Raw genomic sequence first — 225718 nt, 5'->3', positions numbered from 1 at the left:
GTGGTGCGCGACGGCGAAGGCGCGACCAAGTTCATCGCGGTGACCGTCGAGGGCGCGGAAAGCGACGGCAGCGCGCACCGTATCGCGATGAGCATCGCCAATTCGCCGCTGGTGAAGACCGCGATCGCCGGCGAGGACGCAAACTGGGGCCGCGTGGTGATGGCGGTCGGCAAGGCGGGCGAACCGGCCGAGCGCGACAGGCTGTCGATCCGCTTCGGCACGACGCAGGTTGCGGAAGGGGGCCTGGCGGTTTCGGGCTATGACGAAGCGCCGGTGGCGGCGCATCTGAAGGGGCAGGAGGTCGAGATCGGCGTCGACCTGCATTTGGGTGAAGGGCAGGCCACGGTGTGGACCTGCGACCTGACGCATGGGTATATCTCGATCAACGCCGATTATCGGAGCTGAGGGGTTCCGGGCTGTAGAAGGCCGGGAAGTGCTGGCGTTAGCGCGGCACGGGGTCCGGGTGCGGCACCGGCCTTCGTTGGAGTGGAATGGCGTCGGGCAGGCCTATTCCACGCCCCTAACCGTCACCCCGGACTTGATCCGGGGTCCCGCTTTTCTCACGGCTCGGTAGAGGAAGAAGCGTCACCCCGGGTCAAGCCCGGGGTGACGTGGGATTGGTCAGCGGCAGCGATGACGTCGCCGCCAGCAGCATCAGCCCAGTTCGCCTTCAAGCCACGCCTTCAACTGGCTCTTCGGCCGCGCGCCGAGCAGGTCGGCGACCGGCTGGCCGTTCTTGAACAGCTTGAGCAGCGGGATCGACTGCACACCCATCGAACCGGCGGTGTCGGGGTTGGCCATGATGTCGACCTTGGCGATCGTCACCTTGTCGCCCAGCTCGTCGGCGATTTCCTCCAGCGCCGGGGCGATCATCTTGCACGGGCCGCACCAGTCCGCCCAGAAATCGACCAGCACCGGCTTGTCGGACTGCAGCACGTCGGCGGAAAAGCTGGCGTCGGTAACGGTCTTGGTCGGCATGATAATCTCCTTGTTACGCTGATATCTATGATCTGGGGGTCGGCACCTCAAGCTTCGCGGGGCAAGCTTTGTTCCCCCGCCCCCAAGCCCGGCTTGTGCGCGTCGAGCAGCGCATCGGGCAGCACGAACATCCGCGGGCCGGCGGTGTAGAGCAGTGCCGCCTCCACGCCGTGATCGGGAAAGATCACGCGGAGCGCCGCGGCATAGGCGGCCATCTGGCGCAGGTGATAGACCGGAATGTCCGCCACATCGTCCGGCACCCGGCGGCCGGTCTTGAAATCGACCACGCGGACGGTGCGGTCGCCGATGCACAGCCGGTCGACGGTGCCCGCCACGACCTGCGTCCCGACGACCGCCGCGATGGGTGCCTCCGCCAGCGCGTCGGGCCCGAACAGGTCGGTAAAGTCCGGGTCGTCCAGCACCGCCATCGCATCGCGCGTCACGCGGCGGCGCAAGGCGGCATCCTCCACCCCCGCCGCACCGGCCAGCCAGCGTTCGGCCGCATCCGCTCGCTCGGCGCGCGGCACTTCGGGCAGGCGTTCGAACAGCTGGTGGAGCAGCCGTCCGCGCTCGGCCGCTGCGCGCATCGTCGCGGTCGGCGGCGGGTCGGACACCTCGTCCTCGCCAACGGCGGATGGCGCGAGGGGGCGCGGCGGGCGCGCCTCGGCCGGGGCCGGCGCGCGCAGCCAGCCGGGGATGGCCGTCGCGTCGGTCGGGGCGGTTGCCTTGCGCGCCTTGCCAGCGACCGGGGGCTGCGGGGTCAGCCCGGTAAAGACCCGGTCCCCGCCGTCCCCCTCGGCCACGCCCAGCGCGTCGAACGCGGCGGCGGCGGCGCTGTACCAGCTGAGCGGCGGCGGCACGCCCTTCGTCTTGGGGCTGGGCGCGCCGGCGATGACCAGCCGTTCCTCGGCACGGGTCGCGGCGACATAGAAGAGCCGCCAATGCTCCTCCAGATCGCTGCGGTCGCGCGCGGCAAAGGCGTCGTCGACCGGCGTGCCGCGCTCGCTCGCGCGCGGGCGGAACAGCGGGAATCCCGCACCGTCATGCCCCTCGGGCGACCAGTAGACGACATCGCGCTTGCTGTTGGTCGGATCGATCGCGGCATCGGCCAGCAGCACCAGCGGCGCCTGCAACCCCTTCGACCCGTGCGCGGTCATCACCCGCACCGCGCCGCCCGCACCGCCCGCGTCGCGCTTGATCTCCACCTCGCCCCGGTCGAACCATTCGACGAAACGCTGCAGCGACGGCGTGGCCAGCGCCTCGAACGACAAGGCGGCGTTGAGCAGTTCGTCGATCGGGTCGCGCGCTTCCTCGCCCAGCCGCGCGATCAGCTTGCGGCGTCCGTCCAGCTCGCCCGACAGCAATTCCTCGAGGAATCGATAGGGCGTGGCGAAATCGGCGCGGCGCAGGATGCGCGACAGCGGCTCGACCGCGTCGCTGTTCGTCTGGCGCAGTTGCCGCCACAGGCTCCCGCCCTTGCGCAGTGCCCCGGCCAGCAGCTGGTCCTGCGTCCAGCCGATCAGCGGCGAGACGAGCAGGCTGGCGAGGCTGAGGTCGTCGTCGGGCTGCAACGCGAACCGGATCGCGGCGAGCAGGTCCTTGACCGCCAGCGGCGCGTCGAGCCGCAGCCGGTCGACGCCCGCGACCGGCACCCCCTCGGCATAGAGCCGTGCGACGATCAGCGAGGCGAGGTCGCCGCGTCGCTTGACCAGCACCATGATGTCGCCCGGCTGGAGCATCCGCCCCTTGGACTCCAGCGGCAGCGTGCCGATCCAGCCGGCAATCTCGCGCGCGATCTTTGCGGCGATCACCCGCGTGACATCGTCGACCCAGCCTTCCTCGGCATCGTCGGGCGTCTCCACCACGGTCGGTGCCCAGAGGGTGACGGTGCCGGGGCCGGGCACCTCGCTATCATGGGTGTCGGGCGTGTCGATGCCCATGCCGGGATCGGGCAGCGCGGCGATGGCGGCGTCGACGAATTCCAGCACCGGTCGCGTCGTGCGGAAGCTGTGGGTCAGCGACAGCGTGTCGAGTTCGCGCGCGTCGCCACGATATTCGTCGGGCAGCGCGGCGCGGCGTTCGAAATCGACATGCGCCGCGCGGAAATAGATCGGGTCGGTGCCTTGGAAACCGAAGATCGCCTGTTTGTAATCGCCGACGACGAACAAGGTCCGCATTCCCGCCGCGCGCACCGCGTCGCCGCTGAAGAATTCCTCGACCAGCGAGCGGACGATCGCCCATTGCTGCGGATTGGTGTCCTGCGCCTCGTCGATCAGGACATGTTCGGTGCTCTGGTCCAGCTTGAACCGGACCCAGTCGCCGATGCCCGGTTGCGCCAGCAGGTTCAGCGTCTCGCGGATCAGATCGTCGAAATCGACCGCGCCGGCACGCCGCTTGGCACGGACATAGGCGTCGGCATAGGCCCGGCCGGCCGACAGCGCGTCGGCCAGCGCGTCGGCATAGCCCATCCGCCCGGCCAGCTCGATCAGCTCGCCCGCACGGGTCCCGACCGCATCGGCCAGTTCGTCATAATCGGGTTCGGCGGCGATCAGCTTGGCCGACGCCTTGCGCAGCGTATCGTCGGCGGTGAAGAAGATCTTGCGAATGTCGCGTACCCGCGCCGCACGTTCCGCCGGGCCGTTCGCCAGCCAGCCCATGATCGCCCCATGGGTCTTCTTGCCCGTCGCCGTGCCCCAGGACAGATTGGCGGCAGCGAGCCGTTCGAGCGCGTCGCAGTCGAATTCGTCGTCGCTGCACGCGTCGGCCAGCATCTCGTCGATCGGTCCGGACGGCAGGTCGAGCGCGCGGCGCAGGAACGGCTGAAGCCCGCTTGGCAGCTCAGCCATCGCCTGCGGTCGCTTGGCGCATTCGCGCAGGAAATTCTCGGCCGCGCCCTCGCCCATGCGCAGCGACATGGCGGCGATGGCGTCGCCGATCCGCGTGGAACCGGTCCGCTGTTCCTCGACCAGCAGTTCGGCCAGCGCCTCACGCGCCATGCCGGCTTCCTCGCGTGCCTCCAACGGGCGGAAACCGGGGACCAGACCCGCCTCGACCGGGAAACCGGCGAGCAGGCTCTGGCAGAAGCCATGGATGGTCTGAATGCGGACGCCGCCGCCGGGCGCGTCGAGGACGCGGGCGAACAGGGTGCGGGCGCGCGCCAGCAATGCCGCATCGTTCACATCCTCGCCCAGCGCGAACAGGTCTGCCTTCAGGTCGGCAGTCGGCAGGCGGACCCAGCGCGCCAGCCGGCTGGCGACGCGTTCGGCCATTTCCGCCGCCCCGGCCTTGGTAAAGGTCAGACACAGAATTGCCGCCGGATCGACCCCGCGCAGCAACAGGCGGAATACCCGCGCCGACAGCACATGCGTCTTGCCGGTGCCGGCGGAGGCCGACAGCCAGACATGGCGATGCGGGTCGCTCGCTGCCGCCTGGTCGTTCTTCAGCCGCTGGAGCGCGCGGACCTCACTCACGGCCATACCATTCGTCGCGGCGCATCAGCTGGTCATACTCGGCATAGGGGGCATATTCGGGCACCAGCTTGGCGACGAACGCCTCGTCGCCGGTCAGGAACCGGGCGACCGCCTCCTCGAAATGACGCTTGGCGAGCGCGACAAACTCTCCGGTAGCGATCCGTCCGCCGGTGCCGTTGGCGTTGACCGGGGTGGTCATCTTGCCGAAACTGTCCTTGTCCTTGATGAGCGACCAATATTCGAAAGCGCCGGCCGTCCCGCGGACTTGCGCGAAACAGCCGCGTTCGGCCATCAACCCCAACAGCCCGAGCTGCAGGCTGTAACCGGCAGCCACCGCCTTGCCGCTTGGTGCCTTGCCGGTCTTGTAGTCGATGATCGCCAGCATGCCGTCGGCGGCGCGGTCGATCCGGTCGGCCTTGCCCGACAATTCAACCCCGGCAATCTCCAGCACGCCGTCGCATTCGACCGCCGCCACGTCGCGCCCCTCGGCCAGCTTTTCCTGCGTCAGCGCCGCGACCCAGTCGATCGCCTCCTTGAGGCGCGGCACCCACAGCGCGCGGAGCAGCGGATGGGTGCGCGGGTCGTCGGACAGCGCCTGCAACCGCCGCCGGAGCTTCGCCGGGTCCAGCCCGTCCTCGCGCGCCCAGCGTTCCAGCACGCCATGCACCGCCGTGCCGCGCCACGCGGCGGTCGCATCGGCATCGACCGCATCCATCGGCGACAGCCGCAGCATCCGCCGCGCGTAGAAGGCATAGGGGTCGGCCTTGAGCCGGTCGACTTCGGTCACCGAAATTCGTCGCGGGCGCAGCGCCACCGGCGGACGCGGTGCCGGGCGCGACGCGGCGGCATAAGCGGCGGGCCGGTCGATCGCCCGCGCCCAGTCGCGCAAATGCCCGGCACGCGCCAGATTGTCGTCCAGCGCCTGCAACCGCAGCCACAGCCGCGACGCGATGGTAGGCGCGGTCGCGTCGCGCGCGGCGCGGGTCAGCACCACATCGGGCGCACCCATCGCACCGGCAAAGTCGTGCGCCGCCAAACCGATGCGCCGCTCCAGTCCCGGCAACCCCAGATCGGCACGGATGCGCGGGGCGAGCCACGGATCGGGCGACGGCAGCGCTGGCCACACCCCCTCGTTCAGCCCGCCGAGGATCATCAGGTCGGCGGTCTGCAAGCGTGCTTCGAGCAGACCGAGGATCGCGAGGCGAGGATGTGCACCCTGTGGTGGGCGCACCGCCACCTCGTCCAGCAACGTGCGCAGCAATGCGGGCAGTGCGCGCGGATCGACCAGCGGCGGGCCGATCGCCGCCTGCTCCTCCAGCGCGGCGATCAGTTCGGCGGCGGCGCGCCCGTCGGGGCGGCTCCACACCGCATCGCCGGCCAATGCGCTCGCCGTCTCCCGCAGCACGGTCAGGAGCCGGACCAGCGGCTGCGGCCCGGCAGCGACGATATCGGCCAGCGGGGTCAGCAGCGGGCAGGCGACCTCCCAGAAGCTCGCCGCCGCCGTGCGGATCGCCGCGTCGCGCGGTTCCCCCTCGCGCAGATGACGGTCGATCCCGGCCAGCCCCGGCGCAGGGCGCGGCCCGCGCAACGCCCGATCGAGCCGGCGAACCCCGTCGAGCCACTGGACGCGCTGTTCCGCCTCGCCGCTCTGCACCAGCGGATGTTTCAGCAGGGACAGGAGCGCGACGGGCGCAAAGGCCTGCGCCGCCGCCTCGACCAGCGCCAGCAGCAATGTGCCGGGGGCGAGCAGCGACAGCGGCTGTCCGGCGGAATCGTCGACGCTGACGCCCCAGCGCGCCATGTGCGCCGCCACCCGCCGCGCCAGCATCCGGTCGGGCGTCACCAGCGCGGCGGTGCGGCCGGGCGTCTCCAACGCCTCGCGCAGCGCGACGGCGATCGCCTGTGCTTCTTCGGCCGGCGTCGCCAGCTCGACCATCCGCACGCCCGACAAGCGGCGATCGGCGGCGGGGACGTCGATCCAGTGATGGGTCTGCTCGGCCGGGCTGAGCGCGGTGGCGATGGCACGGCTGCGCGTCGGGGTCGCGTCATGTTCGCTCGCCGCCTGCCAGCGGACAAATTCATGGCGGTTGACGCCCATCCGGTCGAGCAGCAGCTTCAGGTGATATTGCGGGTGCGTCTCGATCGACCGCTTGCGCCGGCCGGTGACGGGATCGGGAGCATGGGGGCCGAGCGACGCCCATTCCTCGTCATCCATCGCCAGATCGAGGCCGGGCAGCACGACCATCCCGCGCGACAGGCCGGCCACGCAGCGCTGGATGCGGGCGATGGCCGGCGCGTTGGTCGCGATGCCGGCCGCGCAGACGAACCCCTTGGGCGGATCGACCGACCAGCGCGCACACAGCCGCCCGAGCAGCCGGGTCCGCCGGTCGGCCAGGTCGATCCGCCCCAGCGCCGCCAGCTCGCCCGGCCAGCGGTCCAGCACGATGCGGAATAGCTCCAGCGACCGCTCCCAATGCGCCGACAGCGTCTCGTCGAGGTTCAGGTCACGTAGCCGCGCCGGATCGACCTCTTCCACCAGCAGCTGGTCGAGCGTGGCGGCGAGATCGCCGGCGAGCCGCACCGCCTCCGCCGCATCGACCGGGCGGCCGGCGCGCTGGCGCTCCTCGGTCACCAGCCGGGCGAGGATCATCCGTCGCGCCAGCGGATCGATCGCGGGCGGGATCGGTTGCTGGTCGGCCGGGTCGGCGAAACTGCCGATCCCTTCGTCCAGTTCGGGATCGCCGATCGCGACCAGGCGCGGCAGCAGCAGCCCGCCGCCGCTGGCGCGTACGAACGCTTCCTGAACGGTCCGCTTGGCGCGGTTGGTGGGCACCAGCACCATGCCCTGCGCCAGCGCCAGCCGGTCGCCGCCGAACCGGCGGATCAGCCCGACCGCCAGCGCGTCGGCGAACGCCCGGTGGATCGGGATGGTGTAGAGACCGAGGCGTCTGGCCTCAGCCATCGGCGAGAACCGCCTCCGTCATCGCGATCGCGCCCGGCGTGCCGACATCGAACCACAGCCCCTGATGCGCGACGCCATATGCGCGCCCCGCCTCGATCGCGCGGTTCCAGAACAGATTGGTCGAAAACGCCCCTTCGGGCCAGTCGGCGATGACGCGCGGCGACAATATCTGCACGCCGGTAAAGACATAGGGGGCGAGCCGGCCGGGCTTGCGGCGGCCGGTGATGCGGCCCATCGCGTCGATATGGAAATCGCCCTGGCCCCGATGGCCGTGCGCCAGCGCCTGCGGCACCAGCAGCAGGAGCGCGTCCATCTTCGCATCGTCCCACAGGCTGCTGAGCAGACGGATCGAATCGACCGGGCCATCGACCCACAGATTGTCCGAATTGACGCAGACGAACGGCTGGTCGCCAATCAGCTCGCGCGCCTTGACCAGCCCGCCGCCGGTCTCCAGCAGCTTCGTGCGTTCGTCGGACACGGCGATGTCGATGCCCTTCACCCGGTGCTTCAGATGCGCTTCCATCGCATCCGCGAGGTAATGGACGTTGACCACCGCACGCTTGACCCCCGCCCCGCGCAGCCGGTCGAAGACGTGATCGATCAACGGCTTGCCCGCCACCTCGACCAAAGGCTTCGGCCGCATCGCGGTCAACGGGCGCATCCGCTTGCCCAGCCCCGCCGCCATCACCATCGCGGTTTCGGGCACCGCCGCTTGCGGATGGGGGCGGATCGAACGGAGGGTGGTCATGCGAGTTCCTGCGGATCGCCGCGCTGTGCGGGCGGGATGTTGAGATCGAACCAGCGCGCGACCCCGGCAAGCGCCGGGTGGGTCAGGTCACGCTCCAGATAGCGCCAGACGCGCGGGCACAGCGCGCCATAGCGCGGCTTGCCGTCGCGCCGCCACAGCCGGGTAAAGATGCCGAGAATCTTCGCGTTCCGCTGCGCGCCGAACAGGTGATAGGCGGCGTCGAACCCGTCCCCCACCCCGGTCGATTCGCGGTAGCGGGCGAGCATCGATGCCTCGACCACCGCGGGCACGTCGCGCCGCGCATCCTGCAACAGCGACACGAGATCATAGGCGGGATGCCCGGCCAGCGCGTCCTGAAAATCGAGCAGCCCGAGCCGCGCATCGTCCAGCAGCATCAGATTTTCGGCATGATAGTCGCGCAGCACCGTGACGACCGGCATCTCGGGCAACGCATCGAACGCCGCATTCCATGCCGCGACATAGCCCTCGGTATCGACCGACAGCCCCAGCGCGTCGCAATACCATTCGATCAGCAGGTTCGCCTCGCGCAGGATGAACGCGCGGTCATAGGGCGGCACGGGCGCGGGTTCATGGCGTTGCAGGCGCAGCAGCTGGTCGACGGCGGCGGCATAGAGCCGGCCCTCGCTTTCGGGCGCGGCGTCGACCGTCTCGCGCATCCGCATGTCGCCGAAATCCTCCAGCAGCATGAAGCCTGCCGTCGCATCGTCGGCCAGAATGGCGGGCGCGGCAAAGCCCCGTTCGCCCAACCACGCCGCCATATGCGCGAACTTGCGGGTATCCTCGGGCGGCGGCGCGTCCATCAGCACCGCGCTGCGCCCCGCCTCGATCACGCGGTAATAGCGGCGGAACGACGCATCGACCGCCAGCGGCAAGATCTGCGCATCGCCCCAGCCGGCGTCGGTCAGAAACGGGACAGCCGCATCGCGCGGGTTCAGGTCAGCGGCCATCGGCTTTCCCAAGCGTCCGGCACGCGCGCTGTCAAGCGCCGCCCGCCGGCGTCGTCGAACGCCAGCGTCAGCCACAGCGCGTCCGGCCAATGGTCGTCGCCCAGCCGTTCGGGCCATTCGACCAGCAGCAGCGCATCGTCCGCCTCGTCCAGCCCCAGTTCGAGCGCTTCATCCCGGTCCTCGATCCGATAGAGATCGACGTGCAGTACGCTCAGGCGCACCTCGGGCGGATCATAGGGCTGGACGATGGCGAAGCTGGGCGACGGCGCCTCGCCCGCCAGCCCCAGCGCCGCCAGCACGCCGCGTGCGATACTGGTCTTGCCCGCGCCCAGCGGCCCCGACAGCGCGATGACGTCGCCCGGCCGCACCACCGCCGCCAGTTTCGCGCCGAACGCGTGCGCCGCCGCTTCGTCCGCCAGATGCATCACGGCTCGCGCGGCAGGTCGATGGTGACCAGCGTACCCACGCCCTTCTCCGACACCAGCTCGATCGTGCCGCCATGCGCCTCGACCGCCTGCCGTGCGAGCGGCAGGTCGAGGCTGAGCGCCCGCTCCCCGACCCGCGTCGCGCCGGCCTGCGCGAACCGGTCGAACGCGCGGGCCACCGCGTCCTTCGACATGCCCGGCCCGTCGTCCGACACCACGATCCGCGCGCGCTGCGTATCGCCATCGACATGCAGCAGCACGCGCCCGCCCTGCCGCAGGCCACCGATCGCATGGTCGAGCAGATGGCCGACCGCCTGTCGCAAGCGCCGCGCATCGCCCAGCATCACGCCGGCCGTCGGTGCGATCTCCACCGCCAGCTCGACTCCGCGTGCCGCCGCCGCCGCGCGCGCCGCGTCGGCGGCCTCGGACGCGATCATCTTCAACGGCACCGTCGCGCGGGCGACCGGCGTGGTTTCGTTGGCGGTCAGGTCGAGCGTATCGTCGATCAGCCCCCCCAGCCGCTCGACCGATTCGAGGATCGCATCGGTGTAGCGCGCGCCGTCCGCCGTCAGCTTGCCGGCATAGCCCGCCTGCAACATCTCGGCGAAGCCCTTGATCGAGGTCAGCGGCGTGCGAAGTTCATAGCTCATCGACGCGACGAACGCGGTCTTGACCCGATCCGCCGCCTCCAGCGCCTCGTTGCGGTCGCGCAACGCCTGTTCCATCCGCCGGCTGTCTGAAATGTCGAGCATCGTCAGCAGCGCATTGCCATCGGGCAACGGGACCGCGCCGAATTCATAATGCCGCCCATCGGCCATGGCGAAACGGCCCGATCGCTGCATCCGCTGTTGGGTGGCGAAGCGGACCAGTTCGGGGATCAGCGCCGCCTTGCCGGGGCTGGCAAGGTTCTCGGCAACCCGCTCCGCCAGCGCGTCGACGCGCGGGTGGCCGTCGAGGAACGCATCGTCCAGCCCCCAGACCTGCCGGAACTTCGCGTTCCAGATTTGCAACCGGCCGTCGGCCGCGAACACGCCCAGCGCCTCGAACAGATTGTCGAACGTCGCGGTGCGGACGCGCAGCAGCGTGTCGCGCGCGCTGGCCAGTTGGACCTGTTCGGTGCGATCCTCGAAGATCAGCAGCAGGCCGCCTTCGGGCAGAGGCTGTGCGACGACACGCAGATGCGTGCCGCCGGGCAGATGCCACTGCTCCTCGATCGCGCCCTCGGCGGCGCGGAACCAGTCGCGGCGCTCCGCCTTCCATCCCGGAAAGTCGCGGACTTCGGGCAGGCGCTTGGCCTCGCGCATCCGGTCGAGCACCCGGTCGAATTCGGGCCGGTCGGCCAGCCATTCGGGCTTCATCGCAAAGGTGCGGCCGAACGGCTGGTTGTAGAAGACGAGCGTGCGGTCGGGCGCGAACTGCGCCACGCCTGCCGACAGCCGGTCGAGCATCGCGCGCTGCGCCTCGCGGCTGCGCTTCAGCCGGCCGCGCGCCTCCTCGATCTCATGCACGTCGATCGCGAAGCCGCCGGTGCCGCCGTCGCGCAGCGGCATATCGTGGACGCGCAGCATCCGCCGTTCGCCGTTGATCGTCGCCGGCATCGCCGCCGCCTGCGGCTGCCCGGTGTCGCGCGCGATCGCCGCACTGGCCAGCGGGCCGCCCATGCCGACGCCCTCGACCAGTTCGACCTGCCGCGCGATCGCCTCCGCCGCATCGCTCGCATCGACCGCGCGGACATAGGCGGTGTTGACCATGGCGAGCCGCAGCGAATCGTCGCGATACCACATCGGCATCGGCGCAGCCTCGATCAGGCTGGACAGCGCATCGAACGCGGCGCGATATTCCTCCGCCTCCGCGCCCAATGTCGCGATCTCGTTATGGAATTCGGTCGCGTCGAAGAACCAGACCAGCACCCCACCCGGCGTGTTGAGCGCCGCCGGTGCCCGGTCCCCGATCGCGAACAACGACCGCGCCGATCCGGTCGCGCGGACGACGGTGCGGAACGGCTTGCCCCCGCGCAGCGCAGCGGTGATCGCATCGACCAGCCGGTCGGCACTGCCCGGCTCCAGCCCGCTATCGGCGCTGCCCAGATCGGCGAGCGACACCGGCATGTCGCTGCGGCCCAGCCGGTCGGCAAGCGGCTGGTCGAGCAGCAGCCGGCCATCGGCGCGTACCACCATCGCCAGCGCGGGCGACGCCGACAGCGTGGCACTGAGCGAATCGAACAGTGCGCCCTCCGCCGCCGCCTGCCGCCGCGCGGACAGGCCGGTATGCAGCATCCACACGCTCGCGCCGATCAGCAACGCCAGCACGACGCCGGTCAGCACGGCCGTCATCAGGGTCAGGGTAATCAAGCGAGCGCCTCGCAGGCAGACGATGGAACGGCGGAAATGGGCACGTCTCCTGCCTAGTCGTTAGCGCCCGCATAAAAAAGGGGCAGTGCCATATGGCACCGCCCCTTTGTCGCATCCCGGCGGCGGATCGCCGCCGCCGGTCGCGAGGTTCGTTACATCTTCACCCGTGCGCCGGCGAAGAAATAGCGACCGATCGTCTGCTGGATGTAGCTCAAATCCGCTACATCCGGCTTCTGGCCGAACAGGTTGTTCACGCCGCCATAGAATTGGAAGCGGTTGGTCGCATCGACACTGAGGTACAGGTCATGCTGCCACATCTGCTTGATGTACTTGTATTCCGGCGCGACGACGTCCGGGTTGCTCTCGTTCGTCAGGTTCGCATAGCGCAGCGTCTTGTCGAGGAAGTTGACGCCGTAGTTGACGGTAACGTTCTCCAGCGACCAGGTCAGATCGGCATTGGCGCTGTATTTGGGCGCACGGAAAGCCGATTCCTGACGACGGTTGGTGACCGGCGCGCCAGGCGTACCGATGAACTCCAGCTTGTCGAGATAGTTGCCGACGAGGCGCAGGTTGAACCGACCGACATCCCCCGCGTCGAATGCGTAGTTGATGTTCACGTCGAGACCGGCGGTGCTGAAGCGCGCGACGTTCTGCGGCGCGACGATGAAGCTGGTGATGTTGCCGACAGCTGCCGTGTTGCTGGCAACGTTCGTCCGGGTGATCGAACGGCAGAACACATTGTCCAGCGTGGCCTGATCGACGCACAACCGGGCGACCTCGTTCGCCGCGACGGTGTTGATCGCGCCCTTCAGGTTGATGTCATACCAGTCGGCACGCAGCGACAGGCCGGGAATGAATCGCGGCTGCACCACCGCCCCTGCCGTCCACGTCGTCGCCTCTTCCTCGCGCAGGTCGCGGTTGCCACCCGAGAAGCCGGAGATGTTGGTCGTGCGCGCGTCCACGTAGTTCGCCGGATCGGCAACGCCCAGGCCGCTTAGCAGCGTACGGCAATTGGCCGCACGGGTCGCGGTGCCGTTCTGCAGTTCCGCCTTGTCGCACGGGTCGGTGATGAAGGCGAAGGTCTGCGACTGACCGGCGAACAGCTCGCCGATGTTCGGCGCGCGAACCGCCTTCGAATAGGTGCCGTTCAACGTGACGTCACGCACCGGCGCATAGGTGCCGTTGACCTTCCACGTCGTCGTGCGGCCGATCGTCGAATAGTCCGAGATGCGGATCGCTGCGCCGACGCTCAGGCGATGGGCGAAGGCCATGTCCTTCAGGATCGGCGCGTCGAGTTCGGCGAACGCTTCCTTCACGTCGAACCGGCCTTCTTCCCGGCCCAGCGAGTTCGTGAAGGTCACGCCCTGTGCCGCGATCGCATCGGGTACGAACCGGCTCTCTTCCTTACGATACTCCGCACCCAGTGCGAAATTGAGCGGACCGCCGGGCAGCCGGAAGAACTGGCCGAAGTCGCCCGAGACCGAGCCGGACACGACATGCTGGCGCAGACGCGAACGGTCGGTGGTGGTGGCGCGGACGAAATCGAGCGCCGCCTGGCTGGGGGCTCCGTCGCCGAACAGGTTCAACGGCACGCACTCGCCCGGCCGGAACGTCGTCGGGTTGACGACGGTGCGGCTGGCATAGGGCTGGTTCGGGGTCCAGGTCGGATCGAGGTTCACGCGGCAGGTGATCTGCCCGTTCGACGGATCGCGCACCGCATCCAGCGCCGCGAAGAAGCGGTCGTTATAGGTATTGTTGACGTAGCGGTTGGCGATGTCCGACTGACCGAAGACATAGGACAGTTCGTAGCTGCCATGGTCGTTGATCGCGCCGCGCGCACCGACGACCGCGCGATAGGTTTCGCGAGTGATCGTCTCGCCACGCTGACCGATGTCGAAATTGTCGCGGGTGATCAGCACGCCGCCATTGCCCAGATTCGGCAGGCCGGCGGGCAGGTACGGATTGCCGTCTTCCGCCAGCAGATAATAGTCGAAGGAAGGCTGGCCGACGGTGAACGACTTGCTACGGGCGTACTTGCCTTCCGCGAACAGCGTCAGCGCGGGCGACACGTCGTAATGCGCGATCAGGTTCGCGACATGGCGGTCGATACGCGGCAGCAGGTCGTTCTGGTAATCGGCGACACTGGTGCCGCTTCCCCCCTGCGAGAAGCCGGGGCGCAGCACGGTGCCGAGCTGGAACGGAACCAGCTGACCGGCGCCGTTGACGAAGTAATCGGGCTGGCCGTCGAAATCGACGTCGATGCCGCCCTGGCGCGCGGTGTCGTTGTAGCGGACATCGTTGGTCGGGATATTGTCCGGGATGCCGTTGCTGGCGCCGCCGGTATAGCCCGGCTGGAACTCCGGATCATTCGGATTGCGCTGGAACGAGACGAACCCAGTTCCACGCAGCCGCGCGCGATCGCGCGATTCCAGCCGGCTTTCCGAGCCATATTCATAGGCGAGCGCCACGTTGCCGCGCCCGTCGGCGAAATTCTTGCCGGCGGTCACCGCCAGCAGGCGCTTGCCTGCATCGCCATATTCGGAAATGCCGGCCTGCGCACGCGCGGTAATACCTTCGAAATTGCGTTTCAGGACGAAATTGACCACGCCGGTCACCGCATCCGCGCCATATACCGCCGACACGCCGCCGGTCAGCACGTCGACGCGCTCGAGCAGATCGGTCGGAATTGTGCTGACATCGACCGCCTGCGATCCGGGGAGCGACGCAACCTGGCGACGCCCATCGATCAACACCAGCGTGCGATCCTCGCCCAGGTTACGCAGGTTCAGCAAGTTCAGGCCCGAGAGACCGATGCCGACGCCGCTGCCCGCCGTATCGGCCGAGGTGGTCGAACCCTGCAGCGCAGGAATCTGCGCGATGATATCGGTCAGATTGGTGCTGCCACCCTGCTGGATCGCGGCGCCGCTCACCGAGACGACGGGGCTGGGCGATTCGAAGTCTGGTCGCCGGATGCGGGTGCCGGTGACGACGATCTCTTCGCCGTTGCTGGCATCCGCAGGCGTCTGCGCAGCGGGGTCCGCCGGGATCGGGACGTTGTCGTTGTTGCCGGGCGCGGCGGTCTGCGCGACGGCGGATGCCGACGCCATCAGCGCGGCGATGACAACGGCACTGCGTGCGACACCGCTACGCAGACGCGACGTTGACTGGTTCATGAAACGGACCCCTTAAGCAATACATTCTGATGTATTGCTTCGAGACGCAGTCCGTTTGATTTGCAACGTATTGAATGGGTGCCGGGGCGGTTTGGCTGCGAGGCGTTGCAAACGCGCAACAAAAAAGGGCGGGCATCCAACCGGATGCCCGCCCCCTCGGCTCTCGGATCGCGCGAACGATCAGTAGCGATAATGATCCGGCTTGAACGGCCCTTCGACCGGCACGCCGATGTACGACGCCTGCTTTTCGGTCAGCTTGCTGAGCTTCACGCCCAGCTTCTCGAGGTGCAGCGCCGCGACCTTTTCGTCGAGGTGCTTGGGCAGGACGTAGACTTCGTTCTTGTATTCGTCGCCCTTGGTCCACAGCTCGATCTGCGCCAGCACCTGGTTGGTGAAGGACGACGACATGACGAACGACGGGTGGCCGGTGGCGCAGCCCAGGTTCACCAGACGACCCTTGGCCAGCACGATGATCTGCTTGCCATCGGGGAACTTCACCAGGTCGGTGCCCGGCTTCACTTCGTCCCATTCATAGTTCGACAGGGCGGCGATCTGGATCTCGCTGTCGAAGTGGCCGATGTTGCAGACGATGCTCATCGGCTTCATCTTCGCCATATGCTCGGCGGTGATGACGTCGGCATTGCCGGTCGCGGTGCAGAAGATGTCGGCGCGTTCGACCGCTTCGTCCATCGTCACGACCTCGAACCCTTCCATCGCCGCCTGCAGCGCGCAGATCGGATCGATTTCGGTGACCATGACGCGCGCGCCGCCGTTGCGGAGCGACTGGGCCGAACCCTTGCCCACGTCACCGAAGCCCGCGACGCAGGCGACCTTGCCGGCCAGCATCACGTCTGTGGCGCGACGGATCGCGTCGACCAGCGATTCCTTGCAGCCATAAAGGTTGTCGAACTTCGACTTGGTGACCGAGTCGTTGACGTTGATCGCCGGGAACGGCAGTTCGCCCTTCTTCGCGATCTCGTACAGGCGGTGGACGCCGGTCGTCGTCTCTTCCGACACGCCCTTCAGGTTCTTGACCGTCTCGGTCAGATAGCCCGGACGCTTGGCGATGAACGCCTTCAGCGCGCGCTGGAACTCGACTTCCTCTTCATTCTCCGGCTCGCCAAGCGTCGCGCCGGCTTCGAGCTTCGCGCCCCACAGCGCGAACATGGTGGCATCGCCACCATCGTCGAGGATGATGTTGGCGGTTTCGTCGCCCCAGTTGAAGATGTCGCCGACATAGTCCCAGTAATCGGCCAGGCTCTCACCCTTCACCGCGAACACCGGCACGCCCGCAGCGGCGATGGCGGCGGCGGCATGGTCCTGCGTCGAGAAGATATTGCAGGTCGCCCAGCGGACGTCTGCGCCGAGCGCGGTCAGCGTCTCGATCAGCACCGCGGTCTGGATCGTCATGTGCAGCGAGCCGGTGATGCGCGCGCCCTTCAGCGGCTGCGACGCGCCGAATTCGCTGCGCAGCGCCATCAGGCCCGGCATTTCGGTTTCGGCGATCTCGATTTCCTTGCGACCGAAATCGGCGAGGCCGATGTCCTTGATGACGTAATCGGTCTGCTTGTCGGCAATGGCGGTGGCCATGTTCAGCTCCTGCATGGGGCCATGGGCGCACCCATGGCGGATGGTCGGCCTCTACCCAGCCGCCCGACGAAACGCAAATCCTATATAAAGATATCTTTATATCTCGTTGTCAGGCGGTTCCCGCCCCCAGCGCCAGCAGCCGGGGATCGATGCCGGCCGTCTCGAACCCGCCGCGCCAGCGCGCTTCGGTCGGCACGTCGAACAGCAACGCGCCATCGCCCGCGACATTCATCCAGCCATGCCGCGACAATTCGCTCTCAAGCTGCCCCGCCTCCCAGCCGGCATAGCCAAGGGCGATCAGATAGCGCACCGGTCCGGTACCCGCCGCGATCGCGCGCAGCACGTCGATCGATCCCGACAACGCCCATTTGCCGGCCACGTCGATCGTGTCCTGCCCGGACCAGCTGTCGTCATGCAGCACGAAGCCGCGCCGCGTCTCGACCGGGCCACCCAGATGGATCGGCGCATCGGGCGCATCGCCGGGTTCGATGTCGAGCTGTTTCAGCAGCGCATGCAGCCCCAGCCCGTCGATCGTATCGCCGATGCCGACGCCCATCGCCCCGTCCTCGTCATGGGTACACATCGCGATGACGGCATGGTCGAAACGCCGGTCGCCGATGCCGGGCATGGCGAGCAGGATTTGTCCGGCAAGGAATCGCGTCTGTTCGATCATGATGGCGACGCTAGCCCCCCGCGTATCGGAGCGCCATGGTTGAAAAGGACCATCCGCGCACCCACGCTGCATGGTGGCGCGCGCGACGCGCCGGACCCGAAGCGGAGAATATCATGACGATCAAGGTCGGCGACCGCCTGCCCCCTGCCAAGCTCGCCAAGGTCACGCCCGACGGGCCGGACCAGGTATCGACCGAGGATTTCTTCGCCGGACGGCGCGTCGCGCTGTTCGCGGTGCCTGGCGCCTTCACCCCCACCTGCTCGGCGCGCCACCTGCCGGGCTATGTCGAACAGGCACAGGCGTTTCGCGACAAGGGCGTGGACGAGATCGCCTGCACTTCGGTCAACGACGCCTTCGTCCTGTCGGCATGGGCCAAGTCCGGCGATACGGGCGACAAGGTGACGATGCTGGCCGACGGCAATGCCGATTTCGCCAAGGCGATCGGCCTGACCATGGACGGTTCCGCCTATGGCATGGGCACCCGGTCGCAGCGTTATGCGATGCTGGTCAACGACGGCGTGGTCGAGGCGCTGCATGTCGAGGCACCCGGTGAGTTCAAGGTCAGCTCGGCCGAGAATCTGCTGGCGTCGATCTGACACGCAACGGAACCCCCGACCACCGTTCGAGTTAGTCGGTAGTTACGCACCCATATCGATCAGGAAAGGGAACGTCATGACCAACACGACGATCACCAACGACGCGACGAAGAACATCGCGAACGACGTCGCCGAAACTTCGGGCACGCTCGCTGAAAAGGCGTCGGCGACCTATGCCTCGGCCAAGGACAGCGTGAGCGACGCCGCCGCGAAGTCGCGCGATGCCGTAGCCGATGCGGCCGCCAAGTCGCGCGACGCCGTAACCAGCGCCGCCAAGTCGACCGCCGAAACCGTGAAGGCGCATCCGGGCGCGACCGCCGCGATCGTTGCCGGTGCCGCCGCCGCCATCGCCGGTGCCGCATTCGGCGCATCGAAGCTGATCGAAAAGAAGCGTGAAGCAGACGCCCTGCCGAAGGTGCCGCCCTCGGCCACCTGAGCTTGCATCCCCGGCGCGTGACCCATGCGCCGGGGGCTTGCGTTGTAGGCCAAGCCGCCTTAGCCACGGTCGATGACGCAGGCTTCCCAGATCGTCGCCGAACTCGATCGGCTCTACACCGCCTCGGTCGCGCGCCTTCGCGCCGCCCTGGACCTCTACCTCACCGACGGCACGCCTCCGCCCTCGTCCGCGCGGGTCGACGGGTCGTTCGCCTATCCCGAAATCCGTCTGACCTATCGCGGCAGCGGCGAACGGCCGACGCCGTCGCGCGCCTATGGCCGGCTGACGACGCCCGGCGAATATCGCATCAGCGTGACCAAGCCGGCGATGTTCGCCGCCTACCTGACCGAACAGCTCGACCTGCTGATCGCCAACCACGACGTGACGGTCGAGGCAGTGGCCGGGCGGCAGGAAATCCCGTTTCCCTATGTCCTCGACGCGGGCCATGCGCTCAGCCTCGACGCGGTTTCGGCGACCGAACTCGCCCGCTATTTCCCGGCGACCGAGCTGGCGCATATCGGTGACGAGATTGCCGACGGCCTGTGGGTCAGCCATGACGACCATCGCCCGCTGGCGCTGTTCGACGGGCTGCGCACCGATTTCTCGCTGGCACGATTGCGGCATTATACCGGCACCCCGCCGGAGCATATCCAGCAGTACGTCCTCTTCACCAACTATCACCGCTATGTCGACGAATTCGTCCGCTGGGCCGGGGAACAGCTGAAGCCCGCCGCCGATGGCACCCCCAGCCGCTATACCGCGCTGTCGGGGGCCGGCGGCGTGCTGGCGACCGCCGGCGACGATGCCGAACGGATGGTCAGTGACAGCGCGTGGCGGCGGCACCAGATGCCGGCCTATCATCTGGTTGCGCCCGACGGCACCGGCATCACCCTGGTCAATATCGGCGTCGGCCCGTCGAACGCGAAGACGATCTGCGATCACCTCGCCGTCATGCGGCCCGAGGCGTGGCTGATGATCGGGCACTGCGGCGGCCTGCGCCCCAGCCAGCGGATCGGCGACTATGTGCTGGCCCATGCCTATCTGCGCGACGACCATGTGCTGGACGACGTGCTGCCGCCCGAAATCCCGGTGCCGGCGATCGCCGAAGTGCAGGTCGCCATGGCACGCGCGGCGGAGATCGTGTCGGGCCAGTCGGGCGACGAGCTGAAGAACCGGCTGCGCACCGGCACCATCGTCACCACCGACGACCGCAACTGGGAATTGCGCTTCAGCCGTTCGGCGCTGCGTTTCTCGCTCAGCCGCGCGGTCGGAATCGACATGGAATCGGCGACCATCGCCGCACAGGGATATCGCTTCCGCGTCCCCTATGGCACGCTGCTGTGCGTATCGGACAAGCCGCTGCATGGCGAATTGAAGCTGCCGGGGCAGGCCAACCGCTTCTACGAACGCGCGATCAACGAACATATGCGCATCGGCATCGAAGCGTGCGAGCAGCTGCGGCAGGAAGGCGCCCGGCTGCACAGTCGCAAGCTGCGCGCGTTCAACGAACCGCCGTTCCGCTAAGCGCACGACCGGGCGGACAGGACGAACGGTCATCCCGTTGAATACCGGGTAACTTTTGCCCGCTAAGCCGTGGTCGCGAAAGGAACGACCACGGCGTGCCCATCCCGACCGGCAATCTCACCACCACGTTGCGCGAGATCGCACTGACGCTGTTCAAGGCGCTGGTCGCCCTCGGCGTGTTCGGCGCGATCATCTTCGCCTGGGGCTATAGCAAGGCACGCGAGCAGCAGGCGTTCACCAATTCGCTGCCGCTGCCCAACGAAGTCCGGCAGGACGAATGCGCGGTATGGTTCGTCGGCAGTTCGACGATGGCACGCTGGAACAGCATGCAACAAGACATGCTGCCCTGGACGACGCACAACCGCGCGATCGGCGGCGCGACGCTGGCCGAACTGACCACGCGCTTCCTGAACGAACGCCGCCCCCAGCCGCCGCGCGCGATCGTCTTCTATGCCGGCGAAAACGACCTCGCGTTCGGCGTGTCGGTCGATGCCACCGCATCGGCCTTTGCCGACTTCATGGCGTATAAGCGCAAGCGTCTGGGTACGACGCCGGTGTTCTTCGTCTCGGTCAAACCGTCCCCCGCCCGCTGGTCGATCGCCGACAAGCAGACGGCGTTCGACGCGATCGTACGGGCGATGGCGGCGCGCGATGCCGACCTGATCTATGTCGACGTCCGCGACCGGTTCCTGGTCGACGGCCGCCCGGGGCCGTTCTACGAAGTCGACGGGCTGCACCTGAACGCCGGCGGCTATGCGATCTTCAGCGACGCGCTGCACCGCAGCCTCGCCACCGATCTGCCGGCATCGCTGGTCCGATATTGCCAGCGCGAATCGAAGCATAGCTGACCCCGGTGGAACCGCCGCAACGCCTTGTCGGGGTCGATGCATGGCGTGCCGGCCTGATGCTGTTCGGCATCCTGCTCCACGCGCTGCCCGAAGGTTCCCATGCGCCGCTGTTCGTGGTGATCGGCTATGTGTCGACCCATGTCCGCATGGGGGCGTTCATGATGATCGCCGGTTTCCTGTGCGGCTTCGTCGCATCGCGCCGCCACCGCCGCCAATGGCTGCGCGCCCGGTTCCAGATGCTGGCGATGCCGCTCCTGACCGGGCTGCTGCTGACGGTCCCGACGATGATCGCCCTGCGGCTGCATTTCGCGACGACCGCGCCGTCCATCGCCAGCCTGGGGTTCAACTGGTACCATCTCTGGTTCCTCCTCGCCCTGATCCTCTACCTGCCGATCGCGTCGCTGCTGGCGTTCGGGCACGCCCATGCGCGGGTGACCGCATGGCTGACGGGCAACGCGGCGACCGACGCCGCACGGCAGGCCCGCGTCCTGCTGGCGATGCTGGTCGTTTCGCTGGCATCGATGACCCTGGGAGTCCGGCTGGCGGCGATCGTACCGGGCGACGGGCCGACCGTGGCGAGCAACCTGCCCCAGATCCTCGGCTATGCCCCGCTATACGCCACCGGCATCCTGCTCGGCCGGGATGGGCTGCTGACCAACCGCATGGTCGGGCACTGGCGCATCCTCGCGCTGCTCGCCGGTACGATGCTGCTGCTCGATTGCGGTGCCGCATGGGTCAGCGGGACCGCGACCGGCGTTGGCGTTCCGCAACTGTCGCTGGTGGCGCGCGCGGTGCTGCCGGGGACGAGTGCGCTGCTGATCCTGCGGTCGGCGCTGACCATCCGCCGGATATCGCGACCGCTGCGCCGTATCGCCGATGCGTCGCTAACGATCTACGTCGTCCATTTCCCGATCGTGAAGCTGTTGCAGGCGCTGGCGGGCGACATCCTCGGCAATGATTATCTGACTTTCGCCTTCGTCGTGTCGGTTGCCGCGATCCTGTCCTACGCCTTTCACACGCGTGTCGTGGCGCGCTCGCCGTTCCTGTTATGGCTGTTCAACGGCGCGCCCCGCCCGTCGTTCGGAATCCTGCCCCGCACGGCCTGACCCGATCAGACCTTGTAGCGATCCGTCGGCAGATGCGCCTCGCTCGCCGCCGCACTCTTGTGGAACAGCGCCTTGTCCTCCGGACGAAAGGCCCAGCGCCACAGGATCGCGAAATAGGTGGCGAGGATGATCGGGATGCCGAACAGCATCTCGGCCCATTCGAACCGCTTGGGCAGTTCCATGATCGCCACCCCGACGACCGTCGCCGCCAGCACCGCCCACAGGAACGCCGGCCGGAAATCGCGAACGCTGACCCCCAGCAGCTTCGACAACAGTCCCGACTTCAGAACCGATCCCAGCGCGACCGACAGGCACAGTGCCATCGCCGGCCCCGTCGCCGCGTAATTTTGCGGCAGGCCCATTGCCCGCATCGCGAACACCAGTGCAAAGCTCGACACCACCTGAAAGCTCAACAGCCCGATCGAGATCATCAGGTTGCGATGCCGCGCGACATAGACCAGCGCCGCTTCGGACACCGCGCCCTTCGCCGCCAGCACTTCGGCGACCAGCAGGAACGACAGCGCTGCCGCGCCGCTGACGAATTCGCGTCCGACCACGCCCATCACCCCCGCCGCCGGGATGCTGCCCGCCAGCGCCAGCGCCGCCTGTGCGGTGATGATCCAGAACCCCACCTGCCGCACCTGCCGCGCGACCGCACCCTTGTCGTCCGCCGCCAGGCTCTGCGTGATGACCGGCCCCAGCACGGGATCGAAACTGGTCTTCAGCTTCTGCGGCAGCGACGCGACCTGCTGCGCCATGTAATAGATGCCGACGATCGCCGGCCCGAACAGCAGCCCCAGGATGAAGCGGTCGACGTTGCGCGTGCCCCATTCGATCGCGTCCGCCCCGGCCAGCGGCATGTTGCGCTTCACCAGCGCCAGCATCGGGCGCAGGTGCGGCGACCAGCCATAGGGCAGGCCATAGCTGCGGATGAACGGCACGATCGACGCCACCAGCGCCGCCGCCATCGCCAGCACATAGGACATGATCAGCCCGTCGCGCGTCGAATAATAGCTGAGCGCCCATGCCGCGATCGAGATCGTCCACGGCTCCACCACCGCCCGCGCGGTCACCGCCGCCTTCACGTTCAACCGATAGGCGAGCGCGGCCAGGCTGACGTCCGACCAAGCGATCGCGAACACGATCAGCGGCAGCAGGCGTTCGAACCCGATCACCTCGCTATTCGGGTACATCACCTGCGGGAACACGAACAGCACGGCGCTGGCCGCGACCGACAGGATGAACGCGACCGCCAGCGCGTCCCACACCACATGCGCGTGCGGCCGGTCGGTCGACGACAGCGCCTGCGCCAGCCCCCGCTTCAGCCCCAGCGTGGCGACCAGCGCCGCCAGTTCGACGACCAGCACCGCCAGCGCGAACCGCCCGACGATCTCCGGGCCATAGATGCGCCCGGCAATGAACAGGAACGGCAGCCGCGCGACGAGCCGCAGGACGAAGCCGAACACGTTGGTCCGCCCGCCCTTGGCCAGGGCGGCGATGTCGTCGGACGGCGGGGTCGGCGCGCCGGTCATGCGGCGCGCGAAGGATCGATCATCGCGGCTCCTTACGCCAGCGCGTCCGCTCCCCATAGCCCCCGTTTACGCTTTGGCCGCGGGGTGCGGCTTGCGGGCAACGGTTGCCGCCGGGAACGAACCGCCGCCCCGCGCCTTCGATCACCGACGAAAGATGGAGACGATCGATGAAGGCGTTCGCAACGATCCTCGGACTGGGCCTGCTGGCCGCCTGTTCGCAGCAGCCCGCCCCCGGCAACACCGCCGCCGACAACGCCCATGGCGGCATGTCGCACGATGCGATGACGACGCCGATGGCCGGCCACTCCGATGCGACGCGCGGGTTCAAGCAATCGATGGCCGACATGATGACCAAGGCCCCGCCCTATACCGGCGACGCCGATGTCGATTTCATGCAGCAGATGCGCGTCCACCACGTCGCGGCAGTGGCGATGGCCCGCACCGAACTGACCCATGGCAAGGACGCCGAAGCCCGCGCGCTGGCGCAGGCGGTGATCGATACGCAGCAGAAGGAGATCGGACAGATCGATGCGTGGCTGCGGGCGAAAGGGCCGTAGGCAACATCAGGCCAAAACGCCGCGCGAGCCTGCAACCTTCGATGGAGCACTGATCGGGTCAGGTGAGCGCAGCGTCAGAAGGGCGCCGGAACGGCCTTTACGACGTTCACGCGGTCCGGTGCATGCGGATCGAGCCGCAGCGTAACGATGCCCGGCGTTCGCCCTTTCATCGAAACGGCCAACCTGCCATCCTCCCACGTCATGATCCATGGTCGCCGGGTTCGAAGCTCCCTCAGGATAGAGGCCCGGTTCCGGCAAAAGCCGGCATCTCCGATATGGTCCTTGCAGCCGAAGGCGACCCGGATGCGACCGGTTCGGATGCCGTCGGCACGCAACAACGTCGCCAATCCCTTCCCCGGTTCGATGCCAGGGTTCAGATGCACGTAATCCGATGTCGGGCATGTCGCCGTCGCGGTCAAAGCGACCTCCGTCATCGCATAGACGGAATCGAGGACGAACGGCCCGTCCCGTTCGAGCGTCGGTGACCGAAAGCTGGCTCGCCACCGTCTGCGGACACAACCGCCGTCGGTGGGCACCGGCCGCTCGACCAGATCACGCTCGACGAAGCCGGGCGGGGCCATATGCCCCAGTGGCACCACCTCAACCGCCTCGACCGGCCCGTGCGTCTTGCCACGCAGCACCACCGTCCCGGCCTCCGCTGGCGGCAACCGGTCGACCGCCGCAACGGTCGGCGCCGCTTGCAGCAGGAGGACGGCCAGGATCAATGCGCCGCGCCCCAGCTCTTGCCCGTCCCGATCTCCACGCCCAGCGGGACCGACAGCTGCACCACCGGTTCGGCCGCCGTCTCCATTACCCGGCGGATGACCGGCGTCGCCGCCTCGACCAGTCCCTCGGGCAGTTCGAACACCAGTTCGTCGTGCACCTGCAACAGCATCCGCACCTCGGAGAGGCCCGCCTCGGCCAGTGCCGGCCCCATCCGCGCCATCGCCCGCTTGATGATGTCGGCGCTCGTCCCCTGGATCGGGGCGTTGATCGCCGCGCGTTCGGCACCCTGCCGTTCATGCTGCACCTTCGACTGGATGCGCGGGAAATGCGTCTTGCGTCCGAACAAGGTCGTGGTGAAGCCGGTCGTCCTGACACTCTGCGTCGTCTCGGCGATATAGCGGTTGATGCCGGGGAAGCGGTCGAAATAGCGGTCGATCATCGCCTGCGCCTCGTCGGCACTGACGTCCAGCCGCCCGGCCAGCCCCCAGCGACTGATGCCGTAGAGGATCGCGAAGTTGATCGTCTTGGCCCGCCCGCGCGTGTCGCGGTTCACCTCGCCGAACAGTTCCTGCGCGGTGATGCTGTGGATGTCGTCGCCGCGTTCGAACGCCTCGCGCAGCTGCGGTACGTCGGCGATATGCGCCGCCAGCCGCAGCTCGATCTGCGAATAGTCGGCGGCGAGGATCACGTTGCCCGGTTCCGCCACGAACGCGTCGCGAATCTGCCGGCCGACCTCGGTGCGGATGGGGATGTTCTGCAGGTTCGGATCGGTCGACGACAGCCGCCCGGTCTGCGCACCGGTCAGGCTGTAGCTGGTATGCACCCGCCCGGTCGCCGGGTTGATCTGCGCCTGCAACGCATCGGTATAGGTGCTTTTCAGCTTCGACAGCTGCCGCCAGTCGAGCACCTTCGCCGCGATCGCCGCGCCGGGTGAATCCTTGTCGGCGGCGATCCGCTCCAGCTCGTTGACGTCGGTCGAATAGACGCCCGACTTGCCCTTGCGCCCGCCCTTGATCCCCAAGGTCACGAACAGCACGTCGCCCAGCTGCTTCGGGCTGCCGATGGTGAACTTCGTCCCCGCCAGTTCGTGGATTTCGGTTTCCAGCGCGGCGATGCGGGCGGAAAAATCCTCCGACAGCTTGGCCAGCACGCCGGCATCGACCTTGATCCCGGCCTGCTCCATGTCGGCGATCACGCGCACCAGCGGCCGGTCGACCATCTCATAGACCCGCGTCGCCTGCTCATAGGGCAGGCGCGGCTTGAACCGCCGCCACAGCCGCAATGTCACATCGGCATCCTCGGCGGCGTAGCGGGTGGCGGTCTTGAGGTCGATCTCGCCGAAGCCGACCTGCTTCTTCCCCGTGCCCACCACGTCCTTGTACGCGATGCAGCTATGCTGGAGGTGGGTCGCCGCCAGCTCGTCCATGCCATGCCCGTGCAACCCGGCGTCGAGCGCGAAGCTCATGACGATGGTGTCGTCATAGGGCGCGACGCTCAGCCCGGCGCGCGCCAGCACGATCATGTCGTATTTCAGATTATGGCCGATCTTCAGGACGGCTTCGTCCTCGAACAGCGGCTTGAGCGTCGCCAGCACCGCCTCGCGCGGCAACTGTTCCGGCTTTTCGGCGAACATGTCGGTCCCGCCATGGCCGATCGGCACATAGCACGCCCGGTTCGGGGCCAGCGCCATACTGACGCCCACCAGTTCGGCACGGGTCGCGTCCAGCCCGGTCGTCTCGGTATCGATCGCGACCCAGCCCTGCGCCCGCGCTTCGGCCACCCAGCGGTCGAGCGCCTCCTGCGTCACGACCGTCTCATAGCCATCATGGTCGCAAGCCGGTTCGTCGTCCTGCGCCACCGGCGCGGCCGGGGCCTCGGCCGGCGCTTCGGCAACGCTGCCGAGCTTGTTGAGCAGCGTACGGAACCCGTGATGTTCGAGGAACGCGCGCAGTGGCGCCTCCGGAATCCCCTGCAGTTCCAGCGCGTCGAGCGGTTCGGGCAGGCCGCCGTCGCATTTCAGCGTCACCAGCACCTTCGACAGCCGGGCATTGTCGGCATGCTCGATCAGATTGTCGCGCAGCTTACCCTTCTTCATCTCCGGCGCGGCGGCCAGCACCGCCTCCAGATTGCCATGCTCGTTGATGAGCTTGGCCGCCGTCTTCGGCCCGACGCCCGGTACGCCGGGGACGTTATCGACGCTGTCGCCCATCAGCGCCAGCACATCGCCCAGCTTGTCCGGCGTCACGCCGAACTTCTCGACCACATGTTCCGGCCCCAGCGTCCGGTTGTTCATCGTGTCGAGCATGTCGACCGACGGATCGGTCATCAGCTGCATCAGGTCCTTGTCGGCGCTGACGATCGTCACCGCCCAACCCTGCGCCAGCGCCGCCTGGGTATAGCAGGCGATGATGTCGTCGGCCTCCAGCCCCGCTTCCTCGATGCACGGCAGGCTGAACGCCCGCGTCGCGTCGCGGATCATCGGGAATTGCGGCACCAGGTCTTCGGGCGGCGGCGGTCGATGCGCCTTATACTGGTCGTACAGGTCGTTGCGGAACGTCTTCGACGACTTGTCGAGGATGACCGCCATGTGCGTCGGCCCGTCCGCCTTGTGCAGCGCATCGGCCAGCTTCCACAGCATCGACGTATAGCCATAGACCGCGCCCACCGGCTCGCCATGGACGTTGGTCAGCGGCGGCAGCCGGTGATAGGCGCGAAAGATATAGCCGGAGCCGTCGACGAGATAGAGATGGGGCATCGCCCGCAGATAGCAGCGCGGGCGGGCGGGCGCGAGGGGGTCCGGCTTGACTTCGCACGGTGGCGCGGGCCAGATTTCGGCAACGGGCCGATGCGGACGCCCGTTCAGGTGGATAGCCACCCAAGTTCCGCTCCATCGGCCGCGGATCGCGGCCCATAGGAGCGTGCCCATGGACCCTGCCCCATCCCGTCCCCCGGCCATCGGCCTGATCGCGCTGTTCGGCAAATTCCTGCGCTTCGGCTGCCTCGCCTTTGGCGGGCCGGTCGCCCAGATCGCGATGCTGCGACAATCGCTGGTCGAAGAGGAACGCTGGATCGACAAGGCACGGTTCAACCGGCTGCTGGCCGTGTTGCAGATTCTGCCGGGGCCGGAGGCGCACGAACTCTGCGTCCATTTCGGCGTGCTGGCGCGCGGCCGGATCGGCGGACTGCTCGCCGGCCTCGGCTTCATGCTGCCCGGCTTCTGCCTGATGCTGCTCGTCGGCTGGCTGTACGTCACCATCGTACAGGGCAGCGTTGCGCTCGGCGGCCTGTTGCTCGGCATCCAGGTTGCGATCCTCGCCGTGATCCTGCGCGCGGTCGTGCGGATCGGTCAGCATGTCGTCGAGGACCGGTCGCTGGCCGTTATCGCATTGGCTGCGGCAGCGGCGACGTTGGCGGGCGTCCCGTTCTGGATACCGTTGCTGGTCGGCGGCGGCATCCATGCGGCGAAGGATCGGCCGGTCGCAGCCATCACGATCGGCCTGACCGGCATCGCCGGCGCCGTCGCCGCACTGTCGATCTCCACATCGGCCCCGGTCGCAACGGCGGCAGCGCCGCTGACGGTGCTCGCCCTGTTCGTCGCCGGATTGAAGGGCGGGCTGCTGACCTTCGGCGGGGCCTATACCGCCATTCCCTATGTCCGCGCCGATACGGTCGGGCGCGGCTGGATCGGCGATGCCGCGTTCCTCGACGGGGTCGCCTTCGCCAACGTCATCCCCGCGCCGCTCGTCATCTTCGCGACCTTCGTCGGCTATGTCGCCGGCGGCCTCACTGGCGCGCTCGCGATCACGCTCGGCATGTTCCTGCCGGCCTTCGCCTTCTCGCTGATCTTCTTCGAACGGCTGGAACGGATCGTCGACGCCCCCTCGCTCCGCCACGCGCTGACCGGCGTCGCGGCGGCGGTCGTCGGCATCATCGCTGCGACCTTCGTGCAGCTGGCGCTGGCGACCGGCGGGCGGGTGGAAGCGCGGCTCGTCGCCGTCGCGCTGTTCGCCGTGGCACTGTCAATGGCGTGGCGGTTGAGGGGCGGCTGGGTGACGCCGGTCATCGTCGGTCTGGGTGCGGTGGTCGGATGGGCGGCGTTGTAGCACCGCTTGACGGCGGGAGCGGCGCGGAGAAGATTGTGCCACGGGGGAGAAACAATCGATGCGCAACTGGATTCTGCCGCTGGCCGCGTTGCTGGCGACCATGCCTGCCGCCGCGAAGGAACTGAAGGTCGGACAGCCCGCGCCGCCGATCGAACTGACGCTGGCCGATGGGACGAAGACGACCATCGCCGAGCATCGCGGCGAGGTGATTCTCGTCAATTTCTGGGCGACGTGGTGCGTACCGTGTCGCGCCGAACTGCCGCTGCTCGACGCCTATTATCGCAAGATCAGCAAGCATGGCGCGCGCGTCTTCGCGGTCACGACCGAAGGGTCGGTGCCGATCTACAAGATGAAGGCGCTGTTCGCCGCGCTCGCGATCACCCCGGCCAAGGGGATCAGGGGCATTTCGCGCGAGGTGCCGGCCGTGCCGACCAACTACATCATCGATCGGCGCGGCATCGTGCGATACGCCAAGGCGGGCGCGATGGACCTCGACGACCTCAATCGCGAGCTGATCCCGTTGTTGAACGAACGGGTGCCGGCAAGTTGATGAGGTAGCGGTCGGGCTATCCCACTCGCCACCCCGGACTTGATCCGGGGGCCCGCTTCTTCTCGACCGATGTGAGAGTCGCGAGCACGACGATGTCCGGGATGACGGGATAAGCATCTTGTTCGGAAAACGGCCCCGGAATCGCTTCCGGGGCCGCTCTCGTTTCAGTGGCCCGACGTGGCGAAGCCACGTCGTCGGTCCTTGCTGTCCGCAAGGCCGGCCGGGCGGACCTTGTTCCGCTCGGCGTAGCTGACGCTACGCCATTGCCCGGTCCGCCTGCCCGGCTCGCTCGCTCAGGCAGCCGCCTTCGCGCGCGATGCCTTCTTCCGCTCGTGCGGATCGAGATGGCGCTTGCGCAGACGGATGTTCTTCGGCGTCACCTCGACCATCTCGTCATCGTCGATATACGCAATCGCCTGTTCCAGCGTCATCTTCTTCGGCGGGGTCAGGCGGATCGCGTCGTCCTTGCCGCCCGATGCGCGGAAGTTGGTCAGCTGCTTCGCCTTCATCGGATTGACCTCGAGGTCGTCCGTCTTGGCGTTCTCGCCGATGATCATGCCTTCATACAGCGCTTCGCCATGGCCGACGAACAGGATGCCGCGCTCTTCGAGCGGACCCAGCGCATAGCCCTGTGCTTCGCCGGCGCCGTTCGAGATCAGCACGCCGTTCTTGCGGCCTTCGATCTGGCCCTTGTGCGGACCGTACTTCTCGAACAGCCGGTTCATGATGCCGGTGCCGCGCGTGTCCGACAGGAATTCGCCGTGATAGCCGATCAGGCCGCGCGACGGTGCCGAGAAGGTGATGCGCGTCTTGCCACCACCCGACGGACGCATGTCGGTCATTTCCGCCTTGCGCTGGTTCATCTTGTCGACGACCGTGCCCGAAAATTCCTCGTCCACGTCGATCACGACGGTTTCATACGGCTCGGTCTTGCCGCCATTCTCGTCCTCGCCGAACAGCACGCGCGGACGCGAGATGCCCAGCTCGAAGCCTTCGCGGCGCATCGTTTCGATCAGCACGCCCAGCTGCAATTCGCCGCGACCGGCGACTTCGTAGCTGTCGCGATCCGACGCTTCGGTCACCTTCACGGCGACGTTCGATTCGGCTTCGCGGAACAGGCGGTCGCGGATCATGCGCGACGTGACCTTGCTGCCCTCGCGACCCGCCATCGGCGAATCGTTCACCGCAAAGCGCATCGACAGCGTCGGCGGATCGATCGGCTGCGCGTGCAGCGGCTCGGTGACGCTCGTGTCGCAGATGGTGTTGGCGACGGTCGCGACGGTCAGGCCGGCGAGGCTGATGATGTCGCCCGCCTTCGCCTCTTCGACCGGCACGCGGTCGAGGCCGCGGAACGCCATGATCTTCGACGCGCGGCCGGTTTCGATGACGTTCCCGTCATTGTCGAGCGCGTGGATCGGCTGGTTCAGCTTCACCGTGCCCGAATTGACGCGGCCGGTCAGGATGCGGCCGAGGAAGTTGTCGCGGTCGAGCAACGTCACCAGGAAGGTGAACGGCGCATCGACGTCGAGGCTGGGCGGCGGGACGTGGCTGACGATCGTCTCGAACATCGGCTGCAGCGTGCCTTCGCGCGCGTCCATGTCGGTCGAGGCATAGCCGTTGCGGCCCGATGCATAGAGCACCGGGAAGTCGAGCTGTTCGTCATTTGCGTCCAGCGACACGAACAGGTCGAACACTTCGTCCAGCACTTCCTGGATACGCGCGTCGCTGCGGTCGACCTTGTTGACGACGACGATCGGCTTCAGGCCCAGCGCCAGCGCCTTGCCGGTCACGAACTTCGTCTGCGGCATCGCGCCTTCCGACGAATCGACCAGCAGCACGACGCCGTCGACCATCGACAGGATGCGCTCGACCTCGCCGCCGAAATCGGCGTGTCCGGGCGTGTCGACGATGTTGATCCGCACCGGTTCGCCACCCGCCGGCGGCACCCATTCGACCGAGGTCGGCTTGGCGAGAATCGTGATCCCGCGTTCCTTTTCGAGGTCGTTCGAGTCCATCGCGCGTTCCTCGACGCGCTGATTGTCGCGGAACGTGCCGGACTGACGGAACAACTGATCGACGAGCGTGGTTTTGCCGTGATCGACGTGGGCGATGATCGCCACGTTGCGAAGGCTCATGGTATTTCCTGGATACTGCGGGAGTGCAATTGGCCGCGCGCTTAGCGTATTTCGCACGAAACCGGAAGACCCCCCTTTGTTGCGCTGCAGCGGGCGTTGCGACGAGCAACAAGAAGGAATTGGCTCGCGCAGAGACGCGGAGGCACGGAGAGGATGCACCAAGCTCGCATCTTTCCCGCGTCAGCGGCTTCGATGCCATGGGTTCAGCGGGGAACACGTCTTCCGATCACGATCGATCCGCCCCGAACGAAACCTCTCCGCGCCTCCGCGCCTCTGCGCCTCTGCGCGAACCAACTCTCTTCTTTTTCCTCAACGACAACACCCAAACTGTATTATTCCAACAGCACACTTGAACCGCCCCCCGTTCCCCGCCATCAAAGGGACAAGACCGTTGGAGGATGTATGGCAACGCAGACGACCGAAGAGCCAGCGCTGGTGCTGACCCCGCCCGATCCGGTGCCGACGCTCGCGCCCGCCAAGGCCGCCGGGCTGGTCCCGGTCGACGATACCAAGCGCACCGAACTGCAGCGCCGCGTCGACGACTTCATCGACCAGCTGGTCGCGCAGGACGCCAACTCGCCCGAATTCGGCAAGCGGGTCGACGCGATCAGCAATCTCGGCGCGCGTGAAATCCGCGAGGCCGCCGGCCAGTCCAACCGCTTCCTCGATCGCCCGGTCAAGGCGATGGACCAGGAATCGGGCGTCGGTGCCGACCTCGCCCAGCTGCGCCGCACGATCGAGGATCTCGATCCGGGCAAGCAGGGCAATCTGCTCGAGCCGAAGAAGCTGTTCGGCATGATCCCGTTCGGCAACAAGGTCCGCGACTATTTCGACGGCTACAAGTCCGCGCAAAGCCACATCGCCTCGATCCTGAAGCGGCTGCAGTCGGGCAAGGACGAGCTGCTGATGGACAATGCCGCCATCGACACCGAACGTGCGAACCTGTGGACCGCGATGGGTCGCCTCGAACAGATGATCTATCTGTCGCAGGAGATGGACGGCAAGCTGGAGGAAAAGGCCAACGAGCTGGATCACACCGACCCGGCCAAGGCCAAGGCGATCCGCGAAACTGCGCTCTTCTACGTTCGCCAGCGCAGCCAGGATTTGCTGACCCAGATGGCGGTGACGGTACAGGGCTATCTGGCGCTCGATCTGGTCAAGAAGAACAATGTCGAGCTGGTGAAGGGCGTCGACCGTGCCAGCACCACGACGGTCGGCGCGCTGCGCACGGCGGTGACGGTCGCGCAGGCGCTGACCAACCAGAAGCTGGTGCTCGAACAGATCACCGCGCTCAACACTACGACCGCCAACATCATCGATTCGACCGGCAAGCTGTTGCGCAGCCAGACCGCGACGATCCACGAACAGGCCGCCGCCTCGACCATCCCCGTCGAGGTCCTCCAGCGCGCGTTCCAGAATGTCTACGACACGATGGACGCGATCGACACCTTCAAGCTGAAGGCGCTGGATTCGATGAAGACCACCATCGGCACCCTGTCCAGCGAGGTCGAGAAGTCGAAGGGCTATATCGCCCGCGCCGAGGGCGCGTCGCAAAACGCGCAGGGCGGCGAAACCTTCAAGCTGGAGGCGATGTAACGCGATGTCGCGCAGCGACGAGGTCCTCGAACGTGCCAACCTGACGCTGGAGCGCGCCCGCGAGCGCCACGGCGTCGTCGCCCCGCGCGCGCGGCGTCGGCGCGAGGCGGAGGTGCTGCGTCGTCTCGGCCGCATCGCTGCCGCCGATGGCGCGATCCTGCTGGCGGCGTTGGTGTTCGGCTGGTTCGTGCCGCTGGGCCTCGGCGGCGCGATGCTGGTCATGGCGCTGCTGATCGCCGCCACCGCGCTGTTCGCGCTGATGCCGGTCACCCGCGAAGTCGCGGTCGAACAACTGGTGCAGGCACCGATCAAGTCGCTACCGGCGCAGACCGAGCGCTGGCTCGCCACCCAGCGCCCCGCCCTCCCCGCGCCCGCGATCACGCTGGCCGATGCGATCGGCGTGAAGCTCGACACCCTGTCGGCCCAGCTCGCCACCCTGCCCGACGACGAACCGGCGGCGGCGGAAGTGCGCAAGCTGGTCGGCGAACAGCTCCCCGAACTGGTCCGCGGCTATCAGCGCGTTCCCGAACCGCTCCGCCGCGTCGAACGCAACGGCCGCACGCCGGACCAGCAACTGGTCGACGGGTTGCGGATCATCGACACCGAAATCGCGGCGATGACCCAGCAGCTGGCACAGGGCGATCTCGACAGCCTCGCGACGCGCGAGCGGTTCCTGCAGATCAAATATCAGGGCGAGGAATAGGGCGTTTGGCCGGCCTGGACCACACATAGCCGGTCATGGCGCCACTGACCATTCCCAGCCCTCCCATCAGGAAACAGCCAAGGGCGTCCAGCCCCAGCCAGAGCAGGCCGGCGCCTGGAATGACAAATCCGGCAATGCCGCCAGCCGCACAATACGCAAAGGTCGACTCTCTACCACGCCGACGCAAGAACAGCGCCAGCGGCAGGCCGATCAGGATGCTTGCGAGAAGTACGATCGGCGTCGTCACAAGCAGCGGCAGGATCGCCAGATGGAGCGACGCTCCTATACTGCCCGGACCGTTGATCCCTCCATCCGGCAATGACGACAGCGTGAGAAGGATCGTGAAGAACAGCGGCATCGCCGCCGCAGTAAAGCTGCCGGCCAATACCGCCTTGCAGAACCGTATGAACATGAAGCCTTGCATCATGTTATGGAACGCGGCGCAATGCCTGCCCGAATCCATGATGGCAAAGAGCTGTGGCCTTGCCGTCATTCCCGCGAAGGCGGGAATCCATACCCGCCGACGAAATTGATGGAGTCATGACCGATGCGTTTATGGCTCCACGCATTGTCGAGGTGGCGTAGGCGACGCAGAAACCATTTTCCTACACTGCCCCAACCGCCTTACCCTTCGCGCGGCTCTTTCTCACCGTCGATCCACCGCGCCCCGCCACATGCGAATGCTACGCAACAACGCAAACACGCCACTAGTGTGAACTTTGTGAACTTTGGCCCCAAACCGCGCTATTCGCGGTCGCGCTCCACGTCCCAATAATGTCGCTGCACCATCACCGACGGCACCGGCCGCCCCCGCCCGTCCAGCGATGGCCGGAACCGGAAGGCACGCTCGACCTGCCGACAGGTTGCGGCATCGATAGCGCGATTGCCGCTGGAGCGCATGATCTGGCACTCGCTGGCCCGCCCGTTGGTCTCGACGATGTACCGCACCTCGACAGACCCTTCGAAGCCGTTCTCCTCCAGCTCCGGCGGCAACCGCGCGCCCTGCAACGACCCGCCGATCTGCTCGGGCGGCGTATCGCCCCCGCCGCTCCCGTCGCCATCCCCCTCGCCACCGCTGCCAAGGCCATTGCCGACCCCGCCCGCGCCGGTCCCCGGCCCGACCATATCGGTCGCACCCGACGACGCATCGTTGCCCGGCCCGGCAACCGGCGCGGTCACGACCGGCGGCGGCACCGGCAGCGGGACGACCGGCGGCGTGGCGACGATCTCGGTCGCCTTGGACCGGATGTTGGGGGGAGCCGCGCGTCCCTCCGGCCGCCCCTGCCGCACGACCTGCGGCACCGGCGGCGGGGGTGGCGGATCGGGCGGCGGCGGCAATATGTCGAACGTCGCCAGCGCACTTTGCGCCGTCCGCGCCACGTCCACCCCCAACCCGACGATCAGCGCCCAGCCCAGCAGCACATGCAACGCGACGGTCACCACCATCGCACCGATACGGCTTCTATCTGGCAAGGTCGTCGTCATCGCCATCGTGCTGGCACAACGCCGATGAATGGCGGGTGATCCTTCTACATACCCGATCGCCCCCGCCCCAAACGTCACCCCAGCGCAGGCTGGGGTCTCCCGGTTGGCTGGCGGGGCAGGAGCCGCGAGAGACCCCAGCCTGCGCTGGGGTGACGATCGTGGCTGTGTGAAAGAAGCGGCCTACCGCTTCCCCAACGCCACGATCGCCCGCTCGCGCAGCCGCTCCACCGCCGCGCCATGGATGCCCGGCGCCGCCGCCATCACCCCGAAGAATTGCGGGCGGGGCTGGTTGAAGCGCAGCTTGCGCCCGATCGCGTCGGTCACCGTCGCCCCCGCCTCGCGCGCGATCAGGATGCTGGCTGCGACGTCCCATTCATTGCCCCAGCGCAGCGTCGCGAGGAAGTCCGCCTCTCCGCTCGCTACCATCGCCATGCGCAGGGCGATCGAATTGGGCTTGGCCACCATCAACAGGTCGCGATCCGCCTTGGGCAGGGCGTCGACTGGCGTCCGGCTGCCGGCAAAGTCGACGCGCGGGCTGACCGCCAGCCGCGCGCCGTTCATCCGTGCCCCCTGCCCCGCCGCCGCCGTCCAGCGCTGCCGCCGCACCGGCGCGTCCAGCACCCCGATCACCGGCTGGCCATCCTCGATCAGCGCGACCGACACCGCCCAGCCGTCGCGCCCGCGAATATAGTCGCGCGTGCCGTCGATCGGGTCGACGATCCACACCTGCCGACGCGCCAGCCGAATCGCATCGTCGGCCGTCTCCTCCGACAGCCATCCCGCCTCGGGCAGCAACGCGCTCAACCGCTCGCGCAGCAACCGGTCGACGCTCAGATCGATCTCGCACACCGGGTTGCCCGGCGCCTTTTCCCATGTCTGGAAATCGCCCCGCCAACTGGCCAGCGCCAGCGCGGCCGCTTCCCCGGCGATCGCCGTTACCTGTTCGAGCAGCGCCGGATCAGCCACCCGCCACCGTCATGCCATCGACCCGGATGGTCGGCACGTTGACCCCCTGCCGATGCTCCAGATCGCCCGCCGCGCGCATCGACAACAGCATCGGGCGCAAATTGCCGGCGATGGTGATGCCCGATACCGGCCGGGTGATCTCGCCCTTCTCGATCAGGAAGCCCGACGCTCCCCGGCTGTAATCGCCGGTGACGCCGTTGACCCCCTGTCCGATCAGTTCGGTCAGCAGCACGCCGCGCTCGATATCGTCGATCAGCGCCGCGACGCTGCCTGCCCCGCCCGCCAGATGGACATTGCCGGTCGTGACCCCCGGCGGACCGCTCAAGCCCCGCGATGCATGACCGGTCGGCTCCAGCCCCAGCTGCCGTGCGGACGCGCTGTCCAGCAGCCAGGTCTGCAGCACCCCGCGTTCCACCAGCGCCATCGGCGATACCGGCAGCCCCTCGCCATCGAACGGCCGCGCGCGAAGCCCATGCGGGCGATGCGGATCGTCGATGATCGACAGCCCCTCGGGCAGGATCGCATGGCCCAGATGCTCGCGCAGAAAGCTGGTCCCGCGCGCGATCGACGGGCCGGAGATCGCGCCCAGCACATGGCCGATCAGGCTGCCGCCGACGCGCGGGTCGAACACGACCGGCATCGCGCCGCCGTCGATCTTCACCGGGTTCAGCCGGGCGACCGCCCGCTCGCCCGCGCGCCGCCCGACCGTCTCCGGTGCTTCGAGCATGGTACGGTGCCGCGCCGAATGATGGGCATGGTCGCGCTGCATTCCCGCGCCCTCGCCCGCCAGCACACTGGCCGAAATGCCGTGGCTGGTGACGGCATAGCCCTGCGCGAAGCCATGACTGGTGGCGAGCGCGACGATGGCCCGGCTATAGCCGGCCGACCCACCCTCCGAATTGCTGACCGCGGCGACCGACCGCGCCGCATCCTCGACCGCCATCGCCGCCTCGCGCAGCAGTTGCGGGGCGACCTCGCCGCCATCGTCGAGGTCGAGCAACGGCGGCGCGCCGTGCAGCAACCGTTCCGCCGGGGCGAGGCCCGCCCAGCGATCCTCCGGCGCGGCGCGTGCCATCGCCACCACCCGCTCGGCCAACGCGGCAAGGCCCGCTTCGGACAGGTCGGAAGTGGAGACGCTCGCCGAACGCTGCCCGACGAACACGCGCAGCCCCAGTTCGGCCCCTTCCGACCGGCCGACATCCTCCAGCTGTCCCAGCCGCACCGACACGGACAGCGCGGTATCGGCGACCAGGATCGCATCGGCGGCATCGGCACCACATGCACGGGCGCGGGCGATGGCGGATTGGGCGCGGTCGGTGGCGGTCTGGGGATCGAGCATGGGGGCCAGATGGGAAGCCTTGGGCGTCACGGCAACGCTCATGCCGCCTGCCCCACGGTCAGCAGCCCCAGGAACAGTAGCAGCCCGGCATCGCGGTTCGACCGGAAGCGGCGCAGCGTGTTGGCGCCGTCCGCCGGCTTCAGCGTCGCGACCTGCCACATCAGGTGCAGCGCGGCGGGCAGCAGCGCGAGCAGCGCCAGCGGCGTCGGAAACACCCGCCACACCGCGCCCGCCCAGCAGGCGACGGCAACTACGTAGAGCAACGTCACTCCCGGCCGCACCTTCTGCCCCATCGCCCGCGCGGAGGAACGCACCCCGACCATCGCGTCATCCTCGATGTCCTGGCACGCATAGATGGTGTCGTACCCGATCACCCACGCGATCGCGCCCGCGTACAGCAACGCGAGCGGCGTCCAATCCTCGACCGCCATCTGCGCCCAGGCAACCGGCGCGGCCCAGGAAAACACCATCCCCAGCCACGCCTGCGGCCACCAGGTGATCCGCTTCATGAACGGGTACGCAGCGACCAGCACCAGGCTGCCCAGCGCGACGATGGCGGCGATGAAGTTCAGTTGCAGCAGGACGACGAAGCCGATCAGGCTGAGGATCACCAGCCACGCCCATGCCGCCCGGACCGACACCGCCCCGCTCGCCAGCGGGCGGTTCGCGGTGCGCGCCACCTGCCGGTCGAGATCGCGGTCGACGATATCGTTATAGACGCAGCCCGCGCCGCGCATCGCGATGCTGCCGAGCAGGAACCACAACAGCATGTCCCACCGCTCGACCGCCCGGCCCGATAGCGCGATCGCCCATGCACCGGGCCAATAGAGCAGCCACCACCCGATCGGCCGGTCGAACCGCGCGAGCAGCGCGAACGGCCGGGCCGCCGCCGGCAGGACGGCGATCAGCCCGCGATGTTCGGTATCGGCGACGTGCGGAGAGGCTGGCGATGACATGTCGCCCCTGCTGCCACGGACCGACCGGCTTGCACAGGGCGTTCGTCGGTCGCCACCGTCCAGAACCGCTTCCTTCGGTTCAGGGGCTGAACACCCAGGCCTCCGCTTCCGCCATGGTCGCGAAGAAGGCCGCGTTGTCGCGCGCGGTCAACCGCCGGATCTGGATGCGCGCCAGTGCTGCGTCCGCGATATAGGCCAGCCGCCGCGACCGGGCGACCGGGTTCTCCAGCATCTCGGCAAAGGCCGCGACCGCGTCCTGCGACTGGATTTCGACCCCGCGCGTGTCGCAGATGCTGATATGCTGCACGCCGTGCAGAAAGGGCCGCAGCCGGGCGATGTTGCGCGTGATATCGGCGGCAAAGCCATGCACGTCGTCGACGGTAAAGAATCCGGTGATCGCCATGCGCAGCAACAGCCGGGACGGTTCGATCGATACGGTCCAGCTCGCTTGCATGATTTTACCCTAGCGCTCAATTCGTTAACGGACCATCGGCATGTCACGTGGCGACACCGGGAAAAAGGCGATACAGGGTACGCCATGGACCTGGACCAGCTTATCGCCCATTATTTCGGCACCACCGATCCTGATGCAGCCGACCCGGCCGCCTTCGACACGGCGCGCGAGCGGATGGCGATCGACTTCGGCGTGGAGCGCGATCCGTCGCGCCGTTTCGCGCTGTGGACGCTGATGGACGCCTTCGGCTTTGCCCCGCCCCCGGCGGAGGCGTTCGAGAAGCATCCCAAGCTTCGCGCCGCGGCGGAGCGCTATCTCGACGCCGCCTATCGGGTCGAACGCGACGGGACGCCCGACTGATGCCGTGGGTGCTGCTTACCATCGCCGGGCTGCTGGAGATCGTCTGGGCCTATTATATGAAGCTGTCCGAGGGCTTCTCCAAACCCTGGCCGACGCTCGCCACCTTCGTCGCGATGTTCGCCAGCTTCGGCCTGTTGTCGCTGGCGATGAAGCAGCTGCCGCTCGGCACCAGCTATATGGTGTGGACCGGCATCGGCGCGCTCGGCGCGTTCGTGGTCGGCATCGCGTTGCTGGGGGAGAGCGTGACGCCGATGCGGCTGGTAGCGGCGGCGATGCTGCTGGGTGGGTTGGTGCTGATGAAGCTGGCGTCGTGACCGCCCCATCGTCATTCCGGCGCAAGCCGGGATCCATGGAAACGGGACATTGCGCCTCGATAGAGAACGTCTTTATCCATGGATTCCGGCCTTCGCCGGAATGACGCTGATGGGGGCGGTGGCCTGCCCAATCCTGTCCTACCTGCTATAGCGTCCTCATGCCCGCTACCCCCGCCTGGCCGCCCGATTCGTCGCCCCGCCTGTTCGTCGACCAGCCGCTGTCCGAACACGCTCGCATCCGCCTCGACGGCGCGCAGGCGCATTACCTGCTGTCGGTGATGCGGGTGAAGGACGGCGACATCGTCCGCCTGTTCGACGATGCGACCGGCGAATGGCTCGCCCATGCGACCGAGGTGCGCAAGCGCGACCTGACCCTCGCCGTCGCCGACCATCTTCGCCCGCGCGAAACCGTGCCCGACCTGTGGCTCTGCATCGCCCCGACCAAGAAGGGCCGGATCGACTGGGTGATTGAAAAGGCGTGCGAGCTGGGCGTCGACCGGATCGTGCCGGTGCTGACCCGGCGGACGGTGGTCGACCGCCTGAACCTCGATCGCCTGCGCGCGCACGCGATCGAGGCGGCGGAGCAATGCGGCCGCACGGCCCTCCCCGCGCTCGCCGAACCGGTCAAGCTGCCCGCCCTGCTGCGCGACTGGCCGGCCGAGCGCGCGCTGTTCTTCGCCGACGAGACCGGCGGCGTCCCCGCACTGGCAGCCATGCGCGCCCGCCCCGGCCCGGCGGCGATCCTGATCGGGCCGGAGGGCGGCTTCGATCCGGAGGAACGCGATTCGATCCGTGCCCATCCCCAGGCGGTAGGCATGGCGCTCGGCCCCCGTATCCTGCGTGCCGAGACGGCGGCGGCGGCGGCGACCGCGCTGTGGATGGCGGCGGCCGGCGACTGGTAGGCGAGCTTTGCCCCTATCAATGACAGCCCCCTAGCGCGGCCCGTCCGCGCGGCGTATGGGCGCGACCATGAGCACAAAGACCGTTTCGGACAGCAACGCAGCGGTCATCGACGACCGTTCGCAACTGATCGCCTATTTCGCCGGGGGCGAGAAGCCTGCCGAGCGGTGGCGGATCGGCACCGAGCATGAGAAATTCGTCTATCGTACCAGCGACCATGCCGCCCCATCCTATGACGAACCGGGTGGCATCCGCGACCTGCTCGCCGGCCTCGAACGCTTCGGCTGGCAGCCCGTGCTGGAGGGCGGCAAGGTCATCGCGCTGAGCGGCAAGGACGGTTCGGTCAGTCTCGAACCCGCCGGGCAGTTCGAACTGTCGGGCGCGCCGCTCGAAAACCTGCACCAGACCTGTGCCGAAACCGGCCGCCATCTGGATCAGGTGAAGGCGGTCGGCGACGAACTCGGCCTCGGCTTCCTGGGGCTGGGCATGTGGCCCGACAAGCGGCGCGACGAGCTGCCGATCATGCCCAAGGGCCGCTATGGCATCATGCTCAACCACATGCCGCGCGTCGGCAGCATGGGTCTCGACATGATGCTGCGCACCTGCACCATCCAGGTGAACCTCGACTATGCGAGCGAAGCCGACATGGTGCAGAAATTCCGCGTGGGGCTGGCGCTGCAGCCGCTCGCGACGGCGCTGTTCGCCAACTCGCCGTTCACCGACGGCCTGCCCAACGGCCAGCTTTCCTATCGCTCGCACATCTGGTCCGACACCGATCCCGCGCGTACCGGCATGTTGCCGTTCGTGTTCGAGGACGGCTTCGGCTACGAACGCTATGCCGACTATGCGCTCGATGTGCCGATGTATTTCGTCTATCGCGACGGCAAATATATCGACGCCGCCGGCCTGTCGTTCCGCGACTTCCTGAAGGGCGAGCTGTCGGTCCTCCCCGGCGAGAAGCCGACGATGGAGGATTGGGCCGACCACCTTTCGACAGCCTTCCCCGAAGTGCGCCTAAAGACCTTCCTCGAAATGCGGGGCGCGGATGGCGGACCTTGGGGGCGCATCTGCGCGCTGCCGGCGCTGTGGGTCGGGCTGCTCTACGACGGGCAAGCGCTCGACGCCGCATGGGACCTTGTGAAGGGCTGGTCGATCGAGGACCGCCAGCAACTTCGCGACAGCGTGCCCGCGCTCGGCCTCGACGCACCGCTGCCCGGTGGCGGACGCTTGCGCGACGTCGCCGGCGAGGTGCTCGACATCGCCGGCCGGGGCCTCAGCGCCCGCCGTCGGTTGAGCGTGTCGGGGGAGGATGAAAGCGGCTTCCTCGAACCGCTGCGCGAAGTCGTGCGCTCGGGCAAGGTGCCGGCGCAGATATTGCTCGACAAGTTCGCCGGCGAATGGGGCGGCGACCTGTCGAAGGTCTACGGCGAATATAGTTTCTAGCTTTCCGTTCCCCCCCGCACCGGGGAGGAACGGAACAGCTTCGTCACCAACCCGCGCCGCACCATCCAGTCGCTATACGCCCGGTACGCCGGGTCCTGCCCCAGATGCCATTCCTCGGTCTTGGCGCGCCAGTAATAGACCCCGCTGACACAGGCCAAAATCGCGGTACTGCGCGCCGCCGAGGTCCAGCTGTCCGCCGTCGTCAGCACGGGAATGGTCGAAATCCACCAGAACAGGTTCTTCGACAGATAGGCCGGGTGCCGGCTGAACGCATACGGCCCATGCGTCAGGATGCCGCGATGCGTCAGGTTCGAAAACCGCAGGCCGAATGCCATCGTCGCCCACGCATAGATCGCGGTCAGCCCGACCAGCACCGCCCCCACGATCCACAGCAGCACGGGATAGTCTGCGAACCAGTAGGTCCAGTCCGCCGTCCCCGGATGGTAATCGAGTGGGCCACCATTCGCCATGAGGATGAACGGCGGATAGCAGATCAGCGCCGCCGACCATCCGGCCGCATAGGGCGTCGCGCTGCGGATATGGGTGTCGAGCGGCCGCATCGCGAGGATATAGCCCGCCGTCGCGAACGCGACGTCGATCACGAACATGAAGGTGATGAGCCAGTTGGCCAGCGGCACCGGCCCGGTCAGCACGGCGGAGCGCTGCGTCCGGATGAACTCGCCGAACCCCGGGGGCACGATGGCGAGCATGAAGACGAGGAAGAACGCCTTCACTGCCCAGCCCCGCAGATGGTTGAAGATGGCCTCGCGGTCGATCGGCTCGTCGAGGTGCATCGCCCACGCACCCAGCGCCCAGCAGCCATCTTTCGGTTCGACGAGCCGCCGGTCGATCCACAATATGTACGGGATCGACAGCACGAACAGCGGCACCGACGCCCAGCCGAACACCCACATCGAAAAGGCGAACCCGCCCTCCCAATAGAACCGCCCGGTGGCATAGATCGCCGCGATCAGGCCCCAAGTGATCCACAACCCGGCCAATTTGGTCAGGCTGATCTCGACCGTCTCGCGCCACGGCCGCACGTTCGTCCAGTCGATCCCGGTCGATGGGTTGCGATGCACCTTGTCGACCAGCAGCGACCACAGCACCATCGGCAGCGCGCAGGCCGCGACGTTGACCAGCGCGGCATAGGGCCCGTCCATCCCGTAATGCCACGCCACCGCAACCCAGGCGAGCAGCCCGGCCAGCCCGGCAAGTCCCACGCCCGACGATACCGCCGATGGCGGTCGCTGGTCGGGTTCGGCTTGCGCGCTGATCGAGTTAGGCTGATACATGGGCAATCCGCTACACCCGGGATGGTAAGCATCCGGTGAAGCATATCCTTTTCCAAAGGAAGTATCTGCCCTTGCGTATCGTTCTTGCCGCGTTGCTGCTGACCACCACCGCCCTTCCCGCCGCCGCACAGCAGATCAACCCGCCGGGCAACACCCTGCCCCAGCCGACACCGATCATCGACACCGTGCCCGCCGCGCGCGACGTGGATTATCCCGGCACGATCAAGCTGGACGTCGATGCGACCGACACGGTGCAGGGCATTTTCCGCGTGAAGGAAACCATCCCGGTCGCCCGTAGCGGCCACATGGTGCTGCTCATGCCGAAATGGCTGCCGGGCAAGCATGGGCCCCGCGGCGAAATCGAGAAGCTGGCCGGCCTCGTCGTGCGTGCCAACGGCCGCCAACTTCCCTGGACCCGCGACGTGCTGGACATGTTCGCCTTCCACATCGACGTGCCGACGGGCGCGAAGAACCTCGACGTCCAGTTCCAGTTCCTGACCGCCACGCAGGGCGATCAGGGCCGGATCGTCGTCACGCCGGAAATGCTGAACCTGCAGTTCGAATCGGTCAGCCTCTATCCCGCCGGCTATTACACCCGCCGTATCCCGATCGAGGCGAGCGTGCGCTATCCCGCCGGCTGGACCGCCGCGTCGGGCCTGCCGTCGAAGGTGCAGGGCGGCGTCTATCGCTATGACCGCACCAGCTACGAGACGCTGGTCGATTCGCCCGTATTCGCCGGCAAGTACTTCAAGCGCTTCCCGCTGACCGATCGCGTCGGCCTCAACGTCGTTGCCGACAAGCCGTCCGAACTGGCCGCCACCCCCGAACAGATCGCGGCGCATACCCGGCTGGTCGAACAGGCAGTGAAGCTGTTCGGCGCGCAGCATTACGACAAGTACGAATTCCTGCTCTCGATCACCGACAAGATGGGATCGATCGGCCTCGAACATCATCGTTCGTCGGAGAACGGCGTCGATCCGGGCTATTTCACCGACTGGAATGCGGGACCGGGCGAACGCAACCTGCTGCCGCACGAATTCACCCATAGCTGGGACGGCAAGTTCCGGCGCGGGGCGGACCTGTTCACCCCCGATTTCCGCACGCCGATGCGCAACTCGATGCTGTGGGTCTATGAGGGGCAGACGCAGTTCTGGGGCTATGTGCTGCAGGCGCGTTCGGGCCTGGTGTCGAAGCAGGATACGCTCGACGCCTATGCCGACATCGCCGCCGCATTGGACGCACGAGAGGGTCGCCAGTGGCGCCCGCTGAGCGACACCACCAACGATCCGGTCATCACCGCGCGTCGTCCCAAGGGCTGGGTCAGCTGGCAGCGGTCGGAGGATTATTACAACGAAGGCCTGCTGGTGTGGATGGAGGTCGACTCGATCCTGCGCAAGCAGTCGGGCGGCACCAAGTCGATGGACGATTTCGCCCGCGCCTTCTTCGGGGTGCGTGACGGCGACTGGGGCGTGCTGCCCTATACGCTGGCGGATGTCATCAAGACGCTGAACGGCATCCAGCCCTATGACTGGGCCGGCTTCCTCGACCGGCGCCTGAACGCCCGTACCGACCGCGCGCCGATCGACGGCTTTGCCGCCAATGGGTATCGCATCGTCTATACCGACACCCCGACGCCCTACCTGAAGGGCCGCGAGAAGAGCGGCGGCGGCGTGTCGCTGCCCTATTCGCTGGGCCTTACCGCCAATAAGGACGGCAAGGTCGGCAGCGTGATGTGGGGCAGCCCGGCGTTCAAGGCGGGCTTCGAAACCGGCACCACCATCATCGCGGTCAATGGCACCGCCTATACCCCCGACCGGCTGCGCGACGCCGTCGGCGCGGCCAAGGGGTCGAAGGACCCGATCCGCCTGACCGTCCGCATGGACGATGCGGTGCGCGAGATCGCCATCCCCTATAACGAAGGCCATCGTTATCCGCGGCTGGAGAAGATCGGCGATGGCGAAAACGGCATCGACCGGCTGCTCGCCGCCAAATGAAAGGCGACCCATCCGGTCCCAGATCGGGACCGGATGGGCGCGTCCGTAACGATTCCAAGGAAAAGCGGCTTTTCCGTTCGTGAATAAACGGTAAAGGGCGCGTCTACCGCGCTGCAGCGTGTGATGAGGGAGTAATAACAATGCGCATCGACATGGTGCCGGTCGGCGACGATCCGCCCAAGAGCCTGAACGTCATCATCGAAGTGCCCACCGGCGGCGAACCGGTGAAGTATGAATTCGACAAGGCGTCGGGCGCGCTGTTCGTCGATCGCATCCTCCACACGCCGATGCGCTATCCGGCCAACTACGGCTTCGTGCCGCATACCCTGTCGCCCGACGGCGATCCGCTCGACGCGCTGGTCGTGTCGCGCTCGCCCTTCATTCCCGGCTGCGTCGTTCGCGCGCGTCCGATCGCGGTGCTGAACCTCGAGGACGAAGCCGGCGGCGACGAAAAGCTGGTGTGCGTGCCGGTCGACTCGACCTTCCCCTATTATAGCAATGTCGGCGAAAAGGCCGATCTGCCGGAGATCGTGTTCGAACAGATCGAACATTTCTTCACCCACTATAAGGACCTCGAAAAGAAGAAGTGGGTCCGGATCGGGACGTGGGGCGGGGCCGAGGAAGCCAAGCGCATCACGACCGAGGCGATCGATCGCTATAACGAGGCGAAGGCCAAGGGCGAGGAACCGCACGAATACGACGTGCCGGGTCGCTGATTTGAGCTCTGGGGGATACACTTGACGATCCCCCATTCTTCGTCACCCCGGGCTTGACCCGGGGTCCCGCTTCTTCTCGACGGAAGGGAAAGCGGGACCCCGGATCAAGTCCGGGGTGACGCCTGATCGCGCTGCTTGCGCTTCTTCACCGGCGCGCGCCGCCCGGCCTCTACCGCCAGCACCGCCCATTCGCGCAGCGCATCGGCATCGTCGAGCACGTCGTCCGGCGCACGACGATAGTTCATCGTCGCGATGCTGCCGTCCTTGCGCTCCATCGAAAACCGTTCCGCACCGGCGGCATCCCAGGTGACATCGCTCTCCGCATCGGCCTTGAACCAGAGCGTATCGTCACCGACGATCGCGAACACGGTGCCGTCCAGATACAGCGTGGCGCCGCCCATCATCCGCCGCCACGTCACCTGCCCGAGCGGGGCGAGCGACTCCTCGATCCACGCCAGCAACCCTTCGTCCGCGCTCATGCCCCCGCCTCGCTCTGCACCGCCGGCACCCGTCGCCGGACCGCGACGATGCACCCTGCCACGATCAGCAGCGCACCGACCACCGTATAGGGTGAAACGGTCTCGCCGAACACGATCCACCCGGTGATCGCCGCCCACACGAACGCGCTATATTCGACCGGGGCCAGCACCTGCGCCTCCGCCCGCGCATAGGCCCAGGCCAGCGCCATTACCGATGCGATATTGAGCAGCGCCGCCCCTATCAACGCGCCCAATTGCGACGGTGCCGGCACCGCAACCAGCCACGGCGCTGCGGGCAGCAGCATCGCGCCGATGACGAGGCTGGAGAACAACGCGACCTCCAGCGGGTCGGCGGCCTGCGCCTGTTGCCGCAGGAAGATCAGGCTGGCGGCATAGAGGATCGACGCCGCGACACAGGCAAGGCTGCCTAGCACCGCCTGCGTCGATGCGTCGGCCTGCACCTCGCCCGCCGCGATCGCCAGCACGCCGACCGACGCGACCAGCGACCCGATGATCGCCGCACGGCGGATCGTCTCGCCCAGGAACAACGCGGCCAGATACAAGGCGATCAGCGGCGCGAGGAAGGTCAGCGCCACGCCCTGCGCCATCGGCACTCGTGCGAGGCCCCAGAAGAACAGCACGACCGACGCCCCCGCTGAAACGCCGCGTCCGATATGCAGCTTCAGTACGCCCCATGCCGGCCAGCGCCGCCCGCGCGCCACGAATACGACGGCACACAGCACCGCCCCGGCCACCGACCGCCACAGCACGGCGTTGTACGCGCCGCTGTCGATCGACAACTGCTTCATCAGCGCATCCATGACCGTATAGACCATGATCCCGGCCCCCGCGACGAGGAAGGCGCGCAGCGAGGACGGGGCGGCGGACATGCGGACCTCTCCAGTTGGGGATGGTGGCGTTGCTGTCGCGTAGCCCGTCCAACGAAGCAACCTTATCCTCCCCGTGCCGGTGAGGATTTGCAAGCCAGACCACCTCCGATACACCGCTCCCATGTCCCTGCATCTCGGCCAGCGTCTTGCCCCTGCCCGCTTCGTCGCCTTTGCCGCCGTCGCGGTCGCCGCCGGTTGCTGGACGGTGCCCGCACTTGGCTGGCGCGCCGGCATCCCGCTGGCGTTCGACATCGGGGCAGTCGTGTTCCTCCTGTCGTGCGTGTCGCTGCTGGGTGCCTCGGCCGAGCGGATGCGGGAGGCGGCGGTCCGCAACGACGCCAATCGCGGGCTATTGCTGATCCTGTGCGCCGCGATCGCCATCGTGCTGCTGACAGCGATCGCGATCGAACTGGGTCAGCGCGGCGCGCCCAGTACCGGAATCGTCGTGCTGGTAGTCGCGACGCTGCTGCTCGCCTGGACCTTCGCCAACACCATCTATGCGCTGCACTACGCGCATCTGTTCTACACTGCCGACGAAGCGGGCAAGGACAGCGGCGGGATCGACATGCCCGGCACCTACGAACCGGATTATTGGGACTTCGTCTATTTCGCCTTCACGCTGGGCATGACGTTCCAGACGTCGGACGTGTCGATCACCTCGCGCACGATGCGGCGTACGGTAACCGGCCATTGCCTGATCGCGTTCGTCTTCAACCTAGGCGTGGTCGCGTTCAGCGTGAACGTGCTGGGGGGATCGTAACAAGCCCCGGCCACCCCGTTCACTTCGAGCTTGTCGAGAAGCCTTCGCTCCGGGCGAAGCGTTCTCGGCGGACGCTTCTCGACAGGCTCGAAGCTGCTCGAACCGAACGGGATTGGTGAGGTCGAACTTTACGCCGCTGCCTGCGGCACCACGGCACTCGCCGCGTCGATCTCTGCCGCCTTGGCCTCGACCAGCTTGACGATATGGTCGATCATGTCGGCATCCTGCACATGATGGTCGGTGACCCCCGACAGATAGACCATGTGCTTGCCATTGCCGCCGCCGGTGATGCCGATGTCGGTTTCGCGCGCTTCGCCGGGGCCGTTGACGACGCAGCCCAGCACCGACAGCGACATCGGCGTCCGGATATGCTGCAGCCGCTCCTCCAGCGCCTGTACGGTGCGGATCACGTCGAAGCCCTGCCGCGCGCAGGACGGGCACGACACGACGCGCACGCCGCGATTGCGGATGCCCAGCGCCTTCAGGATCTCGAACCCGACGCGCACTTCCTCTTCCGGCTCGGCCGACAGCGACACGCGGATCGTGTCGCCGATCCCGAACCACAGCAGCGATCCGATGCCGATCGACGACTTGACCGTCCCGCCGACGAACCCACCCGCCTCGGTAATGCCAAGATGTAGCGGGCAGTCGACCATCTCGGCCAGCTGCTGATAGGCCGCGACCGCCAGGAACAGGTCGGATGCCTTCACCGCGACCTTGAATTCGTGGAAGTCATGGTCCTGCAACAGCTTGATATGGTCCATCGCCGACTCGACCAGCGCATCGGGGCACGGTTCGCCATATTTTTCGAGCAGGTGCTTTTCGAGGGAGCCGCCGTTCACGCCGATGCGGATCGCGCAGCCATTGGCCTTGGCGGCGCGGACGACTTCGGCGACGCGCTCGTTCGACCCGATATTGCCCGGATTGATCCGCAGGCACGCGGCACCTGCATCGGCGGCTTCCAGCGCGCGCTTGTAATGGAAATGGATGTCGGCGACGATCGGCACGCGGGCGGCGCGAGTGATCTGGCGCAGCGCGGCGGTGCTTTCGACGTCCGGGCACGACACGCGGATGATGTCTGCGCCCGCCTCTTCGCAGCGGCGGATCTGGTCGATCGTCGCCACCGCATCCGACGTGTCGGTGTTGGTCATCGTCTGCACCGTCACCGGGGCGTCACCGCCGACCGGCACATTGCCGACCATGATCTTGCGGCTCTGGCGGCGGTGGATATCGCGCCACGGGCGGATCGACATGAACAGTCTCGCTAACAATTGGGTTACTTCCTGCGCGATATAGCCCCGCAATGCGTCACGCGAAAGTCGAACGGAAAATCACAGTTGTCGGAAGGGGTTAGGACGGCATCATCGCGGCATTACGGGCTGGACTGGCTCCGTATCGCCGCGTTCGGCGTGCTGATCCTGTATCATATCGCGATGGCGTTCAGCCCATGGCACTGGGTCGTGACCACCGGCCATGCCTATCCGGCGCTGATCGCCCCGATGGCGGCCGTGACGCCCTGGCGGCTGGGCCTGCTGTTCGCGGTGTCGGGCTATGCCAGTGCGACGCTGGTGGCACGGGCGGTCAGCCCCGAGGCCTTTGTCGCCGAACGATCGCGCCGCCTGCTGATCCCGCTCATTTTCGCGATGCTGGCGATCGTACCCCTGGAAATGTGGGTCCGCGTGCTGGAGGGCGGTTACCCCCATGGCTATCTGCGCTTCTGGCTGGTCGATGGCTGGCGGGTCGGTACCTTCTACGGCGTCGAATTTCCCAGCTGGGAGCATTTGTGGTTCCTGGTCTATCTCTGGACCTATTCGCTGCTGCTTGCGGCGTTCGTCGCGACCGATGGCGCGGCGCGGCGGATGGACAGGATTGCGGCATGGCTGTCGCAAGGGAGCCGGCTGCTCTGGGCACCGATCGCGCTGATGACCGGGGTCCGCCTCGCCGCACTGTTCGTCGTACCGGAGGGGCAGGGGCTGCTGCACGACGTCGCCGGCCACTCGCAATATCTGCCGCTGTTCGCGCTCGGGTTCCTGATCGCGCGCCGACCGGCCCTGTGGCGATCACTCCATCGCCATGCCCGTGGCGCGATGCTGCTCGCGGTGCTCGCTGGCGGGATCGTCGTAACGGTCGAGCTGCAATATCCCGGCGACGTCGTGCCGCCGCACCTCGCCATGGCCGCCAACCGCGCGGCGCGGTCGGTCATGGCGTGGGCGATGGTGGTGACGTTGTTCCACCTTGCCGACCATTACCTCAACCGCGACCATCGTTGGCGCGGGTCGCTCGGTCGAGCGGTGTTTCCGGCCTATATCGTCCATCATCCGGTGATCGTGCTGGTGACCTGGTTCACCCTGCCGCTGGCGCTGGGGCCGTGGACGGAGGCCGCGCTGCTGCTCGCCGTCACGCTCGCCGCCTGCATCGCCGCCTACCTCCTTGCCCGCGCGGTACCAGGGTTGGGCACGCTGCTCGGTGTACCGGCCCCGGTGCGAAAGGGTGGCACGCGCGCGGCGATCTGCTAGGTCGACCGCCCCGCCCCCGCCCCCGCAGGACTTTGCCATGTCGATCGATTCCCCCCGCCCCTGGACGCTGCTGGTACATGGCGGTGCCGGTATCCTGACCCGCGAGACGGTGAGCGCCGAAACCGACGCCTCTGCCCGCGCCGGCCTCGACGCCGCGCTCGCCGCCGGGGAAGCCGTCCTTGCCGGCGGCGGCGACGCACTCGATGCGGTCGAGGCGGCGGTACGCGTGCTGGAGGACGACCCGACGTTTAATTCCGGGCGCGGCGCGGTGTTCACCTTCGAGGGCACGATAGAGCTGGACGCAGCGATCATGGACGGCCGCGACCGCTCCGCCGGTGCCGTCGCCGGCGTCACCGGCAGCCGCCATCCGGTCACCCTCGCGCGCGCGGTCAAGGACCACAGCCCCCATGTCCTGCTGTCCGGCAAGGGCGCAGACACCTTCGCAGCCGAACAGGGGATCGAGCCGGCGGATGCCGACTGGTTCATGACGCCGGAGCGTCGTGCGCAACTGGACGCGATGAAGGCGAATCCCGATGGCTGGTTCGACGTCGACATGAAATACGGCACGGTTGGTGCGGTCGCGGTCGACGCGGCTGGCCATGTCGCCGCCGCGACCTCGACCGGCGGGGTTACCGGCAAGCGCTGGGGCCGGATCGGCGATTCGCCGCTGATCGGGGCCGGCACCTATGCCGACGACCGCGCCTGCGCCATGTCGGCTACCGGGTCGGGCGAGTTCTTCATCCGCGTCGGCGTCGGGCATGAGATCGCCGCCCGCATCCGCTTCGCCGGCGAATCGATCCAGACCGCCGCCGATACGGTGCTGGCCGAAACGAAGGCGATGGGCGGCACCGGCGGCGTCATCGTGGTCGGCCCCGATGGCGATGCGACGTGGAGCCTGACCACCCCTGGCATGTTCCGCGGTCGCGTGACGCAGGGCAGTGCGCGCCGGGTCGCGATCTACGGCGACGAAGGATGAGCGGCCTGACCGGCCTGCACCACGTCGCGATCATCGCCTCGGACTATGACCGGTCCAAGGCGTTCTATGTCGAGGCGCTGGGCTTCGCGATCGTCCGCGAAGTGTGGCGCGCGGAGCGCCGGTCGTGGAAATGCGACCTGACCATCGACGGCGCGCAGATCGAACTCTTCACCTTTCCCGAAGCCCCGCCCCGCCCGTCCCGCCCGGAGGCACTGGGCCTGCGCCACCTCGCCTTCACCGTCGCCGACATCGACGCGGAGGTCGCGCGGCTGGCGATGCACGGCATCGAATGCGAGCCGATCCGCATCGACGAACATACCGGGCAGCGCTTTACCTTCTTCGCCGATCCCGACGGCCTGCCGCTCGAACTCTACGAAACACGTCGCGCATAATCCTGCGCGCTTGCGGCGGCGGGCGAACCGAGTAATCCGGACGGCATGATTCGCCGCCTGCTCCTCGCGCTCGCCTGCCTGTTCGCCACCTCGCCGGCCTATGCCTATTGGGAATTCGGCCATGAAAGCGTGGCGACGATCGCGCGCCTGAACGTCAGGCCGGAAACCCGCAGGGCGATCGAGCGCATCCTGAAGCATCAGGCGCTGCTCGAAACCCCGTCCTGCCCGGCACGCACCATCGAGGAAGCGAGCGTGTGGGCCGATTGCGTGAAGCCGCTCGGCGAACGCTTCAGCTATGCCTATTCGTGGCATTACCAGAATATCGACGTGTGTAAGCCGTTCGACCTGAAATCGGCGTGCAAGGACGGCAATTGCGTGTCGGCGCAGGTCGAACGCGACGTGAAGATGCTCAGGGACCCGAAGGTCCCGATGCGCGAAAAGGTTATGGCGCTGGCCTTCCTCGTCCATTTCGTCGGCGACCTGCACATGCCGCTCCATGCCGGCGATCGGGGTGACCTGGGCGGCAATCGGGTCCGGGCGGATTATGGTGCCTATGGCCCGGAACGCTTCAACCTGCATTCGATCTGGGACGGTCCGCTCGCCGAACGGGCGATCACCACCCCGCCGTCGATCCTGCGCACTTATACCGCCGCCGAACGCGCGCCGGTACAGGCGGGCAGCGTCGAGGACTGGAGCCGCGACAGCTGGGAAGTCAGCCGCGACTATGCCTATGCCCCCGCCTTCGGTGGCGACGCCTGCGCGCCCAAGAGCAACGCGCGGGTCAAGCTGGACGATGCGACCATCGCCCGGCTGGTACCGATCGCACAGGATCAGGTGAAGAAGGGCGGCCTGCGCCTCGCCCGGCTGCTCGACGAAGCGCTGGGCTGATACCGACGCGCGGCCATTGCGCCGCGCGCCGTCCCGTGTCAGCTTGGCCCCCGAAGGACGACCGCGATCACGCGGCGCACGATTTTGGGGGTAGGATGCGACTTTACGCGACGATGGCGGCGGCGATGCTGCTTGCGGGCTGCGGTTTCGGCCCGGCGACCGGAGGCCCGGAACTGCTGGTGACCGGCAATAGCGAGGCCGTGGCGGCCTTCGTGCGGCAACAGGGTGCACAAATCCCCAGCCGGGCGACGACCTTTCCCCAATCGATCGGCAATGGCCGCTCCAGCGCGCGGGTGTTGATGCCGGTCGATGCCGGTGCGGCGACGGTACGAGCGGTGGCGCGACAGGCGAACGTTGCCGGATTGACCATAGCGATGGTCGCCGACCGCTAGGAATCCGGGACCGGTCGATGACTCGCTCCGGCCTTCGCGACGAACCGAAGCCGGAATTAACCATTTGTTTTTCGTGAGGTGCCAAGCCGGACACATGATCCGGTTCGGTCGCACGCTGTGGTTGACGCTGATGTTGGCGATCGGCTTGCTGTGCGTGCCGCCGGCCCATGCGCAGATCGGTACCATCGGCAATGTCGGACGCGCCCTGGCCGTCTGCGTCAGCCGGGTCCAGCCGGGCGATACGGTTCGTAGGATGTTCGCCCGACCGGAACGCTTCGACTGCACGACCTCGCAATCCGCCATGGGCCCGGGCGATTACTGGGTGCTGTCCGAACCGCTTCCGCCCCCGGCCGATGCCAACGCCGCGATCCGTGTGCGGCAGGTCAGCCTGTGGCAGCGGCAGACGGGACTTTACGCGCTGGCGGCCGATGGCCGGATCGCCGGACAGATCGCCGATGAATTCGGCATCGGCCGGCGGCTGAAGCTGGGTGCGGTGATCGATCATCGCTTCGTGCCGCATGGCGCGCCGTTCACCCGGCTGCTGTGGCGCATAGACGGAGCCGGCAACCTGCGCGGCATCGTGCTGGGGCCGAAGATCGCGACCGATGCGGACAGCATCCGCTCCGATATCCTGCTTGCCGCGCTCTATTCCGCGTTCGCAGGGCTCGCGCTGGGCCTGCTGGTCTACAATCTGGCGCTGTGGCGGGTGCTCAACCACGATTTCCAGCTCGCCTATTGCGGATTGCTGGGATGCCTGCTGCTCTACGCGCTCAGTTCGTCCGGTGCGCTGGCGTGGCTGTTGCCCGATATGTCCAACAACCGGCGTATCCTGTTCAGCTACATGATGTTGTGCGGCGGCATGGCGACCGCGCTGACCTTCTGCGCCTTTTTCTTCGAAGCGCGCGTGCTGGACGGTGCACCGATCCGGGCGATGCGCGGATTCATCGTCATCTTCTGCGTGCTCGTCGTCCTGTTTGCAGCATTGGGCGCACAATGGATCGCCCCGCTCGACCGGATTTTCTCGGTGACGATGCTGCTGTCGCCGGTCGCGGTACTGGCGGCGCTGGTCCGCGCATGGCGGCGGCACAGCATGTACCTGTCGCTGTTCGCGCTCAGCTGGGCCGCACCGCTGGTGATGCTGGTCGCCCGGTCGCTCTATAATCTCGGCCTCGTGCCGTGGAATTTCTGGGTCGATAATTCGACGATCTTGGCGATGAGCGCGGAAACGCTGCTGGCGAGTGTCGCGATCGCGTACCGCATGCGGATGTTGAGTCATGAACGCGACGAAGCGGTCCGGCAGGAGGCGATCAGCCGCGAACTGGCCGATACCGATCCGCTGACCGGGCTGCTCAACCGCCGCGCCTTTCTTGCCCGCGCGGTGCCGTCCGATGGCCCGCGCACACTGATGCTGTTCGATATCGACCATTTCAAGCAGGTCAACGACACGATCGGCCATGACGGCGGCGACGAGGTGCTGCGCCTGTTCGCCCGCACGCTGCGCTATCACGCGCCACCCGGCGTCCTGGTTGCGCGCATGGGGGGTGAGGAGTTCGCGCTGCTCGGCGAGGAAGCACAGATGCCCGACGTCGATGTGATTCTGTCCAGCGTGCGGGCGGTGCGCCTGCCCTTCGACCTGCGCATGACCACCAGCATCGGTATCTGCCACGGGCCGCTGAGCGACGACAATGACTGGAAGCGATTGTACCGGCGGGCCGACAAGGCGCTGTTCGAGGCCAAGGCAGCGGGTCGGGATCGTGCCGGTCGTGCCCTCGCCGCCTGACAGCAATTACTTGTAACGCAACTCGGCTTGCACGATCCGCAACCGTTGCTTACACCTATGTCAATGAGCAGCGCCGCCCCCGTCCTCGACCGCTACGCCCACCCCGTCGCATGGGACACGCCGCTGCCGCCGATGTCGATGGTGACCCTGTTCGAGGAATCAGCCGCGCGGCGCGGCGACGCCCCGTTGATCGACTTTCTCGGACGGCATTACAGCTATGCCGAAACGAAGGGCGGCGCAGACCGGGTGGCCTGTGGCCTAGCCGCCATGGGCTATGGTCCGGGCGACCGCATCGGGCTGTTCCTGCCCAACGTGCCGCATTATGTCGCGGCCTATTACGGCATCCTGAAACTGGGAGCGACGGTGGTGAATTTCTCGCCGCTCTACACGGCGCAGGAACTGGCCGCGCAGGTCGAGGATTCGGGCACGAAGCTGCTCTTCACCCTGTCCGCCTCCGCGCTGTTGCCGACCGCGCTGAAGGTGCTGGAGAACAGCTCGCTCGAACGGCTGGTCGTGGGATCGGTCGCGGGCGCACTGCCGCCGGCCAAGTCGCTCTTCTATCGCTGGTTCCGATCGAAGGAGGTCACGCCACGCCCCGCCGACCCGCGTGTCACCGCCTTTTCCGCGCTGATCGCCAATGACGGCGGCTGCGGCGCGCCGACCATCGACCCGGAACGCGACCTCGCGCTGATCCAATATACCGGCGGCACCACCGGCAGCCCCAAGGGCGCGATGCTCAGCCACGCCAATCTGTCGGCCAACGCGCGACAGGTCGCGTGGCTCGACCCCGATGGCCCGAATGCCTGCGAACGCATCGTCGGCGCGCTGCCGATGTTCCACGTCTTCGCCAATACCTGCGTCCTCAACCGCACGGTCGTGACCGGCGGTGAGATCGTGATGCTGCCGCGCTTCGACGCCGGACAGGTGCTGGCCGCGATCACCCGCACCCGCGCCACCGCGATGCCGGGCGTGCCTACCATGTATCGCGCGCTGCTCGACCATCCGCGCCTCGCCGAGACCGATTTTTCCTCGCTGCGCTTCTGTATTTCGGGCGGCGCACCGATGCCGCCCGAACTGAAGGAACGGTTCGAGGCCGCGACGAAGGCGACATTGGTCGAGGGATATGGCCTGTCCGAAAGCTCGGGCGTGGTGTCGTGCAACCCTTATGCCGGCCCCCAACAGCCCGGCAGCATCGGCCAGCCGATCGCCGGAACCCGCGTGCGGCTGGTCGACAAGGAAGACCCGACCCGACCTGCGCCGGAGGGCGAACCGGGCGAGATCGTGGTGGCCGGGCCGCAGATCATGTGCGGATACTGGCATCGCCCCGATACCGACGACACGACCTTCTGCACCGACGCCGACGGCACGAAATGGCTGCGCACCGGCGATGTCGGAACGATCGATGCCGATGGCTTCGTCCGTATCGTCGACCGGTTGAAGGACATGATCGCGGTCGGCGGGTTCAAGGTGTTCCCGAGTGAGATCGAACGCATCCTCTACCACCATCCCGCCATCCGTGAGGCGCTGGTCGTCGGCCTGCCCAACGACTATCGCGGCGAAAGCCCGCACGCCTATGTCACTTTGACCGAGGATGCGGACGTGACCGGCGAGGCGCTGAAGGCCTGGCTCAACCCGCAACTCGGCAAGCATGAGCGGGTGGACGAGGTGGTCGTCCGCCTGGCGCTGCCCAAGACGATGATAGGGAAGCTGAGCCGCAAGGACCTGATCGCCGAGGTGCTGGCGGAACGGGTCTGACTTCATCCCCGGGTCTCGCTTGTTTTCGTTTTCACGCGAAGGCGCGAAGGCGCGGAGAGAAGAAGTTAGATTTCGCGCAGAGACGCGGAGACGCAGAGGAGAACTGTAGAGCAGGCCGGCACAGCCTGTCCGGCGAAGCCTCTCGCGTGCCGCGCTGGAAATGGAGAGCCGCTATCGCGGCGACCACCAATCCTCCGCGTCTCTGCGTCTCTGCGTCTCTGCGCGAACCAATCCCTTCTTCTCTCCGCGCCTTCGCGCCTTCGCGCCTTCGCGTGAAAACGAAATTCCGCAACCCTTCCGACCTTCGCCCAAATCCGGTAAGGGCGCGGGCATGACCACCCCCAAAACCTTCCACGTCAAATCGTTCGGCTGCCAGATGAACGTCTATGACGGTGAACGCATGGCCGAACTGATGGCGGCGCAGGGCATGACCGCGACCGACGACGCCAATGCCGCCGATCTGGTGGTACTGAATACATGTCATATCCGCGAAAAGGCGACGGAAAAGGTCTATTCGGATATCGGGCGCCTGCGCAAACACGGGTCCGACCCGATGATCGCCGTCGCCGGCTGCGTGGCGCAGGCCGAGGGCGAGGAAATCGTCCGCCGGGCAAAGGTCGATGTGGTCGTCGGTCCGCAGGCCTATCACAACCTGCCGAAGCTGGTGGCGGACGCGGCGGCGGGTAAGCCGGCGCTCGATACCGACATGCCGCCTGAATCGAAGTTCGGGCATCTTCCCGTGCGCCGCCGCAGCGGCCCTTCGGCGTTCCTGACCGTGCAGGAAGGATGCGACAAATTCTGCACCTATTGCGTCGTTCCCTATACGCGCGGGGCGGAGATCAGCCGCTCCTTCGCGCGGATTCTCGACGAGGCGAAAGCGCTGATCGACGGCGGTGCGCGCGAAATCACGCTGCTGGGACAGAACGTCAACGCCTGGACCGATGCCGATGGCCGCGGCCTCGACGCGCTGATCCGCGAACTGGATCGCCTGCCCGCGCTGGAGCGTATCCGCTATACCACCAGCCATCCCAACGACATGACGCAGGGACTGATCGACGCGCATGGGGATGTCGAGAAGCTGATGCCGTTCCTGCATCTGCCGGTACAGGCCGGGAGCGACCGCGTGCTGAAGGCGATGAACCGCAGCCATACCGCCGACAGCTATCTGCGCCTGCTCGACCGCGTACGCGCCGTCCGTCCCGACATCGCGCTGTCGGGCGACTTCATCGTCGGTTTCCCCGGAGAAACAGAGGCGGAGTTTCAGGAGACGCTGCGGCTGGTCGATACGGTCGGCTATGCGCAGGCGTACAGCTTCAAATACTCGCCCCGGCCCGGCACCCCCGCCGCCGACATGGCCGGCGAAGTGCCGATGGAGGTGATGGACGACCGGCTGCAACGGTTGCAGGCATCGCTGCTGCGCGATCAGAAGGCGTTCAACGATGCAGCCATCGGCCGCACCTGCCACGTGCTGGTCGAACGTGCCGGGCGCCATGCCGGGCAGATGCTGGGCAAGTCGCCCTGGCTGCAATCGGTCCATTTCGACACTGACGCCCGCATCGGCGACATGGTCGAGGTTGAGATCGTCGCCGCCGGTCCGGTGTCGCTGTCTGGGATCGAACGGATGCGGGCAGCCGCGTGAGCGACCCGCTCTCATTAGGGTCGCGCGACGGGATTTCCGACGAGATCGCCTATCTGCGCTCTGCCTATCCGAAGGGTGACTGGGCGAAACACGTGAATTTCGGGCAGCTATGCGACTTCTGGCTGAACGTCCACCAGTCGCTGCGCAGCGAAGGAGCTGCGGTCGAGCGGATCATCGCCGATTTCCGCGAAGGCCGCATGGACGCGCCGGTCTTTCCGCATCGCTTCGTGCCCGCGCTCAACCAGTTTCTGGGGCACCTCGACGGGCATCACCGGATCGAGGACGCGGTCTATTTCCCGAAGTTCCGCGCACTGGACCGGCGGATGGAACGCGGTTTCGACCTGCTGGAGGCCGATCATCATGCAATCCACGACGCGCTGGAAACCACGGTCAACAGCGCTCGTGGCCTGCTCGCCAGCCTGTCCCACCCGAACCGCGACATCCGTGCCGCCGACACCCACGCCGATCATGCCGCAATGCTGACCCGGTTGCTGCTGCGCCATCTGGCGGACGAGGAGGAGCTGGTAATCCCCGCGATGCTCGAACATGGCGAGCGCCGCGTCGGCTGAACGCTTCGCCAGATAAATCAGAAACTTGATACAATATATCTGCAACCAAATTGCCGTGGCGGCATTGCACGTCGCGGAATTCTCTGATTCACGGAACCCCAACATGACGACCCCCGCCAAGGGCTACGCCGCGCAGTCGGCCGACGCCAAGCTTGCTCCCTTCTCGTTCGAGCGTCGCGATCCCCAGCCGAGCGACGTCGCGATCGACATCCGCTATTGCGGCGTGTGCCATAGCGACCTGCACACCGCCCGCGGCGAATGGCCGGGCACGCTCTATCCCTGCGTTCCGGGGCATGAGATCGTCGGCACCGTCACCGCCGTCGGCAGCGACGTAACCAAGTTCGTCGTCGGCGACACGGTTGGCGTCGGCTGCATGGTCGATAGCTGCGGGCAGTGCCCGTCCTGCCATGAGGGCGAGGAGCAATATTGCACCGGCACGGGCTTCGTCGGCACCTATAACGGTCCCGATCCGGTGCTGGGTGGCCATACGTTCGGCGGTTATTCGGACCATATCGTCGTCGACCAGGACTTCGTGTTGAAGATCCGCCATGACGAAGGCGACCTTGCCGCCGTCGCGCCACTGCTGTGCGCCGGCATCACCACCTATTCGCCGCTGAAGCATTGGAGCGTCGGGCCGGGGCAGAAGGTCGGCATCGTGGGCCTGGGCGGTCTGGGCCATATGGGCGTGAAGATCGCGGCGGCGATGGGGGCCGAGGTGTATGTCTTCTCGACCTCGCCCAACAAGCGCGACGATGCGATCCGGCTGGGGGCGAAGGACCTGATCGTGTCGAAGGACGCCGACGCGATGGGGACGCACGCCGGCAGCTTCGACTTCATCCTGAACACGGTCGCTGCCGCCCATGACCTCGACCAGTTTCTGGGGCTGCTCAAGCGCGACGGCACGATGACCCTGGTGGGCGTGCCGGAAACGCCGCACCCGTCGCCTTCGGTCGGCACGCTCGTCTTCGGTCGCCGTTCGCTGGCCGGCTCGCTGATCGGCGGTATCGCCGAGACGCAGGAGATGCTCGATTTCTGCAACAAGCATGGCCTCACCGCCGATATCGAGATGATTGACATGGCCGATATCGAATCGGGTTATGACCGGATGCAGAAGAGCGACGTGAAGTATCGCTTCGTCATCGACATGGCGACGCTCGGCTGATGCCGCTTGGGGGATGTTCGGCCGACCGATATCCCCCATCCAATTATCGCTGTCCCGCCGCGTCCGGCTCTGCCACAATCGCCCGCGATGCAGTCGCGCCGCCCCTGGCTCCCCTTTCCGCCTTCGTGCGTTGAACGGGTGATGCGCGACCTTCATACCATCACCATGTTCCTCCCCGGCCGGGCGCACCTTGCGTTCCGGCCGTTTCGCGAAAGGATCGCATGAGCCGCAAGCCCGTTCCCGCCCAAGCCGGTCAGCGCGCCCGCGCCGAAATCAGCTTCGACAAGCCGCAACTCCTGTCCCGCCTGTTCGGCGAATTCGACGCCAATCTGCTGGCACTGGAGGAACGGCTGGGTGTCTATATCACCGCGCGAGGTGATCGGGTCGGGATAGAGGGATCGGCGGAGGCCGTGGCCCATGCCCGCGAAGTGCTGAACGAACTGCACCGCCGCATCCTGCGCGGCGAAGAGGTCGATCCCGGCCTGATCGACGCGGTGATCGCCATGTCGTCGCAGCCGGCGCTCGACGGTATCTTCCGCGCGGAAAGCGGTCAGGGCGCGCCGTCGATCATGATCCGGACCCGCAAGAAGACGATCGTGCCGCGCACCGTCGCGCAAGCCAGCTACATGCACCAGTTGCTGTCCAACGACATCATCTTCGCGCTGGGGCCGGCGGGTACCGGCAAGACCTATATCGCCGTCGCGCAGGCGGTGGCGCAGCTCATCACCGGCAGCGTCCAGCGTCTGATCCTCTCGCGCCCGGCGGTGGAGGCGGGCGAGAAACTCGGCTTCCTGCCCGGCGACATGAAGGAGAAGGTCGATCCCTATCTCCGCCCGCTCTACGACGCCCTGAACGACTGCCTGCCCGCCGAACAGGTCGAACGCCGCATCCTGTCGGGCGAGATCGAGATCGCTCCGATCGCTTTCATGCGCGGCCGGACGCTGGCCGACGCGTTCGTCATCCTCGACGAGGCCCAGAATACCACGCCCGCGCAGATGAAGATGTTCCTCACCCGCTTCGGCCAGAACAGCCGCATGGTCGTATGCGGCGATCCGAACCAGACCGACCTTCCCGGCGGCGTGCAGGCATCGGGCTTGGCGGATGCGACCAATCGGCTGGAGGGGATCGAAGGCATCGCGTTCGCCCGCTTCGGTGCCGGCGACGTGGTGCGCCATCCGATCGTCGGGCGCATCGTCGAGGCCTATGAGGGCAAGGATGCTTGATGCGGAGTATATCCCGCATTAGCTTGCGGGATATACTGTTGCGGAGGTCGTGATGGCGTCGCTGTATATCAAGGATCCGGAAACCGCTGCGGCAGTCGCGCGCGTCGCCAAACGGCTCGGCACGAGCAAGACTCAGGTCGTGCGCGACGCCATCCGCCGGGTCGAGGATGATCTCGAGAAGGCCACCCGCCGCCAGGACCTGCGCGAATGGATGCGGGAGTATCGCGAAAAGCACCCACTCCCGCCGCCGACCGGACTGAAAGCGGACAAGGCCTTCTACGACTGGTTATCGGGCGAGGAAGACGATTTTTGACCCTGTTCGTTGATGCGTCGGCGCTGGTCGCGATGATCGCTGGCGAACCGGACGGCGAAGCACTGATGGTTCGGCTGATGGCCGATCCCGACCCGCTTTGGTCGGCAATGACCGAATGGGAAACCGTTCTGGCATTATGCCGGTCCTATCGCTACCAGATCGAGCGCGCCCGACAAGAGGTGCGCGATACCGCGACGGCTGCGGCATTGCGCCGCGTGGACATCGGGAACGACGAATCGCAGGTCGCACTCGATGCCTACGCCCGCTACGGCAAGGGCCGCCACGACGCGAAACTCAACATGGGCGATTGCTTCGCCTATGCCTGCGCCCGTACCAACAATGCCGCTTTGCTCTACAAGGGCGACGATTTCGCAAGGACCGACCTTAGATGATCGACATCGCCGTACAGGCAGAGGCCGACTGGCCGCAGGACCTCGACTGGGAGGCGCTGGCCACCCGCGCCGCCACCGCCGCGATCGGCCGCACGCCGCAGGGTGTCTGGCTGACCGACCCCGCCATGATCGAGGTGGCGATCCGGCTCACGTCGGATGAAGAAGTCCACACGCTCAACCGGCAATATCGGCAGAAGGACAAGCCGACCAACGTCCTCTCCTTTCCCATGATCCAGCCCGACCTGCTCGATACCGTCACGCAGAACAGCGACGATGGCGAGGTGCTGCTGGGCGATATCGTGCTGGCGCATGGCGTCTGTGCCGCGGAAGCGGAGGAACGCGGCATTTCCGTTGGCGATCACGCCACGCACCTGATTGTCCATGGCTGCCTGCATTTGCTAGGCCATGACCATCAAAATGATGCCGAGGCGGAAGCCATGGAGGCGATCGAGCGTTCCACGCTCGCCGAACTCGGCCTGCACGATCCCTATCCCGTTACAGAGGACTGACACGACCATCATGGCCGACGTTTCGACCAGCACCGCGCCCGGCGACAGTAGCAGCTCCGAAGGGGGCATATGGCGGGGCCTGCGCTCGCTGATCTTCGGCACCGACGCCAGCGAGACGCTGCGCGAACGGATCGAGGAGGTCATCGCAGCGCATGAGGACGAAAACGATGCGCCGGTCGCGGGGGATTTGTCGCCGATCGAGCGGAAGATGTTGCGCAACATCCTGCATTTCGGCGAGCGTGACGCGGGCGACATGGGCGTGCCGCGTGCCGACATCGTCGCGCTGGAGGAGAATACCCCCTTCGCCGACGTCGTGAAGCTGTTCGCCGAGGCCGGGCACAGCCGCCTGCCGGTCTATCGCGAGAAGCTGGATACCATCGTCGGCATGGTCCATGTGAAGGACGTGTTCGCGATCCTTGCCAAGGGGGAGGAACACCCCCCGACCGCGATCAGCCTGCTGCGGCAACCGCTCTATGTCCCGCAGTCGATGGGCACGCTCGACCTGCTCGCGCAGATGCAAGCGAGCCGCACCCACCTCGCCATCGTGCTGGACGAATATTCAGGCACCGATGGCCTCATCACCATCGAGGACCTGGTCGAGGAGATCGTCGGCGCGATCGAGGACGAGCATGACGAGGCGCCGACCGACCTGTTCGTGCCCTTGGACGGTGGCGCATGGGAGGCCGATGCCCGTGCCGAGCTGGAAGATGCCGCCGAACTGATCGACCCGCGCCTGGGCGAGGTCGAGGAGGATGTCGAGACGCTGGGCGGCCTTGCCTTCGTTCTGGCGGGGGAAGTGCCGAAACAGGGCGCGTGCCTCGATCATCCCTCGGGCTGGCGGATCGAGATCGTTGCCGCCGACACCCGCCGGGTCCTCCGCCTGCGGCTGCACCCGCCACTTCCGACGATCGAGGAATAGGCGTCGCTCGCCGCAAGCCCGGCACTTTGCGCGCGTCAGGGTGCCGTGTGGTCCGCGGCGGAGGCCCGACACGCTGCGTTACGAGCGCCAAGCGGAATTGCATCAGGCCAAGGACCGGGATGCCGTGCCGATGGTGCAATGAACGCGCCGGTCCGTACGTCATTCTACACCCAGGCGATTGAACGGGCATAACCACGTAGTGCGGCGCGGTTGCGGGCAGACGCCCGTTCACTACCATCGGCGGCGCCCCCTCGTTGGCCGCTACTGATCGCTCCAGCCGATTACATTCGGAAAAATTCCGAATTTCCACGATGCCGCGATTTCGACGTATTGATTATGTACGCAATCGAATGAAGCGCGACTCCGGTTTCAGCTGAAACCAGAGCTTGAGGCGGGATCATCGCCTTCGCACCGGATCGGATGGAGTCGCGGACACGCGGCGCAGACCATGGTCGCGCCCGCCCGACTGCAGCCGACGGGCCGCCGATGTTACTCCCTTGGCATCGGCGGCCCTTTTCGCTTTTCGGACCGGTGGCGCGGCTGTATCCCCATGCCATGCGCAAACATGCCGTCCGTTTCGGAATCGTCCTGCTCGTCCTGATCGCGGGACTGGTCTTCTATCTCACCCGCCCCGACCGGGCACAGTTGAGCGAGAACGCCGTTGCCGGCCGTGCGCCGCAACTGTCGCAGGTCCGCAAGCAGACGATCCCGACCGTCCGCATCGCCGAGCCGACCGGCTGGAAGGACGGCCAGACCCCGACCGCGCCGGCCGGATTGCAGGTGCAGGCATTCGCCAAGGGCCTCGACCATCCGCGCTGGCTCTACCGCCTCGCCAATGGTGACGTGCTGGTCGCGGAAACCAACAGCCCCCCGCGCGAAGGCGGCGGCATCACCGGCTGGTTCATGCGGTTGTTCATGGACAAGGCAGGCGCCGGCAGCCCGTCGGCCAACCGCATCACCCTGTTGCGCGACGCCAATGGCGACGGCGTGGCGGAGGGACGCTCGACGCTGCTCAGCGGGTTGAACTCGCCGTTCGGCATGGCGGTGGTCGGCGACTGGCTGTACGTGGCCAATACCGATGCGCTGGTCCGCTACCCCTTCCGTGTCGGGCAGACCCGCATCACCGCCAGCGCGGAAAAGATCGTCGACCTGCCCGGTGGCGGCAATCACTGGGCGCGCAATGTCGTCGCCGATCCCGATGGCAAGTCGCTCTATGTCAGCGTCGGCTCTGCCTCCAACATCGCCGAAAACGGGCTGGAGATCGAAAAGAACCGGGCCGCGATCTGGCAGGTCGATCCGGTCAAGAAGACGTTCCGCATCTATGCCGCGGGGTTACGCAACGCGAACGGCATGGCGTTCGAACCGCGGACCAAGGATTTGTGGGCAGTCGTCAACGAACGCGACATGCTGGGATCGGACATGCCGCCCGATTACCTGACCAAGGTCGAGTTCGGCGGCAATTATGGATGGCCGTGGCATTATTGGGGCGGTTACATCGACGACCGCGTCCAGCCGCAGCGTCCCGACCTGCGCCAATATGTCGCCCGCCCCGACTATGCGCTGGGCGCGCATGTCGCCCCGCTCGGCCTCGCCTTCACCGGCGACATGCGGCTGGGCGACCGCTTCGCCAATGGCGCGGTCATCGGCCTGCACGGGTCGTGGAACCGCGTGCCGCCATCGGGCTACAAGGTGATCTACGTCCCCTTCGCCGCCGATGGCAGCTTCCCGGCCAAGGATGCGAAGCCGGTCGACCTGCTGGCCGGGTTCCTGTCCGCCGATGGCAAGGAAGCGTTCGGCCGACCGGTGGGCGTCATCGCCGACCGCACCGGCGCGATGCTGGTCGCGGACGATGTCGGCAACGTGATCTGGCGGGTCAGCCAACCGCTGTCGGCGCGCTGATCCGCACGCCGCCCTTTTCCCAGGCGTGCCCCCAGCGCAGGCCGGGGTCTTTCTCGGCTCCTGCGGCGAGCTATAACCGGGAGACCCCAGCCTGCGCTGAGGTGACGCTCGGGGCATGAAGATTTAGGCCGGGACCGGGCACCCATCCAGGCTGCTACTTCAACAACGCCGGCCCGTCGCGGCCCAGCTTCTCTTTTATCTTGTTGGCGAACATCGCCAGCATCGGCGGCAGGTCCAGCACCGCATGGACATGGGTGTCATGCATCTCGCAGCGGGCCTTCACCGTCTGTCCCATGCCGCTGACCGTGAAGTGCAGCGTGTCGCCGTCCCATTGCTTGTCGTGCATCACGCCGCCGGGGATCATCCCTGCCAGCTTGTCGATGCCGCCATCGATCCGCTGTCGTACGCCTGCGCGGCCCAGCTGGTGGGGGATATCGACTTCGACCGGTTGCGTCATGAAAACTCCTCTTTGCACCGCATCTAGTGCGCGACGCTCTTCGAAAACAGGTTCATCACGACGACCCCGGCGATGATGAGCGCCATGCCAAGCATGGCGGGACCGTCCAGCCGCTGCCCTTGCCAGCCCCACGCGATGCCCGCGACCAGCACGATCCCCACCCCGGACCAGATCGCGTAGGCGATGCCGGTCGGCATGGTCCTGAGCGCCAGCGACAGGCAATAGAAGGCGACCGCATAGCCGCCAACCGTGACCAGCGACGGCCCAAGCCGGGTAAATCCCTGCGTCGCGCGCATCGTCGAGGTGGCGATCACTTCGGCAACGATCGCGATGGCAAGCCAGGCATAGGCGGTCATGACGATCAGATAAGGTGACCCGCGCCGGATGGAAGCGCGCGTTCCGGCAAAAGGACGGTCGATCCGCCTTATGCCACCGCGCGGAACAGGTTGAAGCCGCTGGGCAGGCGGCGAGGCAGCTTCGCGCCAGCCACGACCGCATCGATCGCATCGATCGCGCTCAACAAATCCTTTTGCGGATAGGGCTTCGACAGACACCCTGCGGCGTAGAGCTGTGCCCCCTGCGGACAGCTGCCGGTGACCAACAGCACCGGCACGCCCCGGTCATGCGCGACGCGGGCGACGTCCAGCCCGCTGCCGTCCGACAGGTTGATGTCGACCAGTACCAGATCGATCTCGTCGCCCGCCTCGATCGCGCCGCACGCGGCGGCGACGGTATCGACCGTCGCCCGGATTTCGAACCCGGCGCTGCCGAGGAAATGTTCGGTGTCGAACGCGACCAGAGGCTCGTCCTCGACGACCAGGATCCGGTTGATGTGTCGCTTCCTGCGCCCGAACAACATATCCCCACTCGCTTTCCACCGGGATGCAACCAGCTTATACCAAGCCACAAACTCGCGAAGGCGACGAAGGAACCGCTTCGGCTGAAACTTTCGTCGCATCGCCGCAAACGGATACGCACATCATCGTTACGCCCCCTGAATCCCCGACCGAATCCCCCCGTGACGGCCAGCGCATCGCCAAGCTGATGGCGCGCGCCGGCGTGGCGTCGCGTCGCGACGTCGAACGCATGATCACCGCCGGCCGAGTCGCGCTGAACGGCTTGGTCATCGAGACGCCCGCCACCATCCTGCCCAATCTGAAGGGCGTGACGGTCGACGGTGCGCCGGTCGCCGCCCCCGAACCGACCCGGCTATTCCGCTTTCACAAGCCCGCCGGAACGCTGACCGCCGAGCGCGACGGTGCGGGGCGGCCAACGATCTACGACCGGCTGCCAGCCGGACTGCCGCGGCTGATCCCGGTCGGACGGCTCGATTTGAATACCGAGGGGCTGTTGCTGATGACCACCGACGGCGAGTTCAAGCGCCGTCTGGAACTGCCCGCGACCGGGGTCGAGCGGACCTATCGCGCGCGCGCCTATGGCGAGATCAGCCAGCAGCAGCTCGAAGACCTGATGCTGGGGATCGAGATCGAGGGCGTGCGCTATGGCCCGATCAACGCGAATCTCGAACGGCGCACCGGCACCAATACCTGGATCGAGATGACCCTGACCGAGGGCAAGAACCGCGAGGTTCGCCGCGTCCTCGAACATCTCGGGCTGAAGGTATCGCGCCTGATCCGCACGCGTTATGGCCCCTTCTATCTTGAGGACCTGCCCGAGGGCGAAGTGGACGAGATCCGCCAGCACGAACTGGTCGCGTTCCGCAAGACGCTGGCCAACAAGCCGACCAGCAAGCCCGCGCCCGAAGGCGCCGATCCTGCCGCGCTGAAGGCATGGAAGCGCGCGACCCCGCTGCCGCGTCCCGAACCGGTGGCGACCGGCTTCGACGAGCGTCGCCCGCGCGTGGAGCGCGACGGCCAGCGTTCGGGCTTCAGCGGACGCCGGCCGGACCGCGAAGGCTTTGGCCGGCAGCAGGACGGCGGCGAACGGCGCGGGTTCGGTGCGCGACCGCAGGGTGGCGAACGTAGCGGCTTCGGTGCCCGGCCGCAGGGTGGCGAGCGTAGCGGCTTCGGTGCCCGGCCGCAGGGCGATGCCCGGCGGACCGTCGGCCCGCGCACCCATGCGACCGAACGGCCGGTCGAGCGGCGCGAAGGCTTCGATCCGCTGACGCAGGCGGGGCAGACGCCTGCCGAACGGCGGCAGCCCGGCCTTGGCGACCGGCGCGCCTATGGCGATCGCCCGGCGTCCTCCGACAATCCGCGCGCGCGCCGCGCGGCGGCCCATGCCGAACGGCCCGGCTATGACGGCGTGGCGCGCGTGCCCCGCAAGCCGCGCGAACCGGCCCGGACCGAAGAGGCCCGGCCGGCACGCGGTCCGGTCGACCGGCGCATGACCCAGGCGGAAGCAGCGGATGCCGACCGGGCGAGCTTCGTCGATCGGCCCAAGCGCAAGCCGAGCGGCTGGGCCAAGGCCGGCCCCGCCCCCCGCGTCGTCAAGGGTAAGCCGAAAGGCGGACGCCCGGGTGGCGGCAAACCGGGTGGAGGGAAGCGCTGATGCGCGTGATTTCCGGCCAGTGGCGCGGACGTCCGATCGTCGCGCCCAAGGGTGACGCGACCCGCCCCACCGCCGACCGCACGCGGGAGGCGCTGTTTTCGATGCTGGCCAGCCGCGTCGGCAGCTTCGACGAACTGGCGGTCGCCGACCTGTTCGCCGGGTCGGGCGCGCTGGGGATCGAGGCGCTGTCGCGCGGGGCCGCCACCTGCCTGTTCGTCGAACAGGACAAGGCGGCACTGGATGCGTTGCGCGCCAACCTCGCCAAGCTGGACGTGGCAGGGGCCGATGTCCGCGCGACATCGGTGCTGGCACTGGGACCGGCGGCGCGCCCGCTCGATATCGTGATGATGGACCCGCCCTATGGCAGCGGTGCCGGCGCGGTTGCGGCGGACAAGCTGGCCCGGCTCGGCTGGATCGGTCCGGCGACATGGGTCAGCATCGAAACAGCCAAAAGCGAGCTGCTCGACCTGCCGCAGTTCAGCGTGGACGCCGAACGTAGTTATGGGAAGGCGCGCATAACGCTCTTGCGACTGATTTGATCCCGGAAAAATCGGCTGTTAACATTTTTGCGGGATAGGGCGCCCAGCACTTTCGGAATGTTTCAGCGACGGGATCGGGAATGGACAGCGCGGTATATGCCCTGATCGTCAACGCCTGTATCGCCGGCCTGTTCGCCACGGCCTTCGCGATTGTGCGGATGTCCTATCCCGACCAGCGTTACGTGACGTGGTTCGTGCTGGCCTATATCGTCGGTGGACTGACGCCGCTCAGCGAGCTGGGTGTCCGGCTGACCGACTATACCGCCCCGTTCATGATCGGCAGCTACGGGTCGTTCCTCCTCAGCCTCGTGCTGTTGGTGGCGGGAATGGCAGCGCTTGCGGAACGCAGGGTGCCGCGTGGACCATTGATCGCACTGCTGCTGTTCGGAGCAGTGGTCCGCCTGCTGATCTGGAACGGACCGCGTAACGCGCTATGGTATGAACTCGCCTATCAGGCACCGTTCGTGATCGGGGCCGGACTGTCGAGCGTCATCGCGGTCGATGCCGTGCGACGGCGGCGCGGGGCCTTGTGGCTGGCGCTGGCGATCGCGTCGGCGCTGACGACGGCGCATTTTCTGGCCAAGCCGTTCTTTGCCGCGACCTTTGGTTCCGGCCCGACCGCCAAGGCCTATGCCAGCAGCAGCTATGCCCTGTTCTCGCAAGCGACCGGAGGCGTCCTGATCGTGACGGCCGGGCTGTTGACGCTCCTGCTGGTGGTGAAGGCCGCGATGGGGCTGTCGATTTCCGAATCCGAAACCGACCCGCTGACCGGCGTCGCCAATCGCCGCGGATTCGAACGCCGGGCACAGCCGCTGATCGCCTGTGCGCACGAACGTGGCGAGCCGCTGGCAGCGATCCTGTTCGACCTCGACCATTTCAAGCGGGTCAATGACGGCTATGGCCATGCGACCGGCGACGCGGTCCTGCAGGCCTTTGCCACGATGCTGACCGAGCGACTGCCCCGATCGGCGGTGGTCGCACGGCTGGGCGGGGAGGAATTCGTCGCGCTGCTGGACCGCACGACGCTGCGCGGTGCGTGGCTGGCGGCACAGGCGGTGCGCGCGTCGCTGCCGGGCATCGCCGCCCATCTGCCATCGGTCACGGTCAGCGCGGGCTTGGCCGAATTGGCCCCGGACGACACGCTGTATCGCCTGATCGACCGGGCCGACCGCTGCTCCTATGAAGCGAAGCGCACCGGGCGCAATCGCATCTGTCCGGTGCCGGAGCCGGTGGTCGACGCAGAGACCCTGCGCATCGCGTAAACGGGGTCAGCGCTGGCGCGGGACCAGCAGCAGCCCGACGATGCTGGCGATGCCCGCCGCGCCAAGTACCGCGCCGACGGCGGACAGGCCGTGCGATACCGACAGCGCCTGCGCGATGCTGGGGGTCAGGCCGCCGCCGATGACCCCGCCGACATTGAAGCCCATCGACGCGCCGGTGTAGCGCACCCGCGCCGGAAACAGCGCCGGCAACCATGCGCCGAGCGGGCCGTAGACGAAGCCCATCATCAGCAGCGCGAAGGACAGCCACGCGCCGATCACGAACAGCGACCCACCGCCGACCATCGGGGCCAGCAGCACGCCCGCCAGCACGACACCGACGCACCCGCCGGCCAGCACCCGCGCCGGGGTGGAGCGGTCGGACAGCCACCCGGCCAGCGCGATGCCCGCGGCCATGAACAGGATCGCGACCAGCTGCGTCTGCAGGAACGCGCTGCGGCCATAGCCGAGCGTCGTGGTGCCGTACCCCAGCACGAAGGTCGTCGCGATATAGTAGAGCGCGAAACAGGCGATCACCCCGAACGTACCAGCCAGCGTGGCGCGCAGGTGCGCCCCCGCCAGCTCGGCGATCGGGACGGCGGCCGGCGCTTCCCGCTCCAGCGCCTGGGCGAATGCCGGGGTTTCGTGCAGCTTCACCCGAACCCACAGGCCCAGCCCGACCAGCGCCGCGCTGAACAGGAAGGGCAGCCGCCAACCCCATGCCGCGAAATCCGCCTCCGACAACGCGATGCCGAGCAGCAGGAACAGCCCGTTGGCCGCGATGAAGCCGACCGGGGCACCCAGTTGCGGGACCATGCCGAACCGCCCGCGCCATCCGGCCGGGGCATTTTCGACCGCCAGCAACGCCGCCCCGCCCCATTCGCCGCCCAGTCCCAGCCCTTGCGCGAACCGCAACGTGCAGAGCAGCAGCGGCGCGACCCAGCCGACCATGGCATAGGTCGGCAGGAAAGCGATCAGCAGCGTCGATCCGCCCATCAGCATCAGCGACGCGACCAGCGTCGACTTTCGACCCAGCCTGTCGCCGAAATGCCCGAACACGACCGCACCGAGCGGGCGCGCGATAAAGGCAAGGCCGATCGACAGATAGCTCGCCATCAACTGTGCCGACGCGCTTTCGGACGGAAAGAAGAGCGGTCCGAACACCAGCGTCGCGGCGGTGGCGTAGATATAGAAGTCGTAGAATTCGACCGACGTGCCGATCAGGCTGGCGATCAGGATGCGGCGATGGACGCGCATGGGATGCGGTTGGCTCATGCGCCCGCGTAGCGTTTTACAGACCGGGCACAAGAAGGTTTCGTGTGGCCGGCCGACAACGTAATTATCGGCAGGACGGCACTGCGCTCCGTCATTCCCGCGCAGGCGGGAATCCATAGCTGCCGACGTCCGCGCTCAGGCCGCTGGGTCAGCGGATATGGACTCCCGCCGGCGCAAGCGTGGCGAAATGTCCCCTACTTCGCGCTGGCGACCTTGACCGGTGTCAATTGCGCCAGCCGCACCTGCGCGTCGTTCCGCATTTCGGTCCGGCAACGCAGTTCGTCCTGACGACCGAGCAGACCGATCGCCCGTGACTGACATACGCGGAGCGCGGCGCGATCGATACGGGCGTCGAGAATATGGCGGCCCTCGACCGAGGCGAGGTCGATGCCCGCGACCGATACGCGCGCCGAAACCGGTTCGCGCTGCTGGGCCTGAGCGACGGACGAGAGACATGCGGTGGCGGTCGCGGTGAAGACGACGAAACGGACGGTCATGGGATAGCTCCTGCGAAAGCGTGCCCGTCATGGCAGCGGTCGTCCCACTCGACGCCACCGTCCATCGGCACCGCCCCGATAGGATCGTTATGTTGCACCGCAGCGAAGGCGCGGCGACAGAATCATGACGTTTCGGAAATGATTTACGCGCTTGTCGCCTTCCCGTTCGTTCCCTACCTGTTCGACGATGTCCGCACTTGCCCCCCCTGCCCCGACCCCGGCCGATGCCCCCTATCTCCGTGGCCTGAACGACCCGCAGCGCGATGCGGTGCTGACCACCGATGGGCCGGTGCTGGTGCTGGCCGGTGCGGGCACGGGCAAGACCGCCGCACTGACCGCGCGGCTGGCGCACCTGCTCTATACCCGCAAGGCCTATCCGTCCGAAATCCTGTCGGTCACCTTCACCAACAAGGCGGCGAAGGAGATGCGCGAACGCGTCGGCCGGCTGGTCGGCGACATGGTGGAAGGGATGCCGTGGCTCGGCACGTTCCACGCGATCGGGGCCAAGATGCTCAGGCGGCACGCCGAACTGGTGGGGTTGCAGTCGAACTTCACCATCCTCGATACCGACGACCAGCTGCGCCTGCTCAAGCAGCTGATCGTCGCCGCGAACCTCGATGAGAAGCGCTGGCCGGCGCGTAGCCTGGCCGGGCTGATCGACGGGTGGAAGAACAAGGGGATGACCCCGGCCGATGTCGATGCCGGGGAAAGCGAGCGCTTCGCCAACGGGCGCGGCGGCGAACTGTACCAGCAATATCAGGACCGGCTGAAGGCGGTGAACGCCTGCGACTTCGGCGACCTACTGCTGCACGTCCTGACGATCCTGCGCACCAACCGCGAGGTGTTGCAGCAATATCAGCAGCGTTTCCGTTACATCATGGTCGACGAATATCAGGACACGAACAGCGTCCAATATCTGTGGCTGCGGCTGCTGGCGCAGGAGCGACGCAACCTGTGCTGTGTCGGCGACGACGACCAGTCGATCTATTCGTGGCGCGGCGCGCAGGTCGAGAATATCCTGCGGTTCGAACGCGACTTTCCGGGTGCGAAGATCGTCCGGCTGGAACAGAATTACCGATCGACCCCGCATATCCTGGGCGCTGCGTCCGGGGTCATCGCCCATAATGGCGGGCGGCTGGGCAAGACATTGTGGACCGAAACCGATGTCGGCGAAAAGGTCCGCGTCATCGGCGTGTGGGACGGGCCGGAGGAAGCACGCCGCGTCGGCGAGATGGTCGAACGCGGGCAGCGCGACGGCAAGAATCTCGACAATTTCGCGATCCTCGTCCGCGCCCAGCACCAGACGCGCGAGTTCGAAGAACGCTTTATCGGCATCGGCATGCCGTACCGGATCGTCGGCGGCTTCCGCTTCTACGAGCGTGCCGAAATCCGCGATGCGCTGGCCTATCTGCGCGTCGTGAACCAGCCGGCCGACGACCTGGCGTTCGAACGGATCGTCAACGTGCCCAAGCGGGGCTTGGGTGACAAGGCAGTGCAGACCATCCACCGGTTCGCCCGCGCGACCGGTTCCTCGCTGATGACCGCCGCCGCGCGCATCCTCGATACCGACGAACTGACCGGAGCGGCGCGCAAGTCGCTGGGGCGGCTGGTCGGCGACTTCGCACGCTGGCGCGACATGGCGCAGAGCCTGCCGCACGCCGAGCTGGCCCGGCAGCTGTTGGACGAGAGCGGCTATACCGCGATGTATCAAGCGGAAAAGACCGCCGAGGCCGCCGGGCGGCTGGAAAACCTGACCGAACTCGTCCGCGCGATGGAGGAGTATGAATCGCTCGGCGCGTTCCTCGAACATGTCTCGCTGGTGATGGACAACGAGGCGTCGGCGGAGGAGCCGAAGGTCACGATCATGACCATCCACGCCGCCAAGGGGCTGGAGTTCGACACGGTGTTCTGCGTCGGATGGGAGGAAGGGCTGTTTCCCTCGCAGCGCTCGCTCGACGAGGGTGGCACGGCGAGCTTGGAGGAGGAACGCCGCCTCGCCTATGTCGCGATCACCCGTGCGCGACGGCTGGCGGTGGTGTTCCACGCCGCCAATCGCCGCATCTACGGCCAATGGAATTCGTCGCTGCCGTCGCGCTTCGTAGGCGAACTGCCCCCGGAGCATATCGAGACGGAGACCACCATGGCCGGCGGCGAAAGCCTGTGGCGGGCGAATTGGAGCGAACGCGCCGATCCCTTTGCCGATGTCGCGCGGGGTACAGGGCGTGGTCCCGGCTGGCAACGCGCCGCGTCGCAAGGGTCGACCTTCACCACCACCCCGTCGCGCGTGGTGGAAGCGCGGGCCAGTGCGATCAGCCTCGGCAACAAGGGGCGTAACGACCTGTCGACCGGACAACGCGTGTTCCACCAGAAATTCGGTTACGGCACGATCGAATCGATCGAAGGCAACAAGCTGGAAGTGTTGTTCGAGACGGCGGGACAGAAACGGGTAATCGACAGCTTCGTCACGCCGGGCTGAGGATGAGCCGACGCTGAACGAATGCTTGATCTGGATCAGGGACGCATTGATCCAAACAGCGTAATCATTGTCCGCCAGGTACACTGTACAGGAGGCTGACATGCCCACCGACACTATTACCTATTACCGCCGCCGGCTGGACGAATCGCGACATCGTGCAAGCGAAGCGAGCCTGCCGGAAGTACGGCGGGTCCATATGGAAATGGCCGAACGCTATTCGGCCATCCTGCGCGATGCCGAACGCGGTGTGATCCGCCCGGTGCTGGGGATCGTTCCGCGCTGACCGTACCCCCCGTTCACAGAAGCAACCCGGCCGCGGCTCGCTCGTTCACGAACTGGAATTTCCAGACGAGGACCGCGACATGCCCTATGTAAAGACCCGTGACGGTACCAACCTGTTCGTGAAGGACTGGGGACAGGGGCGACCCGTAGTGCTGATCCATGGCTGGCCGCTGTCGGCCGACAGCTGGGACCCGCAGGCGATGGCGCTCGCGGATGCCGGATATCGCGTGATCGCCTATGATCGGCGCGGCTTCGGCCGGTCGGACCAGCCGTGGTCGGGCTATGATTACGACACGCTGTCGGACGATCTGGCCGACGTACTGAAGGAAACCGGCGTCACCGACGACATTGCGCTGATCGGCTTCTCGATGGGTGGCGGCGAGGTCGCGCGCTACATGTCGCGGCACGGAGGCAAGGGCGTTACGCGGGCCGGCTTCATCGGATCGGTCGTTCCGTACATGCTCCAGACCGACGACAATCCCGATGGTGTGCCGCAGGACCAGCTTCAGGAAATCGCCGATAATATCAAGGCGGATCGCCCGAAATTCTTCCGCACCTTCTTCGACCAGTTCTATGGCGTCGGCTTCATCACCAGTCCGGTGAGCGAGGAAGTGCTGGACCTGTCGTGGAACACCGCGATGCTGGCCGGACTGAAGCCGACGCTCGCCTGTGCGGAATCGTTCGGGACGACCGATTTCCGCCCCGATGTGCCGTCGATCACCGTGCCGACGCTCGTCATCCACGGCACCTCGGACCAGACGGTGCCGATCGACGCGACCGGTCGCGCGCTGGCCAAGGCGCTGCCCAATGCGACGCTGGTCGAGTATGACGGCGCGCCGCACGGCCTGTTCGCGACCGAGAGCGACCGGTTGACCGAGGATCTGCTGCGCTTTTTGGGGCGGTAATCGTCTCGATGCTCTCGTCATTCCCGCGAAGGCGGGAATCCATACACGCAGCGGTCGCGATGAATCGCCTATGTCGCGTTTATGGACCCCCGTCTGCGCGGGGGTGACGGTTCGGGGAACAAGCCACCACCCAATACCCCCAAAGCCGATCTGCATTGCCCCGGCCGTTCCTCGGACCTAAACCCCCACCGATGAGTGCCACGCCCCACCCGCTGTCGATCGCGCCGTTCCGCGCCTATTTCCTCGCGCGCCTGTCGAACACGCTGGCACAGATCGCGATGGTCGTGGTCATCGGCTGGCAGGTGTACGACATCGCGCGTGAGACGATGACGATCAAGGAGTCGGCGTTTCAGCTGGGCCTGATCGGCGTTGCACAGTTTTTTCCGCTGCTGGTGCTCTCGCTGGTCGCGGGCTGGGTCGCGGACCGCGTCGACCGGCGCTGGATCGCGCGCGGGTCGGTGGCGCTTGAGGGCGGCTGTGCCCTGCTGCTGGCATGGCTGACCTATAGCGGCGCGATCACCCTGCCCTGGCTGTTCTTCGTCGCGGCGATGCTGGGCGTCGCGCGTGCCTTTGCCGGGCCGGCGTTGCAGGCGCTCGCCCCCAATCTGGTGCCACCCGCGGTGCTGCCGACCGCGATCGCGATGAGTTCGATCGCGTGGCAGGGCGGGTCGGTGCTGGGGCCGGCGATGGGCGGCTATCTCTACGCCTTCGGCCATTACCTGCCCTATGCGGTGTCGGCCGGACTGTTCCTGTTCGGCCTCGTCATGCTGTTCCTGATCCCGCCGATCCCGCGCGCGGCGATCACCGGCAACATGAACCCGTGGCGGCAGATGCTCGACGGCCTGTCCTATGTCCGTCGCAACCGTCTGGTGTTCGGCGCGATCTCGCTCGACCTGTTCGCGGTGCTGCTGGGCGGTGCGACGGCGATGCTGCCGATCTATGCGCGCGACATTCTGCAGATCGGCGCGGACGGGCTGGGCCATTTGCGCGCCGCCCCGGCTTTGGGCGCGGTGGCGGTGGCTGCCGTCTTTGCCGTGAAGCCGCTGTCGAAGGATGTCGGGGCCAAGATGCTGCTGTCGGTGATGGGCTTCGGCGCGGCGACCGCGCTGTTCGGCCTGTCCGCGCCGCTGCTGATTCCGGTGTTCGGCCCCTCGGCGATCGGCAGCGATTTCGCGCCGGCCGCGATCCTGGCGCTCGTTTCGCTGTTCGTGGTCGGGGCGACCGACATGGTGTCGGTCTATGTCCGGCAATCGCTGATCCAGTTGCACACGCCCGATGCGATGCGCGGGCGGGTCGGCGCGGTGTCGACGCTGTTCGTGTCGGGTTCGAACGAACTGGGCGAGGCACGCTCCGGCTTCCTTGCGGCACTGGTCGGCCCGGTGATTGCGGTCGCCGGGGGCGGCGTGCTGGCGATCGGCGTTACGATGCTGTGGTCGCGCCTGTTCCCCGAACTGCGCGCCGCGCGGAGCTTTACGCCACCCGAAGATTTGGAAGTCATCCCCAAGGAGACACAGCCATGAAGGCCGATACCATCCTGCAAACCATCGGGAATACGCCGCACGTCCGCGTCCGCCGGCTGTTCGGCGATGCCGAGGTGTGGATCAAGTCCGAACGCTCCAACCCCGGCGGGTCGATCAAGGACCGCATCGCCCTGGCCATGATCGAGGCGGCGGAAGCGTCGGGCGACCTGAAGCCCGGCGGCACGATCATCGAACCGACCAGTGGCAATACCGGCGTCGGGCTGGCGATGGTCGCGGCGGTCAAGGGCTACAAGCTGATCCTGGTCATGCCCGAAAGCATGAGCATCGAGCGGCGTCGCCTGATGCTCGCCTATGGTGCGACCTTCGACCTGACGCCCCGTGAGAAGGGGATGAAGGGCGCGATCGAACGCGCACATGAACTGGCCGCCGAAACGCCCGATGCGTGGATTCCGCAGCAGTTCGAAAACCCGGCGAATGTCGACGTCCATGTACGCACCACGGCGCAGGAAATCCTGCGCGACTTCGCCGACAGTCCCATCGACGTCATCATCACTGGTGTCGGCACCGGCGGCCACATCACCGGCGTCGCCGAGGCGCTGAAGGAGAAGTGGCCGAACCTGAAGGTGTTCGCGGTCGAACCCGAACTCTCGCCGGTCATCTCGGGCGGACAGCCCGGCCCGCACCCGATCCAGGGCATCGGCGCGGGCTTCGTGCCGGCCAACCTCCACACCCGCGCGATCGACGGCGTCATCAAGGTGGATGCGGCGGTGGCCAAGGACATGGCGCGACGCTCGGCCCGCGAGGAAGGAATGCTGGTCGGCATTTCATCGGGCGCGACGCTGGCGGCGATCCTGCAAAAGCTGCCCGACCTGCCCGATGGCGTGCGCGTGCTGGGCTTCAACTACGACACCGGCGAGCGTTATCTGTCGGTGCCGGACTTCCTGCCGGAGCAGTAAGCATATCCCATAACCCCCTCCGTTCGCTTCGAGCGGAGGATCGAGCTTGTCGAGATCCGTAGTCGAGAAGGCGCCACCGGCGTGACGTTCTCGACAGACGCTTCTCGACAAGCTCGAAGCTGCTCGAACCGAACGGAAAATTTTTGGCAAACATGCCGCTGGACGTAGCACCGACACGAAACGCCATGCGCACCGGATCGACCGCACTCGATGGCGTGCTGGTCGTGCTGTCGGTCGCGGCCGCCGTCGTGCCCGCGCTGATCGTCGAACGCGCGCCGGCGGTTCGCGTCGAGCCTCGCATGGCGCAGGGCCAACGCGCCACTGTCGGTCGTGCCGCCGGTCCGACGATTCCCCCACCCCCGGTCGAACCGGCCGAGTTCCGCAACCTGCCCCCCGATGAAGCGCGCGCCTTCAACGCGACCGTGCCTTTTTTCGATGGCCCCAACCCCGCCGCACGCCCGTTCCGCTTCGCCGGCGATGCCGAGAACCGAGCGCGCGCCACCGACTGCCTTGCCGCCGCCGTGCTGTACGAAGCAGGCGACGATACCAAGGGCCAGCGCGCGGTGGCACAGGTCGTGCTGAACCGCGCGCGCCATCCCGCCTTTCCGGCGAGCATATGCGGCGTGGTGTTTCAGGGATCGGAGCGGCGCACCGGTTGCCAGTTCACCTTCACCTGCGACGGAGCACTTACCCGCAGATATCCCGACGCCTTCTGGGAACGTGCACGGCAGGTGGCGGCGGCGGCACTGTCGGGCAGCGTCTATGCACCGGTCGGCTACGCCACCCATTATCATACCGACTGGGTCGTGCCCTATTGGCAGTCGAGCCTGTCGAAGATCGCGGCGGTCGACACGCATCTCTTCTTCCGCTGGGCCGGATGGTGGGGCACGCCCGGCGCGTTCCGCCAGCGCGCGGGCGACGAGGAACCGCGCATCATGCAGCTCACGCCCTATTCCGACGTCCACAAGCTGCCCGAAGTGCTGGCGGTCGAACAGGAAGCCGGAATGCTGACCGGTCGGTTCGCGGGCGGATCGGTGCCGCGCCCCAGCAGCGACGATCCCGACACCTTCCTCGTCGCGCTCGATAGCGCGGGACCGCCGGACAGCTGGCCCGCGTTGGCGGTAGCGGCCTGCGGTGACCGGGTGCGGTGCAAGTTTATCGGCTGGCGTGACAAGACGGCGGTCCCGGCGCAGGCGGCGGCCGCGAGCGAACAGGCGGCAGTCGAGACGATGTCGTTCGCCTATTACCGCGACCGCGCGGTGCCGCTGGAACGCCGGCTATGGAATTGCCAGCAGGTGCCGCGCCGCGCCGTCGATTGTATGCGCCGCGGCGCGCCGCCGCCCCCACCGGCCGTTGCACCCGCGACCGTCCGGCCGGACCCGATCCAGCCCACCGCGCCGCTGACCGGGGTGCGGCGGCGGAGCGATCCTGTGCCGACCGCCTCGCCGGCCGCAACGCGGGAGTAGCAGCCGCAGACCGATGCGCCGACAATGGCCGGGGCCGGCTACGGCACCGGCGGCGTATGCTCAGCGGAGGCTTTCGGGGTGCCGTGGGATGCCAGACGCGTTCATGCCCGACCCAACTGCCAGCAGCGCCCGCGCCAGCGGATAGGCATCTCCTACCGCGAGGTCGGACACATCCGGCCGCCCCATTCCCTTCGCACCAGCCGTGTCGACCCTGACCGTTGCGACGCCGAGCAGCCGTTGCAGCGGCGAACGGGTTACCGACACGCTCTGGATATGGCGGAGCGGCACGATCCACGCCTGTTTCGACAACACGCCGCGCGTCACCTGCAATGTGTCGCCGACGATGGCGTACCGATGCCGCCGCCGCGCCATCAGCGCGACGACCACCGGAATCGGCACCAGCAGGAGCGCCAACGCCGCCAGCGGCACGAACCAGCTGATCGCAAGGACGCCGAGAAGCGGCAGCCCGCCGCGCAACAGCCCGATGCGCACGACATGCCCGAACGCGACAGGGCGCAGCGGCTGCGGATCGAACGCCGGGTAACCGGCCGCCGCCAGCACGCGCGTCACCTCTTCGTCGCGCGCAAAGGGCGCGACCTGCTGCCGCCCGCCGGCATCGTCGCTGCCGCCCAGCGTCTGCAACCGCAGCCCCGACCAGCCCAGTCGTCCGCTGACCATCCCGCGTTCGATCAGCGCCAGCTGAATGCGCGCCAGGCTGACGACGACTTCGGTCCGGGTGGTCAGGCCACGCACCCGGCGCAGGCGCGTGCCCTCCCGCTCCAGCCGAAAGCCATGTTCGATGAAGAAGGTCCGCGCGACCCCGCTGATCGCGCCGACCGTCAGCGCGGCGATGGCGGCGAGCAGCACGAAGAGCGGCGTTGCGAGCGCCCACGCCTGACGCCCGGCGATCCCCGCCCAATCGCGCCAGCCGTTCCAGTCGAGCCCGATCACGTCGCCCAGCTGATTGATCGCCGCGAACAGCACGCCGACCCACACCAGCGAAAAGCCGAACAGGCCCATGGTCAACACGCGCCGCGTATCCATGGCGAAGACGATGTCGCGCGTCGGGACCGCCTCCGTCGCCGCCGCCGCCGCCGCCGGCGCATCGCGACCACGCAGCACGGCACGCAGTCGCGCGGCTTCGGCCAGCGACACGCTGTCGAGCGAGGCCTCGTCCGCTTCCCCGCCGCCGGTCTCGATCCGCACGCGCGCCAAGCCGAAAACGCGCGCCAGCAACTTCTGGTCGATCGACACGTCCTGAATGCGTTCGAACGGGATCGAGCGGCGATTGCGGTGCAGGATGCCGTCGGCGATCACCAGTTCGCCGTCGGCAATGCGATAGGTGAATGACCGCCAGCGCAGCCACGTCACCAGCCCCGCCCCGACCAGCACCAGCGCGGCGACCCCGGCCATCACCAGCGCTCCGCCCTTCGACGCCGCCGCCGACAGTGCGACCAGCCCCGCGACATTCTGTGGCGCCTTCACCACGATCCTGAGCGCGATGGTGCCGGGATGCAGCCGACGCGCCGCATCGCTCCCGCTTACCATGGCGACGCGCCGATCGCGGCACGGATGCGGTCGCGCACCCCTTCCGCCGCTTCGCGCGACAGGCCGGGCACCGCCACGCGGCTATGGTCGGTGCCGGCGGTATGCAGCACGACGGTCGCGATGCCGCAGGCGCGCTCGATCGGCCCCTGCGCCAGGTCGATATGCTGCACCCGCCCGATCGGGACGATGGTATGGACCCGCATCAGCCAACCATGGGCAACCTGCAATTCCCGGTCGTCGAGCGCGAAGCCCCAATGGGCGAACTTGCGCGCCGGTGCGACGAACGTCAGCCACAGCGCAATGGCCAATGCCGGCCCGCAGGCCAGCCCATTCGGCAATGCCTGGTCGGCGAGGATCAGTTCGACCACCACGGCAACCGCCAGCAAGGCCAGCGACTGCACGGCACCCCGCCAGCGCAGGACATTGACGAACCGGCGATCGAGCGGGGCAAGCGTTGGGATATCGTCCATGCCCGGTGTGATAGGGGCGCAACACGCCTTGCTCAAGCGAATCCGGCGCGGGGCGGCAATGCTCTTGTGCCCGGACGTTCGCGGGGCCATAGCGCGCGCATTATCTGTGCAGTCGAGGGCTATCCATGAAACTCCGCATCGTCGTGACGCTCAAGAACGGCGTACTCGATCCGCAGGGCAAGGCGATCGAACATGCGCTCGCCTCGCTCGGCTTCGCGGGCGTCGGCGAAGCGCGCGTCGGCAAGCTGATCGAGCTGGAGGTCGCGGACGACACCGACGACGCGACGATCGACGCGATGTGCCGCAAGCTGCTCGCCAACACGGTCATCGAAAACTACCGGGTCGAACGGGCATGAAGACCGCGGTCATCGTCTTTCCGGGATCGAATTGCGACCGCGACATCGCCGTCGCACTCGAATCGGTCACGGGTACCGCGCCGACGATGGTGTGGCACCGCGACACCGACCTGCCCGACGATATCGGCCTGATCGCCGTGCCCGGCGGCTTTTCCTATGGCGATTATCTCCGCTCCGGCGCGATCGCGGCCCGCTCGCCCGTGATGCGCGCGGTGGTCGACGCGGCGGGCAAGGGGCTGCCGGTACTGGGCATCTGCAACGGGTTCCAGATCCTGACCGAAGCCGGTCTGCTGCCCGGTGCGCTGATGCGCAATCGCGGGCTGTCGTTCGTGTGCCGCGACGTCGCGCTGACGGTCGGCGACACGCATTCGGCCTTTACCAGCGGCTATCGGTCGGGCGACACCATCAAGGTGCCGGTGGCGCATCATGACGGCAACTACACCGCCGACGACGCGACGCTCGACCGGATCGAGGGCGAGGGCCAGGTCGCGTTTCGCTATGCCGAACCGGTCAACGGATCGGCGCGCGACATTGCGGGCCTGGTGAACGATGCCGGCAACGTGCTGGGCATGATGCCCCACCCCGAACGCCGCATCGAAGCCGCCCATGGCGGGCGCGACGGCCGCGCACTGTTCGAAGGGCTGCTGGCGAAGGTCGGCGCCTGAACGCCGCTCACCGCGACCGACGCTCTCCCTCAAAGGGCGAGAAGTCGGTCGCGGTATCGAACACCTCGACGCCCTCGCGCCGCTTCAGCCAGCCGACCACGGCATAGGTGACCGGCGTCAACACCATCTCCCACGCGACCTTCATCGCCCAGTTGGTGATCATCACCGTCGCCACCTGCTGCGTCGGCCAGACATGCAGGAACGCCAGCGGATAGAAGATCGCGCTGTCGACCGCCTGCCCCACCACCGTCGACCCGATCGTCCGCGTCCACAGCGCCCTGCCCCGTGTCCAGACCTTCATCCGGGCGAGGACATAGGCGTTGACGAACTCCCCCGCCCAGAAGGCTGCGATCGACGCGAAGACGATCCGCGGCACCTGCCCGAACACCGCTTCATAGGCGCCTTGGCCCGTCCAGTCGGCGGCGGGCGGCATCGCGACCACCGCCCATGCCATGAATGCCATGAAGAGGAGCGCCGCGAACCCGACCCAAATGCACCGCCGCGCCCGGTCATAGCCATAGACCTCGGTCAGCACGTCGCCCAGGACATAGGATACCGGAAAGAACAGGATGCCCGCCCCGAACATGAACGGCGTACCGCCGACGTCCAGCGCCGCCACCTTTCCCGCACCGATGATATTGGACAGCAGCAGGATCGTCACGAACGCCGCCATCACCAGATCGAAATGGCGAAAATGCTGCCCCGATACGGTTCCGCCGTCGATACGGTCGAGGGTCTGGTCGAACGGTTCGTGCATGGCATCGTTATGATAGCGGTTCCGCTTTGCCGCAATGCACGCTAACGAAGCGGCGGGCACCCGTAGCTCAGCTGGATAGAGCAAGGAGCTTCTACCTCCTTGGTCGGGGGTTCGAATCCCTCCGGGTGCGCCATTACTTTTTCATTTATTGCATATAACGGAGCAACTTAGCTTTGCCGGACGCTTCTCGGTCCAGCCGTTTGTTCCCACATTCAAATTGGGATTGAGGCGAATGGCGGCGAGCAAGCCCGGCTGTTGCCGAATGACGCAAGGCAGCACAGCGCCCCCGATATCGGACGCTGCAGGCTCGCGCTCACCCTCCTCCTGACTACTGCGCCGATGCTTCCACGATCCGGGGAAGCGTCCGAATCGGCTCGACGGTGATGTGGCGAAACCACGTCTCCGCCCCTTCGGACTGCAACTGAATCTTCCCGTGCGTCAGCGGCCGTCGTACGCCGTCGGCGTCGATCGTAGCCAGGTCCCGCACCTCGGCAACGGGAACGCCATTCACGACATGCACCGCACGATCGCCGACGACGTACAGGTCCAGCGTGTTCCATTCGCCGACCGGCCGCTCCGCATCGGTGGCGGCTTCGGCATTCCAGGTCGGCGTGCCGTTGACGATGTCGACTTCCCGGCCGCCAAGCCCGAACCGGAGATGCGGCGCGATGATCGTCGGATCGAAAGCGACGTCGGTATGACCGCGTAGCTTGCCGCCGACGGCTACGATCATGCCGGTCGATCCGGTCATGATCTCGAACTCCGCCGATGGACGCCACGTGCCGAACACCTCCCCCGGCGCCCCGTGCGTATGATAGAGCAAGCCATTGTTGCGTGGCTGCTTTTCACGCGGTGCCCACGTTCTCGATCCCCATTTAAATTGCAGCCGAAGGTGATAGTCGCGTAGGTCCGCCTCGTGGACCAGGCTTCCCCAGGTCTGCCCTTTCACCCATAGCGCCGGCGCGCCGTCGACCGATCGGACCGCGAAATCGCCATCGGTCGACCGGCTTACGCCGACCGGCTTCATGGGCGGGCTTGCCTGATAGGTGACCGACGGGTCCGCATAGCCGAGCCAAGGGGTCCAGCCATTGAGGCTTCGCCCGTCGAACAATGCGACCGCCTTGCCCGTCGGCTTGGGGATGTCGACCAATTCCAGCCGTTGCGGGGTGGCTACACGGTCTCCCGCGATCGCACGCGCCTGCTCCCTGCTATCCTGCGCCATCGCGGCGTTGCCCAGTGTCGCAACGGCAATCAGTGCCAGCTTGAAGCGCATGTCCAACCCTCTCCCTGTCGCTGCTGAATCAGCGACTTACGGCTGAATATAGCCTGGTATCGCTATCACGTGAACCTCGATTGCCGGTGCCTGACCTGCACCCTCCCGAGCGGTCCATCGACTATGACCGCCTTGTCCCGCAACGTCATGACTATGGCTATGGCCACGGCAAGCCCGGTCGCAACGGCGCACGATCAGAACCGCAGTGTGACGCGCAGGCCGGGTTGCGTGTTACGGAAGTCGATATTCCCGCCGAGGCGCTGCACTGCGGAGCGGACGATGGCTAGGCCCAGCCCGCTGCCGTCTTTCCCCGCGCTCGTCGACAGGCGCAGGAAGCGCTGGCCGACCCGGTCGACATCGGCATCGGGCAGGCCGGGACCGTCATCGGCCACCGCTATCGATACCGTTCCCGCGTCCTCCCCGATGACGATCGCGACCATGCCGCCGTTGCGGTTGTAGCGGATGGCATTGTCGACGAGGTTCGACAGAATCTCGACCAGCAGCGTGCGATGGCTCGCGATGACGACAGGCCCCTCCGGCGCATCGAGATGGAGGTCGACCCCCGCCTCGATCGCCTGCCCGATCCGTCGGCCAATGACCCCCACGGCCACCTCGCGCAGGTCGACCCGCTCACGGGGTGGTGAGACTCCTGCTTCATCGGCGCGGGCCAGGGCAAGAAGTTGCGTGACGAGCCGTTCGAGCCGGTCGGCCGCATCCGCGATTTCGCCGAGCGCGCCCGGATCGCCGCGCCGGGCGAGCGCGACCTGTACCTTCAGGACGGCCAGCGGCGTTCGCATCTGATGCGATGCGTCGGCGGTGAAGCGGCGTATCCCGGCCGTCGCATTGTCGAGCCGGGCCAGAAGGTGGTCGAACGCGTCGGCGAGCGGCACCAGTTCGATCGGCAGCGGCCCGGTGTCGAGCGGCGAGAGGTCGGGGGTCGCGCGCGTGTCGCGCGCCGCCACTGCGGTCCGCAACCGGGCGAGCGGACGCAGGCTCCAACCGAGCGCAGGGCGAATCAGCAGCATGGCGACGCCGACCAGCAATATCTCCCCCAGCAGCAGCGCGACCAGCAGCCGGCGTTGCAGCGCGTGGCGGCCGTCCAGCGTCTCGGCGACCTGCACGATCACCGGCCGGTCGATGCGGGGCAGGTCGCGGCGGACCTCGGCGATGCGGATCGGCTGGTCGCGATAGCTGGCATAGCGGAAGCGCGGGGTATCGATCGCGAGGTCGGCGATGCGCGGCGCGGACAGGTCGGCATAGCCGGTCAGCAGGCGGTCGCCGACCGCGATCCGGTAATAGACATTGTCGCGCTCGCTATTCTCCAACATGCCGAAGGCGGCGGCCGGCAGGTCCATCGTCACCTCGCCCCGTTCGACCTGCACCGTCTCCGCCACCGCCCCCAATGCGCCGCCCAGCACCCGGTCGTTGGTCCGCCGCACGACATCGGCGATCAGCGTCGCGCCGGCCAGCCCGAGCAGCACCGCGATGCCGAGCAGCGGGGCGAGCATTGCTGCCAGCAGCCGCGTGCGCAGCGCCAGCGCGCGACCACGGGGTGCTTGCGTCACGGTGCCGAATTCGCCGTCGGGCGGATTCTCGAAAGAGCCTTCAACCGGCATCGAGCAGATAGCCGACGCCGCGCACGGTGCGGATCGCGGGACCATCGGGCGCCAGCTTGCCGCGCAGCCGGGTGATGTTCACCTCGATCGCATTCGGCCCGACCGGTTCGTCGAAGCCGAACACTTCGGATTGCAGCGTTTCGCGCGGCACGATCTGCCCGGCGCGGGCGGCGAGCGCGTCCAGCACCGCCCATTCGCGCCGGCGCAGGTCGAGCGGGCGGCCGGCAACCTGCGCCTGTCCGGTCGAGCGGTTGAGAACGAGCGAGCCGATGACCAGCTCCGGCGTCGGATCGCCGCCGCGCCGCCGCCCCAGCGCCCGGATGCGCGCCTCCAGCTCCTCGGGTGCGAAGGGCTTGCGCAGATAATCGTCGGCACCGAGGTCCAGCCCGCGCACCCGGTCGTCCAGCGCATCACGGGCCGTCAGCATCAGCACCGGCACCTTGTCGCCGCGCCGCCGCAGCGCCTGCAACACGGCAAAGCCGTCGAGACCGGGCAGCCCGACATCGAGAACGACGAGCGCATAGGGTTCGTCCGCCAACACCATCAACGCGTCCTCGCCCCCGGCGACGTGATCGACCGCATGCCCCGCACCGCGCAACAGCGCGACGATGCCGCGCAACAGCGCCGCGTCGTCCTCCACGATCAATATCCGCATCGAATTTCCCTGCGGTGAAAGGCGGATGACAGGTTCGAGCGGTACGACATGTCCCGTGCTTACCCGAACCGAGAGACGGGAAGCGAGAGGACTTGCATGAAACATCTCCTGATCCTGTTGGCCGTACTGGTCGGCCTGTCCGGGCCGGCGGCGGCGCAGCGCCCGGCGGGATATCCCCGCTCCTATGACGCGCTGATCGCGGCGGCGCGTGCCGAGGGCGGCGTGCGCGTCTATGGCAATGCCGATGCGACGGCGATGGCCCCGCTGATCGCGGCCTTCCGGCGAGCCTATCCCGGGGTCGCCGTCCGGTACGACGATCTCGAATCGCGCGAAATCTATCGCCGGGTGGTCGTCGAGACCCGCACGCGGGCACCGGGCGCGGACCTCATCTGGTCGTCGGGCATGGATCTGCAGGCCAAGCTCATTAACGACGGCTATGCGCAAGCCTATCAAAGCCCGGAAAAGCCCGCCCTGCCCGCCAATGCGGTGTGGAAGAACATGGGCTATGGCGTTACCGCCGAACCGGTCGCCTTCGTCTATAACCGCCGGCTGATCCCGCCCGGCCGCGTGCCCCGTACGCATGAGGCGTTCGAGGCGCTGTTGCGCGCCGGTCGGGTGCCGCTGACCGGTAAGGTCGCGACCTACGACCCCGCACGGTCCAATGTCGGCTATCTCTACCTGACGCAGGACCATGCCATCACCCGCGATACGCGGTCGCTGGTACAGGCAATGGCGGCGACCCGGCCTTGGCTGTCGCCGACGACCGAACCGATGCTGGAGGCGGTCGCCGAGGGGCGCATCGCCATCGCCTATAACGTGGTCGGCCCCTATGCCCTGACCGCCGCGAAGCGCGACCCGCGGATCGGCGTAGTCTTTCCCCGCGACTATACGCTGGTCGCCTCGCGCGTCGCCTTCATCGCCCGTGACGCCTGGCGGCCGGCGGCGGCGAAGCTGTTCCTCGATTTCCTCCTGAGCCGCACCGGGCAGACGCTGCTGGCGCAGCAATGGCTGTTGCCGGTGCGCAGCGACGTGCGTGCGCCCCGCCTGTCGGCGCAGCAGCAACGACCGATCCGCGTCGGACCCGAACTTCTCGTCAATCTCGATACGATCAAGCGCCGCCGCTTCCTGGCCGACTGGCGCGCGATCCTTTCCGAAGGAATCCAATGATGAAGCTGTTCCATAGCGGTTGCGCGCTGGTCGCGCTGGTCGCCGCCTCCCCGGCACTGGCGCAGACGCCGAGCGCCGCCGAACTGGCCGAACTGGTCCGGGCGCAGGCCGCCGAAATCGCGACGCTGCGCGCCCGGCTCGACCGGCTGGAAGGGGCGAGCTCTGCCGTTTCGGCCGCCCCCGCAGCGCCAGCGACGGTCGCGCCGCCCCCGGTCCAGGTCGCGTCGCAGACCGGCGGCAACGTCACCAGCCCGTTCGCGCCGCAACTGGTGCCGCCCGGCCCCGCCGAGCGCGACGTGGCGCAGGCACGACAGGCCAATGCCGCCGGCGTCACCACCGAATGGGGCGCGGGCCTGCCCGTGTTCCATTCGGCCGACGGTATCTACACGTTCAAGCCGCGCGGGCGCATCCTGACCGATGTCAGCTCGACCTTCGGGTCGGACTATACGGCACGCAACATCACGACCACGGGGATGCGCGCACTGCGCCTCGGCCTCGAAGGCGGGGTGGGCACGCATTTCTTCTACCAGTTCGAAAGCGACTTTTCGGAGAATGAGGTCGACATCGTCACCGCGTTCATCGGCTGGCGCAACCGGATCGCGCCGGGCATCGATTACGACGTCCGCGCCGGACACCTGTTCAACGATCGCGGGTTCGAAGGATCGACGGGATCGGATTCGACGCCGTTCATGGAACGCACCGTGGTGTCGACCGCGATCATCCCGCAGCGCGGCTTCTATGGCGTCGGCATCATGCCGCGCCTGTTCTGGAAGACGGGACACGCCTCGCTGACCGTCACCGGCGACCGGATCGACGGCAACCAGTCGGGCAATGACAGCCGCACCGTGCTGGCGCGCGCGCACTGGAACCCGATCAAGACCGGAAACAGCGTCCTGCATCTCGGGCTTTGGGGGTTCGACGAAGGTCTTGCGGCCGGTGCGACGACGCTGACCCGCAACACGGTGATCGGCGGGCGGTTCAACGGCGCGCTGCGCGTGTCTTCAGGCGCGCTGACCGGTGGGACGGGCACTACCGGCTACGGTCTCGAACTCGGCGGCTATGTCGGCCCGGTGTGGCTGATGGGCGAAGCCGGGCAGCGTCACGCACGCCTCGATGCCGGTCGTCCCGATTTCGTCAGCAAGGCTTGGAGCCTGTCGGGCGGATGGTTCGTCACCGGCGACCTGCCGCCCTACAACCCGCGTCTGGGCAGTTTCGGCCAGCCGAGGGTGCTGCGCCCGATCTTCGAAGGCGGACCCGGCGCGATCGAGCTGACCGCGCGCTACGAAAATCTCGACTATTCTGACCTGCTGACCGGTGGGCAGGGCTGGGCCGCGACGCTGGGAGCCAACTGGTATCTCAACAGCTTCACCCGGTTCCAGTTCAACGTCGTCCACTGGAACACCGACAACCGCGCCGGCGCCTATGTCGGCCCCGATGACGGGCAGACCGTCATGACCCGCGTCGCCGTCACCTTCTGATCCCCCCTTCGGGAGCAAACCATGAACCTCGCGCTGCTCGGCTTCCTGATGGTGGCCACCTTCATGACGCTCATCATGACCAAGCGGATGACCCCGCTGGTCGCGCTGATTACCGTCCCCACCGCCTTTGCCCTGTTCGCCGGTTTCGCCGGCGGTCTGGGCGACATGATGATCGACGGGATCAAGAACCTCGCGCCGACCGGCGTGATGCTGTTGTTCGCGATCCTGTTCTTTTCGATCATGACCGATACCGGGCTGTTCGATCCACTGGTCAACCGGCTGCTGAAGGTCGTGCATGGCGACCCGTTGCTGATCCTGATCGGGACGGTGGTGCTGTGCGCGATCGTCAGCCTCGATGGCGATGGTTCCACGACCTATATCATCACCATCGCGGCGCTGCTGCCGCTCTACAAGCGCTACGACATGAACCGGCTGTATCTCTGCTGCCTGTTGATGTCGACGAGCGGGGTCATGAACCTGACACCATGGGGCGGGCCGACTGCGCGCGCCGCCAGTGCGCTGAAGCTCGATCCGGCCACGCTGTTCCTGCCGCTGATCCCCGGCATGATCGCCGGCCTCGCCTTCCTGATCGCGCTGGCGGTGTGGTTCGGCCGCAAGGAACGCCGCCGCATCGGGCATGTCAAGGCGAACGGCCCGACCGCCTTCACCGGCATGGCCGTGTCGCAGTTCCCGGAAGCGCGCCGCTATCACCTGCGCTGGTTCAACGGCGCGCTGACGCTGGCGCTGATCGTCGGGCTGGTCGTCGGGCTGTTGCCGCTGTCGGTGCTGATGATGCTGGCCTTCGCCATCGCGATGATCGTCAACTATCCGCAGGTCGCCGAACAGAAGGAACGCATCGCCGCCCATGCCGGCAACGTCCTGTCGGTCGTGTCGCTGATCTTCGCCGCCGGCATCTTTACCGGCATCCTGTCGGGCACCGGCATGGTCGAGGCGATGAGCAAGGAGGTCGTCGGCTTCATCCCGCCGGCGATGGGGCCGTACATGGCGCCGATCACCGCGCTGCTCAGCCTGCCCTTCACCTTCTTCATTTCCAACGACGCCTTTTATTTCGGGATGCTGCCGATCCTGGCCGAGGCCGGCGCGCATTACGGCGTCGAGCCGATCGCGATCGCCCGTGCGTCGCTGATGGGACAGCCGGTCCATCTGCTCAGCCCGCTGGTGCCCTCGACCTATCTGCTGGTCAGCCTGGCCGGGATCGACCTCGCCGATCACCAGCGGTTCACGCTGATCCCGGCGACCGTGGTCTGCGTCGTGATGACGCTGGTCGGAATGGTCGTGCTCGCCTTTCCGTTCGTGAGCTGAGCGCGTGGTCGAACTCTGGAACCATATCGTCACCGATTTCGCCAATATCGGCAGCCCCTCCGCCCTCGCGGCCTTCGGACAGGTGGTGCTGATCGACGTGATGCTGGCCGCCGACAACGCCATCGTCGTCGGCGCGCTGGCCGCGGGATTGCCGGCGGACATGCGGCGCAAGGTCATCCTGATCGGGGTCGGCGCGGCGCTGTTGCTGCGCGTCGCCTTTGCCTTGCTGGTCACGCAGCTGCTGCAGGTGACCGGTCTCGTCTTCGCCGGCGGGTTGCTGCTGGTGTGGGTCGCGTGGAAGATGTGGCGCGAGCTGCGCGGCGAAGCGGGCGAGGATGCGGTGGTGCAGGTCGCGCCGCGCAGCTTCGCCAGTGCCGCCTGGGCCGTCGCGGTCGCCGATGTGTCGATGAGCCTCGACAATGTGCTGGCGGTGGCGGGCGCGGCGCGGGACCATCCCGGCATCCTCGCCATCGGGCTGATCCTGTCGGTCGCGCTGATGGGCGTGGCGGCGAACGTGCTGGCGCGGGTGATCGAGCGCTATCGCTGGGTCGCCTATGTCGGCCTTGCCGTCATCCTCTATGTCGCGTGCCGGATGATCGTCGAGGGACTGACCGATCCGGCGCGCGGTGTCCTGACCCTCTTTGCCTGATCTTGCAGGAGCATCCATGAATCAGTCAACGATACCGCTCGTCCTGCTGCCCGCCATGGGCTGCGACGGCCAACTCTGGGCGCGGCAGGTCGTCGACCTCGGCGATGTCGCCCATCCCGAATTGGGCGACCTGACCGTCGACGACACCCTTGCCGCCATGGCCGCGCGGGTGCTGGCGCACGCCCCGCCGCGCATGGCGGTGGCCGGGGTCAGCCTCGGCGGCTATGTCGCGCTGGAGATGATCCGGCAGGCGCCGGACCGGATCGCGCGCGTCGCGCTGTTCGGGACGCGCGCGAGCATGGCGATGCGGCCGCGCACGGTCGGCGAACAGGGGCTGCTCGCCACCGCGCCCCATGCCGATCCGATGCTGACCCCGATCGTCAGCGGCCCCGTACAGGCGATGGCCGAACGGGTCGGTGCCGACGTGTTCGAACGGCAGCAGCGCGCGCTGCTCGCCCGGCCCGACCTCGATGCGGCGATCGATGCGGTGCGGGTCCCGACGCTGGTCGCGGTCGGCGACCGCGACCGCATCTGCCGGGTGGAGGATGCGCGGGCGCTGGCGGATCGCATCCCCGGTGCCCGCTTCCACGTCCTGCGCAATTGCGGCCACCTCTCCCCCATGGAACGGTCGGGCGAGGTGACGATGCTGTTGCGCGAATGGCTGACGGGTTCCGGTCAGGCCGGGATCAGCCCCGGCCGGCCGCGTTCGGACACGAACACCGCATAGTCGGACAGCACGCCGCCGGGGGACGCGACCGTGTCGAGGACCTTCAACTCCCCACGAAAGGCATCGCGGCTCACCTTGCACAGGACGTAGCCGCGCCGGTCGGTCATCGCCTTGATCGCCGGGGTGTGCCGGCGGACGTTGCGGGTAAAATCGTCGGTATCGCCGACCCCGTCGCCGCCCGACGTGATCGACGTCGCCAAATATTCGCTGGAGATCACCCGGCCATCGCCCTGATCGTGGATCAGGTCGCCGGCATAATGGCGATGCGCGTCGCCGCTGACCGTCATCACATTGCCGGGACAATGGTTGGCGATATGCGACAACAGCGCCCGCTGGCTGTGCATATAGCCGGTCCACTGGTCCATCGACGCGACCGGTTCGGCGATGCCGGGCAGGCGATAGTGCATTGCCATCAGCCGCACCTGCTGCGCGATCAGGTTCCAGCGGGCCTCCGACCGGGCAAGTCCGTCGAACAGCCAGCGTTCCTGCACGTGGCCCAGCATCGTACGGTCGGGGGAAAACACCTCCGGTCCCTGCACCAGATCGCCATCGCCCTGTGCCTGGTCCGATCGATATTGCCGGGTATCGAGGAAGAAGGCGTGCATCAGGTCGCCGAACCGCGCGTCGCGGAACATCGCCATCCGCCCGTCGACCGGCATCGACCGCGCCCGCAGCGGCATATGTTCGTAATAGGCTTGCATCGCCATCGCGCGACGCAGCAGGAACAGCGCTGGCGGCGTGCCGTCCTGATCGCAATCGCCGGCCCAGTTATTGTCGACCTCATGATCGTCGAAGCTGACGAACCACGGGGCCGCGGCATGGGCCGCCTGAAGATCGGGGTCCGATTTATACTGGGCGTAGCGCAGCCGATACTGGTCGATGCCGTATGTCTCGCCGCCGATATGGCGGCGGACAGGCGTCACGACATGGCCGCCGATCCGGCGTGGATGCGGTCCACGGTCCGGGCCTTCATAGATATAGTCGCCATAATGGAACACGAAATCGACCGGTTCGGCGGCGATGTGCCGCCATGCGGTGTACAGCCCCTCCTCATAATGCTGGCAGCCGGCGACGACGAACGACAGCCGGTCGAGCCGTGCGTCGGGCAATGGCAGCGTGGCGGCCCGCCCGGTCGCGCTGCGATGGCCACCGCACAGGAACCGATACCAATAGGGACGCGCCGGAGCGAGGCCGGCGACCTCGACATGGACCGAATGCGCCAGTTCGGGATGGGCGATCGTGTCGCCCCGCTGCGCGATGCGGCGGAACCCAGGGTCCTCCGCCACTTCCCAGCGGACCAGTACCGGAGCGGCAACCATGCCCCCGCCCGGCTCCAGCGGTTCGGGCGCGATCCGGGTCCACAGGACGAAGCCCTGCGCATCGGGATCGCCCGACGCGACGCCCAGCGTGAAGGGACTGGCAAGGAAGCCGGGCGCATCCACCAGATTGCGCGGCGCGGCCATCGCCGCCCCTGCCCAGACGAATGGCATGGCGGCGAGCAACCGCCGACGATCGATGACGGTCATGCCGGTCTCCCCCGCCCTGCCGCTCAGCGGATCACGATGTGGAAGAAGGCGGTGCGGCCATAGACGTCGACCTGGCTGACCGACACCGGGTCCTGCCCCATGGCCATGGTCGGCCGCGAATTGAACGCATTGGCCAGTTCATATTTAAACAGCACGCCCGTCGCCACATTGTGCCACAGCGCGGCGTTGACCACGGTCAACGGGGTACGGACACTGTCGTCCTTCGGCCCTGCGCCGATGGTGCGCAGCGCCGTGTTGCGATAGGCAGCCGACAGGCTGAACGCGCCATTGATCTGCGGCAGCTGGACCTTGGCCCCCGTGCTGGCGCTGAACCCCGGCTGGTAGAGCAGGCGATCGATCGTGCGCGTGCCGCTATCGGTCGCATAGCGCATCTGCCCGCGCACCACGGTCGCGTTGGCGAACGGATCGAACCGGACGCCGAGCAGCTTCAGGTCGCGCTGCGACACCTGGAACTCGGCACCGTAGAGCCGCGAGCTTTCGGCGTTCAGCGGCTGGCGGACCGACGTCGCCGCTCCATCGACGATATCGATCGATCGCAGGAAGAAGATGTCGTCGCGGATCCGCTTGGCAAAGGCCGCCACCGCGATCACGCCATTGCGACCGAAATAGCGTTCCAGCCCGACATCGAAATTGTCCGACTGGCGCGGGCGCAAATTGGGGTTGCCCCGGCTGATCGTGCAATCGGTGCCGCCATCGTCGTCGACGCCGCAGGTGACCGATTCCGCCCGCGCGATGTCGCCCGGGATCGGCCGGCCCAGCGTACGACTGTACGACGCGCGCAGCCGCAACCCGTCGCCAAAGTCGTGGGTCGCCTGGAACGAGGGCAGCAGAAACGAATAGCCACCGTGATTGCGTCGCAACTGCGGCTGGATCACGCGGTTCACCGCCACCGGCTGATCCGCCGCGAACGCGACGTGATCGTAGCGCAGGCCGGCGATGAAGCGGCTCGGTCCGGTCGAATAATGGACCGACAGATAGGGCGTCCACAGCCGCTCGACATAGCGATAGTCGCTGATCCGGCTGTTATAGCTGCTGGTCGTGCGATCGATCGCGGTCCGTGGCAACAGGCCGTCGCGCACCGCCGGATAATCGATCCACGGGAACGACACCGGTGACCCGAACGGGCGATAGTCGGGATCGAATAGGTAGGGCGTCATCGACGCCCCACCGCGATAGACCGTCTGGTCGAGGTCGCGGTCGAGGTCGAGCCGCCGCCATTCCAGGCCGGTGACGACACCCATGCCCCTGTCGTCGGGTTCCGCGTTCCATGCATAGTCGAGCCGCGCGTTCGTCAGCGTCTCGTTCGCGCGATGCTCGCTCTGCGTCGCGCCGTTCAGTGCATAGCTGGAACCGAACACCAGCGCCGTGTTGCTGAGCGCGGTCGCGCGCGGGATCTGCCGGCCCTCGTCATCGCCCTCCTCCCAGTCGAGGAACAGGTTGCGGGGCAGCGCGCGCGCGACGATCGATGGCTGTTCGTTGGTGAAGGTCGCCTTGGTATGGCCGACGCGAAGGCGCAACGACGCATCCTCGCCGGTCCAGCCGAGATTGCCGATGCCGCCGAACGTCTTCTTGTCCCAATTGTCGAACCGGAACCGGGTGTAGAGGCTGTTGACGACCGACCGTCCGCCGCTCGGCGTGGTGCCGACGATCGACCGGGCGGTGTAGATGTCGTTCTTGTTCATCGACGACGATTCCCACATGCGGAACCCGAAGCCGAGCAGCGAGGCGCGGATGCCGTCGCCGATATCCCATTCCAGCTTCGCGCTGCTGCCGGCGGTCTGCAACCGGTTGGTATAGCTGCCGAAACTGTGATCGCCTGGGACGACGCGACCGTCCCAGCCGGGTGCGTCGGGTCCGGCGACTTCCTTTCCCTTCGCGTCGAAGAAGGTCTTCACGACCTGCCACCATTTGGCGGAGTTGCGCACGCGGCTCTGATAGCGGGCGGAGAGCGCGATGCCGAACCGGCCATCCGCGCCGAAGCGGTCGGCGAACACGCCCTTGAACCCGCCACCGAAATGCCGCCAGCTCTTTTCGAGCGCGTTGCGGCCATCCGGGCCGCCGAACGCCGAATAGATGCCATAGCTGTCGAGCAGCGCATAACGATGCTTCTGGTCGAGCGGGCTGCGCGAAATGATGTCGATCACTCCGCCGATCGCACCACCATCCTGTTCGGCGGTGAACGTCTTGTACACGTCGGTGCGCTGCGACAGTTCGGCGGGAATGATCTGCAGATTGACCTGCCGCGATCCCTCGCCGTCATTGCCGATCGTTGCGATGCTGATGCCGTCGATCGTCGTCTGGTTAAGGTCGGGCGCGGCGCCGCGAATGATGACGAAGCGCGGCGAATCCCCCTCGTCCTCGGTAGTGACGCCGGGCAGAAACCGCAGCTGTTCCGCGATACCGCCGTCAGGGGCCAGCGTCTCGACATCGTCATAGGGTACGGCGTCGACCGTCGCCTGCTGCGCCCGCTTGGCGATCGCCCGGCTCGGTTCGGTCACCTTGCCGGTCACGACGATATCGTGGTTTGCAACCGGCGCGACGGCCCGCAGCGCCACCATGCGCGGCGTATCGGTTACCACGCGCAGCGGCAGCGTCGCGATCAGCCGGTCGAGCGCGACCCGTGGCGCGAACCGGCCGCGCAGGCCCGAAACGCGCCGCCCCTTCAACGCGTCCTGCGGAAACAGGATTTGGATGCCGGTCGCCCGGCTCCAGTCGTTCAGGGCAGCGGCGGCGTCCTGTGCCGGCACGTCGAAATCGATCTGCCGGCGTTCCTGTGCGCCCGCCGCGACCGGCATGACGATCGATGCGGCCAGCGCCGCGACCAAACCCATTCGCATATTCACCCCCCGGAACGTCGTTACTGTCCGGGAGACGAAGCGCGCTGCGAAACCCGCTACTCCGCTGCGCGCTTTTTTGCGCGCGCGATCAGGATGCGTCCGTCCTGCCGATAGGAGCGCAGGTCGAACGACGCCGCCAGCGCCGCGAGGAAATCGGTCGCGTCGCGCGACGTGAAGCGTCCGCCCAAGCGAATGTCGCCGATGCCCGGATCGGCGATCTGCAGCGGGGTCGTCAGATAACGGTTATAGTCGGCCACGGCCGTTGCCAGCGGCTGATCGGTAAAGGCCAGTTCGCCGCGCAGCCATGCCTCGGCCCGGTCGCGGTCGGCGATGCCGGCGGCCAGCGCCCGTGCTCCGCCGTGATCCACCACCAGCCGCTGCCCCGCCGTCGCACTGGCCCCCGATGCCGTCGCCTGACCGCGCAGCACCAGCATGTCGAGCGCGCCGTCCGACAGTAACCGGGCATTATAGCTGCCGGGCTGGCATTGGACCCGATGGTCGCCGGCACTCAGCGCCACCGCCGGCCCGGTGGCAAATTCCAGCGCCATTTCCCCCTGGTCGAGCCAGAGCTGCCGCGAACCGAATGCCGATCTCCACGCGACCGCCGTGTCGGTATTCAGGTCGAGCCGCAGCCCGTCGTCGCAGCGGATGGTGCGGCGCTCGCCGATCGCCGTCTCCGCCGACGAACGGGCGACGGCACGCGAGCCTACCCCGACCATGCCCAGCGCAAGGACCGCCGACGCCGCCTGCATCCAGCGTCGCCGCGTCATGCCGGTCGCGGTCGCCTGCACCGGCATCGCGCCGCGCGCGCTCCCCAACCGGGACCAGGTGGCCGCGACCTGCGCAAAGGCGGCCGCGTGGCGCGGATCGGCGTCGCGCCAGCGTTCGAACGCCGCGCGATCCCCGGACCCAGAATCGAGTGCGACCAGCCATGCGGCTGCCGCTTCGATCAGGTCCGGTTGCTCCTCACGCGCCATTGTGCCGGCCTATCCTCCGCCGCCGGTTCCGCCAAGTCCGCCGCCGCCCTTGTCAGCAGCACCAGCCCCTTGGTCAGATGTTTTTCCACCGTAGAGACGGACAGGCCGAGCATCTCCGCTATCTCCCGCGTCGAATATCCCTCCAGCAGCCGCATCTGCGTGACCTTGCGGCACTGGCGCGGAAGCCCGGCGATCAGGGCGAGCAACCGGTCCTGCTCGCTCCGTTCCGCCGCGATCATATGCGGATCGGGGCCGTCATCGCGGATCCCGGTCAGGTCGGCGGCGGCGAATTGATCGATGCGGACGACATTCGCGCGGCGCAACCGGTCGAGCGCGAGGTTGCGCACGACCTGAAGCGTGAAGGCAACCGGATTGGCGATCGATCGCCAGCCGCTGACCGTCAATAGCTTCGCATAGGCTTCCTGAACCAGGTCATCGGCCTCACCCGGACCCAGCAGCCGCCCGGCCAGCGCACGATATCGCGCCGCCGACGGCAGGACATTTTCGATCAACCATCGATCATTGTCGCGTAGCCAATTCACCGCGTCCTCCGCAGGGGGCGGCTACCGGTCGGACGTGACAGGGCAAAGACACAGCTTCACGCGAACGCCGGTCGACACCCCGAATGCGTTGCCACGACGCCATACCTTCGGACGAATATCGCGGAGATTGCCGGTGCGGGGAACCGGCCAGCGCCCTATCCCGCCGCCTGCTGCTTGTCGCCGTTCAACGAAGCACACCGGCGGATCGCCTCCGACAGCGTTTCGGGCGCGCTCGGCTTCGGGCAGACCATCGCGCGCGGGTAACGCTGGCGCAGGTCGGCATCGTCGGCATGCCCCGAATGGAAGATCAGCGGCACACCGGCGGCATGGAGCCGGTCGGCCGCCGGGAATACCGTCCCGTCCGCCAGCCGTACGTCCAGCACGGCCGCCGCGAACGCCGCATTGCGGCGTTCGACCGCCTCCTGCGCCTCGACGAGGGTCATGCACGGTCCCTCGACCGCGAAGCCCGCCGCCTCGATCGTCGCCTGCACGTCCAGTGCGATGAACAGCTCGTCCTCCACGAGCAGGACCGGATCAGTCACGCAGCATCACGCCAGCGGGCAACCGAACCTCCAGCCGGAACAGGCCGTCGGCCACGCCCGCGGTCATCGCGCCGCGCAGCTGCCGGACGCTGGTTTCGACCAGGACAGACCCGAAACCGCGCTTCCCCGGCTGGTGGTCGCCCGTGTCCTTCGCATCCTCGGCCCATGTCAATATGATCCCATCTTCCCCAACCTGCCACTGCACATGCAGGCCCCGTTCCCCGTCGCTGCCCAATGCACCATATTTGATCGAGTTGGTTGCCCATTCGTGGAGAATGAGTGCCAACGGCGACAGACAACTTCTGTCGAGTGCAACGACCGGGCCGTCGATTTCGATCCGCGCATGGTCGCGATACGGCGCCAGCGTGGTGGCGACGATATCGTCCAGCCCCACCGCATGGGGCTGTCCGGCGGGCGACGCGAGCGAATGCGCCGCGCCCAGCGCCGCGATCCGGCGGCGGATATCGTCGGCAAAGGTGCGCAGGTCGTCGTGCGAGCGCGCCGCCATGGTAATCATGCCCGCGATCACCGCGAACAGGTTCTTCACGCGGTGGTTCATTTCGCGCAGCATCAGCTCACGCGTTTCGGCCAGCGCATATTCGGGCGTCACATCGATCGACACGCCGACCAGCCGCTGCGGCTTGCTGTTGCCGACGACCCTGCCGAACCCCTTGACCCAGCGCGTCTGCCCGTCGCTGCGGCATACGCGGAACGTGGCCTCGTAATCGCCGCTGCGTTCGATCGCCCGGCGCAGCGATGCCTCGACCTTGGGCAGGTCCTCGGGGTCGATGCGTGCAAGCAGGTTGTCGATCCCCGGCTCAGCGTCCGCGTCCGCGTCCACGTCGAACAGCTGGCGTTCGGCGGGGTCGAGGACCAGTTCGCCGGTTTCCGGGCTATATTCCCAGACGCCGATCCCCGCCGCCTTGATCGCCAGGTCCAGCCGCTCGCGCTCCGCCGCCAGTTGCCGCTCGAGCGCGAGCGCGTCGGTGATCTCGGTCAGGACCAGCGTCGCGCCGTCGATCCGCCCGGTCTGCGTACGATAGGGCAGCACCCGCATCGAAAAGATATGCTCGCCGTCGCTGGTATGCACCCGGCGCTGGACCGGCGCGCCACCGGCGGCGACGGTCCGTGCGTCGTCGAGATGCGCGGCATCCTGCAACCGGTTGGCGACATCGGTCAGCGGACGACCACGATCGGTCGGCTTCAACGGAAAGATGCGCGTGGCGGCATCGGTGTAGCTGCGCACCTTCAGGTCGGCGTCGAGCACGACGACCGCCAGTTCGGTCGATTCATAGAAATTGCGCAGGTCGGAATTGGCGACGGTCAGCTGGTCGACCTTGCTCTTCAATTCGTCATTGACGGTCGACAATTCCTCGTTGGTCGATTGAAGCTCCTCGTTCATCGACATCATTTCTTCGTTGGAGCTCTTCAACTCCTCGTTCGCCGTTTCCAGCTCCTCGATCGCCGAGCGCAGCCGGTGGCGGGTCAGGCGCAGTTCGTCCTCCAGCGCCTCCAGATGATCGTCGCTCGGCTCCAGGTCCTGCAACTCGCCCTGATCGGACGGGACGAACGGCCCGGTATCGCGGAAGACGAACAGCAAGGTGCCGTCGCCCAGCGGATCGCAGATCACCTCGACCGGCTGCGTCCCGTAATCGGTTTCGACCGCGACGTCCCGGGCGATCACCCGGCGGCGTTCGTCGCGCGCCTGTCGCAGCAGCGGGCCGATGACATTGCGCAGGCCCGGCCGGGCGAGGTTCACCGCGCTGCTGCCGCCGGTACGGGTCACCGGAAATTCGAAATAGCGGCTGAGCTTGCCATAGGCGGAGATGATCCCGCCGTCCTGATCGACGATCAGACTGGGCGGCGCATAGCGTTCGACGACACGCCGCGTCGCCAGCGCCTCGCTGCCAAGCGACGCGGTATCGCCGCGCGTGTCGCGTTCGCGCCGCGGGATCGGCTGACGCTGGCTGCCGGGCAGATCGATCGGGTAGCTGGGCGCGCCCGGGCCGCGTTCGAACAACCGGGCCTGCTGGTCGACCGGCTGAAACAGGTGCTCGAACCGCCCGACGCTTTCCGACGGGCCGAGGAAGAGATAGCCGCCGGGACGCAGTGCATAATGCAACAGCGGCAGGACCGCCTGTTGCAGCCGGTCGTCGAAATAGATCAGCAGGTTGCGGCACGACACCAGGTCGATCCGCGAAAAGGGCGGATCCTTGACCAGGCTGTGGCTGGAAAAGCGGATCATGTCGCGGATCGGTGCGGCGATGGTGAACCGTTCCGCATGGGGCACGGTATAGCGTTCGCGCAGTTCCACCGGCACATCGGCCATCGCGGCGGCGGGATAGCTGCCCTCGCGCGCGATCGACAGCATCTGTTCGTCGATATCGGTCGCGAAAATCTGCACCGCCAGCGGCGATCCCGACTTGCGCGCCGCCTCCGCGAACAGCATCGCGATGGTATAGGCTTCCTCGCCGCTGGAACAGCCGGGCACCCAGACGCGGATATCCTCGTCCGCCTGCCGGTCCGCCATCAGCGGTTCGACCACCTGCGTCCTGAGCGTCTCGAACGCGTCGGCGTCGCGGAAGAAGCGCGTGACGTTGATGAGCAGGTCGCGGAACAGCGCCTCGCACTCCGCCGCATCGCTGCGAATACGCGCGAGATAGGCGCGGCCGGTATCGATGCCCAGCACATGCATCCGCCGTTCGACGCGGCGCACCAGCGTCGAGCGCTTATATCCCGAAAAGTCGTGACCGATGGCGGTGCGCAGCACGCGGCACATTTCGTCGACATGGTCGGCGACGACATTGGCTTCGGGTTCGAGCGGTTCGGAGCCGCGCCGCTCGAAGAAGGCCTGCAGACATTGCAGGATTTCGCCCGGCGGCTTGACGAAATCGATCATGCCGGTGCCCACCGCCGACAGCGGCATCCCGTCATAGCGGGCGCTTTCGGGCTGCTGCACGACGCAGACGCCGCCATTTTCCTTGATCGCGCGCAGGCCGGTGGTGCCGTCGGCACCGGTGCCCGACAGGATGACGCAGGCGGCGTTCGCCTGCTGGTCGCCCGCCAGCGACAGGAAGAAATCGTCGATCGGCCGGCGAAGCCCGCGCGGCTGCTGGAAATCCGTCAGTTCCAGCACGCCGTCATGGATGGCGAGGCCGCGCCCCGGCGGGATGATATAGACGGTATCGGCCTCGATCCGCTCCCCGCCCGAGCTTTGCAGCACCGCGAGCGACGTGTTGCGGTCGAGCAGCTGCGCCAACATGCTCTCATGGTTCGGATCGAGATGCTGGACGATGACGAAGGCAAGGCCCGTGGGACGCCGGGCGGGGGCCAGCATCTCGCGCAATGCCTCCAGCCCGCCGGCCGATGCGCCGATGCCGACGACCGGCACCCGCGCCGAGACTGCGGGGAGAGTATCGCCCTGCCGGGCGGCGTCATGCATCGGGGGTGGACTCGAGACCGGCCAGCATCATCTTTGCCTGTGCCACGATCGCGGCACTGTTGGCGATGGTCAGCAGCGTACCCTCGACGACGATGCCGGCATCCCCGGCGATCGGTGCCAGCCGACCGAGCGTGGCGGCGAGCTGTTCGTCATATTCCGCCAGCAATTCGGGCTACGAGCGGCTGACGTCGAACTGCGAAGCGAAGATGTAGCGCGTCTCCCCCTCGTTCGAACGCAGCCGCGACATATAGAGCAGGTTGACGAACGGCGTCCCGTCCTTGCGAAAATTGACGATCGGCGTCCGCACATTGGGCTGCGTCGGCCGGGCAAGAAATTCGCGCAGGCGCGCGCGCGGTTCGATATTGGCCGCGTCGCGTTGCAACAGCCGGCAATTGCGCCCGACCACATCCTCCGGCTCGAACCCGGTCAGGCGGCTGAAGGGCGTGTTGACCAGCACCAGATGATTGTCGCCCTCCGCAGCGGCGAGCGCGAGCGCGACCCGCGACTGCTCGAAATATTCGACAATGGGACGAGGGACGTCAGACGACACGCATATTCCGATTCATACAGATCAGGCTTCGATTACCCGTAAAACTTGATCCATAACAAGCTTTCAACCCGGGATAAGTTCGAGGTGCAAACGCCGACGACAGGATTTTCGTTGCCGTAGCGATACGACGCGAACCGCCCGGCGTCCCATCGAAAGACACCGCTTCGCAGAACGACAGGGGCCCGAACCTGCGCTTCCCGCGTTGTCCGTTTGGCATAGTTTATTCGAAAGGTCGTTTGCGTTATCATGCCACCGCGCATCCATGGAAAGCCGGCAGGGTCCGGTCGATCCCGAACCGCGTCGTTGCAGGATATATCGCCATCCATGTCGGACCTACGCCTTGTCGAATGTCAACGGGATCCGAGGGACTATGCCTTCCTCGCCGGCGGGGGCGATTGCGCGGCGCTGATTGCCGATCTCGACTGGGGCGGCACGCCGCTTGGCCCGATCGCCGGCTGGCCGCAAAGCCTGAAGACCGCCACCGCATTGTTGCTGCGGTCGCCGGTGCCGATGGTGATGCTGTGGGGTGTCGACGGCGTCATGCTGTACAACGACGCCTATTCGGCCTTTGCCGGCGGACGGCATCCGCAATTGCTGGGGTCGAAGGTCCGCGAGGGCTGGCCCGAAGTGGCCGAGTTCAACGACCATGTGATGCGGGTCGGGCTGGCCGGCGGCACGCTGCGCTATCAGGATCAGGAGCTTACGCTCGACCGATATGGCCGGCCGGAACAGGTGTGGATGGACCTCGACTATTCGCCGGTCCTCGACGAAGCGGGCGAGCCGGCGGGCGTCATCTGCATCCTGGCGGAGACGACCGACCGGGTGACCAACGCGCGACGGACCCAGTTCCTGCTGTCGCTCGCCGATGCGTTGCGGCCGCTGGGCACGCGCAGCGAGATCATGCAGGTCGCCGCCGATCGGCTGGGCCGGTGGCTGAACGCGAACCGCGCCTTCTACGCCGAAATCAGCAGCGAATTGCTGATGACCGTCGACTACGACTATTGCGACGGCGTGCAGTCGCTGACCGGCGCGCATTCGCTGGCCCCGTTCGGTACCGGCCTGCTCGATGCCTATCGCTCCGGCGTGCCGATCGTCATGCCCGACGTGCCCGGCAACGCGCAGCTGAGCATCAGCGCGCGCGAAGGCCTGGCGGAGCGGCGGGTCGGCGCGTTCATCGACGTACTGCTGTTCGACAAGACCGAACGTGTCGGCGTGCTGGCCGTACAGTCGGCGACGCCCCGCGCATGGACCTCGGCCGAGGAAAGCCTGGTGCAGGAGGTCGGCGAACGGGTGAAGAGCGCAGTCGAGCGCGCCCGTGCCGAGGAAGAACTGCGCCAGTTGAACGAAACGCTGGAGGAACAGGTCGCGGTCCGTTCGGCCGAGCGCGACCGGCTGTGGAACCTGTCGCAGGACATGCTGGCCCGCGCCGGCTATGACGGCATGATCTCGGCGGCCAGCCCGGCCTGGTCGCGGGTGCTGGGGTGGAGTGAGGCCGAACTGCTCTCTCGCGGCATGTCGGCTTCATGCATCCCGACGACGAGCCGCATACCTCGGCGGCGATCGCGCAGATGGCGCAGACCCGCCGCCCGACCCGGTTCGAGAACCGCATCGCGACCCGCACCGGCGGATGGAAGCATATCGAATGGACCGTGGCTCCCGAGGCGGACGGGCTGAATTTCGTGGCGGTCGGCCGCGACCTGACCGAGGCCAAGGCGCGCGAGGCCGATCTGGAGGTCGCGCGCGAAGCGCTGCGCCAGAGCCAGAAGATGGAGGCGATGGGCAGCCTGACCGGCGGGGTCGCGCATGATTTCAACAATCTGCTGACGCCGATCATCGGGTCGCTCGACATGCTGGTGCGCAAGGGCGTCGGCACCGACCGCGAACGTCGATTGATCGAGGGTGCGCTGCAATCGGCCGAACGGGCGAAGATGCTGGTACACCGCCTGCTGGCCTTTGCCCGTCGCCAGCCGCTGCAACCGACCGGGGTCGATGTCGCGAAGGTGATCGACAGCATGACCGGGCTGATCGAATCGACGATCGGCCCGACCATCACGGTCGCGGTCGAGCTGGACGAGCTGCCGCCCGCCCATGCCGATCTCAACCAGCTGGAAATGGCGCTGTTGAACCTGGCGGTGAATGCGCGCGATGCGATGGCGGATGGTGGCACGCTGACCATCGGCGCTTGTCGACGCAGCGTACAGGCGGGCGAGGTCGCCGGGCTGGCGCAAGGCCATTATATATGCCTGAGCGTCGGCGACACCGGTTGCGGCATGGACGAAGATACGCTGCAGCGTGCGATCGAGCCGTTCTTCTCGACCAAGGGCGTCGGGAAAGGCACCGGTCTCGGCCTGTCGATGGTCCATGGTTTGACCGCGCAGCTGGGCGGTGGACTGACCATCGACAGCGCGCCGGGGCGGGGCACCACCATCTCGCTCTGGCTGCCGGTCAGCATGGTCACCCCGTCCGGCGAGGAACGACCGGCGGAACAATCGCCCTTTCCGACCCGGCTCGGCACTGCACTGCTGATCGACGACGAGGATCTGGTACGGATGAGCACCGCGCATATGCTCGCCGATCTGAGCTACAACGTGGTCGAGGCCGCGTCCGCCGAGGAAGCGCTGCGCCTGATCGATAACGGGCTGGTCCCCGACGTGCTGATTACCGATCACCTGATGCCGGGCATGAGCGGGGCGGATCTTGCCCGCCGTCTGAAGCACAGCCATCCGGCGCTGCCGGTGCTGATCGTGTCGGGCTATGCCGACGAAAGCGGGATCGATGCCGATATCCCGCGCCTGACCAAGCCGTTCCGCAATGCCGAACTGGAGCTCTGCCTGACCGCGCTGACCGCGCCGGTGCTGACGTTCGATCCGGGTCAGCCGGTCGGGGCGGGCCGGGTCACGACATAGGCGGCACAGCCCGCCATCAACGCGCCCACCGCCAGCGCGAGGGCGACGCCCGGCCGCGCGCCGAGGAGGAACAGGGCATAGCCGCCGGCGATCCCGCTGCACGCCATCACCTTTGCCCGCCGCCCGATCGCCCCGTCGCGACGCCACGCCCGCAGCGTCGGCCCGAAACGGGGATGGTCGAGCAGCCACCGCTCCAGCCGGGGCGATCCCCGCGCGAAGCAGCCGGCGGCGAGGATCAGGAAGATCGTCGTCGGCATGATCGGGAGCAACGCGCCGATGAATCCCAATGCCACGCACAGCCAGCCGAGCGCGATCCAGCCCCAGCGCGAAACGCGGCTGCGCTGGGACGGAGGCGGGGTGGACGACATCGCCGCCACCCTATCGCGGACGACGGGGTGGCGATAGTTCGAACGCGCGCAGCCGCCCCGGACCTGCTCCGGTATGACGACCACGGCCGGCGGGTCGACGAATCACAGGACCGATCGACATTCGGCGACGGTCGTGCATTTTCGTCCTTCCCGTGCAGGCGGGAATTCATAACCGCCGACGTTTCGGCCGGTTTCGCGACGCTGGCGCCTATGGACTCCCGCCTACGCGGGAGTGACGACAGGGATAGCATAGTCGTCCCGCGTCGAGGGAGGTGAATGTCGATCGGCCCTACCCCGCCTTGCGCCGCGCCTTCGCAACCTCCGCCTCGAACGCCGCGCGCTGCTCCGTGACCATGCGGGGCAGCAGGCCCGGAGCGACAAAGGCATCGGCCTGCCCCGCGTGGCGGCGCGCGCCGCGTTCGATCACGTCCGCGCTCTCCGGATGGCCGGGCAGGACGATATCGGCGTGCATCGTCGCCAGTTTGGCGAAAGTCCGGCGGAAATCGGCGACGATTCCCGGATAGCCGCGATTGCCGAACAGCCGGTTGCCGGCCACGGTGATGCTGCACGGAAAGAAGACCCGGCGCAGCCTGCCCACGTCGCGCGCGACCATCGACCAGCTGGTGCAGCCCGGCGTATGGCCGGGGGTCAGATGTGCGGTAAGGGCCACCTCGCCCAACCGTACCACCTCGCCATCGCCGATCACCTTGTCGACCTTCACCGCCGGAAAGCGCCGCACGCCGTAATCGACGTCGCTCTGCGGGATGCCGCGCTCCAGCGCCGGGCGGTCCGCCGCGCTGGCTAGGAAGCGCGCGCCGGTATCGCGCCTGATCCCGGCGATGCCGCCAACATGGTCGTCATGGGCGTGGTTGCTGACGATCAGCCGGACGCGATGCAGCGGCACGCCGACCCGCCGGATATTGCGTTCGATCAGCGCCACATTGCGCTCCATCGGCCCGTCAATCAGGATCGCGCCGTCGCGCGACACGATCAGATAGGCTGCCAGCCCCTTCGTCCCGACATAATAGAGATTGTCGGCGATGCGGAACGGTTCGGTCGGCATCGTCCATTCCGGCGGATCGGCGGCCAATGCCGGCCCGCTGGCCAGCACCGCTCCCAGCGCCAGCCATCCCCTGAAAAATCCGCGATATCCCATATCCGCCATCCCTTCGCGTCATATCGACGGCACCGCAATTGACGCGAATGCAGCCGGCCGACAAAGGATCAAATCTCGGTTCGATCCTTAGGAAATCTCAGGCTCCATGGCGCGCGTACCGGTTCCGCTCAATGCCCTGCGCGCGTTCGAGGCGTCGGCGCGCCACCTCTCCTTCACCCGTGCCGCCGACGAACTATGCGTGACGCAGGCGGCGGTCAGCCATCAGATCAAGGCGTTGGAGGCGCGGCTGGGCGTCGCGCTGTTCCGCCGGTCCAATCGCGGGCTGCTGCTGACCGACGAGGGGATGGCGCTGGCCCCGACTTTGGTCGAATCCTTCGGGGCGATCGACCGCCTGTTCGACCGGTTCGACAGCGGCGGCGTGGCGGAGGTGCTGACGGTCAGTGCGGTCGGCACCTTCGCAGTCGGGGCGCTGCTTGAACGGCTGCCGGCGTTTCGTGCCGCCTGTCCGGGGATCGACCTCAGGCTGCTGACCAACAACAACCAGGTCGATCTGGTCGCCGAGGGACTCGACTGCGCGATCCGCTTCGGTGACGGCGCGTGGCATGGTGAAGCGGCGGATGCGATCTGCCCCGCGCCGCTGACGCCGCTATGTTCCCCGGCCGTCGCGCGGACGCTGCGCAGTCCGACCGACCTGCTCCGCCGGACCCTGCTGCGCTCCTATCGCGCGCAGGACTGGCCTTCGTGGTTCGCCGCGGCGGGGCTGGAGGTCGGCGCGCTGCACGGGCCGTTGTTCGATTCGTCGCTGGTGATGGTGCAGGCGGCAATGCTGGGCGAAGGGGTCGCGCTCGCGCCGAGCACGATGTTCCGGCGCGAGCTGGAGGGCGGCCGGATCGTGCGTCCCTTCGCCGTCGAGGTGTCGAGCGACGGTTACTGGCTGACCTGCCTGAAATCCCGGCCTCCGGGTCGGGCGATGACGGAATTCCGTCGCTGGTTGCTGAACAGTTTCGCCCAAGAACGCGGCGAACAGCGGCAATAGTCCGAACGAGTCGTGACCGGCCGATCCTAGCGACGATTCGCGACAAAGCGGCGACAGGAACATGGTTTCTACGTTTTTACGTTCGATCGATTTGTCGTTTCGGCCATGGATTGATCGGATGCCACGAACGGTTCGTCGCCGATGAACGGTGCAAACGTTGACAGTCCGTCGCCCAAAGCAGAAGGGACGTCCCAGTTTTTAGCCGGTCCTGCGATCCGCCCTCTTTTCAGAAGCGGAAGCCGGACGGCGAGACGTGGGGGATCCCGACGGCCGCTTCTTTTTGTCCGCGTTTCTGCGGCCGATGGCGGGCACCCTCGCGCACAGAAGATGCGTTGGAATGAACAAGCGTTGGTCCGTATTGGTGTTGTGGAGCCTGACGGCGGCAAGTGGCGTAGCGAGCGCCCATGTCGCGATGAACACGGATCCCGAACTCCCGGTCGCTCAGCAACCGGCACCAGTCGCCCTCGCTGCCACTCCCGTTACCTTCGCAACGCCGACCCCGGTGGTGCAACCCCTCCCCGCCCAGACCGACGAAGCAACGGACGCGACCGAGATCGCCGATGCGGACGTCGCCGACCTCGACAAGTCGGAAATCGAATGCGTCGCCAAGGTGGTGGTGCATGAAGCCGGCAACCAGCCGCATAAGGGCCAGCTGGCCGTCGCCCAAGTCATCCGCGCCCGCATGAAGAGCGGCCGTTTCGCCCCCAGCGCCTGTGGCGTCGTCAAGCAGCGCGGCCAGTTCTTCAACGTCGATGCCTACGACCCGCCGCGCAACAATGGCCGCTGGAACACCGCGGTCGACATCGCGAAGCGCACGCTGGCCGGCAAGGGCGAAGACGTTGCGCCGGGCGCGCTGTTCTTCCATTCGGCCGGTGCCTCGTTCCCGAAGCGCACCCGCGTCGCGCAGATCGCCGACCACACTTTCTATCGCTGAACCGTTTCCGGCCTCGGCCAGGAAATCCGCAACGCCCGCGCCGAGCCTCGCTCGCGCGGGCGTTGCTGTTTGGGGCGTCCGCGCTTGCCGCGCCGTTCCAACCAGACCCGTTTGCTTCGAGCGCAGGTTCGAGCCTGTCGAGAACCGATGTCGAGAAGGGGTTGTGGCAAACGAACCGTTCTCGACGGGCGCTTCTCGACAAGCTCGAAGCTGCTCGAACCAAACGGTATCAGATGATGGAACGCTGCACGCCCTACCGCGCGCTGCCGTCCTCGCCGGGCTGCTCAGCGCCGAACCGCGCCGCCTGCGCCGCTTCCCACCGGCGACGCACCGCCGCACGCGGCGCATCGAACCCAAGTCGCTCGGTAAACCCCGCCCATGCGGCGATCGGCGCACGCAGCGGCTCGGTATAGGGCGATGGCGGCAGTTCGTCGAACCACGCGGCGATCGCATGGGCGTTGAACAGCGCCAGGAACATCGTCGCGGTAGCGATGATCGTCGTCATCCAGCGCCACGGCCGAACGGCATCCACCGGATCAGGCGCGACCTGCACCGGCGATCCCACCTCGACGATCTCCCCCTGTTCGGCACCTGTGGTCATGCGCGGCTCCGGGTCAGAACTGGTAGTAGATGAACGGCGCGACCCCTTCGGGACGCATCGCGTCGACGATCAGGATCAGCACGCCGAGCGACAGGCCGATGACCGGCGCGGCGTGGTGGCGCACCCGCGCCGCCAGTTGCTGGAGGATACCCGCCGGCGCCGCATGGATGGCGAGGCCTACCGCGACCAGCACCAGCGACAGCGGGGTGACCAGCGTATTGCGCCAGTCGCCGGCGAACAGCTGCCCCAGATAGGCGAATGCCTCCCCCTCCCCCTGCGCGCGGAAGAAGATCCAGCCCAGCACGACGACGTGGAACGTCAAGAGGATACCGGCCCAGCGCGGTGCCTTGGGCAGGCCCGTGGGACGGTGGCGCGCCCAAAAGCGCTCGATCGCCAGCCATCCGCCGTGCAGCGCGCCCCAGATCACGAACGCCCAGCTGGCCCCGTGCCACAGCCCGCCGAGCAGCATCGTCAGGAACAGGTTGAGATAGGTGCGCACCGGCCCCTTACGGCTGCCGCCCAAGGGGATGTAGAGATAGTCGCGCAGCCAGCTCGACAGGCTGATGTGCCAGCGCCGCCAGAAATCCTGGAGCGAGGACGCACGGTAGGGCTGGTCGAAATTGCGCGGAAAGGTATAGCCCAGCAGCGCCGCCAGCCCGATCGCCATGTCGGAATAGGCCGAAAAGTCGCAATAGATCTGCACCGCATAGCCATAGGCACCGATCAGCAGGTCGAAGCTCGAACGGCTTGACGGATCGAAGAATGCCGGATCGACCAGCGCCCCGGCCAGCTGCGATGCGATGACCGCCTTCTTGAACAGGCCCCACAGGATCAGCAGAAGCGCTGCGGCGACGGTACCGCGATCGATCGTCGGGACGCGACGGAACTGCGGCAACAGGTCGGCCCCGCGCACGATCGGCCCCGCGACCAGATGCGGAAAGAACGACATCAACAGCGTCAGATCGAGCAGGTTGGCCGCCGGGATGCGCCGACGATGGACGTCGACGAGATAGGAAATCGCCTGGAAGGTGAAGAACGAGACCCCCACTGGCAACACGACCTGCAACAGCGGCAGATCGCGTCCGAACCCCAGCGGGGTCAGCAATGCGGCCAATTGTTCGAGGAAGAAGCCGGCATATTTGAAATAGCCCAGCACTCCCAGATTGGCGACGACGCCGACCGTGACAAGCGCGCGGCCGGTGCGGTCGTCGTCACTGCGCACGATCGCCTGTGCCAGCGCCCAGTTGACGAAGGCGGAGACGAACAGCAGCGCGACGAACCGCGCGTCCCATGCGCCATAGAAGAACCAGCTGGCGAGCAGCAGCGCGATCTTGCGCCATTCGTTCGAGCGTCCCAGCGACCAGGTGATCGCATAGACGACAAGGAAGAACAGCCCGAAGCTGAGCGTGGGGAACAGCATTTAGCGCGCCGTCGTCGGATCGGCCGGGGTCGACCAGCCGGACTGCCCGGCGGACCCGACCAGCCGGGTCATCGCCGCGTCCAGATCGGCCTGGAGCAGCCGGGCGATCTCCGCGCCGCCGCGGCTGGTGAAATGGACGTGATCGCCGCGCATCATCGGGCTGGCCCCTTGCGTCCAGCCATCGGCGACGCAGCGGCCGCCCATGCGCTGTGCCCAGTCCCAATAGGCGATGCCGAACGCCTTTGCCTGTCGCCGCTGGATCGCCTGTACCGACGCCAGCGCGGCCGTCGGACGCCATTCGCCGCCCGACGTACACGGGCTGCTGGTACCGCTCTCTCCGGTCTGGAGCGAAGGCAGCTTCGTCGCGGAATCGGGTGCGCCGACCAGCAGCATCGGCACGCCCGGTGCCAGCCGCTTCAGCCGCGTCAGGTCTGCGCGGAGCGTCGCTTCATAGGCGCTGGCCGAAAAGCCCGGTCGGAACGCTTCGTTGGTACCATAGGCGATAACGATCAGGTCGGGACGATACACTGCCAGTTCGGTCGTGACGACGCGGTCGTCGGTGCGGCCGAAATGCATGAACTGCGCACCGACCGTGCCGAGGTTCGACAAGATCACGCCGCCGCCCGCGCGCCGTTCGGTACTCCAGGAGGTGATCGTCACCGGTCCGTCGAGGACGGTCGCCGACGCGATCGTCGCCTCACCATTGCCGTCGAGCGTGCGACAGCGGCTGCCGTTCTGTGCACCTTCCAGCGGCCAAGAGACGACCGCCGCGCCGAGGCTCAGCTGCAGCGATCCCTGCCCCGGTCCGCTGAGCGCACACACGGTCAGCCGGTCGAAATCCCGGCCGTTATCGGCGCTGAGCGTCAGCGTCGCGCCCGGCTGCGTGCTGGTCAGGCTGTAGCCGCTGAGGCCCAGGCGAACATTGCTGTTCGGCGACCACGCCGCGCCAAAAATGCCGTTGACGCTCCAGCCGATCGACTGGCCCGCCGTGATGTCGCGGGTCAGATAGCCGGCATAGGGCCGCCCGGGCGGCAACGCCCCCCGCCCCGCCCGGCCATAGCGCGTCTGCAACAGCGTCCGCCAGCTGCCGGTGATCTGGTCGCCTGCGGTATGGCTGTCGCCGATCTGCAGGATGCGGACCGGTTCGGGCGCACTGCGCGCGGTGGAGAGCTTCTCGAGAAACGGCCGCAGCCGCTCCGCGTCGCACAACCCGCCGATACAGGCGTTGGCGGTTGCGGCCTGCGCCAGCGCGATGGCGAACAGCGCCGACATCAGCGTGCCGTCCCGGTCGCGGTCGGCGTGGGCGTCGGCAACGGACGCCCCGCCTCGCGCCGGGCGCGCTCGGCGTAACGGCGCAGGTCGTTCGCGACGCTGTTCGTCAACCGCTGATATCCGACACCGATCATGTGCAGCCCGTCACCGGTACGCATCAGCACCGGCTTGCCGGTCTTCAGGTCGGGCAGATACGCGTTGTACTTGCCCTCCGCGTCCAGCGTCAGCGGGCGGGAGTCGAGGAACGGCACGCCCAGCCGGCGCATATGTTCTTCGTAAAATGCGTCCATCGCCTGCATATCGGCATCGAGCTGGGGATCGCGCATTACCGGCAGGCCGACCCAATAGACGACCGCGCCGGTCGAGCGCAGCGCCGCCACATAGCTGTCGATGCGGTCGCCGATCACCTGTTTCCAGCCATCGCTCATCAACGGGTGGAGATGACCGTCGGCAAACACCGCCTGGTTGTCGTTCGCGCCGAAGCTGATGACGACGGCGTCGACCGGCTGGGCCGCGAGCTGTTCGCGCGCGCGCTTTTCAAGGTCGAGGACGCGGTAACGCGTGAAGCCGGTCGCTTCCTTCGCGAATTTCAGCACCTCGAACCCGTCTTCCTTCGGCAGCTGGCGGTAGAGGGCATCCCAGATGCCGTTGCCAAAGCTGTCACCGAATACACCGACGCGCAGCACGCCGTCGCGCTTTACCCGGCCGACCACCCGTGGATCGATCGGGCCGTCGACGGTGCGCGCGACGCCGGCCGGGGCAGCGGGGGCGGCGGGTGCGGCATCGGTACCGGTCGACGACGCGCCCGGTGCGACCGGCGGCACCGGCGAGGCGATCGGTGCCGTCGGCGATCCGGGCAGTGCGATCCGGCCGCTACCGGCAAAGGACAGGCCGACGACGAACCCGGCGATCAGGCCGAGGACCAGTACCGCCATCCGGTCTCCCAGCCACCATAGCCCGGATTCCGTCGTTCGATTGGCAGCAGTCACGTCTGGATACCCGTTCACATCTGGGACGGCCCGCGCGGATGCGGGCGGATCGATGCAGCGGGTACCGCGTCGCGCGTAACGGGGCAAGCGGTGGCCGGGCACCCACGCGCCGTGGTGCCGCTTCGCCATGACGGACCGTGCGCGACTCCCTCGCGAACGACGATTTCGCGCCACACGACCGGACGCGCCGACGTGCCGCAAAATACGTTATTTCGCAGAAGGTTAATTGCAACCGGCAGGTTACCGGCCTGCCCTATCCTGATGACAGGGAGGATCGGAGCATGATTGCCAGCTTCTGCTACCGCGTATCGGGTAACAGGGTCGCACCAGCCAAATCACGTCGCTTGGGAGGTTCGAGCGGCACTCCGGCCATCCTCCTGCAGCAATTGCGTAAATTCCGTATCGTCCGCGATGTCGCTCGCGCGCTGCGCGACGGGCGGGGCACCGCGATCATCGAACTCGCGCTGGCGCTGCCGATCCTCGCCCTCTTCCTGTTCGGCATCGTCAGCGGTGGCAGCTGGCTGGCCATGTCGCACGTCGTGCAGGAGAGCGCGAACGAAGGCGCGCGCGCAGCGCTGGCCGGGATCACTGCCGCGGAACGCGCCACGCTGGCGCAGCAGGCCGCCGTCACGACGCTGGCGCAGAGCTATGGCATCCGCAGTGACGCGTTGGCGGTGAAAGTCGAAGACGATGGACGACAGATGACGGTGAAGGTCACCTATGACGGCTCGACCAATCCGCTGCTGAAGCTGCCGATCATGCCCGCCGCGACCCGCACCATCCAGCGACAGGCCAGCGTCGTGCTGGCGGGGTTCTAGGGCGATGGCGGGGGGGATGGTGCGGCGACTGGTAGGTGCGCGCGACGGCAATGTCGCGATGATCCTGGCCGGCGGGCTGGCGATGCTGACCGGTACGGCGGTGCTGGGGGTGGATACCGCCACCCTGTATCTGGAGAAACGCAGGTTGCAGGGTGCGGCCGATGCCGCGGCGCTGGCGGCAGCGGCCGATCTCGACAATGCGACCGCGCGGGCGCAGGCGGCGGTGGCGCTGTCGCCGGACAATGCGACGCGGCTGGTGACGATGATGCCCGGCCGGTTCAGCCGCGATCCGCGGCTGGCAGTCGATGCGCGGTTCCTGGCGAACGGAACGCCGGGGAATGCGGCACAGGTCGCGCTGCAAAGCCGGGTGCAGCCGATCTTTGCGCAGGTGTTCGGCTATCGCGACATCACCATCGATGCCCGCGCGACGGCGGCGCGCATAGACCTTGCCGGATTTTCGATCGGGACGCGGCTGGCATCGGTGCAGGGCGGCCTGCCCGGTGCCTTGCTGTCGCAGCTGGCGGGCAGCGAATTGTCGCTGTCGGTCATGGATTATAACGCGCTGGTGTCGGGGCAGGTCGACCTGCTGAAGACCGCCGAGTTGCTGCGTACCGGCGGCAGCGTGCAGGCGCTGAGCTTCGATGAGGTACTGGCGTCCGATATCGCCCTGCCAACGCTGGTGACGGCGATGGCCGGTGCCACCACCAGCAGCGCCGCCGCGCAGGTTCTGCGCAGCGTCGCGGGCAAGCTGCCCAATCGCAACGTCCGGCTCGACACGCTGATCGACCTCGGACCGCTGGGCAGCCGCGGTGCCGCCGATCCCACGCGCCCGGTACCGGTCGACGCCTATGCGTTCCTGCGCGAGGCGTTGCAGCTCTCTAGCGGCACGCGGCAAATCCAGAGCGCGGTCGATCTGGGCATTCCCGGCATCGGCCAGGTCAAATTGTGGCTGCAGATCGGCGAGCGACCCGCCGGTAGCCACTGGCTATCGGTCGGCGAGGCGGGCCAGACCGTCGTGCGCAGCGCGCAGACGCGGCTGTGGATCGACGTCGCATTGCTCAACGCGCCGCTGAGCCTCGGGTCGGTGCGGGTACCGATCTTCGTCGAACTGGCGTCGGCGGAGGCGCGGCTGGCGCAGATCGGCTGTCGTGGAGGCCCCGCCAATGCCTTGGTCGCACTGGACGTCACGCCATCGGTCGGACGCGCGGCGATCGCCGATCTCGACCCGGCCAACCTCCCCTATTTCCAGCAGCCGATGCCGCTGCGCCCGGCGCGGCTGGTCAGCCTGCCGCTCGTCACGCTGACGGGTCTGGCAGACGTGCAGCTGGGCGGGGTCAGCGCGCAACGGGTGAATTTCTCCGCGGCCGAGATCGACGGCAATGTCGTGAAGACGGTATCGACCAACGACATTGCCGCCGGCGTCGCCAGCAGCCTGCTGCGCACGATCGACATTCGCGCCAATGTGCTGGGCCTCGGCCTGTCGACCGGGCTGCTGACCAGCACGCTCGGCAATACGCTCAGCATCGCCGCTCCGGCGCTGGACCTGGTGGTGGGGCAGGTCACGGCGCTGGCGGGCGTGCATGTCGGACAGGCGGACGTGCGGGTCGACGGCGTGCGTTGCGGCACGCCGGTGCTGGTCGGATAGCGTCAGGTCGACGGTCGGGTGGCCGCCATCACGGTGCAGGCGACCGCACCCGCTCCGGTCATGCGCTAACGCCGCGTGAGCAGGACGATCGCCCCCTCATTGCCATAGATGCTGCGTAGCTCGGCGATGGTAACCCGCACCGCGACCGTCGTACCGTCGTTCGACAGCAGCGCGCTGTCGATGGTCCGGGCGCCCTCGCCGCTCAGCACCTGGTCCAGCGTCTCGCGAAAGGCGACGCGGTGGGCGACCGGGACCAGATCGGCCATGGCGACATGGTGCAACCGTTCCTCGGACAGTTGCACCATGCCAGCAAAGGTCGGCTCGACCCGGTCGATATGGCCGCGAATGTTGAGGCAGACATAGCCGATGCCGTCATGCACCGCGATCGCTTCGCGCAGCGAGCGTCGCGCATCGGCAAGGCGGTGGCGCTTCATATCCTCGGTAATGTCGTGGACCAGGATCGTGACGTGCCGCGCGAACGGATGGATATCGATCCTGATCCAGCCGTCCCGTCGGAACAGCGACGGGATTTCCGCCGAACAGGGTTCCCGGCTGACCACCGCGCGACGGACATAGGTTTCGACCAGCGAACCGTCGATCGCCGGAACCGCCTTGAAGATCGAATGCCCGACGAACTCGCCCTCCGCCCGGTTCACCTGCGCATGGGCGACCTGGTTGGCGGCGATCACGCGCATGTCATAGTCGATAAGCACGACGCCGATGGTCAGGCAATTGGCCAGTTCGGTCAGGCTGGGTGATGCGGCGGCGGCACCGCCTCGTTCGCCATCGGTGTCCTTGAGCGCATTGTAATGCCGCACCGTTGTCAGGACATGGGTCGCCCGGCCATGATGGGTAACGAAGATCGCTTCGTCATCCTGCATCTGACGCAGCTGGCCGAACCGTCGGGCAAAGTCCGCCGAGGAGACGGTCGGCTGATCGGCTTCGTTCCGCATTACCAAATCGGCTGCCTGACCCGGCATAGGCCGTTCTCCCTGTTAAGTTTCTTCGCGCTGTTCCTCTTCGATCGGTAACAACGCAACGCGCGCCCCACCTAAGCAATACAACATACATCCTAGTGGATCGGTTTCGGCTCGGACAACTGGAACATGCTTCAAAAACAAAGTTATACACTTGTTGCGGCCATATCGGACCTGTACCTATTGTTGGCATATGGCGGGGGGATATCGATTGCGGGCACAGTGGAACGTCGCGGCACTGGCGCTGGTCGCCTTGTCGGCACCTGCCGTCCCGGCCGATCGGACGACCTGGATTGCCAGTTGGACGACCTCACCGATCAAGACGAGTGTCGAGCAGCGTATCCCCGGCGCGGACAAGGGCGATACGACCGTGCGGCAGGTCGTCCGGCTGACGCTGGGCGGCGCGGCCGTTCGGGTGCGTTTCACCAATCGGTTCGGCACCACCCCGCTGCGCATCGCGGGCGCGCATGTCGCGATCGCCACCGGACCGGCCGCAGCCACGACGATCGGCGCGAGCGACCGGGCGCTGACCTTTGGCGGACAGGCCGGCGTCGAGATACCGGCCGGCGCGGATTTTTGGTCCGATCCGGTGGCAATTCCGGTCAAGCCGCTGTCCGACCTCGCGATTTCCACCCGTTTCCCCGCCCTGCCGGAGCAGCAGACCGGCCATCCCGGCGCCCGGACGCGCAGTTGGGTCGTGCGGGGCGACCGACTGTCCGACGCGGCCTTCACCGACGCGGCCCCCGTCGAACGCTGGTTCCAGATCGCGGCGGTCGAGGTTGCCGCCGCCCCGACCGCACGCGCCGTCGTCGCGCTCGGCGATTCGATCACCGATGGCTATGGCGTGACCGGCGGCCAGCATCTGCGCTGGACCGACGGCCTCGCCCGCCGCCTGTCCGCCGCGCGGGCCACGCGCGGGGTCGCGGTGCTGAACCACGGCATCGGCGGAAACTGCCTGCTGGCCGAATGCAGCGGCCCCAATGCGCTCGCCCGGTTCGACAGCGACGTCGCGAGCCAACCGGGTGTGCGCTATGTGATCGTGCTGGAGGGGGTCAACGATCTTGGCCGGCTCGGCCGCGAACGGGCGGCGAGCGAGGAGGAGCGCCGCGCGCATGTCCGGCAGATGATCGCCGGCTATGCGCAGATCGTGGCCCGTGCTCGCGCGCTGAAGCTGACCGTGATCGGCGGCACGATCACGCCGTTCGTCGGCAACGACTATTACCATCCCGATGCGGTGGGAGAGGCCGCGCGGCAGGCGATCAACGCATGGATCCGCACGCCGGGCAATTTCGACGCCGTGATCGATTTCGACGCGGTGGTGCGCGATCCGGCCCGGCCCGACCGGATGCTGCCCGCCTATGATTCCGGCGACCATCTCCACCCGTCGATGGCGGGGTATCGGGCGATGGGCGACGCGGTGCCGCTCACCCTCTTCGCGCGCTGACGCCTTGGCCGGCGGGCCGCTGCTCCCCATCTGGCGCGGGTCACCAGCATCGGAGCCGTCCCATGATCGACCTGCATTACTGGCCCACGCCCAATGGCCACAAGATCACGCTGTTTCTCGAAGAAGCCGGCCTGCCCTACACCATCCACCCCGTCGATATCGGCAAGGGCGAGCAGTTCCGCCCCGAATTCCTCGCCATCGCACCGAACAACCGGATGCCGGCGATCGTCGATCACGAACCGCTGGGTGGCGGCGCTCCGCTGTCGATCTTCGAATCGGGCGCGATCCTGCTGTATCTGGCGGAAAAGACCGGACGCTTCCTGCCCGCCGACACGCCCGCGCGCTATGACGCGATCCAATGGCTGATGTGGCAGATGGGCGGCCTGGGGCCGATGGCCGGGCAGAACCATCATTTCAACATCTATGCGCCTGAGAAGATTCCCTATGCGCAGGACCGCTACATCCGCGAAACCGCGCGGCTGTACGGCGTGCTCGACAAGCGACTGGCCGACCGCGACTTCATCGCCGGCGACTATTCGATCGCCGACATGGCGGCCTATCCGTGGATCGTGCCGCACGAAGCGCAAGGGCAGAAGCTGGAAGACTTCCCCAAGCTGAAGCGCTGGTACGATGCCATCGCCGCGCGCCCGGCGACGGTCGCTGCCTATGCCAAGGGCAAGGCGGTGAATGATTCCAGCAAGCCGATGACCGAGGAACAGCGCCGCAACCTGTTCGGGACGCCGGCCAAGAACTGAGGCTTGCGACAAACTGCGACAAAGCAGTCGTCCACCGACAAAGGCTGGCGACAATTGGCGGCAACAAGGGGCGCATTCTCCACCGGAGGTGCGCCCCTTGTTCCGAAAGGTTACGTTCCATGCGTTCGTTGATCGCCGCCGCCTCGCTCGCCGGCATTGCCCTGCCCTCGATCGTCACCGCGCAGACTGCGCCGCAACCGCCCCGGCCGATGGCCGATGGCGTGCTGACGCGCGAGGAGGCGATGACCCGCGCCGACCGTCGATTCGATGCGCTCGACACCGATCGTGACGGCAAGATCAGCGCCGCCGAACGCGCGGCCCTGCCGCAGCGCCCGCGCGGGACGGTCGATGGTGCCACGCCGATGCCCGGCCGCGCGCATGGCATGGGCGACCGGATGCTGGAACGCGCCGATGCCGACAAGGACGGCGTCATTACCCGCGAGGAATTCCGCGCGGTGGCGGCACGCGGCTTCGACCGGCAGGATGCGAACCATGACGGCCGCGTCGATGCGGCAGAGCGCAAGGCGTGGCGCGACCGGCGCATGGCGCGGCGCGGCGGCCAACCGGGGGAGTAACCCGCCGATCGGACGGCGCGGCCCGGCGTCGCGCCGTCCGTCATTTCCCTTATGCCGATGGGCCGCGTAGCATGTCCGACATGGCCGATATTCCCCATTTGCTGCTGGTCGACGACGAACGATCGATCCGCGAACCGCTTGCCCAATATCTGACGAAGCAGGGCTTTCGCGTCACCCAGGCGGGCGATGCTGAGGGCGCGCGGGCGCGGCTGAACGCCTATGCCATTGACCTCGCCATTCTCGACATCATGATGCCGGGCGAGGACGGGTTGTCGCTGTGCCGCCATATCCGCGAGACGAGCGAGACGCCGGTCATCCTGCTGACCGCGCGCGCGGAGGAAACCGACCGTATCGTCGGGCTGGAAATGGGGGCCGACGATTATGTCGTGAAGCCTTTTTCCCCGCGTGAACTGGCGGCGCGCGTGAAGGTCGTGCTGCGGCGGACGGCGGGTGGCGCCGTGCGACAACATGCCCCGGAGGCGGGATCGTTCGCCTTTGCCGGATGGGTGCTGAAGACCGGCGAGCGAGCGCTGGTCGACCGCGAAGGCGTGTCGGTGCCGCTGTCGACCGGGGAATACAACCTGCTCCACGCGCTGGTCACCCGCCCGCGCCAGGTGCTGACCCGCGACCAGTTGCTCGACCTGACTCAGGGGCGCGAGGCGGCGGCATTCGACCGGGCGATCGACAATCAGGTCAGCCGGCTGCGCAAGAAGATCGAGACCGATGTGCGCAACCCGGAAATCATCAAGACCGTGTGGGGCGGCGGCTATACGCTGGCGACCGAGGTGACGCGGCTGTGAAGCGGTGCGAATCGAGAACCCGCCTGTGAGGCGGCTGGGTCCGACCAGCCTGCCGGGACAGATCGCGCTGCTGGTCGCGGTGGCACTGTTCGTCGCGCAGGCGCTGAACTTCGGCCTGTTGCTGCGCGAACGCCGCGCCTTCCGCTTTGCCGAGATTACGCTCCCCGCCGTCACCCGGCTGATCGATGCCGCCGAACGCCGCATCGCCCCCCGGCCCGGCCAGCCCAATGCCAGCCCGCGCGACCGGATGCGCGGGGTCCGACTGGTCACCGACCGCGCGCCCGTGATGCGCGGCGACGCCGAAGGCGATGTCGAGGACGCGATCCGTTCGGGCTTTGCGGAGGCCGGCATCCGCATCGGCACGGTTGCCGCACATATCCGCCCGATCGACGAGGCCGAGGTGCGCGCACGCGGCATCACCGGGCCGCGGGCCGATCGGCTGCGGCGGATGGGCGCGGTGCTGGACGCGTCGGTCGAGCTGCCGGGGCGCGGCTGGCTGGTATCGCACACGCCCTGGCCAATGGCAGAGCGCAGTCTGCTGTGGCAGCTCTTGGCGCAAACCTTCATCCTCTATGTCATCGTGTTGTTGCCAGTGCTGTGGATCGGCCGGCGCATCGCCAAGCCGTTGCGCGGCCTTGCCGGCGCGGCGCGCGCCTTTCACCCCGCCCGGCCCCTGCCCGCCATCGAACCCTCGGGGCCGCAGGATGTACGGTTGCTGATCGCGGCCTTCACCGACCTGGGGCAGCGGGTGAATGCGATGGTCGATGAAAAGGACCGGATGCTGGGCGCGATCGGCCATGACCTGCGCACCCCGCTGGCCGCGTTGCGCGTCCGGGTGGAGTCGGTCGAGGACGATACCGACCGCGCGCGGATGGTCGAGACGATCGACGAAATGAACGCGACGCTCGACGATATCCTCTCGCTGGCGCGGCTCGGCCGGCCGAGCGAGGCGGCGACCGATGTCGATGTAGCCGCGCTGGTCGATGCAGTGGTCGAGGATTTCCGCGACCTGGGTAACGAAGTCGACTTCGTCGAAGCGGCGCGGGTGCCGCTGCACCTGCGGCCCAATCTGATGCGGCGAGCGGTGCGCAACCTGATCGAGAATGCGATCAAATATGCCGGTGCGGTCGAGGTCCGGGTGGAAACGACTCCCCGTTCGGTGGCGATCATCGTCGCCGATCGCGGCCCCGGCATTCCGGCCGACCGAATGGAGGCGGTGTTCGATCCGTTCACCCGGCTGGAAACGTCGCGCAATCGCGGGACGGGCGGGATCGGGCTCGGCCTCGCGCTGGCCCGCGCGATCGTGCGCGATGCGGGGGGCGAGATCGTGCTGGCGAACCGTAATGGCGGCGGGCTGAACGCGACGATCCGGTTGCCGCGATAGGGGTGCCTGCCCCCTACGTCACCCCGGGCTTGACCCGGGGTCCCGCTTCTTTCCGACGGCAGAAGAAGAAGCGGGACCCCGGATCAAGTCCGGGGTGACGGCTCTTCTAGCGACGCGCCATGGCTGGCTCATGCCAGCCGAATGACACGGCACAAATCGTCCCCTAGGCGATTTGAGCCCGTGTCAGCACCCCGCTTGCGCGGGGCGAATGAAGCGGGGACGATCGTCCCCCGGACGATCGCCTCTCCGCTTCATTCCCACTCGATCGTGCCGGGCGGCTTGCTCGTATAGTCGTAGGTGACCCGGTTGATGCCCTTCACCTCGTTGATGATCCGGGTCGCTACCCGCGGCAGGAAGTCGCCGGGGAACTGGAATGCCTGTGCGGTCATGCCGTCGGTCGAGGTGACCGCCCGCAGCGCCAGCACATTGTCGTACGTCCGTCCGTCGCCCATCACGCCGACGCTGCGTACCGGCAGCAGCACCGCGAACGCCTGCCAGATCGTGTCGTACAGACCCGCCGCACGGATTTCCTCGAGATAGATCGCGTCCGCCTTGCGCAGGATGTCGCAGCGTTCGCGCGTCACTTCGCCCGGAATGCGGATGGCGAGGCCGGGTCCGGGGAACGGGTGGCGACCGACGAACACGTCGGGCAGCCCCAGTTCGCGACCCAGTGCGCGGACCTCGTCCTTGAACAGTTCGCGCAGCGGCTCGACCAGCTTCATGTTCATGCGTTCGGGCAGGCCGCCGACATTGTGGTGACTCTTGATCGTGACCGACGGCCCGCCGGTGAAGCTGACGCTTTCGATCACGTCCGGATAGAGCGTGCCCTGCGCCAGGAACTGCGCCCCGCCCAGCTTGTTCGCCTCGGCCTCGAACACGTCGATGAACGTCTTGCCGATGAACTTGCGCTTGGCTTCGGGGTCGGTGACGCCGGCCAGGCCGTCCATGAACAGGTCCTGCGCATCCACATGGACCAGCGGGATGTTGTAATGGCCGCGGAACAGGCTGACGACCTGTTCGGCCTCGCCCGCGCGGAGGATGCCGCCATCGACGAACACGCAGGTCAGCTGGTCACCGATCGCCTCGTGGATCAGTAGCGCGGCGACCGACGAATCGACCCCGCCCGACAGGCCGCAAATGACCTTCCCATCGCCGACCTGTTCGCGGATCTCGGCGATCTTGAGTTCGCGGAACTCGGCCATCGTCCAGTCGCCGGACATGCCGCAGACGTGGCGCGCGAAATTGGCGATCAGCTTCGCGCCATCGGGCGTGTGGAAGACCTCCGGGTGGAACTGCACGCCATAATAGCGTCGGGCATCGTCGGCGATGATCGCGAACGGCGCGCCGGGGCTGGTGGCTACGACCTGAAAGCCCGGCGCGATTGCCGCGACCTTGTCGCCGTGGCTCATCCATACCTGATGCCGTTCGCCGACCGCCCATAGCCCGTCGAACAGGCTGCAATTCTCGCCCACCTCGACATAGGCTTCGCCGAACTCGCCCGAATGGCCCTTCTCGACCTTGCCGCCCAGCTGCTCGGTCATGACCTGCTGGCCGTAGCAGATGCCGAGGACCGGCACGCCGGAATCGAAGATCGCCTGCGGTGCGCGGGGGGAGCCTTCGTCGCAGACCGACGCGGGACCGCCCGACAGGATCACGCCCTTGGGCGCGAGGCGGGCAAAGGCTTCGTCGGCCTTCTGAAAGGGGACGATCTCGGAATAGACTCCGGCCTCGCGCACGCGACGCGCGATGAGCTGCGTCACCTGGCTGCCGAAGTCGACGATCAGGATGGAATCGGGGGTCTCGTTCATGCCCCCCGATAGCAGAGCGCCGCGCGGGTGCCAGCCCCGCGCGGCGTCATTTGTCAGTTGATCGGCTTCACGTTCAGCCCGGTCCATTTGGCGATGAACGCCCACAGATCGGCGGTTTCCTCGATCACCTTGTCGGTCGGCTTGCCCGAACCGTGGCCCGCGCGTGTTTCGATGCGGACCAGATGAGGCTTCGGCCCGATGTCCTTCGACTGGAGCATAGCGGTGTATTTGAACGTATGCCCCGGCACCACGCGGTCGTCGGTGTCGGCGGTCGTCGCGAGGATCGCCGGATAGGTCACCCCGGCCTTCACATTGTGATAGGGCGAATAGGTCAACAGGTTGCGGAAATCCGCTTCCTTGGCCGGTACGCCATAATCATCGACCCAGTAGCGCCCGGCGGTGAACCGGTCGAAACGCAGCATGTCCATGACGCCCACCGCCGGCAGCGCGGCGGCGAACAGGTCGGGCCGCTGGTTGACGACCGCGCCGACCAACAGCCCGCCGTTCGACCCGCCCTGGATCGCCAGCTGCCCCTTGCCGGTAACCCCCTGTGCGATCAGGTCTTCGCCCGCCGCAATGAAGTCATCGAATACATTCTGCTTGTTCAGCAGCTTGCCGCCGTCATGCCATTCCTTGCCATATTCGCTGCCGCCGCGGATGTTCGCGACCGCCAGCACGCCGCCTTGCTCCAGCCATGCGATGCGCCCCGGCGAGAAACCCGGCAGGATCGGCACGTTGAACCCGCCATAGGCATAGAGCAGCGTCGGCGCGGGCTTCGTCACATCCTTGCGCTTGACGATGAACATCGGGACCTTGGTCCCGTCCTTCGACGTGTAGAAGCGCTGGCGGACGTCGTACTGCGCCGGGTCGAACGCGACCTTCGGCGTCGCCCATGGCGTCACCTGCCGCGTGGCGACGTCGTAGCGATAGATGGTGGTCGGCGTCGCGAAGCTGGAGAAGGCGAAGAAGCCTTCGTTGTTGTCCAGTTCCCCACCGACGCCGCCGACCGTGCCGATGCCGGGCAGTTCGATCATGCCGTCGGGCTTGCCGTCGAGGGTGAAGCGCTTCACCTCGGTCTTCGCATCGACAAGATACGCCGCCATGATCCGGCCGCCGACGAGGCTCGCGCCGTTCAGCACCGCCTTGTCCTCCGCGACCAGTTCCTTCGGTTGGGGATTGGCGGCGGCCATATCGAGCGTCACGATGCGCAGGCGCGGCGCGCCCTGCGTCGTGGTCAGGTACAGCGTGCTATCCTTCGACCCGACGGTGTTCCAGTCGACATTGTCGGTGTTGACGATGGTGCGGGGCTTGTCGTTCGGCCTGGTCAGGTCGAGGACGGTGATCTCGGTATGATCGCCCGGCCCGCTGGTCGAAATGACGAGCCAGCGCCCGTCATCGGTGATGCCGGGATAGAAGGTATAGCGCGGCTGGTCGGGCCGTTCGTAGATCAGCCGGTCGGCGCTTTGCGGCGTACCCAGCTTGTGGAAATAGACCTTGGCGTTCAGGTTCTGGCTCTGAAACTCCTGCCCCTTTTCCGGCGTCGGGAAACGAGCATAATAGAAGCCGGAGCCATCCTTCACCCACGACGCCGACAGGCCGTATTTCACCCAGTCGATCTGGTCGTCGAGCACCTTGCCGGTGTCGACGTCCAGCACGCGCAACTTGCGCCAGTCGCTGCCCCCGTCCTGGATCGAATAGAGCAGCCGCTTGCCATCCTTCGACGGGGCCCATTCGGCGAGCGCGGTCGCGCCATCCTTCGACCAGCCATTGGGATCGATCAGCACCCGCCCCTGCCCGTTCAGGCTGTCGCGGACGTACAGCACCGACTGGTTCTGCAGCCCCGAATTGCGGCTGTAGAAATAGCGACCGCCTTCGCGGTTCGGCACGCCGAAGCGTTCATAGTCGAACAACCGGGTCAGCCGCTGCTTGAAGATGTCGCGGCCGGGCAGTGTCGCCAGATAGGCGTCGGTGACCTTGTTCTCCGCCGCGACCCAGGCCGCGACCTGCGGATCATTGCGGACGTCGTTTTCCAGCCAGCGATAGGGATCGGCGACCTTCACGCCGAACTGTTCGTCGACCTGGTCGACGGTGCGGGTCTGCGGATAGGCGATGGTCTGGGCAAGGGCAGTCGTGCTGGTCATCAGGCACGTGATCGCGACAAGGGCATGGCGGTACATCGTTGCTCCACGGGACGAGCCGGAAGGTATCCGGCGTTACCAGCAGGATACGCGACCCGTACGCCTACGCAACCCCGTGGAGACAATGTTACCCGTTCAAACGAGAAAGGGCGGCCGTACCGAAGTACGACCGCCCCGTCCCTGTGTCTCTCGACCGAAACGCCGATCAGGCGGCTTCGTCGAAATCCTCTTCGCTGATCACCGGGCCCGAATCCTGACCCTTCGCCGACAAGTCGCGGTCGACGAATTCGATGATCGCCATCGGCGAGGCGTCCGAGGCGCGGATGCCGGCCTTGATGATGCGGGTATAGCCACCGTTGCGATCGGCGTAGCGGGTCGCCAGCACGTCGAACAGCTTGGTCAGCTGCGCATCGTCGAGCAGACGAGCGTGCGCGAGACGACGGTTCGACAGGCCGCCCTTCTTCGCCAGCGTGATCAGCTTTTCGACGTAGGGACGCAGTTCCTTCGCCTTGGCGACGGTGGTGGTGATCTGCTCGTGCTTGATCAGCGCGGCCGACATGTTGCGGAACAGCGCAATGCGATGTGCCGAGGTACGCTGCAGCTTACGGCCGCCGAAGCGATGACGCATGGGTATTTCCTTCGTTCGTTAAGGGGCCGTGTCACGGAATCCCCAGAGCTGGTGGCGGTTTAGAGGCTGCCACCGGTTGGCCTGTTCGCGGCAAAGTTCACTAAGTTCACACTTGCCGCGATTTTTAAAACTTGCCCGACACGGGCCAAGCCCGTGCCGTCGGACGGCCTGGAAAGCCGCCGGCCGGGCTGGTTTTGCCTCCGGGGCAGGCGCGCCTGCCCCGGTGCAAAATCAGCCCATAATCTCCTGCTCGAGCTTCTTCGCCATCTCTTCGATGTTCTCGGGCGGCCATCCGGGGATGTCCATGCCGAGGCGAAGGCCCATCGACGACAGCACTTCCTTGATTTCGTTCAGCGACTTGCGACCGAAATTCGGGGTGCGCAGCATCTCGGCTTCGGTCTTCTGGACCAGATCGCCGATATAGATGATGTTGTCGTTCTTGAGGCAGTTGGCGCTACGAACCGACAGTTCGAGTTCGTCGACCTTCTTGAGCAGGTAACGATTGATCTGCGCGGTATCGCCCTGACCTTCGCTCTGCGGTGCTGCGACCTGCGTACCGGTGGCGGCAGCGCGGGGCAGCGTCGAATCGTCGAAGTGGACGAACAGCGCCAGCTGGTCCTGAAGGATGCGACCGGCATAGGCCAGCGCGTCCTCAGGGGTGACGGTGCCGTCGGTTTCGATGGTCAGCGTCAGCTTGTCGTAATCCAGTTCCTGCCCGACGCGGGTGTTCTCGACCTTGTAGCTGACCTGGCGCACCGGCGAATACAGCGCATCGACCGGGATCAGACCGATCGGCGCATCGGCCGGACGGTTGCCGGCGGCGGGCACATAGCCCTTACCGACGTCGGCGGTCAGTTCCATGTTGAGCGTCGCACCATCGTCGAGATGGCACAGCACCAGATCGGGGTTCATGACCTCGATATCGCCGGTGACGGCGATGTCGCCGGCCTTCACTTCCGCCGGACCAGTGACCGACAGCTGCAGACGCTTCGGGCCTTCGCCCTGCATCTTCAGTGCGATCTGCTTCACGTTCAGCACCATGTCGGTCACGTCCTCGCGGACGCCGGCAAGGCTGGAAAATTCGTGAAGGACGTTCTCGATCTTGATCGAGGTGACGGCGGCGCCCTGCAGCGACGACAGCAGCACGCGACGCAGCGCGTTGCCGAGCGTCAGGCCGAACCCACGCTCCAGCGGCTCGGCCACGAAGGTCGAACGGCGCTTGGGATCGCCGCCCGGCTTCTTCTCGAGGCCGCTCGGCTTCTTGAGTTCCTGCCAGTTCTTAGCGTTGACGGACACGGGCTTCCCCTAGCTTGGCGGCGCGGAAAGGACGGGTCCGCGCCATGAAAGAACGGCCCCGCCGGACGAACCCGGCGGGGCGGCAGGCACGAATCAGACGCGGCGACGCTTCGACGGGCGCACGCCGTTGTGCGGGATCGAGGTCACGTCGCGGATCGACGTGATCTGGAAACCGACGGCCTGGAGCGCGCGGAGCGCCGACTCACGACCCGAACCCGGGCCCTTCACTTCGACTTCGAGCGTGCGCACGCCGTGATCGGCCGCCTTGCGGCCAGCATCCTCGGCGGCGACCTGCGCGGCGTACGGGGTCGACTTGCGCGAGCCCTTGAAGCCCATCATGCCGGCCGACGACCAGCTGATCGCATTCCCCTGCGCATCGGTGATGGTGATCATGGTGTTGTTGAAGCTGGCGTTCACATGCGCGACGCCGGCGGTGATGTTCTTGCGCTCGCGACGGCGAAGGCGCTGCGGTTCACGTGCCATTTTGGTGTGGTTCCTGACCAGAGTATCTTGCGTGGTACGGCGACCGGGAGGCGATCAGCCTCAAACCTGTCTCCGACGGAGTAAGGCTAAAAACAGTCCCCCGGACTGTTTTCTTAACGCCTTACTTCTTCTTCCCCGCGATCGGCTTCGCCTTGCCCTTGCGGGTGCGCGCGTTGGTGTGCGTGCGCTGGCCGCGAACCGGCAAGCCCTTGCGGTGACGCAGGCCACGATAGCAGGCGAGGTCCATCAGACGCTTGATGTTCATCGCGGTCTGGCGACGCAGGTCACCTTCCACGGTGTGGTTCGCGTCGATCGCTTCGCGGATCTGAAGGACTTCCTGATCGCTCAGGTCCTGGACGCGACGCTCGGCAGCGATGCCCAGCTGATCGGTCAGCTGCTTGGCCTTGGCCGGACCGATGCCGTGAATGTACTGCAGCGCGATGATGACGCGCTTGTTGGTCGGGATATTAACACCCGCGATACGTGCCATGAACTAAATTCTCCCAGCTCCACGAGGCCCCGCATGGCAGCGGCACCCCATCTCGTAGCGTTGAAACCCGTCACGCGCGATCGCGGCGAACGCGCGAAAGCGCCGCCGTAACCGGTATGTCGGGGTAGAGTGCTGATACGGACCGATTCCCACCCTGTCAACCGGTGGACGGAACCAAATTCGGGACGGGACGTGGGGTGGCAGGCGACGCGTCAATGCGACAAGGATAGGCGCAAAGGCGACAGTATATACCCCAATGTCATCGTCACCCCGGCCTTGATCCGGGGTCCCGCTTTTTTCTCTGCTGTCGGCAAGGAAGCGGGACCCCGGGTCAAGCCCGGGGTGACGAAGGAAAGGCGTCGAAAATCGAACAGGGCGGACCGGAGCCCGCCCCATCCCTCACTTGTCGAGAATCGCCGCGATCTGCGTCGTCACATCGTCCATGTCGGCCATGCCGTCGACCCGGTGGACCAGGCCACGCGCCTCGTACAGCGGCAGGATCGGCGCGGTCTTTGCCCGATATTCGACCATGCGCGTGCGCACGGTTTCCTCGTTATCGTCGGGTCGGCGCTTGAAGTCGGTCGCGCCGCACGCGTCGCAGACGCCGGCGACGGCAGGCTGCTTGAACGTGTCGTGATAGCCCGCGCCGCAATTGGCGCAGGTAAAGCGACCGACGATCCGCTCGACCAGCGCATCTTCGTCCACCACCAGCTCGATCACATGGGTCAGCTGACGCCCGCGATGTTCGAGCAGCAGGTCCAGCGCATCGGCCTGGGCGGCGGTACGCGGATATCCGTCGAAGATCGCGCCGCGGTCGCCCAGCTGGTCGAGCCGTTCGCCGATCAGCGCCGACACGATAGCGTCGGACACCAGTTCGCCGGCGTCCATCACCGCCTTGGCCTGCAGCCCCACCGGGCTGCCCGCCTTGACCGCTGCGCGCAGCATGTCGCCGGTCGACAGCTGCACCATGCCGCGCGCCGTTTCGAGCCGCGCGGCCTGGGTGCCCTTGCCCGCCCCCGGCGGTCCGAGAAGGATGATGTCCATAGCTGCCCCCTTAGTCCTGTTACGCTCAGCCGCGCAGGCGTCCGCCCTTCAGCTTGGCCTTCTTGATGAGGTCGCCATACTGGTGCGCCAGCAAATGCGACTGGATCTGCGTCACCGTATCCATCGTCACGTTCACGACGATGAGCAGGCTGGTGCCGCCCAGATAGAAGGGAATCGACAGCGCCGATACCAGATATTCGGGCAACAGGCAGATGATGACCAGATAGGCCGCGCCGATGACCGTGATCCGGGTCAGCACGTAATCGAAGTAATTCTCGGTATTCTTGCCCGGGCGGATGCCGGGGATGAACCCGCCATAGCGCTTCAGATTGTCGGCGGTCTCTTCGGGATTGAAGACGATCGCGGTGTAGAAGAACGAGAAGAACACGATGCCCGCGCCGTACAGCAGCATGTACAGCGGCTGACCATGCGCCAGATACTGGTTGAGGGTGATGATGAAATCGCCCCAGCGGCTTTCACCTGCCGTCGCCTGTCCGGCGAACTGGGTGATCGTCACCGGCATCAGCAACAGCGAGGAGGCGAAGATCGGCGGGATCACGCCCGCGGTGTTGATCTTCAGCGGCAGGTGGCTGCGATCCGCCTGCACCCCGCGCGCGGTCTGACGCTTGGGGTACTGGATGAGGATGCGGCGCTGGGCGCGCTCCATGAAGCAAATGAACAGGACCAGGCCGGCGACCGCCACGATGATGCCGATCAGCGTCAGCGGGTTCATCGTGCCCGACCGGCTGCCCTCGAACAGCTGGACCAAGGTCGTCGGCAGATGCGCGACGATACCGGCCATGATGATGAGTGAGATGCCGTTGCCGATGCCGCGGCTCGTGATCTGCTCACCCAGCCACATCAGGAACATCGTGCCGCCGATCAGCGAGATGACCGCGGCGATGCGGAAGGTCATGCCCGGCTCGATCACCGCCTGCGCGCCGGCCGAGGCACCGAATGCCTCCAGCCCGACGGCGATGGTATAGCCCTGGATCGCGGTCAGCAGCACCGTGCCGTAGCGGGTATACTGGTTCAGCTTCTTGCGGCCCGATTCGCCTTCCTTCTTGATGGCGGCGAGCTGGGGCGAGAGCGAGGTGGCGAGCTGCACGACGATCGACGCGGTGATATAGGGCATGACGCCCAGCGCGACGACCGACATGCGCGTCAGCGCACCGCCCGAAAAGGTGTTGAAGAAATCGAGAACGCCGCCTTGGGTCTGGTTCGCGAGCAGGCCGAGCTGCGTCGGGTCGATGCCCGGCAGCGGCACATAGCTCAGCATGCGGAACACGATCAGTGCTCCGAGCGTAAACCACAGGCGCTTCTTGAGTTCGGTCGCCTGACCGAATTTGGACAGATTGAGATTGGTCGCAAGACCGTCTGAGGCGGCTGCCATGGATATGTCCCGAATGATGCTGGCGGGCCATCAGCCCACCCCCCGGCGACCATATAGGGGTTGCTGCCGGGATGTCTAAGGGGGAGCGCGCTCACCCCCGTCCGTTCATGCCGTTCAGTTCGAGTAGCGATCGAGCTTGTCGAGAGCGCGTATCGAGAACGCGGTCCGCTAGGCGGGAGTTCTCAACAGACGCTTCTCGACAGGCTCGAAGCTGCTCGAACCGAGCGGGTGGGACCTCAGGCGTGCGCGGCCTTCTTGGCGGCGAGCGTCTTGCCCTTCTTGGCAGCGGCCTTTTCGTGCGCGGGCACGACTTCGATGACAGACACCGAACCACCGGCCTTTTCGACCGCTTCGATGGCCGACTTCGACGCACCGGCAACGGTGAAGGCCAGCTTCACGTTCAGTTCGCCCTTGCCGAGCAGACGGACGCCGTCCTTGCCGCCACGGGCCAGGTTCGCCGCCTTCAGCGCAGCGTGATCGAGCGACGCGCCGGCTTCGATCTTGCCGGCGTCGACCGCCTTCTGAATCGCACCGAGGTTCACTTCGGCGTAATCCTTGGCGAAGATGTTGTTGAAGCCGCGCTTCGGGATCCGCATGTGAAGCGGCATCTGACCGCCCTCGAAGCCGTTGATCGAGACACCTTCGCGGCTCTTCTGGCCCTTCTGGCCACGGCCGGCGGTCTTGCCCTTGCCCGAGCCGATGCCCCGGCCGACGCGCATCCGGCTCTTGCGGGCGCCGTCGTTGTCACGGATTTCGTTGAGTTTCATGTGTTGCACTCGCTTTCGCTATGTTCGCGCTGATAGAAAATGAGGAAGGGGGCCGATTAGCCCCCTTCCCCGCATTTGTCACCGGTAAAGGTGGAAGGCCTCAGCCTTCGACCGACACCATGTGCTGCACCTTGCGGATCATGCCACGCACCTCGGGGGTGTCGGCCAGTTCCACGGTCTTGTGCATCTTGTTAAGGCCGAGACCGATCAGCGTCGCGCGCTGGTCCTTGGTCCGGCGGATCGGCGACCCGGTCTGGGTGATCTTGACGGTTGCCATCGCTCGTTACTCCACGATCGCCGCGGCATCAGCCTCGGCGGTCTGCGATCCGCCACGACCCAGCAGGTCGGCGATCTTCTTGCCGCGACGCTGGGCCACCGCCTTCGGCGACGACTGGTCGTTCAGCGCCTCGAAGGTCGCACGGATCATGTTGTACGGGTTCGACGTGCCGACCGACTTGGTCACGACGTCGGCCACGCCCAGCGATTCGAAGATGGCGCGCATCGGGCCACCCGCGATGATGCCGGTACCGGCCGGAGCCGAACGCACCGTCACGCGACCGGCACCGAAGTGACCGTTGCCGTCGTGATGCAGCGTGCGACCGTCCTTGAGCGGCACGCGGACCATCGCCTTCTTGGCAGCGGCGGTCGCCTTCGAAATGGCTTCCGGCACTTCGCGCGCCTTGCCATGGCCGAAGCCGACGCGGCCCTTGCCATCGCCGACGACGACGAGTGCTGCGAAACCGAAGCGCTTGCCGCCCTTCACGGTCTTCGACACGCGGTTGATGTGGACGAGCTTTTCGATCAGCTCCTCGCCGCCATCCTCGGCGCCGCGACGATCGTCGCGACGGCCACGGTTGCCGTCACGGCCGCCACGGCCACGGTTGTCGCCGCCGGGGCCGCCACGACCACGGCCACCACGGGGCCCACGGCCCTGCGGCTGCTCGCCACCCGTCGCTTCGACGACGGGCGCTTCGGCCTGATTGTTTTCGTCAGCCATGTCTTAGAACTCCAATCCGGCTTCGCGGGCGGCCTCGGCCAGCGCCTTGACGCGGCCGTGGAACAGGAAGCCGCCACGGTCGAACACGACCTGCGTCACGCCGGCGGCCTTGGCCGCTTCCGCTACGCGGGTGCCGACTGCCGTCGCGGCAGCGATGTTCGCGCCCGAAGTGCCACGCACGTCCTTTTCCAGCGTCGACGCCGAGGCAACGGTGCGACCCGCTGCATCGTCGATGACCTGGGCATAGATGTGCTTGCCCGAACGATGGATCGACAGCCGCGCACGGCCGCCCGAACGCGCCTTGAGCGCGGTGCGATTGCGCCGACGGCGCTTCTCGAAGAGGGAGAGACCCTTGGTCATTACTTCTTCTTCCCTTCCTTGCGGAAGATGAACTCGCCGTCGTACTTGATGCCCTTGCCCTTGTACGGCTCGGGCTTACGCCAACGACGGATCTCGGCAGCGATCTGACCGACCTTCTGCTTGTCGATCCCGCTGATTTCGATCGTGGTCTGATCGGGCGTCTTGATCTCGATGCCTTCCGGCACGTCGATGTTGACGTCGTGGCTGTAGCCGAGCTGCAGCTTCAGGTTCTTGCCCTGGGCCGCGGCGCGATAGCCGACGCCGGTGATCAGCAGCTTCTTGGTGAAGCCGGTGGTCACGCCGGTGATCAGATTCTGCACGAGCGTGCGCTGCATGCCCCAGAACGCGCGAGCGCGCTTGGTGTCGTTGGCCGGCTGCACCGAGATGCTGTCGCCTTCGACGGCATAGGCGATGTCGTCGGCCAGCGGCAGCGTCAGCGTGCCCTTCGGGCCCTTAACGCTCAGCTCGCGCCCTGCGATGTTGGCGGTCACGCCGGCCGGAACCGGGACTGCCTTCTTACCAATGCGGCTCATCAGAAGACCTCCGCGAGGACTTCGCCACCGACATTCTGTTCGCGCGCTTCGGCGTCGGACAGAACGCCACGCGGCGTCGAGACGATGGTGATGCCGAGGCCGTTGCGCACCTTCGGCAGCTCCTGCGAACCCGAATAGACGCGACGGCCGGGCTTCGAGACGCGCGCGACGTGCTTGATCGCCGGCTGGCCTTCGAAATACTTCAGCTCGATGCGGATGCCGGCCGCGGGGCCCATCTGCTCTTCGCTATAGCCACGGATATAGCCCTCGCGCTGCAGCACGTCGAGGACACGGGCCCGCAACTTGCTGGCAGGCGTCAGGACACTGTCCTTGCGCGCGCGCTGGCCGTTGCGGATGCGGGTGAGCATGTCACCCAGGGGATCGGTCAATGCCATTGCTGTGTTCCTTACCAGCTCGACTTCGTGACGCCGGGGATCAGGCCCTTGTTGGCCAGTTCACGCAGCATGACGCGGGCGAGACGGAACTTGCGATAATAGCCGCGGGGACGACCCGTCAGCTCGCAACGGTTGCGGATGCGGGTCGGATTCCCGTTGCGGGGAATCTCGGCCATCTTCAGCCGCGCGATCAGACGCTCGGTTTCGTCGAGCGACGTATCGGCTGCGATCGCCTTCAGCTTCGCATATTTGGGCGCGAACTTCTTGACGAGTGCGCGACGGCGCTCGTTCTTGTTCACGGAACTCAGTTTCGCCATGGACTTAAGCTCTCTTTGTTAAAGCGAACGGCCGCCCCCGTCGCCGGGGGCGGACCGCATTACGCCGCCTTCTTTTCCTCGGCTTCCGCTTCCTGCGGGAAGGGGAAACCGAACAGACGCAGAAGCTCGCGAGCCTCGTCGTCGGTCTTGGCGGTGGTGGTCACGATCACATCCATGCCGCGCACCTTGTCGATGCGGTCATAGTTGATTTCGGGGAACACGATCTGTTCCTTGATGCCGCAGGCATAGTTGCCACGGCCGTCGAACGACTTCGGGTTCAGGCCACGAAAGTCGCGGACGCGGGGAAGCGCGATGGTGATGAAGCGATCGAGGAATTCATACATCCGCTCGCGGCGCAGCGTGACCTTGCAGCCGATCGCCATGCCTTCACGCAGCTTGAACTGCGCGATCGACTTCTTCGCCTTGGTGACGACAGGCTTCTGGCCCGCGATCAGCTCCATTTCGGAGCTGGCCTGCTCGACCTTCTTCTTGTCCTGCGTCGCTTCACCCACGCCCATGTTCAGGACGATCTTTTCGATCCGGGGCACTTCGAGCGCGTTCTTGTAACCGAACTTCTCGGTCATCGCCTTCACGATGCGATCGTCATAGATCGACTTCATGCGCGGCGTGTACTTATCAGCCATTGATGACCTCCCCGCCCTTCACGGCGACCCGGACCTTCTTGCCGTCACGGATTTCGAAACGGACGCGGGTCGGCTTGCCGTCGACGACATGCGCGACCTTGCTTACGTGCAGCGGCGCTTCCGAACGCACCAGACCACCCTGCGGGTCGGCCTGGTTCGGCTTCTTGTGGCGGACGGCGATGTTCACGCCGGCGACGACGACCTTGCCGTCCTTCGGCATCGACTGGGTGACCTGGCCGGTCTTACCCTTGTCCTTGCCCGACAGGACGATCACGGTGTCGCCCTTCTTGATCTTGGCAGCAGCCATTACAGCACCTCAGGGGCGAGCGAGATGATCTTCATGAAGCCCTTCGAGCGCAGCTCGCGGACCACCGGGCCAAAGATACGGGTGCCGATCGGCTCCTCGTTCTTGTTGACCAGCACCGCGGCGTTGCCGTCGAAGCGGATCACCGAACCGTCGGTGCGACGGATGTCCTTGGCGGTGCGAACGATGACGGCGCGATGCACGTCACCCTTCTTCACGCGGCCGCGCGGAGCGGCTTCCTTGATGCTGACGACGATGACGTCACCGACGCCCGCCACGCGGCGCTTGGACCCGCCAAGCACCTTGATGCACTGCACCCGCTTCGCGCCGCTGTTGTCCGCGACATCGAGATTGGATTGCATCTGAATCATGGATGCGATTCCTTACCCTATGGGGCCGATTCCGACCGGACCCCGCCTGCTAAAAATGAACCCCCGGCTGCGGGCATACCGCGCCGGGGGGAGCGGCCCATTAACCGCCCCATGGCGAAAAGGCAAGCGCCTCTCCGCGAATGTTCGTCACATCCGGGTCTGACCCCGGAATTGCTTGGGGTGGGACGGTGATCGTCCCTGCCATTCCCGTATGCCGTCGCCCCAGCGTAGGCTGGGGCATCGATCCACGAGAGCGCGCTCCCGTGGAAGGAGATCCCAGCCTACGCTGGGATGACGTCTACGGGAATGGGGCGTTTAACCGCCCCACCCCGCAGAGGCTTACGCCTCGGCTGCGACTTCCGCCGGCGTCGCGTGGGTGTTCACCCGCTCGATCACCTTCCAGGTCTTCAGCTTCGAGATCGGCGCGGTCTCTTCGATGCGCACGGTCTCGCCTTCGCGATACTCATTGCCCTCGTCATGGGCATGGTACTTCTTCGAACGGCGGATGATCTTGCCGTAGAGGGGGTGCTTAACCTTCCGCTCCACCTTGACCACCACCGTCTTGTCGGTCTTGTCCGAGACGATCATCCCGGTCAGCACGCGCTTCGGCATGTCTCTCGTCCTTACTTGTCGGACGAGCGCGAACGCTCGCCCTGCAGCGTCTTGATCCGTGCGATGTCGCGACGGACTTCCTTCACGCGGGTCGGCTTTTCCAGCTGGCTGGTCGCCGCCTGGAAACGGAGGTTGAACGCCTCACGCTTCAGGCTCGACAGTTCCTCGACCAGCTGGTCGTCGCTCTTTGCGCGAAGATCGGTTGCCTTCGTCATTATCAACCCTCCAGGTGCGAGGTGTCGCCCAGGCGGGCAACGACCTTGACCGCGATCGGCAGCTTCATCGCGGCGCGCGAGAACGCTTCCGCGGCGAGCGGACCGGGCACGCCGTCCAGTTCGAACAGGATGCGACCCGGCTTGACGCGGGCGACCCAGAATTCGGGCGAACCCTTGCCCGAGCCCATGCGGACTTCGGCAGGCTTCGACGACACCGGCAGATCCGGGAAGATCCGGATCCACAAGCGGCCCTGGCGCTTGATGTGACGCGTGATCGCGCGGCGAGCCGCCTCGATCTGGCGGGCGGTGATCCGCTCCGGCTCCATCGCCTTCAGGCCGTACGACCCGAAGTTCAGCGACGTACCGCCCTTGGCATCGCCATGGATGCGGCCCTTGAAGGCCTTGCGGAACTTGGTGCGCTTTGGTTGCAGCATCTCAAATCATCCTTAGCGGCGGTGATCGTCGCGCGCGGGGCGCACGCCGGAGGTCTGGGCCTCCATCATCAGCCGGTCCTGCGCCATCGGGTCATGGCCGAGGATCTCACCCTTGAAGATCCAGACCTTGACGCCGCAGACGCCATACGCGGTGTGCGCTTCGGCCTCGGCATAGTCGAGGTTGGCACGCAGCGTGTGCAGCGGAACGCGACCTTCGCGATAGCCTTCCGAACGGGCGATTTCCGCACCGCCCAGACGACCGCCGCAAGCGACGCGGATGCCGTCGGCACCCAGGCGCATCGCCGACTGCACCGCACGCTTCATGGCGCGGCGGAAGGCGATACGACGCTCGAGCTGATCGGCAATGCCCTGTGCGACGAGCTTCGCATCGATTTCCGGCTTGCGGATTTCGACGATGTTCAGCGACACGTCGGAACCGGTCATCGTGCCCAGCTTCTTGCGAAGCTTTTCGATGTCGGTGCCCTTCTTGCCGATGATCACGCCCGGACGGGCCGCGAAGATCGAGATGCGGCACAGCTTGGCCGGACGCTCGATGACCACCTTGGAGATCGCGGCCTGCGGCAGCGTCTTCAGGATGTACTGGCGGATCTTGAGATCCTCCAGCAGCAGACGGCCATAGTCGGCGCCTTCGGCATACCAACGGCTGTCCCAGGTGCGGTTGATCTGCAGACGCAGACCGATGGGATTGGACTTGTGACCCATTACGCTTCCTCCACCTCGGACACGACGATGCGCACGCGGCTGAACGGCTTCAGGATGCGCGTCGACTTGCCGCGACCGCGGGTCGCGAAACGCTTCATCGTGATCGACTTGCCGACCGAGGCTTCCTTGACGACGAGCGCGTCGACGTCGAGGTTGTGGTTGTTTTCCGCATTCGCGATCGCCGAAGCGAGGCACTTGCGGACATCGACCGCCATCGCCTTCTTCGAGAAGGCGAGGATGTTCATCGCGTCACCGGCCTTGCGGTTGCGGATGAGCGCGGCGACGAGGTTCAGCTTCTGAGCCGAGCCGCGGACCTGAGTCGCGACTGCCAGCGCTTCCTTGTCACCAACGCGACGGGGTGCTGCCTGCTTGCTCATCAGCGCTTGCCCTTCTTGTCGGCGGCGTGGCCGGGGAAGAAGCGGGTCGGAGCGAACTCGCCCAGCTTCATGCCCACCATGTCTTCGTTGACCGAAACCGGCACGAACTTGCGGCCGTTATAGACGTTGAACGTCAGGCCGACGAACTGCGGGAGAATGGTCGAGCGGCGCGACCAGGTCTTGATCGGGCCGGCACGGGTGCCGGCGTCCTGCGCCACTTCTGCCTTCTTCAGCAGGTTGAGGTCCACGAACGGACCCTTCCATACGGAACGAGCCATCGCTTAGCCCTTCTTCTTCGCGTGACGGCTACGGATAATCATCTTGTCCGTCGCCTTGTTGTGCCGCGTGCGCGCGCCCTTGGTCGGCTTGCCCCACGGGGTGACCGGGTGACGGCCGCCCGAGGTCCGGCCTTCACCACCGCCGTGCGGGTGGTCGACCGGGTTCTTGGCGACACCACGGGTCAGCGGGCGGATGCCCTTCCAGCGGTTGCGGCCGGCCTTGCCCAGATTCTGGTTCTGGTTGTCGGGGTTCGACACCGCACCAATCGTCGCCATGCAGGCGGCGTGGATGTAGCGCTGCTCACCCGAGTTCAGACGGACGATGACCATGCCCTTGTCGCGGCCGACGACCTGCACATAGGTGCCGGCCGAACGCGCAATCTGACCGCCCTTGCCCGGCTTCATCTCGATGTTGTGGACGATCGTGCCGACTGGCACCTGGCCCAGTTCCATCGCGTTGCCCGGCTTCACGTCGGTCTTCTTGCCCGCGATCACCTTGTCGCCGACGTTCAGACGCTGCGGCGCGATGATGTAGGCGACGCGGTCCTTGCCCGCTTCGTCCGCACCATAGTTGATGAGCGCGATGAAGGCGGTGCGGTTGGGATCATATTCGATCCGCTCCACAGTGCCCTCGACGTCCCACAGGCGACGCTTGAAGTCGATGATGCGGTAGCGCTGCTTGTGACCGCCGGCGATGCCGCGCGAGGTCACATGGCCCTTGTTGTTGCGACCACCGGTCTTGGTCTTGCCCTCGGTCAGCGACTTGACCGGACGACCCTTGTACAGCGCCGAACGGTCGATGAGGACCAGGCCGCGCTGCGACGGCGTCGTCGGGTTATATTGCTTGAGTGCCATGTTACTTGGCCCCCTCGGTAATGTCGATCGACTGGCCTTCGGCCAGCGTCACGATCGCCTTCTTGAAGTCCGAGCGAGTGTAGGGCGCGCCCTTCCACTTCTTGGTCTTGCCCTTGGTCACGATCGTGTTCACGCCGGTGACGGTGACGTTGAACAGCGCTTCGACCGCTGCCTTGATCTCCGGCTTCGACGCCTTGTTCGCGACCTTGAAGACGACGGCGTTATGCTCGGAGAGCATCGTCGCCTTTTCGGTGATGTGCGGAGCGAGCACCACGTCGTAGTGACGGATGTCGATCGCCTGCTGCTGCTTAGCCATTGAAGCGGGCCTCCAGCTTTTCGACGGCGGCGCGGGTCAGCACCAGCGTGTCGTGCTTCAGGATGTCATAGACGTTGGCGCCACCGGCCGGCAGGACATTGACCTGACGGAGGTTGCGCGCGGCCAGCGCGAAGGTGTTTTCCACCGCGTCGCCGTCGATGACCAGCGAGGTCTTGCCGAAGCCGAGCTTGGCGAGGTTGCCGAGCAGGACCTGGGTCTTGCCGTTCTCGACGTTCAGGCCGTCGAGGACGACCAACGAACCCGCCTTGGCGTGGCTCGACAGCGCCATCTTCAGGCCCAGGGCGCGCACCTTCTTGTTCAGGCCCGGGTTGAAGTCGCGGACGCGGGCGCCGTGCGCCTTACCACCGCCGATGAACACCGGTGCGCGGCGATCGCCGTGACGAGCCACACCGCCGCCCTTCTGGCGACCCAGCTTCTTGCCCGACCGCGCGACATCGGCGCGCTCGCGGGTGCCGCGAGCGGTGCCGCGACGCTTTTCGAGCTGCCAGGTCACGACCCGGTGCAGAATGTCCGCACGCGGATCGAGGCCGAACACCTCGTCGTTCAGCTCGATATCGCCGCTTTCGACGGCGTCGAGGGTCTGTACCTTGACCTTCATGATCAGCCCTCCTGGCCGTCGGTCGCTGCCGGTGCGGCCGCGTCGTTGCTGTTGGCGCTCTTCAGGCCCGCGGGATACGGCGCGTCGGCATGGCGCGCGACCTTCACCGCGTCCTTGACCGTCAGCCAGCTGCCCTTGTGACCGGGAACCGAACCCTTGATGAAGATCAGCCCACGCTCGACGTCGGTCGACACGACCTGCAGATTCTGCTGCGTGCGGTTACGGTCGCCCATGTGGCCGGCCATCTTCTTGTTCTTGAAGACCTTGCCCGGATCCTGACGCTGACCGGTCGAACCGTGCGAACGGTGCGAGACCGACACGCCGTGCGTCGCGCGCAGACCGCCGAAGCCCCAGCGCTTCATGGCGCCGGCAAAGCCCTTGCCCTGCGTGCGGCCCGAGACGTCGACCATCTGGCCGGCGACATAGTGATCGGCACCAATGGTGGCACCGACATCGAGCAGCGCATCGTCCGCAACGCGGAACTCGACCACGCGCGCCTTCGGGGTCACTTCGGCCTTGCCGAAATGGCCACGCTGCGGCTTGGCGACGTTCTTCGCCTTGGCAACGCCGGCGCCGAGCTGCACCGCAACGTAACCGTCACGATCCTTTTCACGACGGGCGACGACCTGCACGTCTTCCAGCTGCAGGACGGTGACGGGCACGTGGCGCCCGTCGTCCTGGAACAGCCGGGTCATACCCATTTTCTTCGCGATCACACCAGTACGCATGACCAACTCCTCCAACAGAGGCTCGTCTTGACGACGAGCTTGCCTAACGAAAAAGGCCCCGGTGCGCGGTCACCCGCCTCCGAAGCCCCAGCCCTTGCGATCTGCACGCCCCCGCCAGGGCCAGACATCGCCGATATTCCCCCACCGAAGGGCTGCATCAACGATAGCGGGGACGCGGACAACGGCACCTTGCCCGCAAGCGCGGTGCCGTTCGGTATCCCTGTGGTTGCTTTCCCGGCCTCTACCGCCACTGTCCAGAACGGACCGACGGGAAGCGAAAGCGCGACGCAGGGCGGAATCACCCTACGTCGCGGAAGCTGGCTATTACGCCAGCTTGATCTCTACGTCCACCCCTGCCGCGAGGTCGAGCTTCATGAGCGCGTCGACGGTCTGCGGGGTCGGCTGCACGATGTCGAGCAGACGCTTGTAGGTGCGGGTCTCGAACTGCTCGCGCGACTTCTTGTCGATGTGCGGGCCGCGGTTGACCGTGAACTTGTCGATGTGCGTGGGCAGCGGAATGGGTCCACGGATCAGGGCGCCGGTGCGACGGGCGGTGTCGGCGATGTCGCCGGCAGCCTGGTCGAGCACGCGATGGTCGAACGCCTTCAGGCGAATACGGATATTGTTGTCCATGGTCCTACCGATGCGAAAGAGCGGGCCGTTGGGACGGCTCTTGATTAACAACGAATGGCTTAGTGGGAACCCCAGCTACAAGCGAGGTGCCCTCATAAAATAGCAAATGGCGGCCCCCGTCTCCGGGGACCGCCACCTGTTCGAGTCGCTATATTACTTGTCGATGCCGCTGACAACCCCTGCGCCGACGGTACGACCGCCTTCACGGATGGTGAAGCGCTGGCCGACGTCCATGGCGATCGGTGCGATCAGCTTCACGCCCAGCGCGACTTCGTCGCCCGGCATGACCATTTCGGTGCCTTCCGGCAGTTCGATGGTGCCGGTGACGTCCGTGGTGCGGAAGTAGAACTGCGGACGATAGTTGGCGAAGAACGGCGTGTGACGGCCACCTTCGTCCTTCGACAGCACGTACACCGACGACTGGAAGTCGGTGTGCGGGGTGATCGAGCCCGGCTTCGCCAGAACCTGACCACGCTCCACTTCGTCACGGGCGACGCCGCGGATCAGAGCGCCGATGTTGTCGCCGGCCTGGCCCTGGTCGAGCAGCTTGCGGAACATTTCGACGCCGGTGACGACGGTCTTGCGGACCGACTCGTGAATGCCGACGATTTCGACTTCTTCGCCGACCTTCACAACGCCGGTTTCGACGCGGCCGGTGACCACGGTGCCACGACCCGAGATCGAGAACACGTCTTCGATCGGCATCATGAACGGCTTGTCCAGCGGACGTTCCGGCTGCGGGATCGACTCGTCGACCGCCTTCATCAGTTCCAGGATGGCTTCCTGGCCGAGCTTGGCGTCCGAACCCGACAGGGCGCAGGTGGCCGAACCACGGATGATCGGAATGTTGTCGCCGTCGAATTCACGCTTCGACAGTTCTTCGCGGATTTCCATTTCGACGAGTTCGAGGATTTCCTCGTCGTCGACCAGGTCGACCTTGTTCAGGAAGACGACCATGGTGGGAACGCCGACCTGCTTGGCGAGCAGGATGTGCTCCTTGGTCTGCGGCATCGGGCCGTCGGTGGCCGACACGACCAGGATCGCGCCGTCCATCTGCGCCGCGCCGGTGATCATGTTCTTCACATAGTCGGCGTGACCCGGGCAGTCGACGTGCGCATAGTGACGGTTGGCGGTCTCATACTCGACGTGCGCGGTCGAGATGGTGATGCCGCGCTCGCGCTCTTCCGGGGCCTTGTCGATGTTGGCGAAGTCGACGGCGACGCCGCCCATCGTGTCCGCCAGCACCTTGGTAATCGCGGCGGTCAGCGAGGTCTTGCCGTGGTCGACGTGACCGATGGTGCCGATATTGAGGTGCGGCTTGTTCCGCTCGAATTTTGCCTTAGCCATTTTCCTACCTTCTGATTCGAATTCGGTGCCGCCGGGGCCACGCGAACGCGGCCCTTTAGCGGGTGTTGTTTCGTAATGCCAGCCCCCGAACCGGGGAGAGGACGACGAAGTAAATTCGTCGTCGGTCGGAGCGATCTTGCGACCGCCCCGCCGGCCGGCCTTGCGGCGTCTCGGGGCTAAGCTGGCTTAGCCCCGTGCGCCTCAGGCCATCTTCGCCTTCACTTCGTCAGCAACGTTCTGCGGCACTTCGTCATAGTGCGAGAACTGCATCGAGTATTGCGCACGGCCCTGCGTGAACGAGCGGAGCTGGTTCACATAGCCGAACATGTTGGCGAGCGGGACCATCGCTTCGACAGTCTGCGCGTTGCCGCGGCTGTCGGTGCCCTGGATCTGGCCACGACGGCTGTTCATGTCGCCGATGACGTCGCCCAGATAGTCTTCCGGGGTCACGACCTCGACCTTCATGATCGGCTCGAGCAGCTTGATGCCGGCCTTCTGGGCCGCTTCGCGCATCGCGCCACGCGCGCAGATTTCGAACGCCAGTGCCGACGAGTCGACGTCGTGGTACTTGCCGTCGATCAGGTGCACTTCGAAGTCGATGATCGGGAAGCCGATCAGCGAACCGGTCTGCGCCGTCTCGCGCATACCCTTTTCCACCGACGGGATATATTCGCGCGGAATGTTGCCGCCCTTGATCTCGTCGAAGAACTGGTAACCCGAGCCACGCTCGCCAGGGACGACCTTGACCTTGACTTCGCCGAACTGGCCCGAACCACCCGACTGCTTCTTGTGGGTGTAGGTCAGTTCGACCGGCTTGGCGAGATATTCGCGATACGCCACCTGCGGCGCACCGACATTCGCTTCCACCTTGAATTCGCGCTTCATGCGATCGACGAGGATTTCGAGGTGAAGTTCACCCATGCCCTTGATGATCGTCTGGCCCGATTCATGGTCGGTCGACACGCGGAACGAGGGATCCTCGGCAGCCAGGCGGTTGAGCGCGATGCCCATCTTTTCCTGGTCGGCCTTGGTCTTCGGTTCCACCGACAGCTCGATGACGGGTTCCGGGAACTCCATGCGTTCCAGGATGATCGGGTTCGAAGCGTCGCACAGCGTGTCGCCGGTCGTCGTTTCCTTCAGGCCCGCGATGGCGACGATGTCACCGGCACGCGCCTCGTCGATGTCCTCACGCGAGTTCGCGTGCATGAGGAGCATACGGCCGATCTTTTCCTTCTTGTCCTTCACCGAGTTCAGGTAGCTGCCCTTGGTCAGCGTACCCGAATAGATGCGGGCGAAGGTCAGCGAGCCGACGAACGGGTCGTTCATGATCTTGAACGCCAGCAGCGACAGCGGCGCGGTATCCGACGCCGGACGCGAATCCGGGGTCTCGCCGTCGAGCTTCACGCCCTGCACGTCCGGAATGTCCAGCGGCGAAGGCAGATAGTCGACAACGGCGTCGAGCAGCGGCTGCACGCCCTTGTTCTTGAACGCCGAACCGCAGACGATCGGCACGAACTGCATGCCCAGCGTACCCTTGCGGATCAGCTTCTTCAGATCGGCGACCGACGGTTCGTTGCCTTCGAGATAGGCTTCCATCAGGTCGTCGTCCTGCTCGACGGCCATTTCGATCAGGTCGCTGCGATACTTCGCAGCCTTTTCCTTCATGTCTTCCGGAATGTCCTGATATTCGAACTTCGCGCCCAGCGACTCTTCGAGCCAGATGATCGCGCGGTTCTCGACCAGGTCGACGAGGCCCTTGAAGCCGCCTTCGATACCGATCGGGAGATACAGGACCGCCGGACGCGCACCGAGGCGTTCGATGATCGAGTCGACGCAGAAATAGAAGTCGGCGCCGGTGCGGTCGAGCTTGTTGACGAAGCACATGCGCGGCACGCCGTACTTGTCGGCCTGACGCCACACGGTTTCCGACTGCGGCTCGACGCCGGCAACGCCGTCGAAACAGGCGACCGCACCGTCGAGCACGCGCAGCGAACGCTCGACTTCGATGGTGAAGTCGACGTGGCCGGGGGTGTCGATGATGTTGATCAGGTGCTCTTCACCCTTGCCCTCTTCGGCGCGCCACTTGCAGGTGGTTGCCGCCGAGGTGATGGTGATGCCGCGTTCCTGCTCCTGCTCCATCCAGTCCATGGTGGCGGTGCCTTCGTGCACTTCGCCGATCTTGTAGGACTTGCCGGTGTAGTAAAGAATACGCTCGGTGGTGGTCGTCTTGCCGGCGTCGATGTGCGCCATGATGCCGATGTTACGATACCGTTCGAGCGGATGGCTGCGGGCCATGATCGTGCTTCCTTAGCAATGTGGGGAGCGAGGCATGACGCCCGCTCCCCACGATATAGGCGGTTAGTTCAGCGGTGAAAAGCCACCGCCTGCGCTTACCAGCGGTAGTGCGAGAAGGCGCGGTTCGCTTCCGCCATGCGGTGCGTGTCTTCGCGCTTCTTGACGGCGTTGCCGCGGTTGTTGGCAGCGTCCATCAGCTCGCCCGACAGGCGGGCCGACATGGTGTTCTCGCTGCGGTTGCGAGCCGAGGCGATCAGCCAGCGGATGGCAAGCGCCTGGGCACGCTCGAAGCGGACTTCGACCGGGACCTGGTAGGTCGCACCACCGACGCGGCGCGAACGCACTTCGATGTTCGGCTTCACGTTGTTGAGCGCATCGTGGAACACGCCCAGCGGGTCGCGCTTCGCGCGGCTCTCGACGGTTTCGAATGCCGAATAGACGATGCCTTCGGCGACGGACTTCTTGCCGTCCAGCATCACCGAATTCATGAACTTGGTCAGAACCTCATCCCCGTATACGGGATCAGGCAGGATTTCCCGCTTTTCGGGACGACGACGACGAGCCATCAGATATTCCTTCAATCTTCAGCCGGTTCCCGAACCCGTCGGGGGCTTACTGGGGGTAGGTAGATCTCAGGCCGCGCGGACTACGCGCGGCGCAAGATCACTTCGGACGCTTGGCGCCGTACTTCGAACGCGACTGGCGGCGATCCTTGACGCCCTGCGTATCCAGCACGCCGCGCAGGACGTGGTAGCGAACGCCGGGAAGATCGCGCACACGACCGCCGCGGATCAGCACGACCGAGTGCTCCTGAAGGTTATGGCCTTCACCCGGGATGTAGCTGATGACTTCGCGCTGGTTGGTCAGGCGGACCTTGGCAACCTTGCGGAGCGCCGAGTTCGGCTTCTTCGGAGTCGTCGTGTAGACGCGGGTGCAGACACCGCGCTTCTGCGGGTTCTGGTCCATCGCAGGGACCTTCGACTTGGCCTTCTGCGGTTCGCGGCCCTTGCGGACCAGCTGGTTGATCGTCGGCATGAAGCCCTTCACCTTATCTTGCGGTTACTTTGCCGGAGCCGTTCCTGTCAGAAATGCGCAAAGGCCACGCGGGTGCGAACCCCCGGGGCCGATGTCTCCAGCAATGTTCAGCTCTTTGAACCCACATGCAGGCCGATGACGGCTACGACGCCGACCCAGCGGGACGCGCGGCCTATACCGATATGCCCCCGTCCGGTCAATGGCACGCGGCGGACGCCAGCGTCGAAGTTGGCGCCGCCGCGTAGAGCGAGGGCGGGATCAGTTCGCGCTGTTGCCCATCGTGGCGTTCATCGCGTCGGGGGTGTTGCCCATCATCGCATCGCCGGCGGTCGTCACCGAATTGGCTTCGGTTTCCATCGGGTTGATCGCGATCATCTCGTTGCCGACCTCGCCATCGTTGCGGAAGGCGGCATTGGCATAGACGTCGTTCGACACGACGTTCGCGTCGTTGGTCGTCGTGATCTCCTGCGCGCCACAGGCACCGAGCAGCGCGAGGACAGGCAGGGCGGCGGCGGCAACGAAACGGGTCATGGCAATTCTCCAGCAGCTTGCCCCTCCAACGTCGCTTCGCTTCCGCCGTTCCGGTCCGTCAGCGCGCCGAAAAGCCGATATCGATCGCAAAGCCGATCCACATCGCCGCCAGTACCGCGTTCGACACGAGGAACAGGACGAAGCGCGGCCGGACCCGGCCGGCGATGTGCGCGATGCTGTGGCCGGCACGCGCCGCAACATAAGCCCAGGCGAGCGTGACCTGCGCCAGCGTCGCCAGGCCGGTCACCAGCAGCAGCGGCACCAGCGCGAAATACAGCACCGGCATCTCGAACAGATTGGCCAGATTGGCGGCGGGCCGCTCGACCGGACGGAAATAGGCGCGAGTCGCGTCGGTGTCGGCGAGGTCCGCCGCGCGCGGACGCTGTCGCCGCATATGGCCGATCCGCGCCTGCAGCAGCGTGATGCCGACCAGAAAGATCAACGCGACCAATGCGAAGCTGGGCCACAGGATTGCCCTTGCCATCATCATCGTCCGCCTCCCCTTTCTGCCTGCCCGGCGGACAGTCTATACCGCCACCGATGTTGGCGCCAACGGAGTGATGGTGATGCCCCCTGCCCTGCCGATCGAAGGCGGTTGCCGTTGCGGTCGGGTCCGCCTGCGGATCGATGCCGCGCCGATGATGACGATGGCGTGCCATTGTCGCGGGTGCCGGCAGATGTCGGGCAGCGCCTTTTCGCTGAACGTCGCGGTGCCCAGTGCCGCGCTCCACGTCACCGGCGACACGGTGATCGGCGGGCTGCACGGCGATCAGGTCCGGCATCATCATTGCGATTATTGCAAGAGCTGGCTGTTCACGCGGATCGATCCCGATCCCGGGTTCGCCAATGTCCGCGTCGGCGCGCTTGACCGGCCGGAGGGGTTCGCGCCGTTCATCGAGACGTGGACCGACGAGGCGCTGCCATGGGCCACCACCCCGGCACGGCATCGCTATCCCGGCTTCCCGCCTCCGCACGCGTTCGGACCGCTGCTGGCCGAATATGCCGCGCGCCCGGCCGACTGACGCGCTTTCGCCGGGCGGGTTCGGGCGTTAGGAAGCGGCGATGCGTATCCTGCTTGCCCTGTTCCTGCTGGCCTTTGCCGCGCCGGCCTCCGCCCAGTCCGCCACCCGCGCCACCCCCGGCTATGTCCGGGTAAAGATCGACACCAATGTCGGATCGATCATCGTCGCGCTGGACGTGAAGCGCGCGCCCGCGACGTCGAAGAACTTCCTCGCCTATGTCGATGACGGTCGATTCGACGATACCGACTTCTATCGCTCGGCACGACGCAAGGTCGATCCGAAGCTCGGATTCGTGCAGGGCGGCATCCGCACCGACGCCCGCCGCATCCTGCCGCCCTTTCCGCATGAACGGACCGACCGGACCGGCGTCCGCCATGTCGACGGGGCGATCTCGATGGCGCGGCGGCCCGAGGCCAATTCGGCGGGCGGCAATTTCGTGCTGCTGGTCGGCGCGATGCCGAGCATGGACGCGAAGGGCGACTTTGCCGGCTATGCGGCATTCGGGCGGGTCGTCGGCGGCATGGACGTCGTCAAGCGCATCCTTGCCAAGCCGACCGGCGGCGGATCGGACGCGATGAAGGGGCAGATGATCCTCGATCCCGTCCGCATCCTGCGCGCACGACGGCTGGACGGCAAACCGCAACCGACCGGGCAGCCGAAGGTTTGGCTGATAAATGTGCGGCGGTGAGGGCCGCCGGATATCCTCCACCCTCGCGTATACCACCACGATCGATCGCAAAATTTGCCCTAGTCGTCCCCCCGGGCATGACCCGGGGGGACGGAGCTTGTTTGGCGAAGTTCCGCGGACAAACGCGCGTACCGCCGATCACTCTGCCTTACCCCGCCTGCATCTCTGCCATCGCCGCATCGTCCAGCTCGCTCGCCCGGACATGGGCGGGTCGGTCGGCCAGCCGGGCGATATAGGCCATGAAAGCCTCCTCCTTCGGCAGCGTGCCGAACTGCGTACCCCACATCAGGTGCGATCCGACATAGACATCGGCTGCGGTGAACCGGTCCCCGGCGATATAGGGCTGCGCCGACACCGCCGCCGCCAGCGCCGACACGACCCGGTCGTAATCGCCATAGCCGACCATGCGCTGCTGATCCTCGCTTGGCACCACGCCCAGCGAGCGGTTGGTGACCGCCTGCTCCAGGGGACCGGCGGCGAAGAACATCCAGCGATAATAGTCCGCCCGTTCTCCGGCGGTCGGTGCCAGCCCCGCATCCGGAAAAGTCTCCGCCAGATAGGCGCAGATCGCGGCGCATTCGGTCACGACGCGCCCGTCATGGACGATCGCCGGCACCTTCCCCATCGGATTGATACCGAGAAAGGCGTCGGCCTTCATCGTCCCGCCATAGCCGAGGATTTCGACCGCATAGTCCGCGCCGACCTCCTCCAGCATCCAGCGGGCGATCCGCCCACGCGACATCGGATTGGTGTAGAGCGTCAGTCCGGCCATCGTGCATCTCCCCTGCGGTTCATTGGAACATAGGTGGAACATACGCTATTTGGCGTCAAGCTCCTGCCGTAGAAGCGCGATCGTCCGATCCCAGGCGAGCTTGGCGGCGGCCGCGTTGTAGCGCGCTGCCGACGTATCGTTGTTGAAGGCATGGTCGACGCCCGGATAGACACGGGTGATCGCCCGCTTTCCCGCCTTGCGCAGCGCATCGCCCCAGGGCAGCGCCGTGGCATTCACCCGCGCATCCTTTTCGGCGAGTTGCAGCATCAGCGCGGCGCGTACCTTGGGCGCTTCGACCGGATCGGGCGCCGGCCCGTAATAGCTGACCCCGGCATTCAGTAGCGGGTCGGCCACCGCCAGCCGGTTGAAGAATCCCCCGCCCCAGCAGAAACCCACGGCGCCGGTCCGCACGCCGCTGCGTTCACTGCGCGCGCGGGCGAGGAAGCCCTTCGCCTGGGCCAGCGCCACGTCGTAATCGATGGTGCCGATCATCGCCCGCGCCTTGTCCTCATCGGCCGGGGTTCCGCCTTGCGGGGCAAGCAGGTCCGGGGCGATCGCGCGGAAGCCGGCCAGCGCGATACGGCGCGTCACATCCTCGATATGCGCGTTCAGGCCGCGATTTTCATGGATCACGAGCACGACCGGCAGACGGCGACGCCCCTTCGGCGCCGCGAAATAGCCCGCCGCCGGGTGCCCCGCCTCTTCTCCGGTCGCGCGGCCGGTATCCAGCCGGGCGTCGTCGGCGGCGATCTGCTGCGCAGCGGCGGGCGATGCAGCGATGCCGGCGATCAGTAGCTCTGCGGCGGCGGTCGATCCGGCGAGCGCGACCATCTGCGCCATGAAGGTCCGGCGGTCGTGGTGCTCATGGGTAAAGGCGTCGTACAGCGCGATCGCGCGGGCGTTGAGGTCGTCGGACATCGGCGTGGCACTCCGCTATGGGAAAGGCCAGCCTAAGCCATTGCCGCCGATACGCAAACGACCCGGCCATCGCAGGATGGCCGGGCCGTCAAAGCCGTCCGATGCTACCGGATCAGCGCTTGAACGGGTCGAAGAAGCTCGACGGTTCCGCCGTTTCGCCCCGCTCGGCCAGTTCGGCGTCGCGCGCGGCCTGGGTGCGTTCGTTGCGCAGCTGCTCGATCAGCGCCTCGCGGTCGCCTTCCAGGCGGGTGTCGGCCGGGGCCTCGATGCCGGCGGCCTTCGCCGCCTTGCCGACCAGCGCGTCCAGCTCGCGCTGCGAGCACAGGCCGAGCGTCACCGGGTCCTTCGGCGTGATGTTGCCGATGTTCCAGTGGGTACGGTCGCGGATCGCGGCGATGGTGGTGCGGGTGGTGCCGATCAGCTTGCCGATCGCGCCGTCGCTGATTTCCGGGTGGTTGCGGATGATCCAGGCGATGCCGTCCGGCTTGTCCTGCCGCTTGCTGACCGGGGTATAGCGCGGCCCCTTGGTACGGCGGACCTGTTCCGGGCCCTTCTGCATGACCAGGCGATAGTCGGGGTTCTTCTGCCCCTTCTCGATCTCTTCCATCGTCAGTTCGTGCGCGCGCACCGGATCGCGGCCGGTCAGCTTGGTCGCGGCGGTGTCGTCGGCGATCGCCTGCACCTCGAGGACGTGCAGGCCGCAAAAGTCGGCGATCTGCGGAAAGGACAAGGCGGTATTGTCGACCAGCCAGGAAGCGGTCGCGTGCGGCATCAGCGGCTGGGCCACGACGGGTCTCCGAAATAGAAAGGGCCGCCCAAACCGGGCGGCCACACTGGATAAGGACTTAGGACAGGTTACCGCAAAGGGCAAGCGCCGGGGCGCGCCCATGCGCCATCCCCTTATTCCAGCGTCAGGACGATCTTGCCGACATGATCGCCCGCTTCCATCCGGCGATGCGCCTCGGCCGCCTGTTCCAGCGGAAAGCTGCGATCCATCACCGGCCGCAGCTTTCCCGCCACAACATGCGGCCAGACGGTGCGGGACAATTCGTCGGCGACCATTTCCTTGAACGCGGCATCGCGCGGACGCAGCGTCGATCCGGTCAGCGTCAGGCGGCGGCGCATGATGTCCCAGAGCGGAATCGTGGCGGTCGCCCCGCCCTGTACCGCGATCGAGACATGGCGGCCGTCCTCGGCCAGACACTTGATGTTGCGCGGGACATAATCGCCGCCGACCATGTCCAGCACGACGCTGACGCCCTTCCCGCCGGTGATCTCCGCCACCCGCTCGACGAAATCCTCGGTACGGTAATTGATCGCGTGCGCCGCGCCCAGGTCGCGCGCCGCCTGCGCCTTGGCATCGCTGCCGACGGTGACGATGACCTCCAGCCCGAACAGCTTGCCGAGCAGGATCGCCATCGTTCCGATGCCGCTGGTGCCGCCATGGACCAGTACGCTGTCACCCTCCGCCGCATAGCCGCGCTCGAACAAATTGGTCCACACGGTGAACAGCGTTTCGGGCAATGCCGCCGCTTCGGCCATCGACAAGCCGTCGGGCACCGGCAGGCACTGTCCGGCGGGCACCGCGACATAGTCGGCATAGCCGCCGCCGGCGAGCAGCGCGCAGACCGGCTGGCCGATCAGGTGGCTGTCCGCATCGTCGCCGACCGCGACGACATGACCGGCGACCTCCAGTCCGGGAATGCTCGGCGCGCCCGGCGGGGGGGCATAGCCGCCGGTGCGTTGCAGCACGTCCGGGCGATTCACCCCGGCTGCCGCGACGCGGATCAGCACCTCGCCCGCTGCCGGCCGGGGAGTCGGCCGTTCGACCACGACCAGCACTTCCGGGCCGCCCGGCTCCGTCGGATCGATCGCACGCATCGCCGCTGGTACGTTCATAACGCTCTTCCCCCTGTCTTCGGCGTTATTGACATCGCCGGCCCTAGGGTCAACGCTGCTGGACATGGAACCCGACGAAAATGTTAACCATCTTCGTGGCAACGTGGTCGCCATGTTGCTTGCCGAGGATCTGGACCCGTTGTCGGTCGACGAACTGACCAAACGCATCGCCGCGCTGGAGGGCGAAATCGTCCGTTGCCGCGCGCGAATCGACCGGGCCAACAACCACCGCGCCAGTGCCGACGCGCTGTTCCGGTCATGAGATGTTCCGCCCCGCTTGATGCCGGGCGGCGGCATACCGACATTGGGGGAGACCCGGGATACCGGGACGCAGGGCCGGCGCGTTCTCGCCGGCCGACCGGAGTGAACTGAATGCCATCCTTCGCATCCGCACTGGAATCCACGCTGCACAAGGCGCTCGAGGCCGCATCCTCGCGCCGGCACGAATACGCGACGCTCGAACATCTGCTGTTCGCGCTTACCGACGATGTCGATGCCGCCAAGGTGATGACGGGCTGCGGCGTCGACCTCGACGAACTGCGCGCGACCGTCGCCCATTATCTCGACACCGAACTCGACACGTTCAAACTGGACGCCGCGACCGATCCGTCGCCGACCAGCAGCTTCCAGCGCGTCGTGCAGCGCGCGATCCTGCACGTCCAGTCATCGGGCCGCGACGAAGTGACCGGCGCCAACGTACTGGTCGCGATGTTCAGCGAGCGCGAGACCTATGCCGTCTATTTCCTGCAGCAGCAGGACATGAGCCGTCTCGATGCCGTCAGCTTCATCAGCCACGGCGTCGGCAAGGGCGGGTCGACCGCGACCGAAACCCCCGCACCCAAGGGTGCCGAGGAGAAGGAGACCCCGAAAACGGCCGACAAGGGCAAGGGCGAAAGCGCGCTGAAGCAGTTCTGCGTCGACCTGAACGAAAAGGCGAAGACCGGAAAGGTCGATCCGCTGATCGGGCGTTCGGCCGAGGTCGACCGCACGGTGCAGATTCTCTGCCGCCGCTCGAAGAACAATCCGCTCTATGTGGGCGATCCGGGCGTGGGCAAGACGGCCATCGCCGAAGGTCTGGCACGCAAGATCGTCGAGGGCGACGTGCCCGAGGTGTTGCTGCCCGCCGTCATCTATTCGCTCGACATGGGCGCGCTGCTGGCCGGCACCCGCTATCGCGGCGATTTCGAGGAACGGCTGAAGCAGGTCGTGACCGAGCTGGAAAAACTGCCCCACGCGGTGCTGTTCATCGACGAAATCCACACCGTCATCGGCGCTGGTGCGACCAGCGGCGGGGCGATGGACGCGTCGAACCTGCTCAAGCCTGCGCTGTCGGGCGGGCAAATCCGCTGCATCGGCTCGACCACCTACAAGGAGTTCCGCAACCACTTCGAAAAGGACCGCGCGCTGCTGCGCCGGTTCCAGAAGATCGACGTGAACGAACCCTCGGTCGAGGATACGATCAAGATCCTGACCGGCCTGCGTTCGGCGTTCGAGGAACACCACAAGGTCAAGTACACCCCCGATTCGATCAAGTCGGCGGTGGAATTGTCGGCGCGCTACATCAACGACCGCAAGCTGCCGGACAAGGCGATCGACGTGATCGACGAAGTGGGCGCGATGCAGATGCTGGTGCCGGCGCCGAAGCGGAAGAAGACGATCACCGCCAAGGAGATCGAGGCGGTCATCGCGACGATGGCGCGCATTCCGCCGAAGACCGTGTCGACCGACGATACCCGCGTGCTCGCCAATCTCGAACTCGACCTGAAGCGGGTGGTGTTCGGACAGGACGACGCGATCAAGGCGCTGTCCTCGGCGATCAAGCTGTCGCGCGCCGGCCTGCGCGACCCCGACAAGCCGATCGGCAACTATCTGTTCACCGGCCCCACCGGCGTCGGCAAGACGGAAGTCGCCCGCCAGCTGTCGGAGATCATGGGCATCCCGCTCCAGCGCTTCGACATGTCCGAATATATGGAGCGCCATTCGGTCAGCCGGCTGATCGGTGCCCCTCCGGGCTATGTCGGCTATGACCAGGGCGGCCTGCTGACCGATGCGATCGACCAGCAGCCGCATTGCGTGCTGCTGCTCGACGAGATCGAAAAGGCGCATCCGGACCTGTTCAACATTCTGTTGCAGGTGATGGATAACGGCAAGCTGACCGATCATCACGGCAAGACCGTCGACTTCCGCAACGTCATCCTGATCATGACGACCAATGCGGGCGCGTCGGACATGGCCAAGGAATCGATCGGTTTCGGCCAGATCGACCGCGAGGACGTGCAGGAAGAGGCGGTGCGCAAGCTGTTCACTCCCGAATTCCGCAACCGGCTCGATGCGATCGTGCCGTTCGGCTATCTGCCGACCGAGGTCGTGGCGCGGGTGGTGGACAAGTTCATCCTTCAGCTCGAACTGCAGCTGGCCGATCGTGGCGTCCATATCCGCCTCGACGAACCGGCGCGGACGTGGCTCACCGAAAAGGGCTATGACAAGCTGTACGGCGCGCGTCCGATGGGTCGCCTGATCCAGGACAAGATCAAGCAGCCGCTGGCCGAGGAACTGCTGTTCGGCAAGCTGGTGCACGGCGGCGAAGTCAATGTCGCGCTGAAGGACGGGGCGCTGAGCTTCGAAATCACGCCTGCAGCCCCCAAGAAACCGCGCAAGGGCGGCAAGACCAAGGCATCGGCAGAAGCCTGATCCGCCAAGAAAAAAGGGCCGCGACCGTCGGGTTCGCGGCCCTTCCCTTAATCAATATATCATGCATTCCGGCATAACGGATCGGCCCGCCCGCACGCCGCTCCTCCCCTTGCCGAAAGTATCATGCAGCCTGTTCACACGCGACTGATCGAGACGTTCGACCATGCCGCAGCGATGGTTGCGCTCTATGATCCGACGGGCCGCATCCTGTTCGCCAATCCCGCCTATCGGCGCGCCTTCTTCCTCGGTCCGGACGAGACGCCCGACTGGATCGACCTGATGCGCCGCAACCACGCGCAGCGACGCGGGCCGGTGGTATCGCATGATGATTTCGAGACATGGCTGGCGTCGTCGCTGTCACGGCGGGGCAAGGTGCCGATGCTGTCGATGGAAACCGACATGCATGACGGCAGCTGGCTGCACATCGTCGAACAGACGATGGCGGACGGGCATATCCTGTTCATTGCGCTCGACATCACGCGCATGCGCCAATCGGAACGGATGCTGCGGCAGGAACGGGACATCGCGCTGAAGACTGCGTCCACCGACGCGCTGACCGGGGTGTCGAACCGGGGGCATATCATGGCGCTGCTGAGCGACCGGATCGAACGGCGGAGCGCCGTGCCGCCGCGCGGCACGATCGCGGTGCTGGTCGACCTCGACCATTTCAAGCGCGTGAACGACCGGTTCGGTCATATCGGCGGTGATCGGGTGCTGCGTGAATTCGCACAAATCGTCCGTGCGGAACTGCGTACCTGCGACGGGTTTGGCCGGATCGGCGGTGAGGAGTTCCTGATCCTTTTTCCGGGCAAGACACCGCAAAAGGCCGCGCTGGCCATCGACCGGTTGCGCGCTCGGGTCAGCAGCCCTGCCATGCTTACCGAAGCACCAACGTTCCGCATCGGTTTCTCGGCGGGCATGACCGATATCCGAATCGGTGACACGGTCGCCAGCGTCTATGACCGCGCCGACCGCGCGCTCTATATCGCCAAGGCCGAAGGGCGCGGGACGCAGCGGCTGGCAGGCTGATCGCCCGCCCGGCCGCCTCGTGCGACCGGGCCAGCGATGACGGTTACTGCAGGACGACGGTCACCGCACGACGATTCTGTGCCCAGGCGGCCTCATCCGACCCCAGCGCCAGCGGGCGTTCCTTGCCATAGCTAATCGTCGTGATCCGCGACGGCGAAATGCCGCGCGTCGCCAGATAGCTGCTGGCGGCATTGGCGCGACGGTCACCCAGTGCGAGGTTATATTCGCGGGTGCCGCGTTCGTCGGCATGGCCCTCGATCGTGACGCGGACATTGGGATAGCGCGTCAGCCACTGTGCCTGGCTGTCGAGAATCTGCCGCGCGGTCGCGTCGATATCATATTGGTCGAGGCCGAAATTGATCGTGTCGCTGGCCACCGACTGCTGGAAATCGGCGCGCGACCCCGGCACGACGCCGTTGGTGCCGGTCCCGGTACCCGTGCCGCCGGTACCCGCGTTCGGATCGACGGTCTGGCCCGGTGCGGGCGGCAACACCTCGGGCCGCTTCTTGGCGCAGCCGGCAGTCGCCAGCAGCGCACCTGCCACGATCAGCGTTGTCGAAAACTTGGTCATCGAAAAACCTCCCTTGGTCGTTTCGCTTACCCCTACAATGCCCCTGTAGCGGATTGGTCCCCGTTGGTGAAAGATCAGGGGCGCAACGGCCCCCAGCTCGGGTCCGACCCGTCGAGCGCGGTCGGAATGCGGCGGATGTTCGATCCCGTCAGGTCGACCGACCAGATTTGCGTCCGGCCCGACCCCTGCGCGCTGCGGAAGAAGGTGAGGACGCGGCCATTGGGCGACCAGCTTGGCCCTTCATCGCCCCAGGCATCGGAGAGCAGCTTTTCGCCGCTGCCGCTGGGCGACATGATGCCGATGCGGAACGTCCCGCCGCCCTGCCGGGTGAAGGCGATCAGGTCGCCGCGCGGGCTCCACACCGGAGTCGCATAGCGTCCGCCGCCGAAGCTGATCCGCTGCTGGTTCGACCCGTCGGCGTTCATCACATAGAGCTGCTGCGAACCCGACCGGTCGCTCTCGAACACGATCTTCGACCCGTCGGGCGAATAGCTGCCCCCGGTATCGATGCCGGGGGCATTGGTCAGCCGCTGCGGGCTGCCGCCGCTGGCTGACACACGGTAGATATCGGTGTTGCCCGCCTGCGCCATCGAGAACAGGACATAGCGGCCATCGGGCGAAAAGCGCGGCGCGAAGGTGAGCGACGCATTCTGCACCAGCAATCGCTGCCGCCCGCTGTCGAGGTCGAGGACATAGATCGCCGGCCGCTCATTGGCGTAGGACATGTAGACGATCGACTGCTGGTTCGGCGCGAAACGCGGCGTCAGCACGATCGACTGGCCGTTGGTCAGGAAGCGGTGATTGGCCCCATCCTGGTCCATGATCGCCAGCCGCTTGATGCGGTTGCCCTTCGGCCCCGTCTCGCTGACATAGACGATGCGGCTGTCGAAATAGGCGCTTTCGCCCGACAGGCGGGTATAGACCGCATCGGCGCATTTGTGCGCGGCGCGCCGCCATTCGGCCGGGGCGACGTTGAAGCCCTGGCGCGTCAGCTCGGTGCGCGCAAAGGTGTCGTAGAGGTAGCAGCCGATGGTCAGCGTGCCATTCGCCTCCGCCCGGACATAGCCTTGCACCAATGCCTGTGCGTTGCTCCACGCTGCATAATCGGGGGCCTGCACCTGCGCCATCGCGACCGGCGGCAGTCCGTCCGGGCCGGCGGGCTTGAACAACCCCGAATTGCGCAGGTCGGTGGCGACGATCTCCGCCAGCTGCCGCCCCAGCGCGTCGGTCGACCCGGCGGGCGTCGAGGCGATCTGCGGCGTCGGCATGACCGGCACGGCGATCGGCAGCGGGGCGGAGATACCGCCCTCGATATCCACCTCGACCTGCGCGAACGCCGCCGGAGCCGCGAGCAGGCTGGCGAGGACCGCGCCCAATGCCATCGTGAGTTTACGCATACATCCCCTCCGGTCAGCCGGGCAGCTTGTAGTTGATGATGATGTCTTTCCACCCGCCCTCATACAGGTCGGCGGGCAGTTCATAGGGCGCGCACTGCGTCAACGCGGCAATCGCCAGTTCGGACACGCGCTGCGCATAGCGGCGATTTTCGTCGTCGATCCCCGTCTGTCCGCGCAATTCGGGCTTGGCGGCGAAGGTCCCGTCCGAGCGCATCTGCAAGCGGATGCGCGACCGGATCTGGTTCGCGCCGGGGCCGGGGTTGGGAATCTTGTTCGCGCAGGGTTGCACCTGCCGCTGGATCGCACTGGCGAGGCCGGCGACAGACTGGGCGCTGACCGCGGTGCCGCGCGGAGCGGTGGCCTTGCCGGGCGCCGGCGTGTCGGCGATCCCCTTGAGGAAATCATTGCCCAGCCGGCCGCCGCGCGGACGCTGCGTGTTGGCCTGTGCGTTGCTGCCCTGCCCGCGCGTCGTCGCCGGCTTGGCCTTGGGCTTTGCGGGAGCGGCGGCGGGTTTGGCCGGTGCGGCCTTGGGCGGGGCCTTGGCGACGGCGGTCGGCCGCGCGGGCGCGGGACGTGCCGGCTGTCGTGCCGGGGCGGGCTTCGGTTCGGGCTTCGGGGCCGGCGCCGGTTTCGGCGCAGGCTTGGGCACCGGTTTCGGCACTGGTTTCGGTGCCGGTGCGGGCTTGGGCGCCGGCTTGGGTTCGGGACGCGGTGCCGGTTGCGGCCGGGGAGCCGGCGCAGGGGGCGCGGGTTCGGGCTCGGGCGCGGACTCCGGCTCGCTTGCCGGTTCGCTCGGCGCGGCATCCTCGGGCGGGCCGGTCTCCGGAGCCTGGCTGATCGCGGGCGCATCGGTCTGTTCGGGCGCGCTCTGTTCGGCCGCGACCTCTTCGGCGAAGCTGACGTCCATCGGCTGGGTAATCAGCTTCTTGGGGTTTGGCGTGGCGAGAAACCCGACCGACAGCAGGCCAAACAGGACGACATGTCCTGCGACCGCTACGCCAAGCCCGATCTTCTCCGCCTTCTGCATGACCCTTACTGCGCCACGCTGATCAGCGACACGCGGTTGAGGCCGGCGCGGTTGAGTTCGCCCAGCACGGCATTCACCCGGCCATAATCGAGGCTGCGGTCGGCGCGCAGCATCACCTGACGCGGTTCGGTCGCCCCGGCCCCGGCCGCCGCGATCTTTTCCAGTTCGCCCGGCAGGTTATCGCTCGACACTTCGAGGTCGTCGATGAAGGTCCGCCCCTCCGCATCCATCGACAGCGTCACCGGCTGCTGAGCCTGCTCCACCGCCTTGGCGCGACTGTCGGGCAGGTTCACCGGCACGCCCGCCGTCATCAGCGGTGCGGTGACCATGAAGATGATGAGCAGCACCAGCATCACGTCGACCAGCGGCGTGACGTTGATCTCCGCCATCGGCGCGCGACGGCCTTTTCCCTTTGCTGAGGGGAGATTGATGCCCATGGCTCAGACGCCTTCGAGCTGACGCGACAGGGTGGCGTGGAACGCGTCGGCAAAGCGGTTCAGCCGCGCCTCGATCCGGTTCACGCGGTGGCTGAAGCGGTTGTACGCGATCACCGCGGGGATCGCGGCGAACAGGCCGATGGCGGTCGCGAACAGCGCCTCGGCAATGCCCGGCGCGACGACGGCCAGCGACGTGTTCTGTTCGGACGCAATCGACGTGAACGAGCGCATGATGCCCCAGACCGTGCCGAACAGCCCGACGAACGGCGCGACCGAGCCGACCGTCGCGAGGATGTTGAGGCGATCGGCGAGCGTCTCGCTCTCGTCCGCGACGCTCGACGCCATTGCAGTGGCGAGGCGTTCGCGGGTGCCGTCACGGTCGATCTGCTTCGACGCGGTCGATCGGCGCCATTCGCGCACGCCCGACGAGAACACGCGGGCGATGGCGGTGTCGCGCGATCCCTGCAACCGATGGAAGGCGTCGATATCCTCGGCCTGTTCGAACTCCACCTCGAACCGGTCGATGTCGCGGCGAACCTTGCGCGCGCGGACCAGGAAGCCGACGATGATCGCCCAGGTCCAGACGCTGGCCGCCAGCAGCCCCAGCATCACCGCCTTCACCACCCAGTCGGCCTGAAGGAAGAGCGCGACCGGCGACATGGTCGCGGCGTCGGTGTTCACGAAAACGTCCATCATGCCCCTTTATCGGTTGCGACCAGCGCGGCGAAGGTGTCGATCCATGCCGCCGGCTGGCGACGCGGCCGCCCGTTCGGGGCCACGAACGCGACCTCGACCCGTGCCGACGCCAGTAGAAGATCGTCGCGGATGACTATTTGCTGAATGTCGACCGCCGCCGCCCGCACCCGCTCGACCGTGCTGACCACGACCAGCGCGTCGTTCAGTCGCGCGGGTGCGCGCCAGTCGAGCTGCATCGACCGCACCGCATAGGCCCCCTCGCCCGCTTCGTGCACGGCGCGCTGGTCGATCCCGGCGATCATCAGCATGTCGCTGCGCGCCCGTTCGAAATAGCGCAGATAGTTCGCATGATAGACGACGCCCGACAGGTCGGTGTCCTCGAAATAGATGCGGACGGGAAAGCGATGCGTACCGCCGACGAAGCGGCCGCCGGCCGGCTGGTCGGGGTCGGTCATGGCCACGGCTTTAACCATTGGCGGCGGACGGGGGAAGGGGTGACGGGATTAACCCCGAGTTATGGTTGGGTCCCGTCGCTACGCAGCACGGTCACGTTGTCAAACCCCGCCGAGCCGATCAGCCGGACGATAGCGCCGACATGCCGTGCCGCCGCCCCGCCCCGCACCACGAGCGTCAGCGGACGGCCAGGGTCGGGCAAGGTGCCCAGCGCCGCGACAAAGGCGGGTGCTGCGTCGGGCAGGACGAACGCCGCGCTGCCGATCGTTACCGAACAGCTGGCATCAGCGGCGAAAGCCGCCTCGATCACCAGCGGTTCGGCGGGAGCGGCCACCCGCCCCGCCTGTCGCGCGCCGATCGCCGCCGATGCCAGCAGGTTGCCTCGCCGCTTGCCGCCTCGTGCCATCAATCGAACAACCCATCCTGTACGCCCGCAGGCGGTTCGAACCCCAGATGCTTCCACCCGCCGGCGTTCAGGCAGCGGCCGCGCGCGGTGCGGGCGATCATGCCGATCTGGATCAGATACGGCTCGATCACCTCCTCGATCGTGTCGCGCGGTTCGCTGAGGCCGGCGGCCAGCGTCTCGACGCCGACCGGTCCGCCGCGATAGACATCGGCGATCATGGTCAGATAGCGGCGGTCCATCAAATCCAGCCCCTTGGCATCGACCTCCAGCCGGTTGAGCGCGGCGTCGGCGGTACGCGCGTCGACGATCTCGACCCCGGCCACGTTCGCAAAGTCGCGCACGCGGCGCAGCAGCCGCCCGGCGATACGCGGCGTACCCCGCGCACGGCGGGCAACCTCGGTCGCGCCATCCTTGGCGATGCCGAGGCCCAGCAGCCCGGCGGCGCGGGTCACGACGCGGGTCAGTTCGTCGACCGTATAGAATTGCAGGCGGATCGGAATGCCGAAACGGTCGCGCAGCGGCGTGGTCAGCAGCCCCTGCCGCGTGGTCGCGCCGACCAGGGTGAAGCGCGGCAGGTCGATCCGCACGCTGCGCGCCGACGGCCCCTCCCCGATCATCAGGTCGAGCGCGCGATCCTCCATCGCCGGATAGAGCACCTCCTCGACCGCCGGATTCAGGCGATGGATTTCGTCGATGAACAGGACGTCGCCATCTTCCAGATTCGTCAGCAGCGCGGCAAGGTCACCCGACTTGGCGATGACCGGACCGGAGGTGGCGCGAAAGCCCACCCCCATCTCCCGCGCGACGATCTGCGCCAGCGTGGTCTTACCGAGGCCGGGCGGCCCGAAGAACAGGACGTGGTCGAGAACATCGCCCCGCCCGCGCGCGGCGTCGATGAATACGCGCAGATTCTCGCGCGCAGCCTGCTGCCCGACGAACTCGTCGAGCGCCTTCGGGCGCAGCGCCGCGTCCACATCGTCGGGGCGGCGGATCGGGGTGGTGATACGGTCGTCGGTCACCGCCGTTCCCTAGCTGTTCGCGTGCGGGCGGTCGAGGTGCGACGCATCGTCGACCGTCAAAAGCTGACGTAATGCTGTTTGAGCGTTACCTTGCCCGCCGGAGAGGCCATCTGCCTCCAGCAGCGCAGCAGGCCGACCTGAAAGAATTGCGGGTCGCGGCAGCGCGGTATCTCCCGCACGCGCGCGAGGTCGCCAGCGCGATAGATCACGGTGCGATAGACCGGCTGGCCGGCAATCTGCTGGGTGGCGCAGGCGATCGCGATATGGTCGATGCCGCGCGCCACTTCGGGGGCGTTGCAGTCGCGCTCGATCGGGCGGCGGCGGCCATCGATCATATCCTCGACCGCGACCCGCAACCCTTCGCGCGGGTCGTTGGCCCGATCGACGAAATAGGGACGGATCAGCAGGTTCGATCGGACGAAGGAGACGATATCCTTCCCGTCGACATTGACCGGCCGCGCGCGCATCGCCGCAAAGCTGGGGTCGATCGACGCTATGCCGCGTCCCGTCGCGCTATAGGGCTGGGCAATGCAACGCCGGACATAGGCATCGGCCGGCCTTGGGCCTTTGCCTGGCCTTACGACGAGGATGAACAGCCCCGGACGCATGCCGTCGCATTCCCCGGTCGCGATGACCCGCGCACCCGGCGCTCGCTTCGCGGCCGCCGCTCCGACCAACGTCAGCGGATCGGCGGCGGTTTGCAGGATCAGCCATTCGTCGTCGCGGACCGGCGACACGTCCTGTCCGGGCGCAGCGTTCGCCATCAACAGGGCAAGCGGCAATGGGTTCATGCCGATGCTCCTTACCCGGTCAACGCGACGCTTTGCGCAACGCCAGCCGGACCAGCGCATCGAGGCTGGCACCGCTGCCCAGTTCCTCCGCGGCCTTGCCGACCGCCGTGGCGGCTTCGGCTGGCTTGAAACCGAGGTTGAGCAACGCCGACACCGCGTCGCCCTCCACCCCCTCGCCGCCTGCCGCCGGGGCGACTGCACCGGGACCGATCGCAATGCCGCCGACCTTGTCCTTCAGTTCCATGGCGATGCGCTGCGCGAGTTTCGGTCCGACGCCGTTGGCGCGGGCAATGCTGGCCTTGTCGCCGCGCGCGATCGCGGTGCGGACTTCCTCGGGCGAGAGCGTCGACAGGATGCCGAGCGCGACACGCGCGCCGACGCCCTGCACGCCGGTCAGCAACCGGAACCAGTCGCGTTCGTCGGCGCTGGCGAACCCGACCAGCCGGATGAAGTCCTCGGCGACCAACATCTCGGTATGGATCGTGACGCTACCCCCGACCGGCCCCAGCGCCTGCAACGTCCGCGACGACGCACCGACCAGATAGCCGACGCCGTTCACGTCGATGACGGCATGGTCGATACCGGAAACGGACAATGTGCCTTTGAGATGGGCGATCATGGTTGGTTCGCCTGCTTGAGAAGACCGATCCACGCACACGACGTACCCCGGCGGAGGCCGGGGTTCAGTTGCGGGCCGTTCCTGCTATTTTCGATGACACCAAACTGGACCCCGGCCTTCGCCGGGGTACGTAGATGGTGGCGACGAGCGACGATCACGCTCCGATCCCCGTCGACCGCCGTGCCCGCGCGTGCGCGCTCGCCAGATGGTGCGCGTGGGTGATCGCGACCGCCAGCGCATCGGCCGCGTCCGGGCCGGACAGCTTCACACCGGGCAGCAGGTGCCCGACCATCGCCTGAATCTGCTTCTTGTCCGCGCCGCCGGTGCCGACCACCGCCTTCTTGACGATGCTGGGGTGATACTCGCCAATGGCGAGGCCTGCCGTCGAGGCGGACAGCAGCACGACGCCGCGTGCCTGCCCCAGCTTCAGGGTCGATTGCGCGTTGCTGTTGCCAAGCACTTCCTCCACCGCCGCGCCGTCGGGGCGTTCGGTGCGGATCACCTCGCCCAGCGCGCCGAACAGCAGCGCGAGGCGGCGGGGGAGCTGCATCGACGGATCGGTGCGAATCTGGCCGTTGGCGACGTGGCTGAGGCGGTTGCCATCGGCGCGGATCATGCCCCAGCCGGTGGTGCCGAGACCGGGGTCGAGACCGAGGATCAGCACTCCAAAATCCTCCCCATCGCAGATGGGGAGGGGGACCACGCGAAGCGTGGTGGAGGGGGCGGCGGCGCAGCCGACGCTGGCGCGTCGGGCCCCTCCACCAGCCTGCGGCTGGTCCCCCTCCCCAAGCGAGCTTGGGGAGGATTTAATCTCAACCCAGCTTCTCCATGACCTCGTCGGACACTTCGTAGTTGCCCCAGACGGTCTGGACGTCGTCGTCATCGTCGAGTGCGTCGAGCAGTTTGAACAACGTCGCGGCATCGTCTTCGCCGACCGACACCATCGTCTGCGGCCGCCAGGCGAGCTTGGCGCCTTCCGCCTCGCCCAGCACCGGCTCCAGCGCCTTGGCGACTTCATGCAGGTCGCCTTGCGCGGTCCAGATTTCGTGACCGTCCTCGCTCGACGTCACGTCCTCGGCGCCAGCTTCCAGCGCCGCCTCGAACACCTTTTCGGCATCGCCCGCCTTGGCCGGATAGTTGATGAGGCCAACGCGATCGAACCCGTGGCTGACGGACCCGGCGGTACCGAGATTGCCACCATTCTTCGACACGGCGGTGCGCACGTTGGTCGCGGTGCGATTGCGGTTGTCGGACAGTGCCTCGATGATGAGCGAAACCCCTGCCGGGCCGAAGCCTTCGTAACGGATTTCCTCGTAATTCTCCATGTCGCCCTTCGACGCCTTGTCGACCGCGCGCTGAATATTGTCCTTGGGCATCGACTGCGCCTTGGCGGCGTTGATCGCCGCGCGCAGGCGCGGGTTCATGTCGGGATCGGGCAGGCCCATCTTCGCCGCGACGGTGATTTCACGGCTGAGCTTGGAAAACATGCCCGACCGCTTCTTATCCTGCGCACCCTTGCGGTGCATGATGTTCTTGAATTTGCTATGGCCTGCCATCGGTGCCTCTTCAGGTTACTGCCCGCTCTTAGGCGGTGGGCGCGGTTCGCGCCAGCGCGTCGATCTTCGCCTCCAGCGCCGCGAGCCGGTCGATCACATCGGTGTCGAGCTTGGCGTGCAGCGCGAGGATGTCGATCTCTGCGCGCAAATTGGTTTCATAGTCCAGCCGCGCGGCCAGCCGGTCCTTTTCCGACTGCCGGTTCTGGCTCATCATGATGACCGGCGCCTGGATCGCGGCCAGCGTCGACAGCATCAGGTTGAGAAAGATGTAGGGGTAAGGATCGAACGCCAGCCCGAAATGCGACAGCACGTCGGAATTGAGCAGCATCCATCCCAGCAGCACCGCCGTAAAGGCGATGATGAACCCCCACGACCCGCCGACCGCCGCGACCCGGTCCGCCAGCCGGTCGCCGAAGGTCGACCGCGCATCCGATTCGTCGGCGGCATCGCGAGTGACCGGGGTGCCGCGTTCGATCGCGGAAAGGACATGCGCCTCTTCCTCCCCCTGCGGGTCGCCATGCCCTTTCAGCAGGCGCGTCGCGAAGTGGAAGACGCTGGCCATGTCCCTGCCCCCTTATGCGGTCTTAGATGCCGAGCGCCTGCTTGTAGGTTTCGAGCAGCATGTCCGCTTCGTCGCGGTGATGCTTTTCCATGCGGCGCAGGCGGATGATCGTGCGCATCGTCTTCACGTCGAACCCGGTCGACTTGGCTTCGCCATAGACGTCCTTGATATCGTCGCTGATGCCCTTCTTTTCCTCTTCGAGGCGCTCAATGCGTTCGATGAGCAGGCGGAGCTGTTCCGCCGAGACGTTGTCGGTCATGGGGTTCCCTTAACGATGGTCGAGAATTCGTGAACGGGCGCGCCTAGCCGATCCGCGCGCCCGCCTCAACCGATCAACGGGGTTCGGTCATCGCCGGCGGGTCGCTCGCCGGAAAGCTGTCGTCCAATGCCTCGTCCAGCGCGGCATCGGTCCGGTTCTTCGCCACGCTCTCGTCCATGCGGGCGATCTGTTCGGGGGTCGCGGGCTGCTGGTGCGTCGCCTTCCACTGGGCGTAGGGCATGCCGTACACCGCCTCGCGCCCCTCGTCCTTGGACACGCCGGCGGCCTCGCCCAGCCAGTCGCCCAGGCAGTTGCGGCAGAAACCGGCCAGTCCCATCAGGTCGACATTCTGCGCGTCGGTGCGATGCTGGAGGTGGCGGACCAGCCGGCGGAACGCGGCGGCCTGTGCCGCGTCGCTGATGGAATCGATTGATGACATGAGTTTCCGCTCCAAGGTTGAACCTTTACGAATAAGCCTTAGAGGCAGGCGCGCAAAGCCCGGAGACTTTCATGACCAAGGCCATCAGCCCCCGTTCGCGCAAGGTTCGCGTCCTCGCCACGCTCGGCCCCGCCAGCAACACGCCCGAAATGATCGCGAAGCTGTTCGAAGCCGGCGCCGACGCGTTCCGCGTCAATATGAGCCATGGCGACCAGCAGTCCAAGGTCGCCGTTATCCAGGCGATTCGCGGACTGGAAAAGCAGTTCGGCCGTCCGACCACCATCCTCGCCGACCTTCAGGGGCCGAAGCTGCGCGTCGGCCGCTTCGCCGAAGGGCGCGTGATGCTCGAAGCCGGACAGCGCTTCACGCTCGACCGGTCGGATGAACCGGGCGACGCGAATCGCGTCCAGTTGCCGCATCCCGAAATCTTCGCCGCGATCGCTCGCGATGCGCGCCTGCTGCTGGACGACGGCAAGCTGGTGCTCCGCGTCCTCGACCATGACGACGACAAGATCGTGACCGAGGTCGTGGTCGGCGGCGCGCTGTCGAACTCCAAGGGGCTGAACGTCCCCGACGTCGTGCTGCCGATGGCGGCGCTGACGCCCAAGGATATTTCCGACCTGCACTTCGCGGTCGATCAGGGCGTCGACTGGATCGCGCTGTCGTTCGTGCAGCGCCCGGAGGATCTGGCCGAGGCGCGCAAGCTGATCCAGGGCCGCGCCGCACTGCTCGCCAAGATCGAGAAGCCCTCCGCCGTCGCGCGGCTGGAGGAGATCGTCGAACAGTGCGATGGCGTGATGGTCGCGCGTGGTGACCTGGGCGTCGAACTGCCGCCCCAGTCGGTACCGCCGCTGCAGAAGCGCATCGTCGAGACCGCCCGCCGCCTCGGCCGCCCGGTCGTCGTCGCGACGCAGATGCTCGAATCGATGATTACCTCGCCCTCGCCGACCCGCGCCGAAGTGTCGGACGTGGCGACCGCCGTCTATGACGGGGCGGACGCGATCATGTTGTCGGCGGAAAGCGCGGCGGGCAGCTGGCCGGTCGAATCGGTGGCGATGATGAACGACATCTCGCACGCCGTCGAACGCGACCCGGCGCATGGCGACCGCGTCCACTTCACCGTGCTGCGTCCCGACCCGACCACCGCCGACGCGCTGGCTGAAGCCGCGAAGAACATCGCCGCCACGGTCGATGCGAAGGCGATCCTGTGCTTCACCAAGTCCGGCTCGACCGCGCGGCGCATCGCGCGCGAACGTCCCGCAGTGCCGATCATGGTGCTGACGCCGCAGATCGATACCGCCCGCCGCCTCGGCCTGCTGTGGGGCGTCCATGCCGTCCATACCCGCGACGTCGAATCGTTCGAGGAAATGGTGGCCAAGGCCAAGCGCATGGTCCTGCGCCACAACATGGCCGGCGCGGGTGACCGCGTGGTCGTGTGCGCCGGTGTGCCGTTCGGGACGCCGGGATCGACCAACGTGCTGCACGTCGTGCAGATCGTCGGCGACGAATTGAAGAACTACGGCAGCCACGAAGGTTGAGTTCGACTCCTCCCCGGCACGGGGAGGGGGACCGCCGCAAAGCGGTGGTGGGGGCGGGTGCCCAGAGCGTTCCGCTTGCGGGGCGCCCCCTCCACCAGCCTTCGGCTGGTCCCCCTCCCCGTGCCGGGGAGGCGCTTATTCCGTTTCGCTACCGACCCGGACGTCGACGTCCAGTTCCTCGTCACCCGCGCCCATCCTGACCCCGGCGATCGGCGCGGCACCCGCCGCGTCCAGCGCGACCGCCACGCGGATATGGTCCAGTCCCGACCGACCGCCCGCCGCCGGATCGAACGCATACCAGCCACCAGCGACATAGGCCTCTGCCCAGGCATGGGGTGCCGCCGTGCGCCGTTCGTCGTCGCCCGCCAGACTATATCCCGACACATAGCGCGCCGGCACGCCGCGCGCCCGCGCCGCTGCGATGAAGATCTGCGCCATGTCGCGCGGTCCCAGCCGTGTATCGCCGACCGCTTCGATCGCAGAGCGTATCACGGGCGAAGGCCGCCGGTCGAGCGGCCAGCGTGCATGGATCGCCGCGGCCAGCGCGGTCATCGCGGCAAGGTCGTCGCCCTGCCCCAGCGCCTCGATCAGCGCATCGGCGCGGGTCAGCGGCGTCACGCGCCGGAACAGCTCGGGCGGAAATGGCTCATCCGTCCCCTCGATCGGGCCGTCATGGTCGGTCAGCAACGCCTCACCCGAGACCGTCAGCACCAGCGTCTCGACCGGCCCCTCCGCATAGAGCATCCGGGTGATGTTGCCGTACCCGTCGAACCCCTCGCGCAGCCGCGCGTCGCAATCGACGTCGATGCGCCAGTTCACCACCGTCTGATGACTGGTGTCGCCAGGGAACAGTCGCAGCAGCTGGACGATCCGCGCCTGCGGCTCGGTAAAGCGGTAGCGGGTTTCGTGATGGACCGACAGCCGCATCAGATGAAGCGGAACTGGCGGGCGACGGCGGCGTCGAGCATCGCATTCTCCCGGATGAAGGCGGTCAGATACTCGTGCAGACCGCTGACGATCACCTCATGCGCCCGTGTCTTCTGCATCCGTGCCAGCCGCGCGCGCGCCATGCGGTCGGCCTCGCCCTGAAAGCCGGTACGCTTGCCGAGCAGGTTGAGCATTTCGACGGTCTCGTCGACACAGGCCGCCAGGCTGCGCGGTACTTCCCCCCGCGACAACAGCAGTTCGATGACATTGGCGGGCTTCAACCCCTCGCTATACAGCCAGCGATAGGCGGTGACGGCCGATACCGTCTGCAGGATCGTCGTCCATTGGTCGCGGTCGATCGCGCCGCCGATTCGCTCGCCCTTGGGCAGCAACAGATGATATTTGACGTCGATCAGCCGAGCGGTGTTGTCGGCGCGTTCGATCGCGGCCCCCAGCTGGACGAACCACGTCGCCTCGTTCTTCATCATGCGCTGGACCGCGCCTTCGAACCCTCGCGCCTCGGCCTTGATCGCCTCGACCAGGTTCAGAATGTCCTCGCCCTCCTCGCCGCGCGGCGTGTTGAAGACGATCCAGGCACGGTTGATCGCGGTCCATGCGTCGCGGGTCAGTGCGGTGCGCACCGCCTTCGCATTGTTGCGCGCGGCGTCGAGGCACCACAGGATAGACCCGGCATGGCTGCGGTCGCAGGTCAGGAAACGCGCGACCGATCCCTGTCCGACGCTTTGCCCCGTCGCGGCGAAGCTGTCCTCGGTATAGCTGACTGCCAGCGCACTGGCCCAGGCGGCATCGCCGGCAGGGCGCGACGACAGCGCATCGAGCCGTACGGTCGCCTCGACCAATCGCGCGAGGAAGTCGGCGCGCTCGACATAGCGCCCCAGCCAATAGAGCGAGGCGGCGGTTCGGGAAAGCATCGCCATGTCAGCGCCCTCCCTGCGACTGGGTCATGCCGCCCATCGATTGCGACTGGACCGGCCCGTCGTCCAGCAACACAAAACTGTCCTTGGTCCCGCCCCCCTGGCTGGAATTGACGACCAGCGATCCTTCCTTCAGCGCGACCCGGGTCAGCCCGCCGGGCACCACCTGCACCGTTTCCGCACCGGTCAGCACGAACGGACGGAAATCGACATGGCGCGGGGCCAGCCCCGCCTCGGTCAGCGTCGGGACGGTCGACAGTGCCACCGTCGGCTGCGCGATATAGCGCTGCGGTTCGGCGATCAGCGCGCGGCGAAACTCCTCGATCTCCGCTTTCGATGCGGTCGGCCCGACCAGCATCCCGTATCCGCCCGACCCGTCGACCAGCTTCACCACCACCTCGTCCAGATGGTCGAGGACGTATTGGAGCGCCTGTGGCTCGCGGCAGCGCCATGTCTCGACATTGGGCAGCAGCGGTTCGCTCTCCGCATAGAAGCGGACGATTTCCGGCATGTAGCTGTAGATCGCCTTGTCATCGGCAATGCCGTTGCCCGGCGCATTGACCAACGCGACATTGCCGGCGCGATACGCCCCGATCAGGCCGGGCACGCCAAGGAGCGAGTCGGGGCGGAATACCACCGGATCGATGAAGTCGTCGTCGATCCGGCGATAGATGACGTCCACCCGCACCCGGCCGGCAATGGTCTGCATCCATACCACATCGTCGTCGACCAGCAGGTCGGCCGGCTCGACCAGTTCGATGCCCATCGAATCGGCCAGGAAGCTGTGTTCGTAATAGGCCGAATTGAAATGCCCCGGCGTCAGCACGACACAGGTCGGATGCGCCCCCGCACCCGGCGGTGCGACCGACCGCATCGTCTCCAGCAGGCGGTCGGGATAGCTGTCGACCGCCGCCACGCGGAACTTGCGGAACAGTTCGGGGCACAGCCGGATCATCGCCTCGCGATTTTCCAGCATGTACGACACGCCCGACGGCGTGCGCGCGTTATCCTCCAGCACGAAGAATTCATCCGGCCCGGTCCGCACCAGATCGATGCCGCAGATATGCGCCCAGACGCCGTGCGGCGGGCGGATACCCGCAATTTCCGGGCGGAACTGGCTGTTGCCGAAGATCAGGTCGGGCGGCAGCACCCCGGCCTTCAGGATGCGGCGTTCGCCATAGATATCGTCGAGGAATGCGTTGATCGCCTGCGTCCGCTGGATCAGCCCTTTCGACAGCCGGTCCCATTCGTCGGCCATGAACACGCGGGGCACGATATCGAACGGAATGATCCGCTCCGCCGCCTCGCTGTCGCCATAGACGGCGAAGGTGATGCCCAGCTGGCGAAAGGTCGCTTCGGCAGACTGCAGGCGGCGCTTCAACTCATGGGAAGGCACCTCGCCCATCCACCGTGCCAGTGCCGCAAGGTCGGTGCGCGGATGATCCGGCCCGCCCTGTCCCCAGATTTCGTCGAACGCTCGCCCCATCCAGCCCCCAACGCCGCAAGTCGGTTAACGCTCCACATGCTGCGCTGCAAAAGCGGGACTGGCAAGCCGCTATGTACGGCTGGGCACCAATTCGGTCAGGGTTGCCGGAGTCAGCACCTGCGGCAGCACGCGCGCGTCGTTTTCACCCGGCGCGTAGAATAGATAGAGCGGCACCCCGGCGCGGTTATGCGCCTCGATGAACCGCCCCAGCACCGGGTCGCCGTCGGTCCAGTCGCCGACCAGCACCTTCACCCCGCCCTTTCCAAAGGCATCGGCCACCGCCTGCGTCTCGATCGCGGCGCGTTCGTTGACCTTGCAGGTCAGGCACCAGTCGGCGGTGAAATAGGCGAAGACCGGCTTGCCCTCGGCACGCAGTGCTGCCAGCCGCGCTTCGCTGAACGGTTCGGCCCCGGCGATACCGGTCGCGGCGGCCCCGGCGGGCGGCGCGCGCTGCACCAGCGCGGCGCTCGCCACCGCCAGCACCAGCGCGACGATGCCCGGCCACCATGCCCGGTCGCGTCCGCACAGTTGTCGACGCCCGGTCCACCACAAGCCCAGCCCGGCGAGCAGTAGCGCCCCCAGTCCCAGCGCCATGCCGTCGACACCGGCCTGCCGCCCCAATATCCATGCCAGCGCCAGCGCGGTCAGGAACATCGGCACCGACAGGCCCTTGCGGAACACATCCATCCACGCGCCCGGCTTTGGCAGGCGCCGGCGCAAGGCGGGTACGAAGCCCAGCAGCAGGAACGGCAGCGCGAGGCCAAGGCCCAGCCCGGCAAACACCGCCATCGCCGCGACCGGCGGTAGCACCAGCGCCGATCCCAGCGCCGCGCCCATGAACGGCCCGGTGCAGGGCGTCGCCACGAACGCCGCCAGTGCGCCGGTGGCGAACGCTCCCCCCCGCCCGCTCCGGTTACCGACCTGCGGCGTCGGCAGTTCGAACAGCCCGGCGAGGTTCAGCGCGATCGCCCCGGTCAGCACCAGCAACAGAAGCACCACGCGCGGGTCGGTCAGCTGGAACGCCCACCCCGCCGCGACGCCCGCCGCGCGGATCGCCAGCAAGATGCCACCCAGCGCCATGCAGGTGACCACCGCCCCGGCGGTATAGGCCACCCCTTCCGCCCGCGCATGGGCCGCCGACTCCCCCGACCGGGCAAGACTCAGCGCCTTCAGGCTCAGGATCGGAAAGACGCAGGGCATGATGTTGAGCAGCAACCCGCCCAACAGCGCCCCGGCAAAGGCAATGAGTGCGGCGCGGATCGGTGTCGGATCAGCGGCAGCCGCCACCGCGCCGGGCGTCGCGCGGATCGCAAAGCCTTGCCCCCTACCCGTTGCCAGCACCCCTTCGATCAGCGTCGGTTTGCCGCTCGCCTTCGTTTCGATCACCAGCGCATCGCCGTCGCGGCGGACGACCTGTGGCGCATCATAATCGACCGCATTTTCGGTTTCGGGAAAGAAATAGGCATCGCCGATCGCCTGCGATGCCGGGAACGGCACGCGCAGCCGCATCGGCTCGCCCGCCTGAAACAGCGCCGGCGATCCGAGCGGCCGCGGCAGCGCGCGCCGCCAGCCATCGAACTCGACGCGACGCTGCGATGTGATCGTCCCGTCGCCGATGGTCAGCGTCGTCGCCAGTTGGGCCTTTTCGGGCACGCAGATTTCGCGGGTGCAGACCAGATAGTCGATGGCGAGGCGGACCGGTACCGCGCTGCCCTTCGCCAGCCCGGTGGGCAGTTCCAGATCGGTCAGGATCGTCCAGGGCCGTTCATAGACATAGTTGATGATGCCGGCGACGCTCAGCCGCTCGGGCACCGGATAGCGCAACGGGCCGACCCGCGCCCCGGTCGGCAGCGTCCAGTCGAGCCGTGGCTGGGTGCCGACCGCGCCGGGATTCTTCCAATAGCCGTGCCAGCCGGCATCGGGCACCGACACCAGCGCCAGTGCGACCCGCGAACCCGCAGCCGGCGTGTCGCTTTCCGCCACGATCCGCATCTGGACATGGCGTTGCCCCGGCACCTGCGCCATTGCCGGCAGTGCGGCGACGAAGGCCGAAAGGATGAGGATGAGTCGCCACAGCGTTCTTGCCGGTGTCATGTACGCCGGGTAGCGAAGTTTCGAGACGGATGCACCGTCCGCGGAGTATTTCGATGCGTTTCCTGACCCTCGCCGCGCTGCTGCTCGGCACTGCCGCCCCCGCCCTGGCGCAGACTGCCGCGCCGGCCCCCGCCGCGACCGACGTGCCGGTGCCGCCGACCTATCCGGCAACGCCGCCCAAGCTGATCGTCGCGATCTCGGTCGATCAATTCTCGGCAGACCTGTTCGCCGAATATCGCGGGCGCTTTACCAGCGGCTTCGTGCGGATGATGCAGGGCGCGGTGTTCCCCTCGGGTTATCAGAGCCATGCCGCGACCGAAACCTGCCCCGGCCACTCCACGATCCTGACCGGATCGCGCCCGTCGCGCACCGGTATCATCGCCAATGACTGGATCGACCAGCGCGACAACAACCGTCCCGATCACAAGGTCTATTGCGCGGAGGACGAGCGGGTGCCTGGTTCGACCTTCAAGGACTATACCGTGTCCGACACGCATCTGATGGTGCCGACGCTGGGTGAGCGGATGAAGGCAGCAGACCCGCGCACCCGCGTCGTCTCGGTCGCGGGCAAGGACCGTGCGGCCGTGATGATGGGCGGGCACAAGGTCGACGAACTCTGGTGGTTCGGCAAGGACGGCTTCGTCAGCTATGCCGGGCGCAAGATGCCGCCGGTCGTCGCGCGCGCCAATGCTGCCGTGGCCAAGCAGATCGCGACCGCCCAGCCGCCGATGACGCTCCCGACCTTCTGCCAGCCGCTGGCCCGCGCGGTTTCGGTTGGCGGCAAGACCATCGGCACCGGCCGCTTCGCGCGCGAGGCGGGTGACGTGAACAATTTCCGCCGATCGCCCGAATATGACGCCGCCGTCCTCGCGCTCGCCGCCGGGCTGATTCAGGACATGAAGCTGGGCCAGGGGCCGCAGACCGACATCATCTCGATCGGCGCGTCGGCCACCGACTATGTCGGCCACGGCTATGGCACCGAGGGCAGCGAAATGTGCCTGCAGCTGACCTCGCTCGACCAGAGCCTCGGCGAGTTCTTCAAAGTGCTGGACGCGACCGGAGTGGATTACCAGGTCGTCCTGACCGCCGATCATGGCGGCAGCGACGCCAGCGAACGCCATGCCGAACATGCCATCCCGGAGGCGGTGCGGCAGGACGGTGAACTGACCGTCGAAGGCATAGGGCAGGCGATCGGAAAGAAGCTCGGTATCGCCGGCCCGATACTGTTCGGCGGCGTGAACGGCGATGTGTGGTACGATATCAAGCTGACGCCCGCGCAGAAGGCGGCGGTGGAGCGGGAGGCGATCGCGATGTTCGCCGCGCATCCGCAGACGCAGGCGGTCTTCACCCGCGCGCAGGTGATGGCGACGACGGTGCCGAACACCCCGCCCGAAACCTGGACGCTGCTGGAGCGCGCGCGTGCCTCCTATTACCCGCCGCGTTCGGGTGACCTGCTGGTCGCGATGAAGCCTCGCGTGCTGACCCTGCCACACCCGGTCGTCGGCAGTGCGGTCGCGACCCATGGCAGCTTCTGGGACTATGACCGGCGCGTGCCGATCCTGTTCTGGCGCAAGGGTGCCGGCGGCTTCGAAGAGCCGTTCGGCGTGGAAACGGTCGACATCCTGCCGACGCTGGCCGCGACCATCGGGCTGAACGTGCCGAAGAACGAGATCGATGGCCGCTGCCTCGACCTCAATCCGGGCACGGGATCGACCTGCCGCTGAGCCTGCCGTTCGGTTCGAGCAGCTTCGAGCTTGTCGATAAGCGTCTGTCGAGAACTCGCTCGACAGACGCGCCGACTCACGGCAGCCGCAACAGCGCCGTCGCCGCCGATGCCGGATCGAGCCGCTCCTCCAGCGAGCGGACGATCGCGGCGGCAGTGCGCGGAACCTTGCCCGCAAACGCCAGCCGGCCGTTGACCGTCACCCGCACCGGCCGGTCGAGATCGACCAGTCGGTCGGACAGACGCAGCGTCAGTCCGGCGGGCACCGCGCCATCGATGGCGATCGCCTGCCCCTCGACCCGCGCATCGATCCGGTCGCCGGCCTTGGCTTGGCTCCCATCGGGAATCTGCAACCAGTAGAAGCGGTCATGGGTCACGTCGTCCTGGACCCAGACGACGCGCTTCGGCCACGGATTGCGGGTGAACCGCGCCATCCATGGCAGCCCTTCCGCATCCTTGCGGTTCATCCAGTGCGGCAGCCCCGGATAGATGCGCGTCATCGATACATAGCCGCCCGGATCGGCGGCGTGGAGCTTTTCCAGTTCGGCACCCCGTTCCGCCGCAATGCGATTGCGGTCATAGGCGGCGTCCGCTCCGCCCATGAAGATCGCGAACGGCAGGTTGCGCAGCCCCGCGACGCCGGCTTCGTTCGGATGGCCGGCCATCATCGCCGCCGCTGCGAACCGGTCCGCCATGCGCGGTGCCAGCTGCCACACGCCATCGCCCCCCGCCGAATAGCCGAGCAGATAGACGCGGTTCGGATCGACGCCGTTGATCGCAACCTGCAGGTCAATCAGCCGCTGGAACAGCGGATCGATATGCGCCTCGTGCCACAGGTTCCACGTATCGGTCGGCGCACGCGGGGCGAGGTAGATGCCCTCGGCCGGTTCGTAGAGCTTGATCTGGTTGCGCCACTGCTGGTCGTTGACCGCCGGAGCGGCATTGCCCCCGCCATGCATCGATATCCACAGGCTGCGCTTGCCGAACGGCGCGTTGCCGAACGTCCGGCTTTCCCAGCGCAGCGTCTTGTCGACCAGCGTGATCGTGCGGGCCGCCATGGCTTGCCGATCGTCCGTCGCAATCTTGCGCTGTCGCGCCGCCGCCAGCCGGTCGAGCGCAAAGGCTGCATCCGCCTTAGCAAGGGGCCGGTTGAGTAGCGCGGCGTCGCTCGGGGATGCGATATCGAGCCGGTCGATCCACCGGGACGGCCCGTTCGACGCGGAGGGTTGCAGCGACTGCGCCGGTGCAGAGGTCACGAGCAGGACCATGAGCGGTGCAAGGATGAAACGATGATGCATGGACGCATGGTTACCGTGGGATGCGCCACGACCGAAGCGGAAAGCGATCAGCGCGTCTCGAACTTTCGCACGCCCGGTCCCAATCGGTTCGCGCCGACCGCGACGCCATCGCCGGTATAGTCGGCAACGAACACCGGGCTCTTCTCCACCCCGGGGGCAAGCCGGGCGTCATTGTCCTCGACCCGCAGCCCGCGGGCCGGGAAGCTATGCTTCTCCGCGCCAACGACGATGAAGCCGGTCCAGTTCTCCTTCGCCTTGCCCTGGACGAAGCTATTGCGCGCGATCAGCCCGGTCGCGCCCTCGGGCAGGTCGATCATGTAATTGGTCTTGCTGCCACGGCTGTCGTCGAAGCTGGAATCGGTGATCTCGATCCTGGGCGCGCGGATTTTCACATAATGACCGCCGGTGCCCCGTTCGAAGCGCGAGCGGGTGATGGTGATCGACCCGTTATTGCCCAGATATACCGAATGCGAACAATCGGTCGTCTCGTCGCACTGGCCGAGACCCGCGAAGGTCGAACGGTCGATACGGATGCGCTGCTGCCCTTCGGGGTTGCCGCCCAATATCCCTTCCTGACTGTCGAGGAAGGTCGAATTGGTGACCGTCAGGTCGCCGATCTCGGTGCGAATGCCCGCACCGTTGCCGTCCGGCACGCGGATACGGCGGAACACGATCCCATCCACCGTCGAGCGTCGCCCGCGCAGTACGAAGGTCGCCTTTTCCTCGCACGCGCCACCGTCGAAGATCACCGTGCCGGGCGTGCGGGCGCGATAGGTAATGTCGCCACCGGTCTGCACCGTGCAGTCGCGATAGGTGCCTGGCGCGATCAGGATGGTGGCGGTACCGTCGCGCACCGCAGTCACCGCCGCATCGATCGTGGCAAAACCTTCGCCCGTCTGTTCGATCACGAACGGCGCGGCACGTTGTTGCGCGGGGAGCGGCGCGGCCAACAGCACCAGTGCGAGGGGTAGCAGTAAACGGGCAGTCATCGGCCGGTCCTTTGTCGGTTCCGGCCGAGACATGCGGCACCGGCGGCGCGCGCGAAAGGGGGCAAATCCGTCCCGACGCGGTACGCGCTCAGACGTTCAGGCGGGCGCGCATTTCCTTGCCGGGCTTGAAATACGGAACGCGCTTCACATCCACCTCGACCGTTTCGCCGGTGCGCGGGTTGCGGCCGGTGCGGGCATCGCGGGCGCGGGTCGAAAACGCGCCGAAGCCGCGCAGTTCGACACGGCCGCCACTGCGCAGCTGTTCGGTGATCGCATCGAAGAAGGTCGCCACGATCCGCTCGACATCGCGCAGCGGCAGTTCGGGATTATCCTGCGCCACCTGCTGGACCAGTTCGGATCGGATCATCATTTCCCCCCGGTAAATCAAAACCATATCCCGGAACGGTGCGATCGGGACGGACCGTTGCCCTAACCTATGTTTGTCACATGCGACAATCCGCCTTTCGAATGAACGCAAAAACGGGGCACTCCTTGCGGAGCACCCCGTCCCTGTTTCCACCGACTGGCGGCGTAAGACTTACTTCTGTTCGCCGCGCGCCTTCAGCGCCTCGCCCAGAATGTCGCCCAGCGACGCGCCCGAGTCGGACGAACCGTACTGCGCAACCGCCTGCTTCTCTTCGGCGATCTGCATCGCCTTGATCGAGAAGGTCGGCTTCTTCGAACGATCGAAGCCGGTGACCATCGCGTCGAACTTCTGGCCGACCTGGAAACGCTCCGGACGCTGTTCGTCGCGGTCGCGGCCGAGGTCGGTGCGCTTGATGAAGCCGGTCGCGCCATCGTCGCCCTGCTGCACTTCGAGGCCCGCATCGCGGACTTCGAGCACGGTCACGGTCACGATCGCGTTCTTGTTCAGGCGATCACCCGCCTGCGCGGCGACCGGACCACCACGCTCCAGCTGCTTCATGCCGAGCGAGATGCGCTCCTTGTCCGGCTCGACCGCCAGCACGACGGCCTGAACCGTCTCGCCCTTGCGGTGCAGGTTGAGCGCGTCTTCGCCCGAAATGCCCCACGCGATGTCCGACATGTGGACCATGCCGTCCACGTCGCCGTCCAGACCGATGAACAGGCCGAATTCGGTCGCGTTCTTGACTTCGCCCTCGACGGTCGAACCGACGGGGTGATCTTCCGCGAACTTCTCCCACGGATTGGCCTGTGCCTGCTTGAGACCCAGCGAGATGCGGCGCTTGTCCTGATCGACCTCAAGGACGATCACGTCGACTTCCTGCGAAGTGCTGACGATCTTGCCCGGATGGACGTTCTTCTTGGTCCAGCTCATTTCCGAAACGTGGACAAGGCCTTCGATGCCCGGCTCCAGTTCGACGAACGCACCATATTCGGTGATGTTCGTGACGCGGCCCGACAGCTTCGCGCCGACCGGATACTTGGCACCGGCGCCATCCCACGGATCGCTCTCAAGCTGCTTCATGCCGAGCGAGATGCGCTGCGTGTCGCGGTTGATGCGGATGATCTGAACGCGGACGGTGTCGCCGATGTTCAGCACTTCCGACGGATGCCCGACGCGCTTGTACGACAGGTCGGTGACGTGCAGCAGGCCGTCGATGCCGCCCAGGTCGACGAACGCACCATAGTCGGTGATGTTCTTGACCACGCCGTCGATCACCTGACCTTCGGCCAGCGACTGGATCAGGCCCGAACGCTGCTCGGCGCGGGTTTCTTCCAGCACGGCGCGACGCGACACGACGATGTTGCCGCGCTTGCGGTCCATCTTCAGGATCTGGAACGGCTGCGGAATGTCCATCAGCGGGGTGACGTCACGCACCGGACGGATATCGACCTGCGAACCCGGCAGGAACGCCACGGCGCCCGACAGGTCGACAGTGAAGCCGCCCTTGACGCGGCCGAAGATGACGCCTTCGACGCGCGCGGTCTTGGCGAATTCGGTTTCCAGCTTGTCCCACGCGGCTTCGCGGCGGGCGCGGTCGCGGCTCAGCATCGCTTCGCCGTTCGCATTCTCGACGCGGTCGACATAGACTTCGACTTCGTCGCCGACCTTCAGGTCCGCCTTCTGGCCCGGTGCTGCGAATTCGCGCAGCGGCACGCGGCCTTCCGACTTCAGACCGACGTCGATGACCGCCAGGTCGTTCTCGATGCCGGTGACGGTGCCGATGACGACGCGGCCTTCGAAGCTTTCCGAAGCACCGAACATGTCGTCGAGCATCGACGCGAAATCGTCACGGGTGGGATTTGCCATGCTGGCCATATAACTCTTGGTTCCTAAACGTATCTGTTTCCGGCCGGCCGGTTGTCTCCGGCGGTCTTTGACCGGCATTGCCGCGCGCGCCGAATACGACACGCGGCATTCCACGACCATGTCGTCACGAAAGGCTTGCCCCGGCGATGCGGAAAGGGCGCGTCAGCACCCGGCCTTCGCGAGTCTGTACTCGTCGAACCGGCGCGCCATACGCCTTTTGGCGTGAAGGCGCAACGGTGCGAGGGCGCGCTGGAGGCGAAAGAAGGATTGGTTCACGCGAAGGCGCGAAGACGCGAAGAAGAAGAGAGAAGGTAGTTTTCGCGCAGAGACGCGGAGAGGGCGCGACTCAGGCGATCGCCACCTTCCGGCGAAGCCTTTCAGAATAGCTGCAAAAAGCGGAAATCGCCGCTGGCGCGGCGAACCGCCGTCACAAACACCGTCTCTCTGCGCCTCGGCGTCTCTGCGCGAAAACTAATTGCTACTCCTTCGCGTCTTCGCGCCTTCGCGTGAAAACCCGATCAGCCCCGACGCCCGCCACGATACGGCTTGGCGGCGTGACGCGGCGGCGCGCCGTTGGTCCGGCGCTGCGGTGCGGCCGGCGGACCCGCCATCTGCTCGAACATCAGGTCGTCGTCGGGCGTCGCCGTCCGCTTGACCGATGCGATGAACTTGCTCGCGATCGTCTTGGGAATTTCGAACGCCGATTCATCATTGGCGATGCGGATCGCGCCGATCTCGCCCTTGGTGATGTGACCGCGGCGGCACAGCAACGGTAGCAGCCAGCGCGGATCGGCATTGTGACGGCGACCGACATTCATGCGGAACCACACCGTATCCTCGAACCCCGGACGCGGCCCTTCCGGGCGCTCGCGCCGTTCGGGCACGCCGCCGGCCGACAGTTCCTCGGGCGCGGGCAGCTTGGCACGATAGGCGCGGACCAGCAGCGCGGCGATATCTTCCGGCGTCTTCTCGGTCAGCAGACGCGCGCCCAGTTCGACATCGGCCTCGTCGAACTCGACCGGCTCGGCCAGCTTCGCCAGCAGGCGTTCGCGGTCGGCCGCATGAATCTGCTCGGGCGTCGGCACGCCGATCCACTCGGCGTTGATCTTCGCATCGCGCAGCAGCCCCTCGACCCGGCGACGGCGCTGGTAGGGCACGATCAGCGCGGCGATGCCCTTCTTGCCCGCGCGGCCGGTGCGGCCCGAACGGTGCTGGAGGGCTTCGGCATCACGCGGCAGCTCGACATGGACGACGAGGCTCAGCGACGGCAGATCGATGCCGCGCGCCGCGACGTCGGTCGCGACGCAGACGCGGGCACGACGGTCGCGCAGCGCCTGCAGCGCATGGTTGCGCTCCGACTGCGAATGCTCACCCGACAGCGCGACGGCGTCGAAGCCGCGCTCGACCAGATTGGCGTGCAGGTGGCGCACCGCCTCGCGCGTGGCGCAGAACAGGAACGCGGTGTCCGGCTCGTGCAGGCGCAGCAGGTTGACGACGGCATTCTCGATATCGTTCGGCGCGACGGTCATCGCCTGATAGCTGATGTCGCCATGGCCCCGCTCCGCTTCGCGCGTGTCGATGCGGAACGCGTCCTTCTGGTAGCGCTTGGCGAGCGCCACGATCGGCTTGGCGAGCGTCGCCGAGAACAGCAGCGTGCGGCGTTCGGCCGGGGTGCCGTCCAGAATCCCTTCGAGATCCTCGCGAAAGCCCATGTCGAGCATCTCGTCGGCTTCGTCGAGGATCGCGACCTTCAGCCCCGACAGGTCGAGCGCGCCACGCTCCAGATGGTCGCGCAGGCGGCCCGGCGTGCCGACGACGATATGCGCACCGTGGCTGAGGTTGCGGCGTTCGCGCGCGGCATCCATGCCGCCGACGCACGACACGATGCGCGCGCCGGTCGGGCCGTAGAGCCACAGCAATTCGCGCGCGACCTGCAGCGCCAGTTCGCGAGTCGGCGCGATGGCGAGCGCCAGCGGCGTGCCGGCGCGCGGCATCTTGTCCTCGGCGTCGAGCAGGTCGCGCGCCATGGCGAGACCGAAGGCGACGGTCTTGCCCGAACCGGTCTGGGCGGACACCAGCAGGTCGCGCCCTTCGGCATCGGGCGTCAGGACGGCCGCCTGGACGGCGGTCGGGGCTTCATAACCACGCGCGGAAAGCGCCGCGGCGAGCGGTTCGGGTAACGTCGAAAAAGGCATAGGGCGCCAAATGGCCCCAAATTGCGGCCACGGCAAGGCCGGGCGTATCGTTTACCATGCAACCCATACGTGAAATTGGCAAAAGATTTTCGTTTGTCGGCTTCCGTACCGCGACATTGCCGGTCCGGCGCGGGTTTCCCACATCGACTCCGAAAGGAATCGCGCCATGTCGATCGATCGCCGCCGCCTGCTCGAACTCACCGGAATGTCGGCGCTCGCCGCGCTGATCGGCTGTGCGCCGGAAGCGAGCGAGGCGGCGCAGACCTTCCCGTTCAAGCTGACCGACGCCCAGTGGAAATCCCGCCTGTCGCCCGCACAATATAATATCCTGCGGCAGGAAGGGACAGAGCGGCCGTACAGCAGTCCGCTGAACGCCGAAAAGCGCAAGGGCGTGTTCGCCTGTGCAGGCTGCGGGCAGCCGCTGTTCCTGTCGTCGACCAAGTTCGAAAGCGGCACCGGCTGGCCCAGCTTCTACGCGCCGCGCCCCGGTGCGGTCGTCAATCGGACCGACCGGTCGCTGATGATGACACGGACCGAGGTGCTGTGCAGTCGATGCGGCGGGCATCTGGGCCATGTGTTCGACGACGGCCCCCCGCCGACCGGCAAACGCTATTGCATGAACGGCGTGGCGATGACCTTCCGGCCCGCCTGAACCAAAGAAAGCCCGCCGCACTTGTGATGCGACGGGCCTTCCGGCGATTTGTGGGGTAGGCGATCAGTCGTTCAACGCAACGACCATGCGGGCCTGGACAGGCTGGCTGCTGGCACCGCCCTGGGTGGGGGCCGGCGGGTCCGCCTTCACGATCACCAGCGGCGCATCCAGCTCGCTGCCGCCGCGCGGCGCGTGCTTGGCATAGATGAAGCCGTTGGCTGGATAGGCCGAGGTGCCGAGGCCGCCCAGCGGACCATACCACACCTTCACTTCGCTCCAGTCGCCGGCGGCCGACACGTCGATCGCGCGGACATCGCGCTCGATCCCGCCACGGCGCGACCAGTTGGCATGGGTCAGCAGCACTTCGCGGTCGCTGACGACCTTCGACACCATGGCGACATGGCCGAGGCGCATCTTCGAGGTGGCGGCGAAGGACAGCACTGCGCCTTCCTTCGGGGCATGGCCGCGTTCATATTTGCCGGCGGCCTGACCCCACCAGGTGTGGGCATTGCCGAAAATCTCGACGCCCGAAATCTCGCGGGCATAGGGGGCGCATTGCCAGAACCGGGCCTGGGCCGGTGCCACCATCGCCAGAGCGCACGAAACCACCAGCGCGAAACGCGCTGCCACAGCACCAAAATTCATCTGACCCCCACGGCCCCGAGAATGTGTTGAGCGGCATTGAGCAGGGTTTGCGGGCGGCGAAAACCCCACCGGCGACCAAATGGGAACCAATTCCGACGAAACGTGTTTGCGCGGCGATGACTGGCGGATGAACCGAGTGATGCCGTTCGTTTTGCCCCTCCCGCCCTGCAGTCTGCCGCCGCCCGCGGATGCGACGAACCGCGTCACAAGGATGTTGCAACGCAGCACCGAACCTGTTCGGATATGTCGTCAATCGGAGGCGCCGTGTTTCGTTCAGCAAGCCGTTAACTAATCTTCGGCAACATCCGGTTGGTTGTAATCTTGGGCGGGGAGTTCAGAGATGGCGATTGCACGCAGGCCGGCCGAAGGCGCGATGACGCTGGCGGAGATGAAGGAGTTCGCGACCTTTTCGTCGGCGACGCAGCGGTACATTCGCCGTTCGCTCGATATCGGGCTGGATCGCGACGACGCGATGCGCCGCTGGTCGCGCGACGTGGTGGAGGCCGCCAGCATCCGTGCGCAGGCGCGTATCTATGATCGCCTGCCCGACATCCGTGCCTGCATTCCCGAAGACAGCGGACTGGATGCGATCGAACCGTTCATGACGCCGCTGCTGACGGTGACCGCGTTCGATCTGGGCCAGGGACGACTGACGACCTTCGGCGCCTATCGCTTCCTCTACGAACGGCTGGTCGGGCCGGAGGCGCGTCCGTGGCTGCCCGCCGCCTTCTGCGCATCGGCGGCACTGCCCCATCTACACCCCGAACTGCGCCGCAAGCTGCTGCAATCGCTCAGCGAAGCGGCGGCGACCGCGTCCGGCTGGTCGATGCGGCAGCCGGCCTTCTATCCGGCCTGGGTCGAAAAGGTCGACGCCGCCGCACCGATGCATTGAGTGAGAAGCGGTGTCAGCCTGCCCCCCCTCCCGGCCATCCATCAGGGATACGCTCCGGGTGGCCGGGAGGGGGAGCGGGCTGGCACCGCGTTGACGAAAACTTGGCTCAGCGACAGGCCCCGCCAAACCCGCGCTTCGCCTGGTCGAAGTGGAAATGGTCGCGATGCGCGGCATTGTAATCGGGCGACAGCACCGTGGAGAACACTCCGCACGCCCCGTCGCGCACCTCGCGCAGGAAGGCAGCCTTGGCGGCATCGTCGCGCCCCTGCCCGGCCGTCCAGTCGCCGACGACGCTGATCCGCCGTCCGTCGCGCAGCACGAAGCCAGCGATGTCGAGCGCATTGGCGGTGGCATGTTCGCTGAACGCGCCGGTGTCGCGGCCGTACATGCGACGGCAGTTATAGCTGCCGAAATTCTGGATCGTAGCGACCGGCTCGCCGAAATGCTTCTGCGCGGCGGGCTGGACGACCTGCCACTCCCAGAGCGCCATCGCGGTCGCCACGCGGCATGACACGCCGACGTCGGGGGCAATGGCGATGGTGCGCGATCCGCCACCCCGCATCCGCACCGCATCGTCATAGCCGCATTGTCCGCCTCCGTCGCGTGGTGGCAGGGCGGTGTAGCGGACCCCTGCCGCATCCAGCAGCGCACGACATCCGGCAAAATCGCCCGCCAGATCCCCGATCTTGGCGCGGGTGAACACGCCGACCGGCTGCGACAGGTCGAGCGGGGTCCACGGCACGTCCTGCGGTCGACTGCGGGTAAAGGCATAGAGCGCGAACGCGATTGCGGCGAGGATCGCCAGCCAGACGACCGCACGGACGCCCGCCGACAGCGCCTTCACCCGCGCACCGCGCGATCGGTCGGCTCGGCCGTCACCGGATAGCCCAGGTCGCCGGGGATGCAGACGAAGCGCCCGCCGTCCCGCTCCTCGATCCATGGCGTGATCGTCCGCACGGGCCAGCGCCGCGCATCGGCCAGCACCGCCGCCACATCCTCGTGCTGCGCCAGTCGTTCCAGCACGCGACGCGTCGGGAACAGCAACGTCGCCTTCCCGCAATCGGCCGAGTGCAACGCATCGGCAGCGGTGATCCAAAGGGTGCGAACATTCTCGGTCGCATCGACCCGCGCCGCGGGCGCATCGTCGGGCAGACGCGCGACGTAGAAATGGGTATCGAACACGCGCACCGGCACATGATCCGGCCGCCATCGGGCATAGGGCGTGAGCGCGGACGGATCGACCGGCCCAAGATCGCCAATCGCCGCGCCATCGTTCAGCGCCGCCCGCATCGTGGCAATATCGCCGGCAACACCGACCGCGATGCCGGCCTCCTCGATCGTTTCCCGGATCGCCGCCAGTCGCGGTGCAAGATCGCCGTCACCCATCGCCCATGCCAACGCGCGGTCGCCGGGGTCGATCCGACCACCGGGAAAGACCAGCGCCCCGCCGGCAAAGGCCATCGCCGCCGACCGCTCCACCATCAATATCTCCGGCGGTCCGACGGCGCGGTCGCGCAACAGGATCAGCGTGGCGGCGGGAATGGCGTCGGTCATCTGGGAGAGTTGGGAAGGACCCCCGGCGTTGTGAAGGCGGGCGGTGAACGGACCAGTCGCCAGCCATCGGGCAGAAAGTCGAGCGACATATAATAATAGAACACGCACGTCCCGTCGGGACGATAGCTCGCACCCTTCAACAATCCGATGGCGGTGGTACCGATGAACACCGGCCCGCCGCTGTCGCCGCCCTTGCACCCCGGCCCCGCGACCGCGACCCAGGTCGGCAGGCACGGTCCGCCGCACAGATCGCCCGACGGCGCGAAGTCGACCATCTGGACCTCGGCACAACTATAGCCGCTATGTTCGCCGCGATGGCAGACAAAGTCGCCGACCCGCGTACCGGCGCGGCTGCGCTGTCCGTCGACCGGCCGCAGGACGGTACGCGCCGCATCGGAAAAGAAGCGCGGCAGCACTGCGTCGGGGCTGGCATTGACCTGCACATCGTGAAAGCCCCAGCCCCATTGCCCGATAAAGGGCAGCGGCGTGCGCGTCCCGTCCTTGGCGACATGCTCCAGCGTGTCGGGACAATGCGCGGCGGTAACGATGCCATTCCGCGCGCCATCGGTCACCACGAACCCGGTCGTGCAATAAAATCGCCGCCCGCTTGCCGGGTCAGGGCCGATCAGCCGCGATCCGCCGACCACCTCGCCCGACAGGTCCAGCTCCGGGCGGCCGGTAGTAGCGATCCGCACTGGAACGCCGGTCAACGCCTCGATCCGCTTGCGCAACCCGGCGACATCGCCCGTCGCATCGCTGGCACCGATCAGCACCAGCAATTCGCCGTTTCGGGCGTCGACCCCCATTGCCGGGGGCCGCGTCATCATCGCGCGGATGGTCGCCTGATGCTGGTTGATCGCGGCGAGCAGCTGCGCACGGGTCGCGGTCGCGCCGGTCCGAAAGCGGATCGGGACCGACAGGCCATCGATCGACACCTGTCCATCGGGCACCGGCCGCTTGCCGGTCAGCAGCACGGTCACCGCACCGTCTCGCTCGACCACCGTTCCCGCCAGCCGGTCGCGATACTCGCCCTCCACCCATTCGGTCACCGCGACACTCGCCGCCTGTTTGCGCAGCAGCGTCAACGCCTCGGCAGGATCGATGCCGCGCAGCCGGGCGGCCTCGGCGGCATCCTGCGCCAGTGCGGTATCGGCGGACACGACGACGGCGGCGTCCTGCGCCGCGGCGGGTTGCCCCACCGCCAGCGCAAGCGCCGCCGCCCATAGTCGCAGCATCGACCGGATCAATCGAGTCGGCGTGCCAGTTCCTTGTTCAGCGCCAGCGCCGCCAGCGTACCGACCGCCCCCGACAACAGGTAGAGGCCCGACGCGATCAGCCCGAGCTTGCCCGCCAGCGCCAGCGCGACCAGCGGCGCAAAGCCTGCCCCGAACAGCCACGCCAGATCGGACGTCAGCGCCGCGCCGGTATAGCGCGAATCCTTGGCGAAGTTCGACGCCACGGTACCCGACGACTGGCCGAACGACAGGCCGAGCAGGATGAAGCCGGTGATCATGAACGCGATCTCACCCGCATCGCCACCGTTCAGCAGCAGCGGCGCGAGGCCCGAGAACAGCGCGATGGCGACCGCGCCGAAGCCCAACAGCGTGCGACGCCCGACATGGTCTGCCAACACGCCCGAGATGACGATCGCGAAGATGAAGAAGATCGCGCAGGCCGTCTCGATCCACAGGAAACGGGCGATTTCCTGTTCTGTGAACAGGAAGATCCACGACAGCGGGAACACGGTGACCATGTGGAACAGCGCGAAGCTGGCCAGCGGCACCAGCGCACCGATCGCGATCGTCTTCCATTCGCGGCCGACGGTGGGCAGCACTGGCGATGCCTTCAGCTCGCGATTCTCGAACAGGGCGGTATATTCCGGCGTCACGACGATGCGCAGCCGGGCGAACAATGCCACGACGTTCAGCGCGAACGCGACGAAGAATGGATAGCGCCAGCCCCAGCTGATGAAGTCCTCGGCACTCATATAGGCGGTGAAGAAGGCGAACAGCGCGCTCGCCACCATCAGCCCGAGCGGCGCGCCGAGCTGCGGAATCATCGCATACCAGCCACGCCGGTCCTGCGGCACGTTCAGCGCCAGCAGCGAGGCGAGGCCGTCCCATGCCCCGCCCAGCGCGATGCCCTGCAGGACCCGCAGCGCCGCCAGCAGGATCGCCGACCAGGCACCGACCTGCGCATATCCGGGCAGGAAGCCCATCGCGACGGTCGCGGTGCCCAGCAGGAACAGCGCGATGGTCAGCTTCGTCCCCCGCCCGTGACGACGGTCGATCCACATGAACAGCAGCGTGCCCAGCGGCCGCGCGAAGAACGCCAGCGGAAACAGCGCGAAGGAATAGAGCGTGCCGGTCAGGCGATCGACATAGGGGAACATCAGCTGCGGGAACACGATCACGGACGCGATCGCGTACACGAAGAAGTCGAAGAATTCCGACGTGCGTCCGATGATGACGCCGATGGCGATCTCCTCGGACTGGACGTTCACCTCGCCCGACGAATTGACGGCGCGGGCATCGCCCTCAAGCTCGCCGGAATGAACGAAGGCCTCGGCCATAGGGACTCCAGATATGGTGCGCTGCACGCGCAGATAGGCAGACTATGCGCCCGTTATCGCAATGCACCAAACGCGGGGATAGGACAAAATGTCCTATCGCAGTGCAGCATCGCACGGCATAGGTCGCGCCCATGATCCTGCCCCGCTCGCTCCCGTGGCACCGGCCACTGCGTTCGCTCCTCCCGCTCGCGGCATTGCCGCTGCTCGGCGGCTGCGACCTGGTCGTGCTCAATCCCGCCGGCGACGTCGCGCGCCAACAGGCCGACGTCCTGATGATCTCGGTCGGCCTGATGCTGCTCATCATCATTCCGGTGATGGTACTGATCGTCTGGTTCGCGTGGAAATACCGCGCGACCAACGAAAAGGCGACGTACAAGCCGAACTGGGACCATTCGACCGCGCTCGAACTGGTCATCTGGTCCGGTCCGCTGCTGATCGTCATCGCGCTGGGCGCTCTGACGTGGATCAGCACCCACCTGCTCGATCCCTATCGCCCGATCGGGCAGATTTCGTCGGGCAAGCCAGTGCCGGAAGACCAGAAGCCGCTGGAAATCCAGGTCGTCTCGCTCGACTGGAAATGGCTGTTCATCTACCCCGAACAGGGGATCGCGACGGTCAACCGCCTCGTCCTGCCCGTCGATCGCCAGGTACGGTTCCGCCTGTCGTCGTCGTCGGTGATGAACACCTTCTACGTGCCCGCGATGGCCGGCATGATCTACACGATGCCGGGCATGGAGACGAAGCTCCACGCCGTGCTGAACAAGCCGGGCACGTTCGAGGGCATGTCGGCGCACTATAGCGGCGCCGGCTTCTCCTACATGAACTTCAAGACGACCAGCACCGATGCGGCCGGCTTCGACAAGTTCGTCGCGGGGGTGAAGGCGATGCCGAACCGGCTCGACACCGCGCGCTATCTCGAACTGGAAAAGCCCAGCGAGAAGGTGCCGCCGATGGGCTTTGGCGGGGTCGAACAGGGCCTGTTCACCCGTATCGTCCAGATGTGCGTCAAGCCCGGCACGCCGTGCATGACCGAGAGCATGGGCCATGGCGGCCATGGTTCGGCGGTCAACAGCCGATTGCCCGAAGGGGAGCGTACCAAGGGCGCGCTGGAAAAGGCACCATCGGAATATGGTGTCAGCCCGCACAGCAGCGGCGACGCACCGCAAGGGTCGTCCGCCGCCCCCGGCGCGGCCGATCCGGGCAACGACGCCAACCGTAACATGACCCGCATCGCGCCGCCCGCGATTCCGGGCCGCACCGCTCCGGCACTTGGCTGAGAACGAGATCATGTCCGATACCCTTACCAAGCTGATCTTCGGGCGCCTGACGCTCGAGAGCTTCCCGATCCACGAACCGATCATCGTCATGACCTTCATCGCGGTCGCCATCGGCGGCGCGGCGGTGCTGGCGGCGCTGACCTATTTCAAACTGTGGGGCTATCTCTGGAAAGAATGGTTCACCACGGTCGATCACAAGCGGATCGGGATCATGTACATGATCCTCGGCATCGTCATGTTGCTGCGCGGCTTCGCCGACGCGGTGATGATGCGCAGCCAGCAGGCGATCGCCTTCGGCCAGAACGAGGGCTTCCTGAACGCCCATCACTATGACCAGGTGTTCACCGCCCACGGCGTCATCATGATCTTCTTCGTGGCGATGCCGCTGGTCACGGGCCTGATGAACTACATCGTCCCGCTCCAGATCGGCGCGCGCGACGTGTCGTTCCCATTCCTGAACAATTTCAGCTTCTGGATGACCGCGTCGGGCGTCGTGATCGTCATGGCCAGCCTGTTCGTCGGTGAGTTCGCCCGCACCGGGTGGCTGGCGTTCGCGCCGCTGTCGGGCCTCGATTATTCGCCCGATGTCGGCGTCGACTATTATATTTGGGCGCTCCAGCTGGCGGGCGTCGGGACATTGTTGTCGGGCGTCAACCTGATCGCGACCATCGTCAAGATGCGCGCGCCGGGCATGGGCCTGATGAAGATGCCGATCTTCACCTGGTCGGCGCTGGTCACCAACATCCTGATCGTCGCCGCCTTCCCGGTGCTGACCGCCGTGCTCGCGCTGCTGTCGCTCGACCGCTATGTCGGCACGAACTTCTTCACGAACACGCTCGGCGGCAACCCGATGATGTACGTGAACATGATCTGGATCTGGGGCCACCCGGAAGTCTACATCCTGATCCTGCCGGCGTTCGGCGTGTTCTCGGAAATCGTGTCGACCTTCTCGGGCAAGCGGCTGTTCGGCTATACGTCGATGGTCTACGCGCTGCTGGTCATCACCATCCTGTCGTACCTGGTGTGGCTGCACCACTTCTTCACCATGGGGTCGGGCGCGAGCGTCAACTCGTTCTTCGGCATCACCACGATGATCATCTCGATCCCGACGGGCGCGAAGATTTTCAACTGGCTGTTCACCATGTATCGCGGCCGTATCCGTTTCGAGCTGCCGATGATGTGGGCGATCGCCTTCATGCTGACCTTCACCATCGGCGGCATGACCGGCGTGCTGCTCGCCGTGCCGCCCGCCGACTTCGTGCTGCACAACTCGCTGTTCCTCGTCGCCCACTTCCACAACGTCATCATCGGCGGCGTGGTGTTCGGGATGTTCGCGGGCATCAACTACTGGTTCCCCAAGGCGTTCGGCTTCAAGCTGGACAAGAAGTGGGGCCTGGTCAGCTTCTGGTGCTGGTTCGTCGGCTTCTGGGTCGCCTTCACCCCGCTCTATGTGCTGGGCCTGATGGGCATCACCCGGCGTCTCCGCCACTTCGACGATCCGAGCCTGCAGATCTGGTTCGTCATCGCCGCGGTGGGTGCCGCGATCATCGCGGTCGGCATCGCCGCCTTCCTGGTGCAGATTGCCGTCAGCATCATGAACCGCGACAAGCTGCGCGACTTTACCGGCGATCCGTGGAACGGCCGCAGCCTCGAATGGGCGACCTCGTCTCCGCCGCCGGACTATAACTTCGCGTTCACCCCCGTCGTCCACGACATGGACGCATGGTACGACATGAAGGAGCACAAGTACGCACGCCCGGTGGACGGCTTCACCGCCATCCACATGCCCAGCAACACCTGGGCGGGGATCGTGCTGGCGGGCCTGTCGACGGTCTTCGGTCTGGCGATGGTCTGGTACATCTGGTGGCTGGCGGCACTGTCGTTCGTCGCGGTGATCGGCGTCGCGATCTTCCACACCTTCAACTACAAGCGGGACTTCCACATTCCGGTCGAGGAAGTCATCGAGACGGAGCGGCAGCGTACTGCCGACCTCCAGGCCGCGGGGGCGTAAAACATGGGTTCTTCGGTACAAGTCCCCGCAGGCGCATCGGGTCGCGCCTATCACCTGGCGGAGGAGCATGAGCATGAAGCCGGGTCGAGCACCATGCTCGGCTTCTGGCTCTACCTGATGAGCGACTGCCTCATCTTCGCCATGCTCTTCGCCGCCTATGGCGTCTATTCGGGCAGCACCGCGGGTGGCCCGGATGCCAAGGAGCTGTTCGACCTGCCGCTGGTCGCGCTGAACACCGCGATGCTGCTGTTCTCGTCGATCACCTATGGCTTCGCGATGATCGCCGCCGAACAGGGCAAGAAGGGCGCGACGCTGCGCTGGCTCGCCATCACCGGCGTGTTCGGCCTGTGCTTCCTCGGCATCGAACTGTACGAGTTCAGCCACCTGATCCACGAAGGCGCCGGGCCGCAGCGCAGCGCGTTCCTGTCCAGCTTCTTCACACTGGTCGGCACCCACGGGCTGCACGTCACCTTCGGCTCGATCTGGCTGGTCACGCTGATGGTGCAGGTCGCGAAATACGGCCTCGGTGCCGCCAACATGCGCCGGCTGATGTGCCTGTCGCTGTTCTGGCACTTCCTCGACGTCATCTGGATCGGCGTCTTCACCTTCGTCTATCTGCTGGGAGTCCTCTAATGGCCGGCCATGCCCATCACGACGCGCACGGCCACGATCATGGCCACGGCCATGGCGGTCACGGCGACGCGCCTGCGCACGGATCGCGCAAGGAATATATCATCGGCTTCCTGCTGTCGGTGCTGCTGACCGCCATTCCGTTCGGGCTGGTGATGTCGGGGGCGATCGCCGATGCGCGGATCACCGCCGCCATCGTGATGATCTGCGCGGTCGTGCAGATCGTCGTGCACATGATCTACTTCCTCCACATGAACACCAAGTCCGAGAATGGCTGGACGCTGATGGCGCTGATCTTCACGGTCGTGCTGGTCGGGATCACCATCGCCGGGTCGCTGTGGGTCATGTACCATATGAACGTGAACATGATGCCCCAGATGTCCGGGGACATGAGCGCGATGTGACCCAGCCCCGGTCGATGGCGGGCCGGTCGATCCGACGCATCCTGATCGGGACCCTGATCGGATGCGTCATCGCCGGCCTGATCGGGCTGGGCGTGTGGCAGTTGCAGCGGCGGGTGTGGAAGCTGGACCTGATCCAGCGCACCGAGGCCATGCTGCGCTCCCCGCCCGTCCCCGCCCCGCCGCCCGCAAGTTGGGCCGCGATTACGAAGGACGAGGTCTATCGTCCCGTCGTCGTCACCGGGCGCTACCGCCCCGACGCCGATACCTATACCCAGGCAGCGACCACTCTGGGCGGCGGCTTCTGGGTCCTGACTCCGCTCGACACCGGGCGCTTTACCCTGCTGGTCAATCGCGGGTTCGTACCGCCGGACCGGCGCGGGAAGGTAGCTCCGCCCACCGGCACCGTGACCGTGCGCGGCCTGCTGCGGATCACCGAACCCGGCGGCGGCTTCCTGCGCAGCAACGTCCCCGCCGAGGATCGCTGGTATTCGCGCGACGTCGCGGCGATCGCGGCGAAGCGCGGGCTGACCGACGTCGCCCCCTATTTCGTCGATGCCGTCGCCGACCCGAAGGTCGCATGGCCGCGCGGCGGGCTGACCGTCGTCACCTTCCGCAACAACCACCTCGTCTATGCGCTGACATGGTTCGGCCTCGCCTTGCTGCTGGGCGGCATGACATGGTGGGTCGCACGGCGCGAACCACGGGCGTAACATGCGCCCGATGCAGCCCGCCCCCCCTTCCCCGACTCCGCAGCCGCCGCCGTCGGCCTATGGTGCGGGTCGCAACATGCTGCTGCTGGTGCAGCTGCGCTGGCTGGCGGTCGGCGGGCAGCTCGGCACGATCCTGGTGGTCGACGGGCTGCTCGGCATCCGCCTTCCACTCGTCCCGATGGCGAGCGTGCTGGCGGCGCTGGTGCTGCTCAACCTCGTCACCCTCGCCCGCCGCTCGCGGTGGAGCGATACCAATTTGCCGTTGTTCGCCGCGCTGGTCCTCGACGTCGCGGCGCTGACGGCGCAGCTGTACCTGTCGGGCGGTGCGCGCAATCCGTTCGTTTCGCTCTATCTGCTGCAGGTCGTGATCGGTGCGATCCTGCTCGACGTGTGGTCCAGCTGGGCGCTGGTCGCGATTACCGGCGGGGCGTTCGCGCTGCTCGGACCGTTCCACCGTCCGCTCGACCTGCCGCCCGCCTATTCCAGCAGCCTGTCTGAAGCCTATCTGATCGGCAACTGGATCAATTTCGTGCTGGCCGCGACATTGCTGGTCGCGTTCGTCACGCGCATCGCCGCCAACCTGCGCGACCGCGATACCAAGGTGGCGCAACTCCACCAGCGCGCGGTGGAGGAGGAGCATATCGTCCGCATGGGCCTGCTCGCCAGCGGCGCGGCCCATGAGCTTGGCACGCCGCTCTCGTCCATTTCGGTGCTGCTCGGCGACTGGAAGAACGAGCCGGCGATCCGCCGCGATCCCCGCTTCGTGGCCGAGGTCGACGACATGCGCGCCGAAGTGATGCGCTGCAAGGAGATCGTGTCGGGCATCCTGTTCGCCGCGGGCGAGGTGACCGGCGAGGCCCCGACCCGCACGACGCTGCGCACCTTCCTGACCGACACGCTCACCCGCTGGCGCGGCAACGATCCGACGCGGGCCGTGTTCGAGGACCGGCTGGGTCCAGACATTCCCATCGTCGCCGATCGGGCGCTGGCGCAGGCGCTGACCAACCTGCTCGACAATGCCATCGAGGCCGGCGGGCGGGAGATCGCGCTGCTGGCGCTCCGCGACGGGGCGATGCTGCGCCTGACCGTCCGCGATGACGGGAACGGGTTCAGCGACCGCATTCTCTCGCAGCTCGGCAAGCCCTATAATACCAGCAAGGACCGGCAGGGTGCCGGCCTCGGCCTCTATCTCGCCACCAACGTCCTGCGCCCGCTGGGCGGCACGATCGAGGCACTGAACCGCGACAGCGGCGGGGCGGAGACGACCCTGATCCTGCCGATCGATTCGCTGGCGCTGGAGAAGACGCGATGACCGAGCGCCGATTGCTGATCGTCGAGGACGATGCGACCTTTGCCCGCACCCTGTGCCGGTCGTTCGAACGGCGCGGCTATGTGGTCGAGGTGACCGGCGGCCCCGACCGGCTGGAAGAACTGGCGCGCGACTTCGCGCCGGACCATGCGGTGGTCGACCTGCGTCTGGGCGGCGCGTCGGGGCTTGCCTGCGTATCGGTATTGTCCGCGATCGACCCGGCGATGCGGATCGTGGTGCTGACCGGCTTCGCCAGCATCGCGACGGCGGTGGAGGCGATCAAGCTCGGCGCGACCAACTATCTGACCAAGCCCGCCAATACCGACGAAATCGAGGCCGCCTTCGCCCGGGTCGAGGGGAATGCGGACGCCGACCTGACGGCCGCGCCGACGTCGATCAAGACGCTGGAATGGGAACATATCCACCAGACACTGGCCGATACCGGTTTCAACATCTCGGAGGCCGCCCGTCGCCTCGGGATGCACCGCCGGACGCTGGCGCGTAAGCTCGACAAGCGCCATCTTTCTTGATCGGCAGGGGTTCGAAACGACCCCGCCCCTGTGGTAGCATGACGCCAAAGGGGAACGGTTCATCGTGCGGCAGGTTCGAATGCACTACAGCCTGCGTGCCGCACCGGAAGAGTATAGGATGAAGACGATTATCGACCATCGCCCTCGTTTCGCCCATTTGGCCCGCCGTGCGCTGCTGGCCGGGATCGCGCTGACCGGCGCGACCGGTGCCGTGGCGCAGGTCACGCCGCCGCCGGTCGTGCCGACCCTGCCGACGACCGCGCCGATGGTGCAGCCGGTGCCGGCCGCCGCCCCGCTGCCGACGCTGACCGCCGCGCAGGAGAGCGAACTGGCCCGACTGCTGGCGCGCGATGCCGTGGCGCAGGGGCTGAAGGATCGCGAGCCGTCGCTTAGCGGGCTGACCGGCCCCGCGCTGGTCCGTGCCGCGCTCGACCATGCCCATGCGGTGCGCGCCGGCCGGCTGGACAATGGCGATTTCCAGAAGGACTGGGCGATGCGCCCGCAGGCATTCGACCCGCTGCCCTCGTTCCGCGATGCCGTGGCGAAGGACAAGCTTGCGGCATGGATCGCGTCGCTGCCGCCGCCCTATGCCGGTTATGATACGCTGGTCGCCGGCTTGGCGCGCTATCGCAAGATCCAGGCGAATGGCGGTTGGCCGACGATCGGTGCCGGGTCCGAAATGCGGCTTGGCGGACGCGGGCCGCAGGTCGCGGCGCTGCGCAAGCGGCTGGCGATCGAGGACCCCGAGCTGTCGCCGACCGGCGACACGTTCGACCAGGCGCTGCTGGATGCCGTCCGCCGCGCCCAGCGCCGCTACGGCCTGAACCCCGCCGGACAGGTCGGCGCGCAGACCGTCGCGTCGCTGAACGTGCCGGTCGGCGAGCGGGTGAAGCAGATCAAGGCGAATATGGAGCGGTGGCGCTGGCTGCCGACCGAGCTGGAAAAGAACCGCATCCAGGTCAACATCGCCGCCGCCGTGCTGACCGTGTTCGACGGGGACCAGCCCGTAACGTCGATGAAGGCGGTGACCGGGCGGCCGGGCGACGAGACGCCGATGCTGACCTCGACGATCCATTCCATCGTGCTCAACCCGCCATGGAACGTGCCGTCGTCGATCGCCGAGAAGGAATTGTGGCCAAAGGAGCGGGCGAACCCCGGCTATCTGAAGCGCAACGGATTCCGCGTGATCGAGACGGAGGGCGGCGGCCGTCGCCTGCAACAGGCGTCGGAAAACAGCGCGCTCGGCCGGTTCAAGTTCGATTTCGACAATCCGTTCGCGGTCTATCTGCACGACACGCCGGCGCAGGCCGGGTTCGCCAAGTTCGACCGGTTGGCCAGCCATGGCTGCGTCCGTCTCGAAAAGCCCGAGGACCTGGCGCGGCTGCTGTTGCGGACCACGCCCGAATGGCCGGATACGCAGATCGACGCGACGCTTGCATCGGGCAAGACGGTGCGCGCGAAGGTCGCCGATCCGGTGAAGGTGTATCTCCTCTACTGGACCGCCTTCGCCACGCCCAACGGCACGATGAGCTTCCGCGAGGATCCGTATAAATGGGACGGTGTGCTGGCGAACAAGATCGCCGCGCGCGCCGAAGCCAGCCAGATGGCGGCACGATAAAGGGAATGACGATGAAGAACGGATGGCGCGTGGCGCTGCTGGCCGGCAGCGGCCTGTTGCTGGCAACCGGTGTGGCGGGATGCTCGGACAAGGCACCCGAGGATGCGCCGATCGAAAACAGCGCGTTCGACGAGGAAGCTCCGCCGCCCACCCCGCTGCCCGAGGAGAATTTCGAGGCCGCACCGCCGGTGACCGAAAACCTGTCGGCGGCCGCCCCGGCCGAAGCCCTGCCCCCGCCCCCGCCGGTCGAACCCGACCAGCAAGTGCTGGATGACGCATCGGCCACCGGCATGACCTCGCGCTCGACTCGCGGACAGACCAGCAGCGACGACGATGCGCCGGTCGACGATACGATGGTGAACCAGCAGGATGCCGACGCCCCCAACGGCTGAGGCCCGATCGACGGTCAACGGCCATTGCCGTCGTCATTCCCGCGGAGGCGGGAATCCATAACCGCTGACGTCTCGGTCGGTTTCTAGACACCGGCGCATATGGACTCCCGCCTGCGCGGGAGTGACGAGGGGTGTGAAGCGGTTGTGAAGGCAGCTGAATGTCGGTTGGCCCTGGACCGGATCGATGCCCGCCCCCTGTGGCAGCAAGACTGCTTACGGGCTGATCCCCCGCTGCGACCCGCGGGTCGCCCCTCCGGCGAACGCGACGTTGAGCACCGATTGCGAAAGCGCCAGTTCCGTTGACGTGGCTGCGCAATGAGCCATAGCCGGCAACATGGCGCACAAAGGTTGTTCGGACGAACTGGACCGGGCGGTTGCCCGACCCGATGTCGAACAGCTTTGTCGGCATCTGGACGCGTATGCCGAATGGCATCGACAGGGTAGTGGCCACTGGTCGGACGACACTCATGCAGCGTTCGGCGACATCTGTGTCTGCTCCGACGACGATCCCGAAAAGGCGCTGGCCTATGTCGTTCTCGGCGCCGCGCGGTCCGACGATTCAGGCTTTCTCGCGGCTCTTGGCTGTGGACCGCTCAAGAATATCCTTCGGAACCCCTCGCCGGAACTGCTCGACCGGATCGTGGCGGAGGCGAGGAAATCGGCTAGGTTCCGTTGGTTGCTCAGCTGCCCGTTCCGGATCGCCATCGCACCATCGGCATGGGACGCGACCGCGCGCTTTCGCATTACCGGTCCCCATGTGGAACCCGCCGCCGATCACCTCCCGCCGCGACGATCCGGTGCAACATCGGATTAGTGACGAACCAGCCGGCCGATTGCCCTGCTCAGGCCGCCTGCTGCGCACCCTCCACCGGCACCACCGGCGCATAGGCACGCTCGAGATACAAATTGGCCAGCTCGTAATGTGCGCTGACCACCTGTTCGTGGTCGGCCCGCTGCGCCAGTTCCAGCTGCTGTTCTGCACGACGTACCAGGTAGGACATTTCGTCGGGAGCAATCGAAGACACGACAACCTCTCAAGGACGTTTAAGCCGTCCGTTTATGATACCCGCCCGGCAGGACCGGGCCTGCAGATAACGCAGGACGGCTGCCGGGGATGCGTGTCGTCGTAAATTCTGACGCCGTGATGACACCGCCGGGCGCAATATCCGGTGCGTCCAACGGCGTCCAATCCATCACATACGACGGTGTTTCCCGCCATAGCGTCCGCCGATGTAGAGGCCCAGACGCTGCATCTCGCTGGCGGCGGCGATTGCCGCTTCGCTCTGGCAGGGCAGCGGGTCATGGTCGCGGTCGGCAGCACGGCTGGCGACCTTGGCGGCCAGTTCCTCGATATCCGCGCGCGACAGCAGGTTCTTTTCCCGCAGCAGACAGAGCAGGCTCTGCAGGATCACCATGCTCTTTTCGCCAGCGGCATCGTCGCACCGGTCGGTCGAGTTCATCGTTCCTCTCCTTATGTTATACAGGAGAGCATATGCCGATCCCGCCCGGACGCAAGGGGGATGCATCCGGCCGGGACGGCACGCTGGATGATGGGCCGATCGCGGTTAGTTCAGCCCGCCCCCCAGCGTCCGGTACAAGGTGACCAGATTGGTCGCGCGCGCCAGCCGGGTCTGCACCAGCGCCTGCCGCGCCGTGTAGCTGGTCCGCTGCGCATCCAGCGTATTCAGGAACGAGTCGATCCCCGCACGATAGCGCGCGTCGGACAGACGCTGCGCGGTCGCCGCGGCCTGCGCCTTGGCGGTCTGTGCCGACAGCTGTTCGTCGATCGTTCCGCGCGTCGCCAGCGCGTCGGCCACTTCCTTGAACGCGGTCTGCAACGTGCCTTCATAGGTGGCGACCGCGGCCAGCTGCTGGGCGCGCGCGACCTCGACATTGCCGCGCCGCTGGCCGCCGTCGAACAAGGGCAGCGCCACGCCAGGCGAGACCGAGAAGTTCTGCGTGCCCGACCCGAACAGGCCGCCCAGTGCCGTGCTGATCGTGCCCAGCGTCGCGGTCAGCGAGATCGTGGGGAACAGCGCCGCGCGCGCCGCGCCGATATTGGCGTTGGCGGCATAGAGGCGGCGTTCGGCCTGCAACACGTCGGGCCGGCGCAGCAGCACCGTCGACGATACGCCGGTCGGCAGGTTCGACAGGATCGGGTCGCGATCGCCCAGCTCGCTCGGCAGTTGCGCCGCTGGCACCGTCGTGCCCGCCAACAGGTTGATCGCATTCTGGTCCTGCGCGATCTGCGCGGTCAGGGCGGCGATGTCGTTGCGCGCCTGCTGATAGCTGGTTTCCGCCTGCTGCACCTCCAGTTCGGAGATGACGCCGACCCGGAACTGCGCACGGGTCAGCTCCAGCGTCCGGCCGAAGCTGGTCAGCGTCTCGCGCGACAGGCGCAGCTGGTCCTGATCCGCCGCCATCGTCAGCCATGCGCTCGCGACTTCACCGACCAGCGCGATGCGGGCGGCCCGCTGCGCCTCTTCGGTCGCGAAATATTCCTGCAGCGCCGCCTGGCTGAGGTTGCGGACGCGGCCGAACAGGTCGAGTTCGAAGGCGGAGAAGCCGACCGACGCCTGATAGATTTCGAGGTTGCCGCTCTGCGCCGGCACCCCGCCCGCGCCGCCGGCACCCCCGGCCCCGCCAGCACCGCCCAGTGCGCCGAACGGATTGTTGGTGAAGGTGACGCCGCCATTGGCCGCCGTCGTCGGCACCTGGCTGGCGCGGGTCACGCGGTACTGCGCGCGGGCGGCCAGCACATTGGCCGCCGTCACCCGGTAATCGCGATTATTCTCCAGCGCGGTCGCGATCACCGCCTGCAACCGCGGATCGACGAAGAAGTCGCGATATCCAATCCGGGTCACATCGACCTGTTCGGCTCCCAGCACCGGATACGGCCCGCCCTGCGGCAGGGTCGCGGGGATCGCCCCCTCCGGCCGCACATTCTTGGGCGCGAGGTTGCATCCGGCCAGCGCCGTGGTGGCGACGAGGAGGGTCAGGCTACGCAGCGTCATGGCGTTCTTGCTCATGGTCATGCTCCCTGCGGCAGGGGTTCGCCGCCTTCAGTGGAGCGATTGTCGTCGTTCCGGTCATCGTCGCGCATGTCGGCCGGGCTGTTCTTGCCGCCATGCCCGAACAGGCGCAGCACGACGACGAAGAACATCGGTACGAAGAAGATCGCGAGGATCGTCGCCGACAACATGCCGCCGACCACCGCACGACCGATCGCGTTCTGACCACCGGCACCCGCGCCGGTGCTGATCGCCAGCGGCAACACACCGAACACGAAGGCGAGCGAGGTCATCAGGATCGGGCGCAGTCGCAGCCGCGCCGCCTCCACCGCCGCATCGACGGCGTTCATTCCGTCCGCCATCCGCTCCTCGGCGAATTCCACGATCAGGATCGCGTTCTTCGCCGACACGCCGATGGTCGTGATGAGGCCGACCTGCAGATAGATGTCGTTGTTCAGCCCCGTCAGCCACGCCGCCAGCAGCGCGCCGAGGATGCCCAGCGGCACGACCAGCAGTACCGAAATCGGCACCGACCAGCTTTCGTACAGCGCCGCCAGGCACAGGAACACGATCAGCAGCGACAGGCCGTACAGCGCCGGTGCCTGCCCGCCCGACAGCCGTTCCTCGAACGACAGCCCGGTCCATTCCAGCGCGGTGCCCGGCGGCAGCTTGGCATGGATTTCCTCCATCGCCTCCATCGCCGCACCGGTGCTCAGCCCCGGTCCGGGCGCGCCCTGCAGCTGCATCGCCGACTGCCCGTTATAGCGGGTCAGCGAGACCGGCGCATTGGCCCATTCCAGCGTCGAGAAGGCGGTGAACGGCACCATCTGTCCGGTCGCATTGCGGACATACAGGTCGCCGATATCCTCGGGCGCGAGGCGATAGGGGGCGTCGGCCTGGATATAGACGCGCTTCACGCGACCGCGATCGATGAAGTCGTTGATATAGCCGCCGCCCCATGCGGTCGCGATGGTCGAGTTGACGTCGGCCAGATCGAGGCCGAGCGCGCGCGCCTTGTCCTCGTCGATCTTGACCTTCAGCTGCGGCGCGTCCTCCAGGCTGAGCGGGCGGACCTGCGCTACGCGCGGGTCCTGTGCCGCCATGCCCAGCATCATGTTGCGCGCCTGCACCAGCCGTTCGTGGCCGATGCCGCCGGTATCGACCAGCTGCACGTCGAAGCCGGTGGCATTGCCCAGCTCCTGCACCGCAGGCGGGACCAGCGCGAAGATCAGGCCGTCCTTATACTGACTGAACGCACCCATCGCCCGGCCGACGATCGCCTGCGCCTTGTTCTCGGCGCCGCCGCGTTCCTCCCATGGCTTCAGGTTGACGAAGACCAGGCCGGCATTCTGCCCCTGCCCCGCAAAGCTGAAGCCGTTGATGGTGAACACGCCGGCGACGTTGGCCGATTCCTGCTTCAGGAAATGGTCGCGGACCAGGTTCAGGCCCTTTTCGGTCCGACCGCTCGTCGCACCCGCCGGACCCTGCACCAGCGCCAGCACCGTGCCCTGATCCTCGTCGGGCAGGAAGCCCGAGGGGAGGCGCGTGAACACGACCACCATGCCCGCGACGATCAGCAGATAGACGAGCATCGACCGCTTCCAGCTGCGCGTAGTGCGACGCACCCCGCGCTCATATTTCAGCTGGCTGCGCTCGAACCGGTCGTTGAACCAGCGGAAGAAGCGCGCGAGCGGGCCGTTGCCCTGCTCATGCTTGTGCGGATCATGGGGTTTGAGGATCGTGGCGCATAGCGCCGGCGTCAGGATCAGCGCGACCAGCACCGACAACACCATCGCCGAGACGATCGTGATCGAGAACTGGCGATAGATGACGCCGGTCGACCCGCCGAAGAACGCCATCGGCAGGAACACCGCCGACAGGACGAGGCCGATACCCACCAGCGCGCTGGTGATCTCGTCCATCGACTTGCGCGCCGCTTCCTTCGGCGACAGCCCCTCGGTCTGGATCAGGCGTTCGACGTTTTCGACCACGACGATCGCGTCGTCGACCAGCAACCCGATCGCCAGCACCATGCCGAACAGGGTCAGCGTGTTGATGGTGAAGCCCGCGACCGCCATCACCGCGAAGGTGCCGAGCAGCACCACCGGCACCGCAATGGTCGGGATGATCGTCGCCCGCCAGTTCTGGAGGAACAGGAACATGACGAGGAAGACGAGGACCACCGCCTCGATCAGCGTATGGATGACCTGTTCGACCGACAGGCGAACGAACGGGGTCGTGTCATAGGGGTAGATGACCTTGACGTCGGCGGGCAGGCCGCGTCCGATCTCTTGGGCGCGCTGCTTGACCAGTTCCACCGTGTCGAGCGCATTGGCACCGGCGGCAAGCCGCACGCCGAAGCCCGATGCGGGCTTGCCGTTATACTGCACGTCGAAGCCGTAATTCTCGGCACCCAGCTCGACCCGCGCGACATCGCCCAGCCGGACGACCGCGCCATCGGCGTTGGTCTTCAGGCGGATATTGGCGAACTGCTCGGGCGTTTGCAGGCGCGACTGGACGCTGACCGTCGCGTTCAGCATCTGCTCCTTGGGCGCCGGCAGCGCGCCGATCTGTCCGGCGGAGACCTGCGCATTCTGCGCCTGCACCGCTGACGTCACATCGGCGACGGTAAGCTGGTAGCTGTTGAGCTTCGTCGGATCGAGCCAGATGCGCATCGCATATTGCGCGCCGAATACCTGCAGCTCACCCACACCGGAGACACGGCTGATCGGGTCCTGGAACTGCGACACGACCATGTCGGACAGGTCGTTGTTGCTGTGCGATCCGTCGGTCGACACGAGGCCGACGACCAGCAGGAAGCTGGCGGCGGACTTGGTGACCTGAATGCCCTGGCGCTGGACCTCCTGCGGCAGCAGCGGGGTCGCCGCCTGCAGCTTGTTCTGGACCTGCACCTGCGCGATGTCGGGATCGGTGCCCTGCTCGAAGGTGAGCGTGATCGTCACCGTCCCCGCCGAGGAGGACGAGGACGAGAAATAGCGGAGATTATCGATGCCCTTGAGCTGCTGCTCGATGATCTGGGTCGTCGTGCGCTCCAGCGTTTCGGCATCGGCACCCGGATAGACCGCGGTGATCGCGACCGCGGGCGGCGCGATTTCGGGGAACTGCGCGATGGGCAGGCTGCGGATCGCGATCGCGCCGGCCAGCATCATTACGACGGCGATGACCCATGCGAAGATGGGTCGGTCGATGAAATAGCGGGACATGGGTGCTTACTTCGCCTGAGCCTGGGGGCCGCCCGCCGGGGCGGCACCCTGCGGTGCCTGCCCCTCGGGCTGCGGCTTCCACGGATACCCCTTCACCGGGGTGCCCGGCTGGAGCATCTGCGCGCCTTCGACGACGATCTTGTCGCCGGGGTTCAGCCCGCCGGTCACCAGCCACTGGTCGCCCACGGTGCGCGACGTGGTCAGCGGACGCGGCGCCAGCTTGCCATCGGCACCGATCACCAGCACGGTCGCCGCCCCCTTCGGATCGCGGGTCACCGCACGCTGCGGCACGAGGATGCCGTTCGACTTCGTTCCCTCGACCAGTTCGGCGCGGACGTACATGCCCGGCAGCAACAGCCCGCGCGGGTTGGAGAAGACCGCGCGGATCGCCTGCGTTCCCGTCGCCGGATCGACCGTCACGTCGGTGAACTTCAGCGTCCCTTCGATCGGATAGGTGCTGCCATCCTCCAGCTTCAGCCGGACGCGCGCGGCGCCGCTGCCGCGCGACAGGTCGCCGTCCATGATCTGCTGGCGCAGCTTGAGCAGGTCGGCGCTTGACTGCTGAATGTCGACATAGATCGGGTCGAGCCGCTGGATCGTCGCCAGCGCATTGGTCTGCGCCGCCGATACCAGCGCGCCGGTGGTGAACACCGACCGGCCGATCCGGCCGGAGATCGGCGCACGGATGGTGGTGCGCGACAGGTCGATCTGCGCCTGTTGCAGCGCGGCGCGCTGGGCGGCGATATCCGCCTCCGCCTGCTGCGCGCCGGTCACCGCATTCTCATATTCCTGCCGGCTGATCGCGTTGATCTTGACCAGCTCGCCATAGCGGCGCGCTAGGTTGCGGGTCGAGGCGATTGACGCCTGCGCACGGGTCAGCGCCGCGCGCGCGCTGGCGACCGCCGCCTGATAGGGTGCGGGATCGATGCGGTAGAGCTGCTGGCCCTGGCGCACATAGTCGCCTTCCTGGAACAGCCGGGCAAGGATCAGCCCGTTGACCTGCGGCCGGACGTCCGACGTCTCATAGGGCGCGGTGCGGCCGGGCAGTTCGGTGGTCAGCGTCACCGGCTGCGGCTGGACGGTCACGAAACCGACCTGCGGTGGTCCCTGCGGCGCGCCCTGCTGCTGTTGCGATTCGCCACCGCCCCCGCAAGCCGAGAGAATGAGCGCCAGTGCCAATGGGGCCGTGCGATTTTTCATGAACGTCCTCGACGGATGTGCTAAACGTGAGTGATCGATCACTCACACTTTGCGGCGGGTACGCCGTCAAAGCGAAAGTGGCAAGAGGGTATAGGTGAACGCGAAGTGAATTTGTTGCAGTGCGAAGAGGCAGGGCGCGCCGGCCGGGCGGCGGCCCGGCGCGAACAACTGGTCAGCGTCGCCCGCCGACTGTTCGCGCAACAGGGTTTCCACGGCACCGGAGTCGCGCAACTGGCCGCCGAGTCGGGGATCAAGGTCGGTCAGATCTATCGCGACTTCGTCGACAAGGAAGCGATCGTCGCTGCGATCGTCGAAAGCGACCTCGCCGTCTTCCTGAACGACCAGGACATGACCCGCGCGATCGAAACCCGCGACATACCGGCGCTGCGCGAATGGCTGCGCGAGTTCCTGCGCTGCGGCAGCGACGGCGACCCCGACCCCCTGTTCGCCGAAATCATGGCGGAGGCGGCGCGCAATGCCCGTATCCGCACCATCGCCCACACCATCAACCGCAGCGTGTCGGGCGCGTTGATGCGGGTGCTGACCGCGCTGGCGCCGGGCGCGGCCCATGCCGAGGAGCGCTCGCGACTGTGCGACATGATCCTGACGATGAGCGCGGGGGTACTCTATCGCCGCATCGGCGACCCGGATTTCGAAGAAGCCGAAACCCATCGGCGTCTGACCGCTGTACTCGACGCGCATATCGACGCGCTGGTCATCCCAATGGCGGACCCGATCTTCGAAAACAGCCATTGTGGATTCGTGACGCCGCGGTAGGATGGACGCGCGCACTCCCTTGCGCAGTCGTCGCAGGCCCCGTCCGCATCCTCGGGCGGGGCTTGTCGCATCGGCAGCGATCACGCGATGCTCCGATCCAACACAATAAACGACAACGGCACGCGCGGCAGGCCGAACCGGGGGTCATCCATCGGAAAAGGCCGGCTTTCTCCGGTGCGGCAATAGCCCTGGCGTTCATACCATGCGATCAGTTCGGCCCGTGTGGCGATGACCGTCATCTCCATCCGGGTCGCGCCGTGATGCGCCCGCGCATGGTCCTCCGCCGCCGCAACGAGTCGCCGCCCCAGGCCTTCCGCCTGTCGATCGGGCCGTACCGACAACAGGCCCAATGCCGACCGTCCCGATCCGGCACGCTTCACCTCGACACAGCCGACCGCCACATCCCCGTCGAACGCGATCAGGATCGCATGGTCGGGGTCGGCAATCGCTTCGGCCAGTGCCGCCGGGTCGGTGCGCTGCCCGCCCAGCAGGTCCGCCTCATGCGTCCAGCCACGCCGCGCGCTGTCGCCGCGAAACGCCGATTCGACCAGCATGTGGAGTGCGGGAATATCCGCCGGGGTCGCAGGGCGGATCATGCGCCCCAGCCCCCGCCCATCGCCTGATACAGTGCCACCAGCGCGTTCAGCTGGTCCGCGCGCACCTGTTCGACCGACAATTCGGCGCTGAACAAGGCCCGCTGCGCATCCAGCTGTTCCAGATAGGGGCTGTAGCCGGCGCGATAGCGGTTGGTCGCGTGGCGCAGCGCCTCCGCCGTCGCGTTGCGCTGCGTCTCCAGCGCGCGACGCTGCGCCGCCAGCCGGTCGACGGCGGCCAGCGCATCCTCAACCTCGCGGAACGCCGTCAGCACGCTGCGCTGATAGGCGAACGCCGCCTGGTCGCGCCGCGCGGTCGCCGCATCGTAATTGCCGCGCAACTGCCCGCCGCGGAACAGCGGGGCCAGCACGCTCGCTCCGATCGACCAGATGCCGACCGGATTGGGCAGGGCGCTCGACAATACCTCCCCCGTCGATCCGGTCAGGCGCAGCTGCGGCAGGAACTGGGCGCGGGCAGCGGCCAGCGACGCATCGCTCGCCGCCAGCGTCGCTTCGGCCTGCGCGATATCGGGGCGGCGGCGCAACAGGTCGGACGGCAGGCCGGCGGGGATCGGCGGCGGGACCAGCGCTTCCAGCGCACGCCCCCGCGCGATGGCGCGCGGGGGCGTGCCGGTCAGCAGCGCCAGCGCATTTTCCTGCCGCCGCGCCAGCAGTTCCAGCTGCGGCAGCGTCTGGGTCACGGCGGCATATTCCGCCTCCGCTTGGCGCAGTTCGAGCTGCGAGGTATAGCCCGCCTCCGCCCGTGAACGGGCGATGCGCAACGCCTCGCCCCGCGACGCGATGGTGGCGCGCACCGTCTCGATCCGTGCATCGAGGCCGCGCAGCGTCACATAGCCGCTGGCGGTGGCGGCCGCGACCGACAGCCGCGCGCTGGCCGCCGCCGCCGCCGTGGCCTCGCTGCTCAGCCGCGCGGCGTCGATACTGTTGCCGACCCGCCCGAACAGGTCGACCTCATAGGCCGACTGGAACACCGGTTGCAGCGAGGTGCCGGTCGTCGCCGATCCGAAGGCGTTGAGCGCCCGCTGCTCGATCAGCCCGACTCCGGCGTCCAGTGTCGGGAAGCGCGCCGCCCGCGCCACCCGCTCCGTCGCCCGCGCCTCCGCCACCCGCGCCACCGCGATCGCGAGGTCGGGATTGTTGGACAGCGCGGCGGTCACCAGCCGGGACAGCTCGGGATCGCCGAACGCCTCCCACCAGAATGCCGTGACGGGCACGGTGCCGGGCAGCGTCGTGCGCCACGCCGCCGGCGGCGTGACGCCGGCCTCTGCGGGACGCGGACGCTTGGCCGGGGTGCACGCCCCCAGCACCGCGACCGACAGCAGCAACAGGCGCCTCATCGCGCCGCCGGCGATGCGCCGCCCCGCGTGTCGACCCGCGCCTCGACCGACATGCCCGGCCGCAGCCGCTGGAACAGCGGGTCGTTCCGGTCGATGGCGATGCGCACCGGAATACGCTGCGCCACCTTCACGAAATTGCCGGTGGCATTGTCGGCGCGGATCACGGCGAATTCATTGGCGGCGGCCGGCGCGATTCGCTCGACCCGACCGTGCAGCTCTGCCCGGTCGAGTGCATCGACCCGGATCGTCGCGGGCTGTCCCTGCGCCATGCGCGCGGTCTGCGCTTCCTTGAAATTGGCGGTGACCCACACGGTCGGGGGAACCAGAAACATCATCTGCGTGCCCGCCGTCACATATTGCCCCAGCCGGACGCCGACCTCGCCCAGCCGCCCGTCCTGCGGCGCGCGGATGACGGTGTTGGCGAGGTCGATCTCGGCCAGCCGTACCGCGGCTCGTGCATTCTCGACCGCCGCGTTCAGCCCGCCGCGCCCGACCGTGACGGTACGCACCTGTTCCTGCGCGACGCTGCGCTGTGCCTGTGCCTGCGCCACGCCCGCCTCCGCCGCGCGGAGTGCTGCCAGCGTCTGGTCGCGTTCGCGCAGCGACACCGATCCTTCGCGCACCAGATCGTTGACGCGCGCCATATCGGCCTGCGCGCGGGCCAGCTGCGCGCGCGCATTCTGCACCGCCGCGTCCTGCCCGCCAAGGCTCGCCTCGCTCGACCGCTCGCTCTGCTGCGAATTGGCGAGGTTCGCCTGTTGCGCCGCCAGCTGCGCGCGGGCCTGCTCCACCCGCTGGCGATAGATGCGGTCATCGATCCGGGCCAGTATCTGCCCGCCTTTCACATCCTGGAAATCGCGGACCAGCACTTCCGTGACATAGCCGTTGACCTGCGGCGCGATGATCGTCGTCTGACCCCGCACATAGGCGTTGTCGGTCGCCTGGATCGCGCTGCCGAACGGCCACAGCCCCCATGCGTAGAGCGCCAGCGCCACACCGCCCAACAACAGCGCGACGAAGCCGATGGTCGACTTCACCCCGCCACGCGGCGGTGCCCAGCCCCGTGCGCGGGTCGGTTCCTGCGGCACCTCGACCGGATCGGCCAGCCGCTCTGCTTCGTCTCGGGAAAGTTGCGTATCGGTCATGACATCTGCTTCTGTCGCATCTGCTGCACGGCGGCGAGATCGCCGGCCAGCGGGTTCACACCCTTCAGGCGGAAGCGCAGCCACAGCGCCCCCAGCCACACCACCATTGCCGCCGACAGCACGGCGACGCCAAGGAACACGTCGTTATAGGCGAGGATATTGGCCTCGCGCGTCACCTGCTGCCCCAGCAGCGCCGCCCCCGACGCCTGCCGCAGCGCGGCATCGCCCAGCACGCGGGCATAGGCACCGCCCAGCTGCTGGATGCGCTGCACGACCTGCGGATCGGTGGCGGTCAGCGTCTGGGTCAGTTCGAACGCGTGATATTTCTCACGCAATATCTGGAACGATCCGAGCAGCGCGGTACCGGCAAGGCCACCCATTGTCTGAGAAATGCTGAAGATGGCCGAGAAACTGATGATATGGCTCGGCCCCCGCGCCAGCGCGCGGAAGATGCCGATCATGATCATCGGCCCCAGGAAATAGAGCGCAGCAAAGGCGATGATGCCCTGGCTGACATACAGGCTCGACGGGCGGGTCAGGTTGGTCGAATCCGAATCCAGCCATGCCCCCAGCCCGATCAGCGCGACCGCGACGATCACCGGCTTGTACAGATCCTGCATGTTCAGCGTCTTCAGACTGACCACGACTCCGGCGATCGACGCCAGCGTCATGACGAGGCTGAGCGTCACCAGCTGGTCGTTGCCCATGCCGACGACGGTCAGCAGCCCGACCGTGCCGAATGTCTGCTCCGACAGCAGGATGCGCAACGACGCCGCCACGACCGCGAACCGCACGATGTTGCGCCCGAGCATCCAACGGGTGTTGAGCAGCGGATTGGCGCGATTATGCTCGATCAGCAGCGCCCCGCCGATCAGCGGGATGGCAGCGGCCAGCGCATAGCCGAGCCACGGCGTCGACCACCATTGAATACGCCCCTGCACCAGCACCGCGCACAGCAGCGCCACCCCCGGCGCCAGCAGCGCGAAGGTCAGGAAATCGATCCGTTCGAACGCGGGCGTCCGGTCCGATGGCGGCAGGCGCAGCAGCGCGACCGATCCGAGGCAGACCAGCGTCAGCCCCAGTTCGAACAGGAACAGCGCCTCGACCCGGCCATCGGCCAGCAGCAGCGGCGACAGCACCCGCGCCAGCGGCAGCGCCACCTGCGACGCGCCGAAACCGATGATCATCCCCGACAGTCGCGCGGCGGCCGGCAGCGACTGCATGATATACAGGAAGCACAATGTGGTAAGCGCGCTGGCGGCGATGCCCGACGCGCCACGCACGATCAGCTGCACGCCATAGCTGTGCACGAACACCTGCAGGATGTTCAGCACCAGGAACCCGACCAGGAACACGCGGGTGAAGCGCTGCATCCCGAATTGCTGGCGGAACTTGATGAGCAGCATCGACATGCACACGCTGGTCATCGACGAGATCGCGGTCAGCCAGCCGCCCTCGACCGGGGTCAGGCCCAGCGCACCCTGAATCTGCGGCAGGTTCGCGATCAGCAGGCCGTTGTTGAACCCGCCGGTCACGCCCAGCAGGATACCGATCGCGAAATAGCCGACCCGCCGCCCGAACGGATGGTCGGGCGTCGCGGGAGATCCGGGCAGGAACGGCCGCTCATGCGGCTTGAATTCATACGCCGGGGCGATCGCCGTGGCTCCATATGGGGGTATTGATCCAGCAATAACTTGTTACGGAACGGATCGTTCCGGGTCGGCAATGGATACGGTGGGATAGTTGCCGTCGCGCCACAGACGACATGTCGGCACGCGCCGGGGCAACGCATGACCCCACTGGCATCGCCGGTAACATCCGCTACCATCGCACCCATGCGTTCCCTGATCCTCGCCGCCGCGCTCCTCGCCTCGACCGCCACCGCCCAGACCCCGCTCGAAGCCCCCCTGCCCCCGATCCGCCCGTGGCATGGGGCCAGCGAGAAGCTGGTCGTGAAGCCCGGCGACCCGTGGATCACCCCGGCGGAGGCGAGCGGGTTCGTCACCACCCCCGATTATGCCGCGACCCGCGCCTGGATCGACAGGCTGGTCGCCGCGTCGCCGCTGCTGTCGATCGAAACATTCGGGAAAAGCCCGCAGGGCCGCGACCTCTATGCCGTTCGCGCGCACAAGGGTACGGCACCCAAGCCGGTCGTGCTGGTGCAGGCCGGCATCCATTCGGGCGAGATCGAGGGCAAGGATGCCGGGCTGATGCTGCTGCGCGACATCGCGCTGCGCGGCAAGGACGCCTTGCTGGACAAGGTCGATCTGGTGTTCGTGCCGATCTACAATGTCGACGGCCATGAGCGTTCGTCGCCGTTCAACCGCCCGAACCAGCGCGGGCCGAAGGATATGGGCTGGCGCACCACCGCGCAGAATCTGAACCTCAACCGCGATTACCTGAAGGCCGACGCGCCGGAGACGCAGGCGATGATCGGCCTGATCCGCCGCGTCGATCCGGTGCTCTATCTGGACCTGCACGTCACCGACGGCATCGACCATCGCTACGACGTGACCTACGCCTTTTCCGGGTGGCGGGGCTATTATGCGCGCTCGGCCGCCATCGGCCGGTTCCTCGACACGCGGCTGCGCCCGGCGATGGATGTGGCGCTCACGCGCAACGGCCATATCCCCGGCTATTATGTCAGCACGCTCGACAATCGCGAACCCGAAAAGGGCATGACGCAGGATGTCGACACGCCGCGTTTCTCGACCGGCTATGGCGATATCGCACATATCCCGACGGTGCTGGTCGAGACGCATTCGCTGAAACCCTATCGGCAGCGGGTGCTGGGCACCTATGTCTTCGTCGAGGAATCGCTGCGCCTCGCCGGGGAGCGCGCCGCCGAACTGCGCGCCGCGATCGACGCCGACCGCGCCGCGCGCCCGACCAGCGTGACGACCAGCTGGAAACAGACCGCCGAGCCGATCTACAGCGTCGATTTCCTCGGGCTGGCGCACGACACCTATCGCTCGCCCGCCTCCGGCCGCGACGAACTGCGCTGGCTGTCGAGGCCCGTGACCTTCAGGATGCCGGTCTATGGCAGCAATCCCGACAGGACCGTGACGCTGCCAAAGGCATGGTGGGTGCCGGCCACCCTGCCCCATGTCATCGACCTGCTGAAACTGCACGGCATCCGCTACGAACCGATCGACACCCCCCGCAGGCTCGACCTCGATATGGCGCGCGCGACGAACCCCAGGCTCGGCAATGCCAACGAGGGCCATATCCCGCTGGACGCGACCATCGTCCATGAACGCCACCGCGAGACGATGCCCGCCGGATCGGTCCGCGTGCCCGCCGACCAGCCGCTGGGCCTGCTCGCCGCCTTCCTGCTCGAACCCGAGAGCGAGGACGGCGTGCTGGCGTGGAACATGGCCCCCGAAATGCTGCAGCGGACGGAATATATCGAAGGCTATGCCATCGCTCCGCTCGCCGACCGGATGCTGGCAGGCGATCCGAAGCTGAAGGCCGAGTTCGACGCGAAGCTCGCCGCCGACCCCGCCTTCGCCGCCGATCCGACCGCCCGGCTGCAATGGTTCTATGCCCGCACGCCCTATTACGACCAACGATATCTGCTGTACCCGGTCGGGCGCGAGGTGAATTGAGCATTGGCCGGGTGCGGTGGACATTCCGGCTGAATTGAACGAACCCTGTGCGCCAACTCCCGTCATCCCCGCGCAGGCGGGGATCCATAGACGCCAACGTCGCGGCTTGAACCGGAACCGTAGCGTATATGGATTCCCGCCTGCGCGGGAATGACGATTCGGGCCGATCGGCCAAGACAAGAACGCGATGGAGAGCCTGACCCCATGACCGCCCCTTCGATCATCGTCGTAGAGGACGATCCCGCGCTGCGCACCCTGACCGCGCGTGCGTTGCAGGAAAACGGCTATCACGTCCGCACCTGTTCGGCTGCGCCCGAAATGTGGCTGGCGCTGGAACAGGGGCCGGTCGACCTGATCCTCCTCGACATCATGCTGCCCGGCACCAGCGGCATCGACCTGTGCCGCCAGATCCGCCAGAACAGCGCGGTGCCGATCATCTTCGTGTCGGCCAAGGGGAGCGAGGTCGACCGCGTCATCGGCCTCGAACTCGGTGCCGATGATTATCTGCCGAAACCCTTCGGCACGCGCGAGCTGATCGCCCGCGTTCGCGCCGTGCTGCGCCGGGGCGAGCTGAACGCACAGGCGGCGCAACGCGAGGAAGGCATCTACAGCTTCGAAGGCTGGACCGCGAACGTGCCCCGCCGCGAACTGACCTCGCCTACGGGCGCGCAGGTCGACCTGACCGGCGCGGAGTTCGACCTGTTGGTCGTGCTGCTCGACCATGCCCAGCGAGTGATCGCCCGCGAACGGCTCATCGAATTGTCGCGCACGCGGCTGGGCGACAGTTCGGACCGCAGCATCGACGTGCTCATCAGCCGCTTGCGCCGCAAGCTGTCGACCGCCGGCGGCACCCCGCCGATCGTCACGGTGCGCGGCGTCGGCTATATGCTGAACGTGCCGGTGGAACGCCGTTGAAGCGGCTGCCGGCACTGCCGGTCGGGCTGATCGGCCGGATCGTCGCGATCCTGCTGCTGACCATCGTCCTCGAATTCGGCGTGTCGGTGCTGCTGTACGAGCGCGCCAGCCAGTTTTCGGTGCGCGACGACGAGGCCCGCCGCCTTGCCGAACATCTCGTCATCGCAACCCGCATCGTCGAGGAACGGCCAGTCGCCGAGCGCGCCGGCATGGCGACCGAGCTGACCACCGAACGCTATGCCGTGCAATGGCGTGGCTCGGCTCCCGAACTGCCGGCCAGCGGCACCGAACTGCGTGAAATGGAGCAGCAGATTCTGGCGTGGGAGCCGAGCCTCGCCTCGACCGGCCTGCACCTGACGCTGATCGGTCAGGGCCGGCGATCGGTGGTCAGCGGTGCGCTCCGGTTGCAGGATGGCAGCTGGCTGTATTTCCGCACGCTGGAACCGCTGCGCGCCTTCGACCTCGCCATCGGCCGCATCCTGCTGGCGCTGATCCCCGCCATCGCGCTGATGGTGGTCGGCGGGTTGCTGATCCGCCGCACGCTGCGGCCGATGCGCCAGCTGGCCGATGCGGTCGATCGCTTCGGCCCCGGCGGCGGATCGACGCTGCCGACCATCGAGGAAGCGGGGCCGAGCGAGGTCCGCCGCCTCGTCGTCGCGTTCAACGGGTTGCAGGCGCGCATCCACCGGCTGATCGACGAACGCACCCGCGCATTGGCGGCGGTGGGCCACGACCTGCGCACTCCGCTCGCCCGGCTGCGGTTGCGCACCGACGCCATTCCCGACCGCGATCTGCGGGGCACGGTGCAGAACGACCTGGCGGAAATGGAGGCGATGGTGACGTCGCTGCTCGCCTTTCTCGGCGGGGAGAGCGAACCGGAGCGCGCCGTGCTGGTCGATCTCGCGGTCCTGTGCGCCAGCATCGTCGACGATGCCGCCGACCATGGCCATGACGCGACCTATGTCGGGCCGGACCATTTCGAACGCGCGGTGCGCCGGTCGAACTTCCGTCGCGCAGTCACCAACCTTGTCGAGAACGCAATCCATTATGGCGGCAGTGCCACGCTGACCCTCGCCATCGAACATGGCGCGACCGTGATCCGCGTCGAGGATGACGGCCCCGGCATTCCCGACGAGTCCCTGGCCGATGTCCTCGAACCGTTCGTCCGGCTCGACACCGCGCGCAAGCGCGACACGGTCGGCTTCGGCCTCGGCCTGTCGATCGTGCAGCGCGCGGTGGAGGCGGAGGGGGGCCGGCTGGAGCTGCGCAACCGCGACGGCGGCGGGCTGTGCGCGGCGATCGTGCTGCCCGCCCCTTTCGCGGCGCGGCAATAATTCGTTACACTGGCGTCGAACGCAGCAAGATTGCGTCGTCTATATCGTTTCCTGAACCGGTGGCGCGGCTTCGCTGCCGCCGGGTGGAGGGAAAGACGATGAACGATGTGATCGGCCGGGTATTCGGCTTTGAAAAGGACGTGTTCGGCAGCGACGCCGACCTGTATTCGAAGCTGGCGACCGATGGACAAAGCCCGAAGGTCCTGATGATCTCCTGCTCGGATTCGCGCGTCGTTCCCGAACATATCCTGCAGGCGAAGCCGGGCGACGTGTTCGTCATCCGCAACGCCGGCAACATCGTCCCTCCCTTCACTCAGCAGAATGGCGGCACGACCTCGACGGTCGAATATGCCGTTGCGGTGCTGGGCGTCACCGACATCATCGTGTCGGGCCATTCGGGCTGTGGCGCGATGGGCGCTCTGATGAAGCCGGAAACGCTCGACGGCCTGCCCAGCGTCGCCGCGTGGCTGCGGCACAGCCATGCCGCCCATTCGGTGGTCGAAAACAGCTATCCCGATCTCGACGATGCGGCGGCCGTCCGTGCCGCCAGCCTCGAAAACGTCGTGGTCCAGATTTCGCACCTGCGCACCCATCCCGCGGTCGCGTCGCGCATCGCCAAGGGCGAGCTGACGCTGCACGGCTGGTTCGTCGACATCCATGCCGGCACGATCCTGGCGCTGGACGGCGAAACCGGCCGCTTCGCCCCGATCAATTCGGACCGTCCGCTGCCGGTGGCCCTGCCCGCCGCCAAGCGCCTTGCTGCGGATTTCGTGACGGCTGAAGCCGCCGAATAACCAGTTCCTGCGGGTTGGCGGGGCGACTCTTCCCTCCCCCGTTCCGCCGGCCGTGGGTTCCGCGCCGGGCGTGCTTCCCCCAAGCACGTCCGGCGCACCCTGTTTCAAAGGCTATCGACCCTATGTCGACGAAACCTTCCCTGATCGCCAATCTTCGGCAGGACCTTCCCTCATCGATCGTGGTGGCGCTGGTCGCGCTCCCGCTGTGCCTCGGCGTCGCGCTCGCGTCGGGCGCGCCGCTGTTTTCCGGCCTGATCGCCGGGATCGTCGGCGGCATCGTCGTCGGCTCGCTCAGCAAGTCGCCCTTGTCGGTCAGCGGCCCCGCCGCCGGCCTGACCGTGATTGTGCTCGACGCCATCACCAAGCTGCCGAGCTTCGAAGCGTTCCTGCTCGCGGTGTTCCTCGCGGGCTGTATGCAGATCCTGCTGTCCTTTTCGCGCTCGGGCGTGCTGGGCGAATTCGTGCCTTCGTCGGTCATCACCGGCATGTTGGCGGCGATCGGCCTGATCCTGATCCTGAAGCAGGTGCCGCATGCCATCGGCTATGATGGCGATCCGGGCGGCGACTTCGCCTTCCGCCAGGGCGACGGCCTCAACACCTTCAACACCATCCTGTTCGTGCTGCGCGAACAGGTCGTGTGGGGCGCGGCGATCATCGCCGCGATCAGCATCGCCTTCCTGTTCTGGTGGGACAAGAAGCGGCCGAAGGAAGGTCCGCTGCGCTTCGTCCCCGGCCCGCTGGTCGTGGTGGTCGGATCGGTCGCGCTAAACGCGCTGTTCGGCGCGGTCGCCCCCGCGATCCAGGTCAAGCCGACCCATCTGGTCAGCGTACCGATCGCCGATGGCCTAGGCGGGTTCGTGAAGCTGTTCAGCCTTCCCGACTTCGGCCAGATCGGCAATGCGACCGTGTGGACCGTCGCCGTCACCCTCGCCATCGTCGCCAGCCTCGAATCGCTGCTATCGGTGAAGGCGGTCGACGAACTCGATCCCAAGCGCCGCGTGACCGACAAGAACCACGAACTGCTGGCGCAGGGCGGCGGCAACATCCTGTCGGGCCTGATCGGCGGCCTGCCGGTGACGTCGGTCATCGTGCGGTCGTCGGCGAACGTCGATGCCAATGCCGCGTCCAAGATGTCGACGATCCTGCACGGCACCTGGCTGCTGCTCAGCGTGCTGCTGATCCCGTTCCTGCTCAACCTGATCCCGCTGTCGGCGCTGGCCGCGGTGCTGATCCAGACCGGCTACAAGCTGACCAAGCCCGAATTGTTCACCAAACGGTGGAAGCAGGGCATGACCCAGTTCGTGCCGTTCGTCGTCACCATCGCCGCGATCCTGTTCACCGACCTGCTCAAGGGCATCGTCGTCGGGCTGGTCGTCGGCTTCGTGTTCGTCATCGCCCGCAATTTCCGCCCGGCGGTGACGTTCGTGCAGGACGGCGAGGGTCCGGGCGCCAGCTGCATGGTCCGCGCCAAGCGCAACCTGTATTTCATCCACAAGGTCGAACTGACCAAGGAACTGGAAAAGGTACCCGACGACTGCACCGTGGTGATCGACCTGTCGGCGACCAGCTATGTCGATCTCGACAATATCGACATCATCAACGGCTTCATCAAGAACGCGCAATATCGCAACATCAAGGTGCTGGTCCGCGGCGACATCGCCGACCGCACCGCGCCGCAGATCAAGGCACCGCGCAAGGAGGTCGCCTACGCATGAGGGAATACAAGCACCTGCTCCTCGCCAACAAGGCATGGGCCGCCGAGCGACTGGAGGACAATCCCGACTATTTCACGCGGCAGACGGTCGGCCAGCAGCCCGAATTCCTGTGGATCGGCTGTTCCGACAGCCGCGTCGCGCCGGACCAGCTGACCAATACCGAACCCGGCGGCATGTTCATCCACCGCAACATCGCCAATCTGGTCGATCCGAACGACCAGAACCTGATGTCGGTGGTGCAGTTCGCGGTCGAGGTGCTGAAGGTCGGCCATATCATCGTGTGCGGCCATTATGCGTGCGGTGGCATCCAGGCGGCGTTGCAGGGCGGGGTCGAAGGCCATGTCCATGACTGGCTGGCGATCGCGCGCGAGGTGGTCGAAAACCACCGCGACGAACTCGACGCCCTGCCGGAGGAGCAACGCGCCAACCGGCTGGTCGAACTGAACGTCCATGACCAGCTGGTGCAGCTCGCCCGCACCGACGTGGTCCAGCGCGCCTTCGCCAGCGGCCAGCCGCTCGAACTCCATGGCTGGGTCTACGACCTGCGCGATGGCCTGTTGAAGCCGCTGATGGAAATCGACGCCAACACCCCGCTGGAAACCGTGACCAAGCCGGAGAAGGTGCTGGTCTGACGCCGCTGCAGCCATCACCCCGGTCTTGGGCCGGGGTGACGGCCCCGCCTCATCCCGCTTCGGTCACCGCCTGCGTCATGCCGTTCGGCGACAGGATTTCGATCCAATAGCCATCGGGATCGGTGATGAAGGCGATGTCCTTCATCCGCCCCTCGTCCGGCCGCTTGCGGAACGGTACGCCTAGTTCCTCGAACCGCGCGCACGCCGCGCCCACGTCGGGCACGCTGATCCCGATATGGCCAAAGCCGCGCGGGTCGTCATTGCCGCTGTGATAGCCGGCAAAGTCGGGATCGTCCTCGGTCCCCCAGTTGTGCGTCAGCTCCAGCGTGGTTTCGCGCGTGAACACGAACCGCGCGCGTTCCTTCGGGTCGGTCGGCACGACTTCCCCGTCGCGTAGATACCCCAGGAAATAGAGCGAGAACGCCGCCTCCTCGAAATCCAGCTTCTGGAGCAACGTCATGCCCAGCACGTCCTGGTAAAAGGCCAGGCTGGCACTGGGGTCGCGGACGCGCAGCATCGTCTGGTTCAGCGTAAAGCCGTCGGTGCCGGTCGGTCGGGTCATGCAATCTTCCTCGATTTGGTCGTCGCCGCAAACGCATGGAACGCGATTTGGCCGCCTGCAACGGCGATGCGGATGGTTGACGCGCCTCGTATCCCGCGTAACCATCCGCGCATCGTCCGACCGAAAGGCCTTCCCGCTTGTCCGCTGCCCCCCGCCTCGCCCTCATCGCGCTGCTGCTCAGCACCACGCCCGCACTTGCCGACCCGATCCGCCAGACCAAGGGCGACTGGCAGGACAAGTTCCGCCAGCTGGAGGGCGAGGATTGGCCGACGCCGACCGATTACCGCAACGCATCGGGCGCGCCGGGCTATCGCTACTGGCAGCAAAAGGTCGACTACGACGTCAAGGTATCGCTGAACGAAGCGACCAAGGTCGTGACCGGCACCGAGACGATCCGCTACCGCAACAACTCGCCCGACGCGCTGCCCTATCTCTGGCTGCTGCTCGACCAGAATCAGTATAAGCGGTCGTCCATCGCCGAGATGACGAAAACCGTGCCCGACGCCAAGTCGATCAGCATTCGCGACATCCGCCAGGCGGAGGCGATGAAAACGTGGGAAGGCGGCTTCACCATCTCGGCGGTGCGCGGGCCGGACGGACAGCCGCTCGCCCACCGCGTCACCGATACGCTGCTGCGCATCGAACTGCCGCAGCCGGTGGCGGGCAATGGCGGCGAGGTCACGCTGTCGATCGACTGGTCCTTCCCGATGGCCGAACAGAAGGTCGTCGACGGCCGCTCGGGCTATGAATGCTTCACGGGCAGGGGCGAGGACGGCAACTGCATCTTCGAAGGGGCGCAGTGGTTCCCCCGCCTCGCCGTCTATTCGGACTATGAAGGCTGGCATAACAAGGCGTTCCTCGACGCCGGCGAATTCACGCTGGAATTCGGCGATTACAAGGTCGCGCTGACCGTGCCGTCGGACCATATCGTGTCGGCAACCGGCGTGCTCCAGAACCCCGATCAGGTCCTGACCGCGACCCAGCGCCAGCGGCTGGAGCAGGCCAAGTCGGCCACCGCGCCGATGTATATCGTCACCCCCGACGAAGCGCTCGCCGCCGAACGCGGTCGCGCTTCGGGCACCAAGACCTGGACCTTCGCCGCGCAGAATGTCCGCGATTTCGGCTGGGCATCGTCGCGCAAATTCGCATGGGACGCGATGAACGTGCGGCAGGATTACGCCGCCAATCCCAATGTCATGGCGATGTCCTTCTACCCGAAGGAAGCCCGCCCGCTCTGGGATGCCTATTCGACCAAGGCGATCGCCCACACCATCGACGTGTACGGCAAGTTCGCCTTCCCCTACCCCTATCCGGTGGCGCAGTCGGTCAACGGTCCGGTCGGCGGCATGGAATATCCGATGATTACCTTCAACGGCCCCCGCCCGGTGAAGGACGCCAAGACCGGGCAGCTGACCTATACCGAACGCGCCAAGACCGGCCTGATCGGCGTGGTGATCCACGAGGTCGGGCATGACTGGTTCCCGATGATCGTCAACAGCGACGAACGCCAATGGACGTGGATGGACGAAGGGCTGAACACCTTCCTCCAGTTCCAGGCCGAAAAGCTGTGGGACAAGGACTTCCCCTCGCGCCGCGGCGAGCCGAAGGACATTGCCGAGTACATGCTCTCCGACAATCAGGTGCCGCTGATGACCCAGTCGGATTCGGTGCTGCAGTTCGGTGCCAATGGCTATGGCAAGCCTGCCACCGCGCTGACCATTCTCCGCGAAACGGTGCTGGGGCGCGAGCTGTTCGACCGCGCCTTCCGCGAATATGCCACCCGCTGGCGCTTCAAGCGGCCGACGCCCTACGACTTCTTCCGCACGATGGAGGAAAGTTCGGGCGTCGATCTCGACTGGTTCTGGCGCGGCTGGTTCTATTCGACCGACCATGTCGACATCGCGCTCGACAAGGTGGTCGAGGGCCGCATCGCCGGCGGCGATCTGGAGGCGAATGCCCGCGAACGCCGCGCGCTGGCCGATGCGGAGAATACGTCGCTGACCGTGCGCAACAATGCGGGCCAGAAGACCGTCACCGAACGCGACCCCGCCACCCGCGACTTTTACGACCGGCAGGACCGGTTCGCCGTCAGCCCGCAGCAGCGTCGCGACCTTGCCGAAAAGCTCGAAAAACTGACGCCGGAGGAACGCGCCGCGTTCCAGGTGAAGGACAAATTCTACCGCTTCTCGTTCCGCAACATCGGTGGCCTCGTCATGCCGATCCCGCTGAAGCTGACCTTCAGCGACAACACGACCGAGATCGTCCGCATCCCCGCCGAAGTCTGGCGCTACAATCCGAAGGCGGTGACGTGGCAGTATGTCACGGGCAAGACCATCACCGGGGCGGAGGTCGATCCGCTGCTCGAAATCGCCGATGCCGACCGGTCGAACAATGTCTATCGCGGTGCCATCCGCCCGGTCGTGCTGGAGATCGAGGATGTCGAGGACCTCGAAAACCGGATGAAGGATTTCGACGTGCAGGTGAAGCCCGGCTCGCTCCAGACCTATCCCGCGCCGGTGTCGAAGTGAGGGCGGCGCTCGCCCTCCTCGCCGCCGTCGCGGCGATCGCCCCGGCACAGGCGCATCGCGGGCACGACTCGCTCGCGGTGGTGACGCTGGCCGATGGCAAGGTCACCGTGTCGCACCGGTTCGAGGCCCACGACATCGAACCTGCCCTGTCGAAGATCGCGCCGGACGCGCAGGTCAGCCTCGACGATCCGAAGGCGGTCGCCGCGCTGCAAGCCTATGTGCAGAGCCGCTTCGCGCTGACCATCGATGGCAAGCCGGTGCCGCTGACCCATGTCACGACCGACCTGACCCATTCGCAGGTCCGTATCGACTATGTCGGGAAGGCCCCGCGCAAGCCGAAGACGGTCGCGGTCCGCTCGACCGTACTGACCGACGTGTACCGCGCGCAGGTCAATCAGGTGAATGTGCGGCAAGGCAATGTCGTGAAGTCACTGACCCTGCGCGGCGGAACGAGCGGCAGCGTCACATTGTAACTGCAACGTCACCCCTGGGCCTTACCCGGGGTCCCGCTTCTGATCGACCCGCTAACGGGAAAGAGGGACCCGAAATACCGAATATACCGTACCCCCGCGCATGCGGGGGTCCAGAGCCAAGCAGAAAAACGGCTTGCGCCCGGAACCCTGGCCCCCCGCCTGCGCGGGGGTACGCGATACGTTGCTCGACAAGTACCGTCGGAACGAACGCCATCAGGTCAGACCTCACGAAAACGTGAGGTCACCTACCCCCACACCCCGCCCGCAACGCCGCCACCCGGGCGGCATTCAACACCCCGCGATGCGCGCCGCAGGGCCGCCCGTCACCCCCGATGGCGACGCTGAACGGCAACCCCGCCGTACCCCCGAACAGGTCGTCCCGCACCGCCGCCATCTGCACCGCATCGGGCACCCAGCGTTGCGCGACCGGGACGCCCGCCATCATCGCCGCCGTCGCCCGCCCGCGATCGACCGGCACGACCAGGACCCGCCACGGCCCCGCCGCGTCGTTCAACCGGGGCAATGCCGCGATCTCGCCATGACAGGGCGCGCACCATGACGCGACGAACAACAGGATCGCGCGCGGCGGATAGGCCCCCGCCGGCACCGCTGCCAGCACCAGCGCGGCCACCCATCCGCCAAAACCCGCCCAACGCTTCATCGCATCCCCCATCGACGCTGTAACAATGCCGTGCTTTGCTGCCGCAAAACAGGGGGGAAACATGCTCGAACCGATTCTGCACGGCCTGATGGCGCTGGCACAGGCCGCCACCCCGGCGCAGCCCGCCGCCACCCCGCCCAAGCCATTGACGCTGCAGGCGCAGTTCGACGCCGCCAACACCGCCTATTCCACCCGCAACTGCGCCGACGCGCTGAAACTCTACGACGCGCTCGAACGGCGGACCGCGACCAACAAGAACGCGTTGCTCGCCGCCGCCATCGCGGTGCGGGGTGGTATCTGCCGCATCCGCATGGGCGACGGCGAAGCCGGTGTCGCGGCGATCCGGCGCGGTCTGCCGACGCTCGCCGCCAGGCCCGACGAGTTTCGCGCCGATCTCGGCGCTGCGCATCTCGCACTGGGCGAAGCGGCCTATGACGGCTTCGACTATGACGCGGCGGAGACGTCGTTCAAGGCGGCGCTCGACATGGCGAAGGGGATCGACCGGGTGATCCCGCTGCTGGCGCTGGCCCGCACCCTGTCGTTCGACCATGACGGCCGCGCGCTCGCCTATGCTGAGGAAGCGCGCAAGCTGACCGAGGCCGAACCGAACATCGACAAGGCGACGGTCGCGGCGGTGCAGACCCGCTATGCCCGGGTGCTGCTCAACGACGGACGCCATGCCGATGCGTACAGCGTGCTGAAGGATTCGCTGAAGAAGCAGGGCGGTCTCGACAATCGGGTCAACCTGTCGGAAGTCGCGACCCGGGCCGACCTGGCGCAGGCCGCGCTGCTGAACGGCGACCGCGAACATGCCCGCACCTATCTCGCCTATACCGGTGCGGCGCGGATGGAAAAGGCGCCCTTCGCCGGCGCGCGCCAGATGGAACTGCCGCCCTGCGGTGCGACCACCGGGCTGAAGCCGAGCGATGTCGCGGTCATCGAATTTGCGCTGGGCGACGACGGCATCGTGCGCAACGTCTCGCCCATCTACACCACCGGCGACCGCAAGGTGGCGCTGGCGCTGGCCCGCTCGGTGAGCGACTGGTCGTGGCAGCCGTCCGACGCCGTCACCATCCCGGTCTTCTGGCGACAGATGGCCCGCGTCGAACTGCGCTGCTCGACCGCCATCGAACGCCCGTCGATCAGCCAGCCGCTCGACGAAGCGTTCGACGCATGGCTGACGTCGAAGGGATCGCCCGCCTTCGCCTGGGAAGAACAGCCCGCCGCCCGCGCCCTGCCGCTGGCCCGCGCGGAGGTACAGCGCGCCTGCGCCGCCGGTGACAGGGTCGCCGAGTTGCGCGCGCTCGGCTGGATGTTCAATTCGCAACTCGTCAATGCCGAAGAAGCGCGCCCGCTCGTTGCCGAAGCGCTGACCCTCGCCCAGGCGACGAACGCCCCCGTCGCGGTCGCCACCCGTTTCCGGATCAGCGACGCCTATGTCGCGGCAAAGGAATATCGACAGGTCCTCGATGGCTTCCGCACGATCCTGCGCCGGCCGGAGGTCGCGGCCGATCCACTGTCTGCGGCGACGGTGCGGATGATGCTGGCCAATGGCGGCAGTCAGGTCCGCGCGGCCGAACGCACCCAGTTGATCGACGCCGTGCTCGCCTCGCCACTGCCCGACACCCATCCGCTGAAGGTCGCCGCCCTGCTCAACCGCGCCGACCTCGCGGCACAAAGCGGCGATACCGCCGCTGCGCAGGCCGCCTTCACCCGCACGGGACTCAGCAGCGACCAATGCGCGTTGATCGCCCCCACCCCGGCCGTCGCCCGGCAGGGTGCGAGCAGCAGCCTCTATCCGACAGAGGCGTTTCAGATGGGCTTCGAAGGCTGGGCCAAGGTGGAATTCGACATCGCCGCCGACGGCCACACGCTGACCCCCCGCACCGTCGCCGCCTATCCCCCGTTCGTGTTCGGCGACGCGGCGCAGAAGATGGTGACCGCCACCCGCTATCGCAGCAGCTACCGTCCCGACAACAACACCGCCTGCACCGGCAACGCGCAGCGCTTCATGTTCCAGATGCCGCGCTGATCGGCAGCGTGACGGCGGCGACCAGTCCGCCGCCGTCCGCCTCGCCGAGCGTCAGCCGCCCGCCATAGAGCGTCGCCAGATCGCGGACGATGGCAAGGCCGAAGCCATGGCCGTCGCCCCGCTCGTCCAGCCGCACGCCGGGATCGGTCGCCCTCGCCCGGTCGGCGGCCGGGATGCCGGGGCCGTCGTCGCTGACCGACAGCCGCACCATCGCCCCGTCGCGGTCCGCCGCGACCCGGACCCGCGACCGCGCATGGCGCGCGGCATTATCGATCAGATTGCCGGCCAGCTCGTCCAGATCGGCCGCATCCACCGCGACGCGCAGATCGGCAAGGTCCGCCTCAACCGCCACGCCGCCACCGCGATGCAGCGCCCGTACTACCCCGACCAGCGCCTCGACGGCCGGCCGCAGCGCCGTCGACGCCCGCCGGTCGACCACCCCGCCCCGCGCCCGCGACAAATGATGGCGGATGGTCGCATCGATCCGCCGCACCTGCGCCCCCCGCGGATCGTCGCCCAGCTCGAGCGCCAGCGTCGCCACCGGCGTCTTCAGCGCATGGGCGAGGTTCGCCGCCGACGCCCGCGCCGCCGACAGCGCCTCGCCCTGTTCGCGCACCAGCGCGTTCAGCTCGACCGCCAGCGGACGCAGTTCCTCGGGCTGATCCTCGGGCACCTCCCCCGCCGCCCCGGCCCGCACCGCCGCGACCCGGTCCCGCAACGTCCTGAGCGGTCGCAGCCCCAGCCGCAGCTGCACCAGCGTCGCCACCGCCAGCACCAGCGCCACGATCGCCAGCGTCGCCAGCAAAGGCAGCAGCGCGCCCTGCAACGGCCGTTCGATCTCGGCACGCGGCACCGCCACGCCCAGCCGCACCGGCCCGGCAGGCGTGTCGCGCAATTGCATCAGCCCGTGCAGCGCGGTCCCATCGGCCAGTTCGGTATCGAACGGCGTGCCCTCCGCGCGCCCGGCCGGTGGACGCGGTCCGCGTGGCGTGGGCGGCCCGGCGATCGGCAGCATCGCACTGCCGATCGCCCCGCCCGGCGCATCAATCGTCCACACGCCCCCCCGTCCGAACGCCTCCTCGACCCCCGGCCGCGCCAACAATGCGCGGTCGACGCTGCCATCCGCGCGCACCACCGCGCTCAGCAACTGCAACCGGTCCGCCAGCCGTTCGTCGACGCCGCGCGTCACGAACCGCTCCAGCACATGCCCGATCGAAATGCCCGCAACCGGCAACGCGACCAATGTCGTCGCCACCGACAGCGCCAGCATCCGTCCATGGATCGACCGGGGCAACCTCACGCCGCCCCCGCCGTCAACCGATATCCGCGTCCGCGCACCGTCTCGATCAGCGACGCGCCGATCTTCTTGCGCAACCGGCCGATAATGACCTCCAGGCTGTTCGAATCGACATCGGCATCGCCCTCATAGACCCGCTCCATCAGGTCCAGCCGCTCGATCACCGCCTCCTTCGCCAGCATCAGCGCGGCCAGTACCCGGTGTTCCAGCGCGGTCAGCTTGATCGGCAACCCGTCCAGCTCGAACACCCCGGTCTGCGTCTCGTACGCCAGCGGCCCGCACGCGATCCGCGTCGCGCCATGGCCGGCCGAGCGCCGCACCAGTGCGCGCAGCCGCATCGTCAGTTCCTCGACCCGGAACGGCTTGGTCAGGAAATCATCGGCTCCGGCCTTGAACCCGGCCACCTTGTCCGACCATCCGTCGCGCGCGGTCAGCACCAGCACGGGCATGTCGCGCCCGCCCTCGCGCCAACCTTTCAGCACCGCCGTCCCCTCACGATCGGGCAGGCCCAGATCGAGCACCGCCACGTCATAGCGTTCGGTCTCGCCCAGATGCTGCGCGTCGATCCCGCTCGGGCACAGGTCGACCGCGCACTGTTCGGCCCGCAACGCCCGCGCGATGGCGGGGCCAAGATCGGGATCGTCCTCGACTAACAAGATGCGCATGACCGTCTCCGCTACCCCCGCACCCTAAACCGAAACTGAACCGCCGGGTTCAGCGTGGCGAGGGGGCGAATCGCTAGAAGGGCTTCATCGAACAACGAAGGAGTGAAGCACATGGCGAAATTTTCCCTCGGCAGCACCGGCAAGCTCGGCCTCGGCGTCGCGATCGGCCTTGCCATCGGCGCGGCGGGCGGGGCGAGTGCGGTGTCGCTGACCCGGCCGGGCGTCGAAATGGCCCCGACCGTGGCGACCCCGGTCGCACGGCTGGCGAACAGCAGCGGCGTGGTGACGGTCAAGGGCCGCGTCGCCGAAGTCTATGGCGACCGCTTCGTCGTGCAGGACGGCAGCGGCAAGGCGATGGTCGACGGCGCCCGCGATGCGAACGTGACCAAGGGCGCCCCGGTGCAGGTACAGGGCCGCTATGACGACGGACAGCTGCGCGCATCCTATGTCGTCGATGCGGCGGGCAAGGTGACGCCGGTCGGCCCGCCGCCCCCGCGCCCCGGCCATGGCCCCGAAGGTCGCGGCCCCGGCCCGCACGGTCCGGGCGGCCCCGGTGGCCCCGACGCACGCGGCCCCGGTGGTCCGGGCGGCCCCGGCGGTCCGGGCTGCGCTCCCGGCGCAATGCCCCCGCCCCCGCTGCCCATCGCCATGCGAGTCCGCTCGCGTTGCCAA

The 225718-nt window shown here is 66.8% G+C and carries 222 protein-coding genes and 1 tRNA gene (1 of these 223 cut by a window edge); 92 read left to right on the top strand and 131 right to left on the bottom strand.

The genetic code is table 11. The features are described 5' to 3' along the window. On the top strand, window positions 1-405 hold the final stretch of the coding sequence (argJ, locus tag MF609_RS13340; RefSeq protein WP_242416779.1) for a bifunctional glutamate N-acetyltransferase/amino-acid acetyltransferase ArgJ. 822 nt of this gene lie to the left of the window's left edge; only the last 405 of its 1227 coding nucleotides appear in the window; its start codon lies beyond the left edge, outside the window; the stop codon is at window positions 403-405. A gap of 249 nt (window positions 406-654) precedes the next feature. Here the strand turns inward: argJ and trxA are convergent, their stop codons facing one another. From trxA to MF609_RS13290, 10 genes are all read right to left on the bottom strand, one after another. Continuing rightward, the gene (gene trxA, locus MF609_RS13335; protein ID WP_055760313.1) at window positions 655-978 is read right to left on the bottom strand and encodes a thioredoxin; all 324 of its coding nucleotides are present in this window, start codon (window positions 976-978) and stop codon (window positions 655-657) included. 47 nt (window positions 979-1025) lie between these two features. Beyond that, window positions 1026-4454: a double-strand break repair helicase AddA gene (gene addA, locus MF609_RS13330; protein ID WP_242416778.1), complete on the bottom strand. Its 3429-nt coding sequence runs from the start codon at window positions 4452-4454 to the stop codon at window positions 1026-1028. After that, complete coding sequence (gene addB, locus MF609_RS13325) at window positions 4441-7410, bottom strand: double-strand break repair protein AddB (RefSeq protein ID WP_242416777.1); 2970 nt, start codon at window positions 7408-7410, stop codon at window positions 4441-4443. The genes addA and addB overlap by 14 nt, the downstream gene beginning before the upstream one ends. Further along, entirely contained in the window at window positions 7403-8158 is a 756-nt protein-coding gene (locus MF609_RS13320; protein ID WP_242416776.1) for a nucleotidyltransferase family protein, read from the bottom strand. Before MF609_RS13320 ends, addB begins: the two co-directional genes overlap by 8 nt. Then, on the bottom strand, window positions 8155-9114 hold the full coding sequence (locus MF609_RS13315; protein ID WP_419723085.1) for an aminoglycoside phosphotransferase family protein: 960 nt from the start codon (window positions 9112-9114) through the stop codon (window positions 8155-8157). The genes MF609_RS13320 and MF609_RS13315 overlap by 4 nt, the downstream gene beginning before the upstream one ends. Continuing rightward, window positions 9111-9551: a tRNA (adenosine(37)-N6)-threonylcarbamoyltransferase complex ATPase subunit type 1 TsaE gene (gene tsaE, locus MF609_RS13310; RefSeq protein WP_242416857.1), complete on the bottom strand. Its 441-nt coding sequence runs from the start codon at window positions 9549-9551 to the stop codon at window positions 9111-9113. The genes MF609_RS13315 and tsaE overlap by 4 nt, the downstream gene beginning before the upstream one ends. Further along, the gene (locus MF609_RS13305) at window positions 9551-11884 is read right to left on the bottom strand and encodes a sensor histidine kinase (protein WP_242416856.1); all 2334 of its coding nucleotides are present in this window, start codon (window positions 11882-11884) and stop codon (window positions 9551-9553) included. The genes tsaE and MF609_RS13305 overlap by 1 nt, the downstream gene beginning before the upstream one ends. Before the next feature lie 170 nt (window positions 11885-12054). Beyond that, window positions 12055-15075, bottom strand: a complete 3021-nt coding sequence (locus MF609_RS13300) for a TonB-dependent receptor plug domain-containing protein (RefSeq protein WP_242416774.1) — start codon at window positions 15073-15075, stop codon at window positions 12055-12057. A 180-nt stretch (window positions 15076-15255) separates the two neighbouring features. Continuing rightward, the gene (ahcY, locus tag MF609_RS13295; RefSeq protein ID WP_242416773.1) at window positions 15256-16665 is read right to left on the bottom strand and encodes an adenosylhomocysteinase; all 1410 of its coding nucleotides are present in this window, start codon (window positions 16663-16665) and stop codon (window positions 15256-15258) included. Between the two features lie 109 nt (window positions 16666-16774). Then, window positions 16775-17335, bottom strand: coding sequence for a YqgE/AlgH family protein (locus MF609_RS13290; protein ID WP_242416855.1), 561 nt, complete (start codon window positions 17333-17335; stop codon window positions 16775-16777). A gap of 116 nt (window positions 17336-17451) precedes the next feature. On the opposite strand from MF609_RS13290, the gene MF609_RS13285 reads away from it, so the two are divergent. The 5 genes from MF609_RS13285 (at window position 17452) to MF609_RS13265 (ending at window position 21848) form a co-directional block, all read left to right on the top strand. Continuing rightward, on the top strand, window positions 17452-17934 hold the full coding sequence (locus MF609_RS13285; protein WP_242416772.1) for a peroxiredoxin: 483 nt from the start codon (window positions 17452-17454) through the stop codon (window positions 17932-17934). Between the two features lie 76 nt (window positions 17935-18010). Beyond that, window positions 18011-18370 carry a hypothetical protein gene (locus MF609_RS13280; protein WP_242416771.1) on the top strand — a complete coding sequence of 120 codons (360 nt, stop codon included), beginning with the start codon at window positions 18011-18013 and terminating at the stop codon, window positions 18368-18370. Between the two features lie 72 nt (window positions 18371-18442). After that, window positions 18443-19894 carry an AMP nucleosidase gene (locus MF609_RS13275; protein ID WP_242416770.1) on the top strand — a complete coding sequence of 484 codons (1452 nt, stop codon included), beginning with the start codon at window positions 18443-18445 and terminating at the stop codon, window positions 19892-19894. A 95-nt stretch (window positions 19895-19989) separates the two neighbouring features. Next, window positions 19990-20742 (top strand): GDSL-type esterase/lipase family protein, encoded by a 753-nt coding sequence (locus tag MF609_RS13270; RefSeq protein ID WP_242416769.1) that lies wholly within the window; start codon window positions 19990-19992, stop codon window positions 20740-20742. Window positions 20743-20747: 5 nt separating this feature from the next. Next, the gene (locus tag MF609_RS13265; protein ID WP_242416768.1) at window positions 20748-21848 is read left to right on the top strand and encodes an acyltransferase family protein; all 1101 of its coding nucleotides are present in this window, start codon (window positions 20748-20750) and stop codon (window positions 21846-21848) included. Between the two features lie 5 nt (window positions 21849-21853). Here MF609_RS13265 and MF609_RS13260 read toward each other — a convergent pair whose 3' ends face one another. Then, a complete protein-coding gene (locus tag MF609_RS13260; RefSeq protein WP_242416767.1) occupies window positions 21854-23380 on the bottom strand; it encodes a lipopolysaccharide biosynthesis protein in 1527 nt (508 codons plus the stop codon). Between the two features lie 167 nt (window positions 23381-23547). Here MF609_RS13260 and MF609_RS13255 point away from each other — a divergent pair, with 167 nt between their 5' ends. Next, window positions 23548-23937: a DUF305 domain-containing protein gene (locus MF609_RS13255; protein WP_242416766.1), complete on the top strand. Its 390-nt coding sequence runs from the start codon at window positions 23548-23550 to the stop codon at window positions 23935-23937. Between the two features lie 74 nt (window positions 23938-24011). Here MF609_RS13255 and MF609_RS13250 read toward each other — a convergent pair whose 3' ends face one another. Further along, window positions 24012-24581 carry a hypothetical protein gene (locus MF609_RS13250; RefSeq protein WP_242416765.1) on the bottom strand — a complete coding sequence of 190 codons (570 nt, stop codon included), beginning with the start codon at window positions 24579-24581 and terminating at the stop codon, window positions 24012-24014. A gap of 77 nt (window positions 24582-24658) precedes the next feature. Beyond that, window positions 24659-27418 carry a DNA polymerase I gene (gene polA, locus MF609_RS13245; RefSeq protein ID WP_242416854.1) on the bottom strand — a complete coding sequence of 920 codons (2760 nt, stop codon included), beginning with the start codon at window positions 27416-27418 and terminating at the stop codon, window positions 24659-24661. Window positions 27419-27587: 169 nt separating this feature from the next. Here polA and chrA point away from each other — a divergent pair, with 169 nt between their 5' ends. Both chrA and MF609_RS13235 read left to right on the top strand, forming a co-directional pair. Next, window positions 27588-28766, top strand: coding sequence for a chromate efflux transporter (chrA, locus tag MF609_RS13240; protein WP_242416764.1), 1179 nt, complete (start codon window positions 27588-27590; stop codon window positions 28764-28766). Between the two features lie 58 nt (window positions 28767-28824). After that, on the top strand, window positions 28825-29316 hold the full coding sequence (locus MF609_RS13235) for a TlpA family protein disulfide reductase (protein ID WP_242416763.1): 492 nt from the start codon (window positions 28825-28827) through the stop codon (window positions 29314-29316). Window positions 29317-29609: 293 nt separating this feature from the next. Here MF609_RS13235 and typA read toward each other — a convergent pair whose 3' ends face one another. Beyond that, window positions 29610-31451 (bottom strand): translational GTPase TypA, encoded by a 1842-nt coding sequence (typA, locus tag MF609_RS13230; protein WP_242416762.1) that lies wholly within the window; start codon window positions 31449-31451, stop codon window positions 29610-29612. Window positions 31452-31853: 402 nt separating this feature from the next. Between typA and MF609_RS13225 the strand changes: the two genes are divergently transcribed. Together MF609_RS13225 and MF609_RS13220 are read left to right on the top strand one after the other, a co-directional pair. Then, window positions 31854-33047 (top strand): toxic anion resistance protein, encoded by a 1194-nt coding sequence (locus tag MF609_RS13225; protein ID WP_242416761.1) that lies wholly within the window; start codon window positions 31854-31856, stop codon window positions 33045-33047. Window positions 33048-33051: 4 nt separating this feature from the next. Beyond that, a complete protein-coding gene (locus MF609_RS13220) occupies window positions 33052-33750 on the top strand; it encodes an HAD family hydrolase (RefSeq protein ID WP_242416760.1) in 699 nt (232 codons plus the stop codon). On the opposite strand, the gene MF609_RS13215 is transcribed toward MF609_RS13220, so the two are convergent. The 6 genes from MF609_RS13215 to MF609_RS13190 form a co-directional block, all read right to left on the bottom strand. After that, window positions 33728-34243 carry a hypothetical protein gene (locus tag MF609_RS13215; RefSeq protein WP_242416759.1) on the bottom strand — a complete coding sequence of 172 codons (516 nt, stop codon included), beginning with the start codon at window positions 34241-34243 and terminating at the stop codon, window positions 33728-33730. The two genes, MF609_RS13220 and MF609_RS13215, sit on opposite strands and share 23 nt — an antisense overlap. A gap of 251 nt (window positions 34244-34494) precedes the next feature. Then, complete coding sequence (locus tag MF609_RS13210) at window positions 34495-35235, bottom strand: energy transducer TonB (protein ID WP_242416758.1); 741 nt, start codon at window positions 35233-35235, stop codon at window positions 34495-34497. A 180-nt stretch (window positions 35236-35415) separates the two neighbouring features. Beyond that, the gene (locus tag MF609_RS13205; protein ID WP_242416757.1) at window positions 35416-36201 is read right to left on the bottom strand and encodes an inositol monophosphatase family protein; all 786 of its coding nucleotides are present in this window, start codon (window positions 36199-36201) and stop codon (window positions 35416-35418) included. Beyond that, window positions 36194-37540 (bottom strand): TldD/PmbA family protein, encoded by a 1347-nt coding sequence (locus MF609_RS13200; protein ID WP_242416756.1) that lies wholly within the window; start codon window positions 37538-37540, stop codon window positions 36194-36196. The genes MF609_RS13205 and MF609_RS13200 overlap by 8 nt, the downstream gene beginning before the upstream one ends. 38 nt (window positions 37541-37578) lie before the next feature. Continuing rightward, window positions 37579-38496 (bottom strand): 4-hydroxybenzoate octaprenyltransferase, encoded by a 918-nt coding sequence (gene ubiA / locus MF609_RS13195; protein ID WP_242416755.1) that lies wholly within the window; start codon window positions 38494-38496, stop codon window positions 37579-37581. Between the two features lie 79 nt (window positions 38497-38575). After that, on the bottom strand, window positions 38576-38950 hold the full coding sequence (locus MF609_RS13190; protein ID WP_242416754.1) for a hypothetical protein: 375 nt from the start codon (window positions 38948-38950) through the stop codon (window positions 38576-38578). A gap of 84 nt (window positions 38951-39034) precedes the next feature. Here MF609_RS13190 and MF609_RS13185 point away from each other — a divergent pair, with 84 nt between their 5' ends. The 4 genes from MF609_RS13185 (at window position 39035) to MF609_RS13170 (ending at window position 41967) form a co-directional block, all read left to right on the top strand. Beyond that, window positions 39035-39310, top strand: coding sequence for a hypothetical protein (locus tag MF609_RS13185; RefSeq protein WP_242416753.1), 276 nt, complete (start codon window positions 39035-39037; stop codon window positions 39308-39310). Further along, window positions 39310-39624 (top strand): DMT family transporter, encoded by a 315-nt coding sequence (locus tag MF609_RS13180; protein ID WP_242416752.1) that lies wholly within the window; start codon window positions 39310-39312, stop codon window positions 39622-39624. The genes MF609_RS13185 and MF609_RS13180 overlap by 1 nt, the downstream gene beginning before the upstream one ends. A 158-nt stretch (window positions 39625-39782) precedes the next feature. Continuing rightward, window positions 39783-40526 (top strand): 16S rRNA (uracil(1498)-N(3))-methyltransferase, encoded by a 744-nt coding sequence (locus tag MF609_RS13175; protein WP_242416751.1) that lies wholly within the window; start codon window positions 39783-39785, stop codon window positions 40524-40526. A 67-nt stretch (window positions 40527-40593) separates the two neighbouring features. Further along, window positions 40594-41967, top strand: coding sequence for a glutamate--cysteine ligase (locus MF609_RS13170; protein ID WP_242416750.1), 1374 nt, complete (start codon window positions 40594-40596; stop codon window positions 41965-41967). On the opposite strand, the gene MF609_RS13165 is transcribed toward MF609_RS13170, so the two are convergent. Then, the gene (locus tag MF609_RS13165; protein ID WP_242416749.1) at window positions 41964-43262 is read right to left on the bottom strand and encodes a methyltransferase family protein; all 1299 of its coding nucleotides are present in this window, start codon (window positions 43260-43262) and stop codon (window positions 41964-41966) included. The two genes, MF609_RS13170 and MF609_RS13165, sit on opposite strands and share 4 nt — an antisense overlap. Before the next feature lie 71 nt (window positions 43263-43333). Between MF609_RS13165 and MF609_RS13160 the strand changes: the two genes are divergently transcribed. Continuing rightward, on the top strand, window positions 43334-45256 hold the full coding sequence (locus tag MF609_RS13160; RefSeq protein ID WP_419723078.1) for a M61 family metallopeptidase: 1923 nt from the start codon (window positions 43334-43336) through the stop codon (window positions 45254-45256). A 140-nt stretch (window positions 45257-45396) separates the two neighbouring features. Further along, the gene (ppa, locus tag MF609_RS13155) at window positions 45397-45972 is read left to right on the top strand and encodes an inorganic diphosphatase (RefSeq protein ID WP_242416748.1); all 576 of its coding nucleotides are present in this window, start codon (window positions 45397-45399) and stop codon (window positions 45970-45972) included. A 104-nt stretch (window positions 45973-46076) separates the two neighbouring features. On the opposite strand, the gene MF609_RS13150 is transcribed toward ppa, so the two are convergent. Then, entirely contained in the window at window positions 46077-46451 is a 375-nt protein-coding gene (locus MF609_RS13150) for a TfoX/Sxy family protein (protein ID WP_242416747.1), read from the bottom strand. Further along, window positions 46448-47341, bottom strand: a complete 894-nt coding sequence (locus tag MF609_RS13145; protein ID WP_242416746.1) for a DMT family transporter — start codon at window positions 47339-47341, stop codon at window positions 46448-46450. The genes MF609_RS13150 and MF609_RS13145 overlap by 4 nt, the downstream gene beginning before the upstream one ends. A gap of 121 nt (window positions 47342-47462) precedes the next feature. Here MF609_RS13145 and MF609_RS13140 point away from each other — a divergent pair, with 121 nt between their 5' ends. Further along, on the top strand, window positions 47463-48101 hold the full coding sequence (locus MF609_RS13140; RefSeq protein WP_242416745.1) for a DUF1345 domain-containing protein: 639 nt from the start codon (window positions 47463-47465) through the stop codon (window positions 48099-48101). A gap of 128 nt (window positions 48102-48229) precedes the next feature. Here the strand turns inward: MF609_RS13140 and ispG are convergent, their stop codons facing one another. Beyond that, window positions 48230-49354, bottom strand: coding sequence for a flavodoxin-dependent (E)-4-hydroxy-3-methylbut-2-enyl-diphosphate synthase (gene ispG / locus MF609_RS13135; RefSeq protein WP_242416744.1), 1125 nt, complete (start codon window positions 49352-49354; stop codon window positions 48230-48232). 84 nt (window positions 49355-49438) lie between these two features. Here ispG and MF609_RS13130 point away from each other — a divergent pair, with 84 nt between their 5' ends. The 16 genes from MF609_RS13130 to MF609_RS13055 all read left to right on the top strand — a co-directional run bounded on the left by MF609_RS13130 (window position 49439) and on the right by MF609_RS13055 (window position 65425). Continuing rightward, window positions 49439-50617: an acyltransferase family protein gene (locus tag MF609_RS13130; protein WP_242416743.1), complete on the top strand. Its 1179-nt coding sequence runs from the start codon at window positions 49439-49441 to the stop codon at window positions 50615-50617. 37 nt (window positions 50618-50654) lie between these two features. Further along, window positions 50655-51593 carry an isoaspartyl peptidase/L-asparaginase family protein gene (locus MF609_RS13125; RefSeq protein ID WP_242416742.1) on the top strand — a complete coding sequence of 313 codons (939 nt, stop codon included), beginning with the start codon at window positions 50655-50657 and terminating at the stop codon, window positions 51591-51593. Then, window positions 51590-51985, top strand: coding sequence for an SMU1112c/YaeR family gloxylase I-like metalloprotein (gloA2, locus tag MF609_RS13120; protein ID WP_419723079.1), 396 nt, complete (start codon window positions 51590-51592; stop codon window positions 51983-51985). The genes MF609_RS13125 and gloA2 overlap by 4 nt, the downstream gene beginning before the upstream one ends. A gap of 45 nt (window positions 51986-52030) precedes the next feature. Continuing rightward, window positions 52031-52873: a S1/P1 nuclease gene (locus MF609_RS13115; protein ID WP_242416741.1), complete on the top strand. Its 843-nt coding sequence runs from the start codon at window positions 52031-52033 to the stop codon at window positions 52871-52873. A gap of 95 nt (window positions 52874-52968) precedes the next feature. Continuing rightward, complete coding sequence (locus MF609_RS13110; protein ID WP_242416740.1) at window positions 52969-53265, top strand: hypothetical protein; 297 nt, start codon at window positions 52969-52971, stop codon at window positions 53263-53265. Window positions 53266-53359: 94 nt separating this feature from the next. Further along, window positions 53360-55045, top strand: a complete 1686-nt coding sequence (locus MF609_RS13105; protein WP_242416739.1) for a GGDEF domain-containing protein — start codon at window positions 53360-53362, stop codon at window positions 55043-55045. 63 nt (window positions 55046-55108) lie between these two features. Further along, window positions 55109-56800: a long-chain-fatty-acid--CoA ligase gene (locus tag MF609_RS13100; RefSeq protein ID WP_242416738.1), complete on the top strand. Its 1692-nt coding sequence runs from the start codon at window positions 55109-55111 to the stop codon at window positions 56798-56800. Between the two features lie 331 nt (window positions 56801-57131). Then, entirely contained in the window at window positions 57132-58439 is a 1308-nt protein-coding gene (miaB, locus tag MF609_RS13095; protein ID WP_242416737.1) for a tRNA (N6-isopentenyl adenosine(37)-C2)-methylthiotransferase MiaB, read from the top strand. Beyond that, on the top strand, window positions 58436-59008 hold the full coding sequence (locus MF609_RS13090) for a hemerythrin domain-containing protein (protein WP_242416736.1): 573 nt from the start codon (window positions 58436-58438) through the stop codon (window positions 59006-59008). The genes miaB and MF609_RS13090 overlap by 4 nt, the downstream gene beginning before the upstream one ends. Before the next feature lie 103 nt (window positions 59009-59111). After that, window positions 59112-60170, top strand: a complete 1059-nt coding sequence (locus MF609_RS13085) for an NAD(P)-dependent alcohol dehydrogenase (protein WP_242416735.1) — start codon at window positions 59112-59114, stop codon at window positions 60168-60170. A 221-nt stretch (window positions 60171-60391) separates the two neighbouring features. Beyond that, entirely contained in the window at window positions 60392-61393 is a 1002-nt protein-coding gene (locus MF609_RS13080) for a PhoH family protein (RefSeq protein WP_242416734.1), read from the top strand. A 52-nt stretch (window positions 61394-61445) separates the two neighbouring features. Continuing rightward, window positions 61446-61706: a type II toxin-antitoxin system VapB family antitoxin gene (locus MF609_RS13075; protein WP_242416733.1), complete on the top strand. Its 261-nt coding sequence runs from the start codon at window positions 61446-61448 to the stop codon at window positions 61704-61706. Continuing rightward, window positions 61703-62098 carry a type II toxin-antitoxin system VapC family toxin gene (locus MF609_RS13070; RefSeq protein WP_242416732.1) on the top strand — a complete coding sequence of 132 codons (396 nt, stop codon included), beginning with the start codon at window positions 61703-61705 and terminating at the stop codon, window positions 62096-62098. Before MF609_RS13075 ends, MF609_RS13070 begins: the two co-directional genes overlap by 4 nt. Beyond that, the gene (gene ybeY, locus MF609_RS13065) at window positions 62095-62607 is read left to right on the top strand and encodes an rRNA maturation RNase YbeY (RefSeq protein ID WP_242416731.1); all 513 of its coding nucleotides are present in this window, start codon (window positions 62095-62097) and stop codon (window positions 62605-62607) included. Before MF609_RS13070 ends, ybeY begins: the two co-directional genes overlap by 4 nt. Before the next feature lie 10 nt (window positions 62608-62617). Further along, window positions 62618-63526, top strand: coding sequence for a hemolysin family protein (locus MF609_RS13060; RefSeq protein WP_242416730.1), 909 nt, complete (start codon window positions 62618-62620; stop codon window positions 63524-63526). A 555-nt stretch (window positions 63527-64081) separates the two neighbouring features. Continuing rightward, on the top strand, window positions 64082-65425 hold the full coding sequence (locus MF609_RS13055; protein WP_242416729.1) for a PQQ-dependent sugar dehydrogenase: 1344 nt from the start codon (window positions 64082-64084) through the stop codon (window positions 65423-65425). 154 nt (window positions 65426-65579) lie between these two features. Here MF609_RS13055 and MF609_RS13050 read toward each other — a convergent pair whose 3' ends face one another. The 3 genes from MF609_RS13050 to MF609_RS13040 form a co-directional block, all read right to left on the bottom strand. Beyond that, window positions 65580-65882, bottom strand: a complete 303-nt coding sequence (locus tag MF609_RS13050) for a polyhydroxyalkanoic acid system family protein (RefSeq protein ID WP_242416728.1) — start codon at window positions 65880-65882, stop codon at window positions 65580-65582. A 23-nt stretch (window positions 65883-65905) separates the two neighbouring features. After that, window positions 65906-66238, bottom strand: a complete 333-nt coding sequence (locus tag MF609_RS13045; RefSeq protein ID WP_242416727.1) for a DMT family transporter — start codon at window positions 66236-66238, stop codon at window positions 65906-65908. Window positions 66239-66306: 68 nt separating this feature from the next. Then, window positions 66307-66741 (bottom strand): response regulator, encoded by a 435-nt coding sequence (locus MF609_RS13040; protein WP_242416726.1) that lies wholly within the window; start codon window positions 66739-66741, stop codon window positions 66307-66309. 185 nt (window positions 66742-66926) lie between these two features. Here MF609_RS13040 and MF609_RS20080 point away from each other — a divergent pair, with 185 nt between their 5' ends. From MF609_RS20080 to MF609_RS13025, 3 genes are all read left to right on the top strand, one after another. After that, window positions 66927-68393: a pseudouridine synthase gene (locus MF609_RS20080; protein WP_242416725.1), complete on the top strand. Its 1467-nt coding sequence runs from the start codon at window positions 66927-66929 to the stop codon at window positions 68391-68393. Further along, complete coding sequence (gene rsmD, locus MF609_RS13030) at window positions 68393-68932, top strand: 16S rRNA (guanine(966)-N(2))-methyltransferase RsmD (RefSeq protein ID WP_242416724.1); 540 nt, start codon at window positions 68393-68395, stop codon at window positions 68930-68932. Before MF609_RS20080 ends, rsmD begins: the two co-directional genes overlap by 1 nt. An 80-nt stretch (window positions 68933-69012) precedes the next feature. Beyond that, complete coding sequence (locus MF609_RS13025) at window positions 69013-70194, top strand: GGDEF domain-containing protein (protein WP_242416723.1); 1182 nt, start codon at window positions 69013-69015, stop codon at window positions 70192-70194. 6 nt (window positions 70195-70200) lie between these two features. Here the strand turns inward: MF609_RS13025 and MF609_RS13020 are convergent, their stop codons facing one another. Both MF609_RS13020 and MF609_RS13015 read right to left on the bottom strand, forming a co-directional pair. After that, complete coding sequence (locus MF609_RS13020; RefSeq protein ID WP_242416722.1) at window positions 70201-71448, bottom strand: MFS transporter; 1248 nt, start codon at window positions 71446-71448, stop codon at window positions 70201-70203. A 212-nt stretch (window positions 71449-71660) separates the two neighbouring features. Then, entirely contained in the window at window positions 71661-71963 is a 303-nt protein-coding gene (locus MF609_RS13015) for a UrcA family protein (protein WP_242416721.1), read from the bottom strand. Window positions 71964-72150: 187 nt separating this feature from the next. Between MF609_RS13015 and MF609_RS13010 the strand changes: the two genes are divergently transcribed. From MF609_RS13010 to MF609_RS12985, 6 genes are all read left to right on the top strand, one after another. After that, entirely contained in the window at window positions 72151-74439 is a 2289-nt protein-coding gene (locus MF609_RS13010; protein WP_242416720.1) for an ATP-dependent helicase, read from the top strand. 100 nt (window positions 74440-74539) lie between these two features. Beyond that, on the top strand, window positions 74540-74722 hold the full coding sequence (locus MF609_RS13005; RefSeq protein WP_242416719.1) for a hypothetical protein: 183 nt from the start codon (window positions 74540-74542) through the stop codon (window positions 74720-74722). Between the two features lie 79 nt (window positions 74723-74801). Further along, the gene (locus tag MF609_RS13000) at window positions 74802-75626 is read left to right on the top strand and encodes an alpha/beta fold hydrolase (protein WP_242416718.1); all 825 of its coding nucleotides are present in this window, start codon (window positions 74802-74804) and stop codon (window positions 75624-75626) included. A 191-nt stretch (window positions 75627-75817) separates the two neighbouring features. After that, on the top strand, window positions 75818-77146 hold the full coding sequence (locus MF609_RS12995; RefSeq protein ID WP_242416717.1) for an MFS transporter: 1329 nt from the start codon (window positions 75818-75820) through the stop codon (window positions 77144-77146). Then, the gene (gene cysK / locus MF609_RS12990; protein WP_242416716.1) at window positions 77143-78063 is read left to right on the top strand and encodes a cysteine synthase A; all 921 of its coding nucleotides are present in this window, start codon (window positions 77143-77145) and stop codon (window positions 78061-78063) included. The genes MF609_RS12995 and cysK overlap by 4 nt, the downstream gene beginning before the upstream one ends. Before the next feature lie 152 nt (window positions 78064-78215). Beyond that, window positions 78216-79529 carry a cell wall hydrolase gene (locus MF609_RS12985; protein ID WP_242416715.1) on the top strand — a complete coding sequence of 438 codons (1314 nt, stop codon included), beginning with the start codon at window positions 78216-78218 and terminating at the stop codon, window positions 79527-79529. Window positions 79530-79589: 60 nt separating this feature from the next. On the opposite strand, the gene MF609_RS12980 is transcribed toward MF609_RS12985, so the two are convergent. Then, entirely contained in the window at window positions 79590-81077 is a 1488-nt protein-coding gene (locus MF609_RS12980; protein ID WP_242416714.1) for a PH domain-containing protein, read from the bottom strand. Further along, window positions 81071-81547, bottom strand: coding sequence for a PH domain-containing protein (locus MF609_RS12975; RefSeq protein ID WP_242416713.1), 477 nt, complete (start codon window positions 81545-81547; stop codon window positions 81071-81073). Before MF609_RS12975 ends, MF609_RS12980 begins: the two co-directional genes overlap by 7 nt. A gap of 125 nt (window positions 81548-81672) precedes the next feature. Between MF609_RS12975 and purS the strand changes: the two genes are divergently transcribed. Beyond that, window positions 81673-81903 (top strand): phosphoribosylformylglycinamidine synthase subunit PurS, encoded by a 231-nt coding sequence (purS, locus tag MF609_RS12970; RefSeq protein WP_066686659.1) that lies wholly within the window; start codon window positions 81673-81675, stop codon window positions 81901-81903. Further along, entirely contained in the window at window positions 81900-82568 is a 669-nt protein-coding gene (gene purQ, locus MF609_RS12965) for a phosphoribosylformylglycinamidine synthase subunit PurQ (RefSeq protein WP_242416712.1), read from the top strand. Before purS ends, purQ begins: the two co-directional genes overlap by 4 nt. A gap of 7 nt (window positions 82569-82575) precedes the next feature. Here the strand turns inward: purQ and MF609_RS12960 are convergent, their stop codons facing one another. Beyond that, window positions 82576-83325, bottom strand: coding sequence for a queuosine precursor transporter (locus tag MF609_RS12960; protein ID WP_242416711.1), 750 nt, complete (start codon window positions 83323-83325; stop codon window positions 82576-82578). 56 nt (window positions 83326-83381) lie between these two features. Between MF609_RS12960 and MF609_RS12955 the strand changes: the two genes are divergently transcribed. Beyond that, window positions 83382-83458: transfer RNA gene (locus tag MF609_RS12955), tRNA-Arg, on the top strand. A 195-nt stretch (window positions 83459-83653) separates the two neighbouring features. Here the strand turns inward: MF609_RS12955 and MF609_RS12950 are convergent. From MF609_RS12950 to MF609_RS12940, 3 genes are all read right to left on the bottom strand, one after another. Beyond that, entirely contained in the window at window positions 83654-84598 is a 945-nt protein-coding gene (locus MF609_RS12950; protein WP_242416710.1) for a 3-keto-disaccharide hydrolase, read from the bottom strand. 194 nt (window positions 84599-84792) lie between these two features. After that, a complete protein-coding gene (locus MF609_RS12945) occupies window positions 84793-86163 on the bottom strand; it encodes a sensor histidine kinase (protein ID WP_336944602.1) in 1371 nt (456 codons plus the stop codon). A gap of 40 nt (window positions 86164-86203) precedes the next feature. Continuing rightward, window positions 86204-86869 carry a response regulator gene (locus MF609_RS12940; RefSeq protein ID WP_242416709.1) on the bottom strand — a complete coding sequence of 222 codons (666 nt, stop codon included), beginning with the start codon at window positions 86867-86869 and terminating at the stop codon, window positions 86204-86206. A 96-nt stretch (window positions 86870-86965) separates the two neighbouring features. Here MF609_RS12940 and MF609_RS12935 point away from each other — a divergent pair, with 96 nt between their 5' ends. Genes MF609_RS12935 through MF609_RS12915 form a run of 5 tightly spaced genes read left to right on the top strand, consistent with a single transcriptional unit; the run spans window position 86966 to window position 92213 of the window. Next, entirely contained in the window at window positions 86966-88036 is a 1071-nt protein-coding gene (locus MF609_RS12935; RefSeq protein ID WP_242416708.1) for an ABC transporter substrate-binding protein, read from the top strand. After that, entirely contained in the window at window positions 88033-89514 is a 1482-nt protein-coding gene (locus MF609_RS12930) for an OprO/OprP family phosphate-selective porin (protein ID WP_242416707.1), read from the top strand. The genes MF609_RS12935 and MF609_RS12930 overlap by 4 nt, the downstream gene beginning before the upstream one ends. A 21-nt stretch (window positions 89515-89535) precedes the next feature. After that, window positions 89536-90837, top strand: a complete 1302-nt coding sequence (locus MF609_RS12925) for a CitMHS family transporter (RefSeq protein ID WP_242416706.1) — start codon at window positions 89536-89538, stop codon at window positions 90835-90837. Window positions 90838-90841: 4 nt separating this feature from the next. After that, window positions 90842-91486, top strand: coding sequence for a YjbE family putative metal transport protein (locus MF609_RS12920; RefSeq protein WP_242416705.1), 645 nt, complete (start codon window positions 90842-90844; stop codon window positions 91484-91486). Between the two features lie 16 nt (window positions 91487-91502). Continuing rightward, complete coding sequence (locus MF609_RS12915; RefSeq protein ID WP_242416704.1) at window positions 91503-92213, top strand: alpha/beta fold hydrolase; 711 nt, start codon at window positions 91503-91505, stop codon at window positions 92211-92213. Here MF609_RS12915 and MF609_RS12910 read toward each other — a convergent pair. The 8 genes from MF609_RS12910 to MF609_RS12875 all read right to left on the bottom strand — a co-directional run bounded on the left by MF609_RS12910 (window position 92162) and on the right by MF609_RS12875 (window position 102650). After that, window positions 92162-93739, bottom strand: coding sequence for an alkaline phosphatase D family protein (locus MF609_RS12910; RefSeq protein WP_242416703.1), 1578 nt, complete (start codon window positions 93737-93739; stop codon window positions 92162-92164). The two genes, MF609_RS12915 and MF609_RS12910, sit on opposite strands and share 52 nt — an antisense overlap. A gap of 23 nt (window positions 93740-93762) precedes the next feature. Continuing rightward, window positions 93763-96597 (bottom strand): TonB-dependent receptor, encoded by a 2835-nt coding sequence (locus MF609_RS12905; RefSeq protein ID WP_242416702.1) that lies wholly within the window; start codon window positions 96595-96597, stop codon window positions 93763-93765. A 56-nt stretch (window positions 96598-96653) separates the two neighbouring features. Then, on the bottom strand, window positions 96654-97574 hold the full coding sequence (locus MF609_RS12900) for a FecR family protein (protein ID WP_242416701.1): 921 nt from the start codon (window positions 97572-97574) through the stop codon (window positions 96654-96656). Then, window positions 97547-98086 carry an RNA polymerase sigma factor gene (locus MF609_RS12895; protein WP_242416700.1) on the bottom strand — a complete coding sequence of 180 codons (540 nt, stop codon included), beginning with the start codon at window positions 98084-98086 and terminating at the stop codon, window positions 97547-97549. Before MF609_RS12895 ends, MF609_RS12900 begins: the two co-directional genes overlap by 28 nt. Window positions 98087-98271: 185 nt before the next feature. Next, entirely contained in the window at window positions 98272-98658 is a 387-nt protein-coding gene (locus tag MF609_RS12890) for a response regulator (protein ID WP_242416699.1), read from the bottom strand. Next, complete coding sequence (locus MF609_RS12885) at window positions 98651-102100, bottom strand: CheR family methyltransferase (protein WP_242416698.1); 3450 nt, start codon at window positions 102098-102100, stop codon at window positions 98651-98653. Before MF609_RS12885 ends, MF609_RS12890 begins: the two co-directional genes overlap by 8 nt. After that, window positions 102093-102266 carry a hypothetical protein gene (locus tag MF609_RS12880; RefSeq protein WP_242416697.1) on the bottom strand — a complete coding sequence of 58 codons (174 nt, stop codon included), beginning with the start codon at window positions 102264-102266 and terminating at the stop codon, window positions 102093-102095. Before MF609_RS12880 ends, MF609_RS12885 begins: the two co-directional genes overlap by 8 nt. A 6-nt stretch (window positions 102267-102272) precedes the next feature. Further along, the gene (locus MF609_RS12875; RefSeq protein ID WP_242416696.1) at window positions 102273-102650 is read right to left on the bottom strand and encodes a PAS domain-containing protein; all 378 of its coding nucleotides are present in this window, start codon (window positions 102648-102650) and stop codon (window positions 102273-102275) included. A gap of 324 nt (window positions 102651-102974) precedes the next feature. Here MF609_RS12875 and MF609_RS20075 point away from each other — a divergent pair, with 324 nt between their 5' ends. Next, entirely contained in the window at window positions 102975-104324 is a 1350-nt protein-coding gene (locus MF609_RS20075; protein WP_419723080.1) for a PAS domain-containing protein, read from the top strand. Then, window positions 104219-105556, top strand: a complete 1338-nt coding sequence (locus MF609_RS20070) for an ATP-binding protein (RefSeq protein WP_422920952.1) — start codon at window positions 104219-104221, stop codon at window positions 105554-105556. Before MF609_RS20075 ends, MF609_RS20070 begins: the two co-directional genes overlap by 106 nt. On the opposite strand, the gene MF609_RS12865 is transcribed toward MF609_RS20070, so the two are convergent. Together MF609_RS12865 and bla are read right to left on the bottom strand one after the other, a co-directional pair. After that, window positions 105523-105924: a YbaN family protein gene (locus MF609_RS12865; RefSeq protein WP_242416695.1), complete on the bottom strand. Its 402-nt coding sequence runs from the start codon at window positions 105922-105924 to the stop codon at window positions 105523-105525. The two genes, MF609_RS20070 and MF609_RS12865, sit on opposite strands and share 34 nt — an antisense overlap. A 289-nt stretch (window positions 105925-106213) precedes the next feature. Further along, the gene (gene bla, locus MF609_RS12860) at window positions 106214-107080 is read right to left on the bottom strand and encodes a subclass B3 metallo-beta-lactamase (RefSeq protein WP_242416694.1); all 867 of its coding nucleotides are present in this window, start codon (window positions 107078-107080) and stop codon (window positions 106214-106216) included. Between the two features lie 106 nt (window positions 107081-107186). Here bla and gcvA point away from each other — a divergent pair, with 106 nt between their 5' ends. Both gcvA and MF609_RS12850 read left to right on the top strand, forming a co-directional pair. Further along, window positions 107187-108077, top strand: coding sequence for a transcriptional regulator GcvA (gcvA, locus tag MF609_RS12855; protein WP_242416693.1), 891 nt, complete (start codon window positions 107187-107189; stop codon window positions 108075-108077). A gap of 337 nt (window positions 108078-108414) precedes the next feature. Then, complete coding sequence (locus tag MF609_RS12850) at window positions 108415-109011, top strand: cell wall hydrolase (protein ID WP_242416692.1); 597 nt, start codon at window positions 108415-108417, stop codon at window positions 109009-109011. 253 nt (window positions 109012-109264) lie between these two features. Here MF609_RS12850 and MF609_RS12845 read toward each other — a convergent pair whose 3' ends face one another. The 4 genes from MF609_RS12845 to MF609_RS12830 are packed head-to-tail and all read right to left on the bottom strand — an operon-like array spanning window position 109265 to window position 113239. Continuing rightward, on the bottom strand, window positions 109265-109612 hold the full coding sequence (locus MF609_RS12845) for a hypothetical protein (protein WP_242416691.1): 348 nt from the start codon (window positions 109610-109612) through the stop codon (window positions 109265-109267). A gap of 13 nt (window positions 109613-109625) precedes the next feature. Continuing rightward, the gene (locus MF609_RS12840) at window positions 109626-111032 is read right to left on the bottom strand and encodes an MBOAT family O-acyltransferase (protein WP_242416690.1); all 1407 of its coding nucleotides are present in this window, start codon (window positions 111030-111032) and stop codon (window positions 109626-109628) included. Further along, window positions 111033-112304 carry a GDSL-type esterase/lipase family protein gene (locus tag MF609_RS12835; RefSeq protein ID WP_242416689.1) on the bottom strand — a complete coding sequence of 424 codons (1272 nt, stop codon included), beginning with the start codon at window positions 112302-112304 and terminating at the stop codon, window positions 111033-111035. It abuts the gene before it with no gap. Next, window positions 112304-113239: an SGNH/GDSL hydrolase family protein gene (locus tag MF609_RS12830; RefSeq protein ID WP_242416688.1), complete on the bottom strand. Its 936-nt coding sequence runs from the start codon at window positions 113237-113239 to the stop codon at window positions 112304-112306. The genes MF609_RS12835 and MF609_RS12830 overlap by 1 nt, the downstream gene beginning before the upstream one ends. A gap of 440 nt (window positions 113240-113679) precedes the next feature. Between MF609_RS12830 and MF609_RS12825 the strand changes: the two genes are divergently transcribed. Beyond that, on the top strand, window positions 113680-114111 hold the full coding sequence (locus MF609_RS12825) for a TadE/TadG family type IV pilus assembly protein (RefSeq protein ID WP_242416687.1): 432 nt from the start codon (window positions 113680-113682) through the stop codon (window positions 114109-114111). A gap of 4 nt (window positions 114112-114115) precedes the next feature. Continuing rightward, on the top strand, window positions 114116-115756 hold the full coding sequence (locus tag MF609_RS12820; protein WP_242416686.1) for a pilus assembly protein TadG-related protein: 1641 nt from the start codon (window positions 114116-114118) through the stop codon (window positions 115754-115756). A 65-nt stretch (window positions 115757-115821) separates the two neighbouring features. Here MF609_RS12820 and MF609_RS12815 read toward each other — a convergent pair whose 3' ends face one another. Continuing rightward, window positions 115822-116736, bottom strand: a complete 915-nt coding sequence (locus MF609_RS12815) for a PAS domain-containing protein (RefSeq protein ID WP_242416685.1) — start codon at window positions 116734-116736, stop codon at window positions 115822-115824. A gap of 190 nt (window positions 116737-116926) precedes the next feature. Here MF609_RS12815 and MF609_RS12810 point away from each other — a divergent pair, with 190 nt between their 5' ends. The 5 genes from MF609_RS12810 to MF609_RS12790 all read left to right on the top strand — a co-directional run bounded on the left by MF609_RS12810 (window position 116927) and on the right by MF609_RS12790 (window position 121691). After that, entirely contained in the window at window positions 116927-118177 is a 1251-nt protein-coding gene (locus MF609_RS12810; RefSeq protein WP_242416684.1) for an SGNH/GDSL hydrolase family protein, read from the top strand. 62 nt (window positions 118178-118239) lie between these two features. Further along, window positions 118240-118932: a glutathione binding-like protein gene (locus MF609_RS12805; RefSeq protein WP_242416683.1), complete on the top strand. Its 693-nt coding sequence runs from the start codon at window positions 118240-118242 to the stop codon at window positions 118930-118932. Between the two features lie 119 nt (window positions 118933-119051). Then, complete coding sequence (locus MF609_RS12800; protein WP_242416682.1) at window positions 119052-119507, top strand: EF-hand domain-containing protein; 456 nt, start codon at window positions 119052-119054, stop codon at window positions 119505-119507. Between the two features lie 80 nt (window positions 119508-119587). Continuing rightward, window positions 119588-120307 (top strand): response regulator, encoded by a 720-nt coding sequence (locus MF609_RS12795; protein WP_066689608.1) that lies wholly within the window; start codon window positions 119588-119590, stop codon window positions 120305-120307. Between the two features lie 25 nt (window positions 120308-120332). Continuing rightward, entirely contained in the window at window positions 120333-121691 is a 1359-nt protein-coding gene (locus MF609_RS12790; RefSeq protein WP_242416681.1) for a sensor histidine kinase, read from the top strand. Between the two features lie 251 nt (window positions 121692-121942). On the opposite strand, the gene guaA is transcribed toward MF609_RS12790, so the two are convergent. From guaA to MF609_RS12615, 35 genes are all read right to left on the bottom strand, one after another. Further along, complete coding sequence (guaA, locus tag MF609_RS12785; protein ID WP_242416680.1) at window positions 121943-123499, bottom strand: glutamine-hydrolyzing GMP synthase; 1557 nt, start codon at window positions 123497-123499, stop codon at window positions 121943-121945. A gap of 53 nt (window positions 123500-123552) precedes the next feature. Further along, on the bottom strand, window positions 123553-125640 hold the full coding sequence (locus tag MF609_RS12780; RefSeq protein WP_242416679.1) for a prolyl oligopeptidase family serine peptidase: 2088 nt from the start codon (window positions 125638-125640) through the stop codon (window positions 123553-123555). Between the two features lie 202 nt (window positions 125641-125842). Continuing rightward, the gene (rplQ, locus tag MF609_RS12775; RefSeq protein WP_242416678.1) at window positions 125843-126265 is read right to left on the bottom strand and encodes a 50S ribosomal protein L17; all 423 of its coding nucleotides are present in this window, start codon (window positions 126263-126265) and stop codon (window positions 125843-125845) included. 231 nt (window positions 126266-126496) lie between these two features. Then, window positions 126497-127561, bottom strand: coding sequence for a DNA-directed RNA polymerase subunit alpha (locus tag MF609_RS12770; RefSeq protein WP_066689613.1), 1065 nt, complete (start codon window positions 127559-127561; stop codon window positions 126497-126499). Between the two features lie 93 nt (window positions 127562-127654). Continuing rightward, window positions 127655-128044 (bottom strand): 30S ribosomal protein S11, encoded by a 390-nt coding sequence (gene rpsK, locus MF609_RS12765; RefSeq protein ID WP_055763349.1) that lies wholly within the window; start codon window positions 128042-128044, stop codon window positions 127655-127657. Between the two features lie 121 nt (window positions 128045-128165). Next, window positions 128166-128534 carry a 30S ribosomal protein S13 gene (rpsM, locus tag MF609_RS12760; protein WP_110152885.1) on the bottom strand — a complete coding sequence of 123 codons (369 nt, stop codon included), beginning with the start codon at window positions 128532-128534 and terminating at the stop codon, window positions 128166-128168. Window positions 128535-128933: 399 nt separating this feature from the next. Next, on the bottom strand, window positions 128934-129578 hold the full coding sequence (locus tag MF609_RS12755; protein ID WP_242416677.1) for an adenylate kinase: 645 nt from the start codon (window positions 129576-129578) through the stop codon (window positions 128934-128936). A 25-nt stretch (window positions 129579-129603) separates the two neighbouring features. Beyond that, window positions 129604-130971, bottom strand: coding sequence for a preprotein translocase subunit SecY (gene secY, locus MF609_RS12750; protein ID WP_242416676.1), 1368 nt, complete (start codon window positions 130969-130971; stop codon window positions 129604-129606). A gap of 236 nt (window positions 130972-131207) precedes the next feature. Beyond that, complete coding sequence (gene rplO, locus MF609_RS12745; RefSeq protein ID WP_242416675.1) at window positions 131208-131738, bottom strand: 50S ribosomal protein L15; 531 nt, start codon at window positions 131736-131738, stop codon at window positions 131208-131210. 100 nt (window positions 131739-131838) lie between these two features. Further along, entirely contained in the window at window positions 131839-132015 is a 177-nt protein-coding gene (gene rpmD, locus MF609_RS12740) for a 50S ribosomal protein L30 (protein WP_055763335.1), read from the bottom strand. A 6-nt stretch (window positions 132016-132021) separates the two neighbouring features. Continuing rightward, entirely contained in the window at window positions 132022-132735 is a 714-nt protein-coding gene (gene rpsE / locus MF609_RS12735) for a 30S ribosomal protein S5 (RefSeq protein WP_242416674.1), read from the bottom strand. 3 nt (window positions 132736-132738) lie between these two features. After that, window positions 132739-133095 (bottom strand): 50S ribosomal protein L18, encoded by a 357-nt coding sequence (gene rplR, locus MF609_RS12730; RefSeq protein WP_242116025.1) that lies wholly within the window; start codon window positions 133093-133095, stop codon window positions 132739-132741. Next, entirely contained in the window at window positions 133095-133628 is a 534-nt protein-coding gene (gene rplF, locus MF609_RS12725) for a 50S ribosomal protein L6 (protein ID WP_242416673.1), read from the bottom strand. The genes rplR and rplF overlap by 1 nt, the downstream gene beginning before the upstream one ends. After that, window positions 133628-134023: a 30S ribosomal protein S8 gene (gene rpsH / locus MF609_RS12720; protein WP_033921102.1), complete on the bottom strand. Its 396-nt coding sequence runs from the start codon at window positions 134021-134023 to the stop codon at window positions 133628-133630. Before rpsH ends, rplF begins: the two co-directional genes overlap by 1 nt. 11 nt (window positions 134024-134034) lie before the next feature. Next, the gene (gene rpsN, locus MF609_RS12715) at window positions 134035-134340 is read right to left on the bottom strand and encodes a 30S ribosomal protein S14 (RefSeq protein ID WP_055763324.1); all 306 of its coding nucleotides are present in this window, start codon (window positions 134338-134340) and stop codon (window positions 134035-134037) included. A 59-nt stretch (window positions 134341-134399) separates the two neighbouring features. Next, window positions 134400-134984, bottom strand: a complete 585-nt coding sequence (rplE, locus tag MF609_RS12710) for a 50S ribosomal protein L5 (protein ID WP_066689621.1) — start codon at window positions 134982-134984, stop codon at window positions 134400-134402. Then, window positions 134977-135291 carry a 50S ribosomal protein L24 gene (rplX, locus tag MF609_RS12705; protein ID WP_242416672.1) on the bottom strand — a complete coding sequence of 105 codons (315 nt, stop codon included), beginning with the start codon at window positions 135289-135291 and terminating at the stop codon, window positions 134977-134979. The genes rplE and rplX overlap by 8 nt, the downstream gene beginning before the upstream one ends. Beyond that, the gene (gene rplN, locus MF609_RS12700; RefSeq protein ID WP_055790388.1) at window positions 135291-135659 is read right to left on the bottom strand and encodes a 50S ribosomal protein L14; all 369 of its coding nucleotides are present in this window, start codon (window positions 135657-135659) and stop codon (window positions 135291-135293) included. Before rplN ends, rplX begins: the two co-directional genes overlap by 1 nt. A gap of 339 nt (window positions 135660-135998) precedes the next feature. After that, window positions 135999-136271 (bottom strand): 30S ribosomal protein S17, encoded by a 273-nt coding sequence (rpsQ, locus tag MF609_RS12695; RefSeq protein ID WP_055763313.1) that lies wholly within the window; start codon window positions 136269-136271, stop codon window positions 135999-136001. Window positions 136272-136282: 11 nt separating this feature from the next. After that, on the bottom strand, window positions 136283-136486 hold the full coding sequence (gene rpmC, locus MF609_RS12690) for a 50S ribosomal protein L29 (RefSeq protein ID WP_066689623.1): 204 nt from the start codon (window positions 136484-136486) through the stop codon (window positions 136283-136285). 2 nt (window positions 136487-136488) lie between these two features. Next, window positions 136489-136920: a 50S ribosomal protein L16 gene (rplP, locus tag MF609_RS12685; RefSeq protein ID WP_055790394.1), complete on the bottom strand. Its 432-nt coding sequence runs from the start codon at window positions 136918-136920 to the stop codon at window positions 136489-136491. A 12-nt stretch (window positions 136921-136932) separates the two neighbouring features. Continuing rightward, window positions 136933-137643: a 30S ribosomal protein S3 gene (gene rpsC / locus MF609_RS12680; RefSeq protein WP_242416671.1), complete on the bottom strand. Its 711-nt coding sequence runs from the start codon at window positions 137641-137643 to the stop codon at window positions 136933-136935. Continuing rightward, the gene (gene rplV / locus MF609_RS12675; RefSeq protein ID WP_066689625.1) at window positions 137643-138020 is read right to left on the bottom strand and encodes a 50S ribosomal protein L22; all 378 of its coding nucleotides are present in this window, start codon (window positions 138018-138020) and stop codon (window positions 137643-137645) included. The genes rpsC and rplV overlap by 1 nt, the downstream gene beginning before the upstream one ends. Further along, a complete protein-coding gene (gene rpsS / locus MF609_RS12670) occupies window positions 138020-138298 on the bottom strand; it encodes a 30S ribosomal protein S19 (RefSeq protein WP_055763302.1) in 279 nt (92 codons plus the stop codon). Before rpsS ends, rplV begins: the two co-directional genes overlap by 1 nt. A 3-nt stretch (window positions 138299-138301) precedes the next feature. Further along, window positions 138302-139153 carry a 50S ribosomal protein L2 gene (rplB, locus tag MF609_RS12665; protein WP_242416670.1) on the bottom strand — a complete coding sequence of 284 codons (852 nt, stop codon included), beginning with the start codon at window positions 139151-139153 and terminating at the stop codon, window positions 138302-138304. Window position 139154: 1 nt separating this feature from the next. Continuing rightward, window positions 139155-139469, bottom strand: coding sequence for a 50S ribosomal protein L23 (locus MF609_RS12660; RefSeq protein WP_066689627.1), 315 nt, complete (start codon window positions 139467-139469; stop codon window positions 139155-139157). Beyond that, entirely contained in the window at window positions 139462-140088 is a 627-nt protein-coding gene (rplD, locus tag MF609_RS12655) for a 50S ribosomal protein L4 (protein WP_242416669.1), read from the bottom strand. Before rplD ends, MF609_RS12660 begins: the two co-directional genes overlap by 8 nt. Window positions 140089-140090: 2 nt before the next feature. Then, window positions 140091-140816 carry a 50S ribosomal protein L3 gene (gene rplC / locus MF609_RS12650; RefSeq protein ID WP_242416668.1) on the bottom strand — a complete coding sequence of 242 codons (726 nt, stop codon included), beginning with the start codon at window positions 140814-140816 and terminating at the stop codon, window positions 140091-140093. Between the two features lie 324 nt (window positions 140817-141140). Next, window positions 141141-141449, bottom strand: coding sequence for a 30S ribosomal protein S10 (gene rpsJ, locus MF609_RS12645; RefSeq protein WP_033921125.1), 309 nt, complete (start codon window positions 141447-141449; stop codon window positions 141141-141143). Window positions 141450-141602: 153 nt separating this feature from the next. Next, on the bottom strand, window positions 141603-142796 hold the full coding sequence (gene tuf / locus MF609_RS12640; protein WP_242116017.1) for an elongation factor Tu: 1194 nt from the start codon (window positions 142794-142796) through the stop codon (window positions 141603-141605). Window positions 142797-142997: 201 nt separating this feature from the next. Then, a complete protein-coding gene (fusA, locus tag MF609_RS12635; RefSeq protein ID WP_242416667.1) occupies window positions 142998-145091 on the bottom strand; it encodes an elongation factor G in 2094 nt (697 codons plus the stop codon). A 95-nt stretch (window positions 145092-145186) separates the two neighbouring features. Continuing rightward, window positions 145187-145657: a 30S ribosomal protein S7 gene (rpsG, locus tag MF609_RS12630; protein ID WP_055763657.1), complete on the bottom strand. Its 471-nt coding sequence runs from the start codon at window positions 145655-145657 to the stop codon at window positions 145187-145189. A 97-nt stretch (window positions 145658-145754) separates the two neighbouring features. Then, complete coding sequence (gene rpsL / locus MF609_RS12625) at window positions 145755-146126, bottom strand: 30S ribosomal protein S12 (protein ID WP_055757399.1); 372 nt, start codon at window positions 146124-146126, stop codon at window positions 145755-145757. A 258-nt stretch (window positions 146127-146384) separates the two neighbouring features. Continuing rightward, entirely contained in the window at window positions 146385-146657 is a 273-nt protein-coding gene (locus MF609_RS12620; protein ID WP_242416666.1) for a hypothetical protein, read from the bottom strand. Window positions 146658-146715: 58 nt separating this feature from the next. Continuing rightward, a complete protein-coding gene (locus MF609_RS12615) occupies window positions 146716-147147 on the bottom strand; it encodes an MAPEG family protein (RefSeq protein ID WP_242416665.1) in 432 nt (143 codons plus the stop codon). Between the two features lie 76 nt (window positions 147148-147223). Here MF609_RS12615 and MF609_RS12610 point away from each other — a divergent pair, with 76 nt between their 5' ends. Both MF609_RS12610 and MF609_RS12605 read left to right on the top strand, forming a co-directional pair. Further along, entirely contained in the window at window positions 147224-147679 is a 456-nt protein-coding gene (locus tag MF609_RS12610) for a GFA family protein (RefSeq protein WP_242416664.1), read from the top strand. 40 nt (window positions 147680-147719) lie between these two features. Next, entirely contained in the window at window positions 147720-148367 is a 648-nt protein-coding gene (locus MF609_RS12605; RefSeq protein ID WP_242416663.1) for a peptidylprolyl isomerase, read from the top strand. A 148-nt stretch (window positions 148368-148515) separates the two neighbouring features. On the opposite strand, the gene MF609_RS12600 is transcribed toward MF609_RS12605, so the two are convergent. The 4 genes from MF609_RS12600 to MF609_RS12585 form a co-directional block, all read right to left on the bottom strand. Continuing rightward, window positions 148516-149139, bottom strand: a complete 624-nt coding sequence (locus MF609_RS12600; RefSeq protein ID WP_242416662.1) for a glutathione S-transferase family protein — start codon at window positions 149137-149139, stop codon at window positions 148516-148518. A gap of 45 nt (window positions 149140-149184) precedes the next feature. After that, window positions 149185-150057: a dienelactone hydrolase family protein gene (locus MF609_RS12595; RefSeq protein WP_242416661.1), complete on the bottom strand. Its 873-nt coding sequence runs from the start codon at window positions 150055-150057 to the stop codon at window positions 149185-149187. Between the two features lie 112 nt (window positions 150058-150169). Then, complete coding sequence (locus MF609_RS12590; RefSeq protein WP_242416850.1) at window positions 150170-150829, bottom strand: DUF1013 domain-containing protein; 660 nt, start codon at window positions 150827-150829, stop codon at window positions 150170-150172. A 128-nt stretch (window positions 150830-150957) separates the two neighbouring features. Continuing rightward, window positions 150958-151956, bottom strand: coding sequence for an NAD(P)H-quinone oxidoreductase (locus MF609_RS12585; RefSeq protein WP_242416660.1), 999 nt, complete (start codon window positions 151954-151956; stop codon window positions 150958-150960). Window positions 151957-152020: 64 nt separating this feature from the next. On the opposite strand from MF609_RS12585, the gene MF609_RS12580 reads away from it, so the two are divergent. The 3 genes from MF609_RS12580 (at window position 152021) to MF609_RS12570 (ending at window position 155676) form a co-directional block, all read left to right on the top strand. Beyond that, a complete protein-coding gene (locus MF609_RS12580; RefSeq protein ID WP_242416659.1) occupies window positions 152021-152218 on the top strand; it encodes a DUF1192 domain-containing protein in 198 nt (65 codons plus the stop codon). 110 nt (window positions 152219-152328) lie between these two features. Then, entirely contained in the window at window positions 152329-154647 is a 2319-nt protein-coding gene (gene clpA, locus MF609_RS12575) for an ATP-dependent Clp protease ATP-binding subunit ClpA (RefSeq protein WP_242416658.1), read from the top strand. Window positions 154648-154770: 123 nt separating this feature from the next. Next, on the top strand, window positions 154771-155676 hold the full coding sequence (locus tag MF609_RS12570; protein WP_242416657.1) for a GGDEF domain-containing protein: 906 nt from the start codon (window positions 154771-154773) through the stop codon (window positions 155674-155676). 43 nt (window positions 155677-155719) lie between these two features. Here MF609_RS12570 and pal read toward each other — a convergent pair whose 3' ends face one another. The 15 genes from pal to MF609_RS12495 all read right to left on the bottom strand — a co-directional run bounded on the left by pal (window position 155720) and on the right by MF609_RS12495 (window position 165908). Continuing rightward, complete coding sequence (gene pal / locus MF609_RS12565; protein WP_242416656.1) at window positions 155720-156247, bottom strand: peptidoglycan-associated lipoprotein Pal; 528 nt, start codon at window positions 156245-156247, stop codon at window positions 155720-155722. 74 nt (window positions 156248-156321) lie between these two features. Further along, entirely contained in the window at window positions 156322-157629 is a 1308-nt protein-coding gene (tolB, locus tag MF609_RS12560) for a Tol-Pal system beta propeller repeat protein TolB (protein WP_242416849.1), read from the bottom strand. A gap of 28 nt (window positions 157630-157657) precedes the next feature. Beyond that, entirely contained in the window at window positions 157658-158671 is a 1014-nt protein-coding gene (locus tag MF609_RS12555; RefSeq protein WP_242416655.1) for a cell envelope biogenesis protein TolA, read from the bottom strand. Window positions 158672-158676: 5 nt separating this feature from the next. Beyond that, complete coding sequence (locus MF609_RS12550) at window positions 158677-159108, bottom strand: ExbD/TolR family protein (RefSeq protein WP_242416654.1); 432 nt, start codon at window positions 159106-159108, stop codon at window positions 158677-158679. A 3-nt stretch (window positions 159109-159111) separates the two neighbouring features. After that, a complete protein-coding gene (gene tolQ, locus MF609_RS12545; protein ID WP_419723087.1) occupies window positions 159112-159801 on the bottom strand; it encodes a protein TolQ in 690 nt (229 codons plus the stop codon). After that, window positions 159801-160259, bottom strand: a complete 459-nt coding sequence (locus tag MF609_RS12540; protein WP_242416652.1) for a YbgC/FadM family acyl-CoA thioesterase — start codon at window positions 160257-160259, stop codon at window positions 159801-159803. Before MF609_RS12540 ends, tolQ begins: the two co-directional genes overlap by 1 nt. Before the next feature lie 59 nt (window positions 160260-160318). Continuing rightward, window positions 160319-160663 (bottom strand): hypothetical protein, encoded by a 345-nt coding sequence (locus tag MF609_RS12535; protein ID WP_242416651.1) that lies wholly within the window; start codon window positions 160661-160663, stop codon window positions 160319-160321. Continuing rightward, window positions 160663-161682, bottom strand: coding sequence for a Holliday junction branch migration DNA helicase RuvB (gene ruvB, locus MF609_RS12530; protein ID WP_242416650.1), 1020 nt, complete (start codon window positions 161680-161682; stop codon window positions 160663-160665). The genes MF609_RS12535 and ruvB overlap by 1 nt, the downstream gene beginning before the upstream one ends. 56 nt (window positions 161683-161738) lie before the next feature. Continuing rightward, window positions 161739-162473: a hypothetical protein gene (locus MF609_RS12525; protein WP_242416649.1), complete on the bottom strand. Its 735-nt coding sequence runs from the start codon at window positions 162471-162473 to the stop codon at window positions 161739-161741. A 19-nt stretch (window positions 162474-162492) separates the two neighbouring features. After that, window positions 162493-163092 (bottom strand): Holliday junction branch migration protein RuvA, encoded by a 600-nt coding sequence (gene ruvA / locus MF609_RS12520; protein ID WP_242416648.1) that lies wholly within the window; start codon window positions 163090-163092, stop codon window positions 162493-162495. Window positions 163093-163246: 154 nt separating this feature from the next. After that, window positions 163247-163756: a crossover junction endodeoxyribonuclease RuvC gene (ruvC, locus tag MF609_RS12515; RefSeq protein WP_055763234.1), complete on the bottom strand. Its 510-nt coding sequence runs from the start codon at window positions 163754-163756 to the stop codon at window positions 163247-163249. A gap of 148 nt (window positions 163757-163904) precedes the next feature. After that, window positions 163905-164648 (bottom strand): YebC/PmpR family DNA-binding transcriptional regulator, encoded by a 744-nt coding sequence (locus MF609_RS12510; protein WP_055763231.1) that lies wholly within the window; start codon window positions 164646-164648, stop codon window positions 163905-163907. 28 nt (window positions 164649-164676) lie between these two features. After that, window positions 164677-165210 (bottom strand): DUF1003 domain-containing protein, encoded by a 534-nt coding sequence (locus tag MF609_RS12505; RefSeq protein ID WP_242416647.1) that lies wholly within the window; start codon window positions 165208-165210, stop codon window positions 164677-164679. A gap of 22 nt (window positions 165211-165232) precedes the next feature. Next, window positions 165233-165469 carry a DUF2312 domain-containing protein gene (locus MF609_RS12500; protein WP_066689655.1) on the bottom strand — a complete coding sequence of 79 codons (237 nt, stop codon included), beginning with the start codon at window positions 165467-165469 and terminating at the stop codon, window positions 165233-165235. 73 nt (window positions 165470-165542) lie between these two features. Then, window positions 165543-165908 (bottom strand): DUF1244 domain-containing protein, encoded by a 366-nt coding sequence (locus MF609_RS12495; protein WP_242416646.1) that lies wholly within the window; start codon window positions 165906-165908, stop codon window positions 165543-165545. A gap of 71 nt (window positions 165909-165979) precedes the next feature. Between MF609_RS12495 and pyk the strand changes: the two genes are divergently transcribed. Continuing rightward, window positions 165980-167446 (top strand): pyruvate kinase, encoded by a 1467-nt coding sequence (pyk, locus tag MF609_RS12490; RefSeq protein WP_242416645.1) that lies wholly within the window; start codon window positions 165980-165982, stop codon window positions 167444-167446. Window positions 167447-167581: 135 nt separating this feature from the next. On the opposite strand, the gene MF609_RS12485 is transcribed toward pyk, so the two are convergent. The 4 genes from MF609_RS12485 to MF609_RS12470 all read right to left on the bottom strand — a co-directional run bounded on the left by MF609_RS12485 (window position 167582) and on the right by MF609_RS12470 (window position 172888). Continuing rightward, a complete protein-coding gene (locus tag MF609_RS12485) occupies window positions 167582-168373 on the bottom strand; it encodes a transglutaminase family protein (protein ID WP_242416644.1) in 792 nt (263 codons plus the stop codon). Beyond that, the gene (locus MF609_RS12480; protein WP_242416848.1) at window positions 168373-169305 is read right to left on the bottom strand and encodes an alpha-E domain-containing protein; all 933 of its coding nucleotides are present in this window, start codon (window positions 169303-169305) and stop codon (window positions 168373-168375) included. The genes MF609_RS12485 and MF609_RS12480 overlap by 1 nt, the downstream gene beginning before the upstream one ends. Window positions 169306-169312: 7 nt before the next feature. Next, a complete protein-coding gene (locus tag MF609_RS12475) occupies window positions 169313-170794 on the bottom strand; it encodes a circularly permuted type 2 ATP-grasp protein (protein ID WP_242416643.1) in 1482 nt (493 codons plus the stop codon). Window positions 170795-170863: 69 nt separating this feature from the next. Continuing rightward, window positions 170864-172888 (bottom strand): protein-disulfide reductase DsbD family protein, encoded by a 2025-nt coding sequence (locus MF609_RS12470; RefSeq protein WP_242416642.1) that lies wholly within the window; start codon window positions 172886-172888, stop codon window positions 170864-170866. A gap of 53 nt (window positions 172889-172941) precedes the next feature. Here MF609_RS12470 and MF609_RS12465 point away from each other — a divergent pair, with 53 nt between their 5' ends. Further along, window positions 172942-174612, top strand: a complete 1671-nt coding sequence (locus tag MF609_RS12465; protein ID WP_242416641.1) for an alkaline phosphatase family protein — start codon at window positions 172942-172944, stop codon at window positions 174610-174612. 76 nt (window positions 174613-174688) lie between these two features. Here MF609_RS12465 and MF609_RS12460 read toward each other — a convergent pair whose 3' ends face one another. The 5 genes from MF609_RS12460 to MF609_RS12440 all read right to left on the bottom strand — a co-directional run bounded on the left by MF609_RS12460 (window position 174689) and on the right by MF609_RS12440 (window position 181326). Continuing rightward, complete coding sequence (locus tag MF609_RS12460; protein WP_242416640.1) at window positions 174689-175879, bottom strand: alpha/beta hydrolase family protein; 1191 nt, start codon at window positions 175877-175879, stop codon at window positions 174689-174691. A 77-nt stretch (window positions 175880-175956) separates the two neighbouring features. Then, entirely contained in the window at window positions 175957-176898 is a 942-nt protein-coding gene (locus tag MF609_RS12455) for a polysaccharide lyase domain-containing protein (RefSeq protein WP_242416639.1), read from the bottom strand. 88 nt (window positions 176899-176986) lie between these two features. Continuing rightward, window positions 176987-177265, bottom strand: coding sequence for an integration host factor subunit beta (locus MF609_RS12450; protein WP_242416847.1), 279 nt, complete (start codon window positions 177263-177265; stop codon window positions 176987-176989). 171 nt (window positions 177266-177436) lie between these two features. Then, entirely contained in the window at window positions 177437-179140 is a 1704-nt protein-coding gene (gene rpsA, locus MF609_RS12445) for a 30S ribosomal protein S1 (protein WP_066689665.1), read from the bottom strand. 509 nt (window positions 179141-179649) lie between these two features. Next, entirely contained in the window at window positions 179650-181326 is a 1677-nt protein-coding gene (locus MF609_RS12440; RefSeq protein ID WP_242416638.1) for a DEAD/DEAH box helicase, read from the bottom strand. Between the two features lie 166 nt (window positions 181327-181492). Between MF609_RS12440 and msrB the strand changes: the two genes are divergently transcribed. Further along, window positions 181493-181978 carry a peptide-methionine (R)-S-oxide reductase MsrB gene (gene msrB, locus MF609_RS12435; RefSeq protein ID WP_419723081.1) on the top strand — a complete coding sequence of 162 codons (486 nt, stop codon included), beginning with the start codon at window positions 181493-181495 and terminating at the stop codon, window positions 181976-181978. A gap of 63 nt (window positions 181979-182041) precedes the next feature. Here msrB and MF609_RS12430 read toward each other — a convergent pair whose 3' ends face one another. After that, window positions 182042-182623: a CHAP domain-containing protein gene (locus tag MF609_RS12430; protein ID WP_242416637.1), complete on the bottom strand. Its 582-nt coding sequence runs from the start codon at window positions 182621-182623 to the stop codon at window positions 182042-182044. Between the two features lie 340 nt (window positions 182624-182963). Between MF609_RS12430 and MF609_RS12425 the strand changes: the two genes are divergently transcribed. After that, window positions 182964-183515: a hypothetical protein gene (locus MF609_RS12425; protein ID WP_242416636.1), complete on the top strand. Its 552-nt coding sequence runs from the start codon at window positions 182964-182966 to the stop codon at window positions 183513-183515. A 106-nt stretch (window positions 183516-183621) separates the two neighbouring features. On the opposite strand, the gene MF609_RS12420 is transcribed toward MF609_RS12425, so the two are convergent. The 4 genes from MF609_RS12420 to MF609_RS12405 are packed head-to-tail and all read right to left on the bottom strand — an operon-like array spanning window position 183622 to window position 187641. Next, a complete protein-coding gene (locus MF609_RS12420; RefSeq protein ID WP_419723082.1) occupies window positions 183622-184359 on the bottom strand; it encodes an extensin-like domain-containing protein in 738 nt (245 codons plus the stop codon). Beyond that, window positions 184356-185069 (bottom strand): NUDIX hydrolase, encoded by a 714-nt coding sequence (locus tag MF609_RS12415; protein WP_242416635.1) that lies wholly within the window; start codon window positions 185067-185069, stop codon window positions 184356-184358. Before MF609_RS12415 ends, MF609_RS12420 begins: the two co-directional genes overlap by 4 nt. Then, window positions 185066-186304 carry a S1 family peptidase gene (locus tag MF609_RS12410; protein ID WP_242416634.1) on the bottom strand — a complete coding sequence of 413 codons (1239 nt, stop codon included), beginning with the start codon at window positions 186302-186304 and terminating at the stop codon, window positions 185066-185068. The genes MF609_RS12415 and MF609_RS12410 overlap by 4 nt, the downstream gene beginning before the upstream one ends. An 8-nt stretch (window positions 186305-186312) precedes the next feature. Beyond that, complete coding sequence (locus tag MF609_RS12405) at window positions 186313-187641, bottom strand: MFS transporter (protein WP_242416633.1); 1329 nt, start codon at window positions 187639-187641, stop codon at window positions 186313-186315. A gap of 131 nt (window positions 187642-187772) precedes the next feature. Here MF609_RS12405 and cyoA point away from each other — a divergent pair, with 131 nt between their 5' ends. The 10 genes from cyoA to MF609_RS12355 all read left to right on the top strand — a co-directional run bounded on the left by cyoA (window position 187773) and on the right by MF609_RS12355 (window position 197336). Beyond that, window positions 187773-188918 (top strand): ubiquinol oxidase subunit II, encoded by a 1146-nt coding sequence (cyoA, locus tag MF609_RS12400; RefSeq protein ID WP_242416632.1) that lies wholly within the window; start codon window positions 187773-187775, stop codon window positions 188916-188918. A 10-nt stretch (window positions 188919-188928) separates the two neighbouring features. After that, complete coding sequence (gene cyoB, locus MF609_RS12395; RefSeq protein WP_242416631.1) at window positions 188929-190929, top strand: cytochrome o ubiquinol oxidase subunit I; 2001 nt, start codon at window positions 188929-188931, stop codon at window positions 190927-190929. Window positions 190930-190932: 3 nt separating this feature from the next. Beyond that, window positions 190933-191562, top strand: coding sequence for a cytochrome o ubiquinol oxidase subunit III (gene cyoC / locus MF609_RS12390; protein WP_242416630.1), 630 nt, complete (start codon window positions 190933-190935; stop codon window positions 191560-191562). After that, window positions 191562-191963: a cytochrome o ubiquinol oxidase subunit IV gene (cyoD, locus tag MF609_RS12385; protein WP_242416629.1), complete on the top strand. Its 402-nt coding sequence runs from the start codon at window positions 191562-191564 to the stop codon at window positions 191961-191963. Before cyoC ends, cyoD begins: the two co-directional genes overlap by 1 nt. Window positions 191964-191977: 14 nt before the next feature. Next, window positions 191978-192673 (top strand): SURF1 family protein, encoded by a 696-nt coding sequence (locus MF609_RS12380; RefSeq protein WP_242416844.1) that lies wholly within the window; start codon window positions 191978-191980, stop codon window positions 192671-192673. 10 nt (window positions 192674-192683) lie between these two features. Further along, window positions 192684-193985, top strand: a complete 1302-nt coding sequence (locus tag MF609_RS12375) for an ATP-binding protein (RefSeq protein WP_242416628.1) — start codon at window positions 192684-192686, stop codon at window positions 193983-193985. Beyond that, the gene (locus MF609_RS12370; protein WP_242416627.1) at window positions 193982-194512 is read left to right on the top strand and encodes a response regulator transcription factor; all 531 of its coding nucleotides are present in this window, start codon (window positions 193982-193984) and stop codon (window positions 194510-194512) included. Before MF609_RS12375 ends, MF609_RS12370 begins: the two co-directional genes overlap by 4 nt. A gap of 118 nt (window positions 194513-194630) precedes the next feature. Continuing rightward, window positions 194631-196130 (top strand): L,D-transpeptidase family protein, encoded by a 1500-nt coding sequence (locus MF609_RS12365; RefSeq protein ID WP_242416626.1) that lies wholly within the window; start codon window positions 194631-194633, stop codon window positions 196128-196130. 11 nt (window positions 196131-196141) lie between these two features. Further along, window positions 196142-196522 (top strand): hypothetical protein, encoded by a 381-nt coding sequence (locus tag MF609_RS12360; RefSeq protein ID WP_242416625.1) that lies wholly within the window; start codon window positions 196142-196144, stop codon window positions 196520-196522. 334 nt (window positions 196523-196856) lie between these two features. Then, on the top strand, window positions 196857-197336 hold the full coding sequence (locus MF609_RS12355; RefSeq protein WP_242416624.1) for a DUF6869 domain-containing protein: 480 nt from the start codon (window positions 196857-196859) through the stop codon (window positions 197334-197336). 28 nt (window positions 197337-197364) lie between these two features. Here the strand turns inward: MF609_RS12355 and MF609_RS12350 are convergent, their stop codons facing one another. The 5 genes from MF609_RS12350 to MF609_RS12330 all read right to left on the bottom strand — a co-directional run bounded on the left by MF609_RS12350 (window position 197365) and on the right by MF609_RS12330 (window position 203957). Then, window positions 197365-197523 carry a hypothetical protein gene (locus tag MF609_RS12350; protein ID WP_242416623.1) on the bottom strand — a complete coding sequence of 53 codons (159 nt, stop codon included), beginning with the start codon at window positions 197521-197523 and terminating at the stop codon, window positions 197365-197367. A 192-nt stretch (window positions 197524-197715) separates the two neighbouring features. Beyond that, on the bottom strand, window positions 197716-197982 hold the full coding sequence (locus MF609_RS12345) for a hypothetical protein (protein WP_242416622.1): 267 nt from the start codon (window positions 197980-197982) through the stop codon (window positions 197716-197718). A gap of 105 nt (window positions 197983-198087) precedes the next feature. Next, window positions 198088-199551 (bottom strand): efflux transporter outer membrane subunit, encoded by a 1464-nt coding sequence (locus MF609_RS12340; RefSeq protein ID WP_419723083.1) that lies wholly within the window; start codon window positions 199549-199551, stop codon window positions 198088-198090. A gap of 2 nt (window positions 199552-199553) precedes the next feature. Continuing rightward, window positions 199554-202757 carry an efflux RND transporter permease subunit gene (locus MF609_RS12335; RefSeq protein ID WP_242416620.1) on the bottom strand — a complete coding sequence of 1068 codons (3204 nt, stop codon included), beginning with the start codon at window positions 202755-202757 and terminating at the stop codon, window positions 199554-199556. A 6-nt stretch (window positions 202758-202763) separates the two neighbouring features. Continuing rightward, window positions 202764-203957, bottom strand: coding sequence for an efflux RND transporter periplasmic adaptor subunit (locus MF609_RS12330; RefSeq protein ID WP_242416619.1), 1194 nt, complete (start codon window positions 203955-203957; stop codon window positions 202764-202766). Window positions 203958-204062: 105 nt separating this feature from the next. On the opposite strand from MF609_RS12330, the gene MF609_RS12325 reads away from it, so the two are divergent. Further along, window positions 204063-204734 carry a TetR/AcrR family transcriptional regulator gene (locus tag MF609_RS12325; RefSeq protein WP_242416618.1) on the top strand — a complete coding sequence of 224 codons (672 nt, stop codon included), beginning with the start codon at window positions 204063-204065 and terminating at the stop codon, window positions 204732-204734. A gap of 80 nt (window positions 204735-204814) precedes the next feature. Here the strand turns inward: MF609_RS12325 and MF609_RS12320 are convergent, their stop codons facing one another. From MF609_RS12320 to MF609_RS12305, 4 genes are read right to left on the bottom strand one after another with little or no spacing between them, the layout of a single operon-like run. Further along, window positions 204815-205330: a GNAT family N-acetyltransferase gene (locus MF609_RS12320; protein ID WP_242416617.1), complete on the bottom strand. Its 516-nt coding sequence runs from the start codon at window positions 205328-205330 to the stop codon at window positions 204815-204817. After that, window positions 205327-206685: an efflux transporter outer membrane subunit gene (locus MF609_RS12315; protein WP_242416616.1), complete on the bottom strand. Its 1359-nt coding sequence runs from the start codon at window positions 206683-206685 to the stop codon at window positions 205327-205329. The genes MF609_RS12320 and MF609_RS12315 overlap by 4 nt, the downstream gene beginning before the upstream one ends. Beyond that, the gene (locus MF609_RS12310; RefSeq protein ID WP_242416615.1) at window positions 206682-207830 is read right to left on the bottom strand and encodes an HlyD family secretion protein; all 1149 of its coding nucleotides are present in this window, start codon (window positions 207828-207830) and stop codon (window positions 206682-206684) included. Before MF609_RS12310 ends, MF609_RS12315 begins: the two co-directional genes overlap by 4 nt. Continuing rightward, complete coding sequence (locus MF609_RS12305; RefSeq protein WP_242416614.1) at window positions 207827-209365, bottom strand: MFS transporter; 1539 nt, start codon at window positions 209363-209365, stop codon at window positions 207827-207829. Before MF609_RS12305 ends, MF609_RS12310 begins: the two co-directional genes overlap by 4 nt. A gap of 300 nt (window positions 209366-209665) precedes the next feature. On the opposite strand from MF609_RS12305, the gene MF609_RS12300 reads away from it, so the two are divergent. The 6 genes from MF609_RS12300 to MF609_RS12275 all read left to right on the top strand — a co-directional run bounded on the left by MF609_RS12300 (window position 209666) and on the right by MF609_RS12275 (window position 216828). Then, entirely contained in the window at window positions 209666-211438 is a 1773-nt protein-coding gene (locus tag MF609_RS12300; RefSeq protein ID WP_242416613.1) for a M14 family metallopeptidase, read from the top strand. Window positions 211439-211642: 204 nt separating this feature from the next. Continuing rightward, window positions 211643-212353, top strand: a complete 711-nt coding sequence (locus MF609_RS12295; RefSeq protein WP_055763130.1) for a response regulator — start codon at window positions 211643-211645, stop codon at window positions 212351-212353. Continuing rightward, a complete protein-coding gene (locus MF609_RS12290; RefSeq protein ID WP_242416612.1) occupies window positions 212350-213687 on the top strand; it encodes an ATP-binding protein in 1338 nt (445 codons plus the stop codon). The genes MF609_RS12295 and MF609_RS12290 overlap by 4 nt, the downstream gene beginning before the upstream one ends. A 98-nt stretch (window positions 213688-213785) precedes the next feature. Continuing rightward, entirely contained in the window at window positions 213786-214481 is a 696-nt protein-coding gene (locus tag MF609_RS12285) for a carbonic anhydrase (RefSeq protein WP_242416611.1), read from the top strand. Between the two features lie 122 nt (window positions 214482-214603). Further along, complete coding sequence (locus tag MF609_RS12280; protein ID WP_242416610.1) at window positions 214604-216196, top strand: SulP family inorganic anion transporter; 1593 nt, start codon at window positions 214604-214606, stop codon at window positions 216194-216196. Further along, a complete protein-coding gene (locus MF609_RS12275) occupies window positions 216193-216828 on the top strand; it encodes a carbonic anhydrase (RefSeq protein WP_242416609.1) in 636 nt (211 codons plus the stop codon). Before MF609_RS12280 ends, MF609_RS12275 begins: the two co-directional genes overlap by 4 nt. A 49-nt stretch (window positions 216829-216877) precedes the next feature. Here the strand turns inward: MF609_RS12275 and gloA are convergent, their stop codons facing one another. Beyond that, the gene (gene gloA / locus MF609_RS12270; protein ID WP_242416608.1) at window positions 216878-217390 is read right to left on the bottom strand and encodes a lactoylglutathione lyase; all 513 of its coding nucleotides are present in this window, start codon (window positions 217388-217390) and stop codon (window positions 216878-216880) included. Between the two features lie 137 nt (window positions 217391-217527). Between gloA and MF609_RS12265 the strand changes: the two genes are divergently transcribed. Together MF609_RS12265 and MF609_RS12260 are read left to right on the top strand one after the other, a co-directional pair. Beyond that, window positions 217528-219918, top strand: coding sequence for a M1 family metallopeptidase (locus tag MF609_RS12265; protein WP_242416607.1), 2391 nt, complete (start codon window positions 217528-217530; stop codon window positions 219916-219918). Continuing rightward, window positions 219915-220391 (top strand): DUF6702 family protein, encoded by a 477-nt coding sequence (locus MF609_RS12260; protein ID WP_242416606.1) that lies wholly within the window; start codon window positions 219915-219917, stop codon window positions 220389-220391. The genes MF609_RS12265 and MF609_RS12260 overlap by 4 nt, the downstream gene beginning before the upstream one ends. Before the next feature lie 241 nt (window positions 220392-220632). Here MF609_RS12260 and MF609_RS12255 read toward each other — a convergent pair whose 3' ends face one another. Beyond that, entirely contained in the window at window positions 220633-221052 is a 420-nt protein-coding gene (locus MF609_RS12255; RefSeq protein ID WP_242416605.1) for a TlpA family protein disulfide reductase, read from the bottom strand. Window positions 221053-221113: 61 nt separating this feature from the next. On the opposite strand from MF609_RS12255, the gene MF609_RS12250 reads away from it, so the two are divergent. After that, window positions 221114-223084, top strand: a complete 1971-nt coding sequence (locus MF609_RS12250; RefSeq protein ID WP_242416604.1) for an energy transducer TonB — start codon at window positions 221114-221116, stop codon at window positions 223082-223084. Here MF609_RS12250 and MF609_RS12245 read toward each other — a convergent pair. Further along, complete coding sequence (locus MF609_RS12245; RefSeq protein ID WP_242416603.1) at window positions 223062-224384, bottom strand: sensor histidine kinase; 1323 nt, start codon at window positions 224382-224384, stop codon at window positions 223062-223064. The two genes, MF609_RS12250 and MF609_RS12245, sit on opposite strands and share 23 nt — an antisense overlap. Then, complete coding sequence (locus MF609_RS12240) at window positions 224381-225046, bottom strand: response regulator transcription factor (RefSeq protein WP_242416602.1); 666 nt, start codon at window positions 225044-225046, stop codon at window positions 224381-224383. Before MF609_RS12240 ends, MF609_RS12245 begins: the two co-directional genes overlap by 4 nt. 111 nt (window positions 225047-225157) lie before the next feature. On the opposite strand from MF609_RS12240, the gene MF609_RS12235 reads away from it, so the two are divergent. Then, window positions 225158-225718 (top strand): hypothetical protein (locus MF609_RS12235; protein WP_242416601.1); only part of this gene is annotated, 561 nt, incomplete at its 3' end.

It is taken from the genome of Sphingomonas panni, assembly GCF_022664435.1.
In the GTDB taxonomy this organism is placed as follows: domain Bacteria; phylum Pseudomonadota; class Alphaproteobacteria; order Sphingomonadales; family Sphingomonadaceae; genus Sphingomonas; species Sphingomonas panni.
Note: the sequence above shows the minus strand (reverse complement) of the source record. Positions and strands in the feature narration are given on the sequence as shown.

Excerpts from the sequence above, each read along its gene's own strand:
- rpsA (WP_066689665.1), bottom strand. The coding sequence starts at position 179,140 with ATGGCCAGCATGGCAAATCCCACCCGTGACGATTTCGCGTCGATGCTC.
- MF609_RS13175 (WP_242416751.1), top strand. The coding sequence starts at position 39,783 with ATGCCCGCTACCCCCGCCTGGCCGCCCGATTCGTCGCCCCGCCTGTTC.
- MF609_RS13300 (WP_242416774.1), bottom strand. The coding sequence starts at position 15,075 with ATGAACCAGTCAACGTCGCGTCTGCGTAGCGGTGTCGCACGCAGTGCC.
- rplB (WP_242416670.1), bottom strand. The coding sequence starts at position 139,153 with ATGGCACTCAAGCAATATAACCCGACGACGCCGTCGCAGCGCGGCCTG.
- MF609_RS12495 (WP_242416646.1), bottom strand. The coding sequence starts at position 165,908 with ATGTCATCAATCGATTCCATCAGCGACGCGGCACAGGCCGCCGCGTTC.
- tolB (WP_242416849.1), bottom strand. The coding sequence starts at position 157,629 with ATGGCATTGGGCGCGGTCCTCGCCAGCCTGCTCGCGGCTCCGGCGGCG.
- MF609_RS12935 (WP_242416708.1), top strand. The coding sequence starts at position 86,966 with ATGAAACATCTCCTGATCCTGTTGGCCGTACTGGTCGGCCTGTCCGGG.
- MF609_RS12590 (WP_242416850.1), bottom strand. The coding sequence starts at position 150,829 with ATGCCGCACGCGACCGCTTCCTGGCTGGTCGACAATACCGCCTTGTCC.
- MF609_RS12380 (WP_242416844.1), top strand. The coding sequence starts at position 191,978 with ATGGCGGGCCGGTCGATCCGACGCATCCTGATCGGGACCCTGATCGGA.
- MF609_RS13165 (WP_242416749.1), bottom strand. The coding sequence starts at position 43,262 with ATGTATCAGCCTAACTCGATCAGCGCGCAAGCCGAACCCGACCAGCGA.
- MF609_RS13085 (WP_242416735.1), top strand. The coding sequence starts at position 59,112 with ATGACGACCCCCGCCAAGGGCTACGCCGCGCAGTCGGCCGACGCCAAG.
- MF609_RS12485 (WP_242416644.1), bottom strand. The coding sequence starts at position 168,373 with ATGCGGCTGTCGGTCCATCACGAAACCCGCTACCGCTTTACCGAGCCG.
- MF609_RS12425 (WP_242416636.1), top strand. The coding sequence starts at position 182,964 with ATGGCGATTGCACGCAGGCCGGCCGAAGGCGCGATGACGCTGGCGGAG.
- msrB (WP_419723081.1), top strand. The coding sequence starts at position 181,493 with ATGTCGATCGATCGCCGCCGCCTGCTCGAACTCACCGGAATGTCGGCG.
- MF609_RS20075 (WP_419723080.1), top strand. The coding sequence starts at position 102,975 with ATGTCGGACCTACGCCTTGTCGAATGTCAACGGGATCCGAGGGACTAT.
- MF609_RS12370 (WP_242416627.1), top strand. The coding sequence starts at position 193,982 with ATGACCGAGCGCCGATTGCTGATCGTCGAGGACGATGCGACCTTTGCC.
- MF609_RS13055 (WP_242416729.1), top strand. The coding sequence starts at position 64,082 with ATGCGCAAACATGCCGTCCGTTTCGGAATCGTCCTGCTCGTCCTGATC.
- MF609_RS12480 (WP_242416848.1), bottom strand. The coding sequence starts at position 169,305 with ATGCTTTCCCGAACCGCCGCCTCGCTCTATTGGCTGGGGCGCTATGTC.
- MF609_RS13180 (WP_242416752.1), top strand. The coding sequence starts at position 39,310 with ATGCCGTGGGTGCTGCTTACCATCGCCGGGCTGCTGGAGATCGTCTGG.
- MF609_RS13145 (WP_242416746.1), bottom strand. The coding sequence starts at position 47,341 with ATGTCCGCCGCCCCGTCCTCGCTGCGCGCCTTCCTCGTCGCGGGGGCC.
- rplD (WP_242416669.1), bottom strand. The coding sequence starts at position 140,088 with ATGAAGGTCAAGGTACAGACCCTCGACGCCGTCGAAAGCGGCGATATC.
- MF609_RS12320 (WP_242416617.1), bottom strand. The coding sequence starts at position 205,330 with ATGATCCGCCCTGCGACCCCGGCGGATATTCCCGCACTCCACATGCTG.
- MF609_RS12840 (WP_242416690.1), bottom strand. The coding sequence starts at position 111,032 with ATGCTGTTCCCCACGCTCAGCTTCGGGCTGTTCTTCCTTGTCGTCTAT.
- MF609_RS12810 (WP_242416684.1), top strand. The coding sequence starts at position 116,927 with ATGGCGGGGGGATATCGATTGCGGGCACAGTGGAACGTCGCGGCACTG.
- MF609_RS13280 (WP_242416771.1), top strand. The coding sequence starts at position 18,011 with ATGACCAACACGACGATCACCAACGACGCGACGAAGAACATCGCGAAC.
- MF609_RS12815 (WP_242416685.1), bottom strand. The coding sequence starts at position 116,736 with ATGCCGGGTCAGGCAGCCGATTTGGTAATGCGGAACGAAGCCGATCAG.
- MF609_RS12500 (WP_066689655.1), bottom strand. The coding sequence starts at position 165,469 with ATGACCGACAACGTCTCGGCGGAACAGCTCCGCCTGCTCATCGAACGC.
- MF609_RS13140 (WP_242416745.1), top strand. The coding sequence starts at position 47,463 with ATGTCCCTGCATCTCGGCCAGCGTCTTGCCCCTGCCCGCTTCGTCGCC.
- fusA (WP_242416667.1), bottom strand. The coding sequence starts at position 145,091 with ATGGCCCGCAGCCATCCGCTCGAACGGTATCGTAACATCGGCATCATG.
- rpsE (WP_242416674.1), bottom strand. The coding sequence starts at position 132,735 with ATGGCTGACGAAAACAATCAGGCCGAAGCGCCCGTCGTCGAAGCGACG.
- MF609_RS12905 (WP_242416702.1), bottom strand. The coding sequence starts at position 96,597 with ATGCGAATGGGTTTGGTCGCGGCGCTGGCCGCATCGATCGTCATGCCG.
- MF609_RS20080 (WP_242416725.1), top strand. The coding sequence starts at position 66,927 with ATGGCGCGCGCCGGCGTGGCGTCGCGTCGCGACGTCGAACGCATGATC.
- rpsJ (WP_033921125.1), bottom strand. The coding sequence starts at position 141,449 with ATGGACAACAATATCCGTATTCGCCTGAAGGCGTTCGACCATCGCGTG.
- MF609_RS12805 (WP_242416683.1), top strand. The coding sequence starts at position 118,240 with ATGATCGACCTGCATTACTGGCCCACGCCCAATGGCCACAAGATCACG.
- MF609_RS13115 (WP_242416741.1), top strand. The coding sequence starts at position 52,031 with ATGATTCGCCGCCTGCTCCTCGCGCTCGCCTGCCTGTTCGCCACCTCG.
- purS (WP_066686659.1), top strand. The coding sequence starts at position 81,673 with ATGAAACTCCGCATCGTCGTGACGCTCAAGAACGGCGTACTCGATCCG.
- rplC (WP_242416668.1), bottom strand. The coding sequence starts at position 140,816 with ATGCGTACTGGTGTGATCGCGAAGAAAATGGGTATGACCCGGCTGTTC.
- cyoC (WP_242416630.1), top strand. The coding sequence starts at position 190,933 with ATGGGTTCTTCGGTACAAGTCCCCGCAGGCGCATCGGGTCGCGCCTAT.
- MF609_RS13305 (WP_242416856.1), bottom strand. The coding sequence starts at position 11,884 with ATGACGGCCGTGCTGACCGGCGTCGTGCTGGCGTTGCTGATCGGCGCG.
- MF609_RS12985 (WP_242416715.1), top strand. The coding sequence starts at position 78,216 with ATGCCGCTGGACGTAGCACCGACACGAAACGCCATGCGCACCGGATCG.
- addB (WP_242416777.1), bottom strand. The coding sequence starts at position 7,410 with ATGGCTGAGGCCAGACGCCTCGGTCTCTACACCATCCCGATCCACCGG.
- ybeY (WP_242416731.1), top strand. The coding sequence starts at position 62,095 with ATGATCGACATCGCCGTACAGGCAGAGGCCGACTGGCCGCAGGACCTC.
- MF609_RS12615 (WP_242416665.1), bottom strand. The coding sequence starts at position 147,147 with ATGATGATGGCAAGGGCAATCCTGTGGCCCAGCTTCGCATTGGTCGCG.
- gcvA (WP_242416693.1), top strand. The coding sequence starts at position 107,187 with ATGGCGCGCGTACCGGTTCCGCTCAATGCCCTGCGCGCGTTCGAGGCG.
- MF609_RS12960 (WP_242416711.1), bottom strand. The coding sequence starts at position 83,325 with ATGCACGAACCGTTCGACCAGACCCTCGACCGTATCGACGGCGGAACC.
- MF609_RS12250 (WP_242416604.1), top strand. The coding sequence starts at position 221,114 with ATGCTCGAACCGATTCTGCACGGCCTGATGGCGCTGGCACAGGCCGCC.
- MF609_RS12360 (WP_242416625.1), top strand. The coding sequence starts at position 196,142 with ATGAAGAACGGATGGCGCGTGGCGCTGCTGGCCGGCAGCGGCCTGTTG.
- MF609_RS13000 (WP_242416718.1), top strand. The coding sequence starts at position 74,802 with ATGCCCTATGTAAAGACCCGTGACGGTACCAACCTGTTCGTGAAGGAC.
- MF609_RS13020 (WP_242416722.1), bottom strand. The coding sequence starts at position 71,448 with ATGCGCGTCCATCGCCGCATCCTGATCGCCAGCCTGATCGGCACGTCG.
- pyk (WP_242416645.1), top strand. The coding sequence starts at position 165,980 with ATGACCAAGGCCATCAGCCCCCGTTCGCGCAAGGTTCGCGTCCTCGCC.
- gloA (WP_242416608.1), bottom strand. The coding sequence starts at position 217,390 with ATGACCCGACCGACCGGCACCGACGGCTTTACGCTGAACCAGACGATG.
- rplX (WP_242416672.1), bottom strand. The coding sequence starts at position 135,291 with ATGGCTGCTGCCAAGATCAAGAAGGGCGACACCGTGATCGTCCTGTCG.
- MF609_RS12455 (WP_242416639.1), bottom strand. The coding sequence starts at position 176,898 with ATGACTGCCCGTTTACTGCTACCCCTCGCACTGGTGCTGTTGGCCGCG.
- trxA (WP_055760313.1), bottom strand. The coding sequence starts at position 978 with ATGCCGACCAAGACCGTTACCGACGCCAGCTTTTCCGCCGACGTGCTG.
- MF609_RS13320 (WP_242416776.1), bottom strand. The coding sequence starts at position 8,158 with ATGACCACCCTCCGTTCGATCCGCCCCCATCCGCAAGCGGCGGTGCCC.
- MF609_RS12995 (WP_242416717.1), top strand. The coding sequence starts at position 75,818 with ATGAGTGCCACGCCCCACCCGCTGTCGATCGCGCCGTTCCGCGCCTAT.
- rpsM (WP_110152885.1), bottom strand. The coding sequence starts at position 128,534 with ATGGCACGTATCGCGGGTGTTAATATCCCGACCAACAAGCGCGTCATC.
- MF609_RS12950 (WP_242416710.1), bottom strand. The coding sequence starts at position 84,598 with ATGCGCTTCAAGCTGGCACTGATTGCCGTTGCGACACTGGGCAACGCC.
- MF609_RS12345 (WP_242416622.1), bottom strand. The coding sequence starts at position 197,982 with ATGAACTCGACCGACCGGTGCGACGATGCCGCTGGCGAAAAGAGCATG.
- miaB (WP_242416737.1), top strand. The coding sequence starts at position 57,132 with ATGACCACCCCCAAAACCTTCCACGTCAAATCGTTCGGCTGCCAGATG.
- cyoB (WP_242416631.1), top strand. The coding sequence starts at position 188,929 with ATGTCCGATACCCTTACCAAGCTGATCTTCGGGCGCCTGACGCTCGAG.
- MF609_RS12510 (WP_055763231.1), bottom strand. The coding sequence starts at position 164,648 with ATGGCAGGCCATAGCAAATTCAAGAACATCATGCACCGCAAGGGTGCG.
- MF609_RS13015 (WP_242416721.1), bottom strand. The coding sequence starts at position 71,963 with ATGACCGTCCGTTTCGTCGTCTTCACCGCGACCGCCACCGCATGTCTC.
- rpmC (WP_066689623.1), bottom strand. The coding sequence starts at position 136,486 with ATGACGAAGGCAACCGATCTTCGCGCAAAGAGCGACGACCAGCTGGTC.
- MF609_RS12930 (WP_242416707.1), top strand. The coding sequence starts at position 88,033 with ATGATGAAGCTGTTCCATAGCGGTTGCGCGCTGGTCGCGCTGGTCGCC.
- clpA (WP_242416658.1), top strand. The coding sequence starts at position 152,329 with ATGCCATCCTTCGCATCCGCACTGGAATCCACGCTGCACAAGGCGCTC.
- MF609_RS12830 (WP_242416688.1), bottom strand. The coding sequence starts at position 113,239 with ATGGCGGTACTGGTCCTCGGCCTGATCGCCGGGTTCGTCGTCGGCCTG.
- MF609_RS13200 (WP_242416756.1), bottom strand. The coding sequence starts at position 37,540 with ATGCTCGATCCCCAGACCGCCACCGACCGCGCCCAATCCGCCATCGCC.
- MF609_RS12620 (WP_242416666.1), bottom strand. The coding sequence starts at position 146,657 with ATGACCCGTTTCGTTGCCGCCGCCGCCCTGCCTGTCCTCGCGCTGCTC.
- MF609_RS12605 (WP_242416663.1), top strand. The coding sequence starts at position 147,720 with ATGCGTATCCTGCTTGCCCTGTTCCTGCTGGCCTTTGCCGCGCCGGCC.
- MF609_RS13105 (WP_242416739.1), top strand. The coding sequence starts at position 53,360 with ATGATCCGGTTCGGTCGCACGCTGTGGTTGACGCTGATGTTGGCGATC.
- tuf (WP_242116017.1), bottom strand. The coding sequence starts at position 142,796 with ATGGCTAAGGCAAAATTCGAGCGGAACAAGCCGCACCTCAATATCGGC.
- rpsC (WP_242416671.1), bottom strand. The coding sequence starts at position 137,643 with ATGGGTCACAAGTCCAATCCCATCGGTCTGCGTCTGCAGATCAACCGC.
- MF609_RS13275 (WP_242416770.1), top strand. The coding sequence starts at position 18,443 with ATGACGCAGGCTTCCCAGATCGTCGCCGAACTCGATCGGCTCTACACC.
- MF609_RS12600 (WP_242416662.1), bottom strand. The coding sequence starts at position 149,139 with ATGGCCGGACTGACGCTCTACACCAATCCGATGTCGCGTGGGCGGATC.
- MF609_RS12580 (WP_242416659.1), top strand. The coding sequence starts at position 152,021 with ATGGAACCCGACGAAAATGTTAACCATCTTCGTGGCAACGTGGTCGCC.
- bla (WP_242416694.1), bottom strand. The coding sequence starts at position 107,080 with ATGGGATATCGCGGATTTTTCAGGGGATGGCTGGCGCTGGGAGCGGTG.
- MF609_RS13185 (WP_242416753.1), top strand. The coding sequence starts at position 39,035 with ATGGACCTGGACCAGCTTATCGCCCATTATTTCGGCACCACCGATCCT.
- MF609_RS13110 (WP_242416740.1), top strand. The coding sequence starts at position 52,969 with ATGCGACTTTACGCGACGATGGCGGCGGCGATGCTGCTTGCGGGCTGC.
- MF609_RS12410 (WP_242416634.1), bottom strand. The coding sequence starts at position 186,304 with ATGCTGCGACTATGGGCGGCGGCGCTTGCGCTGGCGGTGGGGCAACCC.
- MF609_RS12330 (WP_242416619.1), bottom strand. The coding sequence starts at position 203,957 with ATGAAAAATCGCACGGCCCCATTGGCACTGGCGCTCATTCTCTCGGCT.
- MF609_RS12915 (WP_242416704.1), top strand. The coding sequence starts at position 91,503 with ATGAATCAGTCAACGATACCGCTCGTCCTGCTGCCCGCCATGGGCTGC.
- ispG (WP_242416744.1), bottom strand. The coding sequence starts at position 49,354 with ATGTCGATCCGCCCGTGGCGCGATATCCACCGCCGCCAGAGCCGCAAG.
- MF609_RS12820 (WP_242416686.1), top strand. The coding sequence starts at position 114,116 with ATGGCGGGGGGGATGGTGCGGCGACTGGTAGGTGCGCGCGACGGCAAT.
- MF609_RS12535 (WP_242416651.1), bottom strand. The coding sequence starts at position 160,663 with ATGGCACGAGGCGGCAAGCGGCGAGGCAACCTGCTGGCATCGGCGGCG.
- addA (WP_242416778.1), bottom strand. The coding sequence starts at position 4,454 with ATGGCCGTGAGTGAGGTCCGCGCGCTCCAGCGGCTGAAGAACGACCAG.
- MF609_RS13255 (WP_242416766.1), top strand. The coding sequence starts at position 23,548 with ATGAAGGCGTTCGCAACGATCCTCGGACTGGGCCTGCTGGCCGCCTGT.
- MF609_RS12280 (WP_242416610.1), top strand. The coding sequence starts at position 214,604 with ATGTCGACGAAACCTTCCCTGATCGCCAATCTTCGGCAGGACCTTCCC.
- MF609_RS13190 (WP_242416754.1), bottom strand. The coding sequence starts at position 38,950 with ATGCAAGCGAGCTGGACCGTATCGATCGAACCGTCCCGGCTGTTGCTG.
- MF609_RS13005 (WP_242416719.1), top strand. The coding sequence starts at position 74,540 with ATGCCCACCGACACTATTACCTATTACCGCCGCCGGCTGGACGAATCG.
- secY (WP_242416676.1), bottom strand. The coding sequence starts at position 130,971 with ATGGCAGCCGCCTCAGACGGTCTTGCGACCAATCTCAATCTGTCCAAA.
- MF609_RS13080 (WP_242416734.1), top strand. The coding sequence starts at position 60,392 with ATGAGCCGCAAGCCCGTTCCCGCCCAAGCCGGTCAGCGCGCCCGCGCC.
- MF609_RS12505 (WP_242416647.1), bottom strand. The coding sequence starts at position 165,210 with ATGGCCAGCGTCTTCCACTTCGCGACGCGCCTGCTGAAAGGGCATGGC.
- tsaE (WP_242416857.1), bottom strand. The coding sequence starts at position 9,551 with ATGCATCTGGCGGACGAAGCGGCGGCGCACGCGTTCGGCGCGAAACTG.
- purQ (WP_242416712.1), top strand. The coding sequence starts at position 81,900 with ATGAAGACCGCGGTCATCGTCTTTCCGGGATCGAATTGCGACCGCGAC.
- MF609_RS20070 (WP_422920952.1), top strand. The coding sequence starts at position 104,219 with ATGGCGCAGACCCGCCGCCCGACCCGGTTCGAGAACCGCATCGCGACC.
- MF609_RS12415 (WP_242416635.1), bottom strand. The coding sequence starts at position 185,069 with ATGACCGACGCCATTCCCGCCGCCACGCTGATCCTGTTGCGCGACCGC.
- rpsK (WP_055763349.1), bottom strand. The coding sequence starts at position 128,044 with ATGGCACGTGAACCGCAGCGCCTTCGCCGTCGCGAGCGCAAGAACATC.
- MF609_RS12315 (WP_242416616.1), bottom strand. The coding sequence starts at position 206,685 with ATGAGGCGCCTGTTGCTGCTGTCGGTCGCGGTGCTGGGGGCGTGCACC.
- pal (WP_242416656.1), bottom strand. The coding sequence starts at position 156,247 with ATGACCAAGTTTTCGACAACGCTGATCGTGGCAGGTGCGCTGCTGGCG.
- MF609_RS12610 (WP_242416664.1), top strand. The coding sequence starts at position 147,224 with ATGCCCCCTGCCCTGCCGATCGAAGGCGGTTGCCGTTGCGGTCGGGTC.
- MF609_RS12835 (WP_242416689.1), bottom strand. The coding sequence starts at position 112,304 with ATGTCGGCGCTGTTCGCCATCGCGCTGGCGCAGGCCGCAACCGCCAAC.
- MF609_RS12550 (WP_242416654.1), bottom strand. The coding sequence starts at position 159,108 with ATGGGCATCAATCTCCCCTCAGCAAAGGGAAAAGGCCGTCGCGCGCCG.
- MF609_RS13260 (WP_242416767.1), bottom strand. The coding sequence starts at position 23,380 with ATGACCGGCGCGCCGACCCCGCCGTCCGACGACATCGCCGCCCTGGCC.
- MF609_RS12595 (WP_242416661.1), bottom strand. The coding sequence starts at position 150,057 with ATGTCCGACGACCTCAACGCCCGCGCGATCGCGCTGTACGACGCCTTT.
- MF609_RS12375 (WP_242416628.1), top strand. The coding sequence starts at position 192,684 with ATGCAGCCCGCCCCCCCTTCCCCGACTCCGCAGCCGCCGCCGTCGGCC.
- MF609_RS13285 (WP_242416772.1), top strand. The coding sequence starts at position 17,452 with ATGACGATCAAGGTCGGCGACCGCCTGCCCCCTGCCAAGCTCGCCAAG.
- rplR (WP_242116025.1), bottom strand. The coding sequence starts at position 133,095 with ATGACCAAGGGTCTCTCCCTCTTCGAGAAGCGCCGTCGGCGCAATCGC.
- MF609_RS12570 (WP_242416657.1), top strand. The coding sequence starts at position 154,771 with ATGCAGCCTGTTCACACGCGACTGATCGAGACGTTCGACCATGCCGCA.
- MF609_RS12365 (WP_242416626.1), top strand. The coding sequence starts at position 194,631 with ATGAAGACGATTATCGACCATCGCCCTCGTTTCGCCCATTTGGCCCGC.
- MF609_RS12355 (WP_242416624.1), top strand. The coding sequence starts at position 196,857 with ATGGCGCACAAAGGTTGTTCGGACGAACTGGACCGGGCGGTTGCCCGA.
- MF609_RS13125 (WP_242416742.1), top strand. The coding sequence starts at position 50,655 with ATGTCGATCGATTCCCCCCGCCCCTGGACGCTGCTGGTACATGGCGGT.
- cyoD (WP_242416629.1), top strand. The coding sequence starts at position 191,562 with ATGGCCGGCCATGCCCATCACGACGCGCACGGCCACGATCATGGCCAC.
- MF609_RS12850 (WP_242416692.1), top strand. The coding sequence starts at position 108,415 with ATGAACAAGCGTTGGTCCGTATTGGTGTTGTGGAGCCTGACGGCGGCA.
- MF609_RS13060 (WP_242416730.1), top strand. The coding sequence starts at position 62,618 with ATGGCCGACGTTTCGACCAGCACCGCGCCCGGCGACAGTAGCAGCTCC.
- rplP (WP_055790394.1), bottom strand. The coding sequence starts at position 136,920 with ATGCTGCAACCAAAGCGCACCAAGTTCCGCAAGGCCTTCAAGGGCCGC.
- MF609_RS13170 (WP_242416750.1), top strand. The coding sequence starts at position 40,594 with ATGAGCACAAAGACCGTTTCGGACAGCAACGCAGCGGTCATCGACGAC.
- MF609_RS12555 (WP_242416655.1), bottom strand. The coding sequence starts at position 158,671 with ATGCAGAAGGCGGAGAAGATCGGGCTTGGCGTAGCGGTCGCAGGACAT.
- MF609_RS12440 (WP_242416638.1), bottom strand. The coding sequence starts at position 181,326 with ATGCCTTTTTCGACGTTACCCGAACCGCTCGCCGCGGCGCTTTCCGCG.
- MF609_RS12275 (WP_242416609.1), top strand. The coding sequence starts at position 216,193 with ATGAGGGAATACAAGCACCTGCTCCTCGCCAACAAGGCATGGGCCGCC.
- cyoA (WP_242416632.1), top strand. The coding sequence starts at position 187,773 with ATGATCCTGCCCCGCTCGCTCCCGTGGCACCGGCCACTGCGTTCGCTC.
- MF609_RS12350 (WP_242416623.1), bottom strand. The coding sequence starts at position 197,523 with ATGTCCTACCTGGTACGTCGTGCAGAACAGCAGCTGGAACTGGCGCAG.
- MF609_RS13100 (WP_242416738.1), top strand. The coding sequence starts at position 55,109 with ATGAGCAGCGCCGCCCCCGTCCTCGACCGCTACGCCCACCCCGTCGCA.
- rpsH (WP_033921102.1), bottom strand. The coding sequence starts at position 134,023 with ATGGCATTGACCGATCCCCTGGGTGACATGCTCACCCGCATCCGCAAC.
- MF609_RS12470 (WP_242416642.1), bottom strand. The coding sequence starts at position 172,888 with ATGACACCGGCAAGAACGCTGTGGCGACTCATCCTCATCCTTTCGGCC.
- rplE (WP_066689621.1), bottom strand. The coding sequence starts at position 134,984 with ATGGCTGATAAGTACACGCCGCGCATGAAGTCGATCTATGACGATCGC.
- MF609_RS13210 (WP_242416758.1), bottom strand. The coding sequence starts at position 35,235 with ATGACGACGACCTTGCCAGATAGAAGCCGTATCGGTGCGATGGTGGTG.
- MF609_RS12465 (WP_242416641.1), top strand. The coding sequence starts at position 172,942 with ATGCGTTTCCTGACCCTCGCCGCGCTGCTGCTCGGCACTGCCGCCCCC.
- MF609_RS13150 (WP_242416747.1), bottom strand. The coding sequence starts at position 46,451 with ATGAGCGCGGACGAAGGGTTGCTGGCGTGGATCGAGGAGTCGCTCGCC.
- polA (WP_242416854.1), bottom strand. The coding sequence starts at position 27,418 with ATGCCCCATCTCTATCTCGTCGACGGCTCCGGCTATATCTTTCGCGCC.
- MF609_RS12405 (WP_242416633.1), bottom strand. The coding sequence starts at position 187,641 with ATGGCCGAGGCCTTCGTTCATTCCGGCGAGCTTGAGGGCGATGCCCGC.
- tolQ (WP_419723087.1), bottom strand. The coding sequence starts at position 159,801 with ATGGACGTTTTCGTGAACACCGACGCCGCGACCATGTCGCCGGTCGCG.
- ahcY (WP_242416773.1), bottom strand. The coding sequence starts at position 16,665 with ATGGCCACCGCCATTGCCGACAAGCAGACCGATTACGTCATCAAGGAC.
- rplF (WP_242416673.1), bottom strand. The coding sequence starts at position 133,628 with ATGAGCCGCATTGGTAAGAAGGCAGTCCCGGTTCCGGCCGGCGTGACC.
- ruvA (WP_242416648.1), bottom strand. The coding sequence starts at position 163,092 with ATGATCGCCCATCTCAAAGGCACATTGTCCGTTTCCGGTATCGACCAT.
- MF609_RS12300 (WP_242416613.1), top strand. The coding sequence starts at position 209,666 with ATGCGTTCCCTGATCCTCGCCGCCGCGCTCCTCGCCTCGACCGCCACC.
- MF609_RS12940 (WP_242416709.1), bottom strand. The coding sequence starts at position 86,869 with ATGCGGATATTGATCGTGGAGGACGACGCGGCGCTGTTGCGCGGCATC.
- MF609_RS12285 (WP_242416611.1), top strand. The coding sequence starts at position 213,786 with ATGAACGATGTGATCGGCCGGGTATTCGGCTTTGAAAAGGACGTGTTC.
- MF609_RS13040 (WP_242416726.1), bottom strand. The coding sequence starts at position 66,741 with ATGTTGTTCGGGCGCAGGAAGCGACACATCAACCGGATCCTGGTCGTC.
- MF609_RS12335 (WP_242416620.1), bottom strand. The coding sequence starts at position 202,757 with ATGTCCCGCTATTTCATCGACCGACCCATCTTCGCATGGGTCATCGCC.
- MF609_RS12910 (WP_242416703.1), bottom strand. The coding sequence starts at position 93,739 with ATGACCGTCATCGATCGTCGGCGGTTGCTCGCCGCCATGCCATTCGTC.
- guaA (WP_242416680.1), bottom strand. The coding sequence starts at position 123,499 with ATGAACGAGACCCCCGATTCCATCCTGATCGTCGACTTCGGCAGCCAG.
- MF609_RS12660 (WP_066689627.1), bottom strand. The coding sequence starts at position 139,469 with ATGGCTAAGCAGCAGCAGGCGATCGACATCCGTCACTACGACGTGGTG.
- MF609_RS13025 (WP_242416723.1), top strand. The coding sequence starts at position 69,013 with ATGGACAGCGCGGTATATGCCCTGATCGTCAACGCCTGTATCGCCGGC.
- MF609_RS12795 (WP_066689608.1), top strand. The coding sequence starts at position 119,588 with ATGGCCGATATTCCCCATTTGCTGCTGGTCGACGACGAACGATCGATC.
- MF609_RS12295 (WP_055763130.1), top strand. The coding sequence starts at position 211,643 with ATGACCGCCCCTTCGATCATCGTCGTAGAGGACGATCCCGCGCTGCGC.
- chrA (WP_242416764.1), top strand. The coding sequence starts at position 27,588 with ATGGACCCTGCCCCATCCCGTCCCCCGGCCATCGGCCTGATCGCGCTG.
- rpsS (WP_055763302.1), bottom strand. The coding sequence starts at position 138,298 with ATGGCTCGTTCCGTATGGAAGGGTCCGTTCGTGGACCTCAACCTGCTG.
- MF609_RS12845 (WP_242416691.1), bottom strand. The coding sequence starts at position 109,612 with ATGACCACAGGTGCCGAACAGGGGGAGATCGTCGAGGTGGGATCGCCG.
- MF609_RS12475 (WP_242416643.1), bottom strand. The coding sequence starts at position 170,794 with ATGGGGCGAGCGTTCGACGAAATCTGGGGACAGGGCGGGCCGGATCAT.
- MF609_RS13225 (WP_242416761.1), top strand. The coding sequence starts at position 31,854 with ATGGCAACGCAGACGACCGAAGAGCCAGCGCTGGTGCTGACCCCGCCC.
- rplO (WP_242416675.1), bottom strand. The coding sequence starts at position 131,738 with ATGAAACTCAACGAAATCCGTGACAACGACGGCGCCCGCAAGAGCCGG.
- MF609_RS12925 (WP_242416706.1), top strand. The coding sequence starts at position 89,536 with ATGAACCTCGCGCTGCTCGGCTTCCTGATGGTGGCCACCTTCATGACG.
- MF609_RS12240 (WP_242416602.1), bottom strand. The coding sequence starts at position 225,046 with ATGCGCATCTTGTTAGTCGAGGACGATCCCGATCTTGGCCCCGCCATC.
- cysK (WP_242416716.1), top strand. The coding sequence starts at position 77,143 with ATGAAGGCCGATACCATCCTGCAAACCATCGGGAATACGCCGCACGTC.
- rpsQ (WP_055763313.1), bottom strand. The coding sequence starts at position 136,271 with ATGCCGAAGCGCGTGCTGACCGGGATGATCGTCTCGGACAAGACCGAC.
- rplQ (WP_242416678.1), bottom strand. The coding sequence starts at position 126,265 with ATGCGTCATCGCTTCGGCGGCCGTAAGCTGCAGCGTACCTCGGCACAT.
- MF609_RS12780 (WP_242416679.1), bottom strand. The coding sequence starts at position 125,640 with ATGACCAGCACGACTGCCCTTGCCCAGACCATCGCCTATCCGCAGACC.
- MF609_RS13075 (WP_242416733.1), top strand. The coding sequence starts at position 61,446 with ATGGCGTCGCTGTATATCAAGGATCCGGAAACCGCTGCGGCAGTCGCG.
- rsmD (WP_242416724.1), top strand. The coding sequence starts at position 68,393 with ATGCGCGTGATTTCCGGCCAGTGGCGCGGACGTCCGATCGTCGCGCCC.
- MF609_RS12755 (WP_242416677.1), bottom strand. The coding sequence starts at position 129,578 with ATGGACATCATCCTTCTCGGACCGCCGGGGGCGGGCAAGGGCACCCAG.
- MF609_RS12800 (WP_242416682.1), top strand. The coding sequence starts at position 119,052 with ATGCGTTCGTTGATCGCCGCCGCCTCGCTCGCCGGCATTGCCCTGCCC.
- MF609_RS12540 (WP_242416652.1), bottom strand. The coding sequence starts at position 160,259 with ATGACCGACCCCGACCAGCCGGCCGGCGGCCGCTTCGTCGGCGGTACG.
- MF609_RS12340 (WP_419723083.1), bottom strand. The coding sequence starts at position 199,551 with ATGAGCAAGAACGCCATGACGCTGCGTAGCCTGACCCTCCTCGTCGCC.
- MF609_RS13215 (WP_242416759.1), bottom strand. The coding sequence starts at position 34,243 with ATGACGGCAAGGCCACAGCTCTTTGCCATCATGGATTCGGGCAGGCAT.
- MF609_RS12900 (WP_242416701.1), bottom strand. The coding sequence starts at position 97,574 with ATGGCGCGTGAGGAGCAACCGGACCTGATCGAAGCGGCAGCCGCATGG.
- MF609_RS12980 (WP_242416714.1), bottom strand. The coding sequence starts at position 81,077 with ATGGTAAGCGGGAGCGATGCGGCGCGTCGGCTGCATCCCGGCACCATC.
- rpsN (WP_055763324.1), bottom strand. The coding sequence starts at position 134,340 with ATGGCGAAACTGAGTTCCGTGAACAAGAACGAGCGCCGTCGCGCACTC.
- MF609_RS12525 (WP_242416649.1), bottom strand. The coding sequence starts at position 162,473 with ATGAACCCATTGCCGCTTGCCCTGTTGATGGCGAACGCTGCGCCCGGA.
- ubiA (WP_242416755.1), bottom strand. The coding sequence starts at position 38,496 with ATGTCATCGCCAGCCTCTCCGCACGTCGCCGATACCGAACATCGCGGG.
- typA (WP_242416762.1), bottom strand. The coding sequence starts at position 31,451 with ATGAGCCTTCGCAACGTGGCGATCATCGCCCACGTCGATCACGGCAAA.
- MF609_RS12430 (WP_242416637.1), bottom strand. The coding sequence starts at position 182,623 with ATGAATTTTGGTGCTGTGGCAGCGCGTTTCGCGCTGGTGGTTTCGTGC.
- MF609_RS12975 (WP_242416713.1), bottom strand. The coding sequence starts at position 81,547 with ATGGACGATATCCCAACGCTTGCCCCGCTCGATCGCCGGTTCGTCAAT.
- rpsG (WP_055763657.1), bottom strand. The coding sequence starts at position 145,657 with ATGGCTCGTCGTCGTCGTCCCGAAAAGCGGGAAATCCTGCCTGATCCC.
- MF609_RS13235 (WP_242416763.1), top strand. The coding sequence starts at position 28,825 with ATGCGCAACTGGATTCTGCCGCTGGCCGCGTTGCTGGCGACCATGCCT.
- MF609_RS12310 (WP_242416615.1), bottom strand. The coding sequence starts at position 207,830 with ATGACCGATACGCAACTTTCCCGAGACGAAGCAGAGCGGCTGGCCGAT.
- MF609_RS13220 (WP_242416760.1), top strand. The coding sequence starts at position 33,052 with ATGTCGCGCAGCGACGAGGTCCTCGAACGTGCCAACCTGACGCTGGAG.
- rpsL (WP_055757399.1), bottom strand. The coding sequence starts at position 146,126 with ATGCCGACGATCAACCAGCTGGTCCGCAAGGGCCGCGAACCGCAGAAG.
- gloA2 (WP_419723079.1), top strand. The coding sequence starts at position 51,590 with ATGAGCGGCCTGACCGGCCTGCACCACGTCGCGATCATCGCCTCGGAC.
- MF609_RS12865 (WP_242416695.1), bottom strand. The coding sequence starts at position 105,924 with ATGTCGTCCACCCCGCCTCCGTCCCAGCGCAGCCGCGTTTCGCGCTGG.
- MF609_RS13010 (WP_242416720.1), top strand. The coding sequence starts at position 72,151 with ATGTCCGCACTTGCCCCCCCTGCCCCGACCCCGGCCGATGCCCCCTAT.
- MF609_RS12585 (WP_242416660.1), bottom strand. The coding sequence starts at position 151,956 with ATGAACGTACCAGCGGCGATGCGTGCGATCGATCCGACGGAGCCGGGC.
- MF609_RS12450 (WP_242416847.1), bottom strand. The coding sequence starts at position 177,265 with ATGATCCGATCCGAACTGGTCCAGCAGGTGGCGCAGGATAATCCCGAA.
- rplV (WP_066689625.1), bottom strand. The coding sequence starts at position 138,020 with ATGAGCAAGCAGGCAGCACCCCGTCGCGTTGGTGACAAGGAAGCGCTG.
- rplN (WP_055790388.1), bottom strand. The coding sequence starts at position 135,659 with ATGATTCAGATGCAATCCAATCTCGATGTCGCGGACAACAGCGGCGCG.
- ppa (WP_242416748.1), top strand. The coding sequence starts at position 45,397 with ATGCGCATCGACATGGTGCCGGTCGGCGACGATCCGCCCAAGAGCCTG.
- MF609_RS12460 (WP_242416640.1), bottom strand. The coding sequence starts at position 175,879 with ATGGTCCTGCTCGTGACCTCTGCACCGGCGCAGTCGCTGCAACCCTCC.
- MF609_RS13045 (WP_242416727.1), bottom strand. The coding sequence starts at position 66,238 with ATGACCGCCTATGCCTGGCTTGCCATCGCGATCGTTGCCGAAGTGATC.
- MF609_RS13050 (WP_242416728.1), bottom strand. The coding sequence starts at position 65,882 with ATGACGCAACCGGTCGAAGTCGATATCCCCCACCAGCTGGGCCGCGCA.
- MF609_RS12255 (WP_242416605.1), bottom strand. The coding sequence starts at position 221,052 with ATGAAGCGTTGGGCGGGTTTTGGCGGATGGGTGGCCGCGCTGGTGCTG.
- rpmD (WP_055763335.1), bottom strand. The coding sequence starts at position 132,015 with ATGGCAACCGTCAAGATCACCCAGACCGGGTCGCCGATCCGCCGGACC.
- MF609_RS12885 (WP_242416698.1), bottom strand. The coding sequence starts at position 102,100 with ATGCATGACGCCGCCCGGCAGGGCGATACTCTCCCCGCAGTCTCGGCG.